206 protein-coding genes, 1 tRNA gene, 1 pseudogene and 1 riboswitch (1 of these 209 only partly in view) are annotated in these 230,686 nt (G+C 54.8%); of the genes and pseudogenes, 94 read left to right on the plus strand and 114 right to left on the minus strand.

Translation table 11 applies throughout. The annotated features are described in order from the left end of the window. Positions 1-48: 48 nt before the first annotated feature. A complete protein-coding gene (locus Q4606_RS10245) occupies positions 49-1,785 on the minus strand; it encodes an EAL domain-containing protein (RefSeq protein WP_303597078.1) in 1,737 nt (578 codons plus the stop codon). Positions 1,786-1,927: 142 nt separating this feature from the next. Here Q4606_RS10245 and rep point away from each other — a divergent pair, with 142 nt between their 5' ends. Next, on the plus strand, positions 1,928-3,946 hold the full coding sequence (gene rep / locus Q4606_RS10250) for a DNA helicase Rep (RefSeq protein ID WP_303607452.1): 2,019 nt from the start codon (positions 1,928-1,930) through the stop codon (positions 3,944-3,946). Between the two features lie 51 nt (positions 3,947-3,997). On the opposite strand, the gene Q4606_RS10255 is transcribed toward rep, so the two are convergent. Beyond that, positions 3,998-4,411 (minus strand): cytochrome c5 family protein, encoded by a 414-nt coding sequence (locus Q4606_RS10255; protein ID WP_303607453.1) that lies wholly within the window; start codon positions 4,409-4,411, stop codon positions 3,998-4,000. A 199-nt stretch (positions 4,412-4,610) separates the two neighbouring features. Between Q4606_RS10255 and Q4606_RS10260 the strand changes: the two genes are divergently transcribed. Both Q4606_RS10260 and Q4606_RS10265 read left to right on the plus strand, forming a co-directional pair. Then, complete coding sequence (locus Q4606_RS10260) at positions 4,611-4,949, plus strand: hypothetical protein (protein WP_303597075.1); 339 nt, start codon at positions 4,611-4,613, stop codon at positions 4,947-4,949. Positions 4,950-4,971: 22 nt separating this feature from the next. Then, positions 4,972-6,102, plus strand: coding sequence for a phospholipase A (locus Q4606_RS10265; RefSeq protein ID WP_303607454.1), 1,131 nt, complete (start codon positions 4,972-4,974; stop codon positions 6,100-6,102). Between the two features lie 178 nt (positions 6,103-6,280). Here the strand turns inward: Q4606_RS10265 and Q4606_RS10270 are convergent, their stop codons facing one another. From Q4606_RS10270 to Q4606_RS10325, 12 genes are all read right to left on the minus strand, one after another. Beyond that, positions 6,281-7,636: a phosphomannomutase gene (locus Q4606_RS10270; protein WP_303607455.1), complete on the minus strand. Its 1,356-nt coding sequence runs from the start codon at positions 7,634-7,636 to the stop codon at positions 6,281-6,283. 8 nt (positions 7,637-7,644) lie between these two features. Beyond that, positions 7,645-8,121, minus strand: coding sequence for a bacterioferritin (bfr, locus tag Q4606_RS10275; RefSeq protein ID WP_303597072.1), 477 nt, complete (start codon positions 8,119-8,121; stop codon positions 7,645-7,647). Positions 8,122-8,303: 182 nt separating this feature from the next. After that, positions 8,304-8,510 carry a bacterioferritin-associated ferredoxin gene (locus Q4606_RS10280; RefSeq protein ID WP_303597071.1) on the minus strand — a complete coding sequence of 69 codons (207 nt, stop codon included), beginning with the start codon at positions 8,508-8,510 and terminating at the stop codon, positions 8,304-8,306. 97 nt (positions 8,511-8,607) lie between these two features. Continuing rightward, complete coding sequence (pepQ, locus tag Q4606_RS10285) at positions 8,608-9,900, minus strand: Xaa-Pro dipeptidase (protein WP_303607456.1); 1,293 nt, start codon at positions 9,898-9,900, stop codon at positions 8,608-8,610. Continuing rightward, the gene (locus tag Q4606_RS10290) at positions 9,893-10,807 is read right to left on the minus strand and encodes a LysR family transcriptional regulator (protein WP_303607457.1); all 915 of its coding nucleotides are present in this window, start codon (positions 10,805-10,807) and stop codon (positions 9,893-9,895) included. Before Q4606_RS10290 ends, pepQ begins: the two co-directional genes overlap by 8 nt. 115 nt (positions 10,808-10,922) lie before the next feature. Then, positions 10,923-11,933, minus strand: a complete 1,011-nt coding sequence (locus Q4606_RS10295) for an ABC transporter ATP-binding protein (RefSeq protein WP_303607458.1) — start codon at positions 11,931-11,933, stop codon at positions 10,923-10,925. After that, positions 11,930-12,940 (minus strand): ABC transporter ATP-binding protein, encoded by a 1,011-nt coding sequence (locus Q4606_RS10300; protein WP_303597067.1) that lies wholly within the window; start codon positions 12,938-12,940, stop codon positions 11,930-11,932. The genes Q4606_RS10295 and Q4606_RS10300 overlap by 4 nt, the downstream gene beginning before the upstream one ends. A 6-nt stretch (positions 12,941-12,946) precedes the next feature. Next, positions 12,947-13,879: an ABC transporter permease gene (locus tag Q4606_RS10305; protein WP_303597066.1), complete on the minus strand. Its 933-nt coding sequence runs from the start codon at positions 13,877-13,879 to the stop codon at positions 12,947-12,949. Further along, the gene (locus Q4606_RS10310) at positions 13,876-14,925 is read right to left on the minus strand and encodes an ABC transporter permease (protein WP_303607459.1); all 1,050 of its coding nucleotides are present in this window, start codon (positions 14,923-14,925) and stop codon (positions 13,876-13,878) included. Before Q4606_RS10310 ends, Q4606_RS10305 begins: the two co-directional genes overlap by 4 nt. Before the next feature lie 76 nt (positions 14,926-15,001). Further along, positions 15,002-16,564 (minus strand): ABC transporter substrate-binding protein, encoded by a 1,563-nt coding sequence (locus Q4606_RS10315; RefSeq protein WP_303607460.1) that lies wholly within the window; start codon positions 16,562-16,564, stop codon positions 15,002-15,004. Between the two features lie 168 nt (positions 16,565-16,732). Continuing rightward, positions 16,733-17,455, minus strand: coding sequence for an LrgB family protein (locus Q4606_RS10320; protein ID WP_303607461.1), 723 nt, complete (start codon positions 17,453-17,455; stop codon positions 16,733-16,735). After that, the gene (locus Q4606_RS10325) at positions 17,448-17,813 is read right to left on the minus strand and encodes a CidA/LrgA family protein (RefSeq protein ID WP_303597062.1); all 366 of its coding nucleotides are present in this window, start codon (positions 17,811-17,813) and stop codon (positions 17,448-17,450) included. The genes Q4606_RS10320 and Q4606_RS10325 overlap by 8 nt, the downstream gene beginning before the upstream one ends. 75 nt (positions 17,814-17,888) lie before the next feature. Here Q4606_RS10325 and Q4606_RS10330 point away from each other — a divergent pair, with 75 nt between their 5' ends. After that, the gene (locus Q4606_RS10330; protein ID WP_303597061.1) at positions 17,889-18,428 is read left to right on the plus strand and encodes a YaeQ family protein; all 540 of its coding nucleotides are present in this window, start codon (positions 17,889-17,891) and stop codon (positions 18,426-18,428) included. 98 nt (positions 18,429-18,526) lie between these two features. Continuing rightward, positions 18,527-18,603: transfer RNA gene (locus Q4606_RS10335), tRNA-Arg, on the plus strand. A gap of 210 nt (positions 18,604-18,813) precedes the next feature. Here the strand turns inward: Q4606_RS10335 and Q4606_RS10340 are convergent. The 9 genes from Q4606_RS10340 to Q4606_RS10380 all read right to left on the minus strand — a co-directional run bounded on the left by Q4606_RS10340 (position 18,814) and on the right by Q4606_RS10380 (position 26,854). Beyond that, positions 18,814-19,827 carry an NAD(P)-dependent alcohol dehydrogenase gene (locus Q4606_RS10340; RefSeq protein ID WP_303607462.1) on the minus strand — a complete coding sequence of 338 codons (1,014 nt, stop codon included), beginning with the start codon at positions 19,825-19,827 and terminating at the stop codon, positions 18,814-18,816. A 24-nt stretch (positions 19,828-19,851) separates the two neighbouring features. Continuing rightward, a complete protein-coding gene (locus tag Q4606_RS10345; RefSeq protein WP_303607463.1) occupies positions 19,852-20,742 on the minus strand; it encodes an alpha/beta fold hydrolase in 891 nt (296 codons plus the stop codon). Between the two features lie 236 nt (positions 20,743-20,978). Then, positions 20,979-21,743: an acetoacetate decarboxylase family protein gene (locus Q4606_RS10350; RefSeq protein WP_303607464.1), complete on the minus strand. Its 765-nt coding sequence runs from the start codon at positions 21,741-21,743 to the stop codon at positions 20,979-20,981. Further along, on the minus strand, positions 21,736-22,500 hold the full coding sequence (locus tag Q4606_RS10355) for an alpha/beta fold hydrolase (protein WP_303607465.1): 765 nt from the start codon (positions 22,498-22,500) through the stop codon (positions 21,736-21,738). Before Q4606_RS10355 ends, Q4606_RS10350 begins: the two co-directional genes overlap by 8 nt. A gap of 168 nt (positions 22,501-22,668) precedes the next feature. Beyond that, complete coding sequence (locus Q4606_RS10360) at positions 22,669-23,442, minus strand: SDR family NAD(P)-dependent oxidoreductase (protein WP_303607466.1); 774 nt, start codon at positions 23,440-23,442, stop codon at positions 22,669-22,671. A 2-nt stretch (positions 23,443-23,444) separates the two neighbouring features. Next, positions 23,445-24,623, minus strand: a complete 1,179-nt coding sequence (locus tag Q4606_RS10365) for an acyl-CoA dehydrogenase family protein (RefSeq protein ID WP_303607467.1) — start codon at positions 24,621-24,623, stop codon at positions 23,445-23,447. Positions 24,624-24,681: 58 nt separating this feature from the next. Continuing rightward, complete coding sequence (locus Q4606_RS10370; protein ID WP_303607468.1) at positions 24,682-25,404, minus strand: histidine phosphatase family protein; 723 nt, start codon at positions 25,402-25,404, stop codon at positions 24,682-24,684. Then, on the minus strand, positions 25,404-25,793 hold the full coding sequence (locus Q4606_RS10375; protein WP_133005598.1) for a DUF6285 domain-containing protein: 390 nt from the start codon (positions 25,791-25,793) through the stop codon (positions 25,404-25,406). Before Q4606_RS10375 ends, Q4606_RS10370 begins: the two co-directional genes overlap by 1 nt. Then, on the minus strand, positions 25,790-26,854 hold the full coding sequence (locus Q4606_RS10380) for a phosphotransferase family protein (RefSeq protein ID WP_223133431.1): 1,065 nt from the start codon (positions 26,852-26,854) through the stop codon (positions 25,790-25,792). The genes Q4606_RS10375 and Q4606_RS10380 overlap by 4 nt, the downstream gene beginning before the upstream one ends. A gap of 234 nt (positions 26,855-27,088) precedes the next feature. Here Q4606_RS10380 and prpR point away from each other — a divergent pair, with 234 nt between their 5' ends. The 5 genes from prpR to dctP (Q4606_RS10405) all read left to right on the plus strand — a co-directional run bounded on the left by prpR (position 27,089) and on the right by dctP (Q4606_RS10405) (position 33,841). Next, positions 27,089-29,050, plus strand: a complete 1,962-nt coding sequence (gene prpR / locus Q4606_RS10385; protein ID WP_303607469.1) for a propionate catabolism operon regulatory protein PrpR — start codon at positions 27,089-27,091, stop codon at positions 29,048-29,050. A 215-nt stretch (positions 29,051-29,265) separates the two neighbouring features. After that, entirely contained in the window at positions 29,266-30,876 is a 1,611-nt protein-coding gene (locus tag Q4606_RS10390) for a long-chain fatty acid--CoA ligase (RefSeq protein ID WP_303607470.1), read from the plus strand. Between the two features lie 52 nt (positions 30,877-30,928). Next, a complete protein-coding gene (locus Q4606_RS10395) occupies positions 30,929-31,435 on the plus strand; it encodes a TRAP transporter small permease subunit (protein WP_303607471.1) in 507 nt (168 codons plus the stop codon). A 4-nt stretch (positions 31,436-31,439) separates the two neighbouring features. After that, positions 31,440-32,747 carry a TRAP transporter large permease subunit gene (locus Q4606_RS10400; RefSeq protein WP_303607472.1) on the plus strand — a complete coding sequence of 436 codons (1,308 nt, stop codon included), beginning with the start codon at positions 31,440-31,442 and terminating at the stop codon, positions 32,745-32,747. A gap of 29 nt (positions 32,748-32,776) precedes the next feature. Further along, positions 32,777-33,841: a TRAP transporter substrate-binding protein DctP gene (gene dctP, locus Q4606_RS10405; RefSeq protein WP_303597041.1), complete on the plus strand. Its 1,065-nt coding sequence runs from the start codon at positions 32,777-32,779 to the stop codon at positions 33,839-33,841. A gap of 120 nt (positions 33,842-33,961) precedes the next feature. Here dctP (Q4606_RS10405) and Q4606_RS10410 read toward each other — a convergent pair whose 3' ends face one another. The 10 genes from Q4606_RS10410 to Q4606_RS10455 form a co-directional block, all read right to left on the minus strand. Further along, complete coding sequence (locus tag Q4606_RS10410; protein WP_303597040.1) at positions 33,962-34,309, minus strand: AzlD domain-containing protein; 348 nt, start codon at positions 34,307-34,309, stop codon at positions 33,962-33,964. 3 nt (positions 34,310-34,312) lie between these two features. Beyond that, positions 34,313-35,032: an AzlC family ABC transporter permease gene (locus tag Q4606_RS10415; RefSeq protein ID WP_303597039.1), complete on the minus strand. Its 720-nt coding sequence runs from the start codon at positions 35,030-35,032 to the stop codon at positions 34,313-34,315. 196 nt (positions 35,033-35,228) lie between these two features. Further along, the gene (locus Q4606_RS10420; RefSeq protein WP_303597038.1) at positions 35,229-36,404 is read right to left on the minus strand and encodes a benzoate/H(+) symporter BenE family transporter; all 1,176 of its coding nucleotides are present in this window, start codon (positions 36,402-36,404) and stop codon (positions 35,229-35,231) included. Between the two features lie 112 nt (positions 36,405-36,516). Continuing rightward, a complete protein-coding gene (gene benD / locus Q4606_RS10425; RefSeq protein WP_303607473.1) occupies positions 36,517-37,296 on the minus strand; it encodes a benzoate diol dehydrogenase BenD in 780 nt (259 codons plus the stop codon). Then, complete coding sequence (gene benC, locus Q4606_RS10430) at positions 37,293-38,321, minus strand: benzoate 1,2-dioxygenase electron transfer component BenC (RefSeq protein WP_303597036.1); 1,029 nt, start codon at positions 38,319-38,321, stop codon at positions 37,293-37,295. Before benC ends, benD begins: the two co-directional genes overlap by 4 nt. Positions 38,322-38,341: 20 nt before the next feature. Then, positions 38,342-38,833, minus strand: coding sequence for a benzoate 1,2-dioxygenase small subunit (gene benB, locus Q4606_RS10435; RefSeq protein WP_303597035.1), 492 nt, complete (start codon positions 38,831-38,833; stop codon positions 38,342-38,344). Further along, positions 38,830-40,206, minus strand: a complete 1,377-nt coding sequence (locus tag Q4606_RS10440) for a Rieske 2Fe-2S domain-containing protein (protein ID WP_303607474.1) — start codon at positions 40,204-40,206, stop codon at positions 38,830-38,832. The genes benB and Q4606_RS10440 overlap by 4 nt, the downstream gene beginning before the upstream one ends. A 32-nt stretch (positions 40,207-40,238) precedes the next feature. Beyond that, the gene (gene catA / locus Q4606_RS10445; RefSeq protein WP_303597033.1) at positions 40,239-41,180 is read right to left on the minus strand and encodes a catechol 1,2-dioxygenase; all 942 of its coding nucleotides are present in this window, start codon (positions 41,178-41,180) and stop codon (positions 40,239-40,241) included. A gap of 120 nt (positions 41,181-41,300) precedes the next feature. Further along, complete coding sequence (catC, locus tag Q4606_RS10450; RefSeq protein WP_303597032.1) at positions 41,301-41,591, minus strand: muconolactone Delta-isomerase; 291 nt, start codon at positions 41,589-41,591, stop codon at positions 41,301-41,303. 14 nt (positions 41,592-41,605) lie between these two features. After that, positions 41,606-42,730, minus strand: coding sequence for a muconate/chloromuconate family cycloisomerase (locus Q4606_RS10455; protein WP_303597031.1), 1,125 nt, complete (start codon positions 42,728-42,730; stop codon positions 41,606-41,608). Between the two features lie 107 nt (positions 42,731-42,837). Here Q4606_RS10455 and Q4606_RS10460 point away from each other — a divergent pair, with 107 nt between their 5' ends. Beyond that, complete coding sequence (locus Q4606_RS10460) at positions 42,838-43,740, plus strand: LysR family transcriptional regulator (RefSeq protein ID WP_303597030.1); 903 nt, start codon at positions 42,838-42,840, stop codon at positions 43,738-43,740. 2 nt (positions 43,741-43,742) lie between these two features. Here the strand turns inward: Q4606_RS10460 and Q4606_RS10465 are convergent, their stop codons facing one another. Beyond that, positions 43,743-44,522 carry an IclR family transcriptional regulator C-terminal domain-containing protein gene (locus Q4606_RS10465; protein ID WP_303607475.1) on the minus strand — a complete coding sequence of 260 codons (780 nt, stop codon included), beginning with the start codon at positions 44,520-44,522 and terminating at the stop codon, positions 43,743-43,745. A 184-nt stretch (positions 44,523-44,706) separates the two neighbouring features. On the opposite strand from Q4606_RS10465, the gene Q4606_RS10470 reads away from it, so the two are divergent. From Q4606_RS10470 to Q4606_RS10530, 13 genes are all read left to right on the plus strand, one after another. Further along, positions 44,707-45,522: a CoA transferase subunit A gene (locus Q4606_RS10470; protein ID WP_303607476.1), complete on the plus strand. Its 816-nt coding sequence runs from the start codon at positions 44,707-44,709 to the stop codon at positions 45,520-45,522. After that, a complete protein-coding gene (locus Q4606_RS10475) occupies positions 45,522-46,298 on the plus strand; it encodes a CoA-transferase subunit beta (RefSeq protein ID WP_303607477.1) in 777 nt (258 codons plus the stop codon). The genes Q4606_RS10470 and Q4606_RS10475 overlap by 1 nt, the downstream gene beginning before the upstream one ends. 5 nt (positions 46,299-46,303) lie before the next feature. After that, the gene (pcaF, locus tag Q4606_RS10480; RefSeq protein WP_303607591.1) at positions 46,304-47,509 is read left to right on the plus strand and encodes a 3-oxoadipyl-CoA thiolase; all 1,206 of its coding nucleotides are present in this window, start codon (positions 46,304-46,306) and stop codon (positions 47,507-47,509) included. 14 nt (positions 47,510-47,523) lie between these two features. Then, on the plus strand, positions 47,524-48,312 hold the full coding sequence (locus tag Q4606_RS10485; RefSeq protein WP_303607478.1) for an alpha/beta fold hydrolase: 789 nt from the start codon (positions 47,524-47,526) through the stop codon (positions 48,310-48,312). Positions 48,313-48,482: 170 nt separating this feature from the next. Beyond that, on the plus strand, positions 48,483-49,406 hold the full coding sequence (locus tag Q4606_RS10490; protein WP_303607479.1) for a methyl-accepting chemotaxis protein: 924 nt from the start codon (positions 48,483-48,485) through the stop codon (positions 49,404-49,406). Between the two features lie 165 nt (positions 49,407-49,571). Continuing rightward, on the plus strand, positions 49,572-50,747 hold the full coding sequence (locus Q4606_RS10495) for an ABC transporter substrate-binding protein (protein ID WP_303597018.1): 1,176 nt from the start codon (positions 49,572-49,574) through the stop codon (positions 50,745-50,747). Positions 50,748-50,843: 96 nt separating this feature from the next. Further along, positions 50,844-51,707 (plus strand): branched-chain amino acid ABC transporter permease, encoded by an 864-nt coding sequence (locus tag Q4606_RS10500; protein ID WP_303597017.1) that lies wholly within the window; start codon positions 50,844-50,846, stop codon positions 51,705-51,707. Between the two features lie 13 nt (positions 51,708-51,720). Continuing rightward, positions 51,721-52,677: a branched-chain amino acid ABC transporter permease gene (locus tag Q4606_RS10505; protein WP_303597016.1), complete on the plus strand. Its 957-nt coding sequence runs from the start codon at positions 51,721-51,723 to the stop codon at positions 52,675-52,677. A 2-nt stretch (positions 52,678-52,679) separates the two neighbouring features. After that, a complete protein-coding gene (locus Q4606_RS10510; protein ID WP_303597015.1) occupies positions 52,680-53,447 on the plus strand; it encodes an ABC transporter ATP-binding protein in 768 nt (255 codons plus the stop codon). Further along, positions 53,444-54,157, plus strand: coding sequence for an ABC transporter ATP-binding protein (locus Q4606_RS10515; RefSeq protein ID WP_303597014.1), 714 nt, complete (start codon positions 53,444-53,446; stop codon positions 54,155-54,157). Before Q4606_RS10510 ends, Q4606_RS10515 begins: the two co-directional genes overlap by 4 nt. A gap of 95 nt (positions 54,158-54,252) precedes the next feature. Beyond that, a complete protein-coding gene (locus tag Q4606_RS10520; RefSeq protein WP_303597013.1) occupies positions 54,253-54,387 on the plus strand; it encodes a hypothetical protein in 135 nt (44 codons plus the stop codon). Next, positions 54,374-54,508, plus strand: coding sequence for a hypothetical protein (locus Q4606_RS10525; RefSeq protein ID WP_303597012.1), 135 nt, complete (start codon positions 54,374-54,376; stop codon positions 54,506-54,508). Before Q4606_RS10520 ends, Q4606_RS10525 begins: the two co-directional genes overlap by 14 nt. A 239-nt stretch (positions 54,509-54,747) precedes the next feature. Further along, positions 54,748-55,557 carry an IclR family transcriptional regulator gene (locus Q4606_RS10530; protein ID WP_303597011.1) on the plus strand — a complete coding sequence of 270 codons (810 nt, stop codon included), beginning with the start codon at positions 54,748-54,750 and terminating at the stop codon, positions 55,555-55,557. Here Q4606_RS10530 and Q4606_RS10535 read toward each other — a convergent pair. After that, positions 55,554-56,510: an AraC family transcriptional regulator gene (locus tag Q4606_RS10535; protein WP_303597010.1), complete on the minus strand. Its 957-nt coding sequence runs from the start codon at positions 56,508-56,510 to the stop codon at positions 55,554-55,556. The genes Q4606_RS10530 and Q4606_RS10535 overlap by 4 nt on opposite strands. A gap of 301 nt (positions 56,511-56,811) precedes the next feature. On the opposite strand from Q4606_RS10535, the gene Q4606_RS10540 reads away from it, so the two are divergent. Next, a complete protein-coding gene (locus tag Q4606_RS10540; protein ID WP_303607480.1) occupies positions 56,812-57,474 on the plus strand; it encodes an HAD family phosphatase in 663 nt (220 codons plus the stop codon). 66 nt (positions 57,475-57,540) lie between these two features. On the opposite strand, the gene Q4606_RS10545 is transcribed toward Q4606_RS10540, so the two are convergent. The 10 genes from Q4606_RS10545 to Q4606_RS10590 form a co-directional block, all read right to left on the minus strand. After that, complete coding sequence (locus Q4606_RS10545; RefSeq protein WP_303607481.1) at positions 57,541-58,446, minus strand: EamA family transporter; 906 nt, start codon at positions 58,444-58,446, stop codon at positions 57,541-57,543. 19 nt (positions 58,447-58,465) lie between these two features. Further along, positions 58,466-60,226, minus strand: coding sequence for a putative 2-aminoethylphosphonate ABC transporter permease subunit (locus Q4606_RS10550; RefSeq protein WP_303607482.1), 1,761 nt, complete (start codon positions 60,224-60,226; stop codon positions 58,466-58,468). A gap of 17 nt (positions 60,227-60,243) precedes the next feature. Beyond that, positions 60,244-61,314 carry a putative 2-aminoethylphosphonate ABC transporter ATP-binding protein gene (locus Q4606_RS10555; protein ID WP_303607483.1) on the minus strand — a complete coding sequence of 357 codons (1,071 nt, stop codon included), beginning with the start codon at positions 61,312-61,314 and terminating at the stop codon, positions 60,244-60,246. Between the two features lie 86 nt (positions 61,315-61,400). After that, positions 61,401-62,414 carry a putative 2-aminoethylphosphonate ABC transporter substrate-binding protein gene (locus Q4606_RS10560; protein WP_303607484.1) on the minus strand — a complete coding sequence of 338 codons (1,014 nt, stop codon included), beginning with the start codon at positions 62,412-62,414 and terminating at the stop codon, positions 61,401-61,403. Positions 62,415-62,545: 131 nt separating this feature from the next. Beyond that, positions 62,546-63,373, minus strand: coding sequence for a phosphonoacetaldehyde hydrolase (phnX, locus tag Q4606_RS10565; RefSeq protein WP_303607485.1), 828 nt, complete (start codon positions 63,371-63,373; stop codon positions 62,546-62,548). Between the two features lie 19 nt (positions 63,374-63,392). After that, positions 63,393-64,544: a 2-aminoethylphosphonate--pyruvate transaminase gene (locus Q4606_RS10570; protein ID WP_303607486.1), complete on the minus strand. Its 1,152-nt coding sequence runs from the start codon at positions 64,542-64,544 to the stop codon at positions 63,393-63,395. A gap of 17 nt (positions 64,545-64,561) precedes the next feature. Beyond that, positions 64,562-65,794, minus strand: a complete 1,233-nt coding sequence (locus Q4606_RS10575; RefSeq protein WP_303607487.1) for an FAD-binding oxidoreductase — start codon at positions 65,792-65,794, stop codon at positions 64,562-64,564. Positions 65,795-65,891: 97 nt separating this feature from the next. After that, complete coding sequence (locus Q4606_RS10580; RefSeq protein ID WP_303597001.1) at positions 65,892-66,620, minus strand: UTRA domain-containing protein; 729 nt, start codon at positions 66,618-66,620, stop codon at positions 65,892-65,894. Positions 66,621-66,854: 234 nt separating this feature from the next. Further along, positions 66,855-68,669, minus strand: coding sequence for a 7TM diverse intracellular signaling domain-containing protein (locus tag Q4606_RS10585; protein WP_303607488.1), 1,815 nt, complete (start codon positions 68,667-68,669; stop codon positions 66,855-66,857). A gap of 155 nt (positions 68,670-68,824) precedes the next feature. Next, complete coding sequence (locus Q4606_RS10590) at positions 68,825-70,045, minus strand: GAK system CofD-like protein (RefSeq protein WP_303607489.1); 1,221 nt, start codon at positions 70,043-70,045, stop codon at positions 68,825-68,827. A gap of 236 nt (positions 70,046-70,281) precedes the next feature. On the opposite strand from Q4606_RS10590, the gene Q4606_RS10595 reads away from it, so the two are divergent. Genes Q4606_RS10595 through Q4606_RS10620 form a run of 6 tightly spaced genes read left to right on the plus strand, consistent with a single transcriptional unit; the run spans position 70,282 to position 76,021 of the window. After that, complete coding sequence (locus tag Q4606_RS10595; protein ID WP_303596998.1) at positions 70,282-71,757, plus strand: phosphotransferase family protein; 1,476 nt, start codon at positions 70,282-70,284, stop codon at positions 71,755-71,757. Further along, the gene (locus Q4606_RS10600; protein WP_303607490.1) at positions 71,750-72,646 is read left to right on the plus strand and encodes a GAK system ATP-grasp enzyme; all 897 of its coding nucleotides are present in this window, start codon (positions 71,750-71,752) and stop codon (positions 72,644-72,646) included. Before Q4606_RS10595 ends, Q4606_RS10600 begins: the two co-directional genes overlap by 8 nt. Further along, positions 72,643-73,734, plus strand: a complete 1,092-nt coding sequence (locus Q4606_RS10605) for an HprK-related kinase B (RefSeq protein ID WP_303607491.1) — start codon at positions 72,643-72,645, stop codon at positions 73,732-73,734. The genes Q4606_RS10600 and Q4606_RS10605 overlap by 4 nt, the downstream gene beginning before the upstream one ends. Then, positions 73,734-74,414, plus strand: a complete 681-nt coding sequence (locus Q4606_RS10610) for a histidine phosphatase family protein (RefSeq protein WP_303607492.1) — start codon at positions 73,734-73,736, stop codon at positions 74,412-74,414. The genes Q4606_RS10605 and Q4606_RS10610 overlap by 1 nt, the downstream gene beginning before the upstream one ends. Positions 74,415-74,425: 11 nt before the next feature. After that, positions 74,426-75,757: a metallophosphoesterase gene (locus tag Q4606_RS10615; protein WP_303607493.1), complete on the plus strand. Its 1,332-nt coding sequence runs from the start codon at positions 74,426-74,428 to the stop codon at positions 75,755-75,757. Continuing rightward, positions 75,758-76,021 carry an amphi-Trp domain-containing protein gene (locus Q4606_RS10620; protein WP_303596993.1) on the plus strand — a complete coding sequence of 88 codons (264 nt, stop codon included), beginning with the start codon at positions 75,758-75,760 and terminating at the stop codon, positions 76,019-76,021. Positions 76,022-76,070: 49 nt separating this feature from the next. Here Q4606_RS10620 and Q4606_RS10625 read toward each other — a convergent pair whose 3' ends face one another. From Q4606_RS10625 to Q4606_RS10650, 6 genes are all read right to left on the minus strand, one after another. After that, positions 76,071-76,697, minus strand: coding sequence for a hypothetical protein (locus Q4606_RS10625; protein WP_303607494.1), 627 nt, complete (start codon positions 76,695-76,697; stop codon positions 76,071-76,073). Positions 76,698-76,750: 53 nt separating this feature from the next. Further along, positions 76,751-77,632, minus strand: a complete 882-nt coding sequence (gene asd, locus Q4606_RS10630) for an archaetidylserine decarboxylase (protein WP_303607495.1) — start codon at positions 77,630-77,632, stop codon at positions 76,751-76,753. A gap of 21 nt (positions 77,633-77,653) precedes the next feature. Further along, complete coding sequence (locus tag Q4606_RS10635) at positions 77,654-79,405, minus strand: aminotransferase class III-fold pyridoxal phosphate-dependent enzyme (RefSeq protein ID WP_303607496.1); 1,752 nt, start codon at positions 79,403-79,405, stop codon at positions 77,654-77,656. 123 nt (positions 79,406-79,528) lie between these two features. Continuing rightward, positions 79,529-82,012: an EAL domain-containing protein gene (locus Q4606_RS10640; protein WP_303607497.1), complete on the minus strand. Its 2,484-nt coding sequence runs from the start codon at positions 82,010-82,012 to the stop codon at positions 79,529-79,531. Positions 82,013-82,026: 14 nt separating this feature from the next. Then, a complete protein-coding gene (locus Q4606_RS10645; RefSeq protein ID WP_303607498.1) occupies positions 82,027-83,094 on the minus strand; it encodes a spermidine/putrescine ABC transporter substrate-binding protein in 1,068 nt (355 codons plus the stop codon). 32 nt (positions 83,095-83,126) lie between these two features. Then, entirely contained in the window at positions 83,127-84,173 is a 1,047-nt protein-coding gene (locus Q4606_RS10650; RefSeq protein ID WP_303596987.1) for a spermidine/putrescine ABC transporter substrate-binding protein, read from the minus strand. A gap of 369 nt (positions 84,174-84,542) precedes the next feature. Between Q4606_RS10650 and Q4606_RS10655 the strand changes: the two genes are divergently transcribed. Next, entirely contained in the window at positions 84,543-86,006 is a 1,464-nt protein-coding gene (locus tag Q4606_RS10655; RefSeq protein ID WP_303607499.1) for a fibronectin type III domain-containing protein, read from the plus strand. A gap of 50 nt (positions 86,007-86,056) precedes the next feature. Here the strand turns inward: Q4606_RS10655 and Q4606_RS10660 are convergent, their stop codons facing one another. Together Q4606_RS10660 and Q4606_RS10665 are read right to left on the minus strand one after the other, a co-directional pair. Continuing rightward, entirely contained in the window at positions 86,057-86,992 is a 936-nt protein-coding gene (locus tag Q4606_RS10660) for a ketopantoate reductase family protein (protein WP_303607500.1), read from the minus strand. A 158-nt stretch (positions 86,993-87,150) separates the two neighbouring features. Further along, the gene (locus Q4606_RS10665; RefSeq protein ID WP_303607501.1) at positions 87,151-88,116 is read right to left on the minus strand and encodes an arsenic resistance protein; all 966 of its coding nucleotides are present in this window, start codon (positions 88,114-88,116) and stop codon (positions 87,151-87,153) included. 394 nt (positions 88,117-88,510) lie between these two features. Here Q4606_RS10665 and Q4606_RS10670 point away from each other — a divergent pair, with 394 nt between their 5' ends. From Q4606_RS10670 to Q4606_RS10680, 3 genes are read left to right on the plus strand one after another with little or no spacing between them, the layout of a single operon-like run. Beyond that, positions 88,511-91,756, plus strand: a complete 3,246-nt coding sequence (locus Q4606_RS10670) for a CHASE domain-containing protein (RefSeq protein WP_303607502.1) — start codon at positions 88,511-88,513, stop codon at positions 91,754-91,756. After that, entirely contained in the window at positions 91,743-92,654 is a 912-nt protein-coding gene (locus Q4606_RS10675) for a diguanylate cyclase (protein ID WP_303596982.1), read from the plus strand. The genes Q4606_RS10670 and Q4606_RS10675 overlap by 14 nt, the downstream gene beginning before the upstream one ends. Continuing rightward, positions 92,629-94,815 carry a bifunctional diguanylate cyclase/phosphodiesterase gene (locus tag Q4606_RS10680; protein ID WP_303607503.1) on the plus strand — a complete coding sequence of 729 codons (2,187 nt, stop codon included), beginning with the start codon at positions 92,629-92,631 and terminating at the stop codon, positions 94,813-94,815. Before Q4606_RS10675 ends, Q4606_RS10680 begins: the two co-directional genes overlap by 26 nt. A gap of 106 nt (positions 94,816-94,921) precedes the next feature. Here the strand turns inward: Q4606_RS10680 and Q4606_RS10685 are convergent, their stop codons facing one another. Next, positions 94,922-95,512 (minus strand): phenylacetic acid degradation protein PaaY, encoded by a 591-nt coding sequence (locus tag Q4606_RS10685; protein ID WP_303596980.1) that lies wholly within the window; start codon positions 95,510-95,512, stop codon positions 94,922-94,924. 355 nt (positions 95,513-95,867) lie between these two features. Between Q4606_RS10685 and paaF the strand changes: the two genes are divergently transcribed. The 12 genes from paaF (at position 95,868) to paaZ (ending at position 108,221) form a co-directional block, all read left to right on the plus strand. Further along, on the plus strand, positions 95,868-96,641 hold the full coding sequence (gene paaF, locus Q4606_RS10690) for a 2,3-dehydroadipyl-CoA hydratase PaaF (RefSeq protein ID WP_303607504.1): 774 nt from the start codon (positions 95,868-95,870) through the stop codon (positions 96,639-96,641). 71 nt (positions 96,642-96,712) lie between these two features. After that, a complete protein-coding gene (gene paaG / locus Q4606_RS10695; RefSeq protein WP_303607505.1) occupies positions 96,713-97,504 on the plus strand; it encodes a 2-(1,2-epoxy-1,2-dihydrophenyl)acetyl-CoA isomerase PaaG in 792 nt (263 codons plus the stop codon). Between the two features lie 3 nt (positions 97,505-97,507). Further along, positions 97,508-99,028, plus strand: a complete 1,521-nt coding sequence (gene paaH / locus Q4606_RS10700; protein WP_303607506.1) for a 3-hydroxyacyl-CoA dehydrogenase PaaH — start codon at positions 97,508-97,510, stop codon at positions 99,026-99,028. Beyond that, positions 99,025-99,483, plus strand: coding sequence for a hydroxyphenylacetyl-CoA thioesterase PaaI (paaI, locus tag Q4606_RS10705; protein ID WP_303596976.1), 459 nt, complete (start codon positions 99,025-99,027; stop codon positions 99,481-99,483). Before paaH ends, paaI begins: the two co-directional genes overlap by 4 nt. Then, positions 99,480-100,727, plus strand: a complete 1,248-nt coding sequence (gene pcaF / locus Q4606_RS10710) for a 3-oxoadipyl-CoA thiolase (RefSeq protein ID WP_303596975.1) — start codon at positions 99,480-99,482, stop codon at positions 100,725-100,727. The genes paaI and pcaF (Q4606_RS10710) overlap by 4 nt, the downstream gene beginning before the upstream one ends. 102 nt (positions 100,728-100,829) lie before the next feature. Further along, positions 100,830-102,137 carry a phenylacetate--CoA ligase PaaK gene (paaK, locus tag Q4606_RS10715; RefSeq protein WP_303607507.1) on the plus strand — a complete coding sequence of 436 codons (1,308 nt, stop codon included), beginning with the start codon at positions 100,830-100,832 and terminating at the stop codon, positions 102,135-102,137. Between the two features lie 276 nt (positions 102,138-102,413). After that, positions 102,414-103,409: a 1,2-phenylacetyl-CoA epoxidase subunit PaaA gene (paaA, locus tag Q4606_RS10720; RefSeq protein WP_303596973.1), complete on the plus strand. Its 996-nt coding sequence runs from the start codon at positions 102,414-102,416 to the stop codon at positions 103,407-103,409. 15 nt (positions 103,410-103,424) lie between these two features. Then, complete coding sequence (gene paaB, locus Q4606_RS10725; protein ID WP_303596972.1) at positions 103,425-103,706, plus strand: 1,2-phenylacetyl-CoA epoxidase subunit PaaB; 282 nt, start codon at positions 103,425-103,427, stop codon at positions 103,704-103,706. A 10-nt stretch (positions 103,707-103,716) separates the two neighbouring features. Beyond that, entirely contained in the window at positions 103,717-104,481 is a 765-nt protein-coding gene (gene paaC, locus Q4606_RS10730) for a 1,2-phenylacetyl-CoA epoxidase subunit PaaC (RefSeq protein ID WP_303607508.1), read from the plus strand. An 11-nt stretch (positions 104,482-104,492) separates the two neighbouring features. Further along, positions 104,493-105,065 (plus strand): 1,2-phenylacetyl-CoA epoxidase subunit PaaD, encoded by a 573-nt coding sequence (paaD, locus tag Q4606_RS10735; RefSeq protein WP_303607509.1) that lies wholly within the window; start codon positions 104,493-104,495, stop codon positions 105,063-105,065. A gap of 13 nt (positions 105,066-105,078) precedes the next feature. Next, positions 105,079-106,158, plus strand: a complete 1,080-nt coding sequence (gene paaE / locus Q4606_RS10740; RefSeq protein ID WP_216006505.1) for a 1,2-phenylacetyl-CoA epoxidase subunit PaaE — start codon at positions 105,079-105,081, stop codon at positions 106,156-106,158. A gap of 17 nt (positions 106,159-106,175) precedes the next feature. After that, positions 106,176-108,221, plus strand: coding sequence for a phenylacetic acid degradation bifunctional protein PaaZ (gene paaZ, locus Q4606_RS10745; RefSeq protein ID WP_303607510.1), 2,046 nt, complete (start codon positions 106,176-106,178; stop codon positions 108,219-108,221). A 64-nt stretch (positions 108,222-108,285) separates the two neighbouring features. Here the strand turns inward: paaZ and Q4606_RS10750 are convergent, their stop codons facing one another. The 6 genes and pseudogenes from Q4606_RS10750 to Q4606_RS10775 form a co-directional block, all read right to left on the minus strand. Beyond that, a complete protein-coding gene (locus tag Q4606_RS10750; RefSeq protein WP_303607592.1) occupies positions 108,286-108,990 on the minus strand; it encodes an ABC transporter ATP-binding protein in 705 nt (234 codons plus the stop codon). A 210-nt stretch (positions 108,991-109,200) separates the two neighbouring features. Continuing rightward, positions 109,201-109,650: pseudogene (locus Q4606_RS10755) on the minus strand (hemerythrin domain-containing protein); the annotation flags it as partial. A gap of 21 nt (positions 109,651-109,671) precedes the next feature. Then, positions 109,672-110,430 (minus strand): ABC transporter ATP-binding protein, encoded by a 759-nt coding sequence (locus Q4606_RS10760; RefSeq protein ID WP_303596968.1) that lies wholly within the window; start codon positions 110,428-110,430, stop codon positions 109,672-109,674. Continuing rightward, complete coding sequence (locus Q4606_RS10765; RefSeq protein WP_303607511.1) at positions 110,427-111,434, minus strand: branched-chain amino acid ABC transporter permease; 1,008 nt, start codon at positions 111,432-111,434, stop codon at positions 110,427-110,429. Before Q4606_RS10765 ends, Q4606_RS10760 begins: the two co-directional genes overlap by 4 nt. Further along, a complete protein-coding gene (locus Q4606_RS10770; protein WP_216006510.1) occupies positions 111,434-112,309 on the minus strand; it encodes a branched-chain amino acid ABC transporter permease in 876 nt (291 codons plus the stop codon). The genes Q4606_RS10765 and Q4606_RS10770 overlap by 1 nt, the downstream gene beginning before the upstream one ends. 78 nt (positions 112,310-112,387) lie before the next feature. Further along, the gene (locus tag Q4606_RS10775) at positions 112,388-113,548 is read right to left on the minus strand and encodes an ABC transporter substrate-binding protein (RefSeq protein ID WP_303596966.1); all 1,161 of its coding nucleotides are present in this window, start codon (positions 113,546-113,548) and stop codon (positions 112,388-112,390) included. 435 nt (positions 113,549-113,983) lie between these two features. Between Q4606_RS10775 and paaX the strand changes: the two genes are divergently transcribed. After that, positions 113,984-114,955: a phenylacetic acid degradation operon negative regulatory protein PaaX gene (gene paaX / locus Q4606_RS10780; protein ID WP_303607512.1), complete on the plus strand. Its 972-nt coding sequence runs from the start codon at positions 113,984-113,986 to the stop codon at positions 114,953-114,955. A gap of 27 nt (positions 114,956-114,982) precedes the next feature. On the opposite strand, the gene Q4606_RS10785 is transcribed toward paaX, so the two are convergent. Both Q4606_RS10785 and Q4606_RS10790 read right to left on the minus strand, forming a co-directional pair. Then, a complete protein-coding gene (locus Q4606_RS10785) occupies positions 114,983-117,355 on the minus strand; it encodes a DUF6351 family protein (RefSeq protein WP_303607513.1) in 2,373 nt (790 codons plus the stop codon). Positions 117,356-117,475: 120 nt separating this feature from the next. Then, entirely contained in the window at positions 117,476-118,903 is a 1,428-nt protein-coding gene (locus tag Q4606_RS10790) for a PLP-dependent aminotransferase family protein (protein ID WP_303607514.1), read from the minus strand. Positions 118,904-119,160: 257 nt separating this feature from the next. On the opposite strand from Q4606_RS10790, the gene Q4606_RS10795 reads away from it, so the two are divergent. Both Q4606_RS10795 and Q4606_RS10800 read left to right on the plus strand, forming a co-directional pair. Further along, on the plus strand, positions 119,161-120,162 hold the full coding sequence (locus Q4606_RS10795; protein ID WP_303607515.1) for a YeiH family protein: 1,002 nt from the start codon (positions 119,161-119,163) through the stop codon (positions 120,160-120,162). A 170-nt stretch (positions 120,163-120,332) separates the two neighbouring features. Further along, entirely contained in the window at positions 120,333-121,358 is a 1,026-nt protein-coding gene (locus tag Q4606_RS10800; protein WP_303607516.1) for a helix-turn-helix domain-containing protein, read from the plus strand. 79 nt (positions 121,359-121,437) lie between these two features. On the opposite strand, the gene Q4606_RS10805 is transcribed toward Q4606_RS10800, so the two are convergent. Both Q4606_RS10805 and Q4606_RS10810 read right to left on the minus strand, forming a co-directional pair. Continuing rightward, complete coding sequence (locus Q4606_RS10805; RefSeq protein ID WP_303607517.1) at positions 121,438-122,724, minus strand: SO2930 family diheme c-type cytochrome; 1,287 nt, start codon at positions 122,722-122,724, stop codon at positions 121,438-121,440. Positions 122,725-122,823: 99 nt separating this feature from the next. Further along, the gene (locus Q4606_RS10810) at positions 122,824-124,410 is read right to left on the minus strand and encodes a parallel beta-helix domain-containing protein (RefSeq protein WP_303607518.1); all 1,587 of its coding nucleotides are present in this window, start codon (positions 124,408-124,410) and stop codon (positions 122,824-122,826) included. A 391-nt stretch (positions 124,411-124,801) separates the two neighbouring features. On the opposite strand from Q4606_RS10810, the gene Q4606_RS10815 reads away from it, so the two are divergent. Beyond that, complete coding sequence (locus tag Q4606_RS10815) at positions 124,802-125,365, plus strand: NADPH-dependent FMN reductase (protein ID WP_303607519.1); 564 nt, start codon at positions 124,802-124,804, stop codon at positions 125,363-125,365. Positions 125,366-125,426: 61 nt separating this feature from the next. On the opposite strand, the gene nhaD is transcribed toward Q4606_RS10815, so the two are convergent. The 7 genes from nhaD to Q4606_RS10850 all read right to left on the minus strand — a co-directional run bounded on the left by nhaD (position 125,427) and on the right by Q4606_RS10850 (position 133,693). Continuing rightward, a complete protein-coding gene (gene nhaD / locus Q4606_RS10820) occupies positions 125,427-126,935 on the minus strand; it encodes a sodium:proton antiporter NhaD (RefSeq protein ID WP_303607520.1) in 1,509 nt (502 codons plus the stop codon). 156 nt (positions 126,936-127,091) lie between these two features. Then, positions 127,092-128,894: a long-chain fatty acid--CoA ligase gene (locus Q4606_RS10825; RefSeq protein WP_303607521.1), complete on the minus strand. Its 1,803-nt coding sequence runs from the start codon at positions 128,892-128,894 to the stop codon at positions 127,092-127,094. Then, positions 128,891-129,700 (minus strand): ABC transporter ATP-binding protein, encoded by an 810-nt coding sequence (locus tag Q4606_RS10830; RefSeq protein WP_303596955.1) that lies wholly within the window; start codon positions 129,698-129,700, stop codon positions 128,891-128,893. The genes Q4606_RS10825 and Q4606_RS10830 overlap by 4 nt, the downstream gene beginning before the upstream one ends. Before the next feature lie 8 nt (positions 129,701-129,708). Then, positions 129,709-130,917 carry an ABC transporter substrate-binding protein gene (locus tag Q4606_RS10835; protein ID WP_303607522.1) on the minus strand — a complete coding sequence of 403 codons (1,209 nt, stop codon included), beginning with the start codon at positions 130,915-130,917 and terminating at the stop codon, positions 129,709-129,711. A 36-nt stretch (positions 130,918-130,953) separates the two neighbouring features. Next, positions 130,954-131,997, minus strand: a complete 1,044-nt coding sequence (locus Q4606_RS10840) for a branched-chain amino acid ABC transporter permease (RefSeq protein WP_303607523.1) — start codon at positions 131,995-131,997, stop codon at positions 130,954-130,956. 1 nt (position 131,998) lies between these two features. Continuing rightward, complete coding sequence (locus Q4606_RS10845) at positions 131,999-132,877, minus strand: branched-chain amino acid ABC transporter permease (protein WP_216006526.1); 879 nt, start codon at positions 132,875-132,877, stop codon at positions 131,999-132,001. Further along, on the minus strand, positions 132,878-133,693 hold the full coding sequence (locus Q4606_RS10850) for an ABC transporter ATP-binding protein (RefSeq protein ID WP_303596952.1): 816 nt from the start codon (positions 133,691-133,693) through the stop codon (positions 132,878-132,880). A gap of 115 nt (positions 133,694-133,808) precedes the next feature. Here Q4606_RS10850 and Q4606_RS10855 point away from each other — a divergent pair, with 115 nt between their 5' ends. The 8 genes from Q4606_RS10855 to Q4606_RS10890 all read left to right on the plus strand — a co-directional run bounded on the left by Q4606_RS10855 (position 133,809) and on the right by Q4606_RS10890 (position 140,740). Further along, the gene (locus Q4606_RS10855) at positions 133,809-134,642 is read left to right on the plus strand and encodes an enoyl-CoA hydratase/isomerase family protein (protein WP_303596951.1); all 834 of its coding nucleotides are present in this window, start codon (positions 133,809-133,811) and stop codon (positions 134,640-134,642) included. A 66-nt stretch (positions 134,643-134,708) separates the two neighbouring features. After that, positions 134,709-135,446 (plus strand): oxygen-insensitive NADPH nitroreductase, encoded by a 738-nt coding sequence (gene nfsA / locus Q4606_RS10860; protein ID WP_303607524.1) that lies wholly within the window; start codon positions 134,709-134,711, stop codon positions 135,444-135,446. Between the two features lie 14 nt (positions 135,447-135,460). After that, on the plus strand, positions 135,461-136,450 hold the full coding sequence (locus Q4606_RS10865; protein WP_303607525.1) for an LLM class flavin-dependent oxidoreductase: 990 nt from the start codon (positions 135,461-135,463) through the stop codon (positions 136,448-136,450). Positions 136,451-136,546: 96 nt separating this feature from the next. Continuing rightward, a complete protein-coding gene (locus tag Q4606_RS10870) occupies positions 136,547-137,098 on the plus strand; it encodes a YqiA/YcfP family alpha/beta fold hydrolase (protein WP_303607526.1) in 552 nt (183 codons plus the stop codon). Positions 137,099-137,195: 97 nt separating this feature from the next. Further along, positions 137,196-138,224 carry a TRAP transporter substrate-binding protein DctP gene (gene dctP / locus Q4606_RS10875; RefSeq protein ID WP_303596947.1) on the plus strand — a complete coding sequence of 343 codons (1,029 nt, stop codon included), beginning with the start codon at positions 137,196-137,198 and terminating at the stop codon, positions 138,222-138,224. Positions 138,225-138,342: 118 nt separating this feature from the next. Next, a complete protein-coding gene (locus Q4606_RS10880; protein WP_303596946.1) occupies positions 138,343-138,936 on the plus strand; it encodes a TRAP transporter small permease in 594 nt (197 codons plus the stop codon). Between the two features lie 39 nt (positions 138,937-138,975). Then, the gene (locus Q4606_RS10885; protein ID WP_303596945.1) at positions 138,976-140,265 is read left to right on the plus strand and encodes a TRAP transporter large permease; all 1,290 of its coding nucleotides are present in this window, start codon (positions 138,976-138,978) and stop codon (positions 140,263-140,265) included. 31 nt (positions 140,266-140,296) lie between these two features. Further along, complete coding sequence (locus Q4606_RS10890) at positions 140,297-140,740, plus strand: universal stress protein (protein WP_303596944.1); 444 nt, start codon at positions 140,297-140,299, stop codon at positions 140,738-140,740. Here the strand turns inward: Q4606_RS10890 and Q4606_RS10895 are convergent. The 10 genes from Q4606_RS10895 to rarD all read right to left on the minus strand — a co-directional run bounded on the left by Q4606_RS10895 (position 140,737) and on the right by rarD (position 153,222). Further along, positions 140,737-143,013, minus strand: coding sequence for a diguanylate cyclase (locus Q4606_RS10895; protein ID WP_303607527.1), 2,277 nt, complete (start codon positions 143,011-143,013; stop codon positions 140,737-140,739). The genes Q4606_RS10890 and Q4606_RS10895 overlap by 4 nt on opposite strands. 122 nt (positions 143,014-143,135) lie before the next feature. Then, positions 143,136-144,176 (minus strand): extracellular solute-binding protein, encoded by a 1,041-nt coding sequence (locus tag Q4606_RS10900; protein WP_303607528.1) that lies wholly within the window; start codon positions 144,174-144,176, stop codon positions 143,136-143,138. After that, the gene (potC, locus tag Q4606_RS10905) at positions 144,173-144,940 is read right to left on the minus strand and encodes a spermidine/putrescine ABC transporter permease PotC (protein ID WP_303596941.1); all 768 of its coding nucleotides are present in this window, start codon (positions 144,938-144,940) and stop codon (positions 144,173-144,175) included. The genes Q4606_RS10900 and potC overlap by 4 nt, the downstream gene beginning before the upstream one ends. Further along, complete coding sequence (potB, locus tag Q4606_RS10910) at positions 144,940-145,800, minus strand: spermidine/putrescine ABC transporter permease PotB (protein ID WP_303596940.1); 861 nt, start codon at positions 145,798-145,800, stop codon at positions 144,940-144,942. The genes potC and potB overlap by 1 nt, the downstream gene beginning before the upstream one ends. Next, on the minus strand, positions 145,784-146,920 hold the full coding sequence (gene potA / locus Q4606_RS10915; protein ID WP_303596939.1) for a spermidine/putrescine ABC transporter ATP-binding protein PotA: 1,137 nt from the start codon (positions 146,918-146,920) through the stop codon (positions 145,784-145,786). Before potA ends, potB begins: the two co-directional genes overlap by 17 nt. A gap of 97 nt (positions 146,921-147,017) precedes the next feature. Continuing rightward, the gene (locus Q4606_RS10920) at positions 147,018-149,039 is read right to left on the minus strand and encodes a bifunctional metallophosphatase/5'-nucleotidase (RefSeq protein ID WP_303607529.1); all 2,022 of its coding nucleotides are present in this window, start codon (positions 149,037-149,039) and stop codon (positions 147,018-147,020) included. A gap of 135 nt (positions 149,040-149,174) precedes the next feature. Then, the gene (locus Q4606_RS10925) at positions 149,175-150,239 is read right to left on the minus strand and encodes a TRAP transporter substrate-binding protein (RefSeq protein ID WP_303597170.1); all 1,065 of its coding nucleotides are present in this window, start codon (positions 150,237-150,239) and stop codon (positions 149,175-149,177) included. 133 nt (positions 150,240-150,372) lie between these two features. Continuing rightward, positions 150,373-152,049 carry a methyl-accepting chemotaxis protein gene (locus tag Q4606_RS10930; protein ID WP_303607530.1) on the minus strand — a complete coding sequence of 559 codons (1,677 nt, stop codon included), beginning with the start codon at positions 152,047-152,049 and terminating at the stop codon, positions 150,373-150,375. A 70-nt stretch (positions 152,050-152,119) separates the two neighbouring features. After that, positions 152,120-152,338 carry a DUF3565 domain-containing protein gene (locus Q4606_RS10935; RefSeq protein WP_303607531.1) on the minus strand — a complete coding sequence of 73 codons (219 nt, stop codon included), beginning with the start codon at positions 152,336-152,338 and terminating at the stop codon, positions 152,120-152,122. Continuing rightward, positions 152,335-153,222, minus strand: coding sequence for an EamA family transporter RarD (rarD, locus tag Q4606_RS10940; protein ID WP_303607532.1), 888 nt, complete (start codon positions 153,220-153,222; stop codon positions 152,335-152,337). Before rarD ends, Q4606_RS10935 begins: the two co-directional genes overlap by 4 nt. Positions 153,223-153,479: 257 nt before the next feature. Between rarD and Q4606_RS10945 the strand changes: the two genes are divergently transcribed. Continuing rightward, positions 153,480-154,442 (plus strand): GGDEF domain-containing protein, encoded by a 963-nt coding sequence (locus Q4606_RS10945; RefSeq protein ID WP_303607533.1) that lies wholly within the window; start codon positions 153,480-153,482, stop codon positions 154,440-154,442. A 27-nt stretch (positions 154,443-154,469) separates the two neighbouring features. Here the strand turns inward: Q4606_RS10945 and Q4606_RS10950 are convergent, their stop codons facing one another. Genes Q4606_RS10950 through Q4606_RS10960 form a run of 3 tightly spaced genes read right to left on the minus strand, consistent with a single transcriptional unit; the run spans position 154,470 to position 156,549 of the window. Then, positions 154,470-154,895: a hotdog fold thioesterase gene (locus Q4606_RS10950; RefSeq protein ID WP_303596933.1), complete on the minus strand. Its 426-nt coding sequence runs from the start codon at positions 154,893-154,895 to the stop codon at positions 154,470-154,472. 46 nt (positions 154,896-154,941) lie between these two features. Continuing rightward, positions 154,942-155,763 (minus strand): ABC transporter substrate-binding protein, encoded by an 822-nt coding sequence (locus Q4606_RS10955; RefSeq protein ID WP_303607534.1) that lies wholly within the window; start codon positions 155,761-155,763, stop codon positions 154,942-154,944. Between the two features lie 33 nt (positions 155,764-155,796). Then, on the minus strand, positions 155,797-156,549 hold the full coding sequence (locus Q4606_RS10960) for an ABC transporter substrate-binding protein (RefSeq protein ID WP_303607535.1): 753 nt from the start codon (positions 156,547-156,549) through the stop codon (positions 155,797-155,799). Between the two features lie 202 nt (positions 156,550-156,751). Between Q4606_RS10960 and Q4606_RS10965 the strand changes: the two genes are divergently transcribed. The 3 genes from Q4606_RS10965 (at position 156,752) to Q4606_RS10975 (ending at position 159,344) form a co-directional block, all read left to right on the plus strand. Next, a complete protein-coding gene (locus tag Q4606_RS10965; RefSeq protein ID WP_303596931.1) occupies positions 156,752-157,435 on the plus strand; it encodes a type 1 glutamine amidotransferase domain-containing protein in 684 nt (227 codons plus the stop codon). A 137-nt stretch (positions 157,436-157,572) separates the two neighbouring features. Next, on the plus strand, positions 157,573-158,301 hold the full coding sequence (locus Q4606_RS10970; protein WP_303596930.1) for a flagellar motor protein MotA: 729 nt from the start codon (positions 157,573-157,575) through the stop codon (positions 158,299-158,301). Next, positions 158,298-159,344, plus strand: coding sequence for a peptidoglycan -binding protein (locus tag Q4606_RS10975; protein ID WP_303596929.1), 1,047 nt, complete (start codon positions 158,298-158,300; stop codon positions 159,342-159,344). Before Q4606_RS10970 ends, Q4606_RS10975 begins: the two co-directional genes overlap by 4 nt. Here the strand turns inward: Q4606_RS10975 and Q4606_RS10980 are convergent. Beyond that, positions 159,341-160,285 (minus strand): ketopantoate reductase family protein, encoded by a 945-nt coding sequence (locus tag Q4606_RS10980; protein ID WP_303607536.1) that lies wholly within the window; start codon positions 160,283-160,285, stop codon positions 159,341-159,343. The two genes, Q4606_RS10975 and Q4606_RS10980, sit on opposite strands and share 4 nt — an antisense overlap. Positions 160,286-160,373: 88 nt before the next feature. Beyond that, positions 160,374-161,486, minus strand: a complete 1,113-nt coding sequence (locus tag Q4606_RS10985) for an S-(hydroxymethyl)glutathione dehydrogenase/class III alcohol dehydrogenase (protein ID WP_303596927.1) — start codon at positions 161,484-161,486, stop codon at positions 160,374-160,376. A 169-nt stretch (positions 161,487-161,655) separates the two neighbouring features. Between Q4606_RS10985 and Q4606_RS10990 the strand changes: the two genes are divergently transcribed. The 4 genes from Q4606_RS10990 (at position 161,656) to Q4606_RS11005 (ending at position 165,254) form a co-directional block, all read left to right on the plus strand. Beyond that, positions 161,656-162,981 (plus strand): DASH family cryptochrome, encoded by a 1,326-nt coding sequence (locus tag Q4606_RS10990; RefSeq protein WP_303607537.1) that lies wholly within the window; start codon positions 161,656-161,658, stop codon positions 162,979-162,981. Between the two features lie 49 nt (positions 162,982-163,030). Continuing rightward, positions 163,031-163,450 (plus strand): YkvA family protein, encoded by a 420-nt coding sequence (locus Q4606_RS10995; protein WP_303596925.1) that lies wholly within the window; start codon positions 163,031-163,033, stop codon positions 163,448-163,450. A 65-nt stretch (positions 163,451-163,515) separates the two neighbouring features. Next, positions 163,516-164,292 (plus strand): MotA/TolQ/ExbB proton channel family protein, encoded by a 777-nt coding sequence (locus Q4606_RS11000; RefSeq protein ID WP_303596924.1) that lies wholly within the window; start codon positions 163,516-163,518, stop codon positions 164,290-164,292. Positions 164,293-164,297: 5 nt separating this feature from the next. Further along, entirely contained in the window at positions 164,298-165,254 is a 957-nt protein-coding gene (locus Q4606_RS11005; RefSeq protein ID WP_303607538.1) for a flagellar motor protein MotB, read from the plus strand. A gap of 37 nt (positions 165,255-165,291) precedes the next feature. On the opposite strand, the gene Q4606_RS11010 is transcribed toward Q4606_RS11005, so the two are convergent. The 5 genes from Q4606_RS11010 to Q4606_RS11030 are packed head-to-tail and all read right to left on the minus strand — an operon-like array spanning position 165,292 to position 173,808. After that, on the minus strand, positions 165,292-166,404 hold the full coding sequence (locus tag Q4606_RS11010; protein WP_303607539.1) for a lipocalin-like domain-containing protein: 1,113 nt from the start codon (positions 166,402-166,404) through the stop codon (positions 165,292-165,294). Beyond that, positions 166,401-168,701: an FtsX-like permease family protein gene (locus Q4606_RS11015; RefSeq protein WP_303607540.1), complete on the minus strand. Its 2,301-nt coding sequence runs from the start codon at positions 168,699-168,701 to the stop codon at positions 166,401-166,403. The genes Q4606_RS11010 and Q4606_RS11015 overlap by 4 nt, the downstream gene beginning before the upstream one ends. Continuing rightward, positions 168,698-169,378 (minus strand): ABC transporter ATP-binding protein, encoded by a 681-nt coding sequence (locus tag Q4606_RS11020; RefSeq protein WP_303607541.1) that lies wholly within the window; start codon positions 169,376-169,378, stop codon positions 168,698-168,700. The genes Q4606_RS11015 and Q4606_RS11020 overlap by 4 nt, the downstream gene beginning before the upstream one ends. Before the next feature lie 24 nt (positions 169,379-169,402). Beyond that, complete coding sequence (locus Q4606_RS11025) at positions 169,403-172,573, minus strand: efflux RND transporter permease subunit (protein ID WP_303607542.1); 3,171 nt, start codon at positions 172,571-172,573, stop codon at positions 169,403-169,405. Then, positions 172,570-173,808, minus strand: coding sequence for an efflux RND transporter periplasmic adaptor subunit (locus Q4606_RS11030; RefSeq protein ID WP_303607543.1), 1,239 nt, complete (start codon positions 173,806-173,808; stop codon positions 172,570-172,572). The genes Q4606_RS11025 and Q4606_RS11030 overlap by 4 nt, the downstream gene beginning before the upstream one ends. Before the next feature lie 118 nt (positions 173,809-173,926). Between Q4606_RS11030 and Q4606_RS11035 the strand changes: the two genes are divergently transcribed. Continuing rightward, the gene (locus tag Q4606_RS11035) at positions 173,927-174,361 is read left to right on the plus strand and encodes a potassium channel family protein (RefSeq protein WP_303597168.1); all 435 of its coding nucleotides are present in this window, start codon (positions 173,927-173,929) and stop codon (positions 174,359-174,361) included. Here Q4606_RS11035 and Q4606_RS11040 read toward each other — a convergent pair. The 3 genes from Q4606_RS11040 to Q4606_RS11050 form a co-directional block, all read right to left on the minus strand. After that, entirely contained in the window at positions 174,358-177,588 is a 3,231-nt protein-coding gene (locus tag Q4606_RS11040) for an efflux RND transporter permease subunit (RefSeq protein ID WP_303607544.1), read from the minus strand. The genes Q4606_RS11035 and Q4606_RS11040 overlap by 4 nt on opposite strands. After that, positions 177,585-178,670, minus strand: coding sequence for an efflux RND transporter periplasmic adaptor subunit (locus tag Q4606_RS11045; RefSeq protein WP_303596916.1), 1,086 nt, complete (start codon positions 178,668-178,670; stop codon positions 177,585-177,587). The genes Q4606_RS11040 and Q4606_RS11045 overlap by 4 nt, the downstream gene beginning before the upstream one ends. Positions 178,671-178,906: 236 nt before the next feature. Then, positions 178,907-180,922, minus strand: coding sequence for a TonB-dependent receptor (locus Q4606_RS11050; protein WP_303607545.1), 2,016 nt, complete (start codon positions 180,920-180,922; stop codon positions 178,907-178,909). A 238-nt stretch (positions 180,923-181,160) separates the two neighbouring features. On the opposite strand from Q4606_RS11050, the gene gdhA reads away from it, so the two are divergent. From gdhA to Q4606_RS11075, 5 genes are all read left to right on the plus strand, one after another. After that, entirely contained in the window at positions 181,161-182,510 is a 1,350-nt protein-coding gene (gene gdhA / locus Q4606_RS11055) for an NADP-specific glutamate dehydrogenase (protein WP_303596914.1), read from the plus strand. A 17-nt stretch (positions 182,511-182,527) separates the two neighbouring features. Further along, complete coding sequence (locus Q4606_RS11060; RefSeq protein ID WP_303607546.1) at positions 182,528-185,110, plus strand: PEP/pyruvate-binding domain-containing protein; 2,583 nt, start codon at positions 182,528-182,530, stop codon at positions 185,108-185,110. An 83-nt stretch (positions 185,111-185,193) separates the two neighbouring features. Beyond that, positions 185,194-186,465, plus strand: coding sequence for a sensor histidine kinase KdpD (locus Q4606_RS11065; RefSeq protein ID WP_303596912.1), 1,272 nt, complete (start codon positions 185,194-185,196; stop codon positions 186,463-186,465). Further along, positions 186,462-186,995, plus strand: a complete 534-nt coding sequence (locus Q4606_RS11070; protein ID WP_303607547.1) for a response regulator transcription factor — start codon at positions 186,462-186,464, stop codon at positions 186,993-186,995. The genes Q4606_RS11065 and Q4606_RS11070 overlap by 4 nt, the downstream gene beginning before the upstream one ends. A gap of 184 nt (positions 186,996-187,179) precedes the next feature. Beyond that, positions 187,180-189,369, plus strand: coding sequence for a bifunctional diguanylate cyclase/phosphodiesterase (locus Q4606_RS11075; protein ID WP_303607548.1), 2,190 nt, complete (start codon positions 187,180-187,182; stop codon positions 189,367-189,369). Here the strand turns inward: Q4606_RS11075 and Q4606_RS11080 are convergent. From Q4606_RS11080 to Q4606_RS11095, 4 genes are all read right to left on the minus strand, one after another. Then, positions 189,338-189,997 (minus strand): energy-coupling factor ABC transporter permease, encoded by a 660-nt coding sequence (locus tag Q4606_RS11080; protein WP_303596909.1) that lies wholly within the window; start codon positions 189,995-189,997, stop codon positions 189,338-189,340. The genes Q4606_RS11075 and Q4606_RS11080 overlap by 32 nt on opposite strands. Positions 189,998-190,091: 94 nt before the next feature. Continuing rightward, positions 190,092-191,825 carry a SulP family inorganic anion transporter gene (locus Q4606_RS11085; RefSeq protein ID WP_303607549.1) on the minus strand — a complete coding sequence of 578 codons (1,734 nt, stop codon included), beginning with the start codon at positions 191,823-191,825 and terminating at the stop codon, positions 190,092-190,094. A 7-nt stretch (positions 191,826-191,832) separates the two neighbouring features. Continuing rightward, the gene (locus Q4606_RS11090) at positions 191,833-192,699 is read right to left on the minus strand and encodes an MBL fold metallo-hydrolase (protein WP_303596907.1); all 867 of its coding nucleotides are present in this window, start codon (positions 192,697-192,699) and stop codon (positions 191,833-191,835) included. A gap of 84 nt (positions 192,700-192,783) precedes the next feature. Beyond that, positions 192,784-194,292, minus strand: coding sequence for a diguanylate cyclase (locus Q4606_RS11095; protein WP_303596906.1), 1,509 nt, complete (start codon positions 194,290-194,292; stop codon positions 192,784-192,786). 236 nt (positions 194,293-194,528) lie between these two features. Between Q4606_RS11095 and Q4606_RS11100 the strand changes: the two genes are divergently transcribed. Together Q4606_RS11100 and cobS are read left to right on the plus strand one after the other, a co-directional pair. Next, positions 194,529-195,182, plus strand: a complete 654-nt coding sequence (locus Q4606_RS11100; RefSeq protein ID WP_303596905.1) for a peroxiredoxin — start codon at positions 194,529-194,531, stop codon at positions 195,180-195,182. A gap of 169 nt (positions 195,183-195,351) precedes the next feature. After that, positions 195,352-196,116: an adenosylcobinamide-GDP ribazoletransferase gene (gene cobS / locus Q4606_RS11105; RefSeq protein WP_303607550.1), complete on the plus strand. Its 765-nt coding sequence runs from the start codon at positions 195,352-195,354 to the stop codon at positions 196,114-196,116. A 25-nt stretch (positions 196,117-196,141) separates the two neighbouring features. Here the strand turns inward: cobS and Q4606_RS11110 are convergent, their stop codons facing one another. Next, on the minus strand, positions 196,142-196,810 hold the full coding sequence (locus Q4606_RS11110; protein WP_303607551.1) for a DNA-3-methyladenine glycosylase I: 669 nt from the start codon (positions 196,808-196,810) through the stop codon (positions 196,142-196,144). A 264-nt stretch (positions 196,811-197,074) separates the two neighbouring features. Between Q4606_RS11110 and Q4606_RS11115 the strand changes: the two genes are divergently transcribed. The 13 genes from Q4606_RS11115 to Q4606_RS11175 are packed head-to-tail and all read left to right on the plus strand — an operon-like array spanning position 197,075 to position 208,427. Continuing rightward, the gene (locus Q4606_RS11115; protein WP_303607552.1) at positions 197,075-198,547 is read left to right on the plus strand and encodes a YfcC family protein; all 1,473 of its coding nucleotides are present in this window, start codon (positions 197,075-197,077) and stop codon (positions 198,545-198,547) included. Between the two features lie 14 nt (positions 198,548-198,561). Continuing rightward, the gene (locus Q4606_RS11120; protein WP_303596901.1) at positions 198,562-199,791 is read left to right on the plus strand and encodes an arginine deiminase; all 1,230 of its coding nucleotides are present in this window, start codon (positions 198,562-198,564) and stop codon (positions 199,789-199,791) included. A 20-nt stretch (positions 199,792-199,811) separates the two neighbouring features. Further along, positions 199,812-200,813 (plus strand): ornithine carbamoyltransferase, encoded by a 1,002-nt coding sequence (locus Q4606_RS11125; RefSeq protein WP_303597167.1) that lies wholly within the window; start codon positions 199,812-199,814, stop codon positions 200,811-200,813. A gap of 34 nt (positions 200,814-200,847) precedes the next feature. Next, positions 200,848-201,771 carry a carbamate kinase gene (arcC, locus tag Q4606_RS11130; RefSeq protein ID WP_303596900.1) on the plus strand — a complete coding sequence of 308 codons (924 nt, stop codon included), beginning with the start codon at positions 200,848-200,850 and terminating at the stop codon, positions 201,769-201,771. A gap of 18 nt (positions 201,772-201,789) precedes the next feature. Further along, positions 201,790-203,202 (plus strand): F0F1 ATP synthase subunit beta, encoded by a 1,413-nt coding sequence (gene atpD / locus Q4606_RS11135; protein WP_303607553.1) that lies wholly within the window; start codon positions 201,790-201,792, stop codon positions 203,200-203,202. After that, positions 203,199-203,609, plus strand: a complete 411-nt coding sequence (locus tag Q4606_RS11140) for an ATPase (RefSeq protein ID WP_303607554.1) — start codon at positions 203,199-203,201, stop codon at positions 203,607-203,609. Before atpD ends, Q4606_RS11140 begins: the two co-directional genes overlap by 4 nt. Positions 203,610-203,611: 2 nt before the next feature. Beyond that, complete coding sequence (locus tag Q4606_RS11145) at positions 203,612-203,908, plus strand: AtpZ/AtpI family protein (protein ID WP_303597166.1); 297 nt, start codon at positions 203,612-203,614, stop codon at positions 203,906-203,908. Next, complete coding sequence (locus Q4606_RS11150; RefSeq protein ID WP_303596897.1) at positions 203,905-204,219, plus strand: ATP synthase subunit I; 315 nt, start codon at positions 203,905-203,907, stop codon at positions 204,217-204,219. Before Q4606_RS11145 ends, Q4606_RS11150 begins: the two co-directional genes overlap by 4 nt. Beyond that, complete coding sequence (locus Q4606_RS11155) at positions 204,219-204,917, plus strand: F0F1 ATP synthase subunit A (protein ID WP_303607555.1); 699 nt, start codon at positions 204,219-204,221, stop codon at positions 204,915-204,917. The genes Q4606_RS11150 and Q4606_RS11155 overlap by 1 nt, the downstream gene beginning before the upstream one ends. Continuing rightward, positions 204,914-205,192 carry a F0F1 ATP synthase subunit C gene (locus tag Q4606_RS11160; RefSeq protein ID WP_303596895.1) on the plus strand — a complete coding sequence of 93 codons (279 nt, stop codon included), beginning with the start codon at positions 204,914-204,916 and terminating at the stop codon, positions 205,190-205,192. Before Q4606_RS11155 ends, Q4606_RS11160 begins: the two co-directional genes overlap by 4 nt. 8 nt (positions 205,193-205,200) lie before the next feature. Then, positions 205,201-205,971 carry a F0F1 ATP synthase subunit B gene (locus Q4606_RS11165; protein ID WP_303607556.1) on the plus strand — a complete coding sequence of 257 codons (771 nt, stop codon included), beginning with the start codon at positions 205,201-205,203 and terminating at the stop codon, positions 205,969-205,971. A gap of 19 nt (positions 205,972-205,990) precedes the next feature. Then, positions 205,991-207,514, plus strand: a complete 1,524-nt coding sequence (locus Q4606_RS11170) for a F0F1 ATP synthase subunit alpha (protein WP_303607557.1) — start codon at positions 205,991-205,993, stop codon at positions 207,512-207,514. Continuing rightward, a complete protein-coding gene (locus Q4606_RS11175; protein ID WP_303607558.1) occupies positions 207,498-208,427 on the plus strand; it encodes a F0F1 ATP synthase subunit gamma in 930 nt (309 codons plus the stop codon). Before Q4606_RS11170 ends, Q4606_RS11175 begins: the two co-directional genes overlap by 17 nt. On the opposite strand, the gene Q4606_RS11180 is transcribed toward Q4606_RS11175, so the two are convergent. The 3 genes from Q4606_RS11180 to Q4606_RS11190 are packed head-to-tail and all read right to left on the minus strand — an operon-like array spanning position 208,422 to position 212,056. Beyond that, positions 208,422-209,204, minus strand: coding sequence for an SDR family oxidoreductase (locus Q4606_RS11180; protein ID WP_303596891.1), 783 nt, complete (start codon positions 209,202-209,204; stop codon positions 208,422-208,424). The genes Q4606_RS11175 and Q4606_RS11180 overlap by 6 nt on opposite strands. After that, positions 209,191-211,362 (minus strand): AMP-binding protein, encoded by a 2,172-nt coding sequence (locus Q4606_RS11185; RefSeq protein WP_303607559.1) that lies wholly within the window; start codon positions 211,360-211,362, stop codon positions 209,191-209,193. The genes Q4606_RS11180 and Q4606_RS11185 overlap by 14 nt, the downstream gene beginning before the upstream one ends. Then, entirely contained in the window at positions 211,346-212,056 is a 711-nt protein-coding gene (locus tag Q4606_RS11190) for a thermostable hemolysin (protein ID WP_303596889.1), read from the minus strand. The genes Q4606_RS11185 and Q4606_RS11190 overlap by 17 nt, the downstream gene beginning before the upstream one ends. A gap of 233 nt (positions 212,057-212,289) precedes the next feature. On the opposite strand from Q4606_RS11190, the gene Q4606_RS11195 reads away from it, so the two are divergent. After that, positions 212,290-212,976, plus strand: a complete 687-nt coding sequence (locus Q4606_RS11195; protein WP_303596888.1) for a response regulator transcription factor — start codon at positions 212,290-212,292, stop codon at positions 212,974-212,976. Then, on the plus strand, positions 212,967-214,382 hold the full coding sequence (locus Q4606_RS11200; protein ID WP_303607560.1) for an ATP-binding protein: 1,416 nt from the start codon (positions 212,967-212,969) through the stop codon (positions 214,380-214,382). Before Q4606_RS11195 ends, Q4606_RS11200 begins: the two co-directional genes overlap by 10 nt. Before the next feature lie 13 nt (positions 214,383-214,395). Here Q4606_RS11200 and bluB read toward each other — a convergent pair whose 3' ends face one another. The 10 genes from bluB to cbiB form a co-directional block, all read right to left on the minus strand. Next, complete coding sequence (bluB, locus tag Q4606_RS11205; protein ID WP_303596886.1) at positions 214,396-215,094, minus strand: 5,6-dimethylbenzimidazole synthase; 699 nt, start codon at positions 215,092-215,094, stop codon at positions 214,396-214,398. Then, positions 215,091-216,599: a cobyric acid synthase gene (locus Q4606_RS11210; RefSeq protein ID WP_303596885.1), complete on the minus strand. Its 1,509-nt coding sequence runs from the start codon at positions 216,597-216,599 to the stop codon at positions 215,091-215,093. The genes bluB and Q4606_RS11210 overlap by 4 nt, the downstream gene beginning before the upstream one ends. Positions 216,600-216,601: 2 nt before the next feature. After that, positions 216,602-217,213 (minus strand): cob(I)yrinic acid a,c-diamide adenosyltransferase, encoded by a 612-nt coding sequence (gene cobO / locus Q4606_RS11215; protein ID WP_303607561.1) that lies wholly within the window; start codon positions 217,211-217,213, stop codon positions 216,602-216,604. Beyond that, the gene (locus Q4606_RS11220) at positions 217,206-218,534 is read right to left on the minus strand and encodes a cobyrinate a,c-diamide synthase (RefSeq protein ID WP_303607562.1); all 1,329 of its coding nucleotides are present in this window, start codon (positions 218,532-218,534) and stop codon (positions 217,206-217,208) included. The genes cobO and Q4606_RS11220 overlap by 8 nt, the downstream gene beginning before the upstream one ends. A gap of 12 nt (positions 218,535-218,546) precedes the next feature. Then, positions 218,547-219,329 (minus strand): ABC transporter ATP-binding protein, encoded by a 783-nt coding sequence (locus tag Q4606_RS11225; RefSeq protein WP_303607563.1) that lies wholly within the window; start codon positions 219,327-219,329, stop codon positions 218,547-218,549. After that, complete coding sequence (locus Q4606_RS11230) at positions 219,329-220,288, minus strand: iron ABC transporter permease (protein ID WP_303607564.1); 960 nt, start codon at positions 220,286-220,288, stop codon at positions 219,329-219,331. Before Q4606_RS11230 ends, Q4606_RS11225 begins: the two co-directional genes overlap by 1 nt. Before the next feature lie 33 nt (positions 220,289-220,321). Continuing rightward, the gene (locus tag Q4606_RS11235) at positions 220,322-221,221 is read right to left on the minus strand and encodes a cobalamin-binding protein (protein ID WP_303596880.1); all 900 of its coding nucleotides are present in this window, start codon (positions 221,219-221,221) and stop codon (positions 220,322-220,324) included. A 23-nt stretch (positions 221,222-221,244) separates the two neighbouring features. After that, positions 221,245-223,065, minus strand: a complete 1,821-nt coding sequence (locus Q4606_RS11240) for a TonB-dependent receptor (protein WP_303607565.1) — start codon at positions 223,063-223,065, stop codon at positions 221,245-221,247. Positions 223,066-223,227: 162 nt separating this feature from the next. After that, positions 223,228-223,438, minus strand: a riboswitch (cobalamin riboswitch). Positions 223,439-223,473: 35 nt separating this feature from the next. Continuing rightward, the gene (gene cobD / locus Q4606_RS11245; RefSeq protein WP_303607566.1) at positions 223,474-224,490 is read right to left on the minus strand and encodes a threonine-phosphate decarboxylase CobD; all 1,017 of its coding nucleotides are present in this window, start codon (positions 224,488-224,490) and stop codon (positions 223,474-223,476) included. After that, the gene (cbiB, locus tag Q4606_RS11250; protein ID WP_303607567.1) at positions 224,481-225,434 is read right to left on the minus strand and encodes an adenosylcobinamide-phosphate synthase CbiB; all 954 of its coding nucleotides are present in this window, start codon (positions 225,432-225,434) and stop codon (positions 224,481-224,483) included. Before cbiB ends, cobD begins: the two co-directional genes overlap by 10 nt. A gap of 155 nt (positions 225,435-225,589) precedes the next feature. On the opposite strand from cbiB, the gene cobT reads away from it, so the two are divergent. Then, positions 225,590-226,660 (plus strand): nicotinate-nucleotide--dimethylbenzimidazole phosphoribosyltransferase, encoded by a 1,071-nt coding sequence (cobT, locus tag Q4606_RS11255; RefSeq protein ID WP_303607568.1) that lies wholly within the window; start codon positions 225,590-225,592, stop codon positions 226,658-226,660. A gap of 14 nt (positions 226,661-226,674) precedes the next feature. Beyond that, a complete protein-coding gene (locus Q4606_RS11260; protein ID WP_303607569.1) occupies positions 226,675-227,298 on the plus strand; it encodes a histidine phosphatase family protein in 624 nt (207 codons plus the stop codon). Here the strand turns inward: Q4606_RS11260 and cobU are convergent. Then, positions 227,279-227,794, minus strand: coding sequence for a bifunctional adenosylcobinamide kinase/adenosylcobinamide-phosphate guanylyltransferase (gene cobU / locus Q4606_RS11265; RefSeq protein ID WP_303607570.1), 516 nt, complete (start codon positions 227,792-227,794; stop codon positions 227,279-227,281). The genes Q4606_RS11260 and cobU overlap by 20 nt on opposite strands. Before the next feature lie 225 nt (positions 227,795-228,019). Here cobU and Q4606_RS11270 point away from each other — a divergent pair, with 225 nt between their 5' ends. Beyond that, a complete protein-coding gene (locus Q4606_RS11270; RefSeq protein WP_303596873.1) occupies positions 228,020-229,894 on the plus strand; it encodes a DUF294 nucleotidyltransferase-like domain-containing protein in 1,875 nt (624 codons plus the stop codon). Next, positions 229,887-230,615 (plus strand): 3'-5' exonuclease, encoded by a 729-nt coding sequence (locus Q4606_RS11275; RefSeq protein ID WP_303596872.1) that lies wholly within the window; start codon positions 229,887-229,889, stop codon positions 230,613-230,615. The genes Q4606_RS11270 and Q4606_RS11275 overlap by 8 nt, the downstream gene beginning before the upstream one ends. Before the next feature lie 19 nt (positions 230,616-230,634). Here Q4606_RS11275 and msrB read toward each other — a convergent pair whose 3' ends face one another. After that, positions 230,635-230,686, minus strand: the final stretch of a protein-coding gene (msrB, locus tag Q4606_RS11280) for a peptide-methionine (R)-S-oxide reductase MsrB (protein WP_303607571.1). The gene runs 1,145 nt beyond the window's last position; 52 of the gene's 1,197 nt are visible here — the last part of the coding sequence; the start codon falls outside the window, past its right edge; its stop codon occupies positions 230,635-230,637.

Genomic DNA, 230,686 nt, shown 5'->3' on the forward strand with positions numbered 1-230,686 from the left:
CAACCTCTGTCTGATGCGTTTCTGATAAAGCAGCAAAGGTACAGCGGGTTACAGTTGCAGGCAAGCGGCCTGACCGCGCTTGTTCAGGAATTGTACAAGGTCGGCCCACGGCATGGGGCGGGCGTAATAGTAGCCCTGGATCTCATCACAGTGCTGCTGGCGCAGGAATTCCAGCTGGCTCTCCGTCTCAACACCCTCTGCAACCACGCTGATCTGGAGGCTGTGAGCCAAACTGATAATCGCCCGGATAATATGCTCGGCGTCCGCAGATTCGCCCAGCGCCTGTACAAACGACTTATCAATTTTAACCAGTGAAATCGGCAGGTGCTGCAAGTTGCTCAAAGAGGAAAAGCCCGTGCCGAAATCATCAAGCGCAAAGCTGATACCCAGCTGATTCAGCTCGCGCAGGCAGCGCTGTGCGTATTCGGGATCGTGCATCATAGCGCTTTCCGTCAACTCCAGCTCCAGCAAGCTGGTATCCACGTTAGCATTGAAGATAATCCGGAAAATGGTCTCGGTCATTTTACGATCGTGGAACTGCCGGAACGAGAGATTAACGGCAAAAACCAGCCCGGGAAATCCGAGCTCGGCGGACTCGTGCAGGCGTTTGCACGCCTGCTCGATCACCCAGTAACCAATAGGCACGATGAGACCGCTGCGCTCGGCGACGGGTATAAACTCATCTGGCCCAACCAAACCACGCTCGGGGTGATTCCAGCGCAGCAGGCACTCAACGCCACGAACTTCATTGCTGGCCAGGTCAATTCTTGGCTGATAGTACAGCTCCAGTTCATTGCCCCTGAGCGCATTGCGAAGGTCTGCCTCAAGCCTGAGCTGATAGCCGGCAGAAATGTGCAACTGGCGATCGTAGAAACGATAGCTGGTACCCGGATCGCGCTTGGCTTCAAACATCGCCCGGTTAGCCCTGCGCATGAGGTTTTCCGGGCTGTCGCCAGCCTCCGGGTAGGTAGCCACACCCAGGCTGGCACTGACCACCACATTCTGCCCGTCAATCGTTACCGGCTCATCAAGGGCACTCACCACCTTTCGTATAACCTGGGTGATATCCATTGAATCTTCAATTTTTTCAACAATTATGGCCAGCTCGTCGCCACCAATACGCATCAACGAATCGACGCGGCGAAGCCCCCGGCGAACCTGAGCGGCTACCATAATCATCAGCTGGTCGCTTTTCTGGTAGCCAAAAGACTCATTAATGCTGCGGAAATCATCGATATTCAGATGCAACAGCGCCAGCCGGTAGCTACCCCGCTGAGCCCTGAGAAGTGCCTGTTGAAGCCTGTCGAAGAATAGATCCCGGTTAATAAAGCCGCTTGCGACTCCCCGGCCCAGCTGGCTGTGGGCCGAATTAGCCAACTGCTCGCGATACCAGAGGCACTTGACCGCCCGGCGAAAACTCCAGCAATCAAGCTCCTGACGACTCACATAGTCCGATGCACCACTGGCAAGCAACTCCTCCGCGCGCTCACGCGGCGTTTCGGCACTCAACGCAAGAACCGGGCGCCCGCCACTGGCAACAGCCAGGTACTGCAGAAAAGCGGTCTCTGACCCCCCATGAAATACGCAGTTCCAGACAATGATATCGAACTTCGCATTGCGGATAAGGTCGTCACAATCCACCAGGTCCGGACACCAGGTCGAATCCGGGCTCAGCTCAGGATCCCCTGCCAACAGAGAAGCAAGCCAAAGAAAATCAGCATAATCAGGCGTCAGGAGCAGAACGCGAAGCTGGTCATGTCCGACAGTTTCCAATGGCAAAGTCATTAAGCTGAATCCATGAGTGCGTGAGCAATACGTCCGTTCTTGTAAAAGGATAGCCGATAGATCGACAAGGTACAGCCGGGCTGGTGTAGACTATTGTCTTGCCGAAAGCTCCCCCGTATCAATCCATTCTGGCCGTGCATTTGTGAACAAACTTAATCCGCGACAAAACGAAGCTGTTCGCTACACCGATGGCCCGCTTCTGGTGCTGGCCGGTGCCGGCAGTGGCAAAACCAGCGTAATCACCCGGAAAATCGCCTATCTTATTGAGGATATTGGCATTCCGGGGCGCCACATCGCTGCCGTTACCTTTACCAACAAGGCGGCCCGTGAGATGAAAGACCGAGTGAGCCGGATTGTCGACCGCAAGCTGGCCCGCGGGCTGATCGTATCTACCTTTCACAATCTCGGGCTGAACATGATCCGGGAGGAGCATACTCATCTCGGCTACCACCCGGGCTTCTCCATTTTTGACGCTGAAGACGCCAAAGCCCTGTTACGAGACCTGATGCTTCGAGAAGCCAGCGCCGATGCCGGCGATGAACTCAACGATGTCCAGATGACCATCTCGTCCTGGAAGAATGCCCTGCGCGGACCAACAGAAGCATACAGCAAAGCTGCGGATGAACGGGAACAACGAATTGCCATCGTGTACAAACATTATAGCGAGTACCTGAAGGCATACAACGCCGTCGACTTTGACGACCTGATTCTGCTCCCGGTACAGCTGTTTCGCAGCAATCCTGAGGTGCTTGCGAAATGGCGCAAACGAATCCGCTACATGCTGGTGGATGAGTATCAGGACACCAACATTTGCCAATACGAGCTGGTGAGAATGCTGGTTGCCGAACGCGCAGCATTTACGGTTGTGGGTGATGACGACCAGTCGATTTACGCCTGGCGAGGCGCAAGGCCAGAAAACCTTGCCCAGCTGAAAGAAGATTTCCCGAGCCTGAAAATTGTAAAACTGGAACAGAACTACCGCTCCACGTCACGCATCCTGCGCAGCGCCAATACCGTTATCGCCAACAACCCCCACGTGTTTGAAAAAGCGCTGTGGAGCGACCACACCATTGGCGATGAGCTCCGTATTGTCCGGTGCCGTAACGAAGATGCCGAAACCGAGCGCGTAGCCACTGAAATTCTCGACCAGAAGTTGAAGAAAGGACTAGAGTTCCGGGACTTTGCCGTGCTTTACCGCGGTAACCACCAGGCTCGGCTATTGGAAATGAAACTCCAGGCCTATCAGATTCCCTATCGCATTTCAGGTGGGCAGTCATTTTTCTCGAAAAACGAGATCAAGGACGCCATGTCCTACCTACGCTTGTTGATTAACCCCGACGATGATGCCGCTTTCCTGCGCGTGGTGAACGTACCACGGCGCGAAATTGGCCCGCGCACTCTTGAGCAGCTGAGTCATTATGCTCGCGCTCGCAACGTCAGCCTTTTCCGGTCCCTCAGCGATATGGGCGCAGAAACCCATGTAACAGAGAAAGGTCTGGATCGGCTGCGGCGCTTTGCCCACTGGGTCGACGCAACCTGTGAGCGGCTGCACGGCGAAAACCCTGTGCCGGTTATCAAGCAGCTATTCACCGACATCGAGTACGAAGAATGGCTGCACCAGAACTCCGGCACACCAAAACAGGCCGAGCGGCGCATGGAAAACATCTGGTATCTGGTGGACTCGATCCAGCGGATGCTGGACGACGGCAAAGGCACCGCCGACGAGCTGGGCATAGAAGACGCCATCACCAAATTGATTCTGCGCGATATGATGGAGCAACGGGAAGAAGAAGATGACAGCGACAAAGTCCAACTGTTGACGCTTCACGCTTCCAAGGGACTGGAGTTCCCGCATGTATTTATTCTGGGGCTGGAGGAAGAAATTCTGCCGCACCGCTCCAGCATTGAAGAAGGCAATATCGAAGAAGAGCGAAGGTTGATGTATGTAGGCATTACCCGCGCAAAAGAAACCCTGACCCTGACCTACGCTGCGCAGCGCAGACAGTATGGAGAAAAGATCGAAACCATTCCCAGCCGGTTTCTGGATGAGCTTCCCCAGGACGACGTCCGTTGGGAAGGTACTGGTGACCTGGATGTGGAAGCCAACCAGAAAAAAGGCAAGGCGACGCTAAGCGCTCTTCTCGGTGACCTGGGGCTATAAAAGCAAAAACCCCGCCGTTGCGGGGTTTTTTTGACGGAGAGAACTTCGCGCTTACTGGCTCTCTGCCACCATATGTTCCACTGCAGCCGTGATTTCCTCATCCGGGCAGCTCGCACAGCCGCCTTTGGCAGGCATAGCATTCAAACCGTTGAGAGCGTGGCTAATAAGAGTTTCGATGCCCTGATCAATGCGAGGTGCCCAAGCACCAGTATCCCCGATTACCGGGGCGCCAGCAGCACCAGTGGTATGGCAAGCCATGCACACAGCATCGTAAACTTCGCTGCCCGAACGAGGCCCGGCGCTGGCGGTTTCCGTCGCAGCAGCGGCCTCACCACATTCATCGCCTTGCAGGCACACTTCGCCCACCGGCTGAATGCGCGCGCGGATTTCATCTTCTACACTAGCCATAACGGCGCCAGCAGTAATGCCAAAGCCAAGCAATACGACAGCCAGGACTCTCTTCATCTTCACAATGCACCTCGCATCAGAGCGTTATAATATTTGATTGCCGCATTATAGCGACTGAACCCCGGCAAAAAAACCGAATAGCAAAAACATAAATTGATTTCCACCATTTTTATTGCCATTACGTAAGCGTGGAGACTCTTTCATGGCATCCGGTTACCATGTGGCAGCTTACTCCAGAACTTGCAGGATCCGATTCATGACCAACCCGGAGAAACCCGCTGCGCACCCACTGCGCAAAACACTTTTAATCATAGAGTTCAGTGCGTTGGCAGTCCTGTTGGGATCCATGGGCTGGTTCTCGAACCAGACGGACACAGGCCATAGTATCAACCCGGCGTGGCTCCTGATACCCGCGTTCGCAAGCCTTGCGGTTTTCCTGAGTTTTATCGGCCTGATGTACCAACGTTGGATTTTAGCTGCAAACGCGGCGAACCAACTCAGGCACAAAATCGTTTTTTCTTTACTTGCCATTACCCTTATCAGTGTCTGGGTTTATGGAATTGCCAGTACCTGGCTCAGCCTCAATGCAGCATAGTCAACTTAAAGAGACCCCAAGTATGAACAAACGCCCCGATACCCGGGTATTGAAGGCCTCGGCGCTTGCGCTGCTGTGGCCCGCGCTGGCAATTGCGCAGGAACCCACACCGACAAACGACCGCCCGGCAGCCTCCTCTCCTGAAGACTGTGCGCTGATTCGAGAAGGTGTGCAACGTCTGGCATGCTACGACTCTTTCAGCGATCCGCAAATCGCCCGCGAGCAGGCTAGCGAGCAGGATGTCGAAGCCGCAGAGCAGGCAGCCGATACACTGGCGCCGGACAAGAGGAGTCAGGAGCAGTTAGCTGAGGTCATCGACGAGGATGACCCCGACAGCGGCGTGATGACCAACATAGTGGATCAATCTTTGTCCGCCGAGAAAGCGTTGTTTTCATTCTCCGGTAGTTTCATTAGCCATCGCCCGACCTACATACTGCCAATTACCTGGGTGGACGACCCCAACTCAACACCGAGCAGCCCCAGGTTGGGTACGACCGCGTACGATTATAAGCTTGAAAATGAGGAGGCCAAGTATCAGATCAGCTTCAAGGTTCCAATGCTGACAGGCTGGTTGGATGATCGCACCACCTTGTGGTTCGGTTACACTCAACGTTCATTCTGGCAGGTTTATAATCAGGACGAGTCGGCGCCCTTCCGCGAGACCAATTACGAGCCAGAAGTTTTCCTCCGCCACCAGACGAACTGGGATCTGGGCCCCATGACGCTCAGTGGTTTAACGTTTGGCTTTAATCATCAGTCCAACGGCCAATCGGAACCCCGTTCCCGGAGCTGGAACCGGATCGTGGCAGGTGCCGCCTTTACTTATGACCGATGGCTGTTCGGTGTAAGGCCCTGGTATCGGATTCCGGAGAGTTCCAGCGAGAACGACAATGCAGACATTGAGAAGTACCTGGGATACGCAAACTACAACGTTGTTTACAAGCTTGCAGAGGACAGGACATTTTCGCTGCAACTTATGAACAACTTACGCTCGGATAACCGCACATCTGTGGAATTTGGCTATAGCTTCCCTATTGGCGATACGCTCAAGGGCTTCTTCCAGTATTACAACGGGTATGGTGAGAGTCTGATTGATTACAATCATCGGGTTGAGCGGTTCGGGCTTGGGATTATGCTGAACGATTGGCTCTAAGAAATAACAGGCTTCGGTGCAAGCTGACCGGGCATACGAGTTGCGAAAACACGCTCCTTACGGCACATCCATGTGACGCTTGGGCTCCGCCATCCATGGCTCCGCACAGTTTTCGCAACTCGTACCGCCCGGCAAGCCCCAACCAAGGAGTGGCCTGACACTAAAGTACGAATCACCCCTACAGGTTATTCAAACGCTCCATTTCCGCGAGCAACTCTTCCGTTTTCGCCTTCATCAAGGGTATGTCACCACGGGATTCCACGTTCAGGCGAACGACGGGTTCGGTGTTGGACATACGCAGGTTGAAGCGCCAGTTGTCGAATTCCACGCTGAGGCCGTCTACGTAGCTCACGCTTTTTGCATCGGCGCCGTATTTTTCCTCAATGGCCGCGATAACCTCTGGGGGATTGTCGATGGTGCGGTTTATTTCACCACTGGCCGGATAGGCTTCAATACGGGCGTCGATGAGGGATGAGAAAGGCTGACCGGACTGGCATAGGCGTTCAGCGAGCAGCAGCCAGGGGATCATACCACTGTCACAGTAAGCAAAGTCCCGGAAATAGTGGTGTGCGCTCATTTCTCCGCCGTAAACGGCGTCTTCGTCGCGCATGCGCTGTTTGATGAATGCGTGGCCGGTTTTGCTTTCGATGGCTTCACCGCCTGCAGCTTCTACCAGGTCCAGGGTATTCCAGATCAACCTAGGGTCGTGGATGACTTTTCCGGGGCCGGTTTTGCGCAGAAATTGGTCCGCCAGCAAACCAACAATGTAATAACCTTCAATAAATCGGCCATTTTCGTCGAAAAAGAAGCAGCGATCGTAATCGCCATCCCAAGCGATACCCATGGCTGCCCCGTGTTCGATTACGGCATCGGCTGTCGCCGAACGGTTTTCTTCAAGAATAGGGTTGGGGACGCCATTTGGGAAGTTGCCATCCGGCTCGTGATTCACCTTAATGAACTCAAAAGGCAGGTGTTTTTCGAGTTCATCGATCACCAACCCGGCGCCACCGTTACCGGCGTTAACGACAATTTTTATGGGACTCAGAGCAGCTGCGTCGATGTAACCCAGCAGGTGGTCAATATAAGCACTGGTAACCTCCAGCGCTTCGTATTTCCCCTGAACCGGCGCGTTGGAAAACGGCTCACGTACTCGATCACGGATATCGTTCAGGCCGTTATCGGAGCTGATAGGCCGAGATTCCGGCCCGACCATTTTCATACCGTTATGGTTCTTGGGGTTGTGGCTGGCGGTAACCATGATACCGCCGTCCATTCCATAATGGCTGGTGGCAAAGTAAACACACTCAGTGCCACACAGGCCTATATCGAATACGTCGGCGCCGGCGGCCATCAGGCCCGAGCTCAGGGCTTCGGTGATTTCCGGGCTGGACAGACGGATGTCGTACCCAACGATGACTTTTTTTGCTCCGGTAACTTCCACATAGGCGCGCCCTATGCGCTCAGCCAGAGCAGGATTCAACTGCTCCGGCACGCTACCCCGCAGGTCGTAGGCTTTAAAACAGGACAGGTCCATTGTCGGTTTTACTCCGCTGCAGCAGATTGCAGTTGTATGTAGTTCTGAATACCCATCTGGTTAATCATTTCCAGCTGGGTTTCCAACCAGTCAATGTGCTCTTCTTCGCTGTCGAGGATGCTGCGGAACAACTCTCGGCTGGTGTAATCCTGGACTTCTTCGCAGTAAACGATGGCTTCTTTCAGGTCAACATGGGCGATGTGTTCGATTTTGAGGTCACAGGCAATCATTTCCTCAACGTTCTCGCCGATCATCAACTTGTTCAGGTCTTGCAGGTTGGGCAGGCCTTCCAGAAACAGGATGCGCTCGATCAATTGATCGGCGTGTTTCATTTCATCAATGGACTCTTCGTATTCTTTGGCCGCAAGCTTGGTGATGCCCCAGTCTTTGTACATGCGGGAATGAAGGAAGTACTGATTGATAGCGGTCAGTTCGTTGGCAAGAACTTTGTTCAGAAACTGGATGACTTTTTTGTCGCCTTTCATTGCAGCGCTCCTTGAACTCAGCCGACTGACTTACCTTTCTTTAGAGAAAGGTTCTCCCGGCTGATGGGTTCGGGTTCGGTGAGCTTTCAAAGCTCTCTATATAACTCTCTCGTCACCGAACAAGGATAGCGCGTTAACGCGCATTACAAAATTGCGGAAAGGAAATAAACGCGAAGAACGGATCAGGCGGGGCTAGCCAACATATTGGCCAGGGCCAGATAATCCGGTGTCCGGGTTTCGCGCAGGATACCGCGAGCCATGGAGGCGCAACGCCCGCACTGCGAGCCGACACCAAGCTCTTTACCGAGTTGGCGCATGGAAGACACACCGTTTTCGGCGGCTTCACGGATGTCCCGGTCTGTGACTCCGTGGCAAAGACATACATACATATCGCAATCTCACCAACGACAAAATGTTAGTGATAATTATTGTCATTAGCATCACGGATTGCAAGCATGTCGTGTTAATTTTGTGCAACGGATTGTTTCAGCTCTCGGCCTCCCTGCTCAGGTTTCGGCAACCTGACTCAGTTACCACCAGGTTGTCCTCTATGCGTATGCCGCCACACCCCTGCAATTCATCGAGTAGCGGGCGATTGATATGGCACCCAAGCGGGCCAGACAGCAAAGGTTCCAGCAGGGAGGGGATGAAGTACAACCCCGGCTCGATGGTCACTACCATGCCGGGCTCCAGCGTTCGCATCAGGCGCAAAAACGGCGCATCGGGCGGCGGTGGAGCCGGTTTCCCGGCAACATCGTGTACCTGAACACCCAGAAAATGCCCGATACCATGGGGAAAAAAGGCCCGAGTAATGCCCGCTGCAACCATGTCCTCCTCGCTCAGGTCGCTGACCAACCCTGCAACACCCAGCAAGGCTGCAATGCCCAAGTGCGTTTTGCGATGGATATCTATGTAATCAACACCGGGCGCGACCATACTGCAGAGGCGGAACTGTAACTGTTCAAGCCCTTGAATCAGTGCGGCAAATCGCCCCTCCCCGACGCCAGCGGTGGTGCGGGTAATGTCGGAGCAGTAGCCTCGGTAGCGCACGCCGGCATCAATCAGCAAGCTCCTGGATTTCTTGGGGGCTGCTGTGTCGTAATATTGATAATGGAGCGTGCCAGCATGTTCGTTTATCCCAATAATGCTGTGATACGGCGAATCGGCCTCACGCTGATGCGTTGCACTCTGGTACGCCAGGTTGACGTCAAACTCGCTGGCGCCTGCCAAAAACGCGTCTCGGGCTGCATGGTGCCCCGCCATTGCCAACCTGTTGGCCTGTGCCAGGCAGGCTATTTCGTATGGGGTCTTGTGCGCCCGAGTCTTATCAAGCGCGGCGCATAGCTCGGCCGGGTTATGTTCACCGGGCACGTCCGCCAGCAGCGACGGATCACCGATAACGGCCAACCGGCCGGCTCCATCTGCTGCCGGCGCCGAAGGGGTTTCATTGAAGCGGACCTCGAACTCTTCGAGCCAAGGCTCATGAGCCAGCTCAAGGCTTGCATGCCAGAAATCAACCGGCTGATGCAGTGATAATATAGGTTTTCGGCCTTTCCGGATCAGCAGCCAGGCGCACTCAAAGCCTGCAAGCCCTGTCCAGTGCAGAAATGGACCATACCCCTGAAAGTGCCAGGACTGGTCGTCACCATAACGCATGGGGGCCGCGCCAGAACTGATAAGCAAGGCGTCATAACCCTGGTCTTCCAGAACCTGTTCATAGCGGCTCTGCAGAATACCTATGTGGTCAGGCTGAAGAGACAAAAGCTCAGTATCAGGCATGTCGGTTTTCCAATTTTTTCCAGAGAGCTAAAAGATCGTCTGAGCGGGGTTCACGCAGGCGGATCAAGCGAATGTCCAGAGGTACGTCCCATCGCTCATCCCCGGCCCTGGTAAGGCTACCAAAGTGCTCGCTTTTTTCCGTCATCCGGCTAGGCAACCAACCCATCCCAAAACCCTGCTTTACCAGCGCCTTGATGCTTGCCGACTGAGTATTTTCATTCAGGGGTAAAAGATTTACAGACTCGCCGCCGCGTGCCAGATGCGCTTCAATGGCAGACTGCAAAAAGCCCCGCGAATGATAGGCAATCAGGGGCACTGTCTGGCCTTCAGCCCCTGGCAAGGGGAATCGGGGTTCACCGCTGTCTGTCGCGACACTTACCGGCACCAGCCATTCACGAGCAAGTGTAATGGATTCGTACTCACCCCTGGCCAGCCGGTCACCCCAGGGCAAATCCTTATGCCAATAACAGAGAACCAGATCGCATTCGCCACCGTCCAGGGCATCCAGAAACCGCTCTCCCACCCAACTGGTCGCTTTGAGGTTAAGTTGAAGTCTGTCAGCAACCCCGGCTTCACTGGCCCAGCGCTGGTAAAAGTGGGAAAACAGCCCCTGCGTCGAGCCCACACTGATACGGGCATGCACCTCCGCTTCCAACTCGGCAATCTGGCCCCGAACCTCACGAACATCCCGGGTTACCCGCTGACATAACTCAAAAAAACGTTCACCGGCAGGTGTCAGGGACAACGGCAAGGTTTGCCGGTTAATCAGCGTGGCGCCCATGGCTTCTTCCAGCAGTTTTATGCGCCTACTGAATGTGGGCTGACTTACATGCTGTAGTTCCGCAGCGCGGGAAAAATGGCGCGCGCGGGCCAGCGCCATAAAATCTTCCAGCCAACGTATTTCCATGGAGTCCCCAGCGAATGGAGGTTAAAAAGTAGAGGTGACAGAGTGAAGGTTTTTCAACAGCTACTCACCGCGAGCATCATAGCCCATAGCACCCACGCTCTTAAAACCTGCCCTACTACAACCGCCCTTCCTCCACTGCGTGGCACGCCACTTGCGCCCCGCCGTCCGTCGCAATCAGTTGGGGTATTTCCTGACGACAGCGTTCATTGGCGTAGGGACAACGCCCATGGAAAACACAGCCAGAAGGCAGGTTCACCGGCGTTGGCACCTCACCCTGGAGCCTTATGTAATTAGGCCTGTCATCTTCCAGCTTTGGAATCGCAGAGAGCAACGCCTGGGTATAGGGGTGGCGCGGCTCGGCAAACAGTGTTTTGGTGTCCGCCAACTCACATACCCGCCCGAGATACATGACCGCCACCCGGGTACCGAAGTGCTCTACTACGGCGAGATCATGGGTGATAAACAGATAGGTCAGGTTGCGGGTTTCCTGAGCCTCCATCAACAGGTTCAGCACCTGCGCCTGAATAGAAACATCCAGTGCCGAGATGGGCTCATCCGCCACAATAAACTCAGGATCTACCGCCAGGGCGCGAGCTATGGCAATGCGCTGGCGCTGACCGCCGGAAAATTCATGGCCAAACCGGCTGCCCCAATCGGGATCTATTCCCACCGACTGCATGACTTCCTGAACTTTTTCGCGCACTTCGTTGCGAGCGAGTTCGGGTCGATGAAAATGAATGGGCTCCTCGAGGGTCTGCTGAATCGTCATTCGCGGGTTCAGAGAGGCGTATGGGTTCTGGAAAATCATTTGCATTTTACGACGGTAAGGCAGAACGTCCCGGCCTTTCAGATTATCGATGCGGCTGCCACCGTAGTGCACCTCTCCAGCGCTGGGTGACAGCAGGCCCATAACGGTACGGGCAACCGTGGACTTGCCACAACCGGACTCCCCCACCACACACAAAGCTTCACCCTTTTGCACCTGCAAATCCACACCATTGATGGCGTGAACGGCTTCCTGCTTGCGCTGGAACCGACCGTTTTTGAAGGTGATCTGCTCCAGCAAGCTGCCAGACAAATCAAAGCGTTTTTCCAAACCGCGAATTTCTACCAGTGGGGAGGTCATGATCCGGCCTCCTGCATGTTTTTCTCCTGCTCAATCAGGTTACTGACCTCATAACACGCCACATCCACATTTCCGGAGCGTACATACTCGGGCATGGTTTGCCGGCACTGATCAGTGGCGAAATCACAGCGTGGATGGAACGGGCAGCCGGTGGGCACATTTTTCAGGGACGGCATGGAGCCGGGGATCTGGAACAGCCGCGCGCCTGGCTCGCCCATCTGGGGCAAGGCGTTTATGAGCCCCTGAGTATAAGGGTGCTGAGCATCGTTGATGATCTCCCGGGTGGGGCCCTGCTCAATAATGCGACCAGAGTACATGACCAGCATGCGCTGAGTGACCTGCGACACAACGCCCAGATCATGAGTAATCAGCATCAATGCGACATTTTCCTGTTCACACAGATCCAGCAACAGCGCCATGATTTCTGCCTGTATGGTGACATCCAGCGCCGTGGTGGGCTCATCGGCTACGATGATTTCAGGGTCCAGGAGCAAGGCAATGGCAATAATCACCCGCTGGCGCATGCCGCCAGATAACTCATGTGGGTACTGATCCAGCCGCTTCTCGGGTGAGGGAATCTGCACCTTGCGCAGCTTTCCCACAGCAATGTCTCGCGCCGCTTTCGTGCTGATCCTGCGGTGCGCCTTGATAGCTTCTACCATCTGGGTGCCAATACTCAGCACCGGATTCAGTGTCATCATCGGATCCTGAAAAATCATGGCAATGCGGTTGCCACGGATTTTACGCAACTCGCGCTCGCTCATGGCAGCCAGGTCCCGGCCTTCGAACAGGATCTGCCCACCGGCGATATAACCCGGGCGAGCGATCAGGTTGAGAATGGAGAAAGCCGCTACGGATTTGCCGGCACCGGATTCGCCCACGAGGCCTAACCGTTCGCCCTTGTCGAGGCTGAAGCTGATGCCGCGCAGGGCCGTAAGGTCGCCCCCACGAACAGCAAACCGCACATCCAGGTCTTTTACTTCCAGCAGTGGTGTGTTGTTTTCCATAATTCGTTAGCCCTTGTACAGCCGTGGGTTCATGACATCTCTCAGCCAGTCACCCAACAGGTTGATGACAAGCACGAGCACGACCAGCACCAGGCCTGGAATCAGGGTAATCCACCAGGAACCACTTTGGATGTAGTCAAAACCGGACTTGATAAGAGAGCCCAGAGACGGCTGGGTCTCGGGCATCCCAAGCCCGAGAAACGACAGGGCCGCCTCGGAAATGATGGCATTGGCGATCTGTACCGTGGCGATAACAAAAATCGGCGACAGTGTATTTGGCAGAATGTGGCGGAACATAATGCGGTTGGTGCGAAAGCCCATGACCTTGGCCGCATCCACGTACTCTTTCTTTTTCTCTGCCAACACAGAAGCACGCACTGTGCGCGCTATCTGGGGCCATTCGGCAACACCAATGATGAAAATCAGCATATAAATGGCAATCTCACCGAACATCAGGTTGCCAAAACTGGCCTTGAACACCGCCCCCACAATGATGGCGACCATCAGTGTAGAGAAAGAAAGCTGCACATCGGCAATACGCATCAATATGGAATCTACTCGGCCACCCAGATACCCAGCCAGCAAGCCGAACAGTATGCCAAGAGCCGCCTGCAGCACCACAGCACCGAAACCAATAAGCAAGGATACCCGGGTGCCATAAAGAATGGTGGAGAGCATGTCCCTACCCTGCGCATCTGTGCCCAGGGGAAAGGCAGAATCTGCACCCTGCATGCCTATGGGCGGCAACTCAGAGTTCATGATATTGATCTGCGCCAGATCGTATGGATTTGTCGGCGCCAGCAAAGGCGCAAAAATAGCGGCCAGCAACATGAGCACCAGCACCACAAAGCTGGCTATCGCCACCTTATCGCGCTTGAAGCTGTACCAGAGAAAGGATTCGCGAAAGCGATCCCAGCGTGAAAGAGTCGCTGTAGTCATGCCTTCTTACCTGTCAGTTTAACCGTGGGGTTCACCAGCCCGTAAACCAGATCCACCAGCGTGTTGGTAACCACAAAGATCAGGCCCACCACCATGAGATAGGCGACGATCAGGGGAATATCACTGCGGGTAATGGCTTCCAGAAACATCAGCCCGACCCCCGGCCACTGGAAAACGGTTTCTGTAAGAATCGTATAAGCCACCATTACGCCAATCTGCACACCACCTACGGTGATGACCGGCAACATGGTGTTCTTGAGGGCATGAAGAAAGTTGATGCGCCCTGCACTCAAGCCCTTGGCACGGGCGTAGCGAATATAGTCGCTTTGCAGCACTTCCATCATTTCCGCGCGGATCAGTCGGATGAAAAGCGGCAACATGATGGACGCCAGGGACACACACGGCAGTACCAAATGCATCAGGCCGCTCTCGGTAAAGAAGCCTGAGTACCAGGTGCCAAACAGATGGGTCAGATTCTCGCCACGACCATAGGACGGAAGACCACCTTCGGTACTCAAGGCACCGTTCAGCCACTGCCCCCAGCCAGTCTCCACAGGGAACCATTCGACGGTCACGCCGATGGAATATATCTGAATCAATACAATGGCTGTGAGGAAGACCGGTATGGATATCCCGACAGTACTCACACCCATAAAAAATTTCGCCAGCCATGCCTGGGGCCGAATCGCAGCATACACACCAATCGGTACCGACAGCAGCAGAATGATCAGACTGGCACCAATCACCAGCTCCAAAGTCGCCGGCAGGTGGTCGGCAATCACTTCCAGGGTGGGTTTGCCGTAAAAATAGGAGTTGCCCAGGTCCCCCTGAATCGCATTGCCGGCAAAGCGCAGGTACTGAACCAGCTTGGGATCGTTTAACCCCAGCTCTTCGCGCAGGGCTTCGCGCTCCTCCATGGAGACTGACATGCCCACCATTTCCTGAAGTGGGTCGCCAAGGCCGTCCTGGATGGAAAACGCGATCACGCTGATCACGAACATGACCAGTGCTGCCTGGGATATTCGCTGAACCAAAAACGCTAACATGCAATATGTCCGGATATAGCTGAAAACAAAAGGCCGGCGACGGAAGCCTCCGAAGCCGGCCTGCCAATAGAGGCTGTTACTCTACGACCAGGTCACCCAGGTACGGAAAGTTCATCACGTTCAGAATCGGCTCAATTTTTACGTTCTTCTTGCTGGCCCAGGCAAGGTCTTGCCAGTGCAGCGGAACGAAAGCGGCGTCATCGTAGAGGCGTTTTTCAACGTCTTGCAGCATGGCAGCGCGCTTATCCAGATCCGTCTCAACGTTGGCCTTTTCAACCAGTGCGTCGATTTCCGGGTTGCAGTAGTTACCTGCGTTGTACTGGCCTGAGCCACTGCCTGCCTCGGTGCAGAAGGTCAGGAATTCATAGAAGTTGGCAGAATCCTCGGTATCCGCGTGCCAGCCGATCAGCATCATATCGGCAGAGCGGTCATCGTATTCCGGCCAGTACTGGGCTTTCGGCAGGGTTTTCAGATCCACTTTGATGTTGATGCGGGCCAGCATGGCCGCTGCTGCCTGTGCAATCTTGTCATCGTTCACGTAGCGGTTGTTAGGAGCCATCATGGTGATAGTAAAGCCATCCTCGTAACCAGCCTCTTTCATCAGCTGTTGGGCTTTTTCTACGTCATAGCGTGGTTTCAGGGATTCGTTGTGACCCTGGTAGCCGGCTGGCGAGAGTTGGGCTGCCGGTGTGGCAAAACCTTTCATGATCTTGGCAGCAATGCCTTCCTGATTGATGGCATAGGCAACCGCCTGACGAACCTTCGGATCTTTGAAGGCTTCAACACGCTCCTGGTTCATGTGAAACAGGATAATGCGAGTGCCGCTCATGGTGACCAGGTCGGAATTCTTGTCACGCTTGATGCGATCAAGGTCTGTGGGTGGCACAGGCGCGATGAAGTCCACACCGCCGGACAACAGCGCTGAAACCCGGGTGTTGTTTTCCTTGATTGGAGTCATCACGATTTTCTTCACATTGCCCGGGGATTCCTCATCCCAGTAATCTGCGAAGCGCTCAAACTCCATACGCACGCCCTGCTGGCGCGATTTGACCATGAAGGGGCCAGTTCCAGACAGGTTATCGGAAGCGAACGAGTTGCCGTGTTTGAGAATGGCGCCTTTTTGTTTGCCGTCCTCTGTTTCGCCAGAATAAAACTCGCTGTCCAGCGGGAAGATGTAGGTAGCGGTATTGAGCAGCAGCGGGAATGGCTCGCTGGTCACCAGCTCAAAGGTGTAATCGTCAATGACATTAATGCCACTGAACGGCTTGAAGATGGCCTTGAAGTCCTGGCTTTCTTTCAATCGATCGTAAGTGAACTTCACATCTTTGGCAGTGAGCTCGTTACCGGAGTGAAACTTCACCCCTTCACGCAGCTTGAAACGCATGGTTTTGTCATCCACACGGCTCCAGCTTTCAGCCAGACGGGCCTCAAAACCGAGATCCTTTGTCCAGCGCACCAGCGGATCAAACGTCATGTGGGACAGTTGCAGGATGCCGCCAGAGAGCTGCTCATGTATATCGAGGGTAACCGGGTCGGCGTCATACGCCATCTTCAACTCTTTCGTTGCCTCAGCAGAAAGAGCAACAGGAGCCGTGGCCAGCGCCATGGAACCGACTAAAGCTGCAAGTAGTTTTTTCATTGCGTTTTCCGTCGTTGTTTTACGAGTTTTTATGGCAAGCCGAGGCTCAGGCGCCCCAGACGTCTGCAATAGAAACTAGTCGCGGAAACTACTTACGGCAATCGAAATTACAACTTACGGCTATTCGCGAACTGAATGACGACGTGCATAGGCAGTCGCCACCCAGGGTTAAAGGCGAAATACGAGAGGCAATATAAGTGCGGTAAAAACGCCCGTCAGCCCCATGCCCAGCGAGGCAAATGCCCCCGCTGTATGGCTGATTTCAAACGCCCTGGCAGTGCCAATTGCATGGCCATTGAGGCCAAGAGCAAAACCGAGAATGCGCTCATCTTCAACCGGTAACCACTTTGCCAGCAGGTCAACAAACAGCGTTGCAACCACGCCGGTAATCAGCAGGCCGCCCATCATCAACGGCACAGATCCACCCAGCTGCTCGGTTATACCTATAGCGATCGGGGCTGTAACAGACTTGGGTGCAAGCGACGCCAGCACCTCCGGGGTAGCGCCTAACGCCCAGGCAATCACCACGGCATAAACCGCCGCCATTGTTGCCGCCAGCGGCAGTGTGACCACAATCGGAATCCACATGGCTCGGATATGATGAATCTGCTGATACAGCGGTATCCCCAAAGCGACTGTGGCGGGGCCAAGTAACACGGTTATCCACAGAGAGCCCTCCTGATAGCGAACGTAATCCATCGGCAGAACAGCAATCACGAACGCCAGGATCACTGCGGCGAGCACCACCGGTGGCATCCACAAGGGCCTGCCAATGCGAACAAACAGCCAGTTACCGGCGAAAAATGCGCTCAGGGTCAGCCCGATTGCGAATATCGGGCTGCCAGACAAAACCTCAGGGATAGCAATAAAACGTTCAGCCAGCTCAGTCATTCGCCTGGCTCCGCACAGACAAACGACCCATGTGCTTCATTAATAACAAAGTGCTCAGAACACTCAGAAAGGTACCGAGCAGCAAGGCTGCAGTAACCGCCAGCCATTGTCCGGAAAACTGCGACGCCATAAAAAACACCCCGACCACACCTGGCATGATCAGCAACACCAGCACAGAAATCAGAGCCTGGCTGGACGACGCCAGTGCATCGCTTACCCGACCTCGCAGCATCAGCGTGAGCGTCATCAAAATCATACCCAGCACACCGCCGCTGACCGGTATCAGAAACGCCAGACGCAAAGCTTCACCAAAAAGAAAAAACAGAACCAGAATAAGAAAACCGCGCAACATCGACATGCTGTCATGCTCACTCAGCAGAGAATTACATTACACTAGCGCAAACCAACATCTTGATACCAATGCAGGACCGCCATGGCGCTCAAAGCAACAATCTTTAAAGCCACGCTCAATATTGCCGACATGGACAGGCATTATTATGCAGACCACCAGCTCACGATAGCCCAGCACCCGTCAGAAAACGACGAGCGCATGATGATTCGCATTCTGGCCTTTGCATTGAATGCCCGTGAGGGGCTGGAGTTTACCAAGGGCCTGAGCACCGACGACGAACCCGAACTGTGGCAAAAAAGCCTGAGCGACGAGATTGAGTTGTGGATCGAGCTGGGCTTGCCCGACGAAAGCCGCCTGCGAAAAGCCTGCAGCCGCGCAAAGCAGGTCATCCTTTATGCCTACGGAGCTCGGGCCGTGCCGGTATGGATGGCGAAGCACCAGAACAAGCTGAGCCGCTTCCGCAATCTCACAATTATTGAGCTGCCAAGCGAATCAACGGAAGCACTCGCGGGGTTGGTAGAGCGTAACATGAACTTCCAGATAACCATCCAGGATGGAGAAGTGTCCTTCAGCAATGAAGGCGCACTGGTGAGCATCACCCCGGAACCCCTTTTTCCATAAGAATGGCTGGCCCAGCAACAGATCCAGGGCTGGACACTACTCGCTCACGCACGTAAGATTGCGCACTCGAAATTGACGCTTCGCCGTCACACTCGAATGCGCCCGTAGCTCAGCTGGATAGAGTACTGCCCTCCGAAGGCAGGGGTCACAGGTTCGAATCCTGTCGGGCGCGCCATATTTTTCAAGGCCTTACGTGAGAGCGTAGGGCCTTTTTTAGTTTTGTGCCGTGCAAGCTCTGACGGGACCTATTCAACGACTGACGAAAATCTTAAAAAATAATCCCGGCACTTTCATGCCGGGATTGAAAAACGAAAACACTTCGCATTATCCAACGCAAATTAGGCCTTAAATGCATCATTTCCCGCTTTCCAGCTCATTACGACTCTCACCACTCGGCAACAATCTTGCCAAAATGACTGCCACTTTCCTGGAGCCGGAAAGCATCCGCCAATTGTTCGAAACGAAAGCTTTGATAGATCACTGGGCGTAGTTCGTTTTGCTCGAGAGCCGCGACGTACTCCTGCTGCTGGCGACGATTTCCAACAACCAGGCCTTGAAGCCGGGCTTGCTTCGCCATGAGTAATCCCGTGGGCACCTGGCCTTCACGCCCGGTTAAAACACCAATAAGAGCAACATGCCCACCGACGCAAACCGCCTGTATAGACTGACTTAACGTGCCCGGACCGCCCACCTCAACAACATGATCAACCCCTCGCCCTTGGGTTAGGGCGAGAACCTGGTTAGCCCAGTCGGGATAACGTCGGTAGTTGATAGTGGAATCCGCTCCGAGTGCACGGGCTCTTTCTAACTTTTCGTCTGAGGATGAAGTAATGAAAACTTTGGCACCCATCGCTTTGGCTATTTGCAAAGCAGCGATTGAAACCCCGCCCGTGCCAAGGAGCAAAACGCTCTGCCCCGCCTTCAGGCTCCCTTCTGTTATCAGCGCCCGCCATGCTGTCAGACCAGCCGTGGTGATTGTCGCTGCTTCTGCATGACTCCAGCCAGCTGGGGCACGAGTGAAACTGGTGGCCGCCTGGACCGAGTACTCCGCAGCAAAGCCGTCAATTCCGTCGCCAGGGGTTCCCCGGAAGTTTCCTACGCCATCAAAGGCTTGACCATCCTGCCATTGCGGAAAAAACCCGGAAACAACATGATCTCCCACCTCAAACTCTGCAACCCCCTCACCAACAGCTTCAACAACCCCCGCTCCGTCAGACATTAGAAGGCGCCCATCCTCCGTCGGGATACTGCCATTGGCGACCAGCAAGTCATGGTAATTTAAAGAGGTGGCATGAATTGCCACCCGTATCTGCCCAGGCCCGGGTTGCCCGGGATCTGGGGATTCCCTCACCTCCAATGCATCAAGCCCGCCCGGGGCAACCAGATTTATTGTTTTCATATACCCTCTGTAGTGGTTCAGTGGTTACCGCCACTTATTAATAAATTCCACAGTCGCAGGATTGATATGCTGCGGATCAGATGCGCTCAGGAAATGCTGACCGCCATCAACGATTTTTAACTGCGCGTCTGCTGACTGACTAAATCGCCGAATCCCATCTTCAGCATTGGCGACCGAGTACACCGTATCAGCGGTACCGTGCATCCAGAGAACAGGACAGGTGACACTGCCGAGGCGTGCGTGCAGACTGTCTCGGTCACGAAGATTAATGGAAGCTGTACGCAAGCGTTCACGCCCCGCATCCCCTTTGTAGTTCCGACGGTACTCATCAAGCCAGAATGCGCGATCCTCTGGGGTCACCGTATCGCCCAGCCCCGCGTCGAGAACGCCCACAACGAATTCTTCCGGTACCGTCCAGTCATCAGTAACAGGTTCTGCTAGAGCATCGATGGCGGGGGTACAAAAATCTATACCGTCCCAACAACCCAACTTACGGCTAAGCTGACTCTCATTATCCATCGATGTGCCGAGCGGAATGATCCCCTTGATCCGGTCCGGAGCAAGCATCGCTGTCTGCGTCACAATCCAACCGCCCTGCGACGTCCCTAGAGCAAATGCTTCAGCGATACCAAGGGCATCGAGCACTTGAATATTCGCAATGGCGCTGTCCCAATACGTGAATTGTCGATATTTCGGATAGGTTTTGCCATGGCCATAAGGTTCAATGGCAAGAAGATTGGCCACCTTCATCAGCTTTGGGTCTGCAAATTGTGGCCTGAACAACTCCGCTGACGTCGTGAACGAATTGTTCATGATAAGCGTTGGTAACGACGGATCGTACGACTTACCAAACCTGTAGCCAACTTTCGAGCCGCCCAGATGGGCAATATCAACTGTTTTTATAATTTCAGTCATTTGTCATTCCTTTTTTTGTCGGTTTTGGACTCTGACATCGAGACTCTTAGCGTAAGTCAAACCTGATGCATGCCTTGCAACGACGAGGGGCTGGCAACCCGATTCAGGCTCGCTTTAACCTTCTCGCGGGTGTTCGGTAAAAAACGCCCCCTCCACTTCATACACGTGCAATCCTCCTTCCGTGAGATTGCACATGCTACTTCAGAGACGTCATCCTCCAAGCGTGTTTAATTACCTCATGCTTGGAGGTAGTTTTTGACTTGTCTTCCCATTGAATAAGTGAATGTGACATCCCCATAGAGCACCGATGGTGTACTAAGAGGCGATACGGGAGCCAAGCTGGCGGCCGGGTGGCCGCTAGGGAAGTTGAACGAAATATCGTCAACTTTTGCTTCGTAAAGGTCGGCCACAAAGGGGAGCGGAAGTTCTATTAATTCACTTATGGCTGCACTGCCGCCTTCGGGGCGCGGAAACTCACGATGGGCATAATAGTTGAGATGCCCCCCAAGAGTACCAGCCGGAGTGTCAGTAACGGTTGCGCGTGCAGTGATGACATCCTTACCGTCGACCGCGAGCGTAGACACAAGGCGTCCGTCGACGGTCTCGGCTCGTCTTACCCCGTGCATAGCCGGAATTCCCGCCGCCTCGCGTGCGTATGCCAGGACACGTGGAGAGCTATTCCAGTAGTATGCGAAAAATCGACCCGGAATTGGGAGCGTACCCTCAGCCGCCAGGCTATCGTGACCCTCGACCTCAACCGTTAGATATGTCAAAGAAAAAGCCCCAAACCCACTGGTGTTACTGGCCTCGATTTCATACATATTCATCTGGACCATGTTATTGGGATGAGGCTTTAAGCCTTCAGGAAGCACTGCCTTGAGAGCCTCCGGATTGGCTTCATAACCAACAATCAGCATTCTAGCCCCACGGATAAGTTGCGGCGTTGGAGGTGTCCATACGGACGCAGGCATACCGCGATATGGCTTGCTTGTCTCAAACATTACTCTCTCCTTTTGCAGCTTGAATAAACGCACTTTCCCAAAGCTGTACAGTTTCCCGGGGGTTTTCAATCATCGGGTAATGTCCAGCCTTATCAATACCCAGTAACGTACCCTCACGCAGTAAAGCTGCAGTGTCTGAAAGGTATTGAGCCGTCACGAAAGGATCACTGTCACCGTAAGCAAGAGAGACAGGAGCAGAACAGTTTTTTAGCGTTTTGAAAAAATCCGCCTTAGTCCAGTTCGCAAGATAAGCTTCCCACACAGACTGATTCATCGTCGCTCGCGTGTTTCCGACGATGGTGTCCAATTGTTCTGTGGTCAAGTGAGGTGCGAGACCCTTTAATACAGGGCCCGGATCTTCCCATGCTGATTTAAAAGAATCATAGGTCGCCTCATCCAGCGGAGTTCCCTGAGGAGATACGGGAGTCAGCGCTACGACGGCGGAGACTCGTTCCGGCGCAAGAGTTGCCACTCGCAACGCCGCTGCCCCACCCATTGAATGGCCGAGAATATTGAAGTGATCCCACCCCAGCGAATCTGCGGCAGCAAGCGCTGACGCTGCCATTCCTTCCATTCCTTCGGCGGGGGGGACTGAGCGATTGGAGCCATACCCGGGGAAATCGAAGTAGGCGTAGGTGAAACGTGTATCGTCGACCAACGCACGGGTATCGAGCCAGACATTGCTGTCCAGCGCCCACCCGTGTAACACAAGGACGCGTTGCGCCCCTGAACCTTCTATTGCTGCGATGCCGTTCATTGGTGGCTTTCCTCTTGTTCTTGTGATTATTGTTTCTGAGGTTTGCTTTTATCCTCGGTTCACTGAATGCGATGTGTTTAATTTTGCTGTTTTACACCTCCCCAACTATCCAATGGATAATTCCAGAAAATTTTGTCTTTATTTGATCACGCCGGCTCTGGTCGGGCTTTACAAGCCCGAGCAAGCGTGACCGTTATCAACCACAATTTCAGAACCCGTCATTGCTCTTCCCGCATCAGAAGCAAGAAGCAGTAGCGCACCATCCAGGTCCTGGACCTGACAGAACCTTCTCGCAGGAATACGTTTTTTAAGCCGTTCCCCCGCGTCACTTTCCAGAAAATCCTGGTTGATTTCAGTCATTACATAACCCGGCGCCAATGAGTTGACTCGAACGTTATGGCGCGCCAGTTCCAACGCCAAAGAGCGGGTCAAATGAGCCAGACCAGCCTTGGCTGCGCAGTAGGGCCCGACACCACCTGCCAGACGGGTGGCCAGAATGGAGGTAACGTTCACAATACTGCCACCGTCACTCTGCGCCATTCTTCGGGCGCTTTCCTGAGCTACGATCCAGGCACCCTTGAGGTTGGTCTGCACAATGCTGTCCCAGTCATCATCTGTGTACTCCAGCGCCGCTTTTGTATCGCTGACGCCAGCGTTGTTCACAACAACATCAATCCCGCCATACTGACGGCATAGCTCGTCAAGACAGGCAACAACTGACACCCGTGAGGCGACATCCAGTGGCAATGCCAATGCAGCACCACCCTCACTGCGGATATCCGCAACCAGCTCCTGAAGGCGATCAACCCGACGCGCACCCACAACAACCTGAGCGCCGGCTTTTGCCAGTGTTTTAGCGAAGTGGCGCCCAAGCCCGCTAGAGGCCCCCGTAACCAGTACACGTTTCCCGGCCAGGCCGAAGAGATGATGACTGTCTATCATGTTTAACCTTTCAATTTGTCAGTGTGGCGGGCGAGAATTTTCCTTGCGAGACTCATCCGGTGAACCTCGTTCGGCCCGTCGTAAATGCGGAAGCCTCGGGCATCTTTAAAGATTCGCTCCACGATGTTTTCACCGGAGACCCCTTGCCCGCCGAGGACCTGAACACTCCGGTCAATTACTCGCCAAATACCTTCAGAACTGATCACCTTGGCCATACTGGATTCGGTGTTTGCGCGTTCGCCTTTGTCCAGTACCCATGCGCAGTGCATGATGGACAGGCGCGTAGTCAACATATCCATTTCGTTATCGGCCAGCATGAAGCCTACGCCTTGATGATCACCCAAGCGTTTCCCAAACGATTCACGTGTGCTCGCATATCGACAGGCTTCATCATGGGCTCGCTGAGCTGCTCCCAACCAACGCATGCAATGGGTCAACCTTGCCGGGGCCAAACGAACTTGCGCGTACCGAAATCCCTTGCCAATTTCGCCAAGGATGTCGCTAGCTGGCACTCTAAGATTCTCAAAGCGCACGACGCCATGGCCGCCGGTGAAGCACGAGTCCATCACATCCATCATTCGGTCAACGTTAAAACCAGGCTTGTCAGTGTCTGTGAGAAACATGGTGGCGTTTCCATCGTCAGTTCGCGCCATGATGATCGCAAAAGCGGCTCCCTCTGCACCGGTTATAAACCACTTCTTCCCATTGATAATATAATCATCGCCGTCACGGACAGCCGTCGTGTTAAGCATCGATGGGTCCGACCCTGCTCCCGGAGAAGGTTCAGTCATCGCAAAACAAGACCGGGTTTTCCCTTCCACCAATGGTCGTAGCCAGCGCTCTTTCTGTGCCTCTGAAGCGACCACATCCATCAGGTGGATGTTGCCCTCATCCGGCGCATGAACATTTAGTGCTGTGGGGCCGAGCGGCGAATATCCTGCCTCTTCGAAGATCACAGCTTTCGCAACATGAGAGAGTTCGGCGCCGCCCATTTCCCGTGACGCATGCAAAGTAAGCAGTCCGTTTTTACGCGCAAGGGCCACCAAATCATTTCGAAGTTCTTCAGTGGGACCGTGTGGCGTCTGGCGCGGATCGGATTCCAGAGGCATCACCTCGTCCCGGATAAAGCTGCGAACCTTCGCTTGCAACGCTTTGAGCTCATCACTTAATTCAAAATTCATCGTTATTTCCCAATCATTGGATTTATTTTAAGCCGATCAAAGTGAGCAGGCTCCGTTGTCACATCGACAACATGGATTGAGTTATCCGCTCCATAACCGTCGAGCGCTCACCGGATTTAATAGGGTTGTATGGAGTATGGTTAAGGAGGCGCAGGTACGCTTTAACTGAACCATCAGCAATTGGCTGGTCTACATCCACAATATTGAGGCACGCGTGGTCCTGCTCAATAAGTGGTAGCGATGACAGGTCCCCACTCATCAGCCACGAGATCAGCACCCGGTTGACGGCGTCATGGCTGGCGATCACAGCGCTCTGCCAACTCGTGTCCGCAAGCAAAGTGCCGAACCATTCAAGGACCCGAGCCCCGAAATCATCCCAACGCTCACCTCTCAGAAATCCAGCTTCAGGCTGTTGCGACCAGTGATAAGCTTCGGCCACTTCTGTGTCGTATGATTCCGGAGGCATCTTACTGAGCCGCCCCGCCCGAATCTCTCGCAAGGCAGCGGTTGATTCTGTGGCACACGAATCTGATCGACCTGCCAAAACCATATCAAGGGTCTGAATTGCCCTGGGATAGTCTGAGCTGAAGGCTCTGTCGAATGTCACGCCCTGCAGTATGCGGTTCAGCGCCTGCACCTGAGCCTCACCATCAGCGGACAGCGGCACAGACCTTGGGTCCAATGGATGACCTGCAGCATCGAAATAGTTAACGTGTCCGTGCCGGACCAGGTAAAGGCGACGACGACCTAACCCTTGGTAACGATTCGGAGTCGAGGACATCAGCTTGCCCTCTTGGACGGATGCACAACTTTAGGGTTGCTGATAGCCAGCGCATTCACCACAGCCTTGTGCAAAACTGCCTGCAGCTGCTCCTGTTTTTGTCCTGGAGCGTCGAAAGAGCCTGCCCGGATCGCTTCTTTCATGGCCTGCCGGGAACTCTCCAGCGATGCTGGATCAACGCTTAAGGCGTCTGACAAGATATCTGTATAGGCGGCAACCTCATTCTGGCTGACACTCGCTCCACTTTTCGCTTCGCGAGCCGCAATCCCCATTGCGCTGGCGATCATGCGCACCTCGTAACGCAGGTTCTCCGGTACCGCGGGAAAGACATCCTTTAGCAGAGTTTCCCGTGCCACCTCAAGCAACTCACATGCATCTGGACGATTCATGGATGACCTCCCGTCAATGTTAGAATATTGTATTCAACCTCTGGTACCAGCCGTCCGGTGAGAGCAAGCTCCAGCGAATACTGTTTTCCGGAAAGGTGCCGTTCGGCCTGCTGGACGGCCACTATGGCCCAGCGGACGTGCGCCATAACCTGCCAATATCGGAGTTCTTCTGGTGATATTTCTCGGGGGCACACTTCCGAGTACCCAGCCATTACATCGCTCAGAGCACCAACACCACCCGCAACGTTCTCATTCCTGCCGAACCGCCAGCACTTTGCGGTCAGCCATCCCAGGTCCTCACGCCAGTCTCCCCATGCGGTGAACTCCCAATCGAGGATGCCTGACACTGCACCTTGATCCACCATGAAGTTACCGGTGCGAAAATCTCTGTGAATAAGGCAGGATTCAACAGGAGCAGGCTTGTTGAGGCGAAGCCAACGCAACCCCCACTCGATAACGGGAAAGGCCCAAGGCAACTCATCCAGAAATCCCAGATATTGCTCAATGGTTGCCTGAGCCGGATCTTCAGTCGGTGAGGGCAAGAAACCAAGCGCCTGCTGAGGCGGCTTTATGGAATGCAGCTTCGCCAGATTGCGCCCAAGTTCCCGACATAGAGCGGCTCGGTCAGGCACAAGGGCATCATCTTTAACCAACCGATGGCCTGCAGCGGTGCCACCAACCGCTTGCATGACAAAAAACTCGCGACCAATAACACCCGGGTCTCTGCAGAGCCAGAAGGGTGTAGGCACATCGACACCTGCTTCATGGACCGTTTTAAGTACGGCATACTCGTCCGCCCTGGACATACTTACATCCACCACAGACAGGGAGTCGGTCCGTAATACCCAGCGGTGCTCTCCGGCTTTGGAGCCACCACATACCTGTACATACAACAACCAGTTTTCCTGGATGGCGCCCCCGGAGAGCAACTCCATGTTGGTGATCTGTACATGGCTCCCCTGCAGAACCCCAGATAAATAACGCTCCAGACTTTCCTGCCACCCCCAACGGTCGCCCTCTATACGATGCTGTGAACTTGGGCCACTTTGTGCAACATCCATTAGATACTCTCTTTTCGTAGATACGTTTCCATAAACTGCATTGAGCAAACTCTGGGCCAACAAAGAGACTAAAAAATAAATTCAGTTAAATCAGAGCCTTATGGGATACACAAAAAAGGAGAGAAAAAACACACCTCTATTCTGGCGCAATCGTGAAACACTTTTTTTCACTTTTGAAACAACTTAATCCGCGCTAATATTCCCCTACTCCATGCAAAGAAAGGTGCACCCATCATGGCCACAGAACCCCACAAACCGCGCATCATCGCTCTGATCAACCATCTCACTTTCGACGGTCATCCGAGCAAGTTAACGCTGACGCTGAACGAAATACTGCCTCGCTATGAACAACAAGCGGATATACAGATTGTTGAGACATCGGTCGATAAACTACTTGCAACGGCCAAAACAATAGAGCGGGAACAGCGCGCGGACATACTGATTTGCTCCAGTGCGTCTGCGGAGTTTTTGCGGAAGAAAATTTCTATCACCACTCTCTCGTTCAGGATGGGTGAGTTCGACCTTATCCGCGCCATCAATCTTGCCCGGGAGCGCGGCACAAAAGCCGGCATTCTCACGCACCAGCGTACCTTGAAAGAGCTTGAGGAAATGTCCTCACTATTTACGGTCGAAGTTTCACAGGCTGTTTACACCTCGCTACAGGAAGCTCGCGAAAAAGTCCGTACGCTTGTTGATCAAGGCTATCGCGTAATAATCGGCTCCCCAACCGTCGTTGAGCTGGCGGAAGCCGCTGGCGCAGAAGGTGTCTTCGCCATAAATGCTGACGCAGTTCGCCTGACACTCGATGATGCGCTTGCGATATGCCACAGCCGCGCAGCCGAAGCCCAAAAACACCGGCGCATTCATGCGGTTCTGAAAAATCTTAGTGAAGGGGTCATTGCACTGGACGCAACAGGCAAAGTCTTTTCCGTTAATAACAGCATGAACACCCTGCTACAACCTGATCAGCCAATCTCCATCGGAGATCGCGCCACCGAACACTTCCCCGACATCGATATAAATGGCGTACTGACAAAGGGAGCCGCGATTGAAAGCCACCTGAGCCTTAGAGGAAGTCAGCGCCTGGCCATTAGCGTACTTCCTATAATGGAAGAAGGGCAGATAGACGGAGCGATACTGACATGTCAGGAAATACGGGAAATCCAGCGCGCGGAGCGCCGATTGCGCTCCCAAAGCCGCCCAAGCCATTTCATTGCCAAATACCACTTTGAACAACTTACCGGCAAGGAACAGGCATTTCAGCAAGCGATCCAGCTAGCAAAATTGTACGCCCACTCCAACTCGACTGTGTTAATCACCGGAGAGACCGGCACTGGCAAAGAGCTGTTTGCCCAAAGCATTCATAACGCCAGCGGCAGGCATCAGATGCCGTTCGTTGCGATTAACTGCGCGGCTTTTCCTGAAACTCTGCTTGAAAGCGAACTGTTTGGGTATGACGAAGGGGCATTTACCGGCACCCGCAAAGGCGGGAAACCGGGGCTGTTCGAGGCAGCACACAACGGCACTATTTTCCTCGATGAAATTGGCGATATGCCGATTCATCTTCAGACTCGCTTACTTCGAGTTCTACAGGAGCGTCAGGTACTCCGCCTTGGTGGCTCCGAGCCCACCCCCATCAATATCAGAGTCATTGCAGCCACCCACAGGGATCTGAAACAAGAAATCGCCAATAACCGGTTTCGTGAAGACCTTTTCTACCGTCTTAACATCCTCAGAATATCGGTACCGCCCTTGCGCAAGCGCACCTCCGATATTCCACAACTCACCAAATTGTTAACCAGAAACCTCGCCGCGGGGAATACCGCCCAGGAGCAGGCGGCCAATGAAACACTGAATGCACTCATGCCCCACCTGATGAACCACCAGTGGAGCGGCAACATTCGTGAACTCGAAAACCTGATAGAGCGCGCCTTTCTAGTAAGCCAGTTCCCTGGCGAATCGAAACCACTTGAAGCCCTGTTTCCAGAGCTGTTCTCAGTGCCCAAAGAGCATCTCGCAATAAACGCTCCGAAGGAAAGCCTGCACAATTTCGGCAAAGCCGCCGAGATAACGCTCATCCAGAAAACCCTCGACGCCCACGATGGCGATATGGCGAAAACTGCAAAAGCGCTGGGGATCAGCCGGTCGACCCTCTGGCGCAGGCTTCGCCAGCCTCAGACCAAAACCCAAAGTTGAAACACCGAACCAAATAATGAAACACGCGTTTCAAAAATGAAACAAAGCCACTTCTAAAAACCGCCGTGCTTTACAGGCCACGGCCCCTCCCAATCGCGGGTTTCAAAGCATTGTCACAAATGGGCATACATTTTGCTGACTTCGATCTAGACAGATTATCGAACGTTCCCTGGCAACGCGAAGTCGCCCTTTTAAACAAAAACCGGAGGCCTGTCTTGAAAGGTTTAATGATGGATGCCCCTCTTAGCATCACAACAATAATGTCCCATGCAGAAATGACCGCCGCAGATAACAAGCTCATTTCCCGCGGTGCAACTGGCGACATGTCCCGCCTGAGCTACCGCGACGCCTTCGTTCGAGTAGCCAAACTGGCAAACGCCCTGGACCGCCTGGAGCTCGATCCCGAAGCAAGAGTCGGCACTCTTGCCTGGAACGACCATCGACATTTCGAGCTGCACTACGCTATCCCCTGCACTGGCCGCATCTGTCACACCGTCAACCCGAAACTGTTCACGGACCAGATCAAATTTATTATTAACGACGCACAGAACGAAGCGTTGTTCATCGACCCGGAATTCATTCCGGTGATCGAAGCGATACAAGGTGATCTTCCGTCAGTAAAACACTGGATAGCGCTATGCTCGGCCAACAACCTGCCTCAGAGCACCTTACCGAATCTGCACGCCTATGAGAGCCTGCTCAACCGGGAACAGGACAGCTACGACTGGCCCACTCTGGATGAAAACCGCGCCAGCAACCTGTGCTATACGTCTGGTACCACAGGCGATCCAAAAGGGGTACTCGGAAGTCATCGAAGCATTGTTTTGCAATGCATGTCACAAAACATGGCGAGCCAACTAGGCCTTACATCCGAAGACGTTGTAATGCCTCTGGTACCCATGTTTCATATCAATGCCTGGTGCATGCCCTACAGCGCCCCCATGGCTGGAGCGGCCCTGGTACTGCCTGGCCCACAGGTATCGGATGCACAGGCGATGACTGATCTTATCAACCAGGAGCAAGTTACTTTCTCTCTCGCCGTTCCGACACTCTGGAGTGGCATCAACCAGTTCCTTAATGCTACCGGTACTCGCATCCCAAGCCTCAACAGAGGCGTTATCGGGGGCGCTGCAGGCGCATTAAAACTGTATGACGAAATGGATCGCCATGGCGTCAGACTGGAAAACGGTTGGGGTATGACGGAACTCAGCTCCATCGGAAGCTACAACCGCTACCTACCCGAACATAATCGACTTCCCGACGCGCCCCGGGCAGACCAGCGCCTGAAATCCGGGCGTCCATTATTCGGCATCCAGATGCGCATCGTTGATGAAGACGGGAACGCCTTACCCCACGACGGAGAAACAACCGGCGTTCTGGAAATCCGTGGTCCATGGGCATGCAGCGCCTACTACGGCAAATCCCAAGGGCATGACTGGTTCAATACCGGCGACGTAGCAACCATTGACTCCTTGGGGTATATGCGCATCACAGACCGGGTAAAAGACGTAATCAAATCCGGAGGGGAATGGATCAGTTCCATCGAAATTGAAAATGCAATCATGGCACACCCCGGTGTTCGCGAAGCTGTCGTCATCGGCGTTGCTCATCAACACTGGAGTGAGCGACCTCTCCTCGTTGTTGTACCTGAAGACTCTTATCCCTCACTAACTCCTGAACAGCTATTGAGTTTCCTTGAAGGGAAGATCCCCAAGTGGTGGATACCGAATGCATGTGAGTTTGTTGACACCCTGCCTCATACCGCCACCGGCAAAGTGAGCAAGAAAATGCTGCGCGAAAACTTTAACCGCTACCAGTGGGCCTGATGCCTCACGAACAGAATGAATAAGAGTTCCCATTAAAATAATAGAGAACGCTATGAATCCTCTAAGAATCATTGAAACGTTCAACTTGATCGTCGGAAAGCTATTCAGTTTTTTCGTGTTCATAGGTATGGCTATCGTAGTTTACGAAGTCATCGCGAGATACGTCTTCAACGCTCCGTCGGTATGGGCTCCTGGTTACACGCAACGTGTCTTTGCGGCCTACTTCATCCTGATCGGAGCCTACACCCTGATCAAAGGCGGGCACGTACGCGTCGATGTACTCCTTAATACCCGGTCCCCCCGCTGGAATGCCTTTGCGGACATGCTCAATTATGTGGCCTTGGCCATCTGGACTACGGCCCTGACCTACGAGGCCTGGTTTTATTTCCTGGATGCCTGGGAGTTCAACGAATTGGATGCCAGCGCCTTACGCCACCCTATGTGGCCGGTGAACCTGGCCCTCTTTATTGGGACAGCTCTCATTCTGATCCAGGGTCTGAGCGGCCTGATGACATCTGCAATCCAATTCGTCAATCCAAAACAACAAAGCAAAGGGTAAGCCCATGTCACCAGAACTTTTAACCGCTGGTATGTTTGGTCTTCTGCTAGCCTTTATTATAGCTGGCGTGTCGCTCGCTTTCGCTCTAGGTGCAGTCGCTACTATTTTTATATTGATCATGAACGGCACAAGCGGCCTGTTCCCTATCCTGTCTGCCACTTTTGCCAGTATGTGGTCGATCTCACTTGCCGCCATCCCTTTGTTCGTCATGATGGGGATATCACTCGGGAAGTCGAAAATAGCGACCGACCTATACCAAGCATTTTACCTTTGGTCCGGAAAAGTTAACGGTGGGCTACTCGTGGGCACCACCGGTTTCGCCTCGCTTCTTTCTGCCATGACCGGCAGCTGTGCGGCCTCCACGCTAACAACAGGCATGGTGGGAATGCCTGCCATGGAAAAGCACGGCTACGATAAAAAACTCGTACTTGGCACGATCGGAGCAGCGGGCACTCTAGGCATTCTGATCCCGCCCTCCATCACATTGATCGTTATCGGCATGAGTACCGGGCTTTCCATCGGCAAGCTGTTCATGGGTGGCTTGATTGCAGGGCTGGGGATGCTGGTTGTTATTCTTGGTTATGTCATCATCACGGCAAAGCTGCAGCCTGAAAAAGCACCCGCCTCCTCTGAAAGCGTCCCCATGAGTGAGAAAATTCGCTCGCTCCGCTCCATTGTTCTTCCAATGGCCATTATTTCGGTGGTGCTGCTGTCGATATTCCTTGGCATGGCAACGCCAACAGAAGCGTCAGCGGTGGGCGCCGCGGCAGTTCTAGCCGCAATTGCCATGCGAGGTGAACTTAACTGGAGTTTTATCAAGGATGTCAGTTATTCGACCGCCACTATGAGCGGTATGGTTCTTTGGATTATTTTCGGCGCCAGTGCGTTTGTTTCCGTTTATTCGGCTGCCAACGGCATCAACTTTGTGCAGTCATTTTTGTTGTCTCTCGAAATCTCTCCCTGGCTTCTCATTTTGGTTATGCAGGGGGCAGGATTCATTCTCGGAATGTTTCTGGACCCCATCGGCATTATTCTGCTGGTGATGCCAATCTTTATGCCAGTTGTTGTGGAGCTTGGCTTCGACCCCATTTGGTTCGCCGTTCTCTTTCAGCTGAACCTTTGCGTGGGTTACATTTCACCGCCCTTTGGCTACAACATCTTCTATCTCAAAACCCTCAGCCCGCATACCCCTATCCTGGACCTTTATAAAAGTGTGCTGCCGTATGTCGTATTAATGGTTCTTTTCGGAATTTTTCTCCTCGCGTTTCCTTCCATCCTTACGGAAGGCGTGAGCTTACTCACTAAAGACTGATACCTCTTACAACAACGAGAGAAACTGATATGAAAGATACAAAGACAATAAACCGCCGAAAATTTCTGTCCACTAGCACCACTGCCGCTGCAACCGTTGCGGCTCTGGGCTTATCCGCGCCCGCAGTCATCGCATCACCCAAACAGAAAATCAAATGGAAGATGCAAACGCACTGGCCCACTGGAAACTGGTATTACGATCCGATCTTTAATGGGTTGGCGCGCCGCATCGAAGAAGCGACTAACGGTGAAATCGAGATCGAAACCCACCAACCTAATTCCATAGTATCTACCGGAGATGTTCTGCGTGGGGTCCGCCGTGGAACACTGGACGGCGCGCTTATTTATCCCGCCTACTGGGTCGGGGACATTCCTGCCGCAGGTCACCTCAACGGGAATTTCGGAACCTGGGATTCCCTTGAGGAAATGCAATTTTTCATGCACGACATGGGCGCGCTCAACATTATCCGCGAAGCTTACGCTACTCGCGGGATCTATCAGGTCGGCCCTATTTCAAATGGCGGCACGGCCATCTATAGCAACAAGCGACTTGAGACACCAAAGGATTTCGAAGGCTTCAAAGTTCGCTCAAACGGCAGCTCTGCACAAGTGTTTGAAAAAATGGGCTCAGCGCCTGTGTCTATCAGCGGCGGGGAGCTTTACCAGGCGCTTCAGACCGGCGTAGTCGACGGTGCGCACTGGGGTGGCGTCTCTGCCGGATGGGGGATGAACCTGCAGGAGGTAAACAAATATATTATCCAGCCGAACCTCGCATCACACCAGAACAGTGAGGTATTTGTTTCACTGAAATCGTGGAACAAGCTGGGGTCGGATTTCCAGAAAGTCATCGAAGATGCTGTTCTGGCAACACACCTCGAAGCTGCCGGAATGTTCATGATGAAAGACCTGCAACGAATGCAGGAGTTCAAGACTGAATACAATGGAGAAATTGTTCAAATGAACGGCGATGCGGTGGCAATGCTCCGAGCCAAATCTCTTGAAGTGGTCGATGAAATATCCAAGCGTGACCCAGAATACTCGGGCAAAATCGGTGCTATTTTGCGAGAGTTTATGCAGCTAACTGGCAAGGTATAAAGCAGCTCCGCCTAGTGGCTGAGCAGCACTCTGCCCTCGGAAAATCACCGAGGGCGCTCAGCCAGGGCAATAATAAAAAGAGAAGTCTTGCTTTTGGCACCTGACCTGCACCCAGAATTATCATAGCGCTGTATTTGTTATCATTTTTGTTACCCCATATATCGAAACACCTGAGACCACCGACCAGGCTAAAGACTTTGTTCGATACCAAACAAAAAGAGTGAGACCTGTTCCAAGGAACGTAGCCAGCAACGATGTAGAACTAATAGTTTTTGGCACCAGAGAAACCCCCAGCATTGCCCCGACCGTCAGCGGACCGAGAATGCTCAACAGCATCGGCACCCGTCCATTTTTGTTGTCTTGAGATTGACGAGCCAAATGATGCTGCATCCATAGCAACGGGACCGCCCGCATCAAGAACGTGCCGAGACTCGTAGTAATCAACGCGACCCAAAGCGTAATATCCATATTTTATTGCTCAAATTTTGGAGTAATTCTTATCATTTGAAATAGAAACGCCCCACATATCGCAGCCACAGGAATTGCCGCATGTGCAAACCCCAGAGTTTTCATAGCAAATGCCAGAACGATGGTACTGCTGAGCGCAATTCCCCAAATTCGAGAGTCAAAGCGTGGCGCTAGCAACACCAGAAATAGAGCCGGTAAAGTAAATGGCATGACCTCGACCATTAAAGGCCAGGACCTTATCATCTCCTCACCTGCTACCGCGCCCAATACAGTTCCACTAATCCAACCAAGCCACGCAAACAACATAGCTCCCGTAAACCAGCCAATTCGTTCGGAGCTTTGCAGTTGAGGCAGACGTGTATGTGCTAACGCAAAAATCTGGTCTGTTAGCCCGTGCATGAGTAATGGCCACCAACGACTTGACGGCAAGTGAGGGGCCAGATTTGGCCCATAGACTACATAACGCATATTAATCAATATAGTCATTGCAACGACCAGCCAAAGCGGCGCACCCGAAACAACCATAGCCACGAATAAAAACTGAGAGGGTCCAGCATAAACAAGTATCGAAACCATGACGGTTTCAAAAATGCTGAAGCCAGACTGCACAGAAACAAGACCAAAAGAAACTGCGATAGGTATATAAGCCCCTACTATAGGTGAGGCATCACATACTCCGGAAAATGCGGGCTGTCTGTTCGGCAACCTATTCTGCGAATACATACGATGTTCTCCGGCAGTACAAGCAGTCGTGCGGATCAAAGCTCCGCGCATGTTTCTGCAATTGGAAACAAGTTTGTCTGCGAGACCTAGCCTCTGCACCAAAGGCATATTGAAATGTGATGAAAATCGCCAGATCGTTTTCTAGAGAGAATTCCAACTGACTTCTTCAAAGCATCAGAAATCAGTGTCAATTAAGTCATTTTTGACCGGCACCACCATTCAATATGAAGTAGCAAACGTAACCAATGACCACGCCCCAGAAAGCGGATGAGAGTTCGAAGAGAGACATTCCCGAAGCAGTGACGACAAACGTAATCAATGATGCCTCTCGATGACTGGGCTCCTCCAGTGCTGCAAAAAGATTCCCCGCAATGGCCCCAAGTAGCGCCAACCCGGCAAGCACCGCCACAAACGCTGCGGGAAGGGATGTGAACAAGCTGACGATAGTGCCGGCAAACAGCCCCCCCACAAGATAGAAGACACCATTGGACACCCCTGCAATGTATCTTCTAGCAGGATCTTCATGCGCGTCTTTACCAGTACAGATTGCCGCTGTAATGGCAGCAACCACCGTGGTGATACCGCCGAAAAACGCCATAGGAAGTGAAACCAAGCTTGTTATTCCAATGATTGGCCTGGCCTTAACTGGATAACCCGCCGTTTGGAGGATCGCCATGCCCGGCAGGAATTGACCGGTTAGACTTACCAACACCAAAGGAATAGCAAAGCTGAGGGTTGAACTTAATGACCACTCGGGCTGGATAATCTGGGGCACCGCAATGCTCCACCGAACACCTGAAAGAGACACCCCCTCCAGGACCACCGCAAGTAAAACACCAGAAATCAGCAATAAAACCAACGTATATTTTGGGCACAGGCGACGGAACAGAACATAGGAAATCAGCATCCCGATAGCCAAAGAAGGTGTCGTTTCGATTGCGGTGAAAGCACCCACTCCGAACTGAAATAGTATGCCTGCCATCATTCCTGCAGCGATCCCTTTAGGAATCGCGCGTACAAACACATCAAAGGTACCTGATACACCAATAACGAAGATCATGATTGCCGCAGTTATGTATGCTCCTATCGCCTCGTTTAAAGACAGTTCAGGAAACAAGGTAACCAGCAATGCAGTACCCGGTGCGGACCATGCAGTGACAATAGGAGCTCTCAGCCAAACCGATAGCACGATCCCCGAGATGCCGGCTCCGACAGAGATCGCCCAAACCCACGAGACCATCATATCGGAGGAGATTCCGGCGCTCGCTCCGGCTTGGAAAAATATGGCTAAGGGGCCCGAGTAAGACACGAGAACAGCCAAAAAGCCTGCCACAATAGCTGGCAATGAAAGGTCTTTTAGAAGTTTTTGCATTAGCCTGAATCCGTTATTGATTGTTGTAGATTCGGTATGAGAAACGAGCCCCGGGTGCCGGGGCCAAAGAAGATAAGACTGACTGTTTAACTATGGTCGCAGCCTACCCGGCCTACCCCAGATCACCCCCTGCAACGGGAACCACCGTGCCTGTAATGTAACTAGCTGCATCCGATGCCAAGAACAGAATCGGCTCAGCCTGTTCATCCAGGGTTCCGTATCGATGCATAAAGCTGTTCGCTAAGGTCTGGTCAATCAGAGTCTGATACCACGCCTTTTCCTGTTCACTCTGCTCTTCCGCGTTTCGCGGTGTCAGCCTTGGTGGCGCTTCGGTACCGCCAGCTGCTGCCGCATTCACTCGGATATTGTACGGCGCATATTCGTACGCCATGTTCACAGTCAGAGCATTGACGCCACCCTTGGCCGCTCCGTATGGAACCCTCATTAACGCCCGCGTGGCTATCGAGGAGACGTTGACAATTACGCCCGATTTGCGCTCAAGCATGTAAGGTAAAACAGCGCGACAGCACCATAGAGTGGTAAAAAGCGAACGCTGAATCTCCTTTTCAATCTGTTCCGGCGTGTAATGTTCAAACGGCTGGGCCCAGATAGTGCCACCAACGTTGTTAATGAGAATATCAATGCGATCAAAGTGCTGATGAGCCTCCTTCATAACTGTCTCAGCGCCTGCCCAGGTTTCCAGATTGGCCTGAACAGCAATCGCATCAGCACCCTGCTCGCGCAATTCTGCAGCAACATCGTGTATATAATCAGCAATGTCTACGAGAAGAAGCCGCGCGCCCTCGGCCGCGGCCAAACTGGCAACACGTTTACCTATTCCCTGGGCAGCTCCAGTGATCACCATTACCTTATCGGTGAAGCGGGATCTCATGCGACTTTCTCCTTATCTGCAGGAGTGCTAGGGGCGAACTTTTCATAATGAAACGAATTTGGTTTAAAGCCCTTTTCTCGAAAGAACCCAAGCACGGAATCAACCATAGGGGGGGGACCACACAAATAGACATCGACATCCCCGTTATTCAGGTGGGTGTCATCTATATATTGAGTAACGTACCCCTTTCTCGGATGGGTGCTTTTTTCTCCGGAAACCACGGTGCTGTATGTAAAATTGCTCAACTGCTTGGTAAGCAGTTCCAATACATTCAGGCACACTAAATCATCGTCGTTAGTGACACCGTAGATCAGATGCGTTGGTAGGTCACAGCCATTGGCTTTCATGTATTCTAATTTAGCCAGGAATGGCGCGAGGCCAGTGCCTCCGGCCAGCATCAGCACCGGTCGTTCAATCGGGCGTAGATAGAAACTTCCCATGGGGCCAGTCAGAGTTACCTTATCTCCGGAACGCGCCTTACCAACTAGCCATGAGCTCATAAGACCGCCCGGAACGTTACGGATCAGGAAGCTCAGGTCACGGCTACCGGGTTTGGAGCTAAAGGAGTAGGCCCGTGTCTCCTCGGTGCCGGGCACCTGGATGTTCACATATTGTCCGGGTAAAAAGGCAAGGTCGTCATCCGCAGTGATTTTTAGTTCGATCGACGTCGGCGAAATCAGATTTACTTCGGCCACAGTCCCAGTAACTTCGGCATTACCGGTCTTGCACATGGTGGAAGCAACTGGCACTTCCACCACGCAATCGCTGGAGGGCACCATCTGACAGGTCAGCACCATACCTTGCTCGACTTCTTCGTCAGACAGCGCCTCGTCTATATACTCATCGCCCAGGTCAAACCCGCCCTGATAGCAGGCACCTTTGCAGGTGCCGCACACGCCATCGGAGCAATCCATGGGGAGGTTTATCTGTGCGCGGTAGGCGGCATCGAGAACCGTTTCGCCTTCGTTGCAGGATACAAAACGGGTAACACCGTCCTCGAAATTGAGTGCTATGTTATAACTCATGATGATGCTCTCCCCATCAATTACAGGTGGTAAATGTCTAGCACCTGATTGATGCAATCGTTGTTCAGAACCAAGCGTTTCTCCCGAATCAGCGGCTGTTCGCCGGTGATATCCAGGGTATAAAAGGAGGTTCCAAAGAATTCATCGGTTTTTTTATAGCGATAGGCTTTGGTCAACCAGTTAAACCGCAACGTCACTTCACTCTCATTCTGGGACAAGATCTCCAGGTTGCTGGTGAAGTGCGTGGTGCGCGGCTCCGGCATGGAGCTGGCACCGGACCGCTCAGTCTTGATGCGATAGATCCGGTCTTCCAGGCCTTCCTTGTTGGGGTAATAGATGAGCGAGATCTCGCTTTGCGGGTCCTCGGTCAGCTCATCGTCATCGTCCCAGGCCGGCATCCAGTAGGTGACGTCCTCATGGTAGCAGGCTAGCCACTGATCCCATTTTCGGTCGTCCAGGAATCGGGCCTCACGGATGATGAATTGTTCAATATCGTGATAGCTCATGCTCATGCCGATGCCTCCTCTGACGTCACGGGAATGAAACGGGCACGCTCGGCCTCAATGGCTCGGATCATTTCCACCTGCCAGTGCTGGTGGTGGTTAACGTACAGGCCTTCGTCGTCGGGGCGCGCACCACTCATAATGGGCTTCATATCGATCTGGTTAGCGTGCTCATCAGGGCCTTCGATCCAATGAGCAGCACCGCGACTCATATCGTTCCAGCGCATGTCGCGAGCTTCATAACCGTTCTGGCAAGCACGAAACTCTTCCAGGTCGTCCGGTGTACCCATGCCCGTCACGTTGAAGAAATCCTCATACTGACGGATACGTTTAGCACGCAGTTCTGCCGGCTCGTTCTTCGGACCAAAACCATAGATGGTCACTTCCGTCTTGTTGACGTCGATGGGGCGGGTCACACGGATCTGTGTGGAGAACTGATCCATAAGGTACACGTTCGGGTACAGGCACAGATTCTTGGTGGTGCGGACAATGGAGTCGGCCCGGGCCTCACCGTATGTCGCCTTCAGCCGCTCAAGCTGGCTATATATCGGGCGTACTTCCGGATTCAGCAAGCGAGTCCAAAGCATCATGTGGCCATTCTCGAAGGAATAAAATCCGCCCTCGGCCGACCAGCTCTTGGCGTCTACTGCCTCGGTACCACCTTTTTCGTAGTTACGCTGCCCCATAGTCGATAGGTAGTTCCAGTGCACGCTGCCCACATGGTAGCCGTCGGCACCATTCTCCGCGGTCAACTTCCAGTTGCCTTCGTAGGTATAGGTCGAGCTACCCCGCAGGACTTCCAGACCGTCTTCCGACTGATCCACGATGTTGTCGATAATCTTGGTGGTTTCACCGAGATGCTCTTCAAGAGATACCACGTCGGCATTCAGGCTTCCGAACAGAAAACCACGGTAATTGCCGAACTTTGGCATCTGCTTCAGGTCGTGGGAGCCGTCGGTGTTGAATTGCTCCGGGTAACCACCCTTTTTCTGGTCCTTAGCCTTCAGCAACTGACCATCGTTGCGGAAAGTCCAGCCGTGGAACGGGCAGGTAAAGGAAGTCTTGTTACCGCGCTTCTTGCGACACAGAGTGGCGCCGCGGTGGGAGCAGGTGTTAAGAATGGCTTTCAGATCGCCATCCTTGGTACGGGTGATGACTACCGGCTGGCGACCCACGGTCACCGTATAGTAGTCGCCCGGTTCCGGGATCTGGCTCTCGTGAGCCAAATAGACCCAGTTACCCTCAAAAATGTACTTCATCTCCAGGTCAAACAGTTCCCGATCATTGAAAATGCCGCGATCGCACTGATACCGACCGGTTTCAGGATCCGCAACAACTGCGTTACGAACCTTGTTGGCGAGTTGCTCGAGCTTTTTACTCATTTCATCTCACTCCTCTTATTCTTGTCTCTCGCTTATGCGACATCTGTTTCAAGAGCGCGCGGACGTGCATGACGTTCTTGAAGTTCAGGCTTATCAGTGGCAATGAGAGTCACATTGAACTCGACCTCGGTAATCGGGCCAGTAACACCGTGTTTTTCGCCCTCTGCAGACCGCTCTACACGTTTTGCTTCCACCACGAGTTCTTCACGGGTAGCGAATGCGAAATCGCTGTAGGTATACTCATCACCAGCAATGTTAATTTGAGTAGTGAGGTGTTTATGCCCAGGCCTGGAAACAAAATAATGGATATGTGCCGGGCGCTGGCCGTGACGACCAAGCTGATTAAGCAATTGCTGTGTAGACCCTTCTGGTGGGCAACCGTAACCGGACGGCATAACGCTTTGAGCGGCATAACGACCCTCTGCGTCGGTCTTGATGCGACGGCGTAAGTTGTACTCACTCTGAGACTGATCGAAGTATGAGTACGCACCCTTGGTATCCGCATGCCAGATGTCGACAACCGCATTCGCCAACGGTTCGCCACTCTCATTGGTTACCTGGCCTTTGATCAGAATCACTTCTGCACCTGCGTCCTTACCATCGTCCATACGGGCAAAGCCGTCACTGATGGGTGCACCCGCGACGTAAAGTGGGCCTTCGATAGTGCGAGGCGTCCCACCTGTGAGGCCCGCTTGCTCGTCTTCGGCGTCCTGGCGGATGTCCAGATAACGGTCCATGCCGAGGCCCGGCGCCAGAAGGGCCGCTTCGCCATTTGCACCAAGCTCTCCGACGTAATATACGGCGCTCCAAAACTCTTCCGGCGCCACATCAAAGTCTTCCACAATCTGGAAAATATCGTGCATGACCCTATGAACGATTTTCTTCATTCGCTCATTGCCACCGTCCTGATCAAATCCAGCTACTTGTTCCAGCAGCTCTTTCACATCTTTTGTTTGCATGGTCTTAATAGTCATTGTCGGTCTCCCCGAACTGTTGTTTTTGTTGCTAAAGAAATGTATTTCTTTGTTTTTCTAGTCGTCCACCAGCTGGCAACAACATACTTTTATGCATTGCCTGTAACGGTGAATCCTATGTTAACGATCATCCTCATGAACGGAGGATGGGTGACGGCAAAGAGGCGCTACACTGATATCCATATAGGGAAATAGCGGCAGGTTGCTGATCAGGTCCTGCAACTCAGCGTTATCTCTAACGTCAAAAATACTTACGTTGGCGTAGCTCCCCGCCACCCGCCACAAGTGGCGCCACTTGCCTTGCGACTGCAAGTCCTGGGCGTAGGCCTTTTCACGGGCTTTGATGTCTGCGACCACATCGACCGGCATCTCGTGCGGGATATTCACTTTCATTTCCACTTTGAACAGCATGCGTACTCCTCCGTTTATTTATCTTTCCGGCGATAATGCGTGAGCTTGTCCTCATCAATCTCGACCCCCAGGCCCGGCCCAAGTGGCAGACCTACTCCGTTGTCATGAAAATCCAACGGCTTGACAACGATGTCATCCTTCATCAATAACGGCCCGAACATTTCGGTGCCCCAATGAAGAGTTTCCAAAGTAGACCAGGCGTGTAGTGAGGCCACCGTGCCTATCGTGCCTTCGAGCAAAGTGCCTCCGTAAAGGCCAATGCCTGCAGCTTGGGCTACCGCAGCCTGCTTCAGGGCTTGCACCGGGCCGCCGGCCTTGGCGATTTTGAGCGCGACGGCACCCGAGAAGCCGGTGGCAGCCAAGTTATAAAGGTCGGTGGCATCAGCAACGGCTTCATCGGCCAGGATCGGCAGGTGGAACTTCTGAGACAGACGCACCAGGGCGGCGTAATCCTTCATAGGTGTCGGCTGCTCGACCAAGTCAACACCGGCCGCTTGCAGTTCCGCCATTCCTTTAGCTGCCATTGACTCGTCCCAGGCCTGATTCACGTCTACACGAACACTGGCAGACTCGCCCAGGGCATTTTTGATGGCGGCTACATGCCGAACGTCTTCCATCAGTGGTCGCGATCCAATCTTGAGCTTGAAGTCGCGGTGGCGACGGGTTTCGATTAGACCAAGGGCCTCTTTGACATCCCGATCAGTATCACCACTTGCCAAGGTCCAGAGCACCGGGATATGCCGATGCACGGCTCCGCCGAGCAAGTCGGATACAGGGCAGCCCAGCCGTTTACCTTGCAGATCCAGCAGAGCCGTCTCAATGGCGGACTTGGCCAGGTTGTTTCCGCGAGCCGCACAATTCAGCCTTACTCTCAGGGTATTGATTTCCGTAACAGGATGGCCGATCAGTTGTGGCTTGAAATAGGTATCGATGGTAAGTTTTACGCTTTCGGGGCTTTCCGGCCCGTAGGCCAGCCCCCCGATGGTCGTGGCTTCACCCAGCCCCTCAAGTCCATCAGAATCCTTCATCCGCACAATCACCATGGTCTGAACCCCCATGGTTGTCATAGATAGCTTGTGTGGCCGGATGGTGGGAATGTCAACCAAGATGGCTTCAATGGACTGAATTTTTGCGGACATGTGTTCTCCGAATCACAAGTAAAAAATGCCTGTGTTTTGGACAGTACGAAGTTTCACGGATATGAACCAATATTGATTAAGTACTAACCAATACCCTGGAGGTATGGATGGAGCTGAGACACTTACGTTACTTCGTGGTGGTGGCTGAAAAGCTAAACCTCACTCGCGCCGCTGAAAAGCTGTTCATTGCCCAACCCCCTCTGACTCGCGCAATCAAACAACTGGAGGAGGAAGTGGGCGTCATATTGTTCACACGCAAACCCCGTGGACTGGAACTCACCACCGGCGGCGAATATTTCCTGGAACAGGCCCAACAAATCCTCGATAAGGTGGACGCCACAATCTCAGATACCCGACGGATTGCCCAGCACCGAAAAACGGTGTTCTCCATTGGCTTCGTGCCTTCGGTGTTCTATGGACAACTGCCGCTGATGGTCCGACGCTTAAGACGCAACAAAAACCTGGAAATCATCTTGCACGAGCTCAAAACCAGGGAGCAGATAGATGCCCTTAAAGCAGGAAAGATCGACATTGGCTTTGGCCGAGTACGAATTGAAGACCCTGACGTGGAGCAGGAACTGCTCTTCGATGAACCCTTAATCGCCGCCATCCCAGCCGGCAATCCGCTGATCCACCACCCACCATCCATGAAAGAACTGTCAGAGTGGCCAATGATCACCTTTCCATCCGGCCCCGGCCCCAACTTCGCCGACCTGACTCAGGGCCTGTTTCACCGGCGCGGCTTGAGCGTCAATGTAATGCAACAGGTTAACGACGTGCAGACCGCTCTGTCGCTGGTTGCTTCGGATATGGGGTTCACTCTGGTGCCAGAGCAGGTTCGACGACTGAATCGTGAGGGGGTGGATTACATGCCTTTGGAAGACGACAACATTACCGTACCGGTGATTGCATCACGGAGACAGGGAGAAAACCCGAACGCGGTGATGCGGCTAACGAATACCATCCTGGATGAACTTGTGGAGAATAGGTTAACCGGGCGCTACCCCTGACCTTAGTGCGTCGTTAGCCGCACCGCCTCAGCCGCCTTTTGAAGTCGCGACAAATAGACGTCCAACAACGTCTTCATATCAACTCGCGCCGCATTGGTGCTGATATTGATCGCTCCCAGCAGTTCGCCATTGCCGGCAAAAACCGGTACGGCTGCCGACCTAAGCCCGGAATCCAGCTCTTGGTCCACGATCGAGTAACCCTGGCTTCGCACCTTCGCGATCTCTTTGTTTAGAGCATGGCTATCCGTGATGGAAGAAACCGTATGGGGCGCAAGCTCTACCCGGGCAAGAAACGCCTCGAGCTCCGCTTCCGGTAACTGGGCAAGTAGTACCCGTCCCATAGAGGTATAAGCCGCTGGTAGTCGAGTGCCCACCGACAGGGTGATGGCCATCAACCGATGCCGCGCCGATGAGCGCACTACGTACACCACATCATCTCCATCCAGTACCGCCAGCGATGATGACTCCCCCAATTCACAGGTAATGTCTTCCAGGTACTGCTGAATCACCGGCCGGTACTGGTTCGAAGCCTGGTAGGCGTAACCCAATTGCATGACCCGGGGCGTAAGCGCGAACTGGCGCCCACTGCGCTTCACAAACCCCAGTGCATGCAGAGTAAGCAGGAAGCGCCGCGCCTTGGCTCGGTCCATCTTGGTGCGTGCCGCCACCTCGCTCAGTGTCATCCGCGGACGCTCGGCATCAAACGCCTGCAACACTTCCAACCCTGACGCCAGCGCGCCCACATAGTCCCGGTCGCCGGGCTCGAGAACTTGATCGTCCATCTCTATTCCTTAAGCAGCTTTCGCGCATAGTAACAGCTCGTTCGGTATCCGAACATCCGTGCAGTTCCGGCATCTGGCGAAAGTTTGTACTTGACGACAACAAAACCTTCGAGCCATCATGTTCGCATATAAAACTTATGTTCGTACATCGAACTTTTACAATCACTGCAATGGAGACACTGTGATGGCTGAATTCCTCTCTCTCAAAGAGGCCGTGAGCCGACACATCAACAACGGCGACACGGTCTGTATGGAAGGTTTCACCCACCTGATTCCGTTCGCCGCTGGCCACGAAATAATCCGCCAGGAGAAACGCGACCTCACCCTAATCCGCATGACGCCAGATTTGGTGTACGACCAGATGATCGGCGCCGGCTGCGCGAAAAAGCTGATCTTCTCCTGGGGCGGCAACCCTGGTGTAGGTTCACTGCATCGCCTGCGGGATGCCGTTGAAAAAGGCTGGCCGAACAAGCTCGAGATCCTGGAACACAGCCATGCCGCCATGGCTTGCGCCTATGAGGCCGGCGCAGCCGGTTTGCCGTTGGCCGTTCTACGCGGCTATATCGGCAGCGATCTGCCCAAGGTGAACGATCAGATAAAGTTCATCGAATGCCCGTTCACCGGTGAACGCCTGGCTGCCGTACCCTCGGTTCGCCCGGATGTGGCGGTGATTCATGCTCAGCGTGCCGATCGCAAAGGAAACGTGCTGATTGAAGGTATTGTCGGGATCCAGAAAGAAGTCGTGTTGGCCGCCAAACGCAGCATCGTCACCGTTGAGGAAGTCGTGGATGACCTTGGCGCCTCAGTGAACGCCTGTGTGCTGCCCTCCTGGGCCATCACTGCCATCGCCGAAGCCCCGAAAGGGGCCAGCCCGTCGTACGCGCTGGGCTATTATGATCGCGACAACGCCTTCTACAAAGAGTGGGACGGCATTGCCCGTGACCGGGTGACCTTCCAGGACTGGCTGAAAAACAACGTGTTTGAAAAAGGAGCTGCGTGATGAGTCTTGAATATACCTCTTCGGAAATGATGAGTGTTACTGCCGCTCGCGCACTGACCAGCGACATGACCTGTTTTGTTGGCATTGGCCTGCCCAGCGAGGCTGCCAACCTGGCGCGGCTGACCCACGCACCCGACGTGACCCTGATTTACGAATCCGGCACCTTACAGACCAAACCGGACGTTCTACCACTTTCCATCGGTGATGGGGAGCTGTGTGAATCCGCACTGACGACCGTGGCGGTACCAGAGATGTTTCGCTACTGGCTTCAGGGCGGCCACATCAGCGTCGGGTTCCTGGGTACCGCTCAGATTGACCGCTACGCCAATCTGAACACCACGTTGATCGGTGACTACCGCGAACCTAAAGTCCGCCTGCCTGGGGGTGGTGGCGCCCCGGAAATTGCCACCAACGCAAAGGAAGTGTTCATTACCGTCAAGCATTCCAAACGTACCTTCGTGAAGGACGTCGACTTTGTAACCACCGTTGGCTTTGGACGCGACGGCAAGGCACGGGATAACGTATCCAACATCGGACGTGGTCCCACCGTGGTAATTACCGATTTGTGCATTCTCAAGCCTGACCCTGACAGCAAAGAACTGGTAGTCACATCTCTGCATCCCGATGTGACTCGGGACCAAGTGATCGAGGCCACTGGGTGGGAGATCCTGTTTGCCGACACGTTGGAGACCACGCCAGAGCCAAGTGCTAAAGAGCTGGAAGTTCTGCGTGATCTGAAAGCACGCACAAATGCACATCATGCCGGTCAACAGTGAGACATATCATGACTGACGTTTATCTCTGCAATCCCCGCCGTTCAGCGATTGGCCGCTTCGGTGGCACCCTTGCCAGCGTTCGCCCTGACGATCTCGCCGCCCACATTTTTAAAGCGGTACTGGAGCAGGCTTCTGAACTCGACCCGACCGCTATCGACGAAGTGATGATGGGCTCCGCCAACCAAGCCGGTGAGGACAACCGCAACGTGGCACGGATGTCTGCGCTCCTCGCCGGCTTGCCCACCTCCGTACCCGGCACGACCCTCAACCGGCTTTGCGGTTCCGGGATGGATGCGGTGGGTACGGCTTTTCGGGCGATTCGCGCCGGTGAAATGGAGTTGGTTCTGGCCGGCGGCGTCGAGTCCATGTCCCGCGCGCCGTACGTTATGGCCAAGGCCGACTCAGCCTTCTCCAGGGAACAAAAAATTGAAGACACCACCATCGGCTGGCGCTTTGTGAATCCGCTGATGAAAAAGCAATACGGCATCGATTCGATGCCGGAAACGGCGGAAAACGTCGCTGAGCAATACGACATATCAAGAGAAGACCAGGACCTGTTTGCTTTCCGATCCCAGAAAAAGGCGGCCCGGGCCCAGAAGGAAGGACGCTTTGCCGAAGAAATCGTGCCTGTGTTCATTCCGCGCCGGAAACAAGACCCGCTGGTGTTCGATATCGACGAGCATCCCCGCGAAAGTACGCTGGAGAAGCTCGCATCCCTGCCCACGCCTTTCCGCGAAAACGGCAGCGTGACCGCAGGCAACGCCTCAGGAGTGAACGATGGCGCCGCTGCGATGCTGGTTGCCAGTGAGACCGCCGTCAAAACCCACGGGCTAAAGCCCATGGCTCGCATTCTCGGCATGGCTACAGCAGGGGTGGAACCACGAATCATGGGCATCGGCCCTGTGCCGGCGGTTCGCAAGCTGCTGGAGAAACAAGGCATCGGCATTGCCGAGATTGACGTCATTGAATTGAACGAAGCATTCGCCGCCCAAGGCCTGGCGGTTTTGCGTGAGCTTGGCATCGCCGACGACGACAAACGCGTGAACCCCAATGGCGGTGCCATCGCCCTGGGGCATCCACTGGGAATGTCAGGCGCCCGCCTGCTAATGACCGCCGCCCACCAGCTGCAGCTCACCGGCGGCCGTTACGCACTTTGCACCATGTGCGTTGGCGTCGGCCAGGGTATTGCGACACTCATCGAACGAGTCTGAGGTAAGGAGCAAAAATGGCTTTTATAAAACACAACGGCCGCACAGTCTGCTTTCGACTGCTGGGTGACAGAATCAAACCGCTACTGATGCTCGCTCACCCCCTGGGCATGACCCAGGGGGTTTGGGACGACATGCTACCAGCGCTGCTTGAAAAATTTCGGGTACTGACTTGGGATTTACCAGGGCATGGCGCCAGCGCGGCCTGGCCAGATGAGTCCGACGAAATTACACCGGAAGACCTAGCCCAGGAAGCAATCGCACTTGCGAGAGTTGCAGAGTCCGACAGGTTCCACTTTGTCGGGACATCGATTGGCGGCGTCATTGGCCAGCAACTTCTCAGCGAACATGCTGACAAATTGCTTTCCACCACGCTCACAAATACGGGGGCCGTCATCGGCACACCCGAGGCCTGGGATACTCGTTCAGCGAACGTATTGGAGCTTGGACTTTCAGCTATGGCGGCCGATATCGTGCCACGCTGGTTCGGCCCTGCCACCTGCGAGCAGCAGCCCACACTTGTGGAAGGCTGGTGCGTGATCATGGGGCGCGGTGATGACCGTAGTTATGCCCTTCTCTGTGAAATGTTGGGGCGTGTCGATTTCCGTGAGCAATGCCAGGCAACCGATGTACCACTTCAATTGATTGGCGGTTCCGACGACGTCGCCACTCCACCAGAAATACTCAAGGCGCTAGCCAACGTCATTGGTGCGGCTGATCCGATCATTCTGGAACACGTCGGCCATGTTCCTTCGGTAGAGCGCCCTGAAGTATTCAGTCAAATGCTGCTTGGCAACCTGGACTGAGCATCAACCCTCTGCCGGGCCGCTATACCTGCGGCCTGGCGGCTATTTCCGCTGTTTGAACACGATTTTCAGAATACGGACAAAAATCTGCATTCGGCGGATAGGTTCAACTCTTTAAATGCCTTAGCGTTTCTGCACAGTGCCAACCCATTCCCAGCGGAAACCGAACCATGGCTCATACCCTCAATTTCGAACAAGAAAAGCGCGATCCCGGAACGCCCAAAGCGCCGGTTTACGGAGCACTGATTCTGGCCGCCGCCGTTAGCACAGTGTTGCTCTACATGGCTGAACACACGACCCAGGCTGTTCTTATATCCCTAACTCTTGGCCTCATCGTTACGGCACTCGCCCTATACGCGAGAACTCAGCCAGCCGTCCTCGTTATCCGTGAGGAAGTGCCTCTATCAGAGCCAACCCCTGAACCAACACCAGATCGTCCACAACCTGTTCCTGAGTCGGAAATACCAGACCCGGTATTGCTCGATCATCTTGGTGAGCTGCGCAACAACGTGGAAGTCATCCTGGAAGAAATGAACGAAGCCGGAAAACTGGCCAGAAAATCTGGGTCCAAGGTATCCCGGAGTGCCAACCACATTGCCGAATCGGAGGCGTCAATCCGGGATCTCGCAGAGTACATGAACGGCATTGACACAGTTTTCACCCAGCTGGGAACACAATCCGAGGAGATCGGGAGCATCGTCAGCAACATTCAGGACATTGCAAAACAAACTAACCTGCTCGCACTGAATGCCTCCATTGAGGCAGCCCGCGCAGGTGAGCACGGCCGCGGGTTTGCAGTGGTCGCCGACGAAGTGCGTCACCTGGCCGTGCGAGCCAACGAATCCAGCGAAGGTATTCGCGCCATCGCCAACAATCTGAACACAACCTCAGTGGAGGCCGGCAACGGCATGGAGCAAATCCGTGAATCGTGTAACCAGTGCCTGAATCAGTCTGGTGAGGCTCTACAGGCCATGAAGGATATCCAGGCCGGAGCAGTGGCCCGCATGGAAGTGGTGCAAGGGATCACGGACCGGTTGCAGGTGCAGCAGGGACTGACGCTTCAACTTTACCAGGACCTCGTGGTGGAGAGGTGATTTCTAGTATGAGCAGACGCTTTTTGTAACGGCTAACCACGCGATAACCCGGGTGTCTACGACACATCTGCAACCACCGGACACCGCTGTGCAGAAAATGGATATTTCTGCAGCCCCATGACGCCTCTAATGACAGAACCCACAACAACAATCTGAGGTGTTGAAATGAGCAAGATCAAAACGCTTGCCGGTGCTGTACTGGCAACCACCCTTACCGCTGGGCTTTCAACCTCCGCCTTGGCGGCCACCGGTGACCCAGTGAAAATCGGGGTTATGCTGCCTTTCAGCGGCATCTACGCACAACTGGGTGAAGCTGGACGCGACGGACTGAAACTGGCACTGAAACAAAACGCCTCTAACCTTCACGGCGCAGACATTGAATTTATTGAACTGGACACCGAAGCCAAACCATCCCGGGCTCCGGAGCTAGCTTCCTCGCTGCTGAACCAGCATGAGGCCGACTTTGTGATTGGCCCAGTTCACTCCGGCGTTGCCATGGGCATGATTAAGATGTTGCGTGGGAAAGACACCGTCATGATCATCCCCAACGCCGGCTCTGCTGCTGCAACTGGCCCGTTGTGTTCTCCCAACGTATTCCGCACCTCATTCTCATCCTGGCAGCCGTCTTACCCCATGGGCAAAGTGGCACTAGATAAAGGCTACAAGAAGGTCTACGCCATCAGCTGGAACTACGGCATGGGTCGCGAGAGCCTGGACGCCTTTGCCGAATCATTCGAAGCAGGTGGCGGTGAGATTGTTGAAAAGGTTCTACTGCCGTTCCCGTCCACCAACTTCCAGTCGCACGTCAGTGATATTGCAGACAAAAATCCGGACGCAGTATTCACCTTCTTCGCTGGTGGTGGCGCCATCAAGTTCGTGAAGGACTACGATGCTATGGGTCTGCGAGGCAAGATTCCGCTGCTGGGATCTGGCTTCCTCACCGAAGGTACCCTCGAAGCACAAGGCGACGCTGCCGAAGGTGTTATGACAGGCCTGCACTACGCCGAACAGCTTGATGTTCCAAAAAACCAGGAGTTTCGCGAAGCCTTCAATACCGAGTACGGCCACTACCCGGACATCTACGCCGTGCAGGGGTATGACGCAGGGCAGGCCATTGCCAACACCATTGATCAGCTCAAGGGCGACATTTCGGACAAACAAGCCGTTATCAGCACTATGGAAAAGCTGACCATCAACAGCCCGCGCGGAGATTTTACCTTCTCCAAAGCACATAACCCGATTCAGAACGTCTACCTGAGGGAAGTAAAGGATGGCGTGAATGTGGTGCAGAGTATCGCCGCAGAAGCGCTGGAAGACCCCGCCCGTGGCTGCAAGCTGTAAGCACGGGCTCTGTCTCCCCCGGCTGACGCCGGGGGCCTATCTGAAGCCTCCTCCCACACCTGAATTGATTTTTCCGTAAAACCGTTGGGTATCACTATGTCTACCGAACTTTTCTTCGTGCAACTTATTAACGGCCTCCAGTATGGGTTGCTTTTATTTCTGATCGCTTCCGGCCTGACTCTGGTGTTTGGCGTGATGGGCATTCTCAACTTGGCCCACGGCTCCATGTATATGGTGGGCGCCTATCTGGTGTGGTATTTCGTTGCGGTAACCGGCAGCTTTACAGTGTCCGCCATTTTATCGGCAGTCATCGCACTCGGCCTGGGCATTCTGATAGAGCGGGTATTGATACAGCGATTGTATAACCGCAACCACCTGGATCAGGTGCTACTGACCATTGGCATGATCTTCGTGTTTAACTCCTTGCAAAGCATTCTCTGGGGCAACGACCCCTATGGGGTTGCCGTTCCCGAGGCGCTGAGTGGCTCTGTGCCATTCACAGACAACTCCAGCTATCCGGTGTATCGCATTTTCGCTGCAATGGTCTGCATCGCCATTGCCACCGCCCTGTACTTCATTGTGAGCAAAACCCGCTTGGGCATGCTGATCAGGGCGGGTGAGTCCAACCGGGAAATGGTTGAAGCGCTGGGCGTCAATATCAAAAGCCTCTACACCATCGTATTCGCCATTGGCGTCATGCTCGCGGCTATTTCAGGCATTATCGCCGCGCCCATGAGTTCAATCGTTCCCGGGATGGGGGAAAGCGTACTGATTACATGTTTCGTGGTGGTCGTCATCGGCGGCATGGGCTCCATCAAAGGCGCCTTCGTGGGAGCGCTGCTGGTCGGCGTCATCAGCACTTTTGCAGCGGTGCTGATGCCCACGATGTCCAACATGATTATCTACATCTTTATGATCCTGGTGCTGCTGGTGAAGCCCCAGGGCCTGTTCGCAAAGTAAGCGGGAGCCGAACATGATTTTCGAAAAACGCACCGAACGTATTTTCTTGGCGGTCTTCTTTGTTATCGCCCTGTGTATTCCTCTGTTCCTGGAAGACAACTCATTCTTCGTGGGGAAAACAACCACCGTAATGATTCTGGCGGTGTTTGTGATGTCATTAGATTTCCTCGTGGGGCGTGTTGGCCTGGTCACTCTGGGACATGCGTTGTTCTACGGCCTGGGCGGCTATTTGTTCGTGATCCTTACGCCTGAGTATGAAGCGGTCAATTTTTGGATTTACGCCATCTATATCATGGGAATAAGCGCTCTGATTGCTCTGGTTGTCGGCATTGTGGTCCTAAGGACCTCCGGCATCTATTTCATCATGATTACCCTGGCAATATCACAAATGGCCTATTACTTCTTCTTCGACTCTTTGGAGTTTGGTGGCAATGACGGCCTATTTATTTTTATGAAGCCAGAGACCAGCATATTTGGCCTGAACTTCCTTAATCTGGATAACCCAACACACTTCTATTACCTGTCGCTGCTGGGTGTCTTGATTACTCTTGTAGCCATTAAGGTCATCCTCCGTTCACGTTTCGGCCGCATTGTGGAGGCCACCCGCCTGAACCCTGAGCGCACCGAAGCACTGGGCTATAACATCTTCGCCTTCCGGCTCATCAGCTACGTCATTGGCAGCACCCTCGCAGCTTACGCCGGCTTGCTCTTTGCATTGCAATACGGATACGTAAACCCGCAATTCATGACCTGGGAGATGTCCGGAACCGCACTGGTGATGTCCATCCTCGGCGGCATGGGCACTATCTACGGCGCCATCCTTGGCACCATCACCTATGAAGGCTTGCAGTATTTCTTCGAACACATGACTGAAGACTGGATGCTGTTCATGGGAGGCGCAATCATCCTGATGGTACTACTACTGCGCAAAGGTCTGGCCGGGTACCTTGAAAAGCTGCTGGAGAAATAATCATGGCTAACGACATCATTCTGGAAACCGAATCTCTCAGCAAACACTGGGGCGGCATCAAGGCGCTCAATGATATCTCGCTGAAGTTTCACGACCGGCAACTGCATGGCGTGGTAGGGCCCAACGGTGCAGGCAAGAGCACGCTTCTGAATATGCTGTGTGGGACTCTGAAGCCAACGAGCGGGTGTATCTTCCATAAGGGGGAGCAGATCGAAGGCATGAAACCTTGGAAATTCGTGCGTCGAGGGATCGGTCGGAGCTTCCAGAAAACCAACATCTACACCGATGTGACTTGTCTAGAGAACTGTGCTGTAGCCGCCCAACGCCGGTTTACCGGCAGTTTCAACCTGTTTGCATCGCGCCACGCCAACAAATTGGTTCGTGACGCAGCGGAGAAAGCACTGTGTCAGGTCGGATTGGATAATCGCATTCACACCGTCGCTGCGGAAATTTCCTACGGGGAACAACGCCAACTCGAACTGGCCATGGTGCTGGCTACGGATCCTTGCATCCTGCTACTGGACGAGCCCATGGCAGGTATGGGCCACGAAGAATCCTTGCGCATTATATCGTTGCTGAACGAGCTCAAGAAAACCTACAGCATTGTGCTGGTTGAGCATGATATGGATGCCATATTCGAGCTATCAGACCAACTGACGGTACTGGATAACGGCACCCACCTCATCACCGGAACCGTCGATGAAGTGCGTAATGACCCCCGAGTAAAAGAAGCTTACCTGGGCAAGGAAGACGAGGAGGAAGCGGCATGAGCAACAGTTTGTTGGAAGTCAAAAGCCTCAACACCCTTTATGGGCGCAGTCATATCCTTCATGACCTATCCTTCCGCCTTGAAAAGGGTCAATCCATGAGCCTTATGGGCCGCAATGGCATGGGCAAAACCACCACACTCAAGTCAATTCTTGGCATCGTACCGCCACGTAGTGGACATGTGTATTTCGACGGGCAGGACATCAGCAACTTGCCAACCTGGAAGCGGATGCGCCGCGATATTGCCTATGTCCCAGAAGGCCGAGGTATGTTTCACAACCTCACAGTGAAGGAGCACCTGCAGATGGCTGCTCGCCCGGACAGTAATGGCAAATCGGCCTGGGACTTCGACCGGGTTATGGCAACCTTTCCGCGCCTTCAGGAAAGGTTGTCAAACCTGGGTACGGAGTTGTCAGGCGGGGAACAACAGATGCTGGCGATCGGCCGGGCGCTGGTTACCAATCCCCGACTGATGATTCTGGACGAGGCCACCGAAGGCTTGGCGCCGTTGATCCGACAAGACATCTGGAATGTGATTGCCACCATTCGGGAATCGGGGATTTCAACGCTGATCGTGGACAAGAATATCAGAGCCCTGAAGAAGCTCTGTGACCGACACGTTGTTGTTGTTAAAGGACAAATTCACTTCGATGGCAGCTCCGAAGAGCTCGACCAAAACCTGGAAAAAGTGGAAACAGCGCTAAGTGTCTAAATGTACCAAAAACGGATAGGGATGTTCATTAACCGGATATTTGACCAAGCAGTAATAACCGATAGTTCACTTGCCAAACAACAAGGAGAAGGCAAATGAACTATCGACACTCAACACTAGCGCTAGCGATTGCATCTGGTCTCAGCGCGGCGCCCACCGTTAACGTTCTCGAACTCGGCGAGTTCAACGACACCCAGTTCAGCATCGGACCGAGAAGTGGAAAACGATGACTTCGTAGAGGGCGGCTCCCGCTATGTAATCAACAATGAGTGGCGGGCAAACGTTACTTACACCACGGTTGAAGTGGATGACAACGCCGGCACAAACACGAAGCGCAGCGCGTCAACTTGATTTACAACATCACAAAGGATCTGGAAGCGGGAATAGAATGGCGCAAAGACAACCTCGCGCTCGGGCCACTTTTGCCAGAGGGCCAGCAAATAGAGGTCATGGCCAAGTACAAATTCTGATCCAGATATTTAGAGTTGGTATCCTTACCAACAGCTCGTAAAACAGGTGCCTATCTTCTAAATGGCTCCTGTTTTCCGCTGCTGCACGGCAGCATCAGTCATTCGAAAACGGTATCGCTCATGGCAGAAAACACACCGAAGCGGCAGGGAATCGGTTCGCTGGAAATCGGATTACATATCCTCAATTACATTTCTGTGGCATCCCGGCCGCCCACCCTAAAGGAACTATCCGGAGCGCTTGACCTCTCTCCCAGTCGTGCTCACAAATATCTGGTTAGTTTGCTGCGGGAGGGCTACATCAATCAAGTCAATAACACTCAGTATACCTTGGGTAACTCCAGTCTGACCCTCGGCATTTCGGCGTTACGGCGTATCAACCCAATCCAGCTGAGTTACGAGGCTGTTGACAAGCTCCAGGAGGAAACAGACAAAACCGTATCCGTCACCGTCTGGAACGGGAACGGACCGCTAATCATCAAGTGGCTGGACTCAAGCCAACCTATCTCCGTCAACGTTCGACTGGGAGCGGAATTGTCACCACTGAACTCAGCCGCTGGAAGGATTTACCTCACACAACTGCCGGCGAAACGACGAAAAGAATTAGTGGACGAATACTACAAGAACTCCAAATCGCTCCCGAAATATCGGGGCAAACCCCTTACAAGGGAAGAACTCCCCCCCCACCTGGAGGCCATTAAACGGGACAACTACTGCGCATTTTTCAGCGATTATCTTCCTGAAATCAATGTCCTGAGCCGCCCGGTGTTTGACATCAACGGGAGCATTATCACAGTCATCACCTTGCTGGGCCTTGAGCGGGACACTGACATCGCCGAGGGATCCGTTCTATTCGAACAGGTCCGGGAATGCTGCGACCGTGTCACACGACAAATTTGTGGGCAACAGCGGGAAAACGATGGCCGGGGCTAACCGGCCATTCGCATCGTTTCGGAGGGCAACTCGCCAAAAGATTTCCGATAGTCCGATGAAAACCTACCCAAGTGACTGAAGCCATAATCCAATGCAATCTGGGTTACGTTACGACACCGCCCTCGCAAAAGGTCTGCCCTCAGGTTCTGTAGCTTCAACTGCTTTATGTAGCACTTCGGCGTGGTTGAATATGCCTTAGAAAAAGCATTGTAGATTGACCGAACACTCATGTTCGACACATCGGATAGCTCTTCAATACCTATATTGCGTTGCACATTCTCTTCAATGTAGCGAATCATTTTTTCTAGTGAAGGAGAACATACCACCGCATTGTCCTGGCACGACCAATTGCTCGGAAAAGCTTTCAGCAACTTTTTGAGTATGATGTCACGATAAGGAGCTCCAACTGCGCTTATGTCTTCATCTTCTGCGTCATCGAACTCTGAAAACACTGCTTCGATGATTTTGACAAGTGGCGGACAGAGTCTGAGATCTATGGGAGCCCGGTTAAAACGAATGCCTTTGTCAGGCAGCCTCCCGAGCGAAACGTCCCGAGCATTAACCAAGGCTTGCTCAGGAACTTTGATTATTAACTTTTCACAATCCTCTGAGTATTCAAGATCAATTTTCTCGTAAGGGTTCACCATAAGACCCTGGCCACTGGAAATTCTCATTTGCTCCCCCGCCTGGCGCCAGACACACTCCCCTTTCGTGACGACCTGCAAGTGGTAGATGGATTCGAGCTCAGGACTCTTTACGCGAACGCGATTTCCATAACTGATTTGAGACAAACCGAACCCGGCAAACTCCCGGAAACTCAGACGAGACTTTTGTTCCTGCTCCTCTAGCATTTCGAGTTTATGGTGACCGATATGCTTATTGACGAATGAAGACACTTCTTCCGGATGCGCCCCATGAAGGATAGTTGCGCCTGCAAGTTGTTGACTAAACATCTCCCGCCTCTTTTACTTATTATTAATCAGTTCACTTTAAAGAAAACGACCTGATCAATCAACAACCAATAAATCGCATTCTTCACTTTGGTGAGCGAGCGTAGTGGTCACCTAGTCCCGAACATTATTTAGGTTTTCCTCGGCAGCAGGCGGAACGCCTCCGTTGATACATGGGGTCTCTGCCGATTGTAGTAGTCCACCCGATAGCCACTGACCTGCATCCAAAAAACTCTGAACAGGCCATGTAATAAGCTCGTAACATGCTTGTAGCACAATCTGGTGTATACCAAAGGAGTGCGACATGCTTGCCATTTTTGACCTCGATGAAACCCTGATTCGGGGGGACAGTTCACAGCTGTTTACTGAGTTTCTCCGCGCAGAAAATATCGATGCCAGTCCCGATTCCGAAGCCAGGGGCAGAGTCTTCATGAAGGCCTATAACAATGGCCACATGGATCTGCAGGATTACATGGAATTCAGCCTGGCCCCGATACGGGGTTGGCAGCGCAATCAGGTGCAGGAGCTTATTGACCGGTTCGTCAACGAGGTAATCCCTCCACGCATACTACCAACAGGCCAGGAGCGGGTGGCCTGGCACAAGGCCCAGGGGCATGATGTGTTAATTATCTCCGCAACGGGAGAGCACCTGGTATCACCCATCGCCCGACACCTCGGCATTGATGACGGTATAGGTGTTCAAGTGGAGTGGCAGAACGACAGTCTCAAAGGCACCATAGGATCCCGGCGCCCTTTCAGAGACGGTAAAGTGTCTGCTCTGGAGGAGTGGATTACAGCCCGACAAGCCAGCCCCGAGAAAGTCTGGTTCTACTCAGATTCCCACAACGATCTTCCCCTTTTAAACGCTGTGGACTATCCCGTAGCAGTGAATCCGGACCCGGTTCTGGAGGACTACGCTCTGCAGCAGGGCTGGCTCGTTTTTATCGATGAAGTGGCGCAGGCATGACCCTTCGCCACCTCAACCTTGCAAGAGCAGAGCTTTGCCTTTCCCGCAAAGAGGCAGATCAAGCCATCATCCCAGCACCACCATCAACAAGCCTGCGAGAATGGTCAACACACCTAAAATTTTGGGCGGGTGCAAGGGTTCCTCAAGAAAATACCACCCCAGCACAACTCCGATAGGAATGCTGACCTGCCTGAACGCCACCACGTAACTGACATCCTCTGCATAGGCCATGGCCCAAACAACCAGCGCGTAGGTGCCCAGAATCAGTATCCCTGCGGCTAAAGTACTGCGCCAGTTCGCTACCAATTGTTTAAGGAGGCGACGTTCGGTTTTCTGAAGACTCAAGCCGATACTGAGCCATACCAATGCTGACCATGCCTGGAGGATCACGAACACCAGGGCCACCTCAGCGTCCAGCGCAGCTCCGTCGAGCAAATTCCGCATTCTTTCCGTCGCAGTATCGTCGACGATTGAATATCCGGCAGTACTCGCAGCCGCCAGGAGAGCAAACAGTGTGGCAAGATTGCGATAGTTGGCCAGACGAAAATCCCGGAGCCGTTGCATTGGCAGGACAATGCAACCAGCCACGATCAGCAGGATACCGACCGCAGCCGCGATGGTGATGGTTTCGGCTGTTCCCAGAAAAAGGGTCCCGACCAGCAGGATAAGCAGAGGCGAAGACCGTGCCAGAGGGTAAACCACCGACAGTTCGCCATGGCGATAGGCCGCCGCTAGAGCGCTGAGGTAGGTAGCCTGAAAAAAGCCGGTCGCAATAACCAACCACCAGATACCCGAGCCCAGTTTCTGCACCAGAGGAAAGTAATACAGCAAAACCGGCAGGGTCAGGAGCGCTCCCCAGAGTGTGCTATACCAGAAGAACGCTCCGCTGGGGCTGACCTTCTTGCCAAACAGGTTCCAGCCGGCGTGTGCCAGAGCGGACACAAGAACGATGACTATAGCCGTGGAAGTCATTAAATTTCAGGCTGCTCGATCATTCCGTGCCCTGTCGCCATGGCCGCGTTGAACGGTCCACCCAGAAACGCAGTAGCCCCTGGATAAGTTTTGCTACCGCGCAGGTAGCTGTAATCAGGATGGCCATTGCTGCGGCCGGGGCAATGTCTCCGGCCTCGTCCATGTTCAGCACCGCTACCGACGCCAACTGGGAGTCATGGCCGTAAAGGAACACAACCGCTGAGACCGTGGTCATCGCATTCACGAACAGATACAACGCGACATCCAGGATCGCGGGCAGGCACAGGGGCAAGGTAACGGTGAACAGTACCCTCCATCGGGACGCATTAAGAGACTCCCCTACCGCCTCGAATTCCTGGTCCAGTTGCTTCAACGCCGTAACCGCTGTGAGATGGGAGACCGCGTAGAAGTGCATGATCGTACACAGCATCAGGATGAACAGAGTGCCATAGATCCCGTTTATCGGGTTGTCCGGATGATTGAAGAAGAAGATGTAGGATAACCCCAGCACCAACCCGGGAACGGCCAAAGGTAGAAGCGACAGGAACTGGAATAGGCCGGTCAGAAAGCGGGGCTGCGGTGTTCGCTCCATCAGCCAGGCGTTGAAAAAGACCAGTATGGTTCCAATCACCATGGTGCCCAGGGCCATCTGCAGGCTGTTGCCGTAGGCCCCCCACCCACCTCCGTCCATGCGGCCGAACTGGTAGTTGTTCAGACTCAAGTCCAGATTGTATGGCCAGAAGGTAACGAACGAGGCATAGATGGCCATGCCGATGATGGCAAAAATGAACACCAGCGTCGGTGTCAGCATCAGCGCCCCGACAGTGTCGCGCTTGCGATCCTGGCCGGGCTTGTAAGGCACTGATCTCGCGGTGAAGCTTGCCGACTGTTTGCGTTGTACATAGCGATCAGCAATGAAGGCCAGCATGGCTGGCAATAGCAACAGCACACTGACCACAGCGCCCATCTCGAATTTCTGCTGTCCGATCACCTGCTTGTAGATATCCGTAGCAAGTACATCAAACTGCCCGCCGATAACCTTGGGTACGCCGAAATCCGTGATCACCAACGTAAAGACAACGAAAGCAGCGCTCACCAGTCCATAGCGGGCTCCGGGCACCGTTACTGTCCAGAAGGTTCGCCAGGGGCCGGCCTTCAATGCAGTAGCGGCTTCGTAATGACGCCCATCGGCATTGTCCATAGCCGTCAACAGAATCATCAGGGCGTGGGGAAATGTCCAGAAACAGGAGCCCATAATGATGCCAATGGGGCCATAGATCTCAGCCCCAAAGAGCCAGTCTTTTAGCACGCCCTGATTACCAAACAGGTATACCAGGCTGATTGCGGGCAACAGCGATGGCGCCAGAATCGGTAACACCAACACACCCCGAATCCACCCGGTGAATGGCAAGCGTGTGCGGGTCAATGCCCAGGCCGCCATAAAGGCCAGGAAGACCACAACCAGGGTACTGAGCCCAGCCACCCACAAGGAATTGAAAAACGCGGATTCGATACCACCGGAACTCAGGTAGTGGGCAAAGTTTTCCAGCCCGACAAACTCACCGGCCCTGTTCTCGACACTCTTTGAAAGCAGGGTGTACAGGGGGGCAAGTACAAGCAGTGTCAGAATGGCACAACCGGTTACCAGTAACAGAGAGAACACCCAGCGGCCGGCAAACTTCCGGCGTAACTCAACCAGGGCGGGCCAGTTGCGTGTCGCCGGTGTCGAAAGTACTTGAGAATCAATCATGGAATGCTTACCAGGGTCATACTCAGGCATTCGGAACTCCGCAGCTCTCAGGCTGCGAAACAATGCAGGGCGTCGGAAGGCAGGTTGAGGCAGATACCACCGCCAACGCACAGCCCAAGACGACGCGCGGAACGTGGGTCCACATCCACAACCAGATCCAGTTCAACGTCGTTCAGGCGAATATGAGTACGGATGAACGCTCCCAGATAATCCAGTGCCCGGACCTCTCCCTCCCACTCTCCGTCACCGCAGGGCAACAGGTGAACATCCTCCGGCCGGATAGCCAGCCGAACCGCGCCTTCAGCGGAAGGCAACGGCCGGACCAGTTCCAGCTCACGATTCCCGACCTTCACCCGCTGTCCATTTAATGGCGAGCTGTCAATGAAATTCATCGCGCCAATAAAGGATGCAACGAACGCTGACGCCGGTTGCTGATAGATCTCCAGCGGGGTTCCTACCTGCTCGATAACGCCGTTGTTCATGACCACAACACGGTCAGCCATTGCCAGCGCCTCTTCCTGATCGTGGGTCACCATGATCGTAGTGACACCCAGCTGCTTTTGAAGGTTACGAATCTCACTACGCAGATGATGGCGCACTTTGGCGTCCAGTGCCGACAAGGGCTCATCAAGCAGCAACAACCCCGGCGAAGGCGCCAGTGCCCGCGCCAATGCAACACGTTGCTGCTGGCCACCGGACAACTGAGCCGGGTACTTCCGGGCATGGTCTTCAAGCCCAACCAGGTTCAGCAGTTCGTCCACCCGACTCCGGACCCTGGCCTTTGGCATGCCGATGCTGCGCAGGCCATAGGCTATGTTGTCGGCGACCGTCATATTCGGGAACAACGCGTAAGACTGAAACACAATGCCGAAATCACGATCTCTGGGCGGTTTCAGGGAAATGTCCGTGTCACCTTGATGGAGTAGCCCCCCACTCTGGCACTCAAGCCCCGCAATGATGCGAAGCAGGGTGGTCTTTCCACACCCTGATGGCCCAAGAAAACACACCAGTTCGCCTGGCTCGATGGTGAGATCGATGTTTTTCAGTGCACAAAAATCACCGAAGAACTTGTCGACTCCCTGAATTTCGAGACGACTCCCCTGGGCTTTCTGGCTCATGTTACCCCCTGCTTTTGAATCATCCGGCCAGGTGCCCGAAACCGGGCACCGCCTCGACTTATCCGGCCCAATGCCGGTCCGTCAACTCACTTCGCTTCAGATTTACCGTCGTAACGACGCGCCCACTCGGACAAAATGGCCTCGCGGTTACTGGCCGCCCAACCAAAGTCGTTGTCGATGATCAGCTCACCTGCATTTTCCGGAAAATGCTCGACCGGCTGCGCTACGCCTGCCATGCCCACAATGGCATAGCCCTCGTTATACATTTCCATGGCCTGACGGGTGATGGACCAATCTACAAGCGTTTGCGCGGCTTCCATTTTGTCCGTGCCATCCACAATCGCCGTCGCTTCTACTTCCCAACCCAGGCCTTCTTTCGGGAAAACCAGTTCCAGAGGAGCACCTTGTTCCTTCAGGCGGGCACCACGGAAGGCAAATGAAACCCCAATGGTGGTTTCACCAGAGGCCGCCATCTTGCAAGGCTTGGAACCTGAGTGCGTATAGCGGCTGATGTTCTCGTGAAGCCCATCCATGAACGTCCAGCCTTTGTCTTCTCCCATCAACTGGAGCCAGGCAGAGACATCCAGAAAGCCGGTACCAGATGAGTTAGGGTTCGGCATAACCACGTGCCCCTGATACACCGGCTTAGCCAGATCCTGCCAGCTGGCAGGCATTGGCAGATTATTTTTCTCTGCTTCAATGGTGTTCACACAGATCGCAGCCATCCACGCATCCATGCCTACCCAGGACGGTGTCTCATCGCTGTCACGGAACTTCGGAGACAATTCCTCAAGCCCTTTCGGTGCGTATGGAACCAGCATTCCCTCATTCTTCAGCAGTAACAGGCTTGTGCCTGCCAACCCCCAGACCACATCTGCCCGCGAATTCTGCTTTTCCGCCAGCAAGCGAGCAGTAACAACACCCGTAGAGTCGCGAACCCAGTTAATCTTGATGTCCGGATGGTCCTCATTGAAGCGCTCGGCGTACTTCGCAAGATCCTCTGCTTCAACCGCGGTGTATACGGTCAGTTCAGTCTGTGCATTAGCGTTGACGGCTATAGCCAACGTGGTCAGGGCAAGGGCTTTCTTAAGGTGTTTCACGTAACTCTCCTTTTGCAGGCTCAGGTTAAAGCGCACTTTACTGGTCTATACCAGTTTCTATGTCCTCAACCACCATAGGTCTATTTGATTGCAAAGACGTGACAGCAATATGACGTATCCATGGACATTGCTTACGGACACTCACCCGCTTGCAAACGACAACCAATGTCGACGAGCACGTTCGGTAGATCTGCTATGGAGTCGATCACATAGTGAGCCCCAGACGTCGCCATAACACGATGCCCACGAGCCACGACGTCTGCTCTATCAGTGTCTTTGAGGGAAGACAGCTGCTCCTCACTGAGGCCTACCGCATTCCCTGACGCCACCACCGCCACCGTCCACATGCCTGCGTTCAAGCCCTCCTCGATGCCCGTAGCGGTGTCATCAACCTTTACGCAGCCCTGCACGGCACGAACACCCAGTTCAATCGCATTCTTCATGCTCATATGAGGGGCGGGCCTGCCCTGAGGCACCTCAGTAGCGACAACAACACTCTCCGGCTCGAAGCCCTGGGCAACCAACTCTGGCAGAATTACATTCACCATTTCGCGGCTATAACCTGTATTCACACCAAGCTTGATGCCCCGATCCCGCAACCAATCCTGAAGTTCAATAGCCCCTGGAATCAGCTGGGAGCGCTCGGCAATGGCTGCCGTCTGAAGCGGCAGGAAGGCGCCGTAAAGTCGATCGATATCAGCCGTGTCCGGCGTCTTTCCGAAAACACTGCTCCACTGTGTACGTATTCGGGGCATCGCCAGAAGGCGACAAATATGTTCTCGCTTTTCTGTGCCCATAGGCTCACGGGCTTCCGCTTCAGACAGATCGATACCTTCAGCTTCAAACAGTTTCAGAAACGCCTGGATAGGCGCCAGTGAGCCAAAGTCCACGCAGGTGCCAGCCAGATCCATAATCACCGCCTGAAGCGGCCCGGTATAACGACGGGTGTAGGTATACATAAAACTCTCCTTTCGGGGTTCAGACGGTTTCGAGGTTGTCAGGAGCGGCAACTGGGGCCGGAACAGGTACCTGAAGGCCAAGTTCACGGCAGGCCTCAGCGATGGCAGTCACGACCGCATCCATCTGTTCATCATGGAGTTGGCCAATACAGCCCACCCGAAAACTGTCAGCAACGGTGAGTTTGCCGGGGTAGATGAGAAACCCACGGGCCTTGATCGCGTCGTAAAAGCGACGAAATTCAAATTCCGGACTGTTCGGAGCTAAAAAGGTAGTTATGATTGGAGACAACCACTCATCCGCGAGCAAAGTCTCAAAACCGAGTTCACGGAGGCCGGCAACCAGGCGGTCCCGATTGCGGCTGTAGCGATCCAGGCGACCGGTCACGCCGCCTTCGGCTTCATGTTCACGCATGGCCTGGAGAAAGGCTGCGACCACATGGGTGGGCGGGGTGTAACGCCACTGGCCGGTTTTTTCCATGTACCGCCACTGATCATGAAGGTCGAGAGACAAGCTATGGCACTGGCCGGCTGAAGCCGACAAGAGTTCCCGTTCGACAATCGCGAAACCAAAACCCGGCACACCCTCAAAGCATTTGTTGGCAGAGGACACCAAAGCTGCGCAGGGCAGCTCTGCGACATTCACTGGCAACGCCCCAAAGGCACTCATGCTGTCGATGATCAGCCGTTTTCCTGCCTGGCGACATACCTCGGCGATTTCCTGGATCGGATTGAGGATGCCGGAGCTGGTTTCACAGTGAACGACCACCACCTGCTCAACTTCAGGGTTCTCTTTTAACGCAACTGCAACCTCGTCACCGCGAGGCGGATGGTAATCGCCCTTATCAATGGCTATGTATGGGCGCCCCAGCATGTCGAGAATTTTGCCGATCCGTTTTCCGTAGGCACCGTTCATCAGCACTAGTGTTGTACTGGCTGGCGGAATCACTGTTCCGAGTGTGGCCTCCACAGCAAAGGTTCCACTGCCCTGCATAGGCACGCAGACATGGCTGGTGCTGCCACCAGATACGTCAAGCAGCCGCTCACAAATTTCGGCTGTTACACCATTGAAGTCGCCATCCCAGGACCCCCAATCATGCAACATGGCCTGTTTAACTGTGAGACTGGTGGTCAATGGACCAGGAGTGAGTAGATAGGGCTCTTTTGGGGTCATGCGGCTCTCCTTTGAGATTAACCAGTGCGTTTCCGGGCGCGAGCCTCGGCACAGCGGCGGATGAAATCAGGACTGTAGGAATCGATATCGCCGAAGCGATCCAGGCGGAACGGCTCGGGGGGCACAAATGGGCTCTGGTTGGTGGCCAGTTCAGCAATGAGCCGGCCGATACCTCCGGACATGCCGACTCCCCCGCCGGAACAGCCGGTGGCGGCGATGAAACCGTCAATACCCGGCATGGGGCCCAGCAGGGCAAAACCATCCGGTGTGTAGCTGGACACATTGCTGACGTAATGGGCCAGCCGTAGCTCGTCCAACACAGAAAGCTGACATCGAAGCGCTTCATAGCCGCTTTCAAGAGCAAGCTCGCCAGTCGGGTCGGTATCGAAACGAAAGCCCTGGAGGTTGTCCGGTAGCGCTTTGGGGTGAACCACGACCGATTGCGTATCTCGCAACCCGAACAACAACCCGCCCACTTCCGGGCGAGCGTAGGCGCCACTGTCAGGCAGAATAGTCATCGGGCCATGGGTGGAAATTTTTGGGTGCGGCGACGATATCCAGTAATGGCTGCGAACGGGCGCCATGCCAAGGTGGATCCCCGCCTGCATCGCCAGCGCCGTACTCCAGGGGCCAGCTGCGTCAATGACTGTTCCGGCAGAGATCGTCTCACCATCGGTGAGGCGCACTCCGGTAACCCTCGAACCTTGTTGCAGGAGTTCGCTGACCTCTCGCTTCAGGAGAAAACGGGTGCCTTTGTGCCTGGCCTCGGCAGCATAGGCCTGGCAGAGCGTGTAGGGGTCAATGTAGCCATCATCCGGCAGCCATAAAGCTGAAGTGTCAGGCGTCAGCTCAAGCCAGGGGGCCAGCCGCATGCCTTCATTCGCGCTGAGACGTTCCGCCAAGACTCCGGCATCCTCTGCCCTTTGCGATGTTAGCTCGATCTGCCTTCGGCCTTCCGGTTTTGCAGACACTTGCAGACTACCCACTCTTTTCAGGGGTAACTGCTCGCCAAGGTAGCGTCCCAGCTCGTCAATCGCCCGAAACGTTTCCATCGCCATATCCGTCAGCACCCGGTGGGGGCGAACCCGGGTCAGCAATGCCGCTGCATGGCTGGTGGTTTGTTCGCCAAGCCCGTGGCGTTCGACAACGACAATGTCAAGGTTGGGGGTCTGGCTCAGATACCGGGCTATGGCACACCCAAGGATGCCGCCACCGATAATCACAACATCCGGATGGTTGGTTGTGGACATGATTGTTCCTTGCTTTACTGGTATATACCAGTTTGGCAAGAAACTGTGACTGTTTTATGAAAGGCCGATGACAGTATGGAATCGTCGTGGTGAGTGCTCAGTAAACCTCGACCTGAATACTCAATGCGTCGTGTAGCCAGAACTCCTCGTCAAATTCCACAAAGCCACCTTCAGCGTCGTGACTGCAACGGGTGACGTAGAGCCCCGCAGTGCCTATCGTCACGCCAAGCGCGCTCGCCTGCGGGCCAACAAGTGCTGTCGGGTACATTTCAATATGCTTCCCCTGCAACTCTACATCGTATTGTTCTCGCAGCAGTTTCCAAAGCGAGCGATTGAAATCGTAGGTTTCAATGGCGGGCAGGCGTTTCGGGTTGAGGTAAATGTTCTCAACCAATACAGGGCGACCATCAATCTGCCGTCGCCTGCGGAGCCACACAATTGGATCGCCGACTGCCAGGCCGGTTCTGGTCGCAAGCCAGGCATTGATTTCGGTGGGTGTAACATCCAGGGTTTCAGTAGCAGGAACGCGCCCCTGTGAGATGACGTTTTCGGAGAAACTGTAATCCTGGGTAGGCTTGTATATCAGTCTTGGTGGCGAAACAAACCAGCCTCGCCGGTTAGAACGAAATATCCGGCCTTCCGCCTCAAGCTGGGCCAGCGCCAGCCGGGCCGTTACACGGGTGGTACCCTGCTCATCAGCGAGGATCCGCTCAGAAGGCAAACGGGTATTTGGCGTTAACGATCCTTCTTCTATCCGGATCGCCAGTTGATCTCGCACTCTCATGTAGAGAGGCACGCTGTCTTCCCCGACCAACTGTTCTTGCATTCTCTCGCTCCTCAGCTAAACAAAACCAGATACACTAGAATCGCAAAGTGACTCCATTATGACAAAGCACCAATTTGTAGCGCGCTGGGCGCTTGTGTTGTACCTCATCAATTAAAAACCCAGGCCCGGCAATATCCGGACCCGGGTTTTGTTAAGTGCTACCCGGCAGAGCGATAGATGAACGCTAGCTGCACAACGCTATCTAGATACGGATGCTGGAGGGCGACAAAGCACTCAAACCAGCAGGTAAACATCGTTCTTACCGGCCCTTTTAACCCGGTACATAGCATCATCTGCCCTACGGATCAGGTCACTGCCAGCCTGCTCTCCACCCCGACCAATGGTAATACCCACGCTGGCGCCAATCGACACGGACTTTCCCGAAGGCAGGGCCACTGGCTGTGTAATGGCTTTGCGTAATCGCTCACCGACTTCCATCACACTGCCCTCTGAGGCGATATTTTCGGTAACCACCACAAACTCATCGCCTCCGATGCGTGCCACACAGTCCGTTTCCCGAGCCTCCTGCTGCAATAGGCGGGCAATGGCCTTCAGCAATTCGTCGCCCGCTTCATGGCCGTACTGGTCGTTCACGGGTTTAAATCCGTCCAGGTCGATCAGAATTACCGCCAGAAGCTCATCTCGCCGCTGGGCTCGCTGCAAAACTTCTTCCAGATGAGTCATCAGGCCATACCGGTTGTCGAGCCCGGTGAGAGGATCCTTTACTACCTGACGCTCTAGCTCGGCCTTGGCAGCTTCCAACTCCGAGGTACGTTGGGCCACCCGGTGTTCCAGCTCCCGTTCCTGCCGCTGTAGCGACAGCACCAACTCGCGCTGGGCCACTTCTTTTTGGCGTTTGAGTTCGTTAAATCGGGCTGCCAGACCAAAAGACAGCAGGATCATCTCAACGGCAGAACCGACCTGAAGGCCATAAACGGTGAAAAAATTGGACGGTATCCAGCCCAGGTTGCGCACCGATAGCAACGCGGCGCCCACCAACAGGAGCAACCAGGCCAGCAGGAAAATCCGGGCTGCAGGTATTCGGTGACGTACACCGGCAACCCCGGTGGCAATCAAAGACACCGTGGTCAACACTCCCATCATGGACATAATTTTGAGGGCATACTGCACCGGCACCAGCAGTGTCACCAGGGTTGCGCACCACCAGCAGATCGCCATGATCGACAGCCCCTGATCCCAGCGCGGGGCAATCCTGCCCATATTCAGAAAGCGCCGGGCAAACATAACCGCCAGGGTAGCGGACAAGGTATATCCGGTTGGAAGAATGCGGTTACCCCACTCCCCGACCAGCCCCGGCCAGAGTAGCAAAGGCCCCAAACCGTTCATGCTGGAGGCGGCAATACCGAAGCTGAACACAAACAAGGAATACAAGAGGAAAGAGCGCTGACGGGTACCAAGAAACAACAGAAAATTATAGAGCCCGAGCGCCACCAGCATTCCGAAGTACAAGGCCAGCCAGACATATTCCCGATCACTGTCTTCATAGAATTCAAAGGTCGGCGCCAGCCGGGCATTGAGGGTCATGCTGGCGTGTGTAGCTACCCGCAGGTAAAGCGTCGCCCTCTCCCCGGGCTCGAACGAAAGTGGGAAAACAGGCTTGCGATGCGCTACCACGCGATCCGCTGGTGCGAGTGTGCGGCCTGAGCGCATCTGTTCAACCGTGCCATTGGCACTCACCCGATAGAGGGTTATGTCATCCAGATAGGCATAGGTAAACTCAAGCATTCGGTCCAGGCGTCGGCTCGAGCGGGACTCCACTTCAATCCGCATCCAGAACACATCAGCAGTGTAGCCGTGATGAAGACCGCCTGGCACTATCGATCCGAAGGGTTCGGTGCCATTGCGCACTTGCTCGAATGTCAGCTGACCGCCTGGATCCCGCAATAGAGAAACGAAGCCGTCCAACGGCTGCGATATGCGCTCATCCAGCACCAGCGGTCGTTCTGCACTCCAGCCCGAAACCGTCGCCAGCAAAAGCCAAACAAAGACAAAGCGCTGACTTGCCAAACGACAATAACCAGGCAACAAACGCACATCTCCCTATATCTGAATGTAACAATCCAATGGTAGAGGAACCAAAATTATAGCCGTAATCAGGTTACACAGACAGGGTGAGCTTTCAGCCCGAAAGTATCAGAAAAGCGGCAGGCATGACCGTAAATGGAATCAAAGAGACACGAGAATCACGTCAGTGCAAGCAAAGCCTCAGCCAGCTTGACGTCATCGTAGCGATGGGTGTCGGAATCGTCGTTTGCGAGGTCTACGTCGATAATCTGAACCCCGAATTTCTGCGCTATCTCGTCCAACTGTTCATTGGAAACACTCGTTAACTGAGAGTCGAACAACATAAAGTCTACCGAAGGCCTCTGGGACCTGCTCACGGAGGCCTTGTTAGGCAAATGTTCAGCCAGCACCCGAACCTGATCCACCAGAGTCATACCAATCGTTTCCAGATCTACACCCAGACTGGGCACATAAACTCTGGGTGCCGGGTTTTTGTTCAAAGCCCGGGAAACCCCTTTAGGGAGAAGATTTGCAATGATGCTGCTATAAAAACTGCCCGGAGGGAAAACCAGAAGCTCGGCAGAGTCGATCAGTTTTCGTGTCTCTTTACAGACGCTGGAGGCATCCAGGGCTCCAACATCATCCGTCTCACCCCATAACTTTATCGACTTGATCGGCGAATCAATCTCTGCGGTTTCTTTACCCGTGAAGCGATTTTGCCCGGTAATCGTTCGCCCGTTTTCCAGCAAGACTTGCAATTGCAGGTCCGCGTCCGTCGTGGTGCGGACGGTGCCTCGTGTTTTAATCAACTGGCCGAACAGGAAAGCGATTGGGTCTAGTGAACGATTGTGGAAGAGATATCCGCCAGTGAGTATCAAGTTACCGATACTGGCTCCCGAAAGATCGAAGTTTTCGGGCTTCTCATGATAGAACTCTGCCAGATAGCTTTGGATCAACGAGCGCATGGGATCTGCAATTGCCTTAAGCAAAGGATGCCTGCCATCAACCAAAGCCTTCAGACTCTGCTCCAGTGCCACTTTGTTCTTCTCCTTCCCCAGCCGGTGGACAAAGAGTGCCGCTATGTCCGGGTGACCTGTAACAGAGTCATCCGCCAGGGATAGAAGGCGAGCTCGTAAATCGCCAACGGAAGGCATCGAGAAGGCTTTGCGCAGTTCTGCGGAACTGCCCCCCGAGTCAAAGGGTGTAACAAGGTGAATAGAGTTGTGGGTGTAATCTGCCAACACCCTGGAAAAATTCCTCAGCGCTGTTCCGCCGCTGAAGAAGAGAATCTTGGGCCCAAGTTCCGGCGTTTTAAGGTACCGCGCCAGGCGCAGGTCATGACCCTTGGCCAGGCCTCGTGGCAAGCTATGCGTAACACTGATGAAACGTTTTTTTGCCATACTTATCGGTGGAACCTTAAAAGGTGCAATCCAAAGGGCGTAGCGGTTGATAAACTCGTCGCCATTAAATGTTCTTACACAGGGTGAGACGACCTATCAACGCGTCAATTCTTGAGCACCTCTATTTTCTGCGATTTGAAGTAGAAAATCACTGTGAGTTAGTCGAAGTCTATTTAACCCGGCCAAACGAGGCCACAGCACAGCGGCTGATTAACCGAAAGGGTTACAGAAAAACATTGCAGGAAAAAGTCGAGCTGGCTGGCGCCATGGGTTCGCAGCGAGGCCAAATTGGTAGCCGGGGCTTCCAGCAATCGAAAGCGCTTGAGCGCCTTGCCCGACTTCTCGACCAACTCGGGCAGGCATGCTGTGAGTTCACTCAGATCGAAGGCTTGAAAGGAACACCTGAAAAACAGTTCGAAAGCGACGCGAAGCTGATTCGACGAATTCGCAAATCCCTGGCACTGGTCATGATCAATCCCGCCGACGCCAATACTCGCCAAGGCTTGAAACTGGGGCGCAGAGCGTCAAAGTTGACGGTTGGCTTGCAGGAGAAAAGCAGCCAGAAAGATAGCGCCTCAGCACCCGATAACCCGCTGACCCAGGTCGTGCACTTTCAAATTGGCCGGATGATCCATCTTCTTGCGGAAATAGCAGATGCGCTGCTCGCGGCTAACTTCGGGCCTGCGGTTCGGCTGCAAAACTACAAGCAGCTTAAAAATGCGGCCCACGCCTTCACTACAGACAATGCAACCTTCGGCGTTGAGCGCCTGGCACTGACACGCAGTGGCAGCACCATAGCCGCGCTAAAAGCCGAATATGGCACATCCAGCGAAGTCATGGCGGTTTATAAAGAAGGGCAAGCCCACAAAGTTCTTGAGGAGATATCCGGGGTCGATCAGTGGAAAAAAGTCTATCCCAAAGTCGCACCCTCGGTAATCTCCCATCATGTAGAGCATGAGGACGAAATGGGGTCGATGGTGATAGAGCATCTCCCCGGCAGAACGCTGGAATCGCTTCTACTGAACAGTCAGTGGGATAGCGCCAGCCTGCTTTTGGCCAGGCTCAACAAGACACTCAGGAAAATCTGGAAAAGCTCATGGACGCGAGAGCGGGCAGAGCCTGGATATATGCGACAACTGAGTCAACGGATGCCCGAGACACGCCAAACCCATCCGACCCTTTTTAACGACGAACAAACACTATGTGGCCTGACTCGGCCGGACTTCACGCAATTGATAGATCAGGTGGAAAGCCTGGAGAAGCAGGTCGCGCCCCCGTTTTGCGTATTGATTCATGGTGACTTCAATGTGGACAACCTGCTCTATGATGAACTACAGGACCGCATCTACTTTATTGACCTGCACCGCGCGTCCTACTCTGACTATGTGCAGGACATCTCAGTCCTGATGGTGTCAATCTATCGCTTGCCGATCATGGACTCCAATGCCAGAGCGGAAATGATGAGCCTGATCAAACAGCTTTATCAATTTGCACGCAGGTTCGCGAAAGCGAATGAGGATAGGTTCTTTGATGTTCGGTTGGCTATTGCGTTAGCGCGTTCATTTGCGACATCCACAAGATTCATTTATGACAAAGGTTTCGCAAAGAAGCTGGCCTTTCGAGCAGCTTACCTGCTCGAAGCCGTCACCTTGCTGAACTCCGAAAAACTTGAAAGATACAAACTGCCTCTGGAGGAAATTTTTAGTGACTAATAAGCGGATTGCCGTCATCGGAACTCCCGGCAAATGGTCAACCGAAGTATTGGCTGATCACCTGGAGGAATTAACCGGGTTCCGCTGCGTAGTCGACATGTCCGAGGTGGTACTGGAATTGGAAACAGGGCGGTTGCGCTACCGGGATAGAGTGCTGAACGAACTCGATGGCGTAATCATCAAGAAGATAAGTGAAATCTACTCACCGGCGGCAGACGACCGTATACGCATGCTCAATACACTGGAAGCAGATGGCGTACGCTGCTTCAGTAGCCCCGGGCAGGTAGGACGCCTGATCAATCGCCTGGAGGGCACGGCGGCCTTGGCCGATGGGGGCGTTCCCTTACCCCCGACACGAGTGACGGAAAGCACTGAGGCTGCGCTGGCCGCTATCGATGAGTTCGGCAAAGCTATCCTGAAACCGCTGTATTCTACGAAAGCCCGCGGCATGCTGGTTCTGGAGGCGGCAGACGGGCCGCAGGCAAACACGCAAAAACTGAGTGACTTCAAAAGTGAACATGGCCTCTTCTACCTGCAAAAATTTGTTCACCTCGGCGGGCAGGACCTGGGCATGGTCTTCCTGGGCGGAGAGTACCTGTGTACCTATGCCCGCGTTGGCGACGCCAACGCCTGGAATACCACCATTAACAGTGGCGGAAAATACCAGCACTTCGAGGCCGGACCGGACCTGATCGAACTTGGCCGCAAAGCCCAGTCCTGTTTCAGCCTGGACTTTACCACCGTCGATATTGCGTTGACTGACCAGGGCCCGGTGGTTTTCGAAGTATCTGCCTTCGGTGGGTTCAGTGGAGCGCTCAAAGGATGCGGCATTGACGCGGCCCAGAAGCTGTGTCGTCATGTCTTAAACGAGTTAGAGCAAAACAGATGAACGATTTTTTTGACGACAACCAGATTGCCCTGGCCAAGCGTGGGTGCACATCAGAACTGGCGCTGGCCTTCCATGGTATGGCATTCAAGATACTGTCCGATGACAGTGGAGTTTTAAACCTACTCAGGGACTACTTCTCCGGCCTGACCGAGACAGGGACAGAAACGCCCACAACACAGCAGCGCGTCTATCTGGTCAACAAGTCCATGGACACCAGCAAGATTCATTGGACGCCCGTCGAACGCATCAAAGCCAGCTCCCTCGGTCTGAAAGAAGCCTATGCCGATGTCCCTGGTGGCCGCTGGATTCATAAAGTACGTACCGGCATGGTCATGTTCCAGGCGCTGACCGATCCCATCATTTTCGGGGATCTCCGCGAACATATATCCCAGGTTATTAACTTTATTAACAATCAGTTTCTCAATTATCAGCAGCGGCAGGGGTACCTGCTGGGCCATGCCTCAGCCTTTAATATCGATGGCAGCGTTACCGCAATTGCGGCCAGTTCCGGGGGCGGAAAATCAACGCTGATGCTTAAAGCCTTGGAAGCCGACAACACACGCTTTCTTTCCAATGACCGCATTCTGTTCAAGGTGGCAGGTGACCAGGTACGCATTCTCGGACTCGCCAAACACCCGCGGGTAAATCCGGGCACCCTGATCAACTCACAACGTTTGCAATCCATTCTGCCAGAGAGCAAACGGAAGCGATTTGAGGGCATGCCCCAAGGCCAGCTATGGGATATCGAGCAAAAATACGACGTGCTGATTCCCCAGGCATACGGAGAAGATAAAGCCGCACTTTCGGGACGCCTGAAGAACCTTGTATTACTGGACTGGACTCTTGGCGCTTCCGAGCCAACGGCCTTGAGCACCGTGGATATCAGGGCAAACCCCGAAGCACTTGAAGGCCTGCGCAAAAGCCCGGGGCCCTTTTTCCAGCAAGCCGATGGCCGCTTTCCGCCTGAGCAAAGTCGGTCCGCAGATATTTATGTGGAAAACCTCAGGGGTGTGCAGATATGGCGACTTGCTGGGAAAGTCGATTTTGAGCGAGCCATTGCTCTGTTTCATGAAAAAGGCGTTCTTTAATGGCTGCACTCGCCCTGATCAGACACGGTGAGTATGAGCAACTGGCCGACACACCAAGCGCTCTTCAACCCTACCCTCTCACAGATATAGGTGCCGAGGAGGTCCGGCAGCAGGCGCAACGTTTTGGCGACTGGCTGTCCAATGCCGGTTACCGGCTCCAGGCCGAGATTCACTGCTCAACATCGCTGAGAGCCTGGCAAACTGCCGAAATATACCGACAGGAACTGACAAACTTCTTCTCGGCACCCCCCATCGTCGTCAGTTTTTCAGCACTCTGTGAACGAAGTGTCGGCGCTGTGGCCAACCTCAGTGTTGGTGAGATTGAGAGAATCGTTAAGCTGGATCCTCGCTTCGACCCTCTTCCTGATGGCTGGAAATCCGACCGTGATTTCAAACTTCCTTTTGATGGGGCTGAGTCCCTCAAGGAAGCCGGGGAGCGCGTGGCCGCCCACCTGAAAGCGCTTCCATTAGACCAGGGGGACAACCTGATACAGTTGGTTGTGGGCCACGGCGCCTCTATCCGCCACGCCAGCTTTCATATGAATGTTATAAACCTCTGCGATATTGGGCGGCTGAGTATGTTTTACGGTCAACCCGTCGTTATTGGCAAACGCGAACAAAGCTGGACCCGCTTATATGGGAACTGGAAAAACCGTCAGGTTATAGACCCCATTGATTAGAGGCACACTTCATGGCCAACCCAAAGTTCATTCCCAAAATAAGCGACAAAAAGCATCACACCGATGTCCTGAATCGCCTGCCGTCTGACTGGGAGTCCTGGCCGGAAGACAAGGCCTCCATCAATGATGCCAATGCTCTCAACACCTTCGTGAAGCGTTCCAAAAAAAACAGCTTCCGCTGGCCGAAAAAACCGGTGGTGTTCATTTCTGATGCACACGCCGATGCCGACGCTTTCGAAGCCTCACTGCTCGCAGCTGGCGTAATTAAACGACATGGCAACCACCACTGTGAATATGTGCTGACCAAGTTTGGTGAGTCGGCAGAGATCGTGGTGGGCGGCGACTGTCTCGATAAGGGCCCAAGCAACCTGGCACTGTTGCGAAGCCTCGCTCACCTCTACCGGCTCAAAGCAGATGTCACGCTTCTCGCAGGAAATCATGACCTCCGATTACTCATGGGCTTGCTTTCGCTAGAACGTGATAATGACGTCGGAAGCCAACATTTCTTCGTCCGGATGGGGAAAAAAGTCGTTCCTCTGTTCAAAGAAGTCTTTGAGCAATACCTCGCAAATTCCAAATGGCAGAAAGGGGTACCCTCGGAGGATGAGTGCCGCAGAGCATTATTCCCTGATGAAGACTGGTTTGAGAGTTTCCCTTTCTACGCCGCCGGGTTTCTGACCGCCGCGGGCATCGACCGGGAAACATCGAAGATGGAAACCAAAACCCACAAGTTCGAGCAACACTGCGCGGCAGCCGGCCTGACACTTCAACAGGTTTATGCCGCCGCAATGGTTTGTCGCTCCCTGTTTCTGAAGCGCTCTGGCGAGTTCAATTGGTTTTTCAGAAAAATGTGTCTGGTGAAACAGCGCGGCTCGTTTCTTTTCCTGCATGCAGGCCTGGATGACCGCATGGCCCAGCTACTCGCCAAGCGGGGGATCAAGTATGCCAACCGGGCATTCAAGAAAAATCTGAGCAGTCAGAACCTGTTTAATTTTTACTACAGCCCTCTTGCCAATACCTTCAGAACGAAATACCGGAATGCAGACCTCCCCCTCACCAAACGGGGCACCAAAGCAACCACAAAGGCAGGCATTTTTGTACTGGTGCAGGGGCATATTAACCAATGCGCTGGCCAGCGGATCACGCTCAAAAAAGGGCTAATACACATAGAAGCCGATATTACCCTTGACGCTCATTCCAGGCAGCGAGAGGGGCTCGACGGTTTCGGCGCCGGGGCGACCCTGATTGACAAAAAGCGCGGCGTTGTCGGCATTAGCTGCGACTACCCTCGTGCAAAAGTGTTCAAGCCCGGCCGCAACGGACGACTCCAGGAAGCCCGATAGATGAAATCAAAAACAAAGTTCAGCCACGACTCACTGCTGGATCGCCAGTCTACAAAGGAACTGCTGGAAGCCCTGGGGCGAGCGATCAAGAAGGGGCAGCTGGAATTCCAGGAGAGCGAAGGCGACCTGGTTCTGTCACCTAAAAACTTGCTTCAGGTGTCTGTGCGCGCAAGCGACGAAGGCGACAAGCAGGAAGTTGAAATACGGCTTAAGTGGCGAACCAAAGCCAAAGAGATTTCGGACACGCCACCCAAGATCAAATAATCGCCGACAGCATGAGCCACAGTACAGTGGCTCTCATATCGTCATGCACTCACACGTTGTTTTCGATGGGTAGCTCGTCGTACCAGTCTTCCATGTTGTCGTACATTTCACCTTTGAGGAGGTAGCGAGGCGCCTTCTGGTAGATTTTAATATCGTGAAACGGGTCCGTAAGGATTTTGGTCATCCAGACCAGCCCCGACTGGGGGCCCATCAGCCTGAACAGGTGCAGGGTTCTGAACAATACCGCGCCTATACCGATGAACAGCCATACCAAAGCGGTGTTACTGATAAATCCAGCCAGATCCATTGCCGGAGTAAGCACACCAAACAAATCCGGGCTCAACAACAGCGCCAGAGGCGTTGCAGCCCAGATCGACAGCAGCACGACTTTTCGACTCAGGTTATAGCCGACTTTCACACTTTCTTTGTAGTCGTGGCTCGCCTGGTTTACCTCATCATAGGTCTTGGGCTCGAAGAAGAAGTGCCCGGTCTGACGCAGCACCATCGCCAGCAACCAACCGATCAGGGCCGCAGCCGCCGGATGGAAAAACACCAAGCCATAGCTGACCACAAAACAACAGGCACTCAGCAAGTGCAGAGACTGGTTAATCCGGTTGTGATGGTAGTAACGGTGGTCATCCCATCGTTGTTTTTGTAATTCCTCAAGAAAGGTCATATCGGTTTCCTCAGGTATCAAAAGCTGTATCGGTTTTTGTGGATAGACCGGAATCACGCCCGGCCTGGCAATGGGTGGCCTGTAAGCAATGCTTCTCCAACTTTTATGCAGTGGCCTTCATCGATTCCGGCGATGCGCTGGTACTGCTCTGAAGCAAAGACAAGGATTGTCGAACCGTGTTGGAAGTACCCCATCTCCTGCCCTTTGACGAATTCCGCGTCACAGGTAATCCGATTAGCTCCCCGGTATTTCAGATCCAGTGGCTCGGCCAGAAAATGAAACTTCATACTTGCTACAAGAATGGCGGCAACCGGCACCAGCGTCAGGCTGTATCCGGGGTCATCCAGGCGTAGCTCGAGAACGGCCCGTTCGTTTTTGCAGAAGAGTTTTTCCACCCGTTTCAAAGCAATCGGGTTAACGTTCCAGGTGTCGCCAGAAACGTAATCTACCTGTGAAACATGGCAGTCCACCGGCGCATGGAAACGATGATACATACTGGATTTGAGGCGCAGAGTGACAAACTGACCATTGCGATAACGCGCTGCCTGCGCTGCATCCGGTATCAGTTCGTCCAGTGAGTAGGGAAAACCCTTGGCCTGAAACACACGATTGCCTTCAATGCGTCCGCAGGCCCCAACGATGGCATCACAAGGACTGCAAACAACACCCGGGTGCATGTCGAGGGGGCGAAGCCCGGGTTTGAGCTGACGCGTAAAACACTCCATCAGACTTCGGAAACGCGGGGTTCTGGCATCCTGCAACCTGAGGTCGTCGGCAAAACACTGCCAGACTGCGATGGAGATGCGCGCCAGTATCGGGCTTTCGATCCGGCTGAACCATCCCATGAACAATGTTAACCAGCGCCGGGGAATGCGGTTGGTCAACAGGAAGTTCAGCTTTTCGCCGGCGCTCAGACTGGCTGTTGTTTTACTCATCTAACCACCACATCTTCACACTCAACCCGCCTTCCCGGAGCAATCTCTCTGTTCCGACAAGGGGCCGGACTGAGGCGCGTGCTGGCGCGTTACAAGTGGCCCGAATAGCCGGCCGGCCAGAAACGGAAACCGCGCTACAAGCATATCAACCAGAAACTGGCGCTTGATCGCTTTGTTCGTCAGTGTCGGGCTTTGCCACCACCAGCCGCCAGCTTGCATCTGATGAGCGGCGGAAACGAACCTCTCGATCACCTCGTCGAAATCCTCGTCGGTAAAGCTGTAGCTCATAATCAGCCGGCCGGTTCCGGTCCAACTGAGTTCCAGCCCCGCCTGCCGCAAATAGAACTGGAACATCCAGTTGTACCGGCTGGGCCTGGTGTAGAGCACTGACAATATGGAATGAATGTTGGTAATCCGCAGAGGCAGCGCTTCAGTATCCAGGCGCTGGTTAAGTCTGGTGACACGGCCATTCCAGAGACTTTCGGAATCCTGATATTGCAGCTGAATATCCACTTTTTGAATTCGTTTAAGAAACACATTCATCGCACCCATAACATAGGGGTGCGAATTGAAGGTGCCGCGGGCAAAGGAGACATTAACAGGCTGATCTTCTTTAAAGCGCCGCATCAGTGAATGGGTGCCCGCTACCACACCAATCGGCAGGCCTCCGCCCAGGGTTTTGCCATAGGTAACCAGATCCGCCTGTATGCCATAGAATTCCTGGGCACCGCGATAGGCCAACCGAAAGCCGGTAAATACCTCGTCAAAAATCAACACAATGCCTCGCTGGCTGCAAACCTCCCGCACCTGGGCAAGCCAGTCAGAGTAACCTTGTTTATCAAAGCCATTGCTGCGGTCGCTGGCAACCAGGGAGGTATCCGAAGGCGCATCACTGTTAGGGTGGAAAGCCTGCAAGGGGTTGATCAGTACACAGGCGATGTCATTGCGGGTGCGCAGTATGTACAGAGTCTGCTCACTCATATCGGCAAGTGTATAAACATCCCGGGCTTTGCGCGTGTTGCCGATACCTGGCTGAACTCCGTCCCACCAACCGTGGTAGGCACCGCAAAAGCGAACCAGGTGGGTCTTGCCGGTGTGGTATCGAGCCAGGCGCACGGCTTGCATGACCGCTTCGGTCCCGGACATGTGAAAAGACACTTCATCAAGCCCGGATATCTGTCGAATCATCTCGACATTTTCCGTAATCAGCGGGTGGTAAGCGCCCAGAACCGGCCCAAGCTCCCGGGTTTGTTCAATCCCCTCCGCCATACACTGCTTGTAAAAGTCGTAGCCGAACACATTGACGCCGTAGGAGCCAGACAAGTCATAGCGCCAGTTGCCGTCGAGGTCCTTGATCTGGGAACCACGGGTTTCGTCCGCCATTGAGCCTGACCTGAAACACTCAGGCAGTTGCTGGCTATAAGGAAAAGGCACCCGATAGCGGCTGGTAAAGCGCACATCCGAAATGCTGTTCTCGATTTTACGACAGTGCGCCAGGGTTTCAGGGGATTCCTGCTCTGCTCTAGTTTGCAGATCCCGAAGTGCCTTTCGACGCTGCTGGATTACCTGCGCGGGCGCGCCGTCACTGGCAAAAAAACCAGCCTCATCGTAACTGAAGAAAGGTACCAGACGGGCAACACGACGAGACCAGTTGCTGTGCCCCCGAAGAGAAGGATGTTTCGCCCGCGACAACTGTAGTCTTACCAGGATTCTGTAAATCAGGTAAAGGCTGATAGTTGTTGCCAGGGCGTAAATAGTGATGGCAGAAGTCATAGACCGTGTTCCCGCTACTTTACTCGAAAGTAGCGGTCTGAAGTGACGGCGCTGTGTCTCTTTCTCTACCGTTTTGTGACACGCTCTGAAAACGCCGGGCGGCGTTTTCTGTGCTGCCGACTGTTACCTATAGCCCTCCGATACAGGCAGACCGATGGCCTTTCGGGACTTCAAGAACCTGGTCATGTCAGCGACCGGCAATGGGCGGCAGAACAAATATCCCTGAAGCTGATCACACCCTTCACCAGCCAGATGCGCGGCCTGCTCTGGCGTTTCAACACCCTCGGCGGTTGAACGAAGCCCGAGACTTTTGGCTATAAACAGCACGGCTGAAACCAGAGCGGCATCCTTGGGATCAACCAGCATATCCCGCACGAAACTTTTATCGATTTTTAGTTTTCCTATCGGCAATTCCTGTAGAAGGCTCAAAGAGGAGTAGCCGGTACCAAAATCATCCAGTGAAATAGTCACTCCTTTTTGCCGCATTGCATCCAGGTCGCTGATCACCTCCGATTTGATTTTCATGAGAGCCGTTTCGGTGATTTCCAGCTCCAGCTGAGCGGGCTTGAGCCCATTATCTTTCAATACCTTAGATACAATCGCACCAAGGTTTTGGCGCTGAAGCTGTATCGCGGAGACATTGACAGAAACACAAGCATCGGTGAAACCGGCAGCCTGCCAGACGCTTAACTGATAACCGGCCTCCCGCAAAACCCACTCACCAATCGGAAGAATCAGACCGCTATCCTCGGCGATCGGGATAAACTTGTCCGGGGGAATAATCCCTTCCAGCGGGTCGTTCCAACGCAGAAGCGCCTCCAGCCCGACGATTTTACCGGTTCGGGCCTGTATCAGCGGTTGATAGTAAAGCTCCAGTTCGTCGTTCTCTATTGCGCGTCTCAACCTGCCTTCCAGTGAGATATGCTCAAACGCCGCACGATTATATGAGGCCGAATAGAACTGGAAATTGTTACGCCCTTGCTCCTTGGCCTGATACATCGCGGCATCGGCACGCTTTATCAGATCGTCCACGTCTGTTCCGTCATCGGGAAACAGAGAAATGCCAATACTGCTTCCACTATAGATCTCGTTCTCACCCAGCTGGAATGGCACCGTCATGATTTCGAGGATACGCAAGGCTACCTTGGCTGCATCCGGGGAACCCTTGACCCTGGGCAACAGAATAATGAACTCGTCGCCGCCGAGGCGGGCGAGAATATCATCCGTGTTTTCTGAGTGTTCCAACTGAACAACGTCCTCAGCGCGCAATACCGAGGTAAGGCGGTTTGCCATTTCTTTGAGAAGCTCATCACCCACCTGGTGTCCCAAGGTGTCGTTAACCCGCTTGAAGTTATCCAGATCAAGAAACAGAACAGCCATTTTGCTGCTTTCTCTGCTGGCCAAAGCAATCATGTGGCGCAAGTTTTCATGGGCGCGAAAACGATTAGGCAAACCGGTAAGGCTGTCGTGGTAGGCCAGCCGCTCGATTTTGATGCGTGATTTTTCAAGATTGCCGGCCATTTCCTGAAAACTCAGCCCCAGCAAACCAAATTCATCTTTGGTGGACAGAGCGATCTTTGGCGCCAGGTTTCCGTGGCTAATCTCACGAATGGCACCCATTAACTGCCTCAATGGTCGAACCATGAGAAAGTTCATGGCCATCAACAGCGCAACAACCATCAGAAATACGGTGCTACATATGATCCAGACAACGATATCCCCCAGGCGCTGGCTTTCTGCAAGCAATTCTTCCTCGGGCAAAACCCCGATCAACAGCAGGTCTTCGTTCAGGCGCCGGGTCGCCAACAAAATGTCCTCGTTTTGAAAAGACGCAGGTATAAGCTGCTCACCGGTTCCTATGCTGAAAATCTTATTCAACAAGGGTGAAGGCAACTCCTGGCCCAGCCGGGAAGAATCCCGGTGGAAAACAATCCTGCCGGTTTTGTCGACCACAAGCGTATGGCCGTTTTCGCCAATCCGGCTGGCGCTCACCTGGTCCTGCAGAAAACCGAGCCCCATAGTCACTACCAGATAGCCGCGTAGCGCTGGGGTGCCATTTAGCGGATCCTGGGTAGTCAGATCAATCAATCGAATGGGGCGCGCGACCTGCAGCGACATTGAGTGGCTATCAGGAACAGGCGTAACCTGGACATATGTTTCACCTTTGAAACCACTCAGCTCCTGGAAAAAAGGTGTATCACCTTCTTCTTCCGTCGCATTTGGCAGGGGCACCAGGGTCGCACGTGCGTCTTCGTAACCATCCGGCAGCAAAAACCGGATCTCGGTGTAGTCGGGATAGGCACGCAGGTAACTGGAAAACAGCTTGAGAAGAGAAGGAAGCATGAGTACGTATCGCTCTTCCTCGTCTTCCGTCAGCGCATAAGCGCGCATGAGTGAGGCGTCCGCGAACAGTTTGGCATTCGCTTTGGCAACGTCCTGATGCACCTGAAAGCTACGCACCACCTGGGCCATTATTGTTGTCATCTGGCTGGAGCTGCGCTCTATCGCCGTTGAGCGCAGTTGGTCATAAGCCAACCATCCCAGGATCAACAGCGGGATCACGGCTAAAGGTACAACAACTAACAGAACCTTGGCATGAAGACGCATAGAGTAAATCAGTCTCAGTCGACGAGGCGTGAAAATATGGTCGCGCGGAGTTTTTCAGTCCGGGCAGGCAAACGCCGATAGGTTTCCGACTTTTCCAGGGCTTCCTCACTCGGATAAATAACCGGGTCGTTTCTGAAATCCTCAGGCAACAGGGCTTCAGCGGCCAGGTTCGGCGTAGCAAAATAGACGAATTGCGCCAGTTGCGCAGCAATCTCTGGCTCGTTGAGAAAATTGATGAACTGTTTTGCGGCCGCCTTGTTAGCAGAGGCGCTGAGCACACTCAGATAGTCGACCCAGATACTGCTGCCCTCTTTCGGGAGGACAAACGCAATCTCATCATGATATTCCTGAACCTCCAGGGCACCGCCATTGTATATCATACTCATGACAACCTGGCCGTTCACCAGAGCAGAGTTTTTGCCCCTGGACACGTACTTGTAGGTTTTGACGGCCGGGGCCTGCGCCTGTAGTAGTGCTTCGGCTGCCGCAAGTTCCTTTGCATCAGTACTGTTAATGGAATAACCCAGAGCCTTCAAGGCAACAGTGATAAGGTCCCTTGCATCACTGATCATCGCCACCCGGCCCTGTATTTCTTTTTCCGGCCGCAACAGATCCATCCAGCTTGAAACAGCAAAAGGCACCAGATCCTTGCGGTAAGCAATCCCCAGGGTACCCCAGAAATAGGGCACGCTATACTTCTCCGCTTTGTCGTGAAGGGCGCGCCAATGCGGGTCCACATGCTTCAAATTGGGGATGTCCGTTTCATTAATCGGCTCAAGCCACCCACGTTTTGCCAAAATCCGGATCGAAGCGCCGTTGATCAGCGCTATATCGTAGCCTCGCCCGCCTGTCTCCAGGAGCACTTCATCCCGGGCAGCATCCGATTCGAAATAGGTTTGTTTCACTGAAATGCCTGTGCGCTGCCTGAACTCCTCAACAATCTCCGGATCCATGTATCCCTGCCAACTGAGGAGTGCCAACTCCCTTGGCTCGGCTGCTTGCAGTGGCAAACTGAGCACAATCAGGATGAGCGCAATCCAGGGGTTCCTGAACTTGCCTGAAAAGACTTTGTGGTTGGTCATAGTTACAGGCCCACCCATTAAGGGAGCGATGACTAATAAACAATACGCGAGAAAATTGCAGCTCGATTTTTTTGCACCCGAGGAGGCAAACGCCGATAGGCTTCAGAATTCTCTAGCGCTTCGCCAGTCGGATAAATAATGGGGTCGCTCTTGAATTCCGCCGGCAGCAATGCTTCAGCGGCTCGGTTAGGGGTGGCATAGTAGACATAACGCGCCAGCCGCGCGGCTATCTCTGGCTCATTGAGGAAATTGATGAAGAGCTTTGCCTCGGTTTTGCGGGAGGAGGCACTGAGTATGCTCAAGTAATCCGTCCAGATATTGCCACCTTCTTTGGGCAATACAAACGCAATATCATCACTATGCTGCTGCAGCATTCGGGTATCACCGTTGTACATCATGCTCATGACAATCTGGCCGGACAGCAGTGCCGAATCCTCGTCCAGGGAAAGATATCGATAGGTCTTGACCGCGGGAGCCTGCGCTTGCAACAACGCCTCGGCCTCTTTCAACTCCTTCTCGTCGATGCTGTTGAGCGAATATCTGAGCGCCTTTAAAGCAGCGCCGATCATATCCGCACCGTCACCAATCATGCTGACTTTGCCATGCAGCTCCTCAGCCGGGCGCAACAGGTCCATCCAGCTTGAAACCTTAAAGGGCACAAGATCCTTGCGGTAAACAATACCGAGCGTGCCCCAGAAATAAGGCACGCCAAAGTCTTCAGCCTGCACAAACGCGGAACGCCAACGTGGATCTATGTGTTTCAGATTAGGGATGCTCGATTCATCAATGCGCTCAAGCCAACCGCGCTTGGCCAGAATACGGATAGAAGCACCGTTGATGAGCGCTACATCGTAGCCCTTCCCTTCCGACTCAAGGAGTAACTCGCCGCGGGCAGTATCTGAGTCAAAATAACTTTGCCTTACTGAAATACCAGTGCGCCGTTCAAACTCAGCGAGAATGCCCGGATCCATATAATTCGGCCAATTGAGGAACACCAGCTCTTTTGATTTTGCCGCTGGCGCAAACCCTGATGTTACGAGCAATAAAACCGCAACCAATATAATGCTGCCCGAACGCATAGTTTTTCCATCAGTTACGGGAGAAAACACATAGCTAACTCCATGCCAAAGAGCAGCCATTCTCAATTAATCGGCGAACAAGTCGAGCTTTCAGTCAATTCTGACAGTGCCCAGGGTTAACGTTAATGCTATTCCCATCAACCGTACAGGGTTGGTTACAATCTCTACTCAAACCGTTACCGCCTTGATAAATAGCAGTTGCACAACTGTTGTTGTTCATCAGCAAAAATTACAGAGCAGCTACTCGCACGCCCTCTACCAGCATATGACGGTAAATTGACGCAACAAGTAACCAAACGGCGTCAAAATTAACACCATTTAACACCTCTGAGCGCTAGCATTGCATCGTCCACTTTCTCTGGAGTTGCAATGAATACCTTCCAAACACGCACACGGCTCGGTTTCTTCGCCATAGCGCTAAGCTCTCTTCTTTCAGCCTGCGGCGGGGGTGATTCATCAACTTCAAAAGCTGAGACTCCCGACGTATCGGTGAGTACTCCTGACAACGGCGCTTCCTCTGGAGAAAGCGAGAACCAAAAGCTCTGGGTAGAAGGCTATGCCGTCAAGGGCGCCATTGAAGGCGGGCTGGTATCGATCTGGCGCCACGAGGCTGACGTCGTGGACAGCGGTTGGGAGCAGATAGGGGAAACCGTCAGAACCAACCAGAACGGCGGATTCCGAATTTCAGTACCTGAAGACTATTCAGCACGGTCGCTGAAAGTCATATTGCAGTCAGATACCCAAACTCGCATGCGCTGTGACGCACAACCCGCATGCAACACGCCATCCGGCGTCACCGTCGGCTTTGGCGAGTGGTTCTGGCCGGGCAACAATCTGGTTTTGAAGTCGCTTGTGGATCCTTCCGATAGCAGTAGAGCTGTGGCTTTGACCCCACTGGCAACTCTGGCATTCGAAAAATTCCTCAAATTTTCCGATGGCGGCTTGAATCTATTTATCGAACTGCTCAGCGACCAGGAAGAGCGCTTCGGGCTTGACGATGGCGCTCTGTCCAGAAGGCCTGTAGATCTCGCAGCATCTGATTTAGGAAGCGTTCAAGCGTCGGACCTGAAGACCGCGTTGCTGAATATCGCGTTTCTTAGCCTCGTCGACGGTGACCGCTGGCGCACGCTGGGTGATGTGCTTGAAACCGCCAGGGAGAGCGCCGATGCAAGTGGAGACTTACCGCTTAGCGCCGGAGATGATCTCGAGCTGAGCGTTGAACTGTTGGCGCTGGCAGGCATGCTTCAGGCTGAATATTTGCAGTCGCAACTGGCAGATGCAGGTGTCCGGGACAATGTTCTTGCTGACGCAATCGCGAGCCTGGAGGAGACACTGGGGTCGACCGGCCACATCACTTCGCCCCAACCAGAGCCCGCTCCAGAACCGGCACCTCAACCCGAGCCGACCCCCGAACCTGCGCCGCAGCCTAAACCGGAGCCAGAACCCACACCCCAGCCTGAACCAACGCCTGATGCCCCGACTCAGCCAATGCCCGAGCCGAGCCCAGAGCCAGAACCTGCACCCACTCCAGAGCCCGTACCAGATCCCGAACCGCTGATTGGCTCCGCGAAAATGAGCTGGAATGCCCCTTCAACCCGGGTGAACGGTGAGTCCCTGGCTATGGGCGAGATTGAACAGTACGTCGTTCGATACGGCACCGAACAGGACATCGAAGAAAGATCTAATGAAGTAACTGTGGAAGATGGACAGGCAATGGAATACGAAGTCGCCGGGCTTACCGAGGGCACCTGGTACTTTGCCATCAAAACCATTGACACAAACGGCCTTGAGAGCGATTGGTCCACGACTGTGAGCAAAACGATTTCCCGGTAAACCCGGGGGATCGCAGTGACCTCCGAACATTGACTAACACTGCCTTGATACTATTCCCGCCCCTCCAGGGCTGCACGCATCTTCAGTGTCACCAACACGGTATTCAGGTGAGGCACCGCAATGCCATGATCCCTCGCCAAGGCCACCACATTACCTAATACGGCCTCTCGCTCAATCGGGCGACCGTTCAGGTAATCAAGAGCCATACTGTTCGTGTAAGCAGGCATTTTCCTAGTGCTGTTAATGTTCTTATCGATTAACGCCTCATCCATAGGATAGCCTTCGGCCGCAGCCACGGCGACTACCTCATGCATCATGGCCCGGATCAGCTCTTCACCGCCTTCAGTGTCCAGAATGGTTTGGGTATCTGCACCGTTAGCAATAACAGACAAGGGGTTAAACGGTGTATTCCAGAGGCACTTACGCCAGCGTTCAGCCACAACACGCTCAGTCAGATCGACCTTGATACCGCCAGCAATAAACAGTTGCGACAAAATCCGGGAGCTCTCATCAGTGCCTTGCGGGTAACAGCCCATCACCAGTTTGCCGTAAGCTGTATGTTCAACCACACCGGACTCTGTCCGACTGACGGCAATAAAAGCAAGACAGCTTATAAGAGGCCTGTCCGGGTAGGCATCGGCCAGTTCTTTCTCGATATCCAGGCCATTTTCAATCAACACAAGGCGGGTTTTCGCGCCCATCCAGGGCGCGACCAACGCCACCCGATCCACGCCTGGTAAAACCTTTACGCACAGGATAAGAAAGTCCGGTGATTCCTCAGGCAAATCGCCGTCCCGATATATGTGATCTGGCTCGTAGGACAGGTCTCCTAGCGGGCTGGTAATGCGAACGCCCTGAGCACTGACTGCTTTATAGTCGGAGCGCAGTACCGTACTCACAGAGCAACCGGCCTTCTTCAGAATCGCACCATAGAAACTGCCTATAGCGCCTGCGCCGACAATCAGAATGCTAGGTAAGTCGCTCATGGCCTCTCGGTTCCTTGTCATACTTCGTCACAGCCGGAGATCTCACCGGGACCCACACAGTGGACTATAGCTTCGCCGTGAAATTGTTGGGGGAGTGCAGCCATGGTACCCGACCCGACCTGACTCGACATCCTGTTGGTAATCAATAAACAGATCGCCTAGCCCGGTGCGCCAAAAAGGCGATCAGTGAATTTGACGTACCATGCTGCCGCCTGTACCTGAACAATGTAAGCCAAAGCAATCAGCAGGGCGGCATCAGCGCCCTCTGTACCAAAAACGCCCATGGCAATAGCCAGGGCTATCGAAAGATTCCGCATGACCGTGCCATACACCAGCGCGACCGCATCGCCCCTGGGGAACAGCGCCTTGCCGGTTAAAGTGCTGATAACAAAGTTCAGTGCATAAATAAGTACCAGGGGCACCAGATAGGCGAGCAGTGATTCAGGATTGTTCAGAATATCCTGCGATTTCAGCGCCATGGAAACAAACACCACGCCCAGCACACCAAGGGTCGAAAACGGGGGAAACTTCGGCTTTATATTCTTCTGAAAGCTCTCCTGACCGTGCTTTGATATAAGCGCCCGCTGAGTTAAATAGCCCAGCACCAACGGCAGAAACACGATAAGCGCGATCTGCATGAACACCTGGGAAACCGGAATCTCGATCACCGCGCCCAGCAGTCCTTTAAGATAAAGTGGAGCAAGCAGGGACCCCGCAATCAGGCCTATCACCGTCATCCGCACCGCAGCTGGCACGTTGCCTTTTGCAAAGCCTGTCCAGGAGATGGTCATGCCGGATGTTGGAAGCAGCGACGTTAACAGGAGCGCTAATCGTGCAAACGGCTCATCCGGGAAAAAAAGCAGGCCGGCGCCATAACCAAGCGCAGGTATCAGAATAAAGTTGAGTAACTGGGTTACCCACATCAATTTGCCGCCCCCCGGCTGCAGCAGTTGACGCAGGTTCATGGTTACCATCATTGGATAGACCATCAGGAAGGTCAGCGGAAGTATTGCCCAGCGTAGTGGACCGGGCTCCGCAAGCTGGCCCGCTACAAAGCCCGCAATCATGGCAAGCGGAATACTCCAGACCAGATGTTTCTGCATCCAGAAAAGTAATGGCCACATAAACCTTCTTCCTCTTCCCGGCAAAAATCGCTATTGGTTGCGAAGCGACTGCCCAAAACAGAACACGTCCGCCATCTGCTCTGCAGAAGCAAACCGTGTCTCGGACTTATTGATATCAAAGACAGTGATTGGGTACGTTTCCTGGAAATGCACCTGTTTCATGACCGCCTCACTGAGCGACAGGTTATAAGCGATTCTTCAGGAGATTACTCCCGCCAGGAGCGTGAAACAGTGACAAAGTCACCAAGCAAAACAGCTCCCGGGCGCCCGGCTGTATAGCGGCAAATCAGAACCACCTTAGACTAAGGTAACCTACTGTCGTACTAGCACTTTTTCGTTTTCTCGACTAACCTGAAAAGTCTTGGCCTACCCATTACTGAGGCAATGATTGCATATGACAAAAATCCGGGGTGCTGTGGCCGAACTGACAAAGCTGCACTGGGTAGTTGTCGGCCTTTCCTTGCTGCTGACGATCGTAGCCTGGCAAGTATCTGCACAGATCGCCGACGCCAGGGCCGAAGATCAGTTTGAACGACGGATCCAGCAGCTCAACGGGCTGCTGTTGGACCGGATGCAAAAGTACGAGTTTGCATTGATTTCCGGCGTGAGCACCATTCGGGTAAACGATGAGAAGGTTACGCTGGAGCAGTGGCGTCGTTTCGCAGAGGCCCTGGCTGTGCAGGATCGCCTGCCTGGAGTCGCCGGCATCGGTGTCATCAGCAGAGTCCCCGAAAACGGGCTCGAATCCTATCTCGCGGAACAACGGAAAGAACGTCCGGATTATCGCGTCCATCCGCCTCATACAGGGTCGGATTTCTGGCCTATTACCTATCTCGAGCCCCTGGCCGGTAACGAAGCTGCGATTGGCCTGGATATGGCCCATGAAGCTAACCGCTATACCGCGGCGCTAAAAGCCATGCGCACGGGAGAGACTCAGATTACCGGTCCTATCGCTCTGGTACAGGACGACGAGAAGACCCCGGGCTTTCTGTTTTTCCACCCGTTTTATCATACACCGGACGCAGGGCAGGAGCTGAACGAAGAAACTGACTTTCTGGGTCTCGTATACGCACCGTTTATCGTGGCACGGCTCATGGAAGGCACCCTGGCGAATACCAACAGACTGGTCCACGTCCGCATCACCGATGGTGAGCAGCAGCTCTATAGCGAATTCAGCGAAACGGAGGAGGAGAACTACGACAGCTCCCCCTTGTTTGAAACCTCATACTCGCTGGAGATCTATGGCCGGGAATGGACATTCGATGCTCAGACAACACAGCTTTTCGAAAAGTACACCGTCAGCAAACAACCGATTGTCATTCTTGTCAGTGGCTTGATAATCAACGGGCTGATACTCGCGGCCTTCCTGTTGCTATCGAACGCCAAACGCCGGGCCGAACAAGAAGTCATTGAAAAAACAGCCGAGCTGAACATGCAGAAGCAGGAAGCTGAATCGGCCGTTAAGGTAAAAGCGGCCTTCCTGGCCAACATGAGCCACGAAATTCGGACCCCGATGAACGCCATTATCGGCATGCTTGTGCTGCTCAAAGACGCACAGCTCAATGATTACTCGAGACGACTGGTAGGCAAGGCGTTTAATGCATCTGAGGTGCTACTCCAGCTGCTGAATGACATCCTGGATTTGTCCCGGATCGAAGCCGACCACATAGAGCTTAATTTTCAGCCGTTTGGAATCGAAGCACTTATCCAGCGTAGTGTTGAGTTGTTTGCCATAGTTGCCGAAGAAAAAGGACTGAAGCTACGCGTTAATATTGCGCCGTCTACACCCAAGTGTGTGACAGGCGACCTGCTGAGAATCTCCCAGATTTGTAGCAACCTCGTCGGCAACGCGATCAAGTTTACCCATCAGGGCAGTGTCAGCGTAAGCGTTGGCTTCAGCAATATCACTGAAACCCGCGGGTTATTAAAGGTCACCGTGAAGGATACGGGCATTGGCATCAGAGAGGAGGATCAGCAGCGGGTTTTTGAGAATTTTCGCCAGGCTGACGAATCGACTAGCCGCGAGTTTGGCGGCTCAGGCCTTGGCCTCGCGATCAGCAGCCATCTTGCGCATTTGATGGACGCAACCCTGACAGTTGAAAGTGCTGAAAACAAAGGTTCAAAATTCACCCTCGTAGTGCCAGTTGAAATAGCTGAAAACGAACCAAGCATTGGCACCCGCCATATATCCAGCCCTATCCAGGTGCATCACTACGGCCTGAACCACAACCTCGCACTACTGAAAGCCTACCGCGAGCACTGGTCGCTGGAGCTGATACCGACAACCACATTAAAACAGATCAAGTCGATATTATCGGACGCACCCACCGCAGAGAGTGCCACACCCTCAATGGCTATTATCGATATGGAGAATATCGAAGTCTCTGCCGTCAAAGCGTTTACTCTGGAATTGTTATCCGCAGACGAACAATATCAGCTGGCCAGACTACTGATTATCGTTCCCGCGGGTTTCCAGAGCGACTGGCTGATTGAATACCAGAATGCCGGCGGGAAAGTGGCATTCGAGCCACTAACCCCCTCCAAGCTTTTTGAACACCTGGCTCCGAAGCAGTTGGCGGAGCACACGGTAAACTCTGGCCCGCGGCCCTTGTTCCATAACCTGAATGCACTGATTGTTGACGACGTGCAACTCAATTGCGAAATCGTCGCGAGCTACCTAAACTCTTTCGGTGTGGATTCTGTGTCCGTCCACAATGGAGTTCAGGCGATGCAGCAACTTGAAACACAGTCGTTTGACCTTGTCCTCATGGACCTACACCTCGACGGTGAGACCGGGCAGGATATTGTCAGACAAATCCGCAGCCATCAAAGCCTCACGCAGCCTGTGATTGCAGCCCTCTCGGCCTCAATATCCGAACATGACCGCAGCACGGCTTACGAAGCCGGCATGAACGACTATCTGACCAAGCCAGTACTTCCCGGAGATATTCAGCGGCTTCTGCAGTCGTTCTTCCAGGAACACGCGCTTGCCGCTTCGGCGCACCTCCCAGCGCACACTGTAAAGCCGCCGGGCCACGACGGGTTACCCGGGTTCATTTCCCGGCCCGTTTATCAGGACATGTTCGGGGCCAACCCGGAGCTGTTCAACCGGTGCCTGCGCAGTTTCCTCGCCAGCTCCAAAGAGATGACGGCGGATATCGAACGCTGCATGCGTACCGAAGACGCCGCCATGACGAAAGCTGTAGCTCATAGAATCAGAGGTGCTGCGGCCAACATCGCCAACACCGAATTGCAACGTCTGGCAGAGCGTGTCGAAAATGGTAGTGATTCGGGGGAGCCCTCTGCTGGCCCCGAAGCGCTTTTGACAACGCTTACGGAGCACGTTCGCCAACTTCGGGAAACCGCCCTCGCAACCGATCATCCGGCGATATCAGATAGTGCCAGAAGCGAACCCATTGATCAGATTATCGAGCGCATGAACCAACGCCTGGGCAGCAACCGCATTGCGGCGGACACGGATATCGATCAGGTGCTGGCCTATTTGAACGAGAATGACCTGGCCGGCCTTTCACTCGAACTGCGCGGGGCGCTTGAAACCTACAAGTTTGGACAGGCAATTGACCTACTCGCCAAGATCAACATCGAAATCCAGGGCAGGTCATCTGATGAACTCGAATAAAACACCAACTGTGCTGATCATAGAAGATGAGCCTGTATGCATTGCCAGCCTGGCTGGCATATTGGGTGATGCTTGTGAGCTGGTTATTAGCCAGAACATGTCAGAAGCCAGGAGCCTGTTAACTGACGATATTGACGTTGTGCTTCTCGATCTGTATCTGCCCGACGGTTCGGGACTGAGCTTTCTGAAAGAGCTGAGAGCGTCCGAATCTTACGCGTACCTGCCCGTAATCTGCATTTCGGGTTCGGATCAAGCGAAGGACATTGAAGAGTCATTCCGCCATGGCGCAACCGACTATGTTCTGAAGCCTTTTAACAAAACCATACTGAGCGCCAAGGTCTCCACATTTATTGACCTGAAACGTAAAACTGACCTGCTGGCAACTGCTGTATTAACGGATCCATTAACCAACATAGGTAATCGGCGCCTGTTCGATCAGCAACTTGACCTGGAGTGGCGGCGTGCCCGCCGCCAGAACAGCTCCGTTGGCCTCATACTGATCGATCTGGACCATTTTAAGCAGATTAACGATCAGCATGGACATGCCCAGGGCGACTTGTGCCTTCAACAGCTCTCCCGTGTAATGAGCAAGAGCTTTTCAAGAGCAGGAGAGGTAGCTGCACGCCTGGGTGGTGACGAATTTGCTGCACTGATTCCGGAGGCCGATCTGCGCAGCACGATAACGGCGGCAAACAACTTTGCCAGCGCCCTCCAGACCGAACTCAGCAAATGCCCGAGCTTTGCGGGAATAGCCCCACCTGTCACCGTATCCATAGGATGCTCCGCCACCCAGCCGTCATCGTTATCAACGGCTGTCGAATTACTCGCCGCGGCAGACAGAAGTCTTTATGAGGCCAAGGAGCAGGGGGGGCGTGATTGTGTCAGACCCATACTTTGAATCTGCCGGACAGCTTGGGGAATTTACTGCATCGGGCAACAAACCAAAAATTCTGGTTGTGGATGATGAACCCACAAACATTCGTGCGCTTACCGACGCACTGAGCCAGGAATACGACCTGGTCATTGCAACCAGTGTTGTCGAGGCAATGGATACACTAAAGCAAGGAGACAGGCCTCACCTCATCCTGCTGGATATAATGATGCCGGGCACGGATGGCTTGCAAATGTGCCGCAACCTGAAGGCACGTCATGACTTGCAGCACATTCCGGTTATATTTGTAACCGCCCGGAGCGACCCGGAATCGGAAGAAGAAGGGTTTGAAGCCGGGGCGGTCGATTACATTCACAAGCCGATCCGCCTGACGTCGGTCAAAGCCAGGGTCCGCACACACATTTCAATGAGCGGCATGCTTGACCACATGATTACGCTCAATCATGACCTGAAAAGGCGGCTTGAAAAGCTCGACAATTCGAGGGCGCCGGAGAGGAACCTGTTTGAGAGCGTCTTCATGGCCACCTCGGAAGGCATTGTTCTGCTGGATGCAAACTGCAAAATAGTCGCCGTCAACGTCGCGTTTTCCCGCATCACGGGATATGCCCGAAAAGAGGTGCTCAACCGCAGCTACGCCACGATGAACAGCGCCCCGGATCCCCAGCTTAGCCTGGAGAGCCTCAGATCTTACATGGATAAACATGACCATTGGTCTGGCGAGATTTATAACCGCCGAAAATCCGGAGAACTCTACCCTGAACTCCGGACAATCAGCACTATCCGCTCCAAAAATAACGAAATTACCCATTATGTTACCGTATTCAACGACATCTCCAGCCTGAAAGAAACCGAACAACGGCTGGAAGAGCTGACATGGCGCGACCCGATTACCGGCCTGTCGAACCGGGCTCTCTTCCTCAACCAATTGGGAACCGTGCTGAAGTTCTGTAACCACGGCAAGGTGTCCACCGCAGTTCTGGTTGTTGATATCAATAATTTTCGTTACATCAATGAAACCTGCGGCTTCAAGTACGGTGACAAGGTCATCAGAGAGTTCGCCAAGCGTCTTCGCGATGCGGTTCTATCGGACGATTCTATCGCCCGGCTTTCCGGTGACGAATTCGGCATTGTGCTCGCACCCAAACAATGGAGCATTGATGACACCTACCGGGTTGTGCTCGCGCTCTACAATCATATTCAGAACTGTCTGACGGAACCCATCATTTTCGAGGAAGGCCCCGAGCTTCGCCTGGAAGTTACCATCGGCGCAGCCTTGTACCCCACTCAAAGCTCCGACTCACCCTCTTCTGCGCTTCAGAATGCTGAAACTGCTCATCGTAGCGCCAAAGCAGATAAGCGGCCAATCGCTATCTTCGAAGACTCGATGAGTGAAAAAATCAGGCACCAGCTTCAGATTGAGTCTGATATCAACCAGGCACTTGAGCAGGATCAGTTTGTACTTTACGCGCAGCCTCAACTCTCGCCAGAGAGGGTTCTGAGCGGGCTGGAAATCCTGATTCGATGGAATCATCCCGAACGCGGCCTGCTTGGCCCGGGCGAATTCATTCCGCACGCCGAAAACTCCAGGCAAATTGTAAAAATTGAACGCTGGGTGCTATGTAAAACGCTGGAGAAAATGAATGCCTTACACCGCACCCACCCGGCTTTGCGGTGCGCCATCAATATTTCAGCAAAACACTTCGCGGAAGATGATTTTGTGGAAGCTGTGGGAAATGCTTTGTCTATCTCCGGATTTCCCCCGGAGCTGCTCACGCTGGAGCTGACAGAAAGCGTATCCGCTGACAATCTGGAAACGGTGGTGCAAAAGATGGGAGCTATTCGCAGCTTGGGCTGTGTTTTCTCACTGGATGATTTTGGGACCGGCTACTCTTCACTGTCACGATTACAGCGTTTGCCCATATCCGAGGTCAAAATCGACCGTAGCTTTGTGCTCTCAGCACTCCATGAGACCGTGGCGGCCAACATCGTCGAAATGGTTGTGCGGATTGGCGAAACCATGGGGGTACGGGTCATTGCTGAAGGAGTGGAAACCGAGGCTCACGCAAACTTCCTGGCGTCCCGGCATCCTCACGTATACCTGCAGGGGTATTATTTCGGCGTTCCCCAACCTATCGATGTTGTCCTGAACTCTGCACGCACACCCTAGCGAAAGGAGCGCCTGCAGAGCCCGATCGAACCAACCGGTTAACATTGCCCGTTGCTGCCCAACCAGCCCACGGCCTGGCTAGCTGCATGTCCAAACCGGGCGTCAACTACCGGTCTTTCAAGTCATGTTCGCCAATCTGCAGCCTGGGCCGATCCGCATCCACTTCAACCAGTGGCGAGCACTCTCTCATGTTTTCCAGACACCTGCGCGTCAGCTGCTGATATTCCTGGGTGCCACGTTGTTTCCAGCTGACTTCTTTATCACTCAACTGGCGGAGCACCTTGGCAGGTGAACCCACAATCAAGGATGCCGGCTCGCAACTAAAACCACTTTTCACAAACGCTGCTGCCCCTACAATAGACCGCGCAGCTATCACAGCTTCATCCATTACGACCGCGTTCATCCCTACCATGGCATCTTCATCTATAACGCAGCCATGCAGAACCGCACCATGCCCGATATGGCCATTGCGCCGGATAACCGCATCACGCCCTGGAAAAGCATGAACCACGCAGGTGTCCTGCAGGTTCGCGCCCTGCTCCATCACAATGCGGCCAAAATCACCGCGCAAGGACGCACAGGGCCCAACGTAGCAGTCTGGTCCTACATGCACATCGCCGATAATTACGGCCGTGGGATGCACGTAGGCTGATGGATGCACCACTGGCGTCACACCGTCAATCCGGTAATACGGCATAAAAAGCTCCTCACAACGTGTTTGTTTTTTTGTATTTTAAGCTACTTTTTCTGTATCGGAACAGATCATACACGGCATACACGCCGGAAAAGCCCAGAACAGGCTCTTTTCGCCTAATCTAAGACTAAAGACTAACAAAGAAAATAACCATTAAAATCAAAAATATACAAGAGCAGAAAACAACCCAAGGATAACGTGATACAAAAATCTAGTTTCAAATTCTTGACCGGTATCAATTCAAACCTATACTCTTTCCTGATATCGAACAAGGCGGAATACCGCCATACGGAAGTCGCCTTGATTACCATCAGGCCTGACCGACAAACCATTAAAACAAAGCAATGCCGGAACCGTTATGCCACAGATACTGCTCTCCCATGGGCCGGATCAAGGCGTTCGTCTGTTAACGCTTAATCGCCCCGAAGCCCTCAACGCCCTGAATACTGCTCTGCTTGAAGCCTTGAGCAACGAGCTGGATGCCGTCGAAGCCGACCCAGAAACCCGGGCTGTCGTTATTACCGGCAGTGAGCGTGCGTTTGCAGCCGGCGCTGATATCAACGAGATGGCCGCCCGCGACCTGGTTGGCATGCTCGAAGACCCCCGCATCAAGCATTGGGCGCGCATCGCCCGGTTTACCAAACCTTTAATCAGTGCTGTAAACGGCTTCTGCCTGGGTGGTGGCTGCGAACTGGCGATGCACGGCGATATTCTGGTTGCTGGCACCAACGCCCGCTTCGGGCAGCCTGAAATCAACCTCGGCATTATGCCTGGTGCTGGCGGCACCCAGCGTTTGGTGCGCGCGGTGGGCCAGTCGCTCGCCATGCAAATGGTGCTCACCGGCGAACCTATAGATGCTCAGAGAGCCCTCGCGGCGGGGTTGGTGAGCGAAGTTTGCCAACCGGAACTGACGGTGGAGCGCGCCATGGAGATTGGCCGCTCTATAGCTTCCAAAGGGCCGATTGCCGTCCAACTGGCCCGCGAAGCGGTGCAGCGTGCGGAAGATATGGACCTTGCTGCCGGCCTTCGGTTTGAACGCCACGCCTTTACTATTCTGGCCGCCACTGACGATCGTCGTGAAGGTCTAGAGGCCTTTCGAAACAAACGTAAGCCAAAATTCTCCGGGCGTTGAGCCCGGGCTGATTAAAAACACCCGCCCGAAGCGACTAGACCGGGTTTCACTGCTATTACAAGGATTCTTCCATGACTGAGCAGAGCGTGCTTCTCGACATCAATCAGGGGGTTGCAAAAGTAACCCTCAACCGCCCGAAAAGCCTGAACAGCTTTAACGTTGAAATGCATAAGCAGATGCGCGCTGCGCTTAAAGCCATCCGCAATGATCACAGTGTGCGGGTCATGCTGCTTACCGGCAATGGCCGTGGTTTCTGTGCCGGCCAGGACCTGTCGGATCGCAATGTGAATCCCGGCGCAGACGCTCCGGACCTGGGATATTCCATCGAGACCTATTACAACCCTCTTTTGCAGACCATTCGGGACCTTCCCATGCCGGTAATCTGCGCCGTTAATGGCGTTGCTGCAGGAGCGGGCGCAAACATTGCCCTGGCCTGTGATATTACGCTTGCGGCGCGCTCTGCAAACTTTGTTCAGGCTTTTTGCAAGATTGGTCTTATTCCCGACTCGGGCGGTACTTGGACCCTACCGCGCGCCGTAGGAATGGCTCGTGCAAAAGGCCTGGCCTTATTGGGTGACAAGCTGAGTGCTGAAAAGGCGGAACAGTGGGGCATGATCTGGCAGTGCGTTGAGGATGACGCCCTGCAGGATGAAGCCATGAAACTGGCCCGCCATTTTGCCACTCAGCCCACCAAAGGCCTGGCAATGATCAAACGTGCCCTGCATGCAAGCGCCGATAACAGCTTTGAAGCGCAGGTGTTGGTAGAGCGGGATCTTCAGCGCCTGGCTGGCCGCACCGACGATTACCGCGAAGGTGTTGCCGCCTTCATGGAAAAACGTGCACCCGAATTCAAGGGAAAGTAAGACATGCAACCACTCGCTACGAACACCCGCGTTGCGGTCATCGGCGCCGGAGCCATGGGCTCCGGCATTGCTCAGGTAGCTGCTCAGGCAGGCCATCCGGTTTTCCTGCTCGATCAGCGCGAAGGTGCCGCCGAGGCTGGCCGCCAGAGCATCGCCAAGCAGCTGCAGCGCCGGGTTGATAAAGGAAAGATGGAGCAATCCGCACTGGACGCACTTCTTGGTCGCATCCAGCCGGTTAACCAACTCAGCGAGCTTGCATCAGCGGGCCTGGTCATCGAAGCCATCGTTGAGGATCTGGAAATCAAGCGTGGCTTGCTCGCCAACCTGGAAGAGGTTTGTGGAGACAACGCCATTCTGGCTACCAACACCTCGTCCATCTCAGTAACGGCTCTGGGCGCCAAAATGAAGTGCCCCGAGCGCCTGGTGGGCATGCACTTCTTTAACCCGGCCCCGCTGATGGCACTGGTTGAAGTCATCAAAGGCCTGGCCACCAGCGATGAGGTTGCACAGTGCGTTTACGCCACAGCCTCACAATGGGGTAAGAAACCGGTAACCGCTACTTCTACACCCGGCTTTATTGTTAACCGGGTTGCACGGCCTTTTTATGCCGAAAGCCTGCGCCTGCTGCAGGAACAGGCAACTGACAGCGCGACACTGGATGCCGTCGTGCGCGAAGCCGGTGGCTTTCGCATGGGGCCTTTCGAGCTCACGGATCTCATTGGCCACGACGTAAACTACGCGGTGACCTCCTCGGTTTTCAATTCCTACTATCAGGACACCCGTTTTCTGCCCTCGCTCGTCCAGAAGGAGCTGGTTGAGGCCGGCCGGCTGGGTCGCAAGAGTGGACAGGGCTTTTACAACTACGCTGAAGGCTCACAGAAACCCGAACCGGCAACCGCCGTTTCTGCCAACTGCGAAGCCGATACGCTGATCGTGGAAGGCAACCCGGGGCCATTGGCAGCCCTGGTCACGCGACTGAGCGAGAGCGGCGTCAAAATCATCGAACGGGACGGCCCGGGCCGCCTGTATTTCGGCGACGCCGTACTGGCGCTGACCGATGGCCGCATGGCGAGCGAGCGCGCCGCTGCCGAAGCCTGCAACAACCTGATTCTGTTGGATCTGGCGTTTGACTATGCCAAAGCCACCCGCCTCGCTATAGCTTCGGCCGATCAGGCATCTCCACAAGCCACAAACGACGCTTGTGCCCTTCTGCAAAAAGCGGGCATTTCTGTGAGCCTGATTGCAGACCGACCAGGCCTGGTGGTTATGCGCACCGTCGCAACACTGACCAATGAAGCCGCCGATGCGGCTCTGCACGGCGTAGCATCGGTCAGCGATATCGATCTCGCCATGAAAGCCGGCCTCAACTATCCGGAAGGCCCCTTGCGCTGGAGCGACAACCTCGGCTTCAGCATGGTTCATACCGTGCTTTCGCATCTTCAGCAAAGCTACGGTGAAGACCGCTATCGACCTGCATTACTGCTGCGGAAAAACCGATTTTCTGAAAAGGGATTCTACTCATGAGCAACGAACATCACGCACCCGATGCGCAAAAGCTGGCACAGGACTGCGCTGAGTCCATGTTTGAGCGGGATCAGGCCAGCCGTAACCTCGGTATGAAAATCACCCACGTCGCCCCTGGCAAAGCCACGGTTACCATGCCGGTCACCAGCATCATGATTCAGGGGCACGGCTCCTGTCACGGTGGCTACCTGTTCACCCTGGCTGATTCTGCATTTGCCTTTGCCTGCAACAGTTATAACAAAGCTACAGTGGCGTCCGGTTGCTCCATTGAGTACATGCTCGGCGCCCGTGAAGGTGATCTGCTCACCGCCAATGCTGTCGAGCAATCCCGAGGCAATCGCACCGGTGTTTACGACATTACTCTTACCAACCAGAACGGCCATGTAATAGCCCTGTTTCGCGGCAAGTCCTATCAGGTACGCGGCGAAGTAATCCAGTCGGAGAACGATCAATGAGCAACGAAAACAGCCTGCAAGACGCCTACATAGTGGATGCGGTACGCACACCCATTGGTCGCTACGGCGGTTCTCTGGCAACCGTGCGGGCCGATGACCTGGGCGCCATTCCTATGAAGGCATTGCAGGAGCGCCACAGCAAACTGGACTGGTCAGCTATCGATGATGTGCTGTACGGCTGCGCGAACCAGGCCGGCGAAGACAACCGCGACGTAGCTCGGATGTCGCTGCTGCTCGCAGGTTTGCCGATCGATGTTCCGGGCGCCACCATCAACCGCCTGTGCGGCTCTGGTATGGACGCCATTGGCAGCGCTGCCCGCGCATTGCGCACCGGTGAAGCGGGACTGATGATGGCCGGTGGCGTGGAATCCATGTCTCGCGCGCCTTTCGTGATGGGCAAAGCCGATTCCGCCTTCAGCCGCAAAGCCGAAATGTTCGACACGACTATCGGTTGGCGCTTTGTAAATCCGGTACTGAAAAAGCAGTACGGCATTGACTCCATGCCAGAAACTGCTGAAAACGTCGCTGCCGACTACGGCATTTCCCGTGCGGACCAGGACGCGTTCGCTCTGCGCAGCCAACAGCGTACCGCTGCCGCCCAGAAAGCGGGGCGTTTTGACAGTGAAATTATCCCGGTAAGCGTTCCTCGCCGGAAGCAGGATCCACTTATTGTTGATACCGACGAGCACCCCCGGGAAACCAGCCTGGAAAAGCTCGCAAGCCTGGGAACACCCTTCCGTGAGAACGGCAGCGTCACAGCTGGCAACGCCTCCGGCGTAAACGACGGCGCCTGCGCCCTGCTGCTCGCCAGTGGCGATGCCCTGAAGCAGCATAACCTCAAGCCCCGTGCCCGGGTTGTTGCCATGGCCACTGCCGGTGTCGAGCCGCGCATCATGGGTATGGGCCCAGCACCCGCTACCCGCAAGGTACTGAAGACAGCCGGCCTGGAGTTGGCCGATATGGATGTGATTGAGCTGAACGAAGCCTTCGCGGCCCAGGCATTGGCTGTGCTACGCGACCTGGGTCTGCCGGACGATGCCGACCACGTTAACCCCAACGGTGGTGCCATTGCTTTGGGGCATCCCCTGGGCATGAGCGGCGCTCGCCTGGTGACCACGGCACTGAATGAGCTGGAGCGCCGCCATCAACAAGGCCAGAGCGCCCGCTACGCGCTTTGCACCATGTGCATCGGTGTTGGCCAGGGCATAGCGTTGATTATCGAACGCGTCGACAGCGCAGAATGATTAAAGCGTGATTGAATCGGCCCGGGTAACCCCGGGCCAGCAATACGAACAAAACTTGCCCGGCCGAAAGCCGGAGTCACAAGAACAAGACAGGAAGCGACAATGAGCCTACCCATGCACAAACTCGGAAAACTGGACCGGATGGAAACCGCCAGTGTCGACGAACTTCGTCACGAGCAACTTCAACGCCTGCGCTGGAGCGTTTGGCACGCCTATACAAACGTGCCCCACTACCGCAAAGCGTTTGACGCCATTGGCCTGAAGCCGATGGATATCAACACGCTGGAAGACATTGCCAAAATTCCCTTTACCGGCAAAAACGACCTTCGCGAAAACTATCCGTTCAACATGTTCGCAGTGCCGATGAAAAAGGTTGTCCGCGTGCATGCGTCCAGCGGCACCACCGGCAAACCCACCGTTGTAGGTTACACCCAGAGCGATATTGAAACCTGGGCCGACATAGTTGCCCGGTCAATACGTGCCGGCGGTGGCAGTGCCGGAGACAAGATTCACATCGCCTACGGCTACGGACTCTTCACCGGCGGCCTTGGCGCTCACTACGGTGCTGAACGGCTGGGCTGCACGGTTATCCCGATGTCGGGCGGCCAGACCGAGAAACAGGTTCAACTAATCAAGGATTTCGAACCTGACATCATCATGGTTACCCCCTCTTACATGCTGAACATTGCGGATGAAATAGACCGTCAGGGTATTGATCCGAAGAAGCTGCCGCTACGACTGGGTATTTTCGGCGCGGAGCCCTGGACCAACGAAATGCGCACCGAACTGGAAGACCGCCTGGGCATTCAGGCCCTGGACATCTATGGCTTGTCTGAAGTTATGGGCCCCGGCGTAGGTATGGAGTGCCTGGAAACCAAAGATGGCCCAACCATCTGGGAAGACCACTTCTATCCGGAAATCATCAACCCGGAAACCGGTGAAGTGCTGCCCGACGGAGAATACGGCGAACTGGTGTTCACATCACTGACCAAAGTCGCCATGCCGGTACTGCGCTACCGCACACGGGACCTAACCCGCTTGCTGCCGGGCACTGCCCGACCTATGCGCCGTATCGACAAAATCACAGGTCGCAGCGACGACATGTTGATTATCCGCGGGGTTAACGTATTCCCGACTCAGGTTGAAGAACAGGTTCTCAAGTGTCGCGCTCTGGCACCTCACTACGAAATCGAAGTCTACAAAAAGGGCAACCTGGACTGCGTGGATGTCCGGGTTGAGCTGAAAGCCGGCGCAGACGGCGCGGACATCAAAGAGCACACTGCCAAAGAACTGGCACATCACATCAAGTCCTACATCGGCATCAGCACCACAGTGCAGGTACAGGATGCAGGAACCCTGAGCCGCTCTGAAGGCAAGGCCAAACGGGTATTCGATCGTCGCAAGGATTGATGGTGTTAGCCGGGGCGCCCAAGCGTATCGCCCCGGTCATTTATTTTTCCTTCGTGTTTCAGGAAAACAAAAGCAATCATTAATAGAAATAGATTAGCTGTTGATTTTCAAATAGTTAAAGGTACGACAAAAGTCTTAAAAGACCAACATGATACAAAATGTCATTCCTTGATATTTATTCAGTATCATATAATATGAAGTCATGGCCTGTGATGCCTCACGGCGCACTTTTGTCTGAAGACAAAAGACCAAACAAGTCGAATTCGGAGAGAGTTTATGTACGCACAAATGGTTGAGACCGGTACAAAGCGCCTCAAGACCCTGGAAGAGATGTCTCCCGAAGAAAGGGACTTCCAGGAAAAGGTAGACGCCGAAACCAAGATTGAAGCCAAGAACTGGATGCCGGACGGCTACCGCAAAACGCTGATCCGCCAGATCTCCCAGCACGCCCACTCGGAAATCGTTGGCATGCTGCCGGAAGGCAACTGGGTTACCCGCGCGCCGACGCTCAAGCGCAAGCTGCAGTTGATGGCGAAGATTCAGGATGAGGCGGGCCATGGCCTGTACCTGTACAGCGCCATGGAAACCCTGGGCGCTGATCGTGATGAAGAAATCCAGAAGCTGCACGATGGTAAAGCCAAGTATTCGAGCATCTTTAACTACCCCACCCTGAACTGGGCTGACATGGGTGCAGTGGGCTGGCTGGTAGATGGCGCTGCCATTGTGAATCAGGTGGTTCTGCAGCGTACTTCTTATGGCCCCTATTCCCGCGCCATGGTGCGCATCTGTAAAGAAGAGAGCTTCCACCAGCGTCAGGGCTACCAGATCCTGCTGGACATGATGCGTGAAGGCACTCAGGAACAGAAAGACATGGTTCAGGACGCCATCAACCGCCTGTGGTGGCCAGCACTGATGATGTTCGGCCCCCACGATGATGAATCCCCCAACTCCCAGCAGTCCATGGTCTGGAAGATCAAGCGCAAGAGTAACGATGAACTGCGCCAGATGTTTATTGATCAGACCATTCCACAGCTTGAATTCCTCGGCTGCACCGTACCTGACCCGGATCTGAAGTGGAACGAAGAACGTGGCCACTACGACTTCGGTGAAATCAACTGGAAAGAGTTCTACGACGTGCTCAAGGGCGATGGCCCTTGTAACCGTGAGCGGGTTGCCACGCGCAAGAAAGCTATTGACGAGGGTGCCTGGGTCCGGGAAGCCGCCGTTGCCTACGCAGCAAAACAAAAACAGCGCGCAGAAAAAGCCGCCTAAACAGGAGAAATAACAATGTCAGAATGGCGTCTTTACGAAGTATTCGTACGCAGCAAGCACGGCCTTAACCACAAACACGTGGGTAGCGTGCACGCTGCGGACAATGAAATGGCGATGGAAAATGCCCGCGACCTATACACCCGTCGCAGCGAAGGTGTGAGCATCTGGGTTGTTCCATCCGAAACCATCACAGCCTCCGCTTCGGACGAAAAAGAAGTTCTTTTCGACCCATCCGAAGACAAGGTTTACCGGCACGCTTCTTTTTATAAGCTGCCTGACGAAGTCGGGCACATGTAAGGAGCAGACCATGACACAGCAAGAAGCTTTACAGGAATACCTGCTACGCCTGGCTGACTCCGACATGATCCTCGGCCAGCGTCTCAGTGAGTTGACCGGAAAGGCGCCTGCAGTTGAAGAAGAGCTGGCCGTGATGAACGTCGCACTCGACCTGGTGGGGCAGGCCCGCAACTGGTACGAGTACGCCGCTGAGCTGATCGATGATGGCCGCGATGCAGACAAACTGGTTTTCCTGCGGGATGCTCACAATTATCGCAATCTGCTGATGGTAGAGCAGCCAAATGATGACTACGCCGTCACCACGGCACGCCAGTTTTTCTTCGATGTGTGGCACTACTTCACACTGAAGAGCCTGGTAAACGCCAGCGATGAGCGTGTCGCCACCATTGCAGCCAAAGCCGTTAAAGAGGCGACCTATCACCTGCGCCGCTCCTCCGAGTGGATAAAGCGCATGGGCGACGGTACCGAAGAAAGCCATCGCCGCATTCAGGACGCCTTCAATCTGCTATGGCGTTTCACCGGCGAGCTGGTAACTCCGGATGACGTCGACCAGGCCATGTTCAAGGCAGGCATCGGCCCGGACCCTGAGCAACTCAAGCAGGACTGGTTTGGCATGGTGCGGGAAGTCGCTGCACAGGCCACCCTGACAGTCGGTGAGGAAGACGCCTGGATGTACATGGGCGGCAAGCGCGGCGAGCACACCGAGCACCTGGGGCACATTCTGGCCGTGATGCAGTTTCTGCCTCGCGCCTACCCGGATGCAACCACCTGGTAAGTCTGTCTTTTATGGGGAGCATTCCGGTGACCGAACACGAACCATCGTCTGTAGACGTATTGATTGCCAGCGACCGGGTACCGGCCAACGCCCGACCCGAACTGCTGACAGAAGATGCAATCTGGGCACTGCTGGATAAAGTTCTGGATCCGGAAGTACCTGCCGTCAGCGTTGTAGAGCTGGGCATTGTTCGTGACCTGAGCTGGGACGGCACGCACCTGAGCATAGATGTAACGCCGACCTACTCGGGTTGCCCGGCAACGGAGCTGATCGAAGAGTTGATCGCCGAAGCCATGCGCGCAGCAGGCATTCGCGACCCACAGATCAACCGTGTGCTAACCCCCGCCTGGACCACAGACTGGATAACCGAAGAGGGCCGGGAGAAACTCCGGGCCTTTGGCATAGCACCGCCTGAGGGCAGTGCCAGCAAAATGAGCCTGCTAGGCGCCGATGAGGTGATCGCTTGCCCTCTGTGTGGCAGCACGCACACCGAGCGCCTCAGCGAATTTGGCTCCACTGCCTGCAAGGCACTTTATCGTTGCCTTGATTGCCGCGAACCCTTCGACTACTTCAAATGCATATAGAGCCGATACGATCATGAATAAATTCTACTCTCTGCCTCTGAAAGAGGTCAGGCCGGAAACAAGAAACGCCGTATCTCTGAGCTTTGATCTGCCCGAAGATGTGGCAGAAAAATTCAAGTACAAGCAGGGCCAGCACCTTGTCGTGCGGACCAAGCTGGACGGCGAAGAAGTACGCCGCACCTACTCCATTTGCTCAAGTGTCAATGATCAGGAACTGCGCATCGCCATCAAACGCGTGCCCGGCGGCGCATTTTCCAACTTTGCCAACGAGCAACTGAAACCTGGTTCCACTCTCGACGTTATGCCGCCCCAGGGACACTTCTCCATTGAGCTGGACCCTGAGCGTGAAGGTAACTACCTGGCTGTCGCAGCTGGCAGCGGCATTACGCCGATCCTGTCCATCGTAAAAACGACGCTGGAAACCGAGCCCAAGAGCCAGTTCACCCTGTTTTACGGCAACAAGGGCACCAGCAGCACCATGTTCCGCGATCAGTTGCAGGATCTGAAAAACGAATACATGACCCGCTTCAACCTGGTGTACATCTTCACCCGGGAAGAGCAGGACATCGACCTGTACAACGGGCGCATTGATGGCGACAAGTGTGACCAGTTGTTTGACCACTGGATTGACGCCAAGAACCTGACCGGCGCCTTCCTTTGCGGCCCACAGATGTTGACTGAAGTCGTACGGGAATCCCTTGAGCGCCACGGCCTGGACAAGTCGAAAGTTCACTACGAACTCTTCACCCCTGCCGGTGGTGTGCCTCAGGCACGTAAAGATCGTGCGGCAACCCAGGTCGACCCACAAGCTGTCAGCTCCGTTACCGTTAAGGCGGATGGCCGCTCGCTCACCTTTGATCTGGTGCGCGACACCAAGAGCATCCTCGATGCCGGTAACGACGAAGGTGCCGACCTGCCCTACTCCTGCAAAGCCGGCGTGTGTTCTACCTGCCGTGCCAAGGTAGTGGAAGGCGAAGTGGAAATGGATCAGAACTTTGCCCTTGAAGACTACGAGGTAGAAGCAGGCTACGTGCTGTCCTGCCAGTGCTACCCCGTGAGCGACAAGGTCGTCCTTGACTACGACGAAATGTAATTCTGGAGTTTTCTTTCATGTCAGTTCTCAAGAGTTTTATTGCCGGTGAATGGATCGGTGAGCAGCAGGCAAAAGCCCTGCCCAGCGCCATCAATGGCGAGATCGTTGCGCACACGCACGGCGATACTCTGGATTTCAAAAAGGCCGCCGAATACGGGCGCAAGGTCGGCGGGAAAAACCTGCTGGCCATGGATTTTCAGGAACGCGCTCTGGCCCTCAAAGCTATGGCACTGTACCTGCAGGAGCATAAAAAGGAGCTGTACGCCCTTTCAATGCACACAGGTTCCAGCAAAGCGGATAACGGTATTGATATCGACGGTGGCTTCGGCACCCTGTTTTCCTACGCCAGCATGGGCCGCCGGGAACTGCCATCCGGCAACGTGGTGCACGAAGGGCCTGTAACGCCGCTTGGCAAAAACAACCATTTCGCAGGCACCCATATTATGGTGCCCCGTGGCGGTATTGCCCTGCATATAGACGCCTACAACTTCCCGGTGTGGGGCATGCTGGAAAAGTTTGCACCCACATTCCTGGCGGGTATGCCGTCGATTGTGAAACCGGCGACGTCCACCTGCTATGTGACCGAACTGGCGGTGCGCCTGATGCATGAATCTGGCGCGCTACCGGAAGGCAGCCTGCAGCTGATCATTGGCAGCACCGGCGATCTGTTCGAGCACCTGGAAGAGCAGGATGTGGTTACCTTTACCGGCTCGGCAAAAACCGCCCGCATGCTGCGTAACCATCCAAACATCATCAACCGCTCGATTCCGTTTAATGCGGAAGCCGACTCGCTGAACAGCGCGGTTCTGGCTCCGGATGTAACGCCAGAGCACGAAGAGTTTGATCTGTTCGTTCGGGAAGTCGGTCGTGAAATGGTCGCCAAAGCCGGCCAGAAATGTACGGCTATCCGTCGCGTCATGGTGCCTCAGGATCACGTGCAAGCTGTGTGCGACAAGCTCAAAGAGCGACTGTCGAAAATCACCACGGGTGACCCTTCCGTCGAAGGGGTACGCATGGGGGCTTTGGCCTCTATCGACCAGCTGGAAGACGTGAAAGCCAACATTCAGGAACTGCTGAAAACCAGTGAGCTTGTCTTCGGCGGAGAAGGCAACTTCAAGCCAACAGGCGAAGGTACCGAAAAAGGCGCATTCATCGAACCGCACCTGCTGGTATGCCGTAACCCGGAAAATGGCTGTGGCGCTCACGACATTGAAGCCTTTGGCCCGGTTGCCACGATTATTCCTTACAACACTCTGGACGAAGCCGTTGAGCTGGTTGCCAAAGGCCGTGGTTCACTGGTTACTACCGTAACCACCCGCGACCCTGTAACCATTGCCAAACTGGCTCCGGCGCTGGCTGCCTATCACGGCCGCCTGCACTTGCTGGATGCAGAAGCTGCAAAGGAATCTACCGGCCACGGTTCTCCCCTGCCCATGCTGAAGCACGGCGGCCCGGGCCGCGCCGGTGGTGGTGAAGAACTCGGGGGCATTCGCGCCGTGTATCACTACCTGCAGCGCACCGCTATTCAGGGTTCGCCCACCATGCTGGCAGCGGTCACAGGCGAATATGTTCGCGGTGCCAAGGTGATCGAAAACGACATTCACCCGTTCCGTTATCACTTTGAAGATCTGCAGATCAACCAATCACTGCTGACCCACCGTCGTACGGTTACTGAGGCAGATTTGGTGAACTTCGGTTGCCTGTCGGGCGATCACTTCTACATGCACTTCGACGAAATCGCCGCGAAAAACAGCCAATTCGGCAAGCGCATTGCCCACGGCTATTTCGTGCTCTCTGCCGCAGCCGGCCTGTTCGTTGATCCTGGCGAAGGCCCGGTGTTGGCGAACTATGGCCTGGACACCTTGCGCTTCATTGAGCCGGTCGCGCCGGGCGATACCATTCGCGCCCGCCTGACCTGCAAACGCAAGATCGACCAGGGCCGTACGTCACCCGATGGCCACCCGCAAGGTGTGGTGGTTTGGGATGTTCAGGTCACCAACCAGGAAGACGAGCTGGTTGCCAGCTACGACATTCTGACGTTGGTCGCCAAGAAGCCGGAGTGATTCTTCCGGCATAAAAAAACCGCCAGCAGCTTTACGCTCTGGCGGTTTTTTTGTGCCTGTCACATCACATGCCCAAATACGCCTCACGTACTTTTTCATTGCTCAACAGATCGCGACCAGAGCCTTCAATAACCACACGCCCCGTCTCCAGAACATAACCACGGTCAGCAAGCGCCAGCGCCTGGGAAGCGTTCTGCTCCACCAGAAAGATAGTCATGCCTTCGTTTTTGAGCTCTTTGACGATGTTGAAGATCTCTTCAATGATCAGCGGTGCAAGGCCCATACTGGGCTCGTCCAGCAGTAATAGCCTGGGTTTTGCCATCAAGGCACGCCCCATAGCAAGCATTTGCTGCTGCCCGCCGGAAAGCTCTCCGGCCAGATTGCGGCGCTTCTGCCGCAGGATGGGAAACTTCTCGTACATACGCTCGAGATCGTCTGCTACCTCCGGGCTGCGACCGCGTGTGTAGGCGCCCAGCAAAAGATTGTCTTCAACACTCAGGTCTTTGAAGACCTGTCGTCCTTCAGGAACCTGTACAATACCGCTGGCGACACGCTGGTCCGCACCGATTTTCAGCAGATCTTTGCCTTCGAAGATGATGCTACCGCTATCAGTTGGCTGCAGACCGGAAATCGTCATCAGCAGTGTCGATTTACCGGCGCCGTTGGCTCCGACCAGGGAAACAATCTCACCGCTATTGATACGAATATCAATCCCATGGAGCGCTTCAATCTGCCCGTAGGAGGTCTTCAGGCTCTTGATGGATAGCATTTCCTCAGTAGCATGCTGTGCCGTTCTCCGCGGCGCGTGATGCAGCCCCAAGCCGCCCAGGCGTTCCGGGGTGTAACTCACAATGCGGTGGCGCAACTCTCGGAATTCATCCCGCACCCGTTCACCAAAAAGCGGGTCATTGGACTGATCGCGAGATTCCGTAATCAGGCGCCAATCGCCTTCACTCAGGAGCTTGCGGGCCCGGGGAATGACCACGCCTTCTTCTTTCTTGATGTGCTTGCGCAACGCTTCGGTAAATCGTGCCAACGCGTGGCTGAAGTCTTCCCGGCCATCCGGCCACTGCTCCATGCACACGCTTAGCAGATGACGTAACTCATTGATTTTCTGGTCACCAATAACATAACCGTGCGCCAACTTGTCCAGCAGCGGTTTGGTTTCCGGTGACTTGTCGCCCAGCAAACGATACAGCACGATTTCTTCGGGAGAGCTGTGCACCCGCCGCGCAAAGTGCTGAACATAATCGAAGATTGTGCTGAACAAGGTTTCGTCTGGCTGTTGTTCATTGATATTCATGTCGTGCTGAAGCTGGTCCAGCAGATCCAGTATGCGCCAGAGTGCCTGATGTTCCTGAACGATCGTACTGATGGCTTGCAGGCTATAGCTGTCTTCAGGCGCAACGTTGGTCGGTGTCTGTGTCATTGTCGTTATTCCTCGCTCCGTTTAACCGCCCAGATAGGCTGCAATCACGTCCGGGTTTGCACGAATCTGTTCCGGCGTGCCTTCCGCCAGAACGCGCCCGTAGTTAAGCACCAGCAAACGGTCGGAAATGCCCATCACCAGCTTCATATCGTGCTCTACCAGCATCACCGTAATGCCCTGTTCGGCAATCTTGCGGATCAGCTCTTCCAGAGCAGCAGTCTCCACAGCGTTCAGGCCAGCCGCCGGCTCATCCAGCAGGACGACCTTAGGCTCTGCAGCCAGTGCCCGGGCAATCTCGAGGCGTTTAAGCGCACCATAGGACATAGCGGATGCTTCGGTATCGAGGTACTCACCACAACCCACAAACTCCATCAGCTCAGTGGCTTTTTCCCGCGCGGCTTTTTCCCCGCGGGTAAGCGAAGGCAAACGGAACAGAGTGGTCAACAAATTGCTTTTCAGCGTCAGGTGCCGGCCCAGCATGACGTTTTCAATGGCGGTCATGTTCATACAGATCTGCATCTGCTGGAACGTTCGGCACATACCGCGCTCGGCCAGATCATTGGGCTGAAGCTTGGCGATGCTCTCGCCATTAAGCTTCACCTCACCACTGGTGGGTGTATACAAACCGGTGATCAGGTTGAATAACGTCGTTTTACCGGCGCCGTTGGGGCCGATAACCGAATACACCTGGCCGGCATCGACAGAGAAACTTACGCCCTCTACAGCGTGCACACCACCGAAGGCCTTGGACAGGTTATTGACTTCCACCAGAGCGGTCATGCGTCACCTCCGGCAGATTTTGAGCGTCGTTTGTTCAGGTAATTCGCTGCTGTTGGCAGCAAGCCCTTGGGCATGAAGATCATGGTCAGCATCAGGATCAAACCAAACAACATCATTTCCATCTCCTGAAAATCCGCCAGCACTTGTGGCAACAGCTCCAACACCACAGCGCCAATGATCACGCCTATGGTCGAGCCCATACCGCCCAACACCACCATGGTGATCAGCAAAATCGAAAAGTCGAAGCTTGCGATAGAAGGTGTAATGAAGCCCTGGAAGTGCCCGTAAAGCGCGCCCATTACACTGGCATATACCGCTGAAATCACGAACACCAGGCTTTTATACTTTGCAGTATTTACACCCACTACACTGGCCGCCACTTCTGAGCCATGAACCGAACGCAAGGCCCGGCCGATCGGCGAGTCAATCAGATTCTGCGCCAACCAGACTGCTGCGAGCAGTATTACACCGGCAAACAGGTACCAGGCCAGATCACCGCTGATGTCCATGCCAAACAGGGAGTACTGGCCAAAGACACTGAGTTCCCAGCCAAACACATCAAATGCAGGCATCGGCATGCCATCCGGCCCGCCCGTAAGCTCACGCTCGTTGTTCAGAATAATCGCGATAATGAAACCCACCGCGAGGGTTGCCATGGAGAGGTAGTGGCCTTTGAGGCGTAGAATCGGGCGCCCGACAGTCCACGCAATAATCGCCACACCGATGGCACCAACAACCAGTGCAGGGATGGCAGACCAGCCATAATTGCTGGTCATGATGGCACTGAAGTAAGCACCTATCCCGAAAAATCCCGCATGGCCCAGGCTGATCTGGCCAGCAAAGCCCACCAAAAGGTTAAGGCCGACGACAGCGCCGGCAATCAGCGCGATTTGCGTGGCCAGGCCATAATGAAACGGGTTGGAAATGAACAGTGGCAGGGCAAACACCACGATAGCCAGGATAACCAGGCCCTTGAGACGGAATTGCGAAAATTGAGCCATCATCACACCCGCTCCACAACTTTGGCGCCAAACAGGCCCCGGGGCATGAAGAAGAGCACTACAAGAATCATCGAGAAGGCCACAGCGTCTTTATAGTCAGACGACAGGTACCCTGCAGCCATGGCTTCCACAACGCCAAGAGCCAGGCCACCCACAACCGCGCCCATACCGCTTCCCAGGCCACCGATGGCCGCTGCCACAAAGCCTTTCAGGCCAAGAATGATGCCGATGTCATAGGAAGTGAAGGTAATCGGCGCCACCACAATACCGGCTACAGAACCCAGTAATGCAGACACCATGAATGCCAGCATCAGCACGACCTGGGTCCGGATACCGACCAGACGCGCAGCGTCTTTGTTCATCGAGGTGGCAAGAATCGCTTTGCCTGTCAGTGTACGTGTAAAGAAGTAGACCAGCACGGCCACGAGAACCGCACCAACACCCAGTACCCAAAGACTCTGGCTGTTAAGCACGGCTCCGAAAATCTGAATCGGCTCTTCGCTGCTGAAATTTGGCATAACGTGGTATTCCTTACCCCACACCAGCTGAGCCAGACCACGAATAAAAATAGATGCGCCAATGGTGATAATTATCAGCGTAACCACATCCGCATTTTTAGCGGGTGCGATAGCCAGGCGCTGCAAGGCAATACCCAGCACACCGGCAAGAACTACAGCAAGTACAATCGCGAGCAGCATTGGCACGCCCATGGCCGTCAAAGAGACAGTCGCCATACCGCCAATCATCAGGAACTCGCCCTGGGCAAAGTTGATCACATGGCTGGCGTTATAGATCAGCGTGAAACCCAGGGCGATCAAAGCGTAGGTGGCACCAATTGTGATGCCCGTAAACAGGTATTGCAGGAATTCAGAGAACATAATCGGTTCCGCTCGCGCAGCGGCAACCAGCCATCCTTTACGGACAACTGGTTACCTGTGGTACGGATAAGAATAGGCTTAGTTGATCAACTTCCAGCTGCCATCCTGGACTTCCAGGATGCGGAAGGATTCAGCTTCCAGGCCGTTGTGATCTTCGGGTGACATATTGAAGGTACCCGTAACACCTACGTGGCCCTGAATGCTCTCAAGCGCATCACGTACTGCGGCTTTGTCTGTGCTGCCCGCTTTCTCGATGGCTTCAACCGCCAGCATCAGGCCGTCATAGGCATAAGCACCGAAGGTAGACACCTTGGAGTTCCAGCGCGCTTCGTATTCGGTTTTGTACGCTTCAACTACGGGCTTTTGTGGGTCATCCGCTGGCAGCGAATCTGGTACCAGCAAGGGTGACGCAGGCAATCTCAGGCCTTCAGCGCTGTTACCGGCCAGTTCGAGGAAGCTATCAGAAGCAACACCGTGGGATTGGTAGAACGGAAGTTCAATACCCAGCTGGGAGTAGTTGCGGGTAACGATGGCCGGACCCTGACCAAAACCGAAGTTAAGAATGGTCTGCACACCGTCGGTGCCGCGAATGTTGGTGAGCTGGGCCGTCATGTCAGTATCAGAACCGCCATAGGTTTCATCAGCAACAATCTCGATTCCACCCATTGCGCTGGCCGCAGCAAGCGTTTGCTCCCGACCTGAACTGCCAAAACCACCGGTGCCCGAGATCAGGCCCACTTTGGTCAGGCCGCGCTCTTTCATATCAGTCAACACACGCTCTGCCGCCATACGATCCGTTTGCGGAGTCTTGAAAACCCACTTTTTAACCGGATCAGTGATAACAACCGCACCCGCGAGGGAAATGAACGGTATACCCGCCTGCTCAACCATCGGCACTGCTGCCATGGTGGCACCCGTGGTGCTGCCACCGACAATAATGTCCACTCGGTCAGAGCGGATCAGGCGGCTTGCAAAGTTACGGGCCTTGGACGCGTTACCAGCGTCATCATAATGAACAAGCTCGAGTTGACGACCCAGTACACCGCCTTCCTCGTTGATCTTTTCTACATACATTTCAAGGGTTTTCAGCTCCGGATCGCCCAGAAAAGAGGCCGGTCCGGTAACCGCAAGAAAGGATCCAATACGAATGGGCTCAGCTGCCTGAACGTTCATGGCCAGCAAGCCGGCCGCGGCAATAGCTGCAAACTTACTTGCACGACGCGTGATATCTTTGAACATTTTTGTTGTTCTCCCAGGTGTTGTCAGGGCATTTTGGTTTTATAGGCCCCTGAATTTCCGAAAACAGAACGTTTTTCCTACAAAGGTCATACTTTTCGTATCACGTGAATCTTCGCAGCGCACTGTTTTCAGTTTGGCACGGCCGACATTCGTCGAACTCAGCCATTATTGGCTATCCGCCATTCCAATAATACGATACCGTTGACGGATATCAATGGAAAATATTGTATCACTAATCCGGTGTCAACTGAGGACTGCAGTCAGGCATACAACTTTTTCACCAACTAATACCAATGTATTAGCACACATATGCCTTTATGACATTACCCGGAAACACCAGAGCTATTATTGCCCGCTCCGGCTTCATGCAGCTTTACGCGAGGCCGGTATCAAGGATAATGGGCGCCGGAACGGCCTTGAAGGAATAAAACAATCATGTCTGCAAAACAACAGCTCGAAAGTCTGATCCGGGACTTCCAGAAGAAGCGTCCTTTGCGCGCAGGGTCGTTGATCATTACTACCTATGGCGACATAGTGCACCCTCGCGGCGGCAACGTGTGGCTGGGCAGCCTCATGAAACTGCTGACGCCTATGGGGGTAAGCGAGCGCCTTGTGCGCACATCTGTCTACAGGCTTGTTCAGGATGGTTGGCTGCAAACAGAAAAAGTCGGCCGCTGCAGCTATTACAGCGTTACTGGCGCCGGCTTGAGGCGATTTCAGCAGGCATTTGAGCATGTCTACACCATCGGGACCGACGATTGGAATGGTAGCTGGTGCCTGGTATTCCTTAACCAGCTGGAACCAGAAATCCGGGCCAAGGTTCGTGAGGAACTCAAATGGCTCAGTTTCGGCAGCATGGCAACAGGTGTAATGGAACATCCTCGCTTCACGCGCCATGAGCTCGTGCCTCTATTGCAGGAATGGGGAGCGCTGGACGACACCATCGTGATGCAAACCCAGCCCCTGGAACAACGAAGCCCCAAGGCACTGCGCAAGCAGGTCAAAGAAAGCTGGAATCTGGACGAGCTGGGCTTTCGCTATAAGCGCTTCCTGGAAAAGTTCCGGCCTCTGTGGCGGGAACTCAGCACCAACGACAACCTGAGCCCCGAAGACTGCGTTACCGCGCGCATCCTGCTGATTCACGAGTATCGTAAAATATTGCTGCGGGATCCCTTGCTGCCTGACGAACTGCTACCGGGTGATTGGGAAGGACGGAGCGCCAAACAGTTGTGTCGCAATCTCTACCGGGCGATATACAGCCGCTCTGATGAGCTCCTCTCGAGCCTGCTGGAAAATGCATCTGGCCCCTTACCCGGGCCGACGCCAGGCTTTTACCGTCGTTTTGGCGGCCTGGTCGAAGAAAATTCAGCAAATAATGTTGCAACAGTGGCGGAGGAGTCTGCCTGACTCCTCCGCTTTACGCTTGCGTTGCAATTAACCCGCAGGGCGCCCCTGATCCGGCTGGCTGTAATCGCAAACACCGTCAGGGAAGATCTCGGTCAGCCGAGCGATTTCGTCATCGGTAAATGACACTGTGCCGTAGGTGTCGTCATTCAAAGCGGTTGTAACCGGCTTCAGCGCACACTTGAACACACTGCCTTCAATCGGCCCACCGGCCACGATACGTGAAGTTGAGTAGGTCTCAAACTCCGCAGTACAGGCACCTTCAGGCTCGTTATCAAGAATGCCGTTCCATACGCCATCACCCTCAGCGATAAGAGTGCCGTCCGCTTCATAGCATCTGTCTACGGCTGCTGCCGGCTTGTTTTCGGCGATACTCAGCTCGGGGTTCGCGCGCATGTTCATCAGCCAATCATGAAGCACCTCCAAGGCCGCTACGGTGGGGTCAGATTCTTCGTTTGGCTCAGGCTCATCCGGGTCGGACAAATCCGTCGGGCGCGCATCTGTAAACCAGATGACCTGATTGTCAGCATCGCCCATTTTGTTGGCAATCCGCTGGCGCACAGAGAACGACTGGTGGCTGTTGTGCATGTCCAGCACCTCTTCCAGGTAGTGCCTCCAATCGATAACAGGCATATTGAGTTGCCCATCGAACACCATGCCGGAATCATAAGCGGCCTGAATCGCAGCCAGATCGCCCTGAGTCCGGGGCGCCGGTTGCGTGCCGTCCGGGCTCAGAGTCATGTTTCGGGAGCTCCAGGGATCGAAGCTGGCGGGGCTAACAGTCGAACCAACAAATGGAAAGCCTTCCTGCACCATTTCGGATGGCTGCTTCCACCCCCCAATCTGGGCGTTCAGCTTTAAAAACTCGGATGTCGAAATATTGCCATCCAGAAGTGCTCCAAGCCCATATTGCACGCCAACATTGTCATACAGGGTGCGGGGGTTGCCGTTTTCGTCAAGTCCGTAGATATTTCTCAGATCGTCGTAATGCGTCCACTCAACGCTATCCATCACACCCTCAGGCTGCATCAATTCCTGGTTGCGGGCCGCGCCAAAGGCCGGGTTCATCACCAGAGGCGTCAACCCACGCCAGGCCGGGATACACTCGGTCATGCCGGGTGCCGTACTGTACCCGAGCATCTGTTTTGCACCTGCCAATGGGTCTGGGTAATCATCAGTCGCATTCAGCCCGACCAGCCAACTCCGGTTGGTTGTTGTCTGCCATTTGGCGTTGTTTTTATCAGTGACATCCATGTAGTACTCAAGTAATTCACAGTCACCGATATGAATGGTCTGTGTGACCATGTCAGGGTAGGAGTACTGGGGCACACCAGCGTCCAGAAGATCAGGATGATTCTGGGAATAAACGTACTGCTGGATACCGCCTCCGGATCCGCCAACAGATACAGTGTACTCAGGCACACCAAAGCGTTTGATGAAATGCTCTTTCACCATCAGCGCCGTTTCACCACCGACCTGAAGGTTATAATGGGTATCTGCTCTGGTACCGGTGGAATAAATAACCGCATAACCCTTCGCAAGCGTATCTGGGCGTAGCGCACGACTGTCGCTGACCCGGCCCTGTGAATGGCCGATGGCTACCCCACCCTGAAAGTGAAACAACAGGCGACCATTCCAGTTGACAGCGGAGGTCTCCTCAGGCTCATCCCCCAGTTCGGCGAGGGTGGCAAAGCTGTAGATAAACCGGTTAATGGTCCCGCGCTCCTGGCGCACGATGAAATCAACGGTGCGGCCATCGGTAAGCTCTGTGGTGGCCATATCCGTAGGCCGGGAGCCGTCATCAGGCAAGGGAGCCCAATTACCTCCGGTAGTGCGATAAACGAACGTGACGTAGGAGTCGATTGTGCAATCTCGGCTCAATCCAACCTGGTTACCATCGCCATCCATAACCGGGAAACCTGTATCGCCTTGTGTATCCACCTCGGGCTGCTTACCCAACTCTGTTGTTACGGTACACACGAAGGGATACTGCTGCGGGCCAGAGAATATCGGACCGGTTACGGGATAAGCCGTCAATGTCAGATCGCTTAGCGGCCCGTACTCAACATGGTGCAGCTCCAGCCGGTTTTCGCCCTCAGACAATCCTGTGACGAGAATTTCCAGGCCCTTCCGGCCCTCCCGGATCACTGGGGTGACTTTGGCATCATTGAGCCAGAGTTCCAGGCTGTCCTTTTCCGCAGCGATCGTGGCAGCATCGCCGTCAAGGCCCACCAGAACATCGTTGCCACTGACCTGGTCCGGAGCACTGGACAGAGTGGCGAGCTCAAGGTCTGGTTGATCGGAGGAACTACCTGAACTGCTGGAACCATCGAAACAACCGCTTAACATGAAGGTCGTCAAGCCTGCGACCAAGCCAAACTGTACCCTTGAGTTCTTACGCATAAACAATTCCCTCTTCGTTGTCTTATTGTCGGGCGTAACACAGAGCATAGGAGTGAGTAGCAGATCGCAACAGATACAGATTTGGACAAAACACTCAAACAGGCGCTGTACTGTAAATCGTCAAGTGAGCTGCTGGTGTGCCAGTACGCCAAGCTTGCGCACGGCTGCAGCAATATCTGGCGTAACAGGGCTCCCCGCATTCAGGCGCAGACAATGAGTATGACGCCCGGCGGGAGAAAATACCCGCCCCGGAAAAATGTGAATCTGCTGCTTCAGAGCACAATCGAAAAGCCGCCCGGCATCAACGGCGTCCGGCAACTCCAGCCAAAGAACACACCCTCCGGACGGCTCATTAATTCGTGTGCCTACTGGAAAATACTGGCGAGATAGCGCCATTAATTCACGGGTCTGGCACTGCAGGTGAGTGCGCAACTGTTGCAGGTGTTGATGATAGAAGCCGCTCTCCATCAGCCTGGCCATCACCAGTTGCGGCGCCGAAGCCGTGGTAATGTTGCTCACCTGTTTCAGTTCGAGCACCCGGTGCAAAAAGCGCCCCGGAGCAATCCAGCCCAGCCGCATCCCTGGCATGAGAGATTTCGAAAAAGAGTTGCAGTAGATGACCTCGCCTACGTGGTCAAATGCCTTGATCGGCAACTGCGCCTCCCCGAAAACCGTGTCACCCCAGATGTCATTTTCGATCACCGGCACCTTATAGCGCCCGGCCAGCCGCGCCAGCTTTTCCCGGTTTTCGGTCGGCATGCTGAACCCTAAGGGGTTCTGGGCATTGGCTGAAACAATACAGGCAGATACCTGGCCCCGGCGCATAGCCTGCTCAAGCTCTGCCAAACGGATACCCTGGTGAGGGTCTGTGGGAATGGGCAAAGCCTTACGTCCCAAAACCTCCAGTGCAACCAAGGTGCCGTAATAGGTGGGCGTTTCTATAGCCACGGCATCACCGGGCTTTGTCACTACCCGCAAAGCGAGCTCAATGGCTTCCATACAGCCATTGGTGACCAGCACATCCTGTTCGGTAACCGGCACCGGATAGTTCAGGCTTCGGCGGGCAAGCTGGTGAATAAAAACTTCCTCACCGCGCGGATGGGCATAATGCCAGGTGGCAAGCCCATCTGACCGGGTAACCCCTCTGAACTCCTGCATGACTCGCTCAACAGGCATAATTTCAGTGCCCGGTAATGCTATCCCGAACCGCGTCATGGAGTGACTTACGTAGGGCTCCATGTAGCGCAGAATTTCTTGACTGAGCGACACCTCCACAGGAAGTAAGGGGACAGGCGTCCGTGTCACATCCACCGGTTTTTGTTCAGACAAATTCGGGGTAACGATCACACCGGAACGCGGGATACGATGAATCAGGCCATCGGCTTCAAGCTGCCGAAAGCACTGCAAAATAGTGTTGACGCTGACCTGGAAGAGGCGGCTGAGCACCCGCACAGAGGGTAGCTTCTCTCCGGCACGGTAACTCCCCTCATGGATGTGCTGCCTGAGGTGATGGCTGACATTTTCATACAGGTAGGCTTTTCCAGACATGGACAGTCCCGACACTCGTCCCAGAGCAACGCAACGTGGCTATCCCTGCAGATCAACCAGGCGACTCGTATTTTTATTTTATTTAAGCGTAGACCAGTCGGCCCCTTTGGTACAGAGCACTGCACAGAGCCGCTTGCTTCATTACCTGAAGATCTCTTATCGATTTTTCAGGATTATTTAATGAACTTTACCCTTTTTACAGGTTACATATTCCGTAGCATTCTATCCATATATCCAATGTTATGGAGTCAGGAATCATGTGGAAAGGGTTAGGAGTCTGCGCTCTGCTTACCGCCGGTGGGTTCGCCCTAGCGGACATCCCGGTCATTCAACAAAGCGGCATCAGCCCACTAGTCTTCGCTCTGCTGCTGGCGATGCTCGCCGGAAATATGCCATGGGCCCGAAAGGCTGGTGGCCTGGAGCAGGGGTTGAAGTTTGCGACGCGCTGGCTGCTGCGAGGAGGCATTGTTCTCTTTGGCTTTTCCATCACCCTCGGCCAGATTCTGGCTCTCGGCCCAGGTGTGGTCGCGCTCGATGTTATTGTAATGAGTACAATACTGGTGCTGGGCTATCAGCTAGGCACACGTGTGTTCCGCCTGGACGCAGAGACCGCCCTGCTGACCAGTGCCGGTAGCGCCATTTGCGGCGCAGCGGCTATCCTCGCGACTGAAGCCACCATACGCTCCAAGCCGGCGGCAACCTCCATGGCCGTCGCGACAGTGGTACTGTTCGGTAGCCTGGCAATGCTTGTCTACCCTGCTCTCTATTCGGTTCTCGGGTGGGATCAAAGCCTGTATGGGGTGTACATTGGCGCAACCGTGCACGAGGTGGCACAGGTAGTAGCCGCGGGTGATGCCATTGGTGCCGATGCTCTGGCCAACGCCGTTATCGTAAAACTCGTGCGCGTCATGCTGCTGGTTCCTTTCCTGCTGATTGTTGGTCAGTGGTGGTTAAAGCGGGTTAAAACGGAACAACCCCAGTACGCTAGTGGCCAGGGTTTAACCATCCCCTGGTTTGCCTTCGGTTTCGGCGCCATGGTCATCGTGAACAGCACTATTGCACTACCGGCGATGGCTCACGACACACTTGTTCTGGGCGGCCAGGTCGCTCTGGCAATGGCAATGGCGGCACTGGGCTATGAAACAAGGATTGATAAACTGCGCAGCCTGGGTTTCAAGCCCTTCTTACTGGCGTTGATATTGTTTGTGGTGCTCATTGTGGAAGGCATGCTGCTGACCCCACTGTTAATGGGCGCATAATCCGGTCTGGAAGCCTACAAATACGGTGTCTGCACAGGTTCACCGTTCGGGCATTGCGCTACCAGGCGCCAAGCCGGACAACGGCTGTCATAATTGACACCAGCACGCCCGAGTGACATCTTTGCATCCGTTTAAAGCAAATAACAATAATAGCGCTGAGTCTTCCAAGCATGTTGATTCTGACCGGTTTTAGCCTGGGTTGCCTGGTTATCCTACTGATTACAACAACCCGTGAGTTACACCGCTCATCCGCTGCACGAGTGTTCGCAGTTTTTCTCATTGCCAGCTTCGGGTTTCTGCTCCACCCCCTCGCACCGGCTCACTGGCAGTGGCTTACTCTGAACCTGCAGGGCATGCTTCCGGCCCTGTTCTGGCTCCTGTGCCAGATCACTTTTCGCCAGCGCCTGAACTCGTTTTCCGTATGGAGCCTGATGGCCTTATTCAGTGTGGTGGCGCCCAGCGTCGCCAGGTGTTTTTACAGCCACCAAAATGCTGAAGGCTGGGTGCTTTTCCTTGGTTGGGAATTGGGCCAACTGTTTGAGTTCGTTATTATTGCCAACGGCTTCTGGATAGTTCTTGCAGATTGGCCGGCGGACCTTGTGGAACCGCGCCGAAAACTACGCGCTCTCGTTTTAGTTTTCGCGGGCACTGCAGTTTTATGGGTCGCTTTGGCATTCAATCTGGGTATTGCTCACGCTATCAACCGGGCCCTGGTGGTCTCAATTGCCGGCGTGGCAATAGCTACCTTCCTTTTACAGGGGCGGTTCAGTGAGCTGTCGTTCCAAAGCGGGCTGACCCCACCCACCAAGCCTGAACATAACGAGGAGCCTAACGAAAACACCGGTCAAGCCGATTTCCAGAACGAGCATGCAAAACGACTTGCCGACCTGATGGCAGAAGGCTATTACCGCACTGAACATTTAACTCTTAAAAGGCTGGCCGGAGAGCTCGACCTGCCTGAGTATCGCACTCGCGCATTGATCAACAAGCACCTGGGTTATCGTAACTTCAACGACTACATCAACCAGCTGCGGATTGCAGAAGCCTCAACGCGCCTGATTACAGCCCCTGACACGCCAATTCTCAACATTGCTCTGGATGTCGGATACCGCTCCCTGAGCTCATTCAATAGGGCGTTTCGGGAAATCAAACAGGCAACGCCAACAGAGTTTCGCCAGAAACATTCAGCGGCGTGACAATAGCCTGGTGGTTTCTGTTTCTTGAACACCTACCAACAGCCATACCCGGAACCACCCCGGGCATGGCGCAGTTTTCTTATGGCACAGGTGAACAGCTTGCCACAGGCAATTGATCAATCCAGCTACGAATAAGCGCTGTGCCCTCCAGATGCGCGGTATTGCGAGCGAGCTCCGGCATCTTGTGACGGTTATCGTCGGTTGTCATACGGAACAACAGGTAAGACTCTGCAGCGTTGCCTGGAATAACATCGAACGGATAACCATCTTTGCCTCCCGCCACTGGGGTTTTGCATACACCAAACTTGCCCGGAGAATCCGCATAGTCCCGGTTATACTCCAATTGCACTCCACTGCTCCCAGCAGGGCCAGCGTAATCTGTCGGCAACGTAAGATCTGCGCGATGGCAATGGGCACAGTTGATGTCGAGATAGGCCCGCGCCGCATCATCCAACTGACTCGGCGCAAGCGAAGCTACAGGCACCTGATCATTGAACACCGGCGCTTTCTCGACAGTCTGTAGATCAAATGGCAAACCGGTCAGTAACTCACCTTCAGCCATGAACTGAAGTTGGTTGTAAACGGTTCCGTCTGCATAGGCATAGTCTTTGTTCAGATAGCGCGCCTTCGGACCGATGGGCAAGAAGATCTGCTCACGGTCATCACCCGAGCCCGACAGATTGGGCACGATAGAGTGACAGGAAGAGCAGTCTCCGGCTTTCGGGACCGAATAATCAAAAGTAATCTGTTGCCCCTGATTGTTGATCGTCGTCAGGTCCGTCAGGCGCTTGCCTGCGATGGCCAGAACCGCGTCAGAGTCCGAAGACCAGTAGTACGGAAGCGCAAACCATCCATCGGAGCGGTGGATCAGCAACCGGGTTTCAATAACCAGTTCCTCTCCATCACGCACAGCGGTGTTTTCGGGCAGTGCAAAAGTTTTGGTGATAACCGTTCCTACCGGGAACTCCAGCACTTCCGAAGCGTTATAGCTGATCGTCTTGCCTTCGGGCACAAATATGAAACGGTACTTGCTGGTGTAATCGGAGAACAAGGCCGTCGATAGATCATATGGCACGCCACCACGGGCTGGTGCGGTCGTCGGATCGGTCGCATCGGCAAACAGATTGTAATCCGACAATTTGGGGCATATCTCTGTCATCAATGCATCCCAGTTGACTCCGGTCGTCGTCGCGCCACAACTGCCTTCTGCTCCCGTCGGCGCACCGGCCCCGGCATTCAGTGCAGTGCCTGCCGGCGGGGGCGCACCACCCTCAGAGTCGTCTCCACCACTACCGCCACCGCCACACGCCGTCAGAAAAAAAGACGTCGCCAGAATCGCTGCTGTCGTTATTTTTTTGTTTTTCATGGGTCATGCTCTCGTGCAGCGGTGTGTTGCCGGAAAGCTCTGCCCGGCAACACACCGCTATTGATTATTACAAGGTAGATAACAGCTCAGAAGACCTGGTTATAGCGCACACGCCGCCTCTGCCAGATCATCCCCGGTACAGCCGTAGATAGTGTTACGAAAGTTCACTTCAGCGGGCGCCAGGCGCGGCTGGACACAGTTGAGATAGGTATTGTTGACCATCCGGTCAATCAGCAGGTGAGGCTGAGGGTTACCATCGCCATCAACGAGTGTCAGGTCCGCCGGATTCGTCGGATAAACCAGCCCCGTATTGACGTTCTCGTAGTCAGGCGCCGCGTTCCCGTTGATGTTGCTGTTGGCACAGATCAGATCGTCGGGGCCATACGGATCGTAGTTCACCCCATCAGCGGCAGCATCTGGCCCGACAATCCCGTTGAATGCGCCAAGGGTTCCCGTGTTGGACAAGAGTTCACCGATGCCGCCATACAGAATGGCCGGGAAAGTCTGCGCCATGCCGGAACTGTTCATGCCGGATGTATATCCACCGATAACAGGTGCCAGCAGAGCACCACGTGGGTTGGCCCCGTTGCGCGCAATCGTGTTGTTGTGCAGGTAGACGTTTTTCAGGGTAGGGCTCCAGCCATTCGCTATGGTGGCACCGTAGTTGGCTGCATAGCTGGATACGTCATCGTCGACCAGCAGATAACTGGTGATTGCGACGGCGGTGGTCTCATTATCAGTAATCTGGTTGTTGTAGATTTCGACGTCGCTGGTGGCGAGCACCAGAGCACCGGTACCCGGCGGCACCATGCCAACAACGCCGGCCCCCACATTGTCAGCATTGTTGTTATATGCCTGATTATTGAAGACCCGTACATTTCCACCATAGGCCTTATCCAGCCCGGGCAAGTCGAAAACCAGAATGCCACCGGAATTGCCGACGGCGATGTTGTTATAGACATCAGCCATGGTGGAGTTTTCGATTTCAATACCCGCCACATTCTGCTTGGCCGTATTGTTGCGAACCACAATATTTTCTGACTGCCCAACATAAATCCCTGCATCCGCAGAGCCGAAAGCGTAGTTGTTCTCCATTAATACGTTTTGGCTTTTTAGAGGATAGAGGCCATAGGCGCCGTTGTTTGCTTCCAGATCGCCTTCCCATACAGTGGCCGTATAGGTGATATGGATACCGTTAACGTTGGTTGTCTTGATCCCATTTTTAGGGGCTTCATAAACGCCCAGATCACGGACAGTAATGCCATTGCCGCCCTGGAAACGAAACGCGTCGTCGCCATTAGATGTGCTGAAATCCAGAATGGTTTCGTTAATACCGTGGCCGCTAAGGGTGAGACCCCGTGCACTGTTTACAACAATGCTTTCGGTCACCACAAAGCGCCCTTTCGGCAGCACCACCAAGGCATCCTCTGAAAGATCGAACAGAGCAAGGGAGAGCGCTTCCGTAATGTCATCGCCATCAACGGCATCCGGCGCCACAAAAATGGCATCTTCAGTTATCGCAAACCCGGAAGTAGTTGATACAACAACGCTCTGACCGACCTCTCCGGCAACACCGTCTTTGCCGTCCTTACCGTCGTCGCCGTCGTCGCCACAGCCCGCCAGCAGCAATCCACTGGCTAGCGCTGAAATTGTGAATATCTTCGAGAGTTTTACTTTCTGACGCATGGTATTACCTGCTTGCTTATTGTTTGTTTTTGCAGGCGCGTTCCCGGGAAAAAGGTTCGGCGCACGCGGAAAACACTATTCCCGGGCACCAGGCAAAGCGAGAATAAACGTTAGCCAGAAATACAGAACCTCTGTGCAATTCCTTTAAGGCGTTGTGTCACAGGGCGTTCAGAGCAGACAAAAGGGGACTGACGGATTCGTGAAAAGGTATGTTTTGAAGCTTTTGATCAGGTTCTTTTGACATTATAAACCTGGCTGAGCACTTGATCGGATTCACTGTCCATCTCTCTCAAAATGCTTCGCTTGATCTCCCGCGCTGGGGCATCTAGATTCGGCTTAGGGTAAAAACTCGGATTCAAGCTGATATTTACATCCATTCAGGGCAATGTTTATGGCACTCAAACTGAATATCATAATCTGCAGTACTCGGCCCGGGCGCATCGGCCCGTCCATAGCGACCTGGTTCAGCGAGTTTGCAGCAAGCAACTCCGGTTTTGACTGCGAACTAATAGATCTGGCCGATTTCGACCTGCCGGTATACAACGAAGCCAATCATCCACGCTCAGGCATTTACGAGCATGCGCACACCAAAAACTGGTCAGAAAGCGTAAACGCCGCCGATGCTTATGTGTTCGTGATGCCCGAGTACAACTACTGCCCGCCCCCGGCCTTTGTCAACGCTCTGAATTACGTTTACACCGAGTGGAACTACAAGCCGTGCGGGTTTGTAAGCTATGGCGGCGCAGCTGGCGGTGTGCGTGCTGCAACGCTGGCCCGTCAACTGGTGACGACTCTGAAGATGATGCCAATGGTCGAAGGCGTCATGGTACCTATGGCGTGGAATCAGCTGGACGACAACAAGGTGTTCCATTCCAACGACCTGATAGATCCATCAGCCACGGCGATGCTGGAAGAAATGGAAAAGTGGGCTGCCGCCCTTAAAGCCATGCGGTGAAAATCAGGCACGGCAAAGCGCTATGAACGACGGAGCCCTGAGGGGCTCCGTGAAAAGAGGGTCAGAACAAGCTCGCGTTGATCCACATGTGCGTTGCGATGGAAGCTGCATAACCAAGCATGATTACCGGAGTCCAGCGCAGGTGAGACATGATGGTGTAGTAACCACGAGCCTGGCCCATCAGGGCAACCCCGGCCGCTGAGCCAATTGACAGCATGGAGCCACCAACACCCGCAGTGAGTGTAACCAGCAACCACTGGCCGTGGGACATGTCTGGCTCCATCGAGAGTACGGCGAACATCACTGGAATGTTATCAACAATCGCTGACATAACACCTACCGCAATGTTGGCGCCGGTGGCGTTCCAGTCGTGATACAAGATCTGGGACACCTCAGACAAATAGCCTATGTAACCAAGCCCGCCCACACACAGCACAACACCGTAGAAAAACAGCAGCGTATCCCACTCTGTACGGGCCATAGGGTTGAAAATATCGAAGGGCACGGCTTTGTCGAGCCGTTCAAGCAGGCGGGTATTCTTGTGGTTTTCAGCCCAGACCCGCTCACGGGCAACACCGCGTTTAAAGCTTAGCTGCAGGTAATAGCTCAGGAACTGCAGGTAAGCGAGGCCCATCATCATGCCCACAACCGCCGGCAGATGCAGAAAGTTGTGACCCAACACAGCGGTTGTGATGGTGAGCAGAAACAGCCCGACTGTGCGGCGGGCACCGCGCTTCATAATCACCGGATCCGATGCATCCTTCGGCGGCTCACTTGGAACGGCAAAACTCATGATGACGGCCGGCACCAGGAAATTCACCGCGGAGGGAATAAACAGCCTGAAGAACTCTGTGAACTCAACTACGCCCTTCTGCCAGACCATCAGGGTTGTGATATCGCCAAACGGAGAAAAAGCACCACCGGCATTTGCCGCTATTACGATATTGATGCAGCCGAGACCTATAAAACGCGGGCTGTCTTCACCGACTTTCATCAGCACGGCACACATTAACAGAGCTGTGGTGAGGTTATCGGCGATGGGCGAGATGAAGAATGCCAGTATGCCGGTAATCCAGAACAGGCTGAGATAGCTGAACCCTTTGCTCACCAGCCAGCCACGAAGCGCATCAAAAAGCTGACGCTCTTCCATGGCGTTTATGTAGGTCATCGCCACCAGCAGGAACAGCAAGAGTTCGGAGTATTCCAGAAGGTTGTGCTTCAAAGCTTCGTTGGCGCTTTCGGTATCGCCATTCATGGCCGCCACACCAGCGACCAGGAACCAGATCAGGCCAGCCGCAAGCAGCACTGGCTTGGATTTGCGCAGATGAAGCTTTTCCTCAAGCATCACAAATGCATAGGCAATAACAAAGATAATAACCGCAAGGTAACCCACCGGATGGTGCGTCAGGTTCGCAGCACCGGACTCGGCGGCGCTGGCAAAAGCGCTGAATCCGATGCTGAAGAAAGCAGACAGGGTCAAAATCAATGTTCTGGCGATGCCATGCCGGGCAAAGCAACGCCGATGGCCCCATCGGGCGGGTAGTTTTTCGGAGCTGTGATTTTCAGTCATGATAGCTGGCTCAAAAGTTTGGGGCTGACATTATCAATCAAAATCAGCCCGGCAAACCATAGCTTCTATCAAATCGACTTGATCCAGATCGTTCGTAACCTATCAGATTTGATATTTATCGTATCACTTTACTGTTGAGCACCGGCGCGACGCTTGTCAGCTATACAGCGTTTCGATCACATCCTCATATTTCTCATAGATTTTGCTTCGACGCACTTTCATCGTAGCCGTCACCTCATCATCATCGTGATCCAGCTCTTTGCTCAACAAATGAAAACGCTTGATCTGTGCCACTTGTGGCAGGCTCTCATTACCTTTGGTCACCTCAGCCTGGATCAGATCGTTCACTTTTTCATTCTCGGTCAGACTGCGGAACGTGGTGTAAGCAATGCGTTCCTGCTCCGCCCATTTGGCAGCAGTTTCAAAATCCACCTGAATCAATGCCGAGACATACTTCCGGGCCTCACCAATAACAATGCACTCCTTGATGTAAGGGCTGGCCTTGATCGTGTTTTCAATCTCCGTGGGTGACAGGTTCTTGCCTCCGGCAGTAATCATGATGTCTTTGAGCCGGTCTACGATTCTCAGCTGCCCCTCTTGCCATTCGCCTACATCGCCAGTGTGCAGCCAGCCGTCCTTGAGGGTCGTTTCTGTTGCCTCATCGTTCTTGTAATAGCCTTTGAACACCATGCCGCCTCGCATGATGATTTCGTTCATTTCCCCCAGCGCCACCTCGAGCCCTGCAAGAGCAGTTCCCACGGTTCCGAGGCAAACATTGTCCGGGCGCTGGGCCGTCGCCACACCCGTGCTTTCGGTCTGACCAAAAACCTCTACAAGAGGCACGCCCAGGGTGCGGAAAAATTTGAGAATCCCCGGCGATATAGGCGCCGCCCCGGTCAGCGCGATGCTGCAACGGCGCAGACCGATAAAATTCCGCAAAGCGCGGAATACAAGCCAGTAGTAAACGCTGTAGGTCATCCGCTCACCAAGGCTCCACTTTGCTTTGGGCTTGGTCGCCATAGGCTCACAGGCTTTCATGGCACGATCGAAAAGCATCTGCCGAAAACGCCCGGTCTCCTGCATTTTTATGTAGATTGAGGAATGGAGCTTTTCCCAGATCCGCGGAACGCCCAGAAAGAACGTAGGTGCAATTTCGCGAAGGTCTTCCTGGATTGTGCGCAGGCTTTCGCCAAAGCTTACTGCACTGCCCACATAGACAGGCGCAATATTGGTCAGTGCCTGCTCTGCCACATGGCATAACGGCAGATAGGACAGGCTGGTGCTGTGCTGATCAACCCCCAGGAGTTCTACAAGCCCGGGCGCACCAGCATGCAGGTTGCCCCAGCTGATCATCGCACCTTTGGGTCGGCCGGTAGAGCCCGAGGTGTAAATCATCAGGGCAATATCGTCCATCTGCTGACTATCGAGCAACTCGTCAATCAGCCCGGGATGGTTTTTCTCGAATTCCTGCCCCATCTTTTCAATTTCTTCGAACGACGAGGGCGGCTCCGGATAAGAACGCAATCCTTTCGGATCAATAACGATATTTTGCTTCAGTTGCGGCAACTGCGGCCAGGCTTCCAGAACCTTGTCGGTTTGTTCCTGATCTTCGCACACCACCATTTCTGCATCGCTGTGCTCAAGCACGTAGGCCACTTCATTCCAGGGGCTCGTAGGATAAACCCCCACGCAGATACCCTTTACCAGGCCAATGCCCATCTGGGCGATAACCCATTCCACCCGGTTTTCCGAAAGAATGGCAACATGGCCGCCTTCCGAAAGACCAAGCGCTCGCAGGCCCAAACCAAAGTGGCGGGCACGCAGATAATAGTCCTGCCAGGAGTAGGCTTGCCAGATACCAAAGTCTTTCTGGCGAAGCGCCAACATGTCCGGCCGCTCTTTTGCGTGGGCCCGGAGCATTTGTACAAGTGTAAGATCACGAATCTGCGGTGTTGTCATGACAGCCACCGCTTACGGCGCTTGTAGTGTTTGATATCCCGGTAACTGCGGGCTTCGCCTTCTTTGCCACCGACACCGAGATAGAATTCCTGTACATCCTCGTTAGATGACAGCTTATCCGCAGGGCCATCAATCACGATTTTTCCGTTTTCCATGATGTAACCATAAGAAGCAATGGCCAGAGACACAGCAGCATTCTGCTCGACCAACAATATTGCAGTGCCCTGCTCCCGATTAATGCGCGCAATAATCGTAAATATCTCTTCAACTAACTGCGGCGCAAGCCCCAGTGAGGGCTCATCCAGCATGATCAGTTCTGGCTGAGCAATCAGCGCCCGGCCAAGTGCCAGCATCTGTTGCTCACCGCCCGACAAGTAACCTGCAAGCTGTTTGCGACGCTCTCTGAGACGGGGAAAATAGTCGTATACCAGCTCATAGGCATCGTCCAGCGACGTTTTACGGCCACTGAGAGCGTAGGTTGCCGCGATTAGGTTTTCCTCGACAGTGAGATCCTCAAAAACCCGGCGCCCTTCCATTACATGAAACAGGCCATCGCGAACCAGTTTTTCCGGCGCTCGCCCCTTTAAGGGTTCGCCCTTGAAGCGAATCTCTCCGGCGGTCACTTCACCATCTTCAAGAGCCAGCAACCCGGACACACTTTTCAGTGTGGTGGACTTGCCAGCGCCATTGGAGCCCAGCAGCGCAACGATGGCGCCACGGGGGACACGCAGTGACAGGCCCCGAAGGACCTGCACCGCCTTGTTGTAAACCACTTCTATGTTATCGATTTCCAGCAAGGCTTCCATAGAGTGTCTCAGTCGAGGTGAATCCAGTCAGATACGGGCTCGTAGCGGCCTTCTTTCGCATTCACGCGCCAAATACGACCAACCGGGAAAGACATGTCGTGCGCAGTAACCGGAATGCCGATTATGCCGCCGGTATCCCAGTCTTTAATCGAAGCAAGGGACTCGGCCATATTCTCTGCAGTCAGCTCTTTACCCGCATCCATGGTGCGCTTGATGACTTCCGTCCAGACCATGGCGTTAAACCAGCCCTGCATATAACCGGTCGGGCGATAGCCGGCATCCGGGTCGCTTTTCTCTGCTGTGGCTCGCAGTGCGTCGAGCATCGGTCCGCCTTCAGCACTGTCATAGTAGTTGTATGGCATAACGCCCATGTAGCCATCGGCATCCTCACCCATTTTGTTGATGATGAGCTTGTCAGAAGACCAGAAAGTACCCATGAACTGGGTATCCAGCCCCATCTGACGCATCTGCACCATGAACTCGTTGATGGGCGACAGCACATAGCCGTGGAATACGACGAAGTCCGGGCGCGCCCGGCGCATTTTCAAAACCTCAGCAGATACGTCCACGCTGCCGGGCTTGGTAACAATTTCCTCGACAACTTCGATGCCCATCTCGGCAGCTTTGGCCTTCCCGTTTTCAATGGGGTCCTTACCAAACTCCGTATCGCTGTATACAAAGGCAACCGTCGGCTTCTCACCGTCTTTTCCCTGGGTCGCAATGTATTCAAGAATAATTCCGAACATCTGGGTGTAGTTTGGCCCGGGAACGAACTGATTCGGGTACTGCTCATTATCTGTCAGTGCAGTCGCGAAAGAAGCTCCACTCATGAGTGTGGAGCCCCTGCTGTTCAGTTCTGACGCAATGGTTTTCATGAACCCGGTGCTGTCACCGTAATAGACCGGAACCGTGTTGCTGCCGGTAATTTTCTTGAAGGCGGCCACGGAACGGTCCACTTCATAGCCGGTGTCCTCCATTACGTACTTGACCGGGTGCCCGTTGATGCCGCCCTGGCTGTTGATCCAGGTCGTATAGTCGGTCAGGCCGGCATGGAGGTGTACGCCGGCAAAGGCGAACACACCAGACAGCGGGATAGAGCCACCGAATACAATGGGCTCCTTATCCTGCGCCACCGCGGGCGCCGCGGCCACCAGAGCAGCGGCAATACTGCCGATACCTGCGAGCTTGCGGCCTTTGCTGAGGATGCTTTTGAACATGTTTATTCTCCTTGCGGCTTCTTGTTGTTAAATCCACTAGTTCTTGAAGGGCCATAAACTGAAAAAGCGCCGTATGCGGTGCCAGATCTCCGCCAGCCCATGCGGTTCGAAAATAAGGAAACCGACGATCAAGGCACCGAAGATGATCTCAAGCATCGGCGACATGAATATCGGAGCGTTCGGATAAAACGGAGTCAGCGCTGCGGTAAGGAGCTTTAGCGCCTCCGGAATCAGCGTCATGAACGCTGCTCCGAGGATGCCGCCCAGCAGGTTGCCCATGCCGCCCACAATAACCGCGGCCAGATAGAAAATGGACATGGACAGCGGAAAGCTTTCGGGAGTGACAACCCGGAAAAAATAAGCAAACAGGCCACCGGCAACCCCCGCATAAAACGAACTGAGAGCAAAGGACATGAGCTTGTAATGCAGTAGATTAATGCCAAGAATTTCGGCCGAAATATCTCTGTCCCGGATGGCGATAAACGCCCGGCCGATACGGGTACGGAACACATTTTTGGCGGCAAGCACCATCATTACGGCCAGTGGCACAATGATGAAGTACATCCCGAAATCACTCTGAAACGTCAGTCCGAACAGGTGCGCTGGCTCAAGGCTCAAGCCGCCCATACCCCCGGTCACAGACTCCCACTCGGCAAAAATAAAGTGCAGGAATACACTGGCAGCCAAAGTAGCAATCGCCAGATACAGACCTTTTACCCTGAGGGATGGAAGCCCGACAAGAATACCGACCGCCGCCGCAAGCAGCCCGGCTAATAACAGCGTGACCGGAAAGGGTAACCCCGTGTTCGCGGATAACCAGGCCACTGTGTAACCACCCACCCCCATGAATCCGGCTTGCCCGAGAGAGATCAGCCCGGTAAAACCGGTGAGAATATTCAGCCCCGTGGTGCTGATAACCGCAATGCCAACCAGGCAACCCAGATACAGCAGGTAAGCGTCGGCCACAAACGGGAACAACAGCAGAGCAAAGAGGAAAAGTGCAAACCAGATTTTCTGTGTGCTACTGGTCAGGATGGCCTCGTCGGCCTCATAGCTTTGTTTGGCGTCACCGATGCGCATCTTAAACTCGCTCTATTTCGTGGGTGCCAAAAAGGCCATAAGGGCGGAAAACCAGAATGACGGCCAATACCGCGAATGTAGCCGGCATTCGGTACTCTCCGCCCAGATACGCGCCCGCCACCGTTTCCAGCCAGCCGATAAAGACACCGGCAATCAATGCACCGACAATACTGTCGAGCCCGCCGACAATAACCACCACCAGCACACTGAGACCGATAGCGCCGAACTGCGGGCTCAGGCCACCGGTTGCTGCCACCAGGACACCCGCAAGCGACGCCGCGAGCGAGCCAAACACCCAGGCCAGGTTGAACACCCGGCGTACATTAATACCCATGGAATAAGCGGCCGCCTGATCGGAGGCGGTAGCCCGCAACGCCACGCCACCGCGGGAAAAGCGGAAATACAACAGATAAACAATGAGCAGAGCGGCGCCAATGAGGAAGCCGTAAGCAATCTTGGGCGCCAGGTACATCTCCCCGATAAACACAGGTTTTCGAGGTAAAAAACTTGGCAAAAGCTGCGGGTCTGCACCCCAGATCATCTCCACCACGCCCACCAGAATACTGGCAATACCGATAGTCACCATGACCACGGAGATGGAGGACTCTCCCAGCATCGGGCGAATCATTATCTTTTCAATCACACCACCCAGCAGGCTCCCGCCAAGCACTGCCAGCGGCAGCGCTACCCAGGGGGACATTTCCATACCGCCGGCAAAGGCAAGAAACAGGTACGCCGCGAACATCATGATTTCGCCGATGGCGAAGTTAATAACCCGGGTGGCTTTGTAGATGATCACAAATCCCAACCCGATCAGAGCATAGAGGCCGCCCATGGCCAGGCCTGCCAGACTGATTTCCCCGAAAAATAACCAGTCCATTCAAGCCACCTCCTGTTCTGGATTCAGCTTCTTGCGCAGACTGTCCATATCACTGGTCCCCAGATACGCTTCGATGACCTGCGGATTTTTCTGTACCTCCTCGGGGAGGCCTTCCGTTATAACCTGGCCAAAGTTGAGTACCGCAATATGATCGGAAATATCCATGACCATGCCCATATCATGCTCAACCATTAGCACGGTCACGCCCCATTCTTCGCGAATGTCGAGAATAAACCTCGCCATATCCTCCTTTTCTTCCCGGTTCATTCCGGCAACAGGCTCATCCAGCATGAGCACTTTGGGCCGCATGGCCAGCGCACGAGCCAACTCCACACGTTTCTGTAGCCCGTAGGACAAGCTGGCTACCGGTTGGCGGCGGATATGGTCAATCTCTAGAAAATCAATAATGTGCTGTTCCACATGGCTGCGCACTGCCATTTCCTCACGGCGAGCCGCACCGAAATACGCCAGCGACCCCAGCAGACCGCTTTTCATGTGCACGTGTGCACCAAGTTTGATGTTGTCGAGCACGGTCATACCCCGGAACAGGGCAATATTCTGGAAGGTGCGCGCAAGCCCCATGGCAGCGCGGACGGGTGGTTTTACCCCTGCAAGCACCTCGCCCTGGTAGCGGATGGTGCCCTGCTGGGGCTTGTAAAACCCCGAAATACAATTGAACAGCGACGTTTTACCCGCACCATTCGGGCCAATCACCGTAGTAACCGTATTTTCAGGTACGCGAAAACTCACATCCTGCAGGGCTTTAACACCACCGAACGAAAGCGAGAGATTATTAATTTCGAGGATACTGGACATTATTCCCCGCACATGAGCGATTATGTTTATTGTTGTTTACGTCAACGTCAGGTTATCTTCCTGAGCAAGAATAAAGTAGCCTACTTTCATCATAAAAACCAAGACAGTCTGCGCTATGAATATTCAAACAGGCTGCACGAAGGAATCCACGACCATGACAGTCAGCCCGCTAATCTCTGCGTTTGATGCCCAAACCGGTGTGGCAACCCTTACGTTTAACCGCCCCGAGGTACTCAATGCGATCAGCATACCCATGGCGGAAGCGTTCTTGGCCGCTGCACAGACACTGAGTAGACAGCCGGGGTTACGCTGCGTTGTGCTGACAGGGTCCGGAAGAGCATTTATGGCCGGTGGCGACGTTGCCAGCATGGCGGGCACACCGGAACAGATCAGAGACTTTATCAACGGGTTGCTGGTGCCCCTCAACGAAGCGATTCTTCTGTTGCGGAGCATCGATGCTCCGATGGTTGCCGCAGTACGGGGCCCGGCAGCCGGCGCCGGGCTGAGCCTGGCGCTGATGGCAGACATCATTGTGGCGGATGAGCGGGCAAAATTTCTTATCGCCTACAATGGAATAGGCGCCGTGCCCGACTGCGGCTGCACCTGGTTCCTGCCGCACAAGGCAGGCGCTACCCGGGCCGCTGAAATGATGATGCTTGGCCGACAACTCACCGCTGAAGAGGCGCAAAGCTGGGGCTTGATAACCCATGTCGCGCCCTCAGATTCCTATGAAGAAGCCCTGGCAGGCACAATCAAGCAGGTTGCCAGCGGCCCGACCAAAGCTTTTGGTGCCTTTCGCCAACTCGTTGATCAGGCCGGTGGTCGATCCCTGGCCGAACAACTTGAGGCTGAGAGGCAAGCCTTTCTCAAGATTGCGCACACAGGCGATTTCGACGAAGGTGTATCGGCGTTTCTCGCCAAGCGACCCGCCGCTTTTTCCGGCGAGTAGAATCACTTTCCCGGGGTGTTAGCAAAGCGGTTGCACACAACACCATTCCACTCAATGCGAGGCATCATGAATCCGGTCATCGAACTACTGAAATCCCACCGCTCAATTCGCAAATTCACAGAGCGGAAGATCCCCCGCGAGCTGTTCGCAGAGCTTATTCGTACCGGCCAGAGTGCCGCTACCTCCAGCCACGTCCAGGCTTACTCCGTGATTCACGTTGTAAACCCGGATAACAGGCAGAAGATCGCAGCCCTGGCGGGTGGCCAGACCTACGTTGCCGAGAGCTCGGATTTCCTGGTGTTCTGTGCCGACATGAAGCGATCCACAGAAGCGGCTGAAAGGGCGGGGGCCGAAGTGGTCCGCGGTATGACAGAGCAATTACTGATTGCCAGTGTCGACACAGCACTGATGGCCCAGAACGTTGCCATTGCTGCAGAGTCTGAAGGACTGGGAATTTGCTACATAGGCGGGATAAGGAACAACCCTGCCGAAATCAGTGACATTCTCCGCCTGCCTGAGCATGTGTACCCGGTGTTCGGGATGTGCCTCGGCTATCCTGACCAGAACCCGGAGGTGAAACCCCGGTTGCCGGTAGAGACCATCCTCAAGGAAGATTATTATCAGGACGAAAAGGATGAGGGACAGGTTGCGCACTTCGACGAGACCATGAGGAAGTATTACCTGGAGCGCACCGGCGGCAACAAGGAGACGAACTGGTCAGAGCAACTCAAGCCCCTGTTCACCACCAAACTTCGGCCGCACATGAAAGACTTCCTGCAGGGACAAGGCTTTAAAATGCAATGAACACCCGGAGCCCCATGAGCAACCTTCCTCCCTACTCACTGCTGGAACTCGCATCGGTTCGCGAAGGTGATTCCGTGGGTGCTACGCTGGCAAATAGCGTGGCCTATGCCCAACATGCTGAACATCTCGGCTTCAAGCGTTTCTGGTTGGCAGAGCACCATAATATGGAAGGCATCAGCAGCTCTGCCACGTCGGTACTGATCGGTCACATAGCCGGTAAAACCCGATACATCCGGGTTGGCTCCGGGGGCGTGATGCTGCCTAACCACCCGCCCTTGGTTATCGCCGAGCAGTTCGGCACACTGGAAAGCCTCTACCCGGGCCGGATTGACCTGGGCCTGGGCCGGGCGCCGGGCACCGACCCGATAACGGCCCGAGCTCTGCGCCGGGATGGCCTGGGTGCTGAACAGTTCCCCGAAGACGTAGCAAAGCTTCAGGCCCTGCTCGGGCCTCTGCAGCCCGGACAGGCGGTAAAGGCCATTCCCGGTGCCGGCACCCACGTGCCCGTCTGGCTCCTCGGCTCCAGCATCTACAGTGCCCAGCTCGCGGCCATGCGCGGGTTACCCTACGCCTTTGCCGGTCACTTTGCTCCGCGCCTGTATCGCGAGGCCCTGAAAGTCTATCGGGACAACTTCCGGCCCTCAGAGCAACTGAAGCAGCCTTACGCCATCCTGGCAGTTCCCGCTGTGCCTGCAGATTCCATGGATGAGGCAAAGCACCTGGCAACTACCAGTTACCAGCGCATACTGGCATTGTTCCGAGGGCAACCGCTCTGGATGAAAGCACCGGTGGCCTCCATGGACGGGCTCTGGAATGCCGGTGAGCAAGCTGCAGTGAAGGACTTCCTCGCGTTACAACTACTCGGCGATTCCGAAACGATCAGAACCCAGATCAATGACTTACTGGCCAGTGTTACGGTGGACGAGCTTATGTTCACAGTGGATATTCATGACCCGGAAAAACGTCGTCATGCACTGGATATACTCAAGGAAACCCGCTCTTAGGTCAGAGCACCGCAGTTCAAACCAGAACTGGACAAAACGATACCGGCTGCCCACCATCAAACCAGAACGACACTCCCGTTTTGGAAAGATTGCTCAATGACCAGACAAACCACCAAACACGTTTTTCTCTCCCACGGACTTGAGAGCGGCCCTGGAGGCACCAAAATCCAGGCAATGAAAACCCTGGCGGAGACCCTGGATAACGTTCAGGCGCATGCCATTGACCACCGCAGCACCAAAGACCCGGCCGTTCGCCTTGCCCAAATGCAGGAGGCCATTGCCAACAGCGGCGCCACCCCGGAAAACACTATCCTGGCGGGCTCCAGCATGGGAGGCTGGGTATGTGCCCAGGCCAGCGAACAGACAGAGGTTCTGGGGTGCTTCCTGCTGGCGCCGGCGCTCGCGCTTCCCGACTACCCCCAATCCAGCCCACGCATTCAAGCCAGGCATACTCAAATCATTCACGGCTGGCATGACGACGTAGTGCCAGTCATGCCTGTTATCAAGCTCGCCCGGCAACAGGCGCTTTCAATCTTGCTCCTTTCCGATGGCCACCGGCTCGAGAACAGCCTTGACCGGGTCGTTGAAGAGTTTCGGCAATTTCTATTCAGAGCAGGCTTGACGCAAACGGGAACTCGTCAAAAATAATCCAAAAGGGCCAATTTCTTGCGAAAGTCGCCGACTTTTGCCAGTCTTTAATAATGTAACAATAGATAACTGTAAAAAAACGAACGGAGAAAACCCGATGAGCAGCATGAGTAAATTCAAGAAACTGGCCGGACTTTCAGCGTTCGCATTCGCGGCAATGACCGCAGCAAACTCCGTGAATGCGGCCAATTGGCGTTACGCACACGAAGAATATGAAGGCGACGTACAGGATGTATACGCATACAAATTCAAGGAATACATCGAAGACAATTCCGATCACACCCTGCAGGTGTATCGTTTTGGTGAACTCGGTGAGTCCGATGACATCATGGAGCAGACCCAGGCTGGCATTCTGAACTTTGTAAACCAGTCGCCTGGCTTTACCGGCTCCCTGATCCCCGAAGCGCAGATCTTCTTCATTCCTTACCTGATGCCCACCGACATGAACACGGTCATCGAGTTCTTCCGTCAAAGTGACGCGATCAACAAGGACTTCCCGAAGCTCTATGCCGAAAAAGGACTGGAACTGCTTCAGATGTACCCGGAAGGCGAAATGGTCGTCACAGTTGATGAACCTGTTACCACGCCCGAGGAATTCAATAACAAGAAGATCCGGGTCATGACCAACCCGCTTCTGTCAGAAACCTACTCGGCCTTTGGCGCAACTCCGACGCCACTGCCCTGGGGTGAAGTTTACGGTGCTCTGCAGACCAACATGATTCAGGGCCAGGAAAACCCGATCTTCTGGATCGAGTCTGGTGGACTGTATGAAGTGTCTCCTAACCTGGTCTTCACCAGCCACGGTTGGTTTACTACCGCAGCAATGGCCAACAAGAATTTCTACGACGGCCTGTCCGATGACGACAAGAAACTTATCCAGGACGCAGCAGACTTTGCCTTTGAGGAAATCATTGTTCACATCGACGGTCTGGCGGATGAAGCTCTGGCGAAAATCCAGGAAGCCAGCGACAAGGTTACCGTCACGCGTTTGAACGACGAGCAGATCGCAGCCTTTAAGGAACGAGCTCCGCAGGTTGAGCAGAAGTTCATTGAAATGGCTGGTCAGGGCGGTGAAGATCTTCTGAACCAGTTCAAGAAAGATCTGGAAGCAGTACAGAACGACTAATCCTGAGTCGTTCATGTCCGCCGGCACCCACGCCGGCGGACATTTGTTTTATTGAACTAACCACGCCCCGCCAAAAGCCAATGACCGGCTGGGAGCGACATGATCTGGAGCAGACCCCATGTCCGAGAACCCCCCGGAGATAGAAGACGATACCGGCCCTTTTGAGTCCGGACTGCCCGGATTTCTGGGAACCATAGACACATGGATCGCCAATACGGAGGCCGTCATACTGGCAGCAGGCGTGATCCTTATGGCCATCAACACCTGCGTAAATGTTATTGCCCGGTTTGTATTTGGAGAAGGTCTGTTCTTTTCCGGCGAAATCAACCGCATCCTCATCATTCTGGTGACCTTTGCCGGCATCGGTTATGCAGCACGCTACGGGCGCCATATCCGGATGTCCGCCGTTTATGATGCCCTCCCGACCAAAGGCCGGAAAGCATTGATGATATTCATCGCCCTGTTCACATCCGTGGTGATGTTCTTCCTTTGCTACCACTCGTACGGATACATCGAAACTCTCTATAGCCGTGGCCGCATTTTGCCGGCATTGGGTTTTGAAATCTGGTGGATCTACATATGGGCACCCGTGGGCTTCGCGGTGACCGGTATCCAGTATTTCCTCACCGCCATCAAGAACTTCACCAGTGAGGATGTCTACCTCTCCACCGGTGTGATTGACGGTTACGCTGACACAGAATCGGAAGTCTGATCCGGTTTCGCACCGGACTCGATAACAAAGGGCACACCTATGGCGACAATTCTAATGATCATCATGATCGGGCTGCTGCTCCTCGGCTTCCCGATGATGATTCCACTGACGACCGCCGCCGTCGTTGGTTTTGTAATGATGTTCGACGGCTTCGGCCAGATGGGCACGTTCATTCAGCAAATGATGGGGGGCATAAGGCCCGCGTCTCTGATTGCAGTACCCATGTTCATTCTTGCCGCCGACATCATGACCCGTGGCCAGTCAGCAGACCGGCTTATCAACATGGTCATGGCCTTTATTGGCCATATTAAAGGCGGGCTGGCAATCAGTACTGCGACATCCTGTACGCTATTTGGTGCCGTTTCCGGCTCGACCCAGGCTACGGTTGTTGCTGTGGGCTCTCCCCTGCGCCCCAAAATGCTCAAGGCGGGTTATTCCGACTCGTTTACTCTGGCCTTGATTATCAACGCCAGTGACATTGCCTTCCTGATCCCCCCCAGCATCGGCATGATTATCTACGGGGTTATCTCTCAGACCTCCATTGCCGAGCTGTTCATCGCGGGTGTGGGCCCGGGCATCCTGATCCTCTTCATGTTCTCGCTCTATTGCCTGTTTTACGCATACAAAAACAAGGTTCCAACAGAACCCAAGGCCACCTGGAGCCAGCGCGCTGTGTCCGTGCGTGATGCCCTCTGGCCACTGTTCTTCCCGGTCATTATTGTTGGCGGTATCTACGGCGGCATTTTTAGCCCGACAGAAGCGGCAGCGGTCTGCGTACTCTATGCGTTCCTGCTCGAATTCGTTATCTTCCGCTCTTTGAAGCTTGGTGAAGTCTACAAAATTGCCAAGTCCACTGGTTTGATCACAGCCGTTGTCTTTATTCTGGTAGCCGTGGGCAATGGCTTCTCCTGGATTATTTCATTCGCCCAGATCCCTCAGGCAATTCTGGAATCCGTTGGCGTCAACGAGGCCGGGCCGGTAGGCGTGCTTATCGCCATCTGTGTCTCGTTCTTCATTGCCTGTATGTTTGTCGACCCCATTGTTGTCATTCTGGTACTGACGCCTATCTTTGCTCCCGCCATTCAGGCCACAGGCCTGGATCCGGTACTTGTTGGTGTACTCATCACCTTGCAAGTCGCAATCGGCTCAGCCACGCCGCCATTTGGTTGCGATATTTTCACAGCCATTGCGATTTTCAAGCGGCCGTATCTGGAAGTTATTCGGGGTACACCTCCGTTTATTTTCATGCTGATCACAGCGGCTGGACTGATCATTGCATTTCCGGACATCGCTCTGTTCCTGCGTGATCTCGCCTTTGCAGACGGATAGCAACCGGACCTGAATTCTTAAGGAGAAAACCATGTTCAAAAGGATACTGGTGGCGGTGGATGGCTCCAAAACCTCTCTCAAGGCTCTTGATAAGGCCATCGAGTTGCAAAAGCTGATCCCTGCGGCAGAAATATTTATTATCTGCGTCTACAAACACCACAGCCTGTTTGAAGCATCGCTATCCATTGGCCGGCCTGCCGACATGGACATTCCGGATAAGGTGCTTTCGGAGTACGCCAAAGAGGTAGTCAATCACGCCAAAGATATGGCGAAGGACCATGGAGCGACCAAGATTCGCGGCTTTGTGAAAGCCGGACGCCCCTCGAAGGTTATTATAAAATTTGCCCAGGATAAGGAAGCGGATCTGATCGTGGTGGGCACCCGAGGCACCCACAGCGACAAAGACGGGATGATACTTGGCAGCGTGTCCCACCGGGTCGCCTCGCACGCTAAATGCCCCGTCCTGGTTGTCTAGGAGTCTGGAGACACCTCAACGTTATCACGACCGCTGGTTTTAGCCCGGTACAGCATGTCATCTGCAAGCTTCAACAACTGCTCCGGCTGGCTTGTGCTGGCCGGCCAGTTGGCCACTCCGACGGATATGGTCAGATGTCCGAGATTGTTGCCCTCGAACATCACTGTTTCGTTCCGCGCTGCCGCTCGCAGTTCTTCAGCTCGCTCTCTGGCGCCTATGATGTCAGAGGCGGGCAAAACTACCACAAACTCCTCACCTCCATAACGACACACGATATCGCTTCCCCGGAACCGGGATTTCAGTATCGACGCAAATACCTGCAAAGCCGCATCTCCCGCCTCGTGCCCGTGGTTATCGTTAAAGCGTTTGAAGTGATCAATATCCAGCAGCAACAGCGAAAGTGGTGAATTATTGCGTAAAGCAACAGCTGTTTCATGTGCAATGAGCTGATCAAAGTAGCGGCGATTTTTCAGACCAGTGAGCGCGTCTTCATAGGAAAATCGCAACAGATCTTCCCGGAGCGAAATACCTGAGAGCGTAACTCCAATGCGTTCTGCAACCAGGTTAATGGAGGACATAAGCCGCGCTGCACCGTATTCCGTGTACCCTGAGTTGCTGATGCTATCGCCATCAAACAACAATATGCCTTCAAGCCTCGAGCCGTGGCTTGCGAATTCAACGTTAACAGGAAAGCACACCCGTCCCTGCCAGCTCCTGGCGGCAGCTTCATCATCCTCTAGCGCACCGGCCGCAAGGCGCAACGGAACGGGCAACTGGTCGAGAGTAACAACAACCGGCAATAACTCCGGATTGGGATCCTTACTGTCATAACCCCATGAGCCAAGGCGTTGGTAGCTGCCATCGTTCAGACGCCGATAAAGCATGCCTTTAAGCGGACGGGAAAGCCTCGGCATAGCTTCGACCAGCAGCTGAAACGCCTGGTTGACACTGGCACACGCTTGCAACTCGGTAATCACATCTGAAAATATCTGACGCTTCTCGTTCTCAAATGCCAGTATGCTCGTTCTCGCCTGCTCTCGTTGTAAAAGGGTTTCCGCCTTTTTCGTACGCTCGGCCACCTGCTGCTCCAGAGTCACAGTCAGGTCTTGCAAGGCCTTCTGGGTGGCAACAAAGTGCCGTAGCGAAATAATGACCACCGCCAGGGCAAAGAAAAGCAAACCGAGGCTGACCGGAACATCACTCCAGGGCACAACACCATGAGCCACCGCCATATCGGTGATAAGAAGAACACCAAATATTCCGAACGCCAACACAAGGGCCTGCTGTTCGACGGACAGGGACCGCAAGCGCGGCACTGTCAACGCTCCCATTGCTGACAACGAAAACAGGAGCAGGACATCAAAAACCGGAAAGGTGGACGAGAGCGACACGACTCCTGTTAACGCCAGGCCCAAAGCACCCACCACGTATCCCAGATGCAAGCGCCAGATCAAGCTAATCGCCCGCCGCGACCTGTGATCACTTAACCACTCATCCAACATAAGCCCCATGGCCACAGGAAGCAGGTAGTAGCTTCCTGCTGCAAGGTAATTCCACAACAGGGCAGAAGGAACAATCAGCTGGCTGGCCTGGCTCTCTGCCACCACCATAACGGATGAGGCCAGGGCAAACAGCGCGATACTGAAAAAGGTCTTTCTTCCGCCCTGAAGCAGAGAGAAGACCAGAGCCAGCAATGCCACCAATAGAGAAAACCCGGCGATCAACAAGGCTTCAAGTGAGTTTTCAAGAATATAGAGAATGAGTTCGGAGTGATCGATGATGCCGATTTCACCCCAAAAACCTATGTCCGTATAATCGGAAAACACGCGGAAATAGAGCGTTTTATTTTCGTAGTGTTCAGGCAACGCGATCTCGTGCCATGGCCAGCCTTCAAACTTGCCCCGTCCATCCTGGTCGAAGGTTCCGTACTGATAGATTTTTTCGCCGTCCAACCAGGCCTGGAGAATCAGGTCGGCACTCAAGATATAAAAAACCGGTACCTGCCAGTCGCCCGCCGGCAGTGTCACCCGAAACCACACCTGTTCCTGACCATCACGACCAGGAGGGTTACCCGGAAAATCAATGGCATGCCATTGATCTGGATCTTGCGCAGCCGACCAGTCGGGCACGCCTTCCTCGGTGAAAGGTAAATCGCCCCAACGGTATTCCCAGCCTTCAGTCACTGGCTGTGGTGCAGCGGTAGCGGTAACAGAAAAGAGCCCGTAAAAGGCGCAAAAGACGATTATCTGGATTTTCAGAAAGTGCCGGCACATGGGCGCAGAAATCCTGCCTGAAAGGGCGTTACAGGGCAGTATAGAACACCATCGTCATTCCCGGTATCAGGCAGGCTGCAGGGCCAGGGATAGGCCCTGCAGATTCAGTGCTCAAACAAACATCACAAACCAGACTTCAGTTTCTCCCAATACTTGGCGTACACCTGCAAGGCTTCATCACCAATATCGCTCTGAAACTCAGCGTTAACCATGTCTTCAGGTGTTGGATAGCTCGCACGATTCCCGGCAACCTCATCGCCCAACAAATCCCTTGCTGACAGCACAGGCGTGGCATAGCCGATGTCTTCGCTGATCAGTGCCGCAATTTCTGGCTGCAGCACGAAGCTGATGAATTTGTGAGCGGCTTCCGGATTCTTGGCGTTCTTGGGAATCACAAAGCTATCCAGCCAGGCGATAACGCCCTCCTTGGGGTACACATATTCCAAGGCTTCCATGCTGTCCTTGCCCATAACGGCTTCACCGTTCCAGATCATGCCAACATCCGCCTCGCCTTCAAGGAACGGCATACGGGGGGCGTCTGAATTGAAGGTACGCACGGAGGGCATCAGCTCTGTCAGCTTTTCATAGGCTTCTTCAATCTGTTGCGGGTCGGTGCTGTTACCGGAATAACCCAGAACACGCAGCCCCATGTGGAAAACTTCCCGCATGTCATTGGTCAGATTCACCCGACCTTCGAAACGCTCATCCCAGAGATCTTCCCAGGCGGTCACAGGTTCGCCTTCGATATCGGCGGTATCAACACCAATGCCTGTAGTCCCCCAGAGATACGGCACGCTGTACTGGTTGTCCGGATCTATATCCAGGCCGACAAGCTCGGAATCAAGCTGATCAAAGCCGCTGATTTTGCTTTGATCGATGGGCAGCAACAGACCTTCGTTGCGCATTTTACTCACGTAGTAGGTCGATGGCACCGCAAGATCATAGGCGGCGCTCTCATCCAGCAGTTTTAGTCGCGCATACATGGCTTCGTTGCTGTCGTAGGTAGTGTAGACAACTTTTATGCCGGTCTCATCCTGGAAGCGGGTCAACACCTCCTGCGGCATATACTCAGACCAGTTGTACAGATTCAGTACCTGCGGGTCGTCCGAGCTGCAGCCCATAAGGCCCAGTGCCAGCGCGCCGGCCAGTGCGAGTTTTTTCATTGTTTGCTCCTTGAGAGAATCCATTGCGACATCATCAACATCACCAGTGAGAACACGAGCAACAAAGTGCCCAGTGCGTTTACTTCGGGTTTAAGCCCGACACGCACCATGGAATAGATGCGTAAAGGGAGAATTTCGTAACTCGGGCCGCTTACAAAAGTGCTCACCACAACATCATCCATGGAAAGCGTGAAACCCAACAGCCATCCGGCCATCAACGCCGGCATGATAACCGGTATCAGCACCGTCCGGGTCATGGTGAAGTCACTCGCGCCCAGGTCCCTCGCCGCCTCAGGCAGACGCTCATCAAACCCGGCAAGCCTCGCCATAACGGTAATCACCACGAACGGCAGACAGAAAGTAACGTGTGCCAGCAGCAGCGATACGTATCCAAGCTGCAGGCCCAGCAACAAGAATAGGCCGAGCAATGAAATCGCCAGCACGATTTCCGGGGACATCATGACCACAAACAGCATTCCATTCAGCACTTTCTTGCCACGAAAGCGATAGCGGTGCAAAGCAAGAGCGGTCAGCGCTCCGATTAACGTGGACACAGTGGCCGCCGTGAGCGCTAGCCACAACGAGTTCCACATTGCCTGCACCATGGCGTGATTATTGAACAGCGATTCGTACCAGCGCAGGCTGAGTCCGCCCCAGCTGTACCCGGTGCGGGAGTCGTTAAAAGAAAACACCACCAATACAATAATCGGTACATACAACAGCAAATAGACCAGAGCAAGATAACTACGGGAAAGCCAACGCATCACGCCCCCTCCTCGCCCAGGCGGCGTTTACTCAAACGATGGGCAAACATCAGCAGCGCCATAGTGAAGGTCAGTACGATGCTGGCGGCAGCGCCAAACGGCCAGTTGCGGGCATCCAGAAACTGGTTCTTGATCACGTTACCCACCAGCAGGTTACGCGAACCACCCAGAATATCCGGCACGAAGAACAACCCCATGGCGGGCAACAATACCAACATGACACCCGCCAGCACGCCCGGCAGTGTCAGCGGTATGATGACATTTGTAAACGTAGCGAAGCGCCCTGCACCCAGATCGTGAGACGCAAGCAGCACATCCTGCCTTAAATCCTCAAATACCGAGTAAAGAGGCAGAATCATGAACGGCAGCAGAAGATAAACCAGGCCGACAACCACGGCACCTTCGGTGTAAAGAAGCTGCGCCGGTTCCTCGATCACACCCAGTGACATGAGCGCACTGTTCAACAGCCCGTTGGTTGCCAGAATCAATTTCAGGGCATAGGTGCGTACCAGCGAATTCGTCCAGAATGGCACGATCAACAGAAAAATCAGCAGCATCTGCCTGCGCTTTTCCACATGTGACAGTGCCCAGGCAAACGGATAGCCGATCAACAGACAGATCAGCGTGGTCATAACCGCCATGTAAAGAGAGTGAAGAAACACCTCCAGGTACAGCGGATTGAACAATTGCCGATAGGCGTCCAGGTTCAGTGGCAAGGCAATAAAGGTTGAGGGGTCACGCGTCATTACGCTGGCACCCACCACCAGCATATTGGGCGCAAGCACGAGGAACAGCAGCCAACCCCACACCAGCACCAGAACAGCCGCTCTGAACGGCTGTTGCTTAATGCTCAGCATCATCGGCAGCCAGCTCCTCTTCATCCGTCAATGGCTCGTCACTTTCTTCGGCCAACAACCATTCCCAACCGTCTACCCAGCTGACGCGCACACGCTCGCCAATGCTGTAATCAAACGCGGGGTCGTCTTCGTCAAAAAACTCGCTTGCCATCACCTGGATGCCATCTTCCAGCTCAATAACCGAATCCAGGGTGCTGCCTTTGTAGTTGCGCTCGACAATCTTGCCAGCTACGCCATCGGTATCATCTGGCGCGAGTACCCGAATATCTTCCGGGCGCAGCAGAACATGCAGCGATTGGTTCATTGCAATGCGAAAAGGGGGCTTACTCAGCTCCCGGTTCAGGCCAAACACATCCACGCTGATGCGGTCGCCCTCAATCCTGGTAACCCGGCCCGGAAAAAAGTTAGTCTGGCCTACAAAACGTGCGGTGAATACATTCGCCGGGCGTTCATAGACTTCCCGGGGCGTACCCAGCTGCTGAACACGACCATCTTTAAGTACCACGATTCGATCAGACATGGACAGCGCTTCTTCCTGATCGTGAGTAACAAACACGAAGGTTATGCCCAACTCACGCTGCAGGCGCTTCAACTCTACCTGCATAGTACGGCGCAACTTATAATCCAGCGCCGACAGCGGCTCATCAAGTAACAACATCTTTGGTCGCTTGACCACCGCGCGAGCAATAGCAACCCGCTGCTGCTGGCCACCGGACAGCTGGTGCGGCTTGCGCTTTGCAAAGTCCTCCAGCTGAACCATGGCCAACGCCTCATCGACCCGATCACGGATTTCTGCTTTCGGCCGTTTCTCCATCTTCAGGCCATAGGCAACATTGTCGAAAACCGACATGTGCGGAAACAGCGCGTAATTCTGGAACACGGTATTCAGCGGCCGCTGCTCTGGTGGCGTCTGGGTAATATCCACACCAGATAGAGTGACAATGCCATGATCCGGGAGGTCGAAGCCTGCCATCATACGCAACAAGGTGGTTTTACCGCAGCCGGAGGGGCCAAGGAGGGTGATAAACTCGCCATCGTAGATCTCCAGATCCAGACTGTCGAGCACGGTTTTGCCACCGAATTGCTTGGAAAGATTGCTCAGGAATAGCAAAGTCTGTTTCATTGGCGCTGCCCAAAGAATGAGCGACCTATTTTCACAGAAACAGATGGAATCAAAAAGGGGGCCGCCAGATATTTCTGACGACCCGGAGAACGCACCATCAGGGAGCAGCGTTAATTGCTATGTTCACTATTCGCTGGTCTTGATCGACTGGGGTCTCTGCCTCGTTGTAGCCACTTCCGGTTTGCGGGTATGTGACCATCAGGTATTCGGCCATCGCATCCTGCTCACCACCGGCAGGTGAGAAATCACTCAATCCAGGGCTGACCGTTACGTCCACCTTGTCGGGCGCCACCAGACTCTTGAACGGGTAGCCGTCACCGCAAGAGGCGGTGGCGTTGTTCACACAGTCTCCCGCAAGAAAACCGAGGGTAACCAGCCTGATGGAACTGCCCGCTGTATCAACCATACCGGCAGTCACCACATCCTGGGCAACAGACCCGTCACTGTTCAGAATCTCCAGTTCGCGCACCCGGCTGGTCATGACCGGAGCGAGATTGGAATCACCATTGGCACGAGCAGCCTCACGGTAATCAAATTCAACTCGCATACCAGCAATCTGCGGGAACCGCCCCGGCGTGGCACCTTCCTCGCTGGCAGCAAACGCATATTCCAGAAGGTCCGCCAGTTCTGCGGGTGTAACGGTGACCATGGTCAGGTCGTTATTGAACCGCAGGCTGGTCTCCAGATCCAACTGGGAAATACCACCCTCAGGCTTGCCAACCGCGTCATTGGCCGCCGGCGGCAGGAACACGATTTCGGATGGGTCGGACGTTCCCGGGGGCTGTAGCGCCTGACCGATATTATCCCGAATGCCGCCACCGTTTTTAAGAGATACAGCCACCGACGCATCCTGATGTCGTGCCAACCACAGGTTCGCTTCTGCGGTCAGGTTGCCAAGGTTGGTTTCCTCACTGCGAACCTGGTTGCGGCGCCCCTCGAGATATACGGCTGTTTTACCCAGAATATTGCCGTCTTTGGCCAGTAGCACCTCATCAAGCGCATCAGTAATAGCATCGACGGTGTCGTTAACTTCGAAGGTCTGGGTGATCATACCCGTCGACCAGGCACCGTTGACCCCTGGGTCCAACGCGCCTTTGTTGATCAAACCTTGTGCGTCAAATTCCAGCACCAGTCGGCCCAGATAGCTGAAGTCGCCTGCAGTGTTGACGACCAGGACTGGCTCACCGGAAGCGGAGTCATACGACAAAGGGTAGTCATCAGCCGCCGCATCTCCATCACGCAACGAATCATTGCTGTCCGCAAGCAAGGTGTTGGAGCCACCGGCAATAATCAGGTCCACTCCATCAAGCCGGGGTGCCAGCGCCTTCTCGACACTGATCTGCTGCATATGAGCCAGAAGGATGATCTTGTTGATGCCGGCATCGATCAGCTTATCGACGTCCTCCTGGATATCGGCCGCCAGCGCGTCAAGGTTCTCATCCACGGCGGGGTCGAAGGCAGCAGGCGTAATGGTCAGCGAACCAGTGCTGGTGATGCTGGACAAAGTGGGAACCGAAGCACCAACGATACCGATGGTCTCACCATCCACCTGGAGTGTCGTTGACGCGGCAAGGGTCCCGCCTTCTGCCGACATACCGTCTGGAGCCACCAGCGGCGCCGTGTTGCTATCGGTAGTGAAATCGATGTTTGCAGAGAGATAGGGGAACTGCGCTCCAGGCCAGTCACCATCTGCCGTGATAAGCCCGGCAAAATCTTCGGTTCCAGTATCCAGATCGTGGTTGCCCACTACAGATGCTTGCACACCCATCGCATTCAGCCAGGCAATGTTCGCCCGTCCATTACCGGGGCTACCCAGAGTGGGCGCAAGGCTGCTATCGCTTGCCGCAAAGAATTCCGGCCCGGGAATCAGGTTGTCGCCCGAACTCAACAAAAGAGTGCGCTCTGGCATCTCGGCGCGGAACCCATCCACAAGTGCAGACATGTTACGAACATCGGCGGCACCGCCACTGCCATCGATATCCGCAAAATGCAGAACCTGAATAGAAAAAGTATCGGCGGCTGTTGCGGGTACAGAGTCATCGTCATCACTGCATGCCGTCAGCGCTGCAGCAGACAGTGCCAGAATAACAGCACGGGTGAGTGGTCTGGGTTCAAACATGGGGCTCTTTCCTTGTCTCGTTTCTGGTGGCTGCCGTCGCGTTAAGCGCGCGGGCCCTCAAAGACAATAGAAAGAGGAGGTGACATACTCATGACCGAAGGAAGTCAGAAATATGTCACCGGGGAGTACAGCTTGTCAGTCTTCGGCAATGCTGTTCAGATAGGCTTTATCTGAAATATTGGTCCACTGACGAACCCGCTTCAGGTAATCGAATTGGGAATCGATGATTTCTTTCGCCAACTCATCTTTCTCAGCAGCTTCGGCCAGCAACTTGTTAGTTGCTTCGCGCATCGCCTCGATGACTTCCGGCGGGAAGGTCTTGTGCGTGACCTCCGGATAGTCTTCTTTCATACGATCCCAGGCCACACCGCTCTCGTCATAGCTCTGGATGTACATGTCATAGGCAGCAAGACGCATGGCAACCCGAAGGATTTCCTGAAGGTCCTTGGGCAGGCTCTTCCAGGTTTTTTGGTTGATCAGAAACTGCACTTCTGCACCCGGCTCCTGCCAGCCGGAATAGTAATACTTCGCGATCTGGTGGAAGCCCATCGGAAAATCAAGAGCCGGCCCGACCCACTCGACCGCATCAACTGTACCGCGCTCAAGCGCTGTGTATAGCTCTCCGGGCGGCAGGTTGGTTACGGCCACGCCGAGTTCGGACATGACTTCACCCGCAAACCCCGGGGTGCGCATTTTCAGGCCTTTGAGATCCGCTACAGAATTGATCTCCTTGTTGAACCAACCACCCATCTGGTTGCCGGTGTTGCCACCAGGGAAAGAGAGCAGTCCGTACGGCTCATAAACCTTCTGCATCAACTCCATGCCTTCGCCATGGTAAAACCATGCATACATTTCTGGCGCAATCAGGCCGAAGGGGATGGTGGTGAAGTACATGGCATTGGGAATCGTGCCCTTATAATAATAAGAAGCCGTGTGTCCCATGTCGTACTGACCATTGCGCACCAGGTCAAAAATGCCGAAAGGCGCTTTATGCTTGTTGGAGCTGTCGATACGGATTTTAAGGCGTCCACCGGACATTTCTTCCGCCATCGCAGCCATATGTTCAGTGGTTTCACCAAGAATCGGTGAGTTAGGCCCCCAGGTTTGCGCAAGGCGCAAAGTGTAATTTTCTGCTGCTACGCCGAGCGTACTAACAGAGAACAGCAGCGTCACCGCCGCCATTCTGAACAGACGAGTCATCATTGTTGGCACCATTTCATGTTGTTATGTTATTGCTATATCGCGAACGCGCCCACAATCTTAGCCCGTGATGACACCTTGCGCCAAGGGCTGTAATCACAGCCGCAAGCGCATGGCCCTTCGCATGTATTGATCAGACCTTGAACCGGCTCACCAGATCCCGCAGGCTTTCGCCCAGACGAGCCAGCTCATGGCTGGCCTCATTGGTCTGAGTAACCCCGGTATCACTGCGCTGCGCTGCATCGACAATGCGTACCACGTTCTGATTGATCTCTTCCGCCACCTGGCTTTGCTGCTCGGCCGCAGTGGCAATCTGGGTTACCTGATCATGGATCTGCCCAACCGATTTCTCAATGGTCACCAGCGCACCTGTGGCGTGATTAATCCGCTCCACCGTCTCCGACGAACGGTCGCGCGATCGATTCATTCGCTCTACGGCTGAGCGGGTTTCACTGACGAAGCCATCGATCATTTCACGGATCTGATCCGCGGATTCCGCACTGCGCCGAGCCAGTTGACGGACCTCATCTGCGACCACAGAGAAGCCGCGACCATGGTCGCCTGCTCTGGCCGCCTCGATAGCCGCGTTCAGTGCGAGCAAGTTGGTCTGTTCGGTCACGGACTGAATCACGTCCAGCACCCTCTGGATGTCATCTGATTTCTCAGCCAGAGCGTTAATACTGAGTGCGCTTTCCTGAATTTCCTCAGAAAGCTTGTTTACCGAACCTTGCGCATTGGCGATGGTCTCGCCACCGTCTCGGGCCATGCGGTCAGCATCTGATGCAGCACTTTCAACTTCGCTGGCGTTTCCGGAAATCTGCTGGATGGTTGCTGCCATTTCATTGATTGCAGAAGCAATCTGATCGGTTTCGGATCCCTGTTCCTGAACCGACGCTCGTGTTTCATTGGCGACACGGCTCAATTCCTCGGCAGCAGATGCTACCTGATCAGTTGTGGCGCCGACTTCCCGGATAGTCGTCTGAATTTTGATAACAAAGGCGTTAAAGCGACGGCCCAGTTCAGAAAGCTCATCACGGCCCTCTTCTGGCAAACGCTGACGCAAATCACCATCACCATCAGCAATCTCCTGCATCATGTCGCTGACTCTTTTCAAAGGCACCGTCACTGTGCGGCCGACGAAAACACCAATTACCAGCGAGGTGACCACAGCAACAGCTGTGACCAACAGAATAAAGCCAAGCATTGCACCTATGTTATCCTCGATTTCCACGCGCGCAGCATCAACCTGTCGGTCAATATCGGTAACGTAGACACCCGCCCCAATCATCCAGTCCCACCCCGGAATAATCGCGGAGTAAGACACTTTGGGCTCTTCGTTACCGGAAGCCGGATTAGGCCAGTCATATCCGAGATAGCCCGTGGATTCTGCCGCACCAAACAGGCTGCCAACGAGTTTTTTGACGACCGGACTATTGTCTTTACCCTCTCGGGAAGGGTCCGGAGAATAAGCGACTGCCTGCGCTGCCCTGTTGTATGCGAAGACGTAATTCGTCTTCTCGAACCGGATAGAACGCAAGCGGGATGCAGCCTGGGCCTTTGCTTCTTCCTCAGACAGTTCAGGGTCGTTTTTTGCTTCCAGCACCACCGCTTTCGCGGCATCGATCAGGTTCTTCAGCCCTGCCTTTCGAGCTTCCAGAAGGCTTGATTCAAGACGCTTTAACTCTGCCTCCCCGTGAGCCTGAATCTGGCTGACAGAAATCCAGGCGACCGTCGCGGCTGTAACCAGGACCGGTATCAATACGGCCAGAAGCAGACGGGTTCGAATATGCAGGTTGTTCAGAAAATTCATTACGGCAGATCCTCAGAAAAGCATTGTCTCGAATTACTATCGACAAAATCCGGGATATCTTGAATAAATGCTAAGTATTATTTTCTACGAAATCACGGGCTGCGCCCTCGTCACACTTACGGCAATCAAGCTGAAAGCCAAGCATAGACCCTCGCCCCTCCGCGGTGATCACCCAGGGCCTGTTGATCCAGGGCGGCGAATGGCGCACATGTTGGTTATGACCACAGGCCAGTCGGGCGACCCAGTGATCCTCTTCATCCTTGTGATATCCGATTATCGGCTGCTTCATGTTAGAGACTTGGTGCGCCCGGCCCAGGCGGACCAGGAATAGATCGCCAAGGCTATCCAGATCATTATAAAACTTGTCAGCTTTTCGACGCTGAGGGGCTCACTGAACACCGTCAGCGCAATCAGAAACTGAATTGTCGGGTTGATATACATAAGAAAACCAACCGTCGCCAGGCGCAATCTTCGAGCAGCGCCGGCAAACGCCAACAAAGGGACCGCCGTTACCGCCCCGCTGGAAATCAGCAACAGCGTGGTCGCTGCATCTTCCGAAAAGTGTGAAGCCCCGGAATAATTCAAAGCAGTGAGCGCCATAATGGCCACGGGCAGCAAAAGCAAAGTTTCCACAAACAGCCCCGAGAGCCCATCCAGAGCTACCTGTTTGCGAAGCAGGCCATAGGTTCCGAAGCTGAACGCCAGCACCAGCGTTATCCAGGGCACAACGCCCAGCAAAAACAACTGATACAGAATCGCAAGCGTTGCGAGCACTACAGCCAGAATCTGCAACCGGGAAATACTCTCCTTGAGCACCAGCATGCCCAACCCAACATTTACCAGTGGCGTCAGAAAATAACCAAGGCTGGCCTGAAGCACCTGCCGGGTTTCCACGGCATAAATATAAACGCCCCAGTTCACAGCAATAAGCACGGCACAACCAAGAACAAATCCCAGTTTTGCTGGCTGCGCAAGCGCCACCCTTACGGGTTGCCAGCGTTTCAGAAAGGTGACAGTAAACGCCAGAAACAGACAGGACCAGATCACCCGATGAATAACCACTTCCCAGGCTGGGACCCCGTCAAACAGCGCAAAATATAGCGGAAAGCAGCCCCACATAGTGTAGGCAAACGTGCCGTAAAAAACGCCTTTTCGGGCTTCCTGCGCTGCCATACTGATAGCTTCCTCATTATATTTCGGCACTAAATTTAACATACCTGGCGGGTTACGCACTTAGGCAATATGGCTTAACCTTTGAGTACATTCAAAGTACGGAAAATCTGCCATGAAAACAGCCCGGGATTTTGTTGCCGAAGCCAGGCAGCACCTTCAGAAAATATCCCTTGAGGAAGCCGACGGCCAAACCGTAACTGCCATCATTTGACTGATCGCTGCTATACTGCGCCGAATAGCCCCCAAAACTGACGCCAATGACTACTCGTGATACCAAGAACATCATTCCTTCCCGGAGTGCTGATCCCGACGTCTCAGGGCAATTGTCTGTGGCGGGGCTTCAAACGATTCTCGATAATCTTGACGCCCTGGTGTATGTCGCCGACTTTGATACGTATGAGCTGTTATACATAAATGCTTATGGACGCAGGATTTGGGGTGAGTTCCAGAAAGGCGGGAAGTGCTGGAAAGTCCTGCAGAACAACGATGGTCCCTGCAGCTTCTGCACAAACAGCCTGTTGATCAAAAACCATAACGAAGCCACCGGTACACACGTATGGGAATTCCAGAACGAGGTCTCCAAACACTGGTATCAATGTCGGGACCAGGCCATTGAGTGGACCGATGGGCGCCTGGTTCGCCTGGAAATTGCTACTGATATCACTGATCGAAAAAACATGGAACTGGCCTTGCAAAGTGCCCGACAACAAGCGGAGGCTGCTTCTCTTCAGGACGAACTCACACGCCTGAATAACCGTCGGGCGTTTTTCCAGTTTGGCGAGCAACTACTCAGACAGGCACGCCGGCAGCAGACGCCACTGGCCGTAATCATGTTCGACCTGGACCACTTCAAACACACCAATGATAGTTATGGCCACGAGGCGGGAGATGCGGTTCTCAGAGCGGTCGGCCGTTTGCTCATGGACAAAGTACGGGAATCAGACGTTGCAGCGCGTATTGGCGGTGAAGAGTTCGCCGTACTCCTGCCGGACACACCTCTGGCCCAAGCTGTGGAATTGGCTGAACGGTTACGCTTTCTGTTGCAGGAATTGCGGATTCGCTACCGAAAAACCGAACTCCGCCAAAAAGCCAGTTTTGGCGTGGCCACCCTGTCAGTTGACGATGACAGGCTTGAGGCATTGCTCTCACGAGCTGATGAAGCCATGTACCTGTCCAAGACGCGAGGCCGGGACAGGGTACATACTTTTTCACAGCTCTGAGATGGATTTTAGAGCAGCCTGAAAAGTCTAAGGCCTCCGTGTAACTGCCATGGTCAGGCGAGATATACAGGTCGTTTTACCCGCTTCATTTTCCATACGGATTTCCCAGACCTGAGTCGCACTGCCAATATGAATAGGCCTGGCCGTCCCATAAACCCAGCCTTGGGTAACCGGACGAATGTGGTTGGCGTTGATTTCGAGCCCGACTGCGACGGTATCAGGATCTTTCAGGCACCAGTTGGCAGCCATACTGCCCAGGGTTTCTGCCAACACCACCGACGACCCTCCGTGGAGAATGCCAAAAGGCTGCACCGTGCGCTCATCGACCGGCATCCGGCCTGTTACATAATCGTCACCAATTTCGGTGTACTCAATGCCCATGTGGCTGACGGCTGTATTTGCGCTGGCTTTAGCCAAATGCTCAAGGTCCGGTGTGCGGGTCCAGATTGCCATACTGATAAAACTCTCTGACGGGTTTAATAGAAGTATCTCACTGCCACTACGGCTCCAGAGACATGTATCTGGCCGTATACTCACTGACAATTTCGGCCATACGACCTGCATCGATGAGTTTAAACAGCCTATCAGCAATGCGTTCACGGAACTCAAAGGTGTTACATTGCGAATTCTTGGAAAACGTAAAGAATAGCCCTTCGTTGCTAATGGGCACATCGAGCGCAACAAACTTGTCTGCAAGGCCAAGCCGATGAAGCTTCACCTGCCCCTGCAACCGTTCATACAAAACGTAATCAACGCGTCCGGCCAACGCCATATCGAAGGATTGCTCTATGGTTCTGACGCTGACAACTTGTAAGTTGCGTTCAGCATAGCGGTCAAATCTCTGACCGAAACTGTTGTTTATCAGTGTACTTCCCCGCTTTCCTTTCAGGTCAGGCCAGTGACGATACTCAAACACCCCGTCTTTGGGTACCCAGACGGCCGTGGGAAGATACGTGAATGGAGGCAACAGGTAATCCATATACTTGATGCGTTCAGAGGTAATAAACGCACCGGCAACCATATCGAGTTCCCCCACCCGGGCAAGGCGCTGAACTCGCGCCCAGGAGCCGAGGCGCCGCACCTCCAGCTGCACGCCAAGTGGTTCGAGGATCTCTCTTAGCAGAGCGGTTGCCGCACCGGTCAGGTGCTCAGGGGCCTGAGGGTCTTCCCAGAGAAGTGGCGGGTACTCCGGATTGCCACTCACAGTCAAGGTTTTGCAGGCCGGCTCTGCTGCTCCTGAATTACAAAAAACCATCAGCACCAGCATCACTGGCAACAGCCTTCTGACGACGGTAGATGCTTTTTTTCGGGAACCTGACAAGTATGCGACCATCCTGTTTGTTGGCTTATTGGATCAAAGAGCGTACTGATCCATATACTTCAGCACCAAATTTTCGTATGTGCCTTCTGCCTCTATCAGCTTGAGCGCAGCGCGTATATCGTCAGAATATTCCACTACCGGCGAGGTTCTTGCAACGGCGATCCAAGAACGCTCCCCGGGTACAAAAAACGGAGACACCTGCACAGGCAGGTCAAGCTCTCGAACCGTATACAAACCCGCGAGCTCCGGGACAACCACTACATCCACCCGGCCTTTTTCCATCATCAGGATCAGGTTCTCATACCGGGGGGCAGCTTCTTTGTGCAACTGCCCGTCATTATCGAACCGCGGGAAATAGCTGGCTCCCTCCAATACGCCGATGGTTTTACCATAAAGGTCCGCGTAACGCTCAATACGGTCAGAATCCTTGATGTGCAAAAACAGCCTGCGTTCCGGCGGAAAGGCAGGTGCAACAAATACCATCTGTTCGTCTCTTCCTGATGTTTTGAGGGCTCCAAGCATGACATCCACCTCGCCCCGCCTGACCATCTTCAGGACTCGCCGAAAGGGGGCCTCCCGATAATGGGTTTCCCAGCCCAGCCGGTTCGTAATTTCCCGGAATATCTCTACATAGAGACCTGAGGGCTGTGCACCTTCGATTATCCGGTACGGCGGCGCATGATCCGCACCCACCGTAACCGTCAGGGCACGAACCGTCTCTGTCCCCTGCTGGGCATTTGCGGAAAGAGCCATCGCCGCAAACAGAATGGCAACAAGTATTCGCATGGTCTGTCGTTTCTCCACAAGCTAAAAACGATCTATGACAGTCGTATATACACAGTATAGGCGTTCTCAGATCCGCAAACGGTCTAGCTGCGTAAAATGGTGTGAAATACGACGGTTGAATTCCATCGCTTACAGCACAAGAACGAGTTACGGGTCTGGTAAAACAGGTGAATCTCACTTCTCAATGAAAAGGACGCGCACTATGAACATCCTCATGGTTCTGACTTCCCACGACCAGATGGGAGACACTGGCCACAAAACAGGCTTTTGGCTGGAAGAGTTTACCGCGCCCTATTATGTGTTCCGTGATGCAGGCGCAAACATCACCATCGCATCGCCGAAAGGCGGCAAGCCGCCAGTTGATCCCAACAGCGAAGCCGAAGACGCACTCACAGACAGCACCCGACGCTTTCAGGCGGATGCGCACGCCAAAGAATCGCTCGCCAGCACAAAAAAACTCAGTGACATAGATATGAACGGGTTTGATGCTGTCTTCTATCCGGGCGGTCATGGTCCTCTTTGGGATTTGGTCAACGATGCAAAATCTGTCGCACTGATCAAAGCTGCCTACGAACAGGACAAGGTAATTGGAGCGGTCTGCCACGCGCCGGCTGTCTTCAAAAACGTAGAGATCAAGCCCGGGCAAAACCTGGTGGGCGGTCGCGAAGTCACCGGATTCAGCAACAGCGAAGAAGAAGCAGTTGGTCTGGCAACGATCGTACCTTTCCTGCTCGAAGATATGTTGAAGGAAAACACCGCAACCTACTCAAAGGGTGATGACTGGGCTCCGCACATTGTGGTGGATGGCAAGTTGATTACCGGCCAGAACCCGGCTTCATCAGAGGGTGCAGCCAAGGCTGTGGTTCAGGCACTTCAGCAAGCCTGAAACCTGTAATGTTCACCCCGGCCTGGCGCATCGCCTCGTCGGGGAACCTCGCCCTGCATAATCTCCCGCAAATAAGCGCCAAGATACGTCAGTCTGTGCTAACGTTTTGAAGAACATCTCAAAAGGCTGGCTTTTTCATGAGTAATCCCAAACACACCCTTTTCTGGATGACCTTTTTTCTGGCGGTTGTTGCCATCGTTGGCGTGTTGGTCCACAAACCGTTGATCACCGCATTTATGGCGAACTGGGTCTTCAACCTATTGATTGTCGGCGTGCTGATCATCGGCATCGGCCTCACTTACCGGCAGGTATTCGTGTTGTTCCCGGAGCTTCGCTGGATCGCCCAGTTCCGTACCGGGCATTCCGGCCTTTCAGTGCTTGAAGAACCCCGCCTGCTCAAACCACTGGCACGGCAATTGGGCGAAGAGTCCAAACGTGACCGCTTTACGCTCTCGACCATGTCGCTCAGAACAGTTCTGGATGGCATTCATTCCAGAATGGATGAGCAGCGCGAAATCACACGATACTTCATTAACCTACTGGTTTTTCTTGGCCTTCTCGGTACCTTCTGGGGGCTGCTCGGCACCATCAATGCAGTTGGCGAGGTCATTACCAACCTGGACATGGGCCAGGGTGATTTCGGCAAAGTATTCGCGGATCTTCAGACCGGATTGCTGACGCCCTTGCAGGGCATGGGCACTGCATTCAGCTCCTCTCTGCTCGGCCTTGGTGGCTCACTGATACTGGGTTTTCTTGATATCCAGGCCGGCCATGCCCAGAACCGTTTCTATGACGGGCTGGAAGAATGGCTGACCGGTGTTACCAATCTGCTGGACCCGTTCACCAGCGATGAACGCCAGCCATGATTGGATCCAGACGTCGAAGCCGAAGCACCACTAACGTATGGCCGGGGTATGTAGACGCACTCTCCGCCCTGCTGATGCTGGTGATCTTCATGCTGTTGATCTATGTGGTCAGCCAGCTTTTCCTGTCCCAGACACTGTCTGACCGTAACTCCGAACTGGCCCGGCTAAATCAACGGTTGAACGAAATTTCACAACTGCTGGGGCTGGAGCAAAGCAAAACCGAAGCTCTGGAACAACAAATGCTCACGGTTCAGAGCAACTTCAGCGACAGCCTAGCGCAGAACGAAGACCTGCAGGACCGATTGGACGCCTCACGTAACCAGCTGATGCAACAGACCGCCGATGCCGAGGCCCGGGCTGAAAGACTGGCGAACATGAATCAGGAGCTGGACGACAAGGACGAGCTTTCTGCCAGCCAACAAAACATGATCCTGCGCTTGTCCAATCAGATTGCATCCTTACAAGACCAGCTGCGACAAATAACCGCTGCACTGAAACTGCAAAAAGAAATGACCGTCGACAAGGAAGACGAACTGGAAGATGTCAGTAGACGCCTGAATACTCTGCTGGCGGAACGCATCAATCAACTGGAGCAGTACCAGTCCGAATTTTTCTCGCGGTTACGGAACATTCTGGCCGCCAATGAAAACATCCGTATTGTCGGTGACCGGTTCCTGCTGCCATCCGAGCTGCTGTTCGCTTCCGGCTCGGCCCAACTGGGCGAGGCGGGCAAGCGGGAACTCGACAAACTGGCCGGCGTGTTACTTGATGTGGTTAAAACGATTCCCGACGACCTTGACTGGATTCTTCGCATTGATGGCCATACAGACCTGATCCCGATCAACACGCCGCAGTTCCCCTCCAACTGGGAGCTGTCGACCGCTCGTGCGGTGGCGGTAGTCCGCTATCTTGCGGATCAGGGCGTGCCGCAAAACCGAATGGTCGCCGCCGGCTTTGGCGAGTTTTTCCCGGTTGCAGATGGAACATCACCGGATGCCTTGCAGAAAAACCGGCGTATTGAAATCAAGCTGACTGACCGTTAGCCCAGACCGTGCTCCAGAAGCGCGTTAACGGTGGTGGTATAAGGGGCATCGATACCGAGCGTTTTGGAACGCCGCAGCACCGCTCCCGCAATGCTATCCAGTTCCAGGGGGCGGCCTTTTTCCTTGTCGACCAACATCGACGTTTTGATCGCGTTAAAGCTGCTGATCAGCTCGAACATTTCGTCGACATCCGCCTTGCCAAGTTCCAGACCATCGGCCTTTGCCGCAGCGGCTGTCTCCGCCATCATACCGTACACAATCCGGCTGAATTGCGGGTGCCGCGTCAAACTTTGTGTATCCAGCCCGGTAAGTGCCGAGATTGGGTTAACCCCGTTATTGATAACCAGCTTTCGCCATAACTCATAGCGAATATCATCTGAAATAACAGTCGGGATACCGGCCCGTTCAAAAGCACTCTGCAGTATTTCCAAAAGTGGGCGCCTGGCATCCTGTTCTTCCGGAACAGCCGGCCACTCGCCCATAACAACCTGCGCGACACCTTCTGCCTCAACCACACCTGGCTCAACAATATGGCCACCGATACGCACTGCCAATCCACCCAGAACGCGGCTTTCACCAAGTATCCGGGCAATCATCGGCTCGTTGTCCACACCGTTCTGTAATGACAGAACAGGCACGTCACTTTGTGCCAGCCATGGAGCAAGCTCACTCAGAACAGCTTTTGTTGCGGTGGACTTGAGCGCAAAGACGATCACATCAAAATCACCAGGCTGGTAGTTCTGCATCAGCGCAGCATGATCAACAGCCGGGACACTGCACTCTATCTGCCGGCCTTCGTAATGAACCACCAGGCCCTTTTTCTCCAGGGCTGCAAGGTGGGCACCCCGGGCCGTAAGCACGATCCTGTGACCAGCCTCAGACAATCTCGCGCCATAATAGCCGCCAATACCACCTGCGCCGATCATGAGAATGCTGAGCATGAAAAATGGCCTCCCTGTTCATCCATTTCGAAGATCGCCAGGCTGCGGGTTATCTTCGCTCGCAGCCCGGCGTCACAAGAAACTTGGTTTAAAAATGAATCACAGTCCGAATACTCTTACCCTCATGCATCAGCTCAAACGCCTCGTTGATATCTTCCAGCGGCATTTCATGGGTAATGAAAACATCCAGCGGGATCTCTCCCTTCTCAGCTTTCTCTACATAACCAGGCAGCTCCGTACGGCCTTTTACGCCGCCAAACGCTGAGCCCTTCCAGACCCGGCCGGTTACCAGCTGGAACGGGCGAGTGCTGATTTCCTCACCGGCACCGGCAACGCCGATGATGATGGATTCACCCCAGCCCTTATGACAGCACTCCAGTGCCGAGCGCATCAGATGAACATTGCCCACGCACTCGAACGAGTAATCCACGCCGCCGTCCGTCATTTCGACGATGACTTCCTGAATCGGCTTGTCATAGTCTTTCGGGTTCACCACATCGGTAGCACCAAGTTGCTGCGCAATCTCGAATTTACCGGGGTTGATGTCTACCGCGATGATACGGCCGGCTTTTGCCATTTTGGCGCCGATAATCGCCGCCAGTCCTATGCCTCCCAGACCAAATATCGCCACAGTTGCGCCTTCTTCAACCTTGGCGGTATTGAGCACAGCACCAATGCCGGTAGTTACACCACAGCCCAACAAGCACACTTTATCCAGAGGTGCTTCTTTGGGGATTTTTGCCAGGGAGACTTCCGGCAAAACGGTGTATTCCGAAAAGGTCGAGCAGCCCATGTAGTGATACAGCGGCTCGCCTTTGTATGAGAAACGAGACGTACCATCGGGCATCACGCCCTTGCCCTGGGTGGCGCGCACAGAACCGCACAGATTAGTCTTGCCAGAGGTGCAGAATTTACACTTACCGCACTCAGCTGTGTAAAGCGGAATAACGTGATCGCCAACTTCAAGGCCGGTTACGCCTTCACCAAGGGCTTCCACTATACCGCCGCCCTCGTGGCCCAGAATGGTAGGGAACAGGCCTTCCGGATCTGCACCTGAAAGCGTGTAGGCATCGGTATGGCAAACCCCGGTTGCGACAATTCGAACCAGAACTTCCCCCTTCTGGGGTGGTGCCACATCAACCTCTACGATTTCCAGCGGCTTATTGGCTTCGAAGGCCACGGCGGCACGGGATTTAATCATCTTGAATCTCCTATAATCCAGTTGGCAAAGCCGTCACCGGCCTGATAACAGCTACTGTAACATTGAAAAACAGCCCCGGCTCGCCTGCCGTCCGGCAATCTTTCCGGCAGCCCGCCACGTAAATCTGTAACTGACATGTACGAAACCTCTGAAATACAGGATCGTCACTTTGCGCACACTTTACTGGTTTACCCGGGATCTCCGCCTACACGACAATGCAGCCCTGCTGGCGGCTTCGAGATCCGACATGCTGCTCTGCGTTTACGTGGTTGATCCACGCTGGTTCGTACCCGGCCCTATGCAGTCGAAAGCCATGGGCGCTCATCGCTGGCGTTTTTTGTGGCAAAGCCTGATGGGGCTCGAACGCAACCTCAGGGCCCTCGGCCAGCGACTGCACATCGCCTATGGCAAACCCGAAGAGGTGATTCCGGCACTCGCGCAAAACCATAAAATGAATAGCGTCATCCGTTCGCGCCAACCGGGGACACGTGAAACAGGCCAGTGGCAAACAATTGGTGACAAGCTGCCTGGAATCGTTTTGCAGGAATTCGAAACGCTCAGCCTGTATACCGAGGGCTCGCTCCCCATGAGACTTGTGGATTTACCGGATACCTTTTCAAAGTTTCGCAAACTGATCGAAAACTCCGGTGAATCCGCGCCTTCGCCATTGCGAATCCGCACTTTGACGGCCTTGCCACCTGCCCCGGGATTTCCAGAGGACAACCGGGGAGAGTGTCCCGCCGTAACCGAGCCAAAACACTTTATTCCGTTCACTGGCGGAGAAAAGGCCGGTCTGGCGCGGCTTCAAGAATTTCTGTTCACTAACCACGCTATCAACGACTACAAACAAACGCGAAATGCCCTGGACACCTGGGACGCCTCCTCAAAGTTCTCGCCCTGGTTGGCAGATGGTTCGCTTTCCGCGCGGGAAGTCGCAGAGACCATTGTTGAATATGAGCGCACTGAAATCCGCAACGAATCCACTTACTGGCTATGGTTCGAGCTTCTTTGGCGGGAGTATTTCTACTGGTACGCTGTCAAACATTGTGCTGATCTGTTCCGGCGTGATGGTGTGCAACGTAAACGCCGACCTGTAACCTTTTACGCGCACCGTTTCAAAGCCTGGTGCGAGGGCAACACCCAATACCCACTGGTAAACGCCGCGATGAACCAGCTCAGGGAAACTGGCTATTTGAGCAACCGTAGTCGGCAGTTGGTAGCCAGTTGTTTTGTGAACGAGCTGGAACTGGATTGGCGTTACGGAGCTGCATGGTTCGAGGAGCAGCTAATCGATTATGATGTAGCGAGCAACTATGGCAACTGGCAGTACCTGGCCGGTGTAGGTGCCGATCCAAGAGGCCTCCGCCGGTTCAACCTTGAGAAACAGGCACAACAATACGACCCTGATGGCACCTTCGTCAGCAAGTGGCGCGGCCAGGCCGAACAGCCTGTGGGACTGCACCTGGTGGATGCGGCAGATTGGCCGGTTTCGTGACACTGTTTCGTCTGGATATCATTTTTAACCAAATAGAGGACACTTGTTCATGGCTCTGTTCAGCCAGAAGGATGCACGTAAACAGTTGAATGAAGAAGCAGAGAAAGTGAGCCGTGCAGATCTCGAAACACTGCTGGATCGTCAGCAGGCTATTGAAACAAAGGTCAAAGGCAGTGGAAAGTTTGAGCGGTTCAGCGCCGATATCAAGCTGATGTTTGCCATGTTACGGGATTACAGGAACGGCAGTTACCGCGACATCCCCTGGAAAAGCATTGCGGCAGTGGCGGGCGCGCTCCTGTACGTTATGAACCCGCTGGATTTGATTCCCGATTTGATTGTCGGCATTGGTTTTGTGGACGATGTTGGCGTAGTTGCACTCTGTCTGAAACTGGTTGAATCTGATCTGCACAAGTACGCCGCCTGGAAAGAATTACAGGAAGAGGTCACGCAATCGACACAAGCAGATTGATTGAATTATGAACTACAGGTAATCTCACAACCTCACTTTAAATCGTCAAACCCTCTGGAGAGCATGTGGATTTAGCCACTCTGATCGGTCTGCTTGGTGCCCTTTTACTAATCGTGACCGCCGTTGTTCTAGGTGCAGCACCCGATGTTTTCCTCAACTCCTCATCGCTACTGATCGTTGTTGGTGGGACCCTGTTGGTCGTGCTTGCCAAGTTCAGCATCCCTCAGTTTCTTGGGGCCTTCAAAGCGGCTGCCCGGGCATTCAAGTTCAAGCTCCCGGAAACCCAGGCCAGCATTGAAGAACTGGTAGACGTAGCCAATGTTGCCCGCAAAGAGGGAGCGCTTGGACTTGAAGGGCGAGATGTCTCGTCACCGTTTCTGAGTAGCGGCATCCAGATGCTGGTAGATGGCCAGACCGGGGAGACGATCAAGCAACTCCTTGATAAAGAACGCCTGATGACTCTGGACCACAACCGCTCTGGCTCCAAAGTGTTTATGGCAATGGCGGATGTGGCGCCAGCAATGGGCATGATCGGTACCCTGATTGGCCTGGTCCAAATGCTTTCCAACATGGAAGATCCGAAATCCATCGGACCGGCCATGGCCGTCGCGCTGTTGACCACGCTTTACGGCGCAATGATCGCAACCATGATTGCCACCCCTATTGCCGACAAGCTATCCCTTAGGATGACAGAAGAAGCCCGCCTGCAGATGCTTTATACCGATGCACTGGTGGCTATTCAGCATGGCACAAACCCGCGTATTATCGAACAGATGCTCTCCAGCTACCTGACTCCAAAGGAGCGCGCCAAAGCGCCTGAGGCGGAGGCCGCCAGCGGATAAGCCCCATGGATGAGCTGCCAGAAGAGGAAAAACCGGGCATCCCGGCCTGGGTTGTAACCTTCGCCGATTTAATGTCGCTGTTGATGTGTTTCTTTGTGCTTCTGTTGTCGTTTTCTGAAATTGACGCGATGAAGTTCAAGCAAATAGCAGGTGAGCTATCAAAGGCGTTCGGCGTTCAGCGCGACATACCCGCGCTTGAGATCCCCCAGGGCACCAGCCCGATTTTCGACAAATTTTCTCCAGCGCCTCCCGAGCCAACGCTGGTTAATGAAATAAAGCAGACGACAACCGATCAGCAGCCAGAGCTCCAGACCCTTAAAAGTACTACCGATCAGGCTCTGGAAGCCGCTGCGCAGGAATCCCTCGAGGCCAGCACGTCAAGCATCCGGGAAGTGCTTGAAGAAGCCATAGATGATGGCCGGGTTACTGTAGAGAAGGATCAGGATCAGCACCGTATTGTTATACGAGTGGAGGAGAAAGGCTCTTTCCCTTCCGGCTCGGCGGAGCTGACCTACGAGTTTGAAGGCCTGCTTCTGGAAATGGCGAAAGTGCTGGCAGAAATGCCCGGAAAGTTGATGGTCGAAGGGCACACCGACGATATACCAATACGGACATCCCGCTTCTACAGTAACTGGGATTTATCCGCCGCCCGCTCCGCTGCAGTCGCAAACGTGTTGTTGGCCACCGGCGATGTTGAGCCCACGCGTCTGGCTGTAAAAGGGCTGGCCGATACCGAGCCCCGGGTGGAAAATGTCTCTGCAGAAAACCGCGCGAAGAACCGGCGCGTTGAGATCATCATTGACTTGTCCGAACCACTGGAGGAGCAAGGTGTGAAGTTGCGTGAGCTGATTGAACAAGACGCCAGTGAACGCGAAGCCACCATCGATATCCGGCCCATCACCATTAGCCCGGGAGAAGATTCGAACTCGGAGTCGGATGCAAACGGCGTTATTACCTGGTAGCCGGAGTGGTGGGCAAATCAGAGTTCACCGTACCAACTCAACGCAGCTTATAACCGGTCAGTTCCATGTAGCCCTCTCCGGTGTGGCTACCAGAAACGCTGACCGGGCTTTCCCAGTAGGGATAAAGCCCCCGGTTAAGATAATCACCGGGCGGCACATTTAATTGCAGTTCTACCTGATAATCCGGAATCCTGAGCAGCCAGCGCACGGGCACATCGTTGTCGCGCTCCAGTTCTTTCAGGTTCAACTGTTCAGGGCGTAATGGCACAGGATCACCACCTGCAGGCAGCCAGGTGCCAGACAGGAAACCGCCGCTGTCATCCCGCAAACGAAAGACCATCAGCTTGTCGCCACCATCCAGGTGCAGCGCGAACCAGTCCCAGCCTTTTTGACCGGTTTTCAGGAGTTGACTGCTCCATTCCCGATCAAACCAGCCCTTTCCCGTGACCAGCAGCACCTCCCCATCAAGCCTCACTTCGCCGGAGATGGCAATGTCCACCAGACTAAAATACATCGAGCCTTCCCCACTGACAGATTTCGCGCTGAACCCTTCCTCTCCGTGGGCCACGGGCGCGCCCTCAATGCTCAGAGTCAGGTCATAGCTCCAATCCTCGCCATTGGCCTGAAGTTGCCAACGGCTGTTGTCTGCATTGCCACTCAGCCGCCAGTTATCCAGCCAAACCTGCAAGGGTAAGGCGGTCGCCCCCGCATGCCCGATGTCGCCACGGGCGAGCTTTTCCGCGAAGTAGTGCTGGCCTTTCCAGCTTACCGCGCCGTGGGCCATCCATGCAGCTTGCAGCGGCCAACTGGTGGACGCTGGCGCAGGCGCGTTTGCGGCTCTGGGCTCGAGGGCCTGGCGGAACTGTGTCCATTGCAGACCCAACGGCTCACCCGCTTCGGTCTCAAGGTTTGCAGTGAGGTACCACCACTCAATGCGATGCTGAGGATGCGGCCCGAAATCGGCGGGAAACGTTAGCCGGTCTCCGGGGCCTGGCTGCAGATACGGCCTATCGGTTCCGGAGCTCGCGCCCTCTTTGCTCTCCAACCCTGCCAAACCGGCAAAGCCCTCTTCTCCGGTGTCGCCGGAGCAACCGGCAAACTGAGACAGAGGCAGAGACAGAACCAATGCAAAACCAAGGTTCCGGATCATCGCTCCCCTCCGTTCAAAGCACTGGCAGATGCAGGCGCAATAGCGGGCTTGCCAAGCTGACGACGCATCAGAGCCGCGATGCTCACGCCGATAACTAGGCTGAGAATTGCGAGTTCTACCCAGAAGATCGGGTACACAGCCATGGGTAGTGACCAACCAAACGCCAGAGGGTTGATCCGGTGCACCAGCACCCAGGTCAACCAGATGCCCAGAGGCAAGGCCAGCACAGCCACTCCGCCCGTCAGCATCAGCGCCAGCCGCAACAACTGGCCTGCGACTTCGCGCTGTTGCATGCCCCAGACTACCAGCAACCGGAAATACCAGACACGGGTAGAGAAGAACACCCACCCCATCATCAGCAACGCCGAAGCAGCCAGGATCAGAGTAAGCAGCGTCATCGCGCGGGTCAGCGCGAACGTCTGATCAAACACACCCGTGGCCAGCTCCCGGATACTGCTGTTGTCCCTGAAAGTTAGTGCGTCAACACCCCAGATTTCCACAAGTGCATCGGTAACCGGCGCAATCCCGAATTCCCCGGGCGTCACGGAAAAGCTCTCGAAACGGATATTAAAATCATCGGGTAAGAATTCAGCGTTCAACAGGACTTCCCCCACTGGCCTGCCGTAGTCCGGGTACACACCCAACACCGGAACCACCTGTGCCTGATCCCCGAGAGTCAAATAAAGGCTGTCTCCAACATCGAGTCTTTGCCGACGAGCGAGTTGCTCGTTGATCATCGCACCTTCACCGGAGGCCAAAGCTCCCCAGGGCTCATCTGCCGTATCCAACAAGTTCCATGCGCGTATCAAAGAACCCACTGGCGCGACCGTAAATACATCCACTTGCTGGCTGCCCGCATTACCCTGTGCCTCCAGCTGCGCCTGACCCCGAATCACCCTGTGCCACTGCAAACCCGGAACCTTCGCTTGCTGGCTGGTGAGCCATTCCGCTGCTTTGCGCCCATCCGCTCCAGCGGGCACTTCAATGTAATATGCGGCTTCCAGCCGCTGTGCCAGCCAGCGATCAAAGGTATCTTCAAACGTAGTAACCAGAGCCTGGACGGCAAGCACCATCGCCAGCGCAAACTGCAATGCAACCAGGGGTAACGTCAGGCGGCGAACCAGTACGGCAAGCTCCCGGAAGCGCCACTGGGCGAGTGGATCCCTGGATCGGGCAGCGTGCCAGTGGGCCAGGTGGGCCACCGCAGCCGGCGTCAGCCAGCCTGCCCCTGCGAAGACCAAAGCCACGGCCACAAATACCCACAGCAATGCAGGAGAAAGCCAGGCCAGGACCAACCCCGCTACCAACAGCGTCGTTGCCATCGCCGCCAGCGTAGGTCGCGCCAAAGTAAATCGTTCACGAAACCTGAGCAAAAGCAGATCCCCCAAACAAGCGATCACTACAACTGCCAGCATAACCAGAACCGGCACTAACCAACCCTGCCCTTGTCCGGCATAAAGAGGAATATCAAACAGCCCGTCAAGAGCTTGCCCGAACCCACTCCCGAGCCCGGCGGCCAGCCAGCGCCCCAGCCAGACTCCCGGCACCACACACAGCAGCGCCAGCACAAGAATTTCGAGCACCAACCAGCCTTGAACTCGTCCGGGTGAGACACCAAACCGATGCAGCAGGGCGAAGCTGTCCCGGCGCTGCGCCAACCCCAGCAAATAAACGCTGCGCAATAGCAAAGCAGTGATCAGTAGTACCAGCACACCCAGGGCTTCAAGGTTGAGCAGAAAGGAGTCGCCAAGCTCGCCAGTGTCCGGGCTGGTTGAGAAAGTTTTCAGCCGGTAAGCAGGGGGCAGGTCAGAGGCTTGAGTCGCTTCCGGTGTCAGCAGGTACAGCCGGCTCTCGCGGGCACTCATGCTGGCTGCAGAGTAAATATCCACAAATGGGTTGCCATCCAGAGGCTGGTCAAGCGCCTGAGATGCGCCTGCTCCAACACTGAAACAATGGGCCGCCAGCGGATCAATACCAACAATACGGCTTCCCGTGTCAGGTGTTACCTCCAACCACGGCATAACACAGAGACCGGCAAGACGAAGTGTAACGAAATCTTCAACGGCCAGAGCCCGGCCGTCACTTCGCACCACCTGCTGGCGTTCTGCTACGGCCTGCTCACTCTGATCCAGGCTTGCTCTGGCCTGGCTGGTGAGATGGTTCACCCCCGTCCATAACATGGTTGCAAGAACAATCATGCTTCCCAGCGCAACCAGTTGCAGCGGATGACGACGATAATGGCTGAGCAGGGCCCGGGGCAGGAAGAAAAAGGTGGAGAGAGACAGAAGAGCTCTCATACGGCGCCTGAATGGCCGAGATCCAGGTGCTGCTGGCAACCCGCAGCAAGTTCTGCGTCGTGGGTTGCCAGTATCAGACCGCAGCCGTAGCGGGCCTGAAGGTCGAACAGCACACGGGTAACATCGTCGGAGGTATGGCGATCAAGGCTCCCTGTGGGCTCGTCCGCCAAAATCAGCGCCGGTTCCATCGCAAAAACCATGGCCAATGCCGCGCGCTGGCGCTGGCCGCCGGATACCTCGTCCGGGTAGCGCTGGGCGAGATCACCAATATCGAGGCGGGTCAGCCAATCTTCACTTTTCGCCGGATCACGACCAGCAAGCCGGGCGCGAAACCGCACATTCTCCAGCAGCGACAGTGCGGGCATCAGGTTCGCCTCCTGAAATACCACGCCGATCCGCTGTCGACGCAACGCCGACCACGCTTTTGCTGTTCGAAGGGCCACCGTGCCGCCGGCCTCGAAAACCTCGCCACATATGACAATGGTGCCGGCATCCGGCCGTTCCAGACCACACAAGAGGTTCAACAGAGTGCTTTTGCCGGAGCCAGACCGACCAGTAAGGGCCAACGACTGCCCTTGCCCGAGGGTAAATGACAGTTTTCCAATAACCGGAACAGTTTCGTTGCCGCTGACAAAATGCTTGCCCAGGCCCCGAACAGCCAGCAGAGATTCAGTCATAAAAGTACCTCTTCTCACTGCCGTTTAAGACTCTCCTGCCCCCAGCGGTTCTGCCTCTCCACCGTGGCGCCTGGCTCGCCATTCGCGGATCTGCTCCAGCCAGGATAGCAGGGCCGGAATAACCAGCAGCACCAACACCGTAGACAATCCCAGACCAAAAGCAATGGATGTGGCCATGGGAATCAGGAACTGCGCCTGCAGCGAGGTTTCAAACAGCAGCGGCAGCAATCCACCAATGGTCGTCAGCGATGTGAGCAATACCGCACGTACCCGCTGGACAGCCGCTTCGTTCAGAGCCTCGTTGATACCCAGGCCCTTCTGGCGCTGCTGGTTGTAAAAGGACACCAGAATAATCGCGTTATTCACCACAATACCCGCCAGGCCAAAAAAACCGAACAGCGATAGAACCGTGAGCTGTAGCCCCATCAACCAGTGGCCCAACAAGGCGCCTACCAGGGCAAAGGGAATAATTGCCATCACAATTAAAGGCAGGGTCCATGAGGAAAACACCCAGGCCAGGATCACGTACATCAATGCCACACCGATCAACAAACCGGTTTTCATATCCGCAATGGTTTCGCGCTGATCCGCAGCCCTACCTTCAAAGCTATAACGTACCCCGTAGCGGCTGGCAATATCCGGTAGCGCGCCGGCCTGCAGGCTCTCGAGGATCTGATCCGTGGTACTTACCCGGGTATTGAGCGCAGACGTTACTTCCACCGCCAGCTTACCGTCGGCGTGGCGCAGTGCCTCAAAGCCCTGCCGATGATCCAGGTTCATCACCTGCCCCAGGGGTACAAAGCGTCCATCGGGTAAACGCACAGTCACGCGGGACAGCGTAGATAAGCGCTCACGCTGATCCCGGGGCAGCTGCACCCGCACTTCCATCTCATCACGGCCGTCCTGGTAGATCTGGGCAACCCTGCCATCAAATGCTGACCGCAGCTGGCTACCCAGATCGGTGGTGGTGAGGCCAAGCGCCTCACCGTAGGCGCTGGCCTGATAAATCAGTTGTTCCCGGCCCCAGGGCATATCATCTTCCACATCCAGTACACCGGGCAGGGTCGATAACGCCTGCGCCAGTTCGTCAGCCGCAAATTTCAGGTTTTCTGCGTCATCCCCCGTTAGCCGCACATTCACATCCCTGCCTGGGGGTCCCGCCTGGCGCTCGGAAATAGCAAGGTTATCCAACCCGGCCGGCAAGATCAGTCGGCTGCGCCATTCGTTGATAAATTCCGGGTTACGCACCGGCCGCTGATCCGAAGGCACCAACTCAATCATTATGGAGCCGAGCTCATCGCCGGTACGTGAGCTTCCTTCGGCGCCCAGAGTTGCGCCCTCCATGGTCACCGCGTGCAGAATCAGGTTGCCGCCTAACGCCGCCTCCGTGTCATTCAGCGTTTTCTGCATGTCGGTCATAAACCGGTCAACAGTCGCCCTCTCCGTGCCCGCAACAAAACTGGCGTTGGCGTAGAGAACAGAAGGCTCCGGCGTCGGAAAGAAATTGAACCCGAGACGGCCGCCGGCAAGGAGCCCCACGGTAACCAGTGCTAACGCCAGAATACTTGCCATGGTAATAGCCCGGTTTTCCAGGCTACGCTGGGAGAACCGGCGAAAAGGACCTTCGCGAAAGCGATCAAACCGGCGTTCAAAACCAACTCGAAAACGCGCAACCGGATTGCGGCTGGGCGTAGCGGGTTCTGCAGCCCCCGTCTTTCCTGTACGCCGGGGGGTGAAGGCATGCCGTAAATGCGCCGGTAGCACAATGAAGCACTCCAGAAGCGATGCAATCAGCACGCAGATCATGACAACCGGTATATCGCCGAGAATGTTGCCGATTACACCACCTACAACCAGAAGCGGCATAAAAGCCGCAACGGTGGTCAGAGATGAGGCCAGCACTGGCCAGACCATTCGCTTGGCAGCGCCCTCCGACGCATAAACCGAGGCTTCACCCATGCGGGCATGAGCATCGGCATCCTCACCCACTACGATGGCATCGTCTACAATCACCCCCAATGCCATGATCAGAGCAAACAGGGATATCATGTTAATGGAGCCGCCAATCAGCCAGAGCACACCCAGAGCGGCAAGAAACGCCGTTGGAATCCCTACAGCCACCCAGAATGCCACGCGCCCCGGAAGAAACAGATACAGCAGACATACAACCAGTATCAGACCGCCAAGACCATTACTGGTCAAAAGGGAAATGCGATCATTCAGAAGCTGCCAGGTCTCATCGTAAACCTCCAGCTTTATCGAAGGAGGCAGGGTAGCTCGCGTCTCGTCGAGCCATTGTTGCAGAACCTTGGCTGCCGCCAGGGAGTTACCGTTTTCCGAACGCTGGAGCTGCAGCTCGATAGCCGGAAACCCATCACGGGTGAGCGTAACCTGACTGTCCCGATCTTCCTGACGAACCTCGGCGATATCCCCAAGCAGCAGTTGCGTGCGTTCGCCACTGAGAACAGGCACAGACTCAAATGCCTGCGGGCTGCGCCGCTGTTCAACAGACCTTAGCTCCCGGGCTGCATCCTGCTGGGCCATTATGCCGGCGGGCAAATCCCGTGAAACCGAAGCCACCCGGTCGGCAACCTGCCCCAATGTGAGCCCCAGCGTCTCCAACTTTTCCACCGGAACATCAATGCTGATTTGCTGCTCCGGCAGTCCCTGGAACGAAATCCGGTCTATACCCTGCTGTAGAAGCTCGTCTTCAAAGCGGTAAGCCAGAGCTCGCAGTTCGCTGCGATCAACATCCCCGAACACCAGTAACCGAGCGACAGGCTCGTAGCGTTCAATCCGGGTAACCTCAGGCTCCTCAGCCTCTGCCGGAAGATTGGTAAACTCATCCACCTGCTGACGCACATCATCCAGCGCACTGATCGGATTGGTGCCTTCCTCAAACTCCAGGGTTATGGCCGCCACGCTCTGAGCCGACGTGGAGGTCATCTTTTTGAGCCCATCCACACTACGCAGGCGCTGCTCCAGAGGGTTGGTGATCCCCTGCTCCACATCTTCAGCGGAAGCACCACTCCAGACCACGCGCACACTGACCACGTCCAGCGCAAAGGTAGGAAAGAACTGAACGTTCATACGGGTAAGTGCCAACCCACCGGCAAGCAGCATCATGATCATCACAAGGTTGCCAGCAACCTTGTGATGCACAAAGAAACCGATAACGCCTTTTTTACGCCTCATCGTACTTCGCTCTCATCGTCGGTCACGTCAACTTTCAGCCCGGTGAGCGCATTGGGCAGATGCGTGACAATCAGACGGGCACCGGGCTTCAATGCCTCTCCGGCAATCAGGAGGCGGCGCTCGCCATTCGCCGAGAGAGCTTCGCCCACACGCTCTACGAGAACTCGCCGCATGCGGTTATCGTCTGTCATCAGATAAATGCTGTCAGCGCCGTACAGGGCACTGAATGGGACGGCGACCGTTGCGTTGCGCTCTGGTCGTTCGAGGCTGACCGGCAGCAGAGCCCCCGGGCGCAACCCCCCGGCATCCCCGGCCAGGGCAAAAATTGCCTCGGTTCCGGCGGGGTCGCTGGTACCGGCAAAGCGCTCGAATCGAAAGCGAATGTCCCGCTTGTCACTATAGGCATAAAGGCTTTTGCCCTCAGCCAGTGCGTCTGACAGCTCGGCCCGGTACATATCTGGCACCCTGGCTCGAAGCTCCAAACCCTTTACGGCGTAGACAGAGAATAATTTCTGGTTTCGGGATACCTGGTCGCCAACAGCGACCTGAACATCCGTCACAACACCATCAAACGGAGCAACAACCCGGGAGCGCTCGGCATCCCGCTGGGTTGTTGCAAGCGTTGCCTCGGCCTGGGCAAGCCTGGCTTCAAGGCTTTGCAACCGTGCCGGGTGTTCGTCGATGGCGCGTTGGCGAATACTGACGACCAGCTCAGCCCTGGCTGCGCCGTCTGTTACGATCTCGAGATCCTCACGGGAAGCAAGGTTGCGGTCTACCAGGGAGCGGGTACGCTCCAGTTGCCGGCGGGCGTTGGCCAGAATCGCATGCTCGCTTTTGAGCGCGGCCTGATCATTGCGGTAGCGCACTTGTTCAGATCGAATCTGTGCCTCAAGATCGGCCACCTGAGCTTTCGCCTGGGCCAGCACTGGTTCAATATCCCCGGCATCCAGAGCGACCAGCAAGTCTCCAGCGCTCACTCGTTGCCCCTCTGAAACCGGCCTTTCGCTAATGCGACCAGCCAGGGTAGCCACCACCGACACCTGTTCGGGCGCCACCACCTCACCATACAAAGGCAACACCGGTGTGTGTGCTTCCGGTGCGACGACCTGAACCTGTACTCGCCAACTGCGTTCAGTTGCGCTTACTGAGGCAGGCTCCGGCCGGGTCATTTTCAGAAACAGAAACCCAAGAACACCGGCCGCCAGAATAATCAGAGGTATAAGTCGTTTGGACATCACGTAGTAACCAGCTAAGTTAAATATAGCTCCGTCACAAAACGGAGCCTGTCATCAGGGTGTCTTTGCACGATACCCAGGGAGTACTAACCGTTTGTTCGCAGAAGATTATGCCAACCTGCTCAGCGCAACCGCCATCAACGCCACCCTTGTGGTGGTCGTCGTCCTCATGCACCACGAGGTGCTTGTACGCCTGAGCGCAATATTGGCAAAAATGCATGAAAGTCATCACTTTCGCCTGGTCGTCGCCGTCCTTGGCGTACTGCTCGCCCACACGGTAGAGGTATGGGTGTTTGCCGGAGCCTACTACTACATGCATCACGCCGACGCATGGGGTTTGTTGACTGGCAACTTTGATGGCAGTTTTCTGGACTGCATTTACTTTTCTTTCAGCACCTTCACCACAGTTGGCTATGGTGATATCGAACCTATCGGTGAGCTAAGGTTCCTGACCGGCATTGAAGGGCTCACGGGGCTGGTGCTGATTACCTGGAGCGCGTCTTTCCTGTTTGTAAAAATGCAACGCTACTGGACTGGCACCGAACATCACTAGACCCATGACCGCCTGGCGAGCGTGTAAAACAGCAATGGCACCACCAACACTGTCAATAAGGTGGATAACGCCAGCCCGAACACCAGGGAGATGGCCAACCCGTTGAAAATGGGGTCATTGAGAATAAAGTAAGCTCCCACCATTGCCGATATTGCTGTCAGGGCGATTGGTTTGATGCGTACCGCACCTGCCAGAACCACGGCCTTATCCAGCTCAACCCCTTCTTCCAGAAGCTGCTGTATGAACACCACCAGCAATATGGAATTACGTACGATAATGCCGGCCAGAGCGATCATGCCAATCATACTGGTGGCGGTAAATTCCCGGCCTAACAGGGCATGTCCGGGCATGATTCCGATCAGGGTCAAGGGTATGGGCGCCATAATAACCAGCGGCAGAATATAAGAGCGGAACTGAGCCACCAGCAGTACGAAGATCATAAATACGCCCACGCTATAGGCGGCCCCCATATCACGGAAGGTTTCGTAGGTAATCTGCCACTCACCGTCCCACTTGAGCGTGCCTTTTTCCGGCAGCGGTGGTTGATCGATAAAGAACTGCTCGGGTGCGCCCTCTTGCTGACTCAGGCGTGAAACCATGGCAAACATGCCGTACAAGGGTGAATCTATAGCTCCCGCCATATCCGCTGTTACATAGGTCACGGGCAGCAGGTTTTTGTGATAAATCGCGCCCATCCAGTCGGCTTCGCGCACCTGGGCAATGCTCGCCAGAGGCACCAGGTTGCCATCGCGGCTGCGCACCTGCAGGGACAGAAGCACCGATGACTGAGCTTTATCAGCGTCTCCAAGGGTTACACGAATCGGCACTGGGTACTTTGCATGATCATCGTGTAAAAAGCTGACGTTCACACCGCCCAACCCCATCTGCAATGCTTCTACAACCTGAGCCTGGGAGACGCCCAGACGAGCAGCCCGGGCGCGATCCACTTCAACTTCCCATTGCCGGGTAGGCGCTTCCAGCGTGGTATCAATATCCACCAGCCCCTTCACCTCAGCCATGCCGGCTGCCACGGAGCGGGCCAACCTGGCGCGCTGGCCAGCATCTGCACCGTAGATCTCCGCTACCACGGGTGACAGCACGGGTGGCCCCGGCGGCACTTCAACAATCTTGACGCTGGCACCATGGCGCTCGCCGATGGCAGTCAGTGGTGCCCGTAAAGCCTGGGCAATATCGTGGGACTGGCGGGACCGCACACTCTCATCGCTGAGATTGACCTGGATATCGCCCTGATAAGGGTCGCTGCGCAGGTAATACTGGCGTACCAGGCCATTGAAGTTAATGGGCGCGGCCGTACCGGCATAGCTCTGCCAGCTGGTCACTTCGTCAACGCTCTCCAGGTAATGGCCCATCTCCATAAGCACCCGCTGGGTTTGCTCAACCGGCGCGCTTTCAGGCATATCAACCACAACCTGAAGCTCGGACTTGTTGTCGAAGGGCAGCATTTTCATGATAACCACCTGAAACGCTGGCAAGGAGGCAGCAGCCAGAGTCAGCAGGATCACTCCAAGCGCGAGCAGGCGACGACGCCAGCGGTGATCACCCAGAAACGGCATAAGGACGCCCCCGAATATTTTCATGGACATGGGACTGACACCATCGGCAGAACTGCCTCCCCCTTCCAGTTCCGCGGCGGTTTCGCCTTCCGTTCGCTTCAACAAACGAAACGCCAGCCAGGGCGCAACCACAAAGGCAACAATCTGCGACAGCACCATACCGGCGGAAGCGTTGATCGGGATGGGGCTCATGTAGGGACCCATCAGGCCGGTTACGAAAGCCATGGGTAACAGGGCCGCCATAATGGTGAGGCTGGCCATGATGGTGGGCGTACCCACTTCGTCTACCGCCACCGGAATAATGTCTTTCAACGGGTGGTTGGAGTTGCGAATCCGGCGATTGATGTTTTCGGTGATCACAATGCCGTCGTCCACCAGAATACCGATGGAGAAAATCAGCGCGAACAGAGAGACCCGGTTCAGAGTAAAGCCCCAGGCCCAGGAGAATACCAGCGTCAGCAACAGCGTGATCAGCACTGCCACGCCCACAATCAGCGCCTGGCGCCAGCCCATGGCCACCAGCACCAGCAACACCACGCAAAGGGTAGCGGAAATCAAGTCTGAAATGAGCTTTTGGGCCTTCGCGGAGGCAGTTTCGCCATAATCCCGGGTGACAATCACTTCCACGCCTTCCGGCAGAGCGCGATTGCGGATCTGCTCCAGCCGCTGCTGAATGGCGGTGGTGATATCCACGGCGTTTTGTCCGGGTTTTTTGGCTATCGCCAGAGTCACTGCGGGGTATACGCCCCCAGGTTGTCCGATACTGTTCGCATTCGCGGCTCGCCCGAAACCGGTCATTACACTTCGGTCCGCAACCGTGCCGCCGCGACTCACACTTGCCACGTCGTCCAGATGCACCGCCGCGCCATTGTGCATGCCTACAACGAGGCGACGCACATCGTTTACGCTCTCCAGCAGGGTGCCAGCCTGGACCGGGATAGAGAGGTTATCCCGGGTAATACGCGCTTCCTGACTACTGCTGTTGGCAGCCTTCAGGGCATCGCGAATATCGCTGAGGGTGAGGTTGAATCCGGCAAGCAGGGCTGGGTCAAAGTGGATATCCACCCGGTCGGGCACGCCGCCTACGGTGTAAACATCGCGGGTTCCGGGCACTCGCTTGAGCGCGACTTCCAGCATGTGAGCGAGACGAGTGAGCTCTTCGCCAGTATGTCCATTACGCGGATCGTAAAGAGTCAAAGTCATTACCGGCACATCATCAATGCCCTTGGGCTTGATGACCGGCTGTGTGGCGCCCAGTTCTGGCGGCAGCCAATCCTGATTTGAATACACCTGATTATAAAGCCGGACTAGCGCTTCTTTTCGGGGAATGCCGACTTCAAACTGCACGGTAACAATGGCCTGTCCCTGACGCGACACGGAATAAACGTGCTCAACGCCGGCAATCTCGCTCATCACCTGTTCGGCCGGGGTTGCAATAGCGCTTTCAACTTCCTGTGTGCTGGCACCGGGAAAAGCCACCATGATGTCCGCCATGGTAACGTCTATCTGCGGTTCTTCTTCCTTCGGCGTCACAACAACCGCAAGCACACCCAGAATGATGGAGAGTAACGCCAGCAAAGGCGTCAGATGATTATTCTGGAAAACCCGGGCAATCGCTCCGGAGGGGCCGACCGGGGGCAGTTCGCGACTCAATTCCCTGCCTCCTTGTTAACACTTTCTCGAGAGGCGGGCTCTGCTGAAAGGTTAAGGCGATCAGTACCAATCAGCTCACCCGGGTGGATGACAACCCGCTCCCCCTGGCTCAGGCCAGCCAGAATTTCCAGACGACCGTCCTGTTCCGTGCCGACACGAACCTGTCGTAACCGCGGGCGCTCCTGATCATCCAGCACAAAAACTGCCCTCAGCTCACTACGACGCACAAGACTGCTAACGGGGATCCAGAGTGCATTGCGCGTTGCGACGGGAACTCCGACCTTCACCAGCATACCCGGAAACAGGGATCCATTAGGTTCACTAAGGCGCATACGCAGCCGAAAAGTGTGGGTAGCAGGATTGGCATAGGGGTAAAAAGTGATCTCGCCAGTTTCCAGTACTCGGCCATCGGCCAGGGTAACCTGCGCCTGGCGCTCGCGCCGGGCAAGATCCGCGTACTGCTGGGGCAGGTCTACAACAACCCGGAGCTGCTCCAGGGAGAGGCCACTGAGCAGGGGTTGTCCGGGGCTGACGGACTCACCGATTTCCACATGACGTTCGGTCAGTATGCCACCGTAGGGCGCAGTTATCCGTGTATAGCTTAACTGCTCCCTGGCCTCTGCCAGAGCCGCCTCTGCACGCTCCAGTCGCGCTTTGGCGCCTGCCAGATTGTTCTGGGCCTGATCAAACTCCTGCCGTGATACCAGGCCGCGCTCATGCACGGCTTCAACCCTGGCAAACTGCTGTTGCGCATTGGCAAAGGCAGCGCGCGCCTCATCCCGGCCACCCTGCGCCTGGGTGACCCGGGAGCGCTGCTCACTGCCTTCCAGTTGCACAATAAGGTCGCCGGCGACCACCGAGTCGTCTACATCAAACGGTAGCTTCTCCACCGTGCCGCTGGTCTGTGCAGACACAGTGCTCTGTTGAACTGCCTCGATCACGCCGTCAAGAACGAGTGTTTCCTGCAAGTCGCCGAGTTCGACAGGAACCGTTTCCGGCCGCGATGAGGCATCATCACCCAGAGCTGATCCGGTGAAAACCAACCCAAGAAAGATGGTGCCCAGTACAGCAATATGCTTCATCAGCAGCCACTCCGAAACCAGTTATTAGTTAATAACCATAGGTTATCAATATACTCTGAACGAAGACATACCAACTTATCCTAAGTCAGGGCTTAACTATGATAAAACCACCAGTCATCGCCAAAAACAACTGTCCGCAAACGCCATTAAAAAACCCCGTGCAGGGGGAGTTAATCCTGCACGGGGTAAAGTGTTACCCGCTGGCTATGATTAGCGGGCAACCGCCATTGCACGGTTTACCATTTGGCCGTCAGTGCCGCACGTAGCGTGCGCCCCGGTTCATTTACACGCACCGCATCAGGATTGAACGGGTCTGTGTTTGCGCGGCTCACATGAGGCGCCCAGGTATTATCAAACAGGTTATCCAGTGCCCAGTTGAAAGTGAGATGCTCCATCAACGGGTGGCTACCAGAAAGATTAAACACGCCGTATCCGGGTGATGTTCCTGCATCCAGCCCGGACTCCGGGTCGATGCGATCCTGGCGGCGGGCCAGTAACCACTCAGCTTCAATGCTGTGCCCCATGCTCTGCCAGCCCAGAGTTTGTACAAACTGAACCGGAGGAATCTGTGCCAGCGCCGAGTTATCGTCACGATTCTCACCGCGAACGGAAGCCAGTGTGCTGCTACTACTCCAGGTTCCGTTCGTCCAGCCGACCATCACCTCAGCGCCAAGCAGGCGGGCATCAACATTCTCGTAAAGGGTGCAGCCATTAGCCTTGCCACATTGCGCTGCGGTTTCTTTATATCGCCTTACAAAGTCGTCCACCTGATCAACCCAGACCACCGGCTTCCAACTCCATTGGTTTTTACTTCCACTCAGAGCCAGCTCTACTTTGTTGTGCTTTTCAGTTTCCAGGCCTGGGTTACCAATCCAGGAGTCGCTCATGGTGTTCCGGGCAAGGTAGCGCTCGGTAACACTGGGGCTGCGTACGCTTCGGCTGACAGTCAGCGTCAACGCCTGGTTTTGTGGTAACCGCCACTCGCTGGATGCAAACCCGCTAACGTTGTTATCTTCGGGCTCTAGATCGGTGGTACCGTATGCGTTCTGATAAAGCATGGCCGGAGTCATGCCCATGCTCGCGATATCATCTGCCTTGGTAGCATCCATTTCCACGCGGTCATAACGAAGGCCGCCCCCAACCTTCACACCACTGGCAACACGCCGGAAACCCTCAGCAAAAATCCCGATACGTTCACGCTCCACACCAGGCCACATAAACGAGACCGTCATAGGCATGGGATTGGTTACGTTAAACAGCGTCGCATCCCAGTCATTGGTCTCCAGGTCTGCACCTATTGCCCAGTCAGTTGAACTGTTGGGGCTTTGATCAAGGGTAAATCGCACTCCACGGGTCTCGGTCGTGGAGTCCGTCTGCATTTTCATCATACCCACAGGGCGCAAACTGAAGTTGTCCATTGTGTGATCAACATCCGCCTGCCAGGCCAGCAAATTCCACTCACCGCTGGCTACTGGAGAGCCCAGTTCCATGCGGTACATATCTGTATCCGTTTTCGGGGCATCCATACCAGAGCCTGCATATTTCACATCGCTCTCTTCCTGGCGGCTGACCATACCCTTGATGTAGAAACCATTTTCAGCCGTCCAGGCACCATCAACACGACCCTCAGCGTTTTTGTAGGCGCTGCGCACTTCGTTGCCATCACCGTCTTCGTAATCGTCTGCTTCATCATATCCGCCGGAAAGCCGTAGCCACGCTTCCTCACTACCGACGGCCGCCGCAGCGTTAATCAGCTTGCCATTGCCGTTATCGGATCCGCCGATGGTTACCTGACCTGTGGTCGCATTACCGTTGAATTGCGGGTTGGCAGTCGTTGCAATTATCTGTCCGCCAGCAATGGGGCCCCAACGCAAGGTGCGGTTGTTTGTCCGGACTTCCAGAACCGGTGCCAACGCACTGCTCAGTCGGCTGGTTGGCGGGTCCATCCGGTTAGGGCAAGCACCTTCTACACGAATACCATCCAGCAGGACATCCACACGCTCCTGGCTCTGACCGCGCACTACCGGCTCCAGACCACGGCCGCCCATTCGGGACAGAGATACCGAAGGGTCGGACTCCAGCCGGCTCACCGGCTCGCTGGCCAGTACCGCTTCAGCGTTGTCACTTGACCAGCCTTCCGTTACCCGAATGACCAGGTTTTCCTCGACAGGTTGCGCCGTTACCAGTGCCGGGAAACCCGCGAATCCAAAAACAGCAACCCGTACAAACCTGGTAAGTGCTCGCTCCTTCATACTACTGCTTCCCCCTGGGCGGACCTGTCTGAATAAAAAGTAAGGAGGGCATAATAAACGCGCCAGCTCCCGCGCGCCTGAGACAGAATGCCGCATCTCTCTTGGGGTACATACCTGACGCACCACAAACGAGCACTTCTTGCTAAGCGTGCCCCAATATGATGAAATCATCGCCCCATTTTTCCACCACCCTTTCCACTTTCCTGCAATAAGCAAGAACCGAAATGAGGAAGACTCTATGACCGCCCGACTTGATGAGAAACTGGAACTGATTTACCAGGACGTTCTGCACCGCAATCCGGGTGAAAACGAGTTCCACCAGGCCGTACACGAAGTTCTGGAAACACTGGGACCTGTTCTGGTGAAGTATCCGGAATTTGCAGAGAAGAAAATCATTCAACGTATCTGTGAGCCTGAACGCCAGATTATTTTCCGGGTGCCCTGGCAGGATGATAGCGGTGAAATCCACATTAACCGTGCCTTCCGCGTGGAATTCAACAGTGCTTTGGGGCCCTATAAAGGCGGCATGCGTTTTCACCCCTCTGTTTACCTGGGCATCATCAAATTCCTTGGCTTCGAGCAGATCTTCAAGAACGCCCTGACCGGCCTGCCTATAGGTGGTGGTAAAGGCGGCAGCGATTTCGACCCGAAAGGCCGATCCGACGACGAAATCATGCGCTTCTGCCAAAGCCTGATGACCGAGCTGTATCGCCACATTGGTGAATATACAGACGTTCCCGCTGGCGATATTGGCGTAGGCGGTCGCGAAATCGGCTACCTGTTCGGCCAGTACAAACGCATTACCAACCGCTACGAGTCAGGCGTGCTAACCGGCAAAGGCCTGGATTGGGGCGGCAGCCGTGCGCGCACCGAAGCAACCGGCTACGGCACCGTATTTTTCACACAAGAGATGCTGAAGGCTCGTGGCGACTCACTGGAAGGCAAAAAGGTGGTCGTTTCCGGCTCCGGCAACGTCGCAATCTACGCCATTGCCAAAGCACACGAACTGGGCGCCAAGGTTATTGCCTGCTCTGACTCAGGCGGCATGATCGTAGACGAGAAGGGCATAGATCTGGCAGCTCTCAAACAGATCAAAGAAGTCGACCGCCGTCGCCTCAACGCCTACACAGAGTTCCACAAAGACGCAAAATACGTCAAAGGTGGTAGCATCTGGTCCATTCCCTGCGACATCGCACTGCCCTGCGCCACTCAGAACGAGCTCAACGCCAATGACGCCAAAACTCTGGTGGAAAATGGCTGCATCGCCGTGGCTGAAGGTGCCAACATGCCGACAACGCCGGAAGGTATTGCGATCTTCCAGAATGCCAAGCTCATGTACGGCCCAGGCAAAGCAGCCAACGCCGGGGGCGTGGCAACCTCCGCTCTGGAAATGCAGCAGAACGCCAGCCGTGACTCATGGAGTTTCGACTATACTCAAAAGCGCCTTGAAGACATCATGAGAGACATCCATAGGAGCTGCTACGAAACCTCGGCCGAGTTTGGCTCTGAAGGCAATTATGTAATGGGCGCAAACATTACCGGCTTTATTAAGGTAGCTCGCGCCATGCAGTCTATGGGCGTTATCTGATCACGGAGAAGTAAGGCATGAACGGGAGCGGCGGAAACCCACAGGATGACAGCCGGGTTTCCACTGGCCTCCCGGGGCTTGACGATGTTCTCGATAGCCTGAGAATTGGCGATAACGTTGTGTGGCGAGTCAGCGACCTCGACGACTACCGCCGTTTTGTAACCCCGTTTATTGAATCTGCGGCGTCTGCAGGGCGCCGTATTATCTACCTCCGCTTCGGCCAGCACCCTCCGCTGGTGTCTGACACAACCAATAACATCCGAATCGAAAATATCGATGCCCTGAGCGGCTTTGAAGCGCTCACTGGCAGGGTCTGGCGCCTGATTGAGGAACATGGACGGGGTGCCTTTTACGTCTGCGACTGCTTGAGCGATCTTCTGAATGCCTGGGCGACGGACGCCATGGTCGGCAACTTTTTCCGCGTAGTCTGCCCCTTCCTTTTTGACCTGGAGACTGTCGCCTGGTTTGCGCTTTATCCCGACCGCCACTCCCGCACCACTTTGGACCGCATCCGGCAAACAACGCAGGTAATGGTCGATGTTCATCGGTTAGGGGAAGACGTTCAGATTCAGCCCATCAAAGCCTGGTGCCGGCAATCGCCTACCATGTTTTTGCCCCATCGGGAGCACAACGGGCGCTTTATTCCAGTTACAGACAGCAGTGATGCAACCCGGCTTCAAGCGGGGCTGGAGCTGGCGCAACTTAATCGTCAGCCGCTCCTGGACTACTGGGACAGGCTCTTCATTCAGGTAGCAGGCGCGATTGAGAGCGGTGATGAAGTACAGTCAGCCGACATTCTGGACCGGGTACTGAATGTTCTGATCAGCCGGGATCCGCGCATGCTGGAGCTGGCAAAACGTTACCTCAGTCTTGAAAGCCTGCTCGGGATACGCGCACGAATGATCGGCAGTGGTTATATCGGCGGCAAGGCCACCGGCATGCTGATCGCACGCAGTATCCTGCTCACGAATCAGCCCGAGATTTGGCAGGACAACCTCGAACCACACGACTCCAGCTACCTGGGGTCAGACGCCTATTACGCCTTCCTGGTTCACAACGGTCTGTGGCCGGCGATTATGCGCCAGCGCTCTGCCGATGGTTATCTCAGTGAAGCAGAGGAGCTTCGTCAGAACATTCTGGCGGGCAGCTTCCCACCGGAAATCCGCACAGAACTGGAGCGACTGCTGGACCACTACGGCCAATACCCGATCATGGTGCGCTCAAGCAGCCTTCAGGAAGACGGATTCGGAAATGCGTTTGCCGGCAAATACGACAGTGTTTTCCTGATCAATCAGGGCGCTCCGGAACTTCGGCTTGCAGCGCTGGAGGATGCAATCAGGCAGGTTTACGCCTCTACCATGAACGAGGATGCGCTGGTTTACCGCCAACAGCGCGGGCTGGACCAGCGAGAAGAGCCTATGGCCCTGCTGATACAGCGAGTCAACGGCCGCTTCCACGGTCGATACTACCTGCCAGATGCTGCAGGTGTTGGTGCGTCTCGCAACACCTTTGCCTGGGATACCGATATGGATCCTGCCGCCGGCATGGTTCGTCTGGTGATGGGGCTGGGCACCCGTGCCGTTGACCGGATTGAAGACGACCACGCCTGCGTTATGGCGCTGGACTATCCGGGGCGTCGCCCCTTCCGCAATCAGGATGAGAGCTACAGATTCTCACAGCATCTTCTGGATGCACTGGACCTGAAAGAAGGCAAACTGACCACCCGCCCTTTGAGCCAGCTCACAAAGGAAGTTTCCGATCTGCCATTGCAGCATCTTGGTGAGGTGGATCAGCCCGCAAGCAGGCGAGCGGAGGAGCTCGGGCTGCCTGCACCGGTATGGCGCCTCACGTTCCAGCCACTGGTGAGCAGAGGGCAGTTTGTTGCCCGCCTTTCCAACCTGCTGAAAGCTCTGGAAGCCGGCTACCAGCACCCGGTAGACGTGGAATTCACCCTGCACCTGGACAGTGCCGGTGAGCCTGCCTTTAATCTTGTGCAATGCCGGCCTCTGGCAACCGTAGGCGAAACAAAAGCAGCGACAATACCCGCCGAACTTTCCGACCAACAGTTGCTGTTCCGAACCCGCGGTCACTTCATGGGCGGCAATATAAACCTCTGCATCCAGCGCGTTATCCGGGTGGACGCATGGGTCTACAGCCGCCTGACTGTCAGCCAGCGTTACGACGTTGCCCGCCTTGTTGGTCAACAGGTGCGCACAGGCAACGCAAGGACAATGCTCATTGGCCCGGGACGCTGGGGCACCAGCAGCCCCGAATTGGGCGTGCCGGTCCGTTTTGCTGATATAGCCCGGGTTGCCGTGCTGGTTGAAGTAGCTGAAATGGACGGTGACATGGTTCCCGATCTTTCTTACGGCTCACATTTTTTCCAGGACCTGGTCGAAACGGGCATCGCTTATGTGGCGCTTTTCCCCAGTGGCCGACACTGCGTTTACCAGCCCGAACGGCTGCCGGGCATAGACACTGCTGATAACCGGGGCATTTCTCCGGAGCGAGCCGTACAGACCTTTGACCTGCTCGCAACTCCGCTGCAACTGACCGCAGACGTTGTCAGCCAGAACCTGGCCTGCTATTTCCCGGATTGATATCCGACAACTATTTCAGAAAAACCGGTAAAAGCACTTACTTACTACACCACTGCACACACCACCCTGATAGTATCCACACCATGGAATGGCGAACTCACTCTCAAACAGGTTTCCAACAATCCGCACGCTACCTGCTGGGTATGCGCCTGGCGGTTGTTGGCCTCCAACTTACTGCACTTGCGGTAGCAGAAACGGTTGTTACTCTCGCACACCGTGCTGAAGCCCTCATGCTGTGCCTGTTGTACGGCATTCTCGCGACGCTGGGCTGGCTCTGGTTTACCCGCCGACCTCCCAGTTCCCCCGCAAGCGTAAGCGCCGGCCTCGCCCTTGATCTGGCGCTGATTGGCAGCTGGCTGTTTCTGACTGGCGGCTATACCAATCCGCTGGTTTCCTTGTTGCTCCTCCCCATAGCCGTAGCAATTATTCTTGTACCCCTTAGCCAGAGTATAGCCATCACACTTTCTGGAGTTGCTGTCTATACGGCCCTGGTTATGTGGCAGGCACCGCTTACCCATGACCACAGCAACCACGGCAACCTGGCGCAGCTGCACCTGGTCGGTATGTGGGTCACCTTCGCCATGACCGCTGCGATCCTGCTACTGGTTGTGGGTGCTCTGGCACGGCGATTACGCCAGCAGCAAGAGCAACTATCAACCATTCGGGAAACGCGCCTGCGCGACGAACAGATTATTGCTCTGGGGCTTTCTTCTGCAGCCGTCGCCCATCGCCTGGGTACGCCTCTGAATACCATGACCTTACTGGTCGATGAGATTCGCTCAGCATTCCCTGATCCGGATCTTGCGGAAGATCTGAGCATGATGGAACAGCAACTGGTTCTGTGCAGCAAACACCTGCAGCAACTTACCAGTGCGGCCATACAAGCCAAGACCGCACAACTGGAAAGCCTGCAGATTCAGGATTGGGTAACACGCCTGAAAGAATCGGCAACACTCCTGTGGCCCGCTGCGCCCATCGAGTGGCCAGCGGCTGTTCCGGATTGCCGGGTTTCGGTAGACGCCACTCTGGACCAGGCCATTCTCAACCTGCTGGCTAACGCTCTCAACGCCAGCCCAACCTGGGTAGCCGTCAGCGTACGCAACACCAAAACCAACAGAGTCGAGATGGTAGTAGAAGATCACGGCGACGGCCTGGAAGACGCACTTCAGGTCACTCCGGGGGAACAGATCGTAGGCTCGGAGAATGGCCTGGGTGTGGGTCTCTTTCTTTCCAATGCAACAATCCAGCGCCTGGGCGGCACTCTGAAGGCCCGTGTTGACCAACATGGCACCACAATGATCATTGATTTGCCTGAAGCCAGAGCGGAAAACGCAGAGATGGGAGGTAAAGTTTGACGACAAACAACAGCTGGCTACTGGTTGACGATGACGCCGCTTTCCTGCAGATACTCCAGCGCGCCCTCAAACGTCATGGTATCGACGCTACCTGCTCCCACTCCCATGCCGAAGCACTTGAGGCCCTGGACACCCAGCCCTTCCAGAACTGTGTTCTGGATCTGAACCTTGCAGGCGAGAGTGGCCTGCAGTTGTTGCCGGAACTCCTTGCCAAACAGCCTGGCCTGGAGGTTCTGGTACTGACGGGCTATGGCAGCATTGCCACAGCGGTTGAAGCCATGCGCCGCGGGGCCACGAACTATTTGTGCAAGCCTGTAAACGTGCAACAGCTTCTCGGTGGTTTCGAGCCATTGGCAATGGCACCAGAGTTGCGCAAGGAACCGCCGTCTGTGGAAGAAATGGAATGGGAACACATTCAGCGAGTGCTTAACGAGCATGAAGGCAATGTATCGGCCACAGCCAGAGCCTTACATATGCACAGGAGAACCTTGCAACGAAAGCTGCAAAAGCATTCCCGTTGGCGCAGCTAGAGCACCATTCTTAAAATTGACATGTATCAAACAAGGTCTCCGCTTCCCGCGTATTCTCGCCCGCTGCCTTTTCAGAAAGACCGCTGGATAACCACGGACGCCCAGCGAAGATACCACTGCTACAATCCATCTATCAGGACAGGGAGAAAGTCGCACTTTTTGTAGCCCGAGCATAGAAACATTCATGTCAGATACACAGAGCCCGGAAGACAAAAAGCCTGCCCCACAGATAGACCTGGAACGCCTTTCTCTGGTTGCAATAGCCACTCACAATATGGCGCTTATCCTTGACGCATCTGGATTCATCCAATGGGTGAACCCTAGCTTCGAGGAACATACCGGCCACCAGCTGGAAGATGTTGCCGGAGCCCGCCCTCGGGACATTCTTTATGGTCCGACCACAGACCCGGAAACAGTAAGGCGAATCGATTGCAAGTTTCACCGGGCAGAGCAGTTTGAGGAAGATATTCTGCTCTTCACACGCTCCGGTGCGCCATTCTGGGTTCATGTCTATTGTGTGCCTACCGGCGCTGAGCAGGGTGTGAAGCCAGGCTTCATCGTCATCATGAATAACATATCGGATCGCAAGCAGGGCGAACGCGGTTTGCGAATAGCCGCCAGTGTGTTTGACCGCAGTCACGAAGCCATCATTATTACGGACCACAACAACTGCATAGTCGATGTAAACCCGGCTTTCTCCCGCATTACCGGTTACAGTCGCAGCGATGTATTGGGCCTCAACCCATCCATTCTCAGCTCTGGGCGCCATTCACAGGCCTACTACCGCGCCATGTGGCAAAGTATTGAGAAGACAGACCACTGGCGCGGCGAAATCTGGAATCGCCGGAAAAACGGTGAAGAGTTTATTGAGCTGCAGTCAATCAGCCGCATACACCTTGATGAGCCGGGGAGCTACTACCACGTTGCCTCTTTTACAGACATTACCGCCCTCAAAAACCATGCTAAAGAGTTGGACCGGGTCGCCAACTACGATGAACTGACAGGCTTGCCCAACCGCCAGCAACTGGAAGACCGGCTGCGCAGAGCGCGAGCCCAAGCCGACCTCCACGAACAAAACCTGGCTGTCTGTTACCTGGACCTCGACGGCTTCAAGGTAATCAACGACAGTTTTGGAGAGACCGCCGGTAACCAGATGCTGTGCACTCTGGCAGGGCGCCTGGCGAAAGCTCTTCGCAGCGGCGATACAGTTGCCCGGCTTGGCGGCGATGAGTTCGGCCTGATTCTTCAGGGTGATAACAATAACGCAGTCTACGACCGCATATTATCCATCATCAACGAGCCCCTTGACCCAGGAACAGGCACTGGCCCAATCAGCCTGACCGCAAGCCTTGGGATCACCCGCTACCCCGCAGACAATTCGGATGCTGAAGGCCTCATCCGCCATGCAGATCAAGCCATGTATTCTGCCAAGGAAAAGGGGCGAAACCTTCTGCACTTTTTTGACCCTGAATTGAACGAGCACAGGCAACAAAGGCGTGAACAGCTTACCGAAATCACCAGGGCACTCGAAAATCAGGAGTTCGAACTTTATTTTCAGCCCCAGGTACGCATTGCGGGGTGCAAAGTTGTAGGCTTTGAGGCTCTTATTCGCTGGAACCACCCTCACAGGGGCTTGCTCTACCCGGACGCCTTCCTGCCCACACTGGCAAATAGCCACCTGGAAGTGCCTCTGGGCCAATGGGTTCTCAAAGAAGCCATTCATCAGATGAACCTCTGGCAAACAGCCGGCGAAGATCTTTCCGTCAGCATTAACATCAGTGCCCAGCATCTCATGGACAGGAGCTTTACAGGCTTCCTGGAGAGTTACCTGCACAGTCACCCGGACGTTAAACCCAGCCAGATCACTCTGGAAGTGCTGGAGTCCACAGCGCTCGACGACATCCGTCTCGCCGGCAACGTGCTTGCCCGATGCCAGGAGCTTGGTTTCCAGATTGCTTTGGACGATTTCGGGACGGGTTTTGCCTCGCTCACTTACATGCGCACCCTGCCCGTCGATCAGGTGAAAATTGACAAGAGTTTCGTGAGCAACATGCTCGATGATGGGAATGACCGGGCTATTGTCGAGAGCGTGATTTTTCTCGGCCAGAGATTTGCCCACCCCATTGTCGCAGAGGGTGTTGAAACCATGGAGCATATCCGCGCTCTGCACCAGCTGGGCTGCGACTATATTCAGGGCTACGGCATTGCCCGCCCGATGCCGGCCAGCAAGATATCTGGATGGTTAAACGAATGGCGTAAGGAAAAGGCTCGAAAAAACATCCAGGAATTGCCGCACGCTGGCAAAGCAGGCGTAGCAAACGCATCAGAGGCGTACAGGACAGCTAACGATAACGACGCTGGTCCAGCGTTGTAAGGCGGTCCGGATGGAACACCATCATGCCGGTAACAATCACGCCGTTAACAAACCCTTCAGGAATCATGAACAGCGGAAGATATCTCAGGTAACTGTGCACCAGTTCTGAAAACTCATAAGCGCCACTGGCCCAGAGCATCAGGCACATCACCAGACCCGCGGCAGCCACAGAAATACCAGCCCCGAAGAAGCCGCAGAAAAAGATGTAAGCAAAAAAGTTGCGAAAATCCCGGTGCCTTTCCCAAAGCATGATGCCCTGGGTAATCAGCGCTGGAATCATAACCGTCACGAGGCCGTTAGCAGCAAACATCATCGCCGGTTCACGACCCGTTATCACAGTAATAACCAGAGCCAGAAGCCCGGCAAACACCGCAAGACCCCAACCCAGCATCAGTGTGACTGCGGTAATACCAAAGATGTGAATCGCAAGCCCGGGGTAGATGCCTGCCCGCAATTGCCAGATAAAACCGAGCACCACCGCGGCACCAAAAAAGGAATGCTGCAACAGGTTGTCTGCACGCAGTGCACGCCAACGCACCGACCGGGCTGCCTGCACCAGAATTATCAGAAACAAGGCCAGAGTGAGCAGCCATTGCCCTGTTGATAGCAAATTATCCGTCATACCCATGTTGAAGTGACCGCTCTATTAAACCTGACAATCAACTCAATGATAGCGACCACACCAACCCTTCTGCCAATGATCAGCAACAAACAGGGTAAAATCAGGCGGTTTTTTTTTCGGGTTCGCGATGGCCGGTCAAGGTCTGCCAGGCCCCATAGGTACTCAGAAACACCTGACCACCCAGATGAGCGAGCAACTCGGTACCTTTGAGGCGATCCATAACCGGGCCTTTTACCTCCGAGAGGTGCAAACGCACACCTGCATCCTTGAGGCGTTCATTTATCGCTTCCAGACTTTCCAGTGCGGAGGCATCTACCAGGTTGACTGCCGTGCAAACCAGTACGAGATCTTTCAGCTCCGGCTCACAAATCACCAGGTCCATCACCGTCTCTTCGAGGAAGCGTGCATTGGCGAAGTACAGGCTTTCATCCACGCGTAAAAACGTGACTTTCGGGCACAGCTCTACGTCATGGCGAAGCACATTACGGAAGTGCTCTGTTTCCGGAACCCGGCCCACAACCGCGCAGTGTGGCCGACTGGTGCGATACAAAAACAAGCCTATGGAAAGCGCCACACCTGCGATGATGCCGGCTTCAACGCTGTGTGCGAGGGTCAGCACAATGGTTACCAGCATGGCTCCGAAATCGGTACGGGAATAGCGCCATGTGCGACCTAGCGCGGGCAAGTCTACCAGCGTCGCCACGGCAACAATAATCGTGGCTGCAAGCGTTGCCTGGGGCAAAAAAGCGATAGCTGGAGTCAGAAACAGAGTCGCCAGAGCAATCCCGACCGCTGCGTATGCTCCAGCAGCTGGGGTTTCCGCACCAGCATCAAAGTTGACGACTGAGCGAGAGAAGCCGCCCGTTACCGGCATACCACCTGAAAAACCCGCGCTCAGATTGGCGGTTCCCAAGCCGATCAACTCCTGGTCAGGATCAATCCGTTGGCGCCGTTTTGCCGCAAGCGTCTGACCTACAGATACAGACTCCACAAAACCTACCACGCTTATCAGCAACGCACTGACCGCCAATTGCTGCCAAAGGCCCCAGTCCATTGGGGGCATCGTCAGTTCAGGTAGTCCGGAAGGCACAACACCAACCAGGCGAACGCCCCGGGTATCAAGCTGGAGCTGCCAGGCAACCAGTGTGGTCAATAATACTGCAAGAATCGGTGCCGTTTTGGTGAGGATATCTGCCGAACGTGCACCCACGCCGGAGCGAATCAGGAGAGGCTTCAACTGCTTGCGGGCGAACATCAGAAACAGCAATGCCCCGGCACCAATTGCCAGCGTTGGCAGGTTGGTGTCGCCCAATGCCAAAATCAATGACTGCCCAATTTCCAGCAGATTCTGGCCTGAGGCCTGGACCCCGAAGATGTGTTTGAGCTGGCTGGCAGCAATCACAATGCCGGAGGCCGTAATGAAACCCGATATCACCGGGTGGCTGAGAAAGTTGGCGAGAAACCCGAGACGCAGAATACCCATCATCGTGAGCATTAACCCGGACATGATTGCCAGCAGTATCGCACCCGCAACATATTCAGGACTGCCCGCCTCGGCCAGGGGCGCCAGCGCGGCGGCAGTCATGAGAGACACCACTGCGACCGGCCCGACTGACAGGGTTCGGCTTGTGCCAAAGATCGCGTAAACCACCAGCGGAAGAATACTGGCGTAGAGCCCGACCTGTGCAGGTAAACCTGCCAACAGGGCGTAGGCCAGCGACTGAGGAATCAGCATCACGGTCACAATGACCGCAGCCACCAGATCACTGGTAGCCTTGCTGCGGCCGTATTTTGGCGCCCATTGGAGAATGGGCAGGTAACGTTTAAAGTTCATCAGGCGCTCAGAACAGGTTGACCGGTATTTTCAGGTAAACCTGACCGTTGTCCTCTGCGGGCGGCATTTCTCCTGCCCGCATATTCACCTGCACCGAGGGCAGAATCAGTCTTGGCATATCAAGCGTAGCATCGCGCTCTGTGCGCATTTTTACGAACTCGTCCTCGCTGATGCCATTGTGTACGTGAATGTTGGCCTCGCGCTGCTCCGCCACCGTTGTCTGGTGGGCGTATTCATCACGCCCTGGCGCCTTGTAGTCATGGCACAGGAAAATACGGGTCTCCGGGGGCAGCGAAAGAACCTTACCAATGGATTGGTAAAGCGCACGGGCATCCCCGCCCGGGAAATCGCAGCGTGCGGTTCCAAAGTCCGGCATGAACAGGGTGTCGCCTACAAAAGCTGCATCACCAATCACATAGGTCAGACATGCGGGCGTATGGCCCGGCGTGTGCATTACACTGCACTCAAGCCCCCCGATGGAAAAGGTATCACCGTCTTTGAACAGGCGGTCAAACTGGCTTCCATCACGGGCAAATTCTGTGCCTGCGTTAAACGCCTTACCAAAAATCTCCTGAACATCCTGGATGTGTGCGCCAATACCGGTTTTACCACCAAGTTTTTCGTGGAGATAGGGCGCCGCGGACAGGTGATCCGCATGCACATGGGTCTCCAGGATCCATTCAACGTTCAGACCGTTTGACTGGACGTACTCGATAATTGCATCCGCTGAGCGCACGTCCGTAGTGCCTGCGGCGTAGTCAAAATCGAGCACTGAGTCGAGAATGGCACAGGCCTGACTGGCAGGATCACGAACGACATAACTGAATGTGTTGGTGGGCTCATCAAAAAAATACTGAACGATGGGGTTACTCACGGTGTTCACCTCCGTTGGGGTGGCATCTCAGAATATAATTCTAAGGATATACCAAAACGGAATATTAAGTGAAATGCTCTTTTCCTATGCTCGCGATACCCCTGATGCATCAACCAGGCAGTCGCGCCCAGCCTGCTTTGCGCAGTAAACCCGCTCGTCAGCCAACCTTATGAGCGGGTCAGGTGAGGCCGGAATCGCACCCAACTCCCCTATAGCAGCAATACCGGCGCTGACTGTCAGTGGCAATGTGCGGCCTTCAAAAACAAAATCGTGATCGCGCACCCGGCGAATTATCCGGCTAACCGTGTCTCGAACATCCGCCTGGCTGACACTGCTGAATGCCACAACAAACTCTTCCCCGCCAAATCGCGCGACAACATCAGTCTCTCGGGTCTGTTCAATGAGAATATCGGCAAACCGGCGCAAGCAGAAATCACCCGCCAGGTGTCCGCCGGAATCGTTGATGTGTTTGAAGCGGTCGAGATCAAACATTGCCAACGTAAAATGTTCACCGTAGCGACTGGCGCGGCTGAGCATTTCATTCAATCTGGGCATCAGATAACGGCGATTATGCAAGGTCGTCAAGGGGTCACGAATAGACTGATTGAGCAGTTCACTCTCCAGACGATGACGCTCAAGCGCCCCGGAGAGCAAGCCCGATACAATGATAAGAAGGTCTGCCTGATCTTCACGCCAGGTTCTCTTGCGAAGAGAGTCAACGCCAAAAAAGCCGGTAACAAGTCCACGAACGCGGACAGGTACACAAAACATCGAACAGACACCCTGCTGTTCCAGTAAGCTGCGCTCAGGCCCATCGGGTAATTGTTCTAACGCTCCAACAAACACGACCCGGTTGTCACTCACCATTTCATTGATCTTGGCTTGCCACCAGTCAAAGTCGTCAGTTCGCACATTTCGCTGAGAGTCTATGAGAGACGGTACGCCCGGGGAACACCATTCGTGAGTGTTATTCATAACACTGTAGTCTGACGAAAACTCGTACACATATGCCCGGTCTACGCCAAAGAAGCTACCTATCGTCTGCAGCAGCTCGGAAATGCACTGATCGATCGTTCCAAAGCTCAGGTTGATAAACTCCGTGGATAAGGTCGCTATCAACTTCTGGAAATCTGCCTGAAAGGCCGACTCGGCCTCCCGCTCTCTGAGGGTGTGCTCAAGTTCTTTGTAGTGCTGGATATTGTAAAACTGCCCGTACCAGACAGTACTCCCGTCGGCTTGACGCTCGGAGATTGCGTGGGTTTCAAACCATTCATAGTGGCCGGCGAAAACTTTCAGTCGAGCCTGACATCGCCAGGGCGTGAGCGTTTTGGCGGACTTTTCAATACTGGCGGCAACACCGTCCATGTCCTCAGGATGAATCATAGAGAACATCGCATCAGCATTTTCTCGCAGGGTACCTGGGTCAAGCCCAAGGATGCTTTTTACCTGTTCACTGACAAACGGGTACCTTCGAGCCTTACCGTCCGCGCTCAGCCAATAGGTAAAGAAAACACAGGGAACGCCCGCAGACAGCTTCTTGAAACAACTGTATGCGTCTGTGTAACTCGGCCCCTGATCGGACTGTTTTGTCATGAGCCACTCGCCTTCCCGGCATGAATCGACTGGGTTTGAAAAAAGTGTAGCCCACAGTGCTATGTTCAACTACATCAAACCAGTGCCTTCCTGTATGAATTACGTAAGCGCAGTGCTTCTGACCGGAACAGCGGCATTGATTAAAACCTCCTATCACACTCATTGGAATATGCTTATTCCATAATCTGATAAATGATTTATAGTCACTCCATCAACCACCGAAAAGGAGTACGACCATGGAACAATCTGACAACCCTGTATTCGGCTTGCCTCGCCTGAACGAGCGCGCACCTGATTTCAACGCCCCAACAACTGACGGAGTCAAAAACCTCGACAGCTATAAAGGCAAATGGTTAGTGCTGTTCTCACACCCTGCCGACTTTACCCCGGTCTGCACGACTGAATTCATGGCCTTTGCGAAAATGGCTCCGGAATTCAACAAGCGCAACTGCGAACTGCTGGGCCTGTCTATCGACAGCCACCACTCGCACATTGCCTGGATGCGTAACATCAAGGAAAAGTTCGGCGTCGAGATCCCCTTCCCGATTATTGCCGACCTTAAAATGGATGTTGCCCGCGCTTATGGCATGATTCACCCGGGTGCCGCAGATACATCGGCAGTACGCGCAACGTTCATGATTGACCCGAACGGCGTGCTCAGAGCAATGGTGTACTACCCGATGAGCAACGGCCGCTCGATTCCCGAGTTCCTGCGTCTGCTGGATGCGTTGCAAACCAGTGATGAAAACGGCGTAGCCACTCCGGAAGGCTGGCAGCCAGGCGATCGCGTTATCGTTCCGCCCGCAGCCACTGCAGCAGAAGCGGACAAGCGCGTTAGCTCTGAAGAGTACGACTGTGTAGATTTCTACTACTGCACAAAGCAGCTTTAAGCGCCAGATAAAGCACTTATAGCAGCAAAACAGTCCTCCCTGGCCCATCCGTGGCCGGGGAGGATTATTCAATCAGGAAAAATATCCTGAGCCATGATACCTTCCCGACTCTCCCGTTAGCTGGCGCTTCATCGCCCGAGGAAACACCCTCAGCTGAACAGAGTCCCTTATGCCCACTGAACCCAGACTGATGACCAACGAATGGCAGGCCTTCTGGCTGGCCGTTGGTTTTCTTACCCGCATTCCCATGCCGGTGCATATTAACTACTCCCAGAAACTCATGAACCAGTGCAGTCTGTACTTCCCCCTGGTTGGTTTATTCCTGGGCACGCTTTATGCCGGACTGTTTGCCCTGCTCAGCCTGGCCTGGAGCCCGCTGGTATGCGTTCTGCTAGTGCTGTGCTTCCACCTGTCCATTACCGGCGCCTTCCATGAAGACGGCCTGGCAGACAGTGTGGATGCCCTTGGTGGTGGCTATACCGTTGAGAAACGCCTGGAGATCATGAAAGACAGCCGCATCGGCACCTATGGCACCGTGGCTCTGGTGATGGCGCTGGGCCTGAAAGCCGCACTGCTGCTAGATGCCAAAAGTATCTGGTTGGCGCTGTTGGTAATGCCCGCCATCAGCCGTATAACCCCACTGCTGCTGATGTCATTCATGCCCTATGTAACCGACCCGGATAAAAGCAAAAGCAAACCCGTGGCGGAAGGCTTCTCGCGCAAACGTTTGCTGGCCAGCTGTGTGTTTACTGTGTTGGTCGCGGCTATTTTCAGCCTCTGGCTACCGGGGCTCTGGCTGGCCGCACTCACCGCAGTCGTTTCCGTCGCTCTGCTATGGGGCTGGTACCTGCAGCGACAATTGGGCGGTTACACCGGCGATGCACTGGGAGCCAGCGTCGTGTTTTGTGAGCTGGTGCTATTGATGGGTATGTAAGCGATTTGAATCCTAAAGCAGGGTTTTAGCTCTCCACCGAGCAGGACAGGATGCGCGACAACTGGCTGTACGGCAGGCCCGTTTCCTGTTGCCATTCAGTGAAAGCTGCCTGCGCTTGCTGAAGACCTTTTTTGCTCGTGGGTGAAGCGTCCAGACGACCTGCCTGGCGAAGCCCGGCAATCACATCGTGAGACAGAATAAAACCATCCCAGCCAACACGGCGTAGAAAATACTGCGCACTGTTACCGCCCAGGCGGGCCCCGTTGCGCTTAAGCCAAATCAACAATCCGGCCTGGTCTTCTGATGGCCATTGCTTGAGAAAAGCACCGAAGCTGCCGTGTTCGCGCGCCGCATCCATTATCATGCGGGCATTTTCCGGCACAGTCCTAATTTTCTGCATATTGCGCACAATACGCTCATCGCTGGCCAACGCTTCCAGAACATCCGGTGGCACCTGTTGCCAATAAGCGGGCACAAAGCCGTGAAAAGCCGCTTCGAAACCGGCCCATTTGTGATCAATCACCCGCCAGACAAACCCGGCTTTGAACACGCAACGGGTGATCTCTGAGAGATACCGGTCATCGGTTCGTGCTTCCAGCTCTGTATCTGGTCTCGGCTTTGGCAGCAAAGCGTTCAGCGCATCAAGACCACCCTTGCGAGCGATCGCTCGTTCATGAATTTCTGTAAAACCCATAGAATCTCATCAGCTTCAGTGTTTTTAGTCTCCGGACAACTAACTAAGCTATCCAAACCCGCGCAGATCCAACAACAAGAGCGCATCCGCATCAATAGTGACCTAACTCAATTTCAATTCGTTATTCCTCAACTATCCTTACTATTGACCGCCCGAAAATAGCGCTCTCTCCTGTTCAGACACAAGCCTCAAGACCCGCCTTCAGGAAAGGCATCTTTAAAAGGGCATATGGATCCTTATCGCTGTAAATCAAGGAGAACTATTGTGACTGGCAATAACCGCTCCGCAGAAACCCCCTCCGACAATCAGTTAAACAACCCTGAGCAGGATCTGGCATCACGATTTCCCACCGCTTACACCATCCTGTTTCTGTTGATCATCCTCGTTGCAGGTCTTACCTGGATCATACCTGCCGGCCAGTACGACCGGACGATGAACGAAGAGGTCGGGCGTGAAGTCGCCGTGCCCGGTACCTATCAGACGGTCGACCCCAACCCGCAGGGCTTTGTGGACATAATGCTCGCGCCCACGGGCGGCTTCTATGACCCGGACAGTTATGCGGCCAATGCTATTGATGTCGCCCTGTTTGTGATTTTCCTGGGCGGGTTCCTCGGTGTAATGAACGCAACCGGCGCCATCGATACCGGCATACGCAGTGCCATGCGTCACCTTAAAGGCCATGAAATCTGGATGATCCCGATACTCATGTCTTTGTTTGCGATCGGCGGCACAACCTATGGCATGGCCGAAGAGACCCTGGCCTTCTACGCCATTCTGATCCCGGTGATGATGGCAGCCGGATACGATGCGGTAACCGGCGTAGCCATTATCCTGATTGGTGCCGGTGTCGGCGTGCTGGGGTCTACCATCAACCCGTTCGCCACGGTTATTGCCGCCAACGCCGCAGGCATTCCGTTTACCGATGGCATTATCATCCGTTTTATCCTTCTCATCGGCGGGCTATTGATCTGTGCGGCTTACGTTATGCGTTACGCCATGCGCGTCAAAGCGGATCCGTCACGCTCTGTGGTGGCAAAGCAGTGGGCTGCTCACCGAAGACTCTTTCTGGGCAAGCATGACGAGGGCATGCAGGATTCCACGCTCGACGGCACCCAGATAACAGCCCTGCTGATCTTTGCCGCTACCTTCGTTGTCATGATCTGGGGTGTATCGTCACAGGGCTGGTGGATGGCCCGCATGGGTGCTCTGTTTTTCGGTGCGGCCATTGTGATTGGCATCATCGCACGCCTTGGTGAGAAAAAACTTACCAGCAGCTTCGTTGACGGGGCCCGGGACCTTCTGGGGGTAGCACTGGTTGTAGGGCTTGCGCGCGGCATTGTGGTAATCATGGATCAGGGCATGATTGCCGATACCATCCTGCACAGCGCAGAAACCTCGCTCGGTGGGTTGCCTGAACTGGCGTTTATCAACCTGATGTTCTGGATAGAGGTCGGCATGAGCTTTTTCGTGCCGTCCTCCTCGGGGCTGGCTGTATTGTCCATGCCTATTCTGGCGCCGCTTGCCGATTTCGCCAGTGTGGGGCGCGACCTGGTTGTGACGGCCTACCAGTCTGCCAATGGCCTGGTAAACCTGATCAACCCCACCTTTGCAGTGGTGGTCGGAGGCCTCGCGATTGGCCGCGTGTCCTATGATCGCTGGCTCGCCTTTATCTGGCCTTTGTTATTGATTCTTACAATCTTCATCACACTGGTCATCAGTGCCGCAGCACTGATTTAGTGGAGGGTAAAGCCATGTCTGAACATACTCTCGGGGTGCATTCCGAAACTGGCACCCTGCGACAGGTCATTGTCTGCCGCCCGGGGCTGGCACACCGGCGGCTGACGCCATCCAACTGTGATGCCCTGCTTTTTGACGACGTATTCTGGGTCAAGCAGGCCCAGAAAGATCATGACGTCTTTGTCAGTGTGATGCGCGAGCACGGCGTCGAGGTACTGGATGTTAACGAATTGCTGGCGCAGACGCTGGACATCCCGGAGGCTCGCAAATGGATTCTGGATCAACGTATTACCTGGAACCAGATTGGCGTTGGGATGATTTCCGACTTGCGCGCCTGGATGGATGAGCTTCCTGGCAGCAAACTCGCGGAGTACCTTATCGGCGGGCTTGAAGTGGCTGACCTGCCTTTCGACCCGACGGGGCTTTTTGGCAACCACCTGGGGCACTACGGCTTTGTATTACCGCCTCTGCCAAACTACCTTTTTACAAGAGACAACAGTGCCTGGATCTACGGCGGTGTCACGCTGAACCCCATGTACTGGTCCGCCCGCAAGCCCGAAACCCTGCTGATGGCCGGCGTATACAGGTTCCACCCGAAATTTGCCGGCAAGGCCGATGTGCTCTGGGGCGATCCGACACAAGAGCATGGGCTTGCGACACTTGAAGGCGGTGACATCATGCCCGTCGGCAATGGCACTCTGCTGGTGGGCATGGGCGAGCGCTCCTCTCCCCAGGCTGTCGGGCAACTGGCCAACGCGCTCTTTGAAAAAGGCACTGTGGAACGGGTAATTGCCTGCCAGATTCCGAAATCCCGGTCCGCCATGCATCTGGACACTATTTTCACTTTCTGCGGTGGCAAGGTTGTCACCACTTTCAAGGAAGTGGCAGATGAAGTGATCTGCTATGACCTTCGCCCCGGCGAAGGGGAAAAACATCTGACTTTCCGCCAGGACCCAAGGCCGCTGTTTGATGTGGTTGCTGATGTACTGGGGTATCAATCCCTCGACATTGTGCCCACCGGCGGGGAGAGCCCCGCCGAGCGAGAACGGGAGCAGTGGAACGATGGTAATAATGTGCTGGCCCTAAGTCCCGGCGTGGTGGTTGGCTACGACCGTAACGATGACACCAATGCAGCGCTTAAAGCCGCCGGCATTGAAGTTGTGGCTATTCCCGGCGCCGAACTGGGGCGTGGCCGAGGCGGCGGGCGATGCATGAGTTGTCCGACTATGCGCGACCCCATCTGACCACACAGGGCTCAATCACCATGGCTTTCAACCTCAAGAACCGACATTTTCTGACCCTGCGGGATTTTTCACCGCAGGAAATCAGCTTTCTGCTCAAGCTATCCGCAGACCTGAAAACGGCCAAATACGCCGGCACCGAGATTCCTCAGCTCAAGGGTAAGGAAATAGCCCTGATCTTTGAGAAAAACTCCACCAGGACGCGGGTCGGTTTTGAAGTCGCCGCTTACGACCAGGGCGCCAGAGTTACTTACCTGGGCCCAACTGGCAACCATATCGGGCACAAGGAATCTGTAAAAGACACAGCGCGAGTGTTAGGTCGAATCTACGATGCCATAGAATACCGGGGGTTCGGTCAGAAGATCGTCGAAGAACTGGCTCAGTATGCTGGCGTGCCGGTCTATAACGGCCTGACCGATGAGTTCCACCCCACCCAGATCCTCGCAGACTTCCTGACCATGCAGGAACACGCTGATAAACCCCTGCACCAGGTGGCTTATGCGTTCCTGGGCGACGCGGCCAACAACATGGGTGACAGCTTGCTCATCGGAGGAGCTAAAATGGGTATGGATGTTCGCCTTTGTGCCCCAAAAGCCTGCTGGCCACGCCAGCCTGTGCAGGACGAAGCTCATAGCATAGCCCGGGAAACCGGTGCAAAAATCACCATTACCGACGACCTGGATAGGGCACTCGGCGGCGTTGACTTCGTTTACACCGATGTCTGGGTATCCATGGGCGAGCCCAAGGAAAAATGGGGGGAGCGAATCAAGCTGTTAATGCCTTACCAGGTGAACGCTGACGTCATGGAGAAAACCGGTAATCCCAGGGTTCGCTTCATGCATTGCCTGCCGGCTTTTCACAACACCGAAACCACGGTAGGCAAGGAAATTGCAGAAGAATTCGGAATTGATGCCATGGAAGTTACTGAAGAGGTTTTCGAGAGCCCTGCATCCATTGTGTTTGATCAGGCTGAAAACCGCATGCACACCATCAAGGCAGTGCTGGTAGCCACGCTTGGAGCCTGATAGCGCACTGATGGTCGATTAAAGGATGCACCCTATGCTGATTGTTGCAGCTCTGGGCGGCAACGCCCTGCTAAAACGCGGTGAGCCACTCACGGCCAAAACTCAGCGCGCCAATGTTCGAACCGCAGCAGAATCGCTGGTCGGGTTGGTCCGTGCCGGGCACCAACTGGTTATTACTCACGGCAACGGCCCTCAGGTAGGCTTGCTGGCATTGCAAGGTGCGGCCTACAAGCCGGAGGAGGCCTACCCTCTGGATGTGCTTGGGGCAGAGAGCGGCGGCATGATCGGTTATATGATCGAACAGGAAATAGAAAACGCCCTTGGACATGATCGCCCTGTGGCGACTCTGCTTACCCAGGTGGTGGTTGACCGAGATGATCCGGCATTTGCCAGGCCGTCCAAATTTATTGGCCCCGTCTATACTAGAAAGGAAGCAGAGGCCAAAGCTGCCGTTGCCGGTTGGCAGATTGCAGCCGACGGCGATAAATGGCGCAGAGTCGTGCCATCGCCTGCTCCCAAAGAAATTCCGGATATGCGCGTGCTGAAATTGCTGCTGGATCAGAATGTGATTGTGATCTGTACCGGCGGTGGCGGCATCCCGGTGCTGCGCCGCGATGACGGCAGTATGACAGGTGTAGAGGCTGTTATCGATAAAGATGCGGCCAGCGCCCTGCTTGCACGCCAGTTAAGCGCCGACGCACTGTTACTGCTGACTGATGTAGATGCGGTTTACAGTGACTTGCAAACACAAGCCGCGGTCCCGATTCGCCAAATCACGCCAGATCAGGCGCGGAGGCTCGATATGCCGGCCGGTTCCATGGGGCCAAAGGTGACGGCAGCGGCTGATTTCGCGGAAACTGGAGGTATCAGCGGCATTGGTCGACTACAGGATGCCCTTGCCATTCTTGATGGGCGCGCAGGTACACTGGTTTCCAGAACAGCCACTGAAGGCTCATGACTATTCAGGCACATTCGTATGTCCGACCTGGTCTTTAACGATGCGAACCCCATACCCGAAACTGGCAGTCATGGTGTCGGCCAGGTTGTGAGCATTCGCGGGGGGGTCGTCGACGTGCTGTTTCCCGGCACAGCCCCCCGCATCCACGACCTCGTCCGCGCCGGCAAGCTGGACCTGGAGGTTACCTCACTACTCGACAACGGCGCAGTGCGCTGCATGGCCCTGGCGCCCGTGCGCGGACTGGGGTTAGGAATGCCTGTGCAGGCCACAGGTGCGCCTATTCAGGTTCCGGTAGGCGATACCGTGCTGGGCCGCATGCTTAATGTGTTTGGCGAACCCATTGATGACAAGCCGGCCCCTGCAGCGACGGTAAGACGCTCGATCCATCAGCCCCCTCCTGCACTGGAAGACCGCGTTGTCCATAGCGACATTCTCGAAACCGGAATCAAGGCCATTGATTTACTTTCACCCATTGAGCGCGGCGGTAAAACCGGCCTTTTCGGCGGCGCGGGGGTCGGTAAAACCGTTCTGATTACAGAGCTGATCAACAACACGGTTCAGCACTATCAGGGCGTGAGCCTGTTCTGTGGCATTGGCGAACGTTCCCGGGAAGCAGAGGAACTCTACCGGGAGATGGGTGACGCGGGTGTGCGAGACAAGACCGTCATGCTGTTCGGGCAGATGAACGAAGCCCCGGGCGTCCGTTTTCTGGTGGGCAAAACCGCGCTCACCATGGCAGAGTATTTCCGTGATGATCAGAAACAGGACGTACTGCTTCTGATCGACAATATTTTTCGTTTCGTGCAGGCGGGCTCCGAGGTTTCCGGCCTGATGGGGCGCATGCCTTCGCGGGTTGGCTACCAACCGACCCTTGCCACCGAACTGGCCTCCCTGGAGGAACGCATCACCTCGACCCGAAGTGGCGCGATCACCTCCATCCAGGCAGTCTACGTGCCTGCCGATGATTTCACCGACCCGGCGGCGGCGCATATTTTCTCGCACCTTTCTGCCTCAGTCGTGCTGTCTCGCAAGCGCGCCAGCGAAGGCCTTTATCCGGCAGTCGACCCGCTCGGCTCCGCCTCTGTGATGCTGACACCAGCGGTCGTCGGCCAGCGCCATTACGATATCGCCCGGGCAGTAAGGCGTACTCTTGCAGAGTATGAGGATCTGCGCGATATCATTGCCATGCTGGGCATGGAGGAACTCTCGGCGGCTGACCGGGCCACCGTAGCCAGGGCGAGGCGGCTCGAGCGTTTTCTTACCCAGCCGTTTTTTACCACTGGCTCTTTCACCGGCACCGGCGGCAAACGCGTGCCCATCAAAGATACTCTCGATGGCTGCGAGACCATTCTGAACCAGACTGAATTCACTGATAACGAAACCGACTACTATATGATCGGTTCGCTTAAGGATCTGGAGGCAAAATCATGAGCCTTGCCGACAGCATGCAGGTAGCACTGCAACTACCCACCCGCACATTATTTGAAGGCACAGTAAAGGAACTCTTTGCCACCGCAGAGAACGGCGCCTTCGGGATACTTCCAAATCATATCGACTTCGTAACCGCACTGGTGCCCTCCGTGCTCATTCTTACAACAGCCGGCGGCGAAGAGTTGTTTTTTGGCATTGACGAAGGTGTGCTGGTGAAAAAAGGCCATAGCGTGAATATTGCCATAAGGCGCGGTGTTCAGGGGGAGGACCTCAATTCACTGAACGAAACCATACGGGCAGCGTTCGTCGAAGTGGATGAGGAAGAACGTGTGGCCCGATCAGCGCTGTCCCGGCTGGAAGCCGGCATTGTCCGGCACTTTGGCGATTTGCGGAAACCAACGGTGTGAGTATGAAAAACGACCGTTCAGCAGAGCACATCCGCCGCAGTGCCGAGCGCATGAAGCAAGCACGCAATTCCCCGGGCGCCAGCCCTCTGCGGGGCCTGGGAGCGTTCGGCATCGTTGGCTGGTCGGTTGCCGTGCCGACAGTGGGCGGCGCATTCCTGGGTCTATGGCTGAACCGGGTAGCTCCGCAGGAATTTTCCTGGCCCATTGCGCTGATTCTCGGCGGCGTGGTGGTCGGCGCCATTATCTCCTGGAGCTGGATAAACAAAGAAGGGCCTGACCAGAAAGGTGACGAACAGTGATAACAGTCGACTGGCACGCAGTATTGTTGGGGTTCTCCGTGGGGGCTCCGGTCAGCGCCCTGTTCTTTGCGGGACTCGCCTGGGGCATGCGACATGCCCTGAACTCTGGAAGCCCCGCAACCTGGCTGATGATCAGTGCCTTCGGCCGAATTGCGATGCTTCTGGCCCTTGGCTTCTGGATAACTGCAATGGCCGGAAGTAACTGGGCCATAGCCGGCTACGCACTGGCTTTTTTCCTGATACGACTGATCGCTGTGCTTTGGGCCAGAACGGGCAGGTCGTCGGTCACCACTGAACAGGAGAGTACCTGATGCAACTGACACCGGATGAGGTCGTTGTTTTTACTCTTGCAGGATGGGAAATCAACGCCACCATCGTCAACACCTGGATTGTTATGGCACTTCTGGTAGGCACTTCCATGCTGGTTACCCGAAACCTGCGACCTGACGTGCCACCCAACCGTTGGCGCACCGCCCTGGAAGTGATTGTTAAGCTCATTCAGGGTCAGATTGAGGAAGTTACCCGAAACTCCGCACGACATGTTATGTATTTTTCCGGCACATTGTTCCTGTTTATTGCCCTATCAAACCTGATGCTGGTGATACCGGGGTTTTCGCCGCCCACGTCATCCTTATCCACAACCGCAGCTCTGGCTCTGTCAGTGCTGGTCGCCGTACCGGTATTCGGCATTGCCTCGGGCGGGCTGGGAAGCTACCTGAAAACCTTTATCCAGCCCTCCGTCATCATGCTGCCATTCAATATCATCGGCGAGTTCTCCCGGGGTATATCTCTGGCTATCCGCCTGTACGGCAACATAATGAGTGGTGCCGTTATCGCCGCCATTCTTCTGACCATCGCACCATTTTTCTTTCCCGTGGCCATGGACATGCTCGGGCTACTGACCGGAATGATTCAGGCATATATCTTCGCCATGCTCGCCACCGTTTACATTTCATCTGCTACCGCAGAGCCCACGCCTTCATCGCCAAAACACGAGGATAAACCATGACAGATCTCGCCATTATTGCCGCCATGTCCATTTTTACGGCTGGCCTGACCGTTTCCTTCGGCGCTCTCGGCCCGGCTCTCGGCGAAGGCCGGGCCGCCGCTGCTGCAATCGCCGCCATGGCCCAGCAACCGGATGCCGCGCCCACTCTGTCCCGAACCCTGTTCGTGAGTCTGGCAATGATCGAATCCACGGCCATCTACTGCTTTGTTGTCGCCATGATTCTGATTTTCGCCAACCCGTTCTGGGCCGCCGTGCAGGTTACCCCAGGAGGTTAGTACCAATCATGTCTATCGACTGGGTTACCGTTATTGCACAGATCGCTAACTTTCTGGTTCTGGTCTGGCTACTGAAACGCTTTCTCTACCGTCCAATTCTTGATGGTATTGATGCCCGTGAAGCCGAGATCACCCGCAGCATGGCCGAAGCAGGGGAGGCCAGGAAAAAGGCGCAGGCGGCTGAAGCAGACTTCCAACAGCAGCGCAAAAAGCTGTTATCTGACCAGAACGCAGTAGTCGAACGGGCACTGCGGGAATCGGAAAACCAGCGTGATGCCCTGCTGGCCGATGCACGTTCCAAGCTTGAGCAAGAGCAGAAGGACTGGCACAAACACCTTGAGCGCGAGCGCCAGAAGTTCATCGCACAACTGCAGCGTGCCGGTGAGGAAACCTTGTTGGAGCTGACCCGAAAAGCCCTTCGTGATCTTGCGGATGAATCACTGGAAGAAGCCATTGCTCGCCATATCAGCGCACGTTTGCGCCCCATAGCCCACGAACTGACAGACGCTGCCGGTGACAGCAAGGAAGCCGTAACCACCACACGCGCTCCCTTGCCGGAGGCCGCACAACAGCAGTTACAGGCCGACATCAAGAGTTTACTGCCAGCCATAACGCTGCGCTTCGAAACTAACCCGCAACAGGCACCGGGCCTGGTTCTGCGAGTCGGCAGCGCCCAGATAGCCTGGACGGTCGACAGCTACACTGAGGCATTTGATGCACTATTAAGTGAACGTCTCGCCGCCGGCGCGTCTGGCCGGGTTCAGCCAGGTGACACCTGAGAGGGATAGATAAAGTACGATGAAAAACCGTTCTGAACTGCCTGCAACTGAACCCTTTGACGCCTGGCGGGAAGCCCTGCTCGCAACACCTGCGCCCGCACCGGTACTGACTGAAGTTGGCACAGTCACCGAAGTGGGCGACGGCGTTGCGGTCGTCACCGGCCTCGCCCGTGCACTGGCAGATGAACTCCTGGTGTTTGAATGCGGCGTGCGCGGCATTGCCCTGGACCTTGAGCCAGGCCGGCTGGGCGTGATCCTGCTCGGGCCGTCAGAGCTTATTACCCTGGGTGAAGATGTACGCCGCACCCGAAAGGTCGTGAGTGTTCCGGTTGGCCCTGCACTACTGGGCCGTGTAATTGATGCCATGGGCCGACCAAGGGACGGCCTGGGGCCTGTTGCGGCGGTCGCCGAGCATCCTATTGAAGCAGAAGCTCCGGGAATTCTCAGCCGCTCGGCCATCTTCCGCCCGCTGGCAACCGGTATCAAAGCCATCGATGCTGCTGTGCCTGTTGGTCTGGGTCAACGCGAGCTGATCATCGGGGACCGCCAGACCGGGAAAACCTCCATCGCCATAGACACCATACTCAACCAGACGCGTTCAGACGTCACCTGTATCTACTGTGCCATTGGCCAGCGTGGTGATTCAGTCTCCCGGGCAATCGGTGCCTTGAAAAAAGGCAAGATGCTGGCCCGCAGTGTGGTTATGTCTGCAGGCGATGAAGAAACACCCGGTCTGGCCTACATCGCACCCTATGCCGCCATGGCCATGGCGGAGTACTTTTCTGATCAGGGCCGGGACGTGCTGGTGATTTTTGATGACCTGACACATCACGCCCGCTCTTACCGGGAACTGTCGTTACTGTTAAGGCGGCCACCAGGGCGTGAAGCTTTCCCCGGCGATATTTTCTACGTTCATGCTCGTTTGCTGGAGCGTGCCGGCCAGTTTACTCAGGAGGCTGGCGGCGGCTCGATTACCGCTTTGCCCGTAGTTGAAACCCAGGCAGAGAACCTGTCGGCCTATATCCCGACCAACCTCATCTCCATTACCGATGGCCAGATCTATCTGTCGCCGCGGCTGGTACGCAAAAACCAGTTCCCTGCCGTTGATCTTGGCCTGTCCGTCTCTCGGGTAGGCGGTAAAGCCCAGACCCGCGCGTTACGCGAAGTGGCTGGCAACCTGCGGGTTACCCTGTCGCAATTTGAGGAGCTGGAAGACTTTGCGCGCTTTGGAACACGTCTGGACGATGCCACGCGCGCCCGTCTGGTCCGTGGCGCCGCTGTGCGCAATGCGCTCCGCCAGGCTGAGCGCGACCCCATGCCTGCCGCCGAGCAACTGGCTGTTCTGATTGCAGCTATGGAAGGCCTTTTCGATGCAATGTCGGAAGGGCAGCTGGCCGATGCCATGACCCGTATCCGCGCCGTTGCGCAAAAACAATTACAGATAATCGACGAGCGCATCGGCGAAAACAGGGGGCTGAGCGAAGAAGACCGGGCCTTGATTATCCGTACCGCACGCGAGGTCAGCCATGGCTCAGACGCTTGAAACCCTGTCTCGTCACAGCAACACACTGACCAGTATTCGCGGCATAGTTCACACCATGAAGACCTTGTCGGCCATCAACGCGACTCCTTATGAACACGCTGCCCGCTCGATCGAAGCCTATCATCAGACCATTCTTCAGGGGTTCGAGGCGTTCGCCTACCGAACTGGTGAGATTCACCTGCGACAGGTTGAGGCTCTTGAGCATCTGTTTATCGTTTTCGGATCCGACCACGGACTCTGTGGCAATTACAACGAGATTCTGGCGGCAGTGGTCAGGCAGAACAGCCAATTACAAGCTTCCAGCAAGCATCGCCTGCTCTGCATTGGGGCACAAATGAATGATGCTCTCGATGATCAGGGCCTGACACCCGACGCCGTACTGCTTCCGCCAGCGTCTGCCGACGGTATTGGCCGCCTGGCTGGTGACATTGTGACTCGTATAGATCGCTTCAGCCGGGGCCAACCTCTGTATCAACTGGGTGTTACCCTCGCGTTTACCCAGCGCGGCGAACACGGCGCGCGCGAACCCGTCACACTTCGGCTCCTGCCTCTGGAGCCTGGGCTGTTACAGCGCGAGAAATACTGGAATTCCCGCTCGCTTCCGGATTACACCATGGAGGCTGAAGCCCTGCTGTCATCACTGATTCGCAGCCATATTTTCGCCAGTGTTTTTCGCGCTTCCGCAGAAGCCATGGTGACCGAAAACGCCGCTCGGCTGGCCCTTATGCAGCAGGCGGAACAGTCGGTGGATGAGCGTATCGAGGATGTAAAAGGCGAACTGAGATCCGTAAGACAAACTGAAATCACTAACGAACTGATGGATGTGATCATAGGGTTCGAGGCCTTGCAAAAAAAACGACGCCCAGAAGCCTTGCAGCCTGCCAGGACAGCGTCAAAACCCCGCAAATCATGACGCGGGTTTTGCATTGAGAAAACGCCGAACCAGCGGCAACTGTTTCAGCATGGCTTTATCAACAATACGCGGCAATATGCCGTTAATGACCACAAACAATTTTTCCGGCCAGCCAAGGAACCGACGGCGTTCATCACGCTTCATAGCCTTGAGAATGGCCGCTGCCACCGCCTGAGGTTTATCAACGCGATTCCCCAGTGCGCGATTCAGCGCATTTACTGCCTCCGGATTCATCTCAGTATTTGTCGCCCGCGGCGCTACGTAGACTACCTGAACGGCGGTATCCGCCAGTTCCCGGCGCAAAGCCTCAGTAAACCCCCGAAGGCCAAACTTGGTGGCACAGTAGGCGGTGTATCCAGGGAATCCGATACTACCAAAAGTCGAACCCACAAATACCAGGTCGCCGCTGCCCGCCTTCTCAAACCTGGGTGCAAAATGCCTGGCGGCCAGCACGGCAGAGCGCAGGTTTACATTAAGCTGGGCATCGAGTTCATCCACCGACATTACCGCCAGTCCGGCAAAGCAATTCTGGCCGGCGCAATGGATCACGCCGTCAATATCCGGGTAAGCCTCTGTCAGACGCACCAACTGTGACGCCAGATCGGCCGCGGCTAGATCCAGGTACACGGGGACTATCCCTTCCCGACGACTGATGCGCTCCGGGTGTCGGGAAACCACGATAATACGGTTCCCCTCCTGAAGCAGCGATTCGGCCAGTGCCTTGCCAATCCCGCCGGTTCCGCCCAACAGGAGGAAAACACGATCATGCAGCCTCATGACAATGCTCCTGACGACGGCTAGGCAACGGGATGTTGTGCAACATATCGCCGTAAAGCCGATAGACCACTCGCGCGGCATCTATAATCGCCTGTTGATCATCCGGTTCGGTGATGCCATCCATCAGGTTTCGGAAAAACTCAAAATGGTCCTGATCGAGTGCACCGTGAGAATACAGGTAACTGAACGCCTGGTTTGGAAGCCCCAGGAGTTTCTGAATCTGCTCTCCCAAAGGTGTGGCCAGTTCAATCGAAGTACCCTCAAGTACCTGAACCATGCCAAAGAATGCCGCCGGATTACCCCGACTAATCTGATCGTACAAGTAGGCCACCATGAGCTCGATGGAGAGATCCGGCTTGCCCTCACGAATCGCTTCCTTGTTGGCACCACAGGCCGCCAGATCATTCAGTATCCACTCCTGGTGGCCGTACTCTTCATCGATGTATTCGACCAACGCTTTACGGACGAACTCCGTTCGCTGGGGCAGCCTGGCGCCGCAGGCCATCATCAAAGGCACCGTGTGCTTAACGTGATGAAAAGCCTGTGTCAGGAACCAGGTGTACGATTCAAGACTGAAAAAACCATCCCTGATTGCACTAACAACCGGCGCACCGGTTACATGAGCACGTGCTTGTGCGGTTTCCTGCTGCAGTCTGTCAAAAAAGGCCATTTTTAGTTCTCCTGGCTGATTGGTACATGATGTCGAAAGGAATAATGGAAACGCCTGTGCCACCAGAGTTGGCAACTGTTCTTGAATACGTGCCCGCACCGGGCGGCCATTCTCCGTGATGAAGCCCTCGGAGGAGTTCAACCGTTGACGACGGATATACACCGCGGCCAGGCGTGCATAGTCCGGCAAACGTTGGTTGAGCGCTTTTAACGGACCTGCAAGGGCTACAGGTGAGCGCCCATCGGTTACCGTAATCATTGCCGCTGGCTGAGGTTCGCCATCGCCGAACACCACGGCTTGCGGAACCCCCAAACCCTGCACCAGTTCGCTTTCCAGCCACTCGGGGCTTATATTGCGACCAAAACTGGTGATCAGCAGGTTCTTCGAACGGCCATCGATCGAAAGAAAGCCTTCCGGGCGGAGTGCGCCCAGGTCACCGGTGTCCAGCCATTCAGCCTGTTCATGGTCATCGCCAAGATAGCCCAGGTGAGTATTACCACGAACCAGGATATGGCTGTCAGAGCCCACCCTGATATCAATGTGTGACAGGGGTCTGCCCACGCTGCCGTCACAGTCAGCGCCTGGCACGTTCAATGCCACGACAGAACTGCACTCCGAGAGTCCGTACCCCTCGTAAAGGGGTAATCCGGCAGCCCGGCCACGAGCCAGAAGCTCTGGCGACACCCGACCGCCACCAACCGCCAGAAACCGCAACGAATCAGCGTCAAGCTGGCCCCTCTCTGCGGCACCAACAAGTGCCATCGCCAACTCTGGAACCAGAATCAATGAATGCGGGCGGCTTCGATTAACACCTTCAACCAGTTTGCTCAGGTTCAGACCACTGCTGCCGCTCATGCCCAGACTCTCCAGTGGCTCAACCCTGACGGTGGCGCCCATGAGCAGGGGCAAATAGACTCCTGCGATATTCTCCAGCAATGTCGCCAGTGGCAGGATGCACAGGTGCGCTTGCAATTCGACGCCTGCCAGCCGTTCTTGTAAAGCGAGCGTAGTTGCCGTCATCTGACTGACCGACAGGCACACACCTTTTGGCGTTCCGGTACTGCCGGAAGTAAACGTGATTTTCGCTGTGCCGACCGGCATCCCGGGTACTTCTGCGGCAACGGGCAGGGTGCGCAACCAGACGCCGTGGCCCAACAGCTCGTATTCACTGACTTCGTCACTGCGCAACAAACCGTCCAGCCCCGCCTGCTTGATAAGATGGGTGGTCTGGGATTCCGAGAAGAACACCGGTACCGGGACACAAACAATACCCGCTAACAAGCAGGCGAGGTCAGCCAGAATCCAGGCCAGGCTGTTGTCGCCGCAGACACCGACACGCTTTATGCCACGCAGGCTGAGCTGCTCGGCGACCGCCTCTGCCATCTGCATCATCTGTTGATAACTCAATGCCGCGTCCCGCCCGCGCAAAGCAATGCGCGACGGGTGCGTCAGTGTCTGGCGCTTGAGCAACTCAGGCAAGGCGTCCATAAGCGCCTCCCTGCTTTAAAAAATCCGAACCTGTGCCGGAGGACGCTGGGTGAATTCGCCGTAAAAACCCCGTCTGCCGCAAAGCACTGAGGCTGTCCGCCACTTTGATAGCCAACACCATCGGTTGCTGATCGTAGTAGCGGCCCCAACCGGCGCCGCCATCGGGTAGGTCCTCCGGGTTCGCTTCAGCCAACACTCGCGTAGCAATCCCCATGCGATGAAAACTGTTTCGCAACTGGCCGGTGCCAGTGCAGACCACCCATACGTAACCCGCGCGCTGCAACCATACCGTCAGTGACGCAAACAGGTAGCGGCTGACACCGGCCTCAACACCCGCCAGATGGGCAATCTCTGCTATCTGATGACGCGCAATATCCGCCACCGGCATTACAGTTTCGACCGGAACCGACAGGTAATCTTCAAGAAACAGACGTTCGCGATCCGCATTGCGAACGCCTACCGCCGCCAACAGCGCTCCTTGAGCAGATGTCAGAGCCAACAACCGCGGAATCCGCAGCGAGGGCTCAGCTCCATAGGCCTGCAGAAACCGCCGCCGGATAAAATCCGTAACCGCAGCCGCCAATGCCGTGTCGGGGGTGATTTCGCTAAGCCAGCGCCCGGCACAGCGAAGAGCCGGAACCAGCTCCGGTGAATCCGGTGGGCAACAGGTAGACATTGTTAGCGGGTCGGTCATATGCGCTCTCCAACAGCTTTCGGGCGGGGTACCCGATATAGTGAGCAATCAGGTTAGGGCACAATCCTTAAGTCAGGCTTAAGTCCCGGGGAGAGAATTCTTAAGTCGGCGTTAAGGCTCCCCACGATCACCGATTGCGAGCACCCGTTAAGGGTGGCTTAAGAAAGCCGCTGTAGAATACAGTTAGAAGAGTGTGAATTTGCACAGGCTTCCCACAACACGGATCCCGCTTGATGCGCATATTATTGGTAGAAGACGATCAGCTGCTGGGCAGCACCATGCTGGATATGCTGCGGGGCGATCAACACACTGTGGATTGGCTGGATGATGGTCAACAGGCGCTGAATGCCCTGGCAGACGATCATTTTGATCTGGCCATACTGGATTTAACCCTGCCACGGGTCGATGGCCTTGAGATAGTTCGGCAGACCCGACAACAAGGCAATCAACTGCCCATTATCATCCTGACCGCCCGCGCTGAGCTGGAAGAAAAACTGCAGGGCCTGGATGCTGGTGCAGACGATTACGTAACCAAGCCGTTTGCCATGGCCGAACTCAAAGCCCGGATCCGTGCCGTTACCCGTCGCAGATCTTCGGCAACCAGCGACGAACTGATCGTAGGCCAGCTTACGCTGAACCCGGCTTCGGCCCAGCTCACCACCGGCTCGACGACAGACACCTTACCCCGCAGTGAATTCCAGATCCTCCAGTACATGATGCGTCATCCCGACCAGGTGGCCACTCGCCGGCGTCTGGAAGAACAGCTCTATGGCTGGGAGCCGGGAGCTGAAAGCAACGCCCTGGAAGTGCATATCCACCATCTCCGGCGCAGAATCGGCAAAACCACAATCCGCACCATCCGCGGCGTTGGGTATCTGCTGGACAGCCAGGCAGCTTGTGGAGCTCCGGAATGTCCCTGACCCGCACTCTCACACTGCTGGTTACTTCCACGGTTCTGCTATTTGCCCTGATAGCCGCAGCCTGGAGCTATATTGAAAGCAATCATGAACTGGAAGAGCTGTTCGACGCCGAACTTGCGCAGAGTACACGGATTGTCCAGGGGCTGGTTCGCCACCTTGCAGACACACAATCGCTCGAGCTGTTATCGCAAACCCTCACTGAAACACTGGCGCTGCCACTCGACAAGGACGTTGAGTCTGATGCAGACAATGACGAAATTCTGCCCGGCGGCGCGGGACACAAATACGAAAAGAAGCTGGCCTTTGAGGTCTGGACGCCCGGCCGCACGCCTCTGCTGGACACACTTAAGGCCGATGACACCGAAGGCCTGACGCCAGGCTACTCATGGGCCGAATCCCAGGGGTACAACTGGCGGACGTTCACGCTTCAGGATCCCGCTACAGGTTTCTGGATCAGAACCGCTCAGCGGGAAGATATTCGCGGGGAACTGAGCCAGGAGCTGGCCCTGGGCAACGTTCTGCCTTTGTTGGTTGCCTTGCCGCTCCTGCTGCTGGCCGCCAGTGCTGCCATTCATATCGGGTTCCGCCCCCTGCGTCGGTTGGAGCGGCCTATACGCCATATGGCTCCGGAACGTATTCATCCCCTGGATGACAGACAGGCACCAAAGGAAGTGGCCGGTCTGGTACAAGCCGTGAATAGCCTGCTCAAGCGACTGAATCTGGCCCTGGAACGGGAGCGCCGATTTTCGGCCGATGCAGCCCATGAACTGCGGACACCGCTGGCAGCTTTGCGACTGAATCTGGAAAAAGCCTGGGACAAAGATCCGCAGCAATTCCAGCCCCTGATTCAATCGGTTGACCGCATGACACATCTGGTGGAGCAAATGTTGCTGCTGAACCGGGTCGACTCAGGCGCCGGCTTTTCACCCCAGAAACACGATCTATCAGAAATCATCGAACAAAGTATTGCGGATGTGACCCCCCTGGCGCTGAAAAAACATATGGAGCCACTACTTCATAACGATGCTGGCCAGGCTCTGGTGAGTTGCCATGACGCCCTGATCAATACCCTGATGCGATCTCTGTTGGCCAACGCCATTCAGTACAGCCCGCAGCACACTCTGATAGAAACTCGCCTGGAGGCCTCCGGTAACGGGTATCACGTTACTGTGTGCGATCAGGGGCCAGGCATTGCAACAGAGGATAGGGAAAGGGCACTCAGCCGCTTTGTCCGCCTCGACCAGCGGCATGGCGGCGGTGCAGGGCTTGGGCTGGCAATTGCACGGCGGATTGCGGAACTACACGGCGGCCAACTGACCCTGGATGCCCGGCCTGACGGGCAAACCGGACTCTGTGTCAGTCTGTGGCTGCCGGCACACACTATGCCTTGCATCAGTGAACCTTAGACTAAACCGGGCTCTATGGCTTCAGCGCGTCCAGAAGGGTGTTGTCGTCCAGCGACTGGCCCCAAAGGTTGCCATGCATCAGTTCATTCAAAGGCATCCGCGAACGCCAGCCCCGGGTTTCCAGCTCCGGCTGATCAGCAAACTCGCTGACATAGCCAAGACATAAATAGGCCAATGGGTAGACGTTATCCGGCAGTTTCAGAATCCGCGCCAGTGTGCTCTGGTCGAGAATGCTCACCCAGCCCACGCCGATACCTTCCGCCCGCGCCGCCAGCCACAAGTTCTGAACAGCCAGACAGGTACTGAAAAGGTCCGTATCCACTATGGAGTTACGTCCCAGAACATGGCTGCCGCCCCGGTTGCGGTCACAGGTAATACACAGGTTCATAGGGCTTTCGACAATGCCCTGTAATTTCAGACTGAGATAGGTTCGCTGACGTTCACCACCGTAGTTATTAGCGGCTTTGGCATTTTCCTGGTTATAGCTGGCCAGCACTTGCTGACGCACGTCCAGGCTGTCAATCAGGATAAAATCCCATGGCTGCATAAAACCCACCGACGGCGCGTGGTGCGCCGCTTTCAGCAGGCGCGCCAGCACAGGCCGGGGAATGGGATCAGGCAGAAACTCGGAGCGAACATCACGGCGTTCAAAAATAGCGCGGTAAAGCCCACTACGCTCGTCTTCGCTGAAAGGACGGTTAGGATCACTCATGACCGCTTTCCATGGCCGGAATTAGTTGATGCTTCTTTTACGCCCAGCAGCCCGCACAACCAGTCTGTATCCAGATAGTGTTCAACCTGGTCCGCCAACCGGTCAAGCTGGGTAAGACGGTGCTGCTGGTAGTCTACAGCGGCGCCTGAGCGGTTCAGCCCGGCCCATTGCAGCAATGCTTCACACGCCGCCGGCTCGTCAAATACTCCATGCACATAGGTGCCGGCCACCTGGCCATCGGCGCTGATTGCACCTTCGTTGTTGCCAGCCATCAGGCCCAACGGATGTGCTAGAGCCGCGCCATGGCTCACACCGTTGTGCATTTCGTAGCCTTTGAAAACCGCACTCCTGCCGCGGGGGTCACCCGCCCGGAGGGTCAGGGTGCCACTAACATTTCTCAGATGTTTACCAGCAATCATGGTGGTGGTCATTTCCAGCAACCCCAGGCCTTCCGTTGTGCCCTTCTGGCCTTCCAGCCCACCCGGGTCGTCAACACGCTCACCCAGCATCTGAAAACCACCGCAAATACCAAAAACCTTGCCGCCGTAGCGCAAGTGTTTGTGAATAGCCTGCACCCAGCCCTGAGCATTGAGGAAAGCCAGATCAGTGCGGGTACTTTTACTGCCGGGCAGGATAATCAGATCGGCAGCAGGGATGGGTTGATCGGGGCCGATGAACCGGAGATTTACGCCGGGATGCAGGCGCAAGGGGTCAAAATCATTGTGATTACTGATGCGCGGCAGCACCGGCACAATCACATTCAGCGATTCGGCTTCGCAGGTGCCAGAGATACCAATGCTGTCTTCAGAATCCACGATGAGGCCATGAAGGTAAGGCAGCACGCCAACCACTGGCTTGCCGGTGCGTTCAGTGAGCCACTCCAGGCCTGGTTCCAGCAAGCTGATATCACCGCGAAAGCGATTAACAATGAAACCTTTTGTACGCTCCTGCTCACTGGCGGAAATCAGCTCCAGCGTACCCACCAACTGGGCAAACACACCGCCCCGGTCTATATCCCCGACCAACAACACCGGGCAATCGGCCGCTTCTGCAAAGCCCATGTTGGCAATGTCGTTGGTACGCAGGTTAATTTCTGCAGGGCTGCCAGCACCTTCAGCAATGATCACATCATAGCGTTCACTGAGTGCATGCCAGGCGTCCATGACCGCAACCTTGGCCTCGGCTTTGTACGCATGATAATCCAGCGCGTCCATATTGCCGTGTACCTGCCCGCGCAGAATTACCTGGGCGCCACAATCGCTTTGCGGCTTCAGCAATACAGGGTTCATATCGCTGTGAGGCTCAAGGCCACACGCCAGTGCCTGCAACGCCGTGGAGCGGCCTATTTCCCCTCCATCCACGGTAACCGCGCTGTTCAGGGCCATATTCTGCGGTTTGAATGGCGCCACCGACACACCCTGCCGGGCAAGCCAACGACACAGGGCGGCAACTACGGTGGTTTTACCGGCGTCGGATGTGGTGCCCTGGATCATCAGCGTGGTCATGATTAAAGCTCGACGCCCTTCTGAGCCTTGATGCCCTGATCCTTGAAGGCATGCTTCACGACGCCCATTTCGGTGACGGTATCTGCGATGTCGATCAGTTCCTGGGGCGCATTTCGTCCGGTGACGACCACGTGTTGCATAGCGGGCCTGCCCTGCAGATCATCCAGCACACGATCCAGATCTATGTAGTCGTATTTCAGCGCAATGTTCAGCTCGTCCAGCAAAATCAGATCATAACTGTCGTCTTTCAACATGCCGGCAACAATATCCCAGGCAGCATTGGCAGACGCCACATCCTGTTCGCGGTCCTGGGTTTCCCACGTGTAGCCCTGACCCATCACGTGGTAATCCACGCCGGGCAGATCCCGGAAGAAGGCTTCTTCACCGGTACTGAAGGCACCTTTGATAAATTGCACAACGCCGACTTTCATACCATGGCCAAGCGCACGGGCAACCATGCCGAAGCCGGAACTGCTCTTGCCTTTACCGGGACCGGTCAATACCAGCAAAACACCCTGTTCGTTCTGGGCACTGGCGATACGTTCCTGCATGATTTTTTGCTTGGCCGCCATACGTTTGGCATGGCGTTCGGGGTCTTTTGCGCGTTCACGCATGAGTCTTCTCCGTGTCATTGTGAAATGTCAGCGGCTGGCCTCTGAACAATGCAGCAACAAGGGCAGGAGCCGATGGGAAATAACCGTGGAAGTAGCTGGCCACGAGACCTTTTTCACGGAATACCGCCTCACCACTCGTGCCTGCCTGTTTCCAGGCATGAGCGACCGGTCGCCAGGACGTATCCAGTGATGAGCGATGGAAGGTATGCCCACGGAGCTCACCTCCGAGGGTGGTCAGGCTTTGCAGGCCTATGCCCTGCAGGCGTTTTTCCATATTCGAGCGGCCCGGGATCAACCCCAGCATTCTGTGCACAACGCCGTCTTTATCGGACAACTCTTCAGCACAAGCCATCAGACCGCCGCACTCTGCAAGTATCGGCTTGCCGGCATCATAGAACCCACGGATCGCTTCAGCCATAGCGGTATTGTTGGCCAGAGTGCTGCCATGAAGTTCAGGATAACCACCAGGGAGCCAAAGGGCGTCTGCCAGCGGTAGCTGCGAATCCGCCAGCGGCGAAAAATACTGCAGCTCCGCACCCATCGCCGTCAGCAGGTCTGTGTTCGCACGATAGATAAAGCTGAAGGCAAGATCACGGGCAACCGCAATGCGCACACCTTTGAGCAAAGCCTCTGGTTTGACTGGTTCAACCGGGGCGATCGTAACAGCCTTGGGTAACTCACCAAGGCCCGCAGCTTCGAGCACCGCAGCCGCCGCATCAAGCTGCTGGTCAAGGTTGCCCAGTTCAGCCGGTTGCAACAGGCCCAGGTGCCTGTCCGGAATCTGCATTGCCTCGCTCCGGGGAATGGCCCCCAGCAAACTGATGCCCTGAGGCAGGCCTTCTTTCAACATAGCGCCATGGCGGGGGCTGCCGATTTTGTTGGCGATCACCTGATACACCGACAGTTCGGGATCAAAATGGGCCAGTCCCAGTACCAGTGCGCCAAAGGTCTGCGCCATACCGCCGGCGTCAATCACTGGCAACGCAGGAATACCCAGCAGTTTGGCAAGGTCAGCACTGGACGGATCGCCATCAAACAGCCCCATCGCCCCTTCAATCAGAATCAGGTCAGCCTCACGGGCGGCTTCCGCCACGCGCCAGCGACATTCGTGTTCGCCGGTCATCCAGGGGTGCAACTGGTAGACCGGCTGGCCTGATGCCACCTCAAGCATCATCGGATCGAGATAATCCGGACCATGCTTGAACACGCGCACCCTGCGACCGGCGTTCCGGTGCAGCCGGGCCAGAGCGGCCGTTACCATGGATTTACCCTGCCCGGAGGCAGGGGCGGTAATCATTACGGCCGGTATGGATACAGTCATAGATTAACCATTTCAGAGGTTCGACCCGGAACGCACAGGTACGAATAGCGGTGCGCCATCGGCCTCCACGGTGATGAGTTTCTGGTTATACAATTTCTCCAGTGCAGACGGTTCCAGCATTGAATCTGCGGGGCCCCAGCAGGCATCACCGTTGGTGTATAGAAGCAGAACATGACTGCACCATCGAGCTGCCAGGTTGAGGTCGTGCAGGCACATAAATACTGCTTTTCCGGATTGAGCCTGGTCCTGAAGCAGATTCATCACCTTGACCTGATGATGCAGGTCCAGATGGTTGGTGGGCTCATCCAACAGCCATATATCCGGGTTCTGGGTCATCAGCGTGGCGATAGCAACACGCTGACGCTCACCTCCAGACAAAGTGGTCAGCAAGCGATCGGACAGATGGTCGACCTCCAGTGCTGTCAATGCCTGCTCCGCCAGAGCCTGATCTTCACCCTGTTCGCTCTCCCATGGCGACAACCATGGGTGACGGCCAATGAGAGCGGTTTCCATCACGGTGGCGGGAAAACTATCCTGGCGTTCCTGGAAAACCAGCCCCATCTGTCGAGCAATATCCCGGCGCTTCAGATCTTTCAGAAGGGTGTCATCAAGTACCACCTCACCATGGCGGGCGGGTAGCAGACCTGCAAGTGTATGCAACAATGTCGTTTTCCCGGCTCCGTTAGGGCCGAGCACACCCCAGGTCTGGCCGGGTTCGATGTTCAGGTTCAGAGAAAAACCATCCGATCGGCCCGGTACATTAATGACGAGATCGCGACTGCGCAGCCTGCTCATCATCGGCTCCGGTGCAACAGATAAAGGAATGTAGGCACGCCCAACAACGCGGTGATTACACCAACAGGCAACTGCTCCGGAGCAATCACTGTTCGTGCAAGCGTGTCTGCCAGCACCAGCAAGGTCCCTCCTACCAGGGCACTGGCCGGCAGAATAATCCGCTGGTCATTACCAAGAACCAGCCGGAGCATATGAGGGACAATCAGGCCTACGAAACCGATGCTGCCTGCGGTGGTCACCGCGGTAGCCGTCAGCAGGCTGGCAAGAAGATAAATCGTCCATTCCAGCGGGCGTACTGAGACGCCGAGCGCTGCGGCCTGCATAGGCCCACGCGCAAGTACATTCAGGTTACGCGCAAGCGGCATAATCAGCACAATGGATAAAACCAGAACAATCAATGCAGGCCAGGGCGTGCGGGCATATGAGACATCACCCATCAACCAGTAAAGCATACCCGGGAGTTTGTATGAGGGCGTGATTGCCAGCATAAGCGTAATCACGGCACCCCAGCCAGCCGCCACAACCACACCAGTCAGCAGAAGTCGGGAAGGCGTCCAACTGCCAGTACCATGGGCGAGGCCGAAGACCAGAAGGGTTGCCAGCAAGGCGCCAGCAAAGGCCGACCCTGATATCAGGATTGTCCCCATTCCCGCCAGCATGGCCAGCAGCGCACCTACCGCCGCGCCACCAGATAGCCCGAGCACATAGGGGTCAGCCAGCGGGTTACGCAACAGCACCTGCATCAGCGCGCCAGCCACAGCCAGCAAGCCGCCGGTAGCAAACGCCGCAAGAGTGCGAGGCAGGCGCAGCTCCAATAACAGTGCGCGGTTCAGCGCACTGCCTTCACCCTGCATGACCTGCCAGATCTCAGGCAGCGGGACAGTGACGCTGCCCAGGCCCAAAGCCAGCACAACGGCAACCAATGCCAGAAATCCGAGACTCAGCAACGGACGGATCATTGCTCAGCTACCTGAGGGTTCATCTCTGTGTTATCAATGCTCACGTGCACTATCCAGGTAGTCACAAACAATTCTGGTGGCCTCAAGCAATCTGGGCGTAGGCCGTGAAATGGGTGAGGCCGGCACAAAAAAGAGATTCTTCTTTTTCACGGCGGTCAGCTCCGAATACTGCTTCCAGCTATCCAGCTGACCATCACTGACACCCTCAACACTTCCAGTGAGAATGGCGTGGGGATCGGCCTGCAGCACAACCTCAGAACTGATTCGGGGAACCAGCCGCGGCATTTCGCCGAATACATTTACACCACCACACAACTGAAGCACCTTACCAATCAGGTGATCGTTGTTGATGGTCATCAAAGGCTGCTCCCAGACCTGATAGAAAACAGGTATTGGTTCTGCATTACGGTACTGCTCTGACAAAGCGGCAATACCCACGCGAAAACGCTCGGCTTCAGCCAGGCCCGCCTGTTCAGTTCCCGCCAGGGTGGCAAGCCGTTCAATAACACTGGAAACCCCTTCGAAAGTGCGAGGCTCGATCGCAAACATGGGAATACCCAATTCTCCTAGCAGCTCAATCTGTGCCGGTGGGTTTCCTGTTACCCAAGTGACAACCAGGTCTGGCTTGAGCGCGAGCAGCGCCTCCATATCCACCCGGGTGTGGCTGCCAACCAAGGGCAATTTGAGAGCTTCCGGGGGGTAATCGCTGTAATTAACGACCGCAACCACCTTGGCACCGGCACCGGCCGCAAATGTCAGCTCCGTCGCCCCCGGAGACAAAGTGATTATGCGCTGAGCAGGGGCAGGGAGGCAGAGTTCCTTGCCCATGTCATCAATAGCGCATCGTTGTACCTCGCCGGCCGACAGAGTCTGCACAACGAACACGATCAAAAAGCCCAGTGCAACTCTGATACTCTGCCGGTGAACACTCACACACATACTCCTGCCTTCGAGGTTTACTGTATGTCGTAACGAACCGACAGCATGGCTGTTCGACCTGCAGCGATGTATTTCCGACCATCAAAATATCTGGCGGTCGAGTATTCCTTATCCAGCACATTGGCGAGCGTCAGGCGGGTATTCCAGTTGGGTGCGAAATCCCAGCCGGCGCGCAGGTCAATAGTTCCAAACCCGGCCAGTCGGTCTGTATTGGCGGCATCATCATAGCGATGTCCTTCGGCGACCACAGAGCCGCCAAACGCAAAGTTATTGACGGCCTTGTCCAGGTCAATACGGGCCGATTGTTTGGTGCGGCGGGCCAGTTGGTTGCCGGTATCACGGTCTTCAGGGTCCATATAAGTGAGTGCCACCGCTGCACGCCAGCCGTTATATTCATAACCGCCGCCAAACTCTGCTCCACGAATTCTCGCCTCATCCACGTTCACCCGTGTATCAACACCCCCGATCTGCCCGGAACCAATCAGGTTGTCGACATCCATCTGATACAAGGCAAGATCCCAAAACCATCGTTGATAGTTACCGCTGGCACCAAGCTCATAGCTTTCGGACTCCTCCGGCTCCAGGTCGGGATTGCCCTGGTAATTGAATGACAGAGGCCAGTAGAGGTCATTAAATGTGGGGGCCCTGAACGCGGTGCCATAGCTCGCACGCAGGCGATGAGATCGGTCCATTTTATAACCGAGCGCCACCCCTCCGGTTTCATTGGTTCCGTAGGCTTCATTGTCGTCGCCGCGAAGGCTCAGCTGCGCATCCACCGGGCCAAAATTCAGACGCAACTGGCTGAACAGTGCCGTATTTGTTCTCGAGGTTTCACTATAGTTTTGTGAACTGCTAACTTCATCCTGCTGCAGCTCAGCGCCTACAACCAGCTCATGGACATCGAAAGAAAAGGTATTATCCCACCGGGCCTCTCGCAATCGGGTGTTATAGGTGCTTTCACCATAGGTGCTGAACGACTCCGATTCATCGCGGGATTCCGCGAACTGAATACCCATTTGCCAGCTTTCACTCAGCGGTGTCATCAGCCCAAGACCAATAGTGCGGATCATGTAATCAATGTTGCCGCCCTCGTACTCGGTGTTCCCTTCAGATTGCAGCAGCATGATGCTCGCTTCACCGCCGTTATCCAGAGCGTGCACTACCCGGCCAAGCCCGGCGGTATTGCGAAACCCCTTGTCTTCGCCGTTTTCAACAATCGCTGTGCCGTCGCTTTCCTTATGCAGGCCGCTCAGGCTGAAGCGTGTATTGCCGACCGAAGCAGAAGCACCGGCACTGACCTTTTGGGTATCAAAGTTTCCTGCACCCGCCTCAACCCAGCCTCGCTTACCCTGTTCGGGATCCAGTGTGAACGCCTGCACCACACCACCCATGGCATCTGCTCCATAGAGCGAGCTGCGGGGGCCCCGCACAATTTCCACTCGTTCAATGAGCTCTGTGGGGAAATACTGCCATGGCGCACCGCCGCCCGTTGCAGAATGCAGTTTCACGCCATCAACAAGTAAAACGGTACCGGCATTCTGGACGCCACGGGTATACACACTTGTTGTCTTTCCGAAAGAACCGTTACCGGTCACGCTGATGCCTGGCTGACCGCGCAGCAGATCGGAAAACTCGGCAGGAGCTTTGGACCGAATTTCTTCTTCATCAACCACGGTAACGGAGGCAAGACTCTCGCCGACCGTCCTGGGGCCAAGGGTTGCTGTGACAACAATCGGATCTAACTGAGAAGACTGGGTTTCTTGCGCAACCGCAATCGAGAGGGGACTAAATGCAAAAGGGAATACCAGAACACTGGCAACTGACAGGGAAACTTTCATTAAATGCACTCACAGACTCGCCACGCGCACCCGCATGGCCAATTGTTAGGTGCTCTGCAAAGGGGGGAGCTAATTCTGGCAGATGACCAGAGTGAAGCTTTTCTAAGGTGGGGAAATCCCGTAAAACAGGCCGGTGTTTACCCACCGTAACTGCCCTCCGCAGCGCTCGGTGTGTTTACAGGCCGGTCTCCGGACTCGTGAGTTTATACAACCGAGCAGCGTAACCTTCCCATGCTTGCGCACAGTGGCATCTCTCTTCGCCGCTCTCTCACTTACCGTTGCGGGGGCAGTGCCGGACTTTAACCGGCTTCCCGTTTCACTGCGGCAGCGACGATGATTGCGCTACAACAGCACCTACAAACGAGCTCAAAGGCTAACAACGCGTTAATGTCTGGTCAATGACTAATCTCAGGTACTGACCGCAAGGGCGCCCATGAGTTGTCTCAATTGTTTCTCATTGGCAAGCGCGCCAAACCGGAGCATCCCCGGTTGCTCAAAAACCCGGACCAGCACCGCCTGTGCAGCCAGTTGATCTGCCAGGATCACTGGATTGTCTGCACGAACCGTCTGAAACAGAACGGTGCCACCCACAAGAGTGAGCCTGGCTTCCTGCAGCACTTCCCTCAGCCTACCCATATTCTGTTGCAAGCTGACGCGCGCCTTGCTTTGCCAGCCTTTATCCCGCAAGGCCTGGCGCATCACATACCGCGCCGGGCCACTAAGAGCCCAGGGTCCAAGTGCCTGCCTCAGGTTACCCGCAATCCAGTCATCCGCAAGAACAAAACCCGCCCGTACCCCCGCCAGGCCAAAAAACTTTCCAAGCGAACGAAGAACGATCAAACCCGGCCGTCCGGCCTGGGTACAGAGACTGAACGCCGGCGTGGCATCCATAAATGCCTCATCGACAACCAGCCAGCCACCTCGCTTTTGCAACCGCTGGTGCCAGCGTAGCAATGTGGAGGGAGGAATAATTTTTCCGGTAGGGTTATTGGGATTAATCCAGACCAGTACGTCGACCTGGTCAAGCCAGCGATCATCGCAACCTGAAAGGCCACAGCGGGTCTGTTCGGGCCCGATGGGTATGGTCGTATGACCGGCGTTGCGCCAGTTATACCCGTGCTCACGGTAACCAGGTTCGGGAATGCCGACACGGCAGGGGTTACGCAATCCCGGTAAAGCCATAATAGCCGCCTGGCTGCCAGGCACTGGCACGCAGGCTGCTGAGGGCGACGCACCAGACCACTCGCGGATAACTTCCTCCAGCCCGTCATCGGCTTCGGGCAGCCTTTGCCACACCTCAGCCGGTATGTCAGGCACTGGCCAGCCAACCGGGTTTATGCCGGTGGACAAATCAAGCCACTCTGAACGGGAAATGCCCCAGCGTTTTGCGGCTTCGTTCAACCGCCCACCGTGGTCTAATACCATTTTACCCACACCACTAAAAAGACAAGCACTGTAGCGGCGAGCAAAATACCAAGCCAGAGCCAGATACCGTGGCTCACCAATTTGATGGCTGACTCAACGCTTGCCGGGCTCGCGTCTTGCCCACCGCCCAGAATCGGGCGTTGTTTCATGCCACCCGGATAGGGTGAGGGTCCGCCAAGCCGGACATTCAGTGCCCCAGCGCCCGCAGCCATAACGGGTCCCGCATTGGGGCTATCCCATTGTGGTGCCTGATTGCGCCAGCACCACCAGGCCAGCTTACGATTGCCCAACACCGTATACGTGAATGCTGTCAGCCTTGCCGGAACCCATCCCATCACGTCATCCAGCCGCGCTGCCGCCCGACCGAAATACAGAAACCGCGGGTTGCGATATCCCCACATGGCATCCAGCGTATTCACCATTCGATGCATGACAACACCGGGAATTCCCGCAACAAGAAACCAGAACAGGCTGGCAAACACTGCATCTGCCCCATTCTCCAGCATGGACTCAGTGGCTGCGGCGGCTACACCTTGTTCATCAAGTGCGCTTGCCTGCCGGCTGACAATGCGACTGACCTGCTCACGCGCTCCGGCAAGATCGCCCTCATGCAGTGGCTCGGCTACCGCCCGGCCATGCTCAGTCAGCCCTCGAAGCGACATAGCCAGCCAGAGCGCGACTGCCTGAGCCAGCAAAAGCAACAAACTATCTAGTACCACGGTCGCCCAGACCGCCAGGCACAACACCGGCCCCGTTAGCACAAGCACCGCTAAACAGCCTGCCCACAGGCTACGACGGGGTGTACCGGGTGTGACATTAAGCGTCTTTTCAACAACCGCCGCCAGGCGCCCGAACCCGACAACCGGGTGCAGGCGGCGAGGCTCGCCCAGCATACGGTCAAGAGCAAGAGCCAACACACAGACTACGAAAGGAGCAAACAACACAGATTTTCCCGGGACAAAGAGAAGGTTAAGCCCTCAAGCCTACCTCATTGCACCCGGTCGGAGTATGATCCGACACCTTACTCCAATGAACCCAAGCCCCGCTAACCGTAAGCAGACCCTGATTTACGGTACTTTGATGCATAAAGGTATGTGTAATGTCGTTTCCCAGCAGTTGGACCACCCCTCCCCGGCAACCCGAGGCGCGTTTCTTTGAGCAGGCCGCGCAGCGGCAAAGTATGCTAACCAAGCCCGCCGGTTCACTGGGCAAGCTGGAAAACGCGGCGATTCAGCTCGCCGGCCTTCAGGGCACAGCCACTCCAGCGCTTGATCGTGTCCAGATCAGCGTGTTTGCAGGCGATCACGGTATCTGTGAGGAGGGAGTTTCAGCATATCCTCAGGCGGTTACGGCACAAATGATTGCCAACTTTGCCCGTGGTGGCGCCGCCATCAGTGTGCTGGCAAAATCGCTGGGCGCGGAGCTCGAAGTTGTCAATCTTGGCACAGTCTCGGACGTGCCACCGGGTTTACCCGGTGTGATAGATGCTCACATTGCGCCTTGTACTCGTAACTTTTCGGTAATCGATGCAATGACTGCTGAGCAGGCAAGCGCCGCCCTGAACCACGGTGACGCCACGGCACAAAGAGCTGCAGATTACGGCTGCCAACTGTTTATTGGTGGTGAAATGGGCATAGGGAATACGGCCTCGGCAACGGCCGTTGCCTGCGCGCTGATGGAAAAGAACCCGATGAAGCTGACCGGGCCAGGTACGGGTCTGGATTTGGCCGGTGTCCGTCACAAAGCTGAAGTCATCATCCTTGCTATTCAACGCCACGATAACGATGACGATGGCCAGGATGCGATCGCTGTACTCAAAGCTTTTGGTGGTTTTGAGATTGCAGCTTTGGCGGGTGCCATCGCCGGATGCGCGGCGCGATCTATTCCAGTGTTGATAGATGGCTACATTGCTTCGGTTGCCGCTTTGGTTGCGGTCAACCAGCAACCCGGCGTCCGTTCATGGCTGCTATTCGCCCACCGCTCTGCCGAACCCGGCCACCAGGCTGTTCTGGATGCCCTGAAGGCTGAGCCCCTGCTTGATCTCGGAATGCGCCTTGGCGAAGGTAGCGGAGCTGCCGTTGCCGTTCCTCTTCTGAGAATTGCCTGTGAGCTGCACAACAACATGGCCAGCTTTGCAGACGCTGGGGTCAGCGATAAAGAGCAGCAATAAAAAGGACAGTCACTATGGTTGATAGCACAACGGTATTCGACCTCCTTCGCCACGGCGAACCCGAGGGCGGCCCCATGTACCGTGGTAGCAAAGACGACCCCCTGAGCGACACTGGATGGGCGCAAATGCGCGGCGCCATTACCGGAGCCGACCGCTGGGATGCAGTTCTCACCTCACCCATGCTGCGCTGCGCTCACTTTGCACGGGAACTGGCGAACCGCCTGCAGACCCCACTGCACACTGACGAACGCCTCCGGGAAATCAGTTTCGGGGAATGGGAAGGCCGCACCGCAGATGAAGTAATGGCCAGCGATGGAGAGAAGCTCAGCCAGTTCTGGGCTAACCCGGTTACCAACACACCCCCGGGTGGTGAGCGGGTAACGGACTTCAACGAGCGTGTTGTAGAGTGCTGGCACCACTGGCAGCAGGCGCTTGCCGGCCAGAACATTCTGATTGTTTGCCACGGTGGCGTGATACGGATGATCGTTGCTGACGCTATGAACATTCCGCTGGAACATGCGTTCTCCGGGCTGACGACGCCTTATGCCTGTCGCAGCAGGATTCAGGTCAACACCTCGGTCCACGGGCGGTTTCAGAGCCTCGTGGCACACGGAGTCTTCACGGCTTTAAACCCATAGGCAAGCCAGCGATACTCATCACCACCTTGCCACTCAGCGTTGCCAGCGCCTGATTCAACCAACCCAGCTCGTCAGCAAAGCGGCGAGTAAGTGGGTCCATCCCGATAGTGCCCAATCCGACTTCGTTACTGACGATCACCAGGTCACCGGGATAGCTGCTCACCTGTTCCAAAAACGCTGTCCGCTCCCGGGCAAATGTTTCCGCTCCCGCGTGCAGCAGGTTGCTTACCCAAAGGCTCATGCAGTCCACCAGGAGGCAGGGCGCGTCAGGGGCTTGTGCATGGCGGCCAAGAACCCCGGCCAGAGCCAGAGGCTCCTCCTCCAGTCCCCAGGCAGGCGGGCGCTGTTGCTGGTGACGTTGAATACGCGCCCGCATTTCCTCGTCGCCCGCAGTTGCTGTAGCAAGGTACACCACCGTGCTATCTGAGGCGGACGCCAACTTCTCTGCAAGTGCAGTCTTACCGGAACGGATGCCGCCAAGAACCAGGGTATGCATGTTCGCGTGTTTCTCTTAGAGCCAAAAAAGAATGCTAACCGGTGACTGCGCCGCAAAGCAAAAACGCCCCACAGGCAAGACCATGACCTGACCCGCGCCGAAGTGACTGACCGGCACCAGACCAGCCTTGAGATGATACCGTCTTTTACCAGAGGCTCCACCGCCCAACCTCGGGTTTCTGCTATAGTTTTGCGAAGGCATTTTCTATTCCACCTGGGAGACCGCATGCAGCCTGAACTGATCGACATCCGTAACCACCTTGTCCAGCATTCGCCGTTTGACGACATGCCGGAGGAGCTGGTCAATCAGCTCACGGCCAGTATTGAAATCAGTTATGTACGTGCGGGGACCCAGATACTGGAAACCGGGCAGGCCAGCACCTACATGTATTATGTGCGCAGCGGTGCTGTGGAAATTTTTCGCCGGTCCGGTGAGCTCTATAACCGAATAGGGGAAGGGGAGATCTTCGGCCAGTTCGGCCTGCTGATGCAGCGGAAGGTGCGGTTCCCGGCAAAGGCACTGGAAGATACCCTGCTTTACCGCATTCCAGCGGATACCTTTCATTATCTGTTTGAAAACGACGAAAACTTTGCAGACTTTGTGGAAATTGAAGATCGCAGCCGCTTGCGCTCTGCACTCTCGCGCAGAGAGAAATCCAACGAACTGATGACGTCCCGCGTAACCCGCCTGATTTCCAGAAAAACCGTGTCTGCCCCAACAACCGTGCGACTGCAGGAAGCTGCGCGCATAATGACAGATAACGGTGTATCGGCTCTGCTGTTAATGGATGGCGAGGGTGAAAACGCGCGCCTGGCGGGCATCATCACTGACCGTGATCTTCGTACCCGGGCCGTGACCGAAGCGCTTCCCTCAGAAACACCGATCAGCGAAATCATGTCTGAAGGGCTGATTACCATACGTGCCAGTAGCTATATTTTTGAAGCCATGCTGACCATGTTGCATAACAATGTGCACCATCTCCCGGTGGTGGACGGCCATGAAGTGCGTGGTGTGGTAGCGCTTGCGGACATTGTGAAGTACGAAAGCCAAAGCAGCCTGTACCTGGTAAGTAATATCTACCACCAGCAGCATGTAAAAGGTCTGAAAAAGATTAGCCATGATGTGCGTGACAGCTTCGTTCGCATGGTGAATGAAGATGCCAACTCGCACATGATTGGCAGCGCCATGGCCGGCATTGGGCGCAGCTTTACTCAACGCCTGCTGGAGTTGGGCGAGGAAGAACTGGGCCCACCACCCATCCCGTATTGCTTCATGGCACTGGGTTCCATGGCGAGGGACGAGCAGCTGGTGGTAACAGACCAGGACAATGCCATGATTCTTGACGACAGCTTCGTGCCGGAAGAGCACGATGAGTACTTTCTGGCGCTGGCGAAGTTTGTGTCCGATGGTCTGGCGGAGTGCGGCTATACCTACTGCACCGGAGATATCATGGCCACCAACCCCAAATGGCGCCAGCCATTGAAGGTTTGGCGCAATTACTTCACTGACTGGATTGACAACCCCAAGGCAGAAGCCCTGCTCAACAGCAACATCTTCTTCGATCTGGACGGCATTCATGGCCATACGAAATTTGCTGAAGAGCTCAAAACTCTGGTTGCAGACAAGGCAAGCAAGAGCCAGCTTTTTCTGACCCTCATGGCGCGCAATGCACTCAACCGAACACCGCCGCTAGGCTTTTTCCGCACGTTTGTGCTCGAGGAAGACGGCAAGCATCAGAAGACCTTCAACCTGAAGCGTCGGGGCACAGCTCCACTGTCTGACCTTATCCGAATTCACGCTCTGGCCTGTGGATCCCGGGCACAGAATTCCTTTGAGCGGCTGAAAAGTATCAGCAAAACCAAACTTATTGTTGAAGACGATCTGGGCAACCTGCGAGACGCACTGGAGTTTATCTCTATTGTTCGTATTCGCCATCAGGCGCTGTCGCTGGAGGCAGGCGAAGAACCGGATAACAACGTGAGACCAGAAGACCTGTCGCCATTTGAGCGCAGCCATCTTAAGGATGCTTTCCAGGTTGTCAGCAACGCCCAGAAGTTTTTAAGGTTCCGTTACAACACCCAGGTGGCACGGCATGTCTGAAGTGCCAACCGTGCCCGATGAGATCAAACGCCTGCCGTGGCCGGCGCAATACCATGCCCTCGCAAACCGTGCCAAGGCAAGCGTACTGAAGGCTTTTTACGAAGCCGGCTGTGTGTCTCCCGACACACATGTCTCGGAAGTACCCTTGGTGGCGCTGGACTTTGAAACCACCGGCCTAGACCCGGAAGGACACTCTATTGTCAGTATTGGGCTGGTGCCCTTTACGCTGGATGCCATTGACCTTAGCCAGGCCAGGCACTGGGTTGTCTGCCCCAGATTACCATTACACCAGGTGTCGGTTACCTTTCATGGCATCACCCACGCCGACATAGAAGAAGCACCGGATCTGTCAGAGATACTTGATGACGTCTTTGCCAGCCTGAATGGCCGTATTCCCGTGGTACATTTCCGCCATATTGAACGGCCATTTCTGAATGTCGCGCTGCAGTACCGCCTCAATGAAGGCATACGTTTTCCGGTAATCGATACCATGGCCATTGAAGCGCACCTGCACCCGAACCGGCAGCCTTCATTCTTCAAACGTCTGATTGGTGAAAAACCGATATCTATTCGCCTGGCCGACAGCAGGACGCGTTATGGGCTGCCTCATTACGCTGCCCATAACGCGCTGATTGATGCCATTGCCACGGCGGAACTGCTGCAGGCCCAGATACGTCATCACTTCAGCCCGCAAACGCCTATTGGCGATTTGTGGCTCTGAGGCCCCGAATCTGCCAGGCTTATTGCTCGCCCTTCACCTGAGCAATCCAGTCACCGTAGCCTGCTTCAGCC

The organism is Marinobacter sp. 1_MG-2023, from assembly GCF_030549045.1.
GTDB lineage: Bacteria > Pseudomonadota > Gammaproteobacteria > Pseudomonadales > Oleiphilaceae > Marinobacter.

Coding starts and splice junctions, on each gene's coding strand:
- Q4606_RS10245 (WP_303597078.1), bottom strand. CDS start 1,785: ATGACTTTGCCATTGGAAACTGTCGGACATGACCAGCTTCGCGTTCTG.
- Q4606_RS10255 (WP_303607453.1), bottom strand. CDS start 4,411: ATGAAGAGAGTCCTGGCTGTCGTATTGCTTGGCTTTGGCATTACTGCT.
- Q4606_RS10260 (WP_303597075.1), top strand. CDS start 4,611: ATGACCAACCCGGAGAAACCCGCTGCGCACCCACTGCGCAAAACACTT.
- Q4606_RS10265 (WP_303607454.1), top strand. CDS start 4,972: ATGAACAAACGCCCCGATACCCGGGTATTGAAGGCCTCGGCGCTTGCG.
- Q4606_RS10270 (WP_303607455.1), bottom strand. CDS start 7,636: ATGGACCTGTCCTGTTTTAAAGCCTACGACCTGCGGGGTAGCGTGCCG.
- bfr (WP_303597072.1), bottom strand. CDS start 8,121: ATGAAAGGCGACAAAAAAGTCATCCAGTTTCTGAACAAAGTTCTTGCC.
- Q4606_RS10280 (WP_303597071.1), bottom strand. CDS start 8,510: ATGTATGTATGTCTTTGCCACGGAGTCACAGACCGGGACATCCGTGAA.
- pepQ (WP_303607456.1), bottom strand. CDS start 9,900: ATGCCTGATACTGAGCTTTTGTCTCTTCAGCCTGACCACATAGGTATT.
- Q4606_RS10290 (WP_303607457.1), bottom strand. CDS start 10,807: ATGGAAATACGTTGGCTGGAAGATTTTATGGCGCTGGCCCGCGCGCGC.
- Q4606_RS10295 (WP_303607458.1), bottom strand. CDS start 11,933: ATGACCTCCCCACTGGTAGAAATTCGCGGTTTGGAAAAACGCTTTGAT.
- Q4606_RS10300 (WP_303597067.1), bottom strand. CDS start 12,940: ATGGAAAACAACACACCACTGCTGGAAGTAAAAGACCTGGATGTGCGG.
- Q4606_RS10305 (WP_303597066.1), bottom strand. CDS start 13,879: ATGACTACAGCGACTCTTTCACGCTGGGATCGCTTTCGCGAATCCTTT.
- Q4606_RS10310 (WP_303607459.1), bottom strand. CDS start 14,925: ATGTTAGCGTTTTTGGTTCAGCGAATATCCCAGGCAGCACTGGTCATG.
- Q4606_RS10315 (WP_303607460.1), bottom strand. CDS start 16,564: ATGAAAAAACTACTTGCAGCTTTAGTCGGTTCCATGGCGCTGGCCACG.
- Q4606_RS10320 (WP_303607461.1), bottom strand. CDS start 17,455: ATGACTGAGCTGGCTGAACGTTTTATTGCTATCCCTGAGGTTTTGTCT.
- Q4606_RS10325 (WP_303597062.1), bottom strand. CDS start 17,813: ATGTCGATGTTGCGCGGTTTTCTTATTCTGGTTCTGTTTTTTCTTTTT.
- Q4606_RS10330 (WP_303597061.1), top strand. CDS start 17,889: ATGGCGCTCAAAGCAACAATCTTTAAAGCCACGCTCAATATTGCCGAC.
- Q4606_RS10340 (WP_303607462.1), bottom strand. CDS start 19,827: ATGAAAACAATAAATCTGGTTGCCCCGGGCGGGCTTGATGCATTGGAG.
- Q4606_RS10345 (WP_303607463.1), bottom strand. CDS start 20,742: ATGACTGAAATTATAAAAACAGTTGATATTGCCCATCTGGGCGGCTCG.
- Q4606_RS10350 (WP_303607464.1), bottom strand. CDS start 21,743: ATGTTTGAGACAAGCAAGCCATATCGCGGTATGCCTGCGTCCGTATGG.
- Q4606_RS10355 (WP_303607465.1), bottom strand. CDS start 22,500: ATGAACGGCATCGCAGCAATAGAAGGTTCAGGGGCGCAACGCGTCCTT.
- Q4606_RS10360 (WP_303607466.1), bottom strand. CDS start 23,442: ATGATAGACAGTCATCATCTCTTCGGCCTGGCCGGGAAACGTGTACTG.
- Q4606_RS10365 (WP_303607467.1), bottom strand. CDS start 24,623: ATGAATTTTGAATTAAGTGATGAGCTCAAAGCGTTGCAAGCGAAGGTT.
- Q4606_RS10370 (WP_303607468.1), bottom strand. CDS start 25,404: ATGTCCTCGACTCCGAATCGTTACCAAGGGTTAGGTCGTCGTCGCCTT.
- Q4606_RS10375 (WP_133005598.1), bottom strand. CDS start 25,793: ATGAATCGTCCAGATGCATGTGAGTTGCTTGAGGTGGCACGGGAAACT.
- Q4606_RS10380 (WP_223133431.1), bottom strand. CDS start 26,854: ATGGATGTTGCACAAAGTGGCCCAAGTTCACAGCATCGTATAGAGGGC.
- prpR (WP_303607469.1), top strand. CDS start 27,089: ATGGCCACAGAACCCCACAAACCGCGCATCATCGCTCTGATCAACCAT.
- Q4606_RS10395 (WP_303607471.1), top strand. CDS start 30,929: ATGAATCCTCTAAGAATCATTGAAACGTTCAACTTGATCGTCGGAAAG.
- Q4606_RS10400 (WP_303607472.1), top strand. CDS start 31,440: ATGTCACCAGAACTTTTAACCGCTGGTATGTTTGGTCTTCTGCTAGCC.
- dctP (WP_303597041.1), top strand. CDS start 32,777: ATGAAAGATACAAAGACAATAAACCGCCGAAAATTTCTGTCCACTAGC.
- Q4606_RS10410 (WP_303597040.1), bottom strand. CDS start 34,309: ATGGATATTACGCTTTGGGTCGCGTTGATTACTACGAGTCTCGGCACG.
- Q4606_RS10415 (WP_303597039.1), bottom strand. CDS start 35,032: ATGTATTCGCAGAATAGGTTGCCGAACAGACAGCCCGCATTTTCCGGA.
- Q4606_RS10420 (WP_303597038.1), bottom strand. CDS start 36,404: ATGCAAAAACTTCTAAAAGACCTTTCATTGCCAGCTATTGTGGCAGGC.
- benD (WP_303607473.1), bottom strand. CDS start 37,296: ATGAGATCCCGCTTCACCGATAAGGTAATGGTGATCACTGGAGCTGCC.
- benC (WP_303597036.1), bottom strand. CDS start 38,321: ATGAGTTATAACATAGCACTCAATTTCGAGGACGGTGTTACCCGTTTT.
- benB (WP_303597035.1), bottom strand. CDS start 38,833: ATGAGCATGAGCTATCACGATATTGAACAATTCATCATCCGTGAGGCC.
- Q4606_RS10440 (WP_303607474.1), bottom strand. CDS start 40,206: ATGAGTAAAAAGCTCGAGCAACTCGCCAACAAGGTTCGTAACGCAGTT.
- catA (WP_303597033.1), bottom strand. CDS start 41,180: ATGACTATTAAGACCATGCAAACAAAAGATGTGAAAGAGCTGCTGGAA.
- catC (WP_303597032.1), bottom strand. CDS start 41,591: ATGCTGTTCAAAGTGGAAATGAAAGTGAATATCCCGCACGAGATGCCG.
- Q4606_RS10455 (WP_303597031.1), bottom strand. CDS start 42,730: ATGTCCGCAAAAATTCAGTCCATTGAAGCCATCTTGGTTGACATTCCC.
- Q4606_RS10460 (WP_303597030.1), top strand. CDS start 42,838: ATGGAGCTGAGACACTTACGTTACTTCGTGGTGGTGGCTGAAAAGCTA.
- Q4606_RS10465 (WP_303607475.1), bottom strand. CDS start 44,522: ATGGACGATCAAGTTCTCGAGCCCGGCGACCGGGACTATGTGGGCGCG.
- Q4606_RS10470 (WP_303607476.1), top strand. CDS start 44,707: ATGGCTGAATTCCTCTCTCTCAAAGAGGCCGTGAGCCGACACATCAAC.
- Q4606_RS10475 (WP_303607477.1), top strand. CDS start 45,522: ATGAGTCTTGAATATACCTCTTCGGAAATGATGAGTGTTACTGCCGCT.
- Q4606_RS10485 (WP_303607478.1), top strand. CDS start 47,524: ATGGCTTTTATAAAACACAACGGCCGCACAGTCTGCTTTCGACTGCTG.
- Q4606_RS10490 (WP_303607479.1), top strand. CDS start 48,483: ATGGCTCATACCCTCAATTTCGAACAAGAAAAGCGCGATCCCGGAACG.
- Q4606_RS10495 (WP_303597018.1), top strand. CDS start 49,572: ATGAGCAAGATCAAAACGCTTGCCGGTGCTGTACTGGCAACCACCCTT.
- Q4606_RS10500 (WP_303597017.1), top strand. CDS start 50,844: ATGTCTACCGAACTTTTCTTCGTGCAACTTATTAACGGCCTCCAGTAT.
- Q4606_RS10505 (WP_303597016.1), top strand. CDS start 51,721: ATGATTTTCGAAAAACGCACCGAACGTATTTTCTTGGCGGTCTTCTTT.
- Q4606_RS10510 (WP_303597015.1), top strand. CDS start 52,680: ATGGCTAACGACATCATTCTGGAAACCGAATCTCTCAGCAAACACTGG.
- Q4606_RS10515 (WP_303597014.1), top strand. CDS start 53,444: ATGAGCAACAGTTTGTTGGAAGTCAAAAGCCTCAACACCCTTTATGGG.
- Q4606_RS10520 (WP_303597013.1), top strand. CDS start 54,253: ATGAACTATCGACACTCAACACTAGCGCTAGCGATTGCATCTGGTCTC.
- Q4606_RS10530 (WP_303597011.1), top strand. CDS start 54,748: ATGGCAGAAAACACACCGAAGCGGCAGGGAATCGGTTCGCTGGAAATC.
- Q4606_RS10535 (WP_303597010.1), bottom strand. CDS start 56,510: ATGTTTAGTCAACAACTTGCAGGCGCAACTATCCTTCATGGGGCGCAT.
- Q4606_RS10540 (WP_303607480.1), top strand. CDS start 56,812: ATGCTTGCCATTTTTGACCTCGATGAAACCCTGATTCGGGGGGACAGT.
- Q4606_RS10545 (WP_303607481.1), bottom strand. CDS start 58,446: ATGACTTCCACGGCTATAGTCATCGTTCTTGTGTCCGCTCTGGCACAC.
- Q4606_RS10550 (WP_303607482.1), bottom strand. CDS start 60,226: ATGCCTGAGTATGACCCTGGTAAGCATTCCATGATTGATTCTCAAGTA.
- Q4606_RS10555 (WP_303607483.1), bottom strand. CDS start 61,314: ATGAGCCAGAAAGCCCAGGGGAGTCGTCTCGAAATTCAGGGAGTCGAC.
- phnX (WP_303607485.1), bottom strand. CDS start 63,373: ATGTATACCTACACCCGTCGTTATACCGGGCCGCTTCAGGCGGTGATT.
- Q4606_RS10570 (WP_303607486.1), bottom strand. CDS start 64,544: ATGACCCCAAAAGAGCCCTATCTACTCACTCCTGGTCCATTGACCACC.
- Q4606_RS10575 (WP_303607487.1), bottom strand. CDS start 65,794: ATGTCCACAACCAACCATCCGGATGTTGTGATTATCGGTGGCGGCATC.
- Q4606_RS10580 (WP_303597001.1), bottom strand. CDS start 66,620: ATGCAAGAACAGTTGGTCGGGGAAGACAGCGTGCCTCTCTACATGAGA.
- Q4606_RS10590 (WP_303607489.1), bottom strand. CDS start 70,045: ATGGCAAAAAAACGTTTCATCAGTGTTACGCATAGCTTGCCACGAGGC.
- Q4606_RS10605 (WP_303607491.1), top strand. CDS start 72,643: ATGAACGATTTTTTTGACGACAACCAGATTGCCCTGGCCAAGCGTGGG.
- Q4606_RS10610 (WP_303607492.1), top strand. CDS start 73,734: ATGGCTGCACTCGCCCTGATCAGACACGGTGAGTATGAGCAACTGGCC.
- Q4606_RS10615 (WP_303607493.1), top strand. CDS start 74,426: ATGGCCAACCCAAAGTTCATTCCCAAAATAAGCGACAAAAAGCATCAC.
- Q4606_RS10620 (WP_303596993.1), top strand. CDS start 75,758: ATGAAATCAAAAACAAAGTTCAGCCACGACTCACTGCTGGATCGCCAG.
- Q4606_RS10625 (WP_303607494.1), bottom strand. CDS start 76,697: ATGACCTTTCTTGAGGAATTACAAAAACAACGATGGGATGACCACCGT.
- asd (WP_303607495.1), bottom strand. CDS start 77,632: ATGAGTAAAACAACAGCCAGTCTGAGCGCCGGCGAAAAGCTGAACTTC.
- Q4606_RS10635 (WP_303607496.1), bottom strand. CDS start 79,405: ATGACTTCTGCCATCACTATTTACGCCCTGGCAACAACTATCAGCCTT.
- Q4606_RS10640 (WP_303607497.1), bottom strand. CDS start 82,012: ATGCGTCTTCATGCCAAGGTTCTGTTAGTTGTTGTACCTTTAGCCGTG.
- Q4606_RS10645 (WP_303607498.1), bottom strand. CDS start 83,094: ATGACCAACCACAAAGTCTTTTCAGGCAAGTTCAGGAACCCCTGGATT.
- Q4606_RS10650 (WP_303596987.1), bottom strand. CDS start 84,173: ATGCGTTCGGGCAGCATTATATTGGTTGCGGTTTTATTGCTCGTAACA.
- Q4606_RS10655 (WP_303607499.1), top strand. CDS start 84,543: ATGAATACCTTCCAAACACGCACACGGCTCGGTTTCTTCGCCATAGCG.
- Q4606_RS10660 (WP_303607500.1), bottom strand. CDS start 86,992: ATGAGCGACTTACCTAGCATTCTGATTGTCGGCGCAGGCGCTATAGGC.
- Q4606_RS10665 (WP_303607501.1), bottom strand. CDS start 88,116: ATGTGGCCATTACTTTTCTGGATGCAGAAACATCTGGTCTGGAGTATT.
- Q4606_RS10670 (WP_303607502.1), top strand. CDS start 88,511: ATGACAAAAATCCGGGGTGCTGTGGCCGAACTGACAAAGCTGCACTGG.
- Q4606_RS10675 (WP_303596982.1), top strand. CDS start 91,743: ATGAACTCGAATAAAACACCAACTGTGCTGATCATAGAAGATGAGCCT.
- Q4606_RS10685 (WP_303596980.1), bottom strand. CDS start 95,512: ATGCCGTATTACCGGATTGACGGTGTGACGCCAGTGGTGCATCCATCA.
- paaF (WP_303607504.1), top strand. CDS start 95,868: ATGCCACAGATACTGCTCTCCCATGGGCCGGATCAAGGCGTTCGTCTG.
- paaG (WP_303607505.1), top strand. CDS start 96,713: ATGACTGAGCAGAGCGTGCTTCTCGACATCAATCAGGGGGTTGCAAAA.
- paaH (WP_303607506.1), top strand. CDS start 97,508: ATGCAACCACTCGCTACGAACACCCGCGTTGCGGTCATCGGCGCCGGA.
- paaI (WP_303596976.1), top strand. CDS start 99,025: ATGAGCAACGAACATCACGCACCCGATGCGCAAAAGCTGGCACAGGAC.
- pcaF (WP_303596975.1), top strand. CDS start 99,480: ATGAGCAACGAAAACAGCCTGCAAGACGCCTACATAGTGGATGCGGTA.
- paaK (WP_303607507.1), top strand. CDS start 100,830: ATGAGCCTACCCATGCACAAACTCGGAAAACTGGACCGGATGGAAACC.
- paaA (WP_303596973.1), top strand. CDS start 102,414: ATGTACGCACAAATGGTTGAGACCGGTACAAAGCGCCTCAAGACCCTG.
- paaB (WP_303596972.1), top strand. CDS start 103,425: ATGTCAGAATGGCGTCTTTACGAAGTATTCGTACGCAGCAAGCACGGC.
- paaC (WP_303607508.1), top strand. CDS start 103,717: ATGACACAGCAAGAAGCTTTACAGGAATACCTGCTACGCCTGGCTGAC.
- paaD (WP_303607509.1), top strand. CDS start 104,493: ATGGGGAGCATTCCGGTGACCGAACACGAACCATCGTCTGTAGACGTA.
- paaE (WP_216006505.1), top strand. CDS start 105,079: ATGAATAAATTCTACTCTCTGCCTCTGAAAGAGGTCAGGCCGGAAACA.
- paaZ (WP_303607510.1), top strand. CDS start 106,176: ATGTCAGTTCTCAAGAGTTTTATTGCCGGTGAATGGATCGGTGAGCAG.
- Q4606_RS10750 (WP_303607592.1), bottom strand. CDS start 108,990: ATGCTATCCATCAAGAGCCTGAAGACCTCCTACGGGCAGATTGAAGCG.
- Q4606_RS10760 (WP_303596968.1), bottom strand. CDS start 110,430: ATGACCGCTCTGGTGGAAGTCAATAACCTGTCCAAGGCCTTCGGTGGT.
- Q4606_RS10765 (WP_303607511.1), bottom strand. CDS start 111,434: ATGATGGCTCAATTTTCGCAATTCCGTCTCAAGGGCCTGGTTATCCTG.
- Q4606_RS10770 (WP_216006510.1), bottom strand. CDS start 112,309: ATGTTCTCTGAATTCCTGCAATACCTGTTTACGGGCATCACAATTGGT.
- Q4606_RS10775 (WP_303596966.1), bottom strand. CDS start 113,548: ATGTTCAAAGATATCACGCGTCGTGCAAGTAAGTTTGCAGCTATTGCC.
- paaX (WP_303607512.1), top strand. CDS start 113,984: ATGTCTGCAAAACAACAGCTCGAAAGTCTGATCCGGGACTTCCAGAAG.
- Q4606_RS10785 (WP_303607513.1), bottom strand. CDS start 117,355: ATGCGTAAGAACTCAAGGGTACAGTTTGGCTTGGTCGCAGGCTTGACG.
- Q4606_RS10790 (WP_303607514.1), bottom strand. CDS start 118,903: ATGTCTGGAAAAGCCTACCTGTATGAAAATGTCAGCCATCACCTCAGG.
- Q4606_RS10795 (WP_303607515.1), top strand. CDS start 119,161: ATGTGGAAAGGGTTAGGAGTCTGCGCTCTGCTTACCGCCGGTGGGTTC.
- Q4606_RS10800 (WP_303607516.1), top strand. CDS start 120,333: ATGTTGATTCTGACCGGTTTTAGCCTGGGTTGCCTGGTTATCCTACTG.
- Q4606_RS10805 (WP_303607517.1), bottom strand. CDS start 122,724: ATGAAAAACAAAAAAATAACGACAGCAGCGATTCTGGCGACGTCTTTT.
- Q4606_RS10810 (WP_303607518.1), bottom strand. CDS start 124,410: ATGCGTCAGAAAGTAAAACTCTCGAAGATATTCACAATTTCAGCGCTA.
- Q4606_RS10815 (WP_303607519.1), top strand. CDS start 124,802: ATGGCACTCAAACTGAATATCATAATCTGCAGTACTCGGCCCGGGCGC.
- nhaD (WP_303607520.1), bottom strand. CDS start 126,935: ATGACTGAAAATCACAGCTCCGAAAAACTACCCGCCCGATGGGGCCAT.
- Q4606_RS10825 (WP_303607521.1), bottom strand. CDS start 128,894: ATGACAACACCGCAGATTCGTGATCTTACACTTGTACAAATGCTCCGG.
- Q4606_RS10830 (WP_303596955.1), bottom strand. CDS start 129,700: ATGGAAGCCTTGCTGGAAATCGATAACATAGAAGTGGTTTACAACAAG.
- Q4606_RS10835 (WP_303607522.1), bottom strand. CDS start 130,917: ATGTTCAAAAGCATCCTCAGCAAAGGCCGCAAGCTCGCAGGTATCGGC.
- Q4606_RS10840 (WP_303607523.1), bottom strand. CDS start 131,997: ATGCGCATCGGTGACGCCAAACAAAGCTATGAGGCCGACGAGGCCATC.
- Q4606_RS10845 (WP_216006526.1), bottom strand. CDS start 132,877: ATGGACTGGTTATTTTTCGGGGAAATCAGTCTGGCAGGCCTGGCCATG.
- Q4606_RS10850 (WP_303596952.1), bottom strand. CDS start 133,693: ATGTCCAGTATCCTCGAAATTAATAATCTCTCGCTTTCGTTCGGTGGT.
- Q4606_RS10855 (WP_303596951.1), top strand. CDS start 133,809: ATGAATATTCAAACAGGCTGCACGAAGGAATCCACGACCATGACAGTC.
- nfsA (WP_303607524.1), top strand. CDS start 134,709: ATGAATCCGGTCATCGAACTACTGAAATCCCACCGCTCAATTCGCAAA.
- Q4606_RS10865 (WP_303607525.1), top strand. CDS start 135,461: ATGAGCAACCTTCCTCCCTACTCACTGCTGGAACTCGCATCGGTTCGC.
- Q4606_RS10870 (WP_303607526.1), top strand. CDS start 136,547: ATGACCAGACAAACCACCAAACACGTTTTTCTCTCCCACGGACTTGAG.
- dctP (WP_303596947.1), top strand. CDS start 137,196: ATGAGCAGCATGAGTAAATTCAAGAAACTGGCCGGACTTTCAGCGTTC.
- Q4606_RS10880 (WP_303596946.1), top strand. CDS start 138,343: ATGTCCGAGAACCCCCCGGAGATAGAAGACGATACCGGCCCTTTTGAG.
- Q4606_RS10885 (WP_303596945.1), top strand. CDS start 138,976: ATGGCGACAATTCTAATGATCATCATGATCGGGCTGCTGCTCCTCGGC.
- Q4606_RS10890 (WP_303596944.1), top strand. CDS start 140,297: ATGTTCAAAAGGATACTGGTGGCGGTGGATGGCTCCAAAACCTCTCTC.
- Q4606_RS10895 (WP_303607527.1), bottom strand. CDS start 143,013: ATGTGCCGGCACTTTCTGAAAATCCAGATAATCGTCTTTTGCGCCTTT.
- Q4606_RS10900 (WP_303607528.1), bottom strand. CDS start 144,176: ATGAAAAAACTCGCACTGGCCGGCGCGCTGGCACTGGGCCTTATGGGC.
- potC (WP_303596941.1), bottom strand. CDS start 144,940: ATGCGTTGGCTTTCCCGTAGTTATCTTGCTCTGGTCTATTTGCTGTTG.
- potB (WP_303596940.1), bottom strand. CDS start 145,800: ATGATGCTGAGCATTAAGCAACAGCCGTTCAGAGCGGCTGTTCTGGTG.
- potA (WP_303596939.1), bottom strand. CDS start 146,920: ATGAAACAGACTTTGCTATTCCTGAGCAATCTTTCCAAGCAATTCGGT.
- Q4606_RS10920 (WP_303607529.1), bottom strand. CDS start 149,039: ATGTTTGAACCCAGACCACTCACCCGTGCTGTTATTCTGGCACTGTCT.
- Q4606_RS10925 (WP_303597170.1), bottom strand. CDS start 150,239: ATGACTCGTCTGTTCAGAATGGCGGCGGTGACGCTGCTGTTCTCTGTT.
- Q4606_RS10930 (WP_303607530.1), bottom strand. CDS start 152,049: ATGAATTTTCTGAACAACCTGCATATTCGAACCCGTCTGCTTCTGGCC.
- Q4606_RS10935 (WP_303607531.1), bottom strand. CDS start 152,338: ATGAAGCAGCCGATAATCGGATATCACAAGGATGAAGAGGATCACTGG.
- rarD (WP_303607532.1), bottom strand. CDS start 153,222: ATGGCAGCGCAGGAAGCCCGAAAAGGCGTTTTTTACGGCACGTTTGCC.
- Q4606_RS10945 (WP_303607533.1), top strand. CDS start 153,480: ATGACTACTCGTGATACCAAGAACATCATTCCTTCCCGGAGTGCTGAT.
- Q4606_RS10950 (WP_303596933.1), bottom strand. CDS start 154,895: ATGGCAATCTGGACCCGCACACCGGACCTTGAGCATTTGGCTAAAGCC.
- Q4606_RS10960 (WP_303607535.1), bottom strand. CDS start 156,549: ATGCGAATACTTGTTGCCATTCTGTTTGCGGCGATGGCTCTTTCCGCA.
- Q4606_RS10965 (WP_303596931.1), top strand. CDS start 156,752: ATGAACATCCTCATGGTTCTGACTTCCCACGACCAGATGGGAGACACT.
- Q4606_RS10970 (WP_303596930.1), top strand. CDS start 157,573: ATGAGTAATCCCAAACACACCCTTTTCTGGATGACCTTTTTTCTGGCG.
- Q4606_RS10975 (WP_303596929.1), top strand. CDS start 158,298: ATGATTGGATCCAGACGTCGAAGCCGAAGCACCACTAACGTATGGCCG.
- Q4606_RS10980 (WP_303607536.1), bottom strand. CDS start 160,285: ATGCTCAGCATTCTCATGATCGGCGCAGGTGGTATTGGCGGCTATTAT.
- Q4606_RS10985 (WP_303596927.1), bottom strand. CDS start 161,486: ATGATTAAATCCCGTGCCGCCGTGGCCTTCGAAGCCAATAAGCCGCTG.
- Q4606_RS10995 (WP_303596925.1), top strand. CDS start 163,031: ATGGCTCTGTTCAGCCAGAAGGATGCACGTAAACAGTTGAATGAAGAA.
- Q4606_RS11005 (WP_303607538.1), top strand. CDS start 164,298: ATGGATGAGCTGCCAGAAGAGGAAAAACCGGGCATCCCGGCCTGGGTT.
- Q4606_RS11010 (WP_303607539.1), bottom strand. CDS start 166,404: ATGATCCGGAACCTTGGTTTTGCATTGGTTCTGTCTCTGCCTCTGTCT.
- Q4606_RS11015 (WP_303607540.1), bottom strand. CDS start 168,701: ATGAGAGCTCTTCTGTCTCTCTCCACCTTTTTCTTCCTGCCCCGGGCC.
- Q4606_RS11020 (WP_303607541.1), bottom strand. CDS start 169,378: ATGACTGAATCTCTGCTGGCTGTTCGGGGCCTGGGCAAGCATTTTGTC.
- Q4606_RS11025 (WP_303607542.1), bottom strand. CDS start 172,573: ATGAGGCGTAAAAAAGGCGTTATCGGTTTCTTTGTGCATCACAAGGTT.
- Q4606_RS11030 (WP_303607543.1), bottom strand. CDS start 173,808: ATGTCCAAACGACTTATACCTCTGATTATTCTGGCGGCCGGTGTTCTT.
- Q4606_RS11045 (WP_303596916.1), bottom strand. CDS start 178,670: ATGAAGCATATTGCTGTACTGGGCACCATCTTTCTTGGGTTGGTTTTC.
- Q4606_RS11050 (WP_303607545.1), bottom strand. CDS start 180,922: ATGAAGGAGCGAGCACTTACCAGGTTTGTACGGGTTGCTGTTTTTGGA.
- gdhA (WP_303596914.1), top strand. CDS start 181,161: ATGACCGCCCGACTTGATGAGAAACTGGAACTGATTTACCAGGACGTT.
- Q4606_RS11060 (WP_303607546.1), top strand. CDS start 182,528: ATGAACGGGAGCGGCGGAAACCCACAGGATGACAGCCGGGTTTCCACT.
- Q4606_RS11065 (WP_303596912.1), top strand. CDS start 185,194: ATGGAATGGCGAACTCACTCTCAAACAGGTTTCCAACAATCCGCACGC.
- Q4606_RS11075 (WP_303607548.1), top strand. CDS start 187,180: ATGTCAGATACACAGAGCCCGGAAGACAAAAAGCCTGCCCCACAGATA.
- Q4606_RS11080 (WP_303596909.1), bottom strand. CDS start 189,997: ATGGGTATGACGGATAATTTGCTATCAACAGGGCAATGGCTGCTCACT.
- Q4606_RS11085 (WP_303607549.1), bottom strand. CDS start 191,825: ATGAACTTTAAACGTTACCTGCCCATTCTCCAATGGGCGCCAAAATAC.
- Q4606_RS11095 (WP_303596906.1), bottom strand. CDS start 194,292: ATGACAAAACAGTCCGATCAGGGGCCGAGTTACACAGACGCATACAGT.
- Q4606_RS11100 (WP_303596905.1), top strand. CDS start 194,529: ATGGAACAATCTGACAACCCTGTATTCGGCTTGCCTCGCCTGAACGAG.
- cobS (WP_303607550.1), top strand. CDS start 195,352: ATGCCCACTGAACCCAGACTGATGACCAACGAATGGCAGGCCTTCTGG.
- Q4606_RS11110 (WP_303607551.1), bottom strand. CDS start 196,810: ATGGGTTTTACAGAAATTCATGAACGAGCGATCGCTCGCAAGGGTGGT.
- Q4606_RS11120 (WP_303596901.1), top strand. CDS start 198,562: ATGTCTGAACATACTCTCGGGGTGCATTCCGAAACTGGCACCCTGCGA.
- Q4606_RS11125 (WP_303597167.1), top strand. CDS start 199,812: ATGGCTTTCAACCTCAAGAACCGACATTTTCTGACCCTGCGGGATTTT.
- arcC (WP_303596900.1), top strand. CDS start 200,848: ATGCTGATTGTTGCAGCTCTGGGCGGCAACGCCCTGCTAAAACGCGGT.
- atpD (WP_303607553.1), top strand. CDS start 201,790: ATGTCCGACCTGGTCTTTAACGATGCGAACCCCATACCCGAAACTGGC.
- Q4606_RS11140 (WP_303607554.1), top strand. CDS start 203,199: ATGAGCCTTGCCGACAGCATGCAGGTAGCACTGCAACTACCCACCCGC.
- Q4606_RS11145 (WP_303597166.1), top strand. CDS start 203,612: ATGAAAAACGACCGTTCAGCAGAGCACATCCGCCGCAGTGCCGAGCGC.
- Q4606_RS11155 (WP_303607555.1), top strand. CDS start 204,219: ATGCAACTGACACCGGATGAGGTCGTTGTTTTTACTCTTGCAGGATGG.
- Q4606_RS11160 (WP_303596895.1), top strand. CDS start 204,914: ATGACAGATCTCGCCATTATTGCCGCCATGTCCATTTTTACGGCTGGC.
- Q4606_RS11165 (WP_303607556.1), top strand. CDS start 205,201: ATGTCTATCGACTGGGTTACCGTTATTGCACAGATCGCTAACTTTCTG.
- Q4606_RS11170 (WP_303607557.1), top strand. CDS start 205,991: ATGAAAAACCGTTCTGAACTGCCTGCAACTGAACCCTTTGACGCCTGG.
- Q4606_RS11175 (WP_303607558.1), top strand. CDS start 207,498: ATGGCTCAGACGCTTGAAACCCTGTCTCGTCACAGCAACACACTGACC.
- Q4606_RS11180 (WP_303596891.1), bottom strand. CDS start 209,204: ATGAGGCTGCATGATCGTGTTTTCCTCCTGTTGGGCGGAACCGGCGGG.
- Q4606_RS11185 (WP_303607559.1), bottom strand. CDS start 211,362: ATGGACGCCTTGCCTGAGTTGCTCAAGCGCCAGACACTGACGCACCCG.
- Q4606_RS11190 (WP_303596889.1), bottom strand. CDS start 212,056: ATGACCGACCCGCTAACAATGTCTACCTGTTGCCCACCGGATTCACCG.
- Q4606_RS11195 (WP_303596888.1), top strand. CDS start 212,290: ATGCGCATATTATTGGTAGAAGACGATCAGCTGCTGGGCAGCACCATG.
- Q4606_RS11200 (WP_303607560.1), top strand. CDS start 212,967: ATGTCCCTGACCCGCACTCTCACACTGCTGGTTACTTCCACGGTTCTG.
- bluB (WP_303596886.1), bottom strand. CDS start 215,094: ATGAGTGATCCTAACCGTCCTTTCAGCGAAGACGAGCGTAGTGGGCTT.
- Q4606_RS11210 (WP_303596885.1), bottom strand. CDS start 216,599: ATGACCACGCTGATGATCCAGGGCACCACATCCGACGCCGGTAAAACC.
- cobO (WP_303607561.1), bottom strand. CDS start 217,213: ATGCGTGAACGCGCAAAAGACCCCGAACGCCATGCCAAACGTATGGCG.
- Q4606_RS11220 (WP_303607562.1), bottom strand. CDS start 218,534: ATGACTGTATCCATACCGGCCGTAATGATTACCGCCCCTGCCTCCGGG.
- Q4606_RS11225 (WP_303607563.1), bottom strand. CDS start 219,329: ATGAGCAGGCTGCGCAGTCGCGATCTCGTCATTAATGTACCGGGCCGA.
- Q4606_RS11230 (WP_303607564.1), bottom strand. CDS start 220,288: ATGATCCGTCCGTTGCTGAGTCTCGGATTTCTGGCATTGGTTGCCGTT.
- Q4606_RS11240 (WP_303607565.1), bottom strand. CDS start 223,065: ATGAAAGTTTCCCTGTCAGTTGCCAGTGTTCTGGTATTCCCTTTTGCA.
- cobD (WP_303607566.1), bottom strand. CDS start 224,490: ATGGTATTAGACCACGGTGGGCGGTTGAACGAAGCCGCAAAACGCTGG.
- cobT (WP_303607568.1), top strand. CDS start 225,590: ATGTCGTTTCCCAGCAGTTGGACCACCCCTCCCCGGCAACCCGAGGCG.
- Q4606_RS11260 (WP_303607569.1), top strand. CDS start 226,675: ATGGTTGATAGCACAACGGTATTCGACCTCCTTCGCCACGGCGAACCC.
- cobU (WP_303607570.1), bottom strand. CDS start 227,794: ATGCATACCCTGGTTCTTGGCGGCATCCGTTCCGGTAAGACTGCACTT.
- Q4606_RS11270 (WP_303596873.1), top strand. CDS start 228,020: ATGCAGCCTGAACTGATCGACATCCGTAACCACCTTGTCCAGCATTCG.
- Q4606_RS11275 (WP_303596872.1), top strand. CDS start 229,887: ATGTCTGAAGTGCCAACCGTGCCCGATGAGATCAAACGCCTGCCGTGG.